This window comes from Flavobacterium cellulosilyticum (assembly GCF_004349355.1).
Lineage (GTDB): Bacteria > Bacteroidota > Bacteroidia > Flavobacteriales > Flavobacteriaceae > Flavobacterium > Flavobacterium cellulosilyticum.
In genome coordinates this window covers 288,357-519,042 of the sequence record NZ_SMFK01000002.1, presented here as the reverse complement: position 1 = coordinate 519,042, position 230,686 = coordinate 288,357, and the positions used below count along the sequence as shown (strand labels likewise).

At 32.7% G+C, this 230,686-nt stretch carries 190 protein-coding genes and 2 pseudogenes (1 of these 192 running past the window's edge); 83 read left to right on the top strand and 109 right to left on the bottom strand.

Going from position 1 to position 230,686, the window contains the following annotated elements; translation table 11 throughout:
* The first annotated feature begins 58 nt into the window (after positions 1 to 58).
* From E0F76_RS06195 to E0F76_RS06180, 4 genes are all read left to right on the top strand, one after another.
* Positions 59 to 508: a 2-dehydro-3-deoxyphosphooctonate aldolase gene (locus E0F76_RS06195; RefSeq protein ID WP_132002883.1), complete on the top strand. Its 450-nt coding sequence runs from the start codon at positions 59 to 61 to the stop codon at positions 506 to 508.
* A gap of 58 nt (positions 509 to 566) precedes the next feature.
* A complete protein-coding gene (kdsA, locus tag E0F76_RS06190) occupies positions 567 to 1,385 on the top strand; it encodes a 3-deoxy-8-phosphooctulonate synthase (RefSeq protein WP_132002880.1) in 819 nt (272 codons plus the stop codon).
* Positions 1,386 to 2,261 (top strand): hypothetical protein, encoded by an 876-nt coding sequence (locus tag E0F76_RS06185; RefSeq protein ID WP_407920980.1) that lies wholly within the window; start codon positions 1,386 to 1,388, stop codon positions 2,259 to 2,261. It abuts the gene before it with no gap.
* Positions 2,262 to 3,039: 778 nt separating this feature from the next.
* Positions 3,040 to 3,834 carry a transglutaminase domain-containing protein gene (locus tag E0F76_RS06180; protein ID WP_132002877.1) on the top strand — a complete coding sequence of 265 codons (795 nt, stop codon included), beginning with the start codon at positions 3,040 to 3,042 and terminating at the stop codon, positions 3,832 to 3,834.
* A gap of 60 nt (positions 3,835 to 3,894) precedes the next feature.
* On the opposite strand, the gene E0F76_RS06175 is transcribed toward E0F76_RS06180, so the two are convergent.
* Positions 3,895 to 4,437, bottom strand: coding sequence for a nuclear transport factor 2 family protein (locus E0F76_RS06175; protein WP_132002874.1), 543 nt, complete (start codon positions 4,435 to 4,437; stop codon positions 3,895 to 3,897).
* 274 nt (positions 4,438 to 4,711) lie between these two features.
* Between E0F76_RS06175 and pepT the strand changes: the two genes are divergently transcribed.
* Both pepT and E0F76_RS06165 read left to right on the top strand, forming a co-directional pair.
* A complete protein-coding gene (pepT, locus tag E0F76_RS06170) occupies positions 4,712 to 5,959 on the top strand; it encodes a peptidase T (protein WP_132002871.1) in 1,248 nt (415 codons plus the stop codon).
* Between the two features lie 170 nt (positions 5,960 to 6,129).
* Positions 6,130 to 6,561: a hypothetical protein gene (locus tag E0F76_RS06165; protein WP_132002868.1), complete on the top strand. Its 432-nt coding sequence runs from the start codon at positions 6,130 to 6,132 to the stop codon at positions 6,559 to 6,561.
* 98 nt (positions 6,562 to 6,659) lie between these two features.
* Here the strand turns inward: E0F76_RS06165 and yajC are convergent, their stop codons facing one another.
* Together yajC and nusB are read right to left on the bottom strand one after the other, a co-directional pair.
* Positions 6,660 to 6,941 (bottom strand): preprotein translocase subunit YajC, encoded by a 282-nt coding sequence (yajC, locus tag E0F76_RS06160; protein ID WP_132002865.1) that lies wholly within the window; start codon positions 6,939 to 6,941, stop codon positions 6,660 to 6,662.
* Positions 6,942 to 6,973: 32 nt separating this feature from the next.
* On the bottom strand, positions 6,974 to 7,885 hold the full coding sequence (gene nusB / locus E0F76_RS06155) for a transcription antitermination factor NusB (protein ID WP_132002862.1): 912 nt from the start codon (positions 7,883 to 7,885) through the stop codon (positions 6,974 to 6,976).
* A gap of 157 nt (positions 7,886 to 8,042) precedes the next feature.
* On the opposite strand from nusB, the gene E0F76_RS06150 reads away from it, so the two are divergent.
* Positions 8,043 to 9,803: an ABC transporter ATP-binding protein gene (locus tag E0F76_RS06150; protein ID WP_132002859.1), complete on the top strand. Its 1,761-nt coding sequence runs from the start codon at positions 8,043 to 8,045 to the stop codon at positions 9,801 to 9,803.
* Positions 9,804 to 9,873: 70 nt separating this feature from the next.
* A complete protein-coding gene (locus E0F76_RS06145; protein WP_132002856.1) occupies positions 9,874 to 10,254 on the top strand; it encodes a PUR family DNA/RNA-binding protein in 381 nt (126 codons plus the stop codon).
* A 255-nt stretch (positions 10,255 to 10,509) separates the two neighbouring features.
* Here the strand turns inward: E0F76_RS06145 and E0F76_RS06140 are convergent, their stop codons facing one another.
* From E0F76_RS06140 to E0F76_RS06100, 9 genes are all read right to left on the bottom strand, one after another.
* The gene (locus tag E0F76_RS06140) at positions 10,510 to 11,490 is read right to left on the bottom strand and encodes a pectinesterase family protein (RefSeq protein ID WP_132002853.1); all 981 of its coding nucleotides are present in this window, start codon (positions 11,488 to 11,490) and stop codon (positions 10,510 to 10,512) included.
* Positions 11,491 to 11,602: 112 nt separating this feature from the next.
* On the bottom strand, positions 11,603 to 12,592 hold the full coding sequence (locus E0F76_RS06135; RefSeq protein ID WP_132002850.1) for a pectinesterase family protein: 990 nt from the start codon (positions 12,590 to 12,592) through the stop codon (positions 11,603 to 11,605).
* A gap of 6 nt (positions 12,593 to 12,598) precedes the next feature.
* A complete protein-coding gene (locus E0F76_RS06130) occupies positions 12,599 to 13,438 on the bottom strand; it encodes a rhamnogalacturonan acetylesterase (RefSeq protein WP_132002847.1) in 840 nt (279 codons plus the stop codon).
* Between the two features lie 6 nt (positions 13,439 to 13,444).
* On the bottom strand, positions 13,445 to 14,365 hold the full coding sequence (locus tag E0F76_RS06125; RefSeq protein ID WP_132002844.1) for an alpha/beta hydrolase: 921 nt from the start codon (positions 14,363 to 14,365) through the stop codon (positions 13,445 to 13,447).
* Between the two features lie 13 nt (positions 14,366 to 14,378).
* Positions 14,379 to 15,374: an alpha/beta hydrolase gene (locus tag E0F76_RS06120; RefSeq protein ID WP_132002841.1), complete on the bottom strand. Its 996-nt coding sequence runs from the start codon at positions 15,372 to 15,374 to the stop codon at positions 14,379 to 14,381.
* Between the two features lie 14 nt (positions 15,375 to 15,388).
* Positions 15,389 to 16,411, bottom strand: coding sequence for an alpha/beta hydrolase (locus tag E0F76_RS06115; RefSeq protein ID WP_132002838.1), 1,023 nt, complete (start codon positions 16,409 to 16,411; stop codon positions 15,389 to 15,391).
* A 589-nt stretch (positions 16,412 to 17,000) separates the two neighbouring features.
* Positions 17,001 to 18,410 carry a RagB/SusD family nutrient uptake outer membrane protein gene (locus tag E0F76_RS06110; protein ID WP_132002835.1) on the bottom strand — a complete coding sequence of 470 codons (1,410 nt, stop codon included), beginning with the start codon at positions 18,408 to 18,410 and terminating at the stop codon, positions 17,001 to 17,003.
* Between the two features lie 31 nt (positions 18,411 to 18,441).
* The gene (locus E0F76_RS06105) at positions 18,442 to 21,888 is read right to left on the bottom strand and encodes a TonB-dependent receptor (RefSeq protein ID WP_165932644.1); all 3,447 of its coding nucleotides are present in this window, start codon (positions 21,886 to 21,888) and stop codon (positions 18,442 to 18,444) included.
* A 194-nt stretch (positions 21,889 to 22,082) separates the two neighbouring features.
* Positions 22,083 to 23,231, bottom strand: coding sequence for a FecR family protein (locus tag E0F76_RS06100; RefSeq protein ID WP_132002828.1), 1,149 nt, complete (start codon positions 23,229 to 23,231; stop codon positions 22,083 to 22,085).
* A gap of 161 nt (positions 23,232 to 23,392) precedes the next feature.
* Between E0F76_RS06100 and E0F76_RS06095 the strand changes: the two genes are divergently transcribed.
* Positions 23,393 to 23,926 (top strand): sigma-70 family RNA polymerase sigma factor, encoded by a 534-nt coding sequence (locus E0F76_RS06095; protein WP_132002825.1) that lies wholly within the window; start codon positions 23,393 to 23,395, stop codon positions 23,924 to 23,926.
* A 139-nt stretch (positions 23,927 to 24,065) separates the two neighbouring features.
* Here E0F76_RS06095 and E0F76_RS06090 read toward each other — a convergent pair whose 3' ends face one another.
* Positions 24,066 to 24,671, bottom strand: a complete 606-nt coding sequence (locus E0F76_RS06090) for a 3'-5' exonuclease (protein ID WP_246021990.1) — start codon at positions 24,669 to 24,671, stop codon at positions 24,066 to 24,068.
* A gap of 62 nt (positions 24,672 to 24,733) precedes the next feature.
* The gene (locus E0F76_RS06085; protein ID WP_132002819.1) at positions 24,734 to 26,650 is read right to left on the bottom strand and encodes a DUF294 nucleotidyltransferase-like domain-containing protein; all 1,917 of its coding nucleotides are present in this window, start codon (positions 26,648 to 26,650) and stop codon (positions 24,734 to 24,736) included.
* A gap of 529 nt (positions 26,651 to 27,179) precedes the next feature.
* Between E0F76_RS06085 and E0F76_RS06080 the strand changes: the two genes are divergently transcribed.
* Positions 27,180 to 27,983, top strand: a complete 804-nt coding sequence (locus E0F76_RS06080; RefSeq protein ID WP_132002816.1) for a sulfurtransferase — start codon at positions 27,180 to 27,182, stop codon at positions 27,981 to 27,983.
* 73 nt (positions 27,984 to 28,056) lie between these two features.
* Here E0F76_RS06080 and E0F76_RS06075 read toward each other — a convergent pair whose 3' ends face one another.
* The 5 genes from E0F76_RS06075 to E0F76_RS06055 form a co-directional block, all read right to left on the bottom strand.
* A complete protein-coding gene (locus E0F76_RS06075; protein WP_132002813.1) occupies positions 28,057 to 28,839 on the bottom strand; it encodes a haloacid dehalogenase type II in 783 nt (260 codons plus the stop codon).
* Between the two features lie 52 nt (positions 28,840 to 28,891).
* Entirely contained in the window at positions 28,892 to 29,200 is a 309-nt protein-coding gene (locus E0F76_RS06070) for an EthD family reductase (protein WP_132002810.1), read from the bottom strand.
* A gap of 197 nt (positions 29,201 to 29,397) precedes the next feature.
* Entirely contained in the window at positions 29,398 to 29,955 is a 558-nt protein-coding gene (locus E0F76_RS06065; RefSeq protein WP_132002807.1) for a carboxymuconolactone decarboxylase family protein, read from the bottom strand.
* A 71-nt stretch (positions 29,956 to 30,026) separates the two neighbouring features.
* Positions 30,027 to 30,590, bottom strand: coding sequence for a TetR/AcrR family transcriptional regulator (locus tag E0F76_RS06060; protein ID WP_132002804.1), 564 nt, complete (start codon positions 30,588 to 30,590; stop codon positions 30,027 to 30,029).
* Between the two features lie 107 nt (positions 30,591 to 30,697).
* Complete coding sequence (locus tag E0F76_RS06055) at positions 30,698 to 32,230, bottom strand: SulP family inorganic anion transporter (protein ID WP_132002801.1); 1,533 nt, start codon at positions 32,228 to 32,230, stop codon at positions 30,698 to 30,700.
* A gap of 119 nt (positions 32,231 to 32,349) precedes the next feature.
* On the opposite strand from E0F76_RS06055, the gene E0F76_RS06050 reads away from it, so the two are divergent.
* The gene (locus E0F76_RS06050; RefSeq protein WP_132002798.1) at positions 32,350 to 32,910 is read left to right on the top strand and encodes a thioredoxin family protein; all 561 of its coding nucleotides are present in this window, start codon (positions 32,350 to 32,352) and stop codon (positions 32,908 to 32,910) included.
* 109 nt (positions 32,911 to 33,019) lie between these two features.
* Here the strand turns inward: E0F76_RS06050 and E0F76_RS06045 are convergent, their stop codons facing one another.
* The 5 genes from E0F76_RS06045 to E0F76_RS06025 form a co-directional block, all read right to left on the bottom strand.
* The gene (locus E0F76_RS06045) at positions 33,020 to 33,952 is read right to left on the bottom strand and encodes a peptidylprolyl isomerase (RefSeq protein ID WP_132002795.1); all 933 of its coding nucleotides are present in this window, start codon (positions 33,950 to 33,952) and stop codon (positions 33,020 to 33,022) included.
* A 91-nt stretch (positions 33,953 to 34,043) separates the two neighbouring features.
* Positions 34,044 to 35,039 (bottom strand): alpha/beta fold hydrolase, encoded by a 996-nt coding sequence (locus tag E0F76_RS06040; RefSeq protein WP_132002793.1) that lies wholly within the window; start codon positions 35,037 to 35,039, stop codon positions 34,044 to 34,046.
* 265 nt (positions 35,040 to 35,304) lie between these two features.
* Entirely contained in the window at positions 35,305 to 36,255 is a 951-nt protein-coding gene (locus E0F76_RS06035; RefSeq protein WP_132002790.1) for an NmrA/HSCARG family protein, read from the bottom strand.
* A gap of 483 nt (positions 36,256 to 36,738) precedes the next feature.
* Positions 36,739 to 37,134, bottom strand: a complete 396-nt coding sequence (locus E0F76_RS06030) for a type ISP restriction/modification enzyme (RefSeq protein ID WP_132002787.1) — start codon at positions 37,132 to 37,134, stop codon at positions 36,739 to 36,741.
* 619 nt (positions 37,135 to 37,753) lie between these two features.
* Complete coding sequence (locus tag E0F76_RS06025; protein WP_132002784.1) at positions 37,754 to 39,880, bottom strand: M3 family metallopeptidase; 2,127 nt, start codon at positions 39,878 to 39,880, stop codon at positions 37,754 to 37,756.
* Positions 39,881 to 40,068: 188 nt separating this feature from the next.
* On the opposite strand from E0F76_RS06025, the gene trmD reads away from it, so the two are divergent.
* From trmD to E0F76_RS05975, 10 genes are all read left to right on the top strand, one after another.
* A complete protein-coding gene (gene trmD, locus E0F76_RS06020) occupies positions 40,069 to 40,743 on the top strand; it encodes a tRNA (guanosine(37)-N1)-methyltransferase TrmD (RefSeq protein ID WP_132002781.1) in 675 nt (224 codons plus the stop codon).
* 418 nt (positions 40,744 to 41,161) lie between these two features.
* Positions 41,162 to 41,512 carry a 50S ribosomal protein L19 gene (gene rplS / locus E0F76_RS06015; RefSeq protein ID WP_132002779.1) on the top strand — a complete coding sequence of 117 codons (351 nt, stop codon included), beginning with the start codon at positions 41,162 to 41,164 and terminating at the stop codon, positions 41,510 to 41,512.
* Positions 41,513 to 41,795: 283 nt separating this feature from the next.
* Positions 41,796 to 44,018, top strand: a complete 2,223-nt coding sequence (locus E0F76_RS06010; RefSeq protein WP_132002776.1) for an NADP-dependent isocitrate dehydrogenase — start codon at positions 41,796 to 41,798, stop codon at positions 44,016 to 44,018.
* A gap of 442 nt (positions 44,019 to 44,460) precedes the next feature.
* Entirely contained in the window at positions 44,461 to 45,228 is a 768-nt protein-coding gene (locus tag E0F76_RS06005) for a TIGR02757 family protein (protein ID WP_132002773.1), read from the top strand.
* Between the two features lie 255 nt (positions 45,229 to 45,483).
* The gene (locus E0F76_RS06000; RefSeq protein ID WP_132002770.1) at positions 45,484 to 45,876 is read left to right on the top strand and encodes a response regulator transcription factor; all 393 of its coding nucleotides are present in this window, start codon (positions 45,484 to 45,486) and stop codon (positions 45,874 to 45,876) included.
* On the top strand, positions 45,873 to 46,979 hold the full coding sequence (locus E0F76_RS05995; protein ID WP_132002767.1) for a HEAT repeat domain-containing protein: 1,107 nt from the start codon (positions 45,873 to 45,875) through the stop codon (positions 46,977 to 46,979). The genes E0F76_RS06000 and E0F76_RS05995 overlap by 4 nt, the downstream gene beginning before the upstream one ends.
* A gap of 1 nt (position 46,980) precedes the next feature.
* A complete protein-coding gene (locus E0F76_RS05990) occupies positions 46,981 to 48,408 on the top strand; it encodes a glycosyltransferase family 2 protein (RefSeq protein WP_132002764.1) in 1,428 nt (475 codons plus the stop codon).
* A 34-nt stretch (positions 48,409 to 48,442) separates the two neighbouring features.
* On the top strand, positions 48,443 to 50,872 hold the full coding sequence (locus E0F76_RS05985; RefSeq protein WP_132002761.1) for an LTA synthase family protein: 2,430 nt from the start codon (positions 48,443 to 48,445) through the stop codon (positions 50,870 to 50,872).
* Positions 50,873 to 50,874: 2 nt separating this feature from the next.
* Positions 50,875 to 52,134, top strand: a complete 1,260-nt coding sequence (locus E0F76_RS05980) for a YaiO family outer membrane beta-barrel protein (protein ID WP_246021989.1) — start codon at positions 50,875 to 50,877, stop codon at positions 52,132 to 52,134.
* Between the two features lie 252 nt (positions 52,135 to 52,386).
* Positions 52,387 to 54,330, top strand: coding sequence for a metallophosphoesterase family protein (locus E0F76_RS05975; RefSeq protein WP_132002755.1), 1,944 nt, complete (start codon positions 52,387 to 52,389; stop codon positions 54,328 to 54,330).
* Positions 54,331 to 54,403: 73 nt separating this feature from the next.
* On the opposite strand, the gene E0F76_RS05970 is transcribed toward E0F76_RS05975, so the two are convergent.
* Positions 54,404 to 55,483: a phosphatidylinositol-specific phospholipase C1-like protein gene (locus E0F76_RS05970; protein ID WP_132002752.1), complete on the bottom strand. Its 1,080-nt coding sequence runs from the start codon at positions 55,481 to 55,483 to the stop codon at positions 54,404 to 54,406.
* 339 nt (positions 55,484 to 55,822) lie between these two features.
* Between E0F76_RS05970 and E0F76_RS05965 the strand changes: the two genes are divergently transcribed.
* The 5 genes from E0F76_RS05965 to E0F76_RS20000 all read left to right on the top strand — a co-directional run bounded on the left by E0F76_RS05965 (position 55,823) and on the right by E0F76_RS20000 (position 62,777).
* Complete coding sequence (locus E0F76_RS05965) at positions 55,823 to 56,323, top strand: RNA polymerase sigma factor (RefSeq protein WP_132002749.1); 501 nt, start codon at positions 55,823 to 55,825, stop codon at positions 56,321 to 56,323.
* A 107-nt stretch (positions 56,324 to 56,430) separates the two neighbouring features.
* Entirely contained in the window at positions 56,431 to 57,345 is a 915-nt protein-coding gene (locus tag E0F76_RS05960; protein ID WP_132002746.1) for a FecR family protein, read from the top strand.
* Between the two features lie 78 nt (positions 57,346 to 57,423).
* Positions 57,424 to 60,699, top strand: a complete 3,276-nt coding sequence (locus E0F76_RS05955; RefSeq protein ID WP_132002743.1) for a SusC/RagA family TonB-linked outer membrane protein — start codon at positions 57,424 to 57,426, stop codon at positions 60,697 to 60,699.
* 3 nt (positions 60,700 to 60,702) lie between these two features.
* Positions 60,703 to 62,469, top strand: coding sequence for a RagB/SusD family nutrient uptake outer membrane protein (locus E0F76_RS05950; protein WP_132002740.1), 1,767 nt, complete (start codon positions 60,703 to 60,705; stop codon positions 62,467 to 62,469).
* A gap of 149 nt (positions 62,470 to 62,618) precedes the next feature.
* Positions 62,619 to 62,777: a beta-galactosidase small subunit-related protein gene (locus tag E0F76_RS20000; protein WP_132003153.1), complete on the top strand. Its 159-nt coding sequence runs from the start codon at positions 62,619 to 62,621 to the stop codon at positions 62,775 to 62,777.
* Positions 62,778 to 63,054: 277 nt separating this feature from the next.
* Here the strand turns inward: E0F76_RS20000 and pgl are convergent, their stop codons facing one another.
* From pgl to E0F76_RS05910, 7 genes are all read right to left on the bottom strand, one after another.
* Positions 63,055 to 63,771, bottom strand: a complete 717-nt coding sequence (pgl, locus tag E0F76_RS05940) for a 6-phosphogluconolactonase (RefSeq protein WP_132002737.1) — start codon at positions 63,769 to 63,771, stop codon at positions 63,055 to 63,057.
* A complete protein-coding gene (zwf, locus tag E0F76_RS05935) occupies positions 63,755 to 65,299 on the bottom strand; it encodes a glucose-6-phosphate dehydrogenase (protein WP_132002734.1) in 1,545 nt (514 codons plus the stop codon). Before zwf ends, pgl begins: the two co-directional genes overlap by 17 nt.
* A 17-nt stretch (positions 65,300 to 65,316) precedes the next feature.
* Positions 65,317 to 66,723: an NADP-dependent phosphogluconate dehydrogenase gene (gndA, locus tag E0F76_RS05930; RefSeq protein ID WP_132002731.1), complete on the bottom strand. Its 1,407-nt coding sequence runs from the start codon at positions 66,721 to 66,723 to the stop codon at positions 65,317 to 65,319.
* Positions 66,724 to 66,798: 75 nt separating this feature from the next.
* Complete coding sequence (hxlA, locus tag E0F76_RS05925) at positions 66,799 to 67,440, bottom strand: 3-hexulose-6-phosphate synthase (protein WP_132002728.1); 642 nt, start codon at positions 67,438 to 67,440, stop codon at positions 66,799 to 66,801.
* Between the two features lie 47 nt (positions 67,441 to 67,487).
* Positions 67,488 to 68,054 carry a 6-phospho-3-hexuloisomerase gene (gene hxlB / locus E0F76_RS05920; protein ID WP_132002724.1) on the bottom strand — a complete coding sequence of 189 codons (567 nt, stop codon included), beginning with the start codon at positions 68,052 to 68,054 and terminating at the stop codon, positions 67,488 to 67,490.
* Positions 68,055 to 68,326: 272 nt separating this feature from the next.
* A complete protein-coding gene (locus E0F76_RS05915; RefSeq protein WP_132002721.1) occupies positions 68,327 to 69,214 on the bottom strand; it encodes an AraC family transcriptional regulator in 888 nt (295 codons plus the stop codon).
* 1,028 nt (positions 69,215 to 70,242) lie between these two features.
* Positions 70,243 to 70,467: a hypothetical protein gene (locus E0F76_RS05910; protein WP_132002718.1), complete on the bottom strand. Its 225-nt coding sequence runs from the start codon at positions 70,465 to 70,467 to the stop codon at positions 70,243 to 70,245.
* A gap of 470 nt (positions 70,468 to 70,937) precedes the next feature.
* On the opposite strand from E0F76_RS05910, the gene E0F76_RS05905 reads away from it, so the two are divergent.
* The 4 genes from E0F76_RS05905 to hemN all read left to right on the top strand — a co-directional run bounded on the left by E0F76_RS05905 (position 70,938) and on the right by hemN (position 75,416).
* Complete coding sequence (locus tag E0F76_RS05905) at positions 70,938 to 71,258, top strand: nucleoside triphosphate pyrophosphohydrolase family protein (RefSeq protein WP_132002715.1); 321 nt, start codon at positions 70,938 to 70,940, stop codon at positions 71,256 to 71,258.
* Between the two features lie 42 nt (positions 71,259 to 71,300).
* Positions 71,301 to 71,567, top strand: a complete 267-nt coding sequence (locus E0F76_RS05900; protein WP_132002712.1) for a hypothetical protein — start codon at positions 71,301 to 71,303, stop codon at positions 71,565 to 71,567.
* A 274-nt stretch (positions 71,568 to 71,841) separates the two neighbouring features.
* Positions 71,842 to 73,914 (top strand): DUF349 domain-containing protein, encoded by a 2,073-nt coding sequence (locus tag E0F76_RS05895; protein ID WP_132002709.1) that lies wholly within the window; start codon positions 71,842 to 71,844, stop codon positions 73,912 to 73,914.
* Positions 73,915 to 74,051: 137 nt separating this feature from the next.
* Positions 74,052 to 75,416, top strand: coding sequence for an oxygen-independent coproporphyrinogen III oxidase (gene hemN / locus E0F76_RS05890; RefSeq protein ID WP_132002706.1), 1,365 nt, complete (start codon positions 74,052 to 74,054; stop codon positions 75,414 to 75,416).
* Positions 75,417 to 75,584: 168 nt separating this feature from the next.
* Here the strand turns inward: hemN and E0F76_RS05885 are convergent, their stop codons facing one another.
* The 8 genes from E0F76_RS05885 to E0F76_RS05850 all read right to left on the bottom strand — a co-directional run bounded on the left by E0F76_RS05885 (position 75,585) and on the right by E0F76_RS05850 (position 84,441).
* Entirely contained in the window at positions 75,585 to 76,286 is a 702-nt protein-coding gene (locus E0F76_RS05885; protein ID WP_132002703.1) for a sulfite exporter TauE/SafE family protein, read from the bottom strand.
* 121 nt (positions 76,287 to 76,407) lie between these two features.
* Positions 76,408 to 76,857 (bottom strand): FixH family protein, encoded by a 450-nt coding sequence (locus tag E0F76_RS05880; protein ID WP_132002700.1) that lies wholly within the window; start codon positions 76,855 to 76,857, stop codon positions 76,408 to 76,410.
* 19 nt (positions 76,858 to 76,876) lie between these two features.
* The gene (gene ccoG / locus E0F76_RS05875) at positions 76,877 to 78,295 is read right to left on the bottom strand and encodes a cytochrome c oxidase accessory protein CcoG (RefSeq protein ID WP_132002697.1); all 1,419 of its coding nucleotides are present in this window, start codon (positions 78,293 to 78,295) and stop codon (positions 76,877 to 76,879) included.
* Between the two features lie 104 nt (positions 78,296 to 78,399).
* Positions 78,400 to 79,311, bottom strand: coding sequence for a cbb3-type cytochrome c oxidase N-terminal domain-containing protein (locus E0F76_RS05870; protein WP_132002694.1), 912 nt, complete (start codon positions 79,309 to 79,311; stop codon positions 78,400 to 78,402).
* A gap of 31 nt (positions 79,312 to 79,342) precedes the next feature.
* Positions 79,343 to 79,507, bottom strand: coding sequence for a CcoQ/FixQ family Cbb3-type cytochrome c oxidase assembly chaperone (locus E0F76_RS05865; RefSeq protein ID WP_132002691.1), 165 nt, complete (start codon positions 79,505 to 79,507; stop codon positions 79,343 to 79,345).
* Between the two features lie 15 nt (positions 79,508 to 79,522).
* A complete protein-coding gene (gene ccoN, locus E0F76_RS05860) occupies positions 79,523 to 81,700 on the bottom strand; it encodes a cytochrome-c oxidase, cbb3-type subunit I (protein ID WP_132002688.1) in 2,178 nt (725 codons plus the stop codon).
* A 52-nt stretch (positions 81,701 to 81,752) separates the two neighbouring features.
* Entirely contained in the window at positions 81,753 to 81,944 is a 192-nt protein-coding gene (gene ccoS / locus E0F76_RS05855; RefSeq protein WP_132002685.1) for a cbb3-type cytochrome oxidase assembly protein CcoS, read from the bottom strand.
* Positions 81,945 to 82,059: 115 nt separating this feature from the next.
* Complete coding sequence (locus tag E0F76_RS05850) at positions 82,060 to 84,441, bottom strand: heavy metal translocating P-type ATPase metal-binding domain-containing protein (protein WP_132002683.1); 2,382 nt, start codon at positions 84,439 to 84,441, stop codon at positions 82,060 to 82,062.
* Between the two features lie 107 nt (positions 84,442 to 84,548).
* Between E0F76_RS05850 and E0F76_RS05845 the strand changes: the two genes are divergently transcribed.
* Entirely contained in the window at positions 84,549 to 85,229 is a 681-nt protein-coding gene (locus tag E0F76_RS05845; RefSeq protein WP_132002680.1) for a Crp/Fnr family transcriptional regulator, read from the top strand.
* Between the two features lie 288 nt (positions 85,230 to 85,517).
* Here the strand turns inward: E0F76_RS05845 and mazG are convergent, their stop codons facing one another.
* From mazG to def, 3 genes are all read right to left on the bottom strand, one after another.
* The gene (gene mazG / locus E0F76_RS05840) at positions 85,518 to 86,291 is read right to left on the bottom strand and encodes a nucleoside triphosphate pyrophosphohydrolase (protein ID WP_132002677.1); all 774 of its coding nucleotides are present in this window, start codon (positions 86,289 to 86,291) and stop codon (positions 85,518 to 85,520) included.
* 176 nt (positions 86,292 to 86,467) lie between these two features.
* Positions 86,468 to 86,959: a DUF5606 family protein gene (locus E0F76_RS05835; protein ID WP_132002674.1), complete on the bottom strand. Its 492-nt coding sequence runs from the start codon at positions 86,957 to 86,959 to the stop codon at positions 86,468 to 86,470.
* 66 nt (positions 86,960 to 87,025) lie between these two features.
* Positions 87,026 to 87,613, bottom strand: a complete 588-nt coding sequence (def, locus tag E0F76_RS05830) for a peptide deformylase (protein ID WP_132002671.1) — start codon at positions 87,611 to 87,613, stop codon at positions 87,026 to 87,028.
* Positions 87,614 to 87,804: 191 nt separating this feature from the next.
* On the opposite strand from def, the gene E0F76_RS05825 reads away from it, so the two are divergent.
* A complete protein-coding gene (locus tag E0F76_RS05825; protein WP_132002668.1) occupies positions 87,805 to 90,024 on the top strand; it encodes an FUSC family protein in 2,220 nt (739 codons plus the stop codon).
* Positions 90,025 to 90,033: 9 nt separating this feature from the next.
* On the opposite strand, the gene ruvX is transcribed toward E0F76_RS05825, so the two are convergent.
* From ruvX to E0F76_RS05810, 3 genes are read right to left on the bottom strand one after another with little or no spacing between them, the layout of a single operon-like run.
* A complete protein-coding gene (ruvX, locus tag E0F76_RS05820) occupies positions 90,034 to 90,450 on the bottom strand; it encodes a Holliday junction resolvase RuvX (RefSeq protein WP_132002665.1) in 417 nt (138 codons plus the stop codon).
* Position 90,451: 1 nt separating this feature from the next.
* Positions 90,452 to 90,733: a type II toxin-antitoxin system RelE/ParE family toxin gene (locus tag E0F76_RS05815; RefSeq protein WP_132002662.1), complete on the bottom strand. Its 282-nt coding sequence runs from the start codon at positions 90,731 to 90,733 to the stop codon at positions 90,452 to 90,454.
* A complete protein-coding gene (locus E0F76_RS05810) occupies positions 90,723 to 90,956 on the bottom strand; it encodes a hypothetical protein (protein ID WP_132002659.1) in 234 nt (77 codons plus the stop codon). Before E0F76_RS05810 ends, E0F76_RS05815 begins: the two co-directional genes overlap by 11 nt.
* 99 nt (positions 90,957 to 91,055) lie before the next feature.
* On the opposite strand from E0F76_RS05810, the gene E0F76_RS05805 reads away from it, so the two are divergent.
* Together E0F76_RS05805 and E0F76_RS05800 are read left to right on the top strand one after the other, a co-directional pair.
* A complete protein-coding gene (locus E0F76_RS05805; protein WP_132002657.1) occupies positions 91,056 to 91,871 on the top strand; it encodes a 2,3,4,5-tetrahydropyridine-2,6-dicarboxylate N-succinyltransferase in 816 nt (271 codons plus the stop codon).
* A 25-nt stretch (positions 91,872 to 91,896) separates the two neighbouring features.
* The gene (locus E0F76_RS05800; protein ID WP_132002655.1) at positions 91,897 to 92,634 is read left to right on the top strand and encodes a glycosyltransferase family 2 protein; all 738 of its coding nucleotides are present in this window, start codon (positions 91,897 to 91,899) and stop codon (positions 92,632 to 92,634) included.
* Here the strand turns inward: E0F76_RS05800 and E0F76_RS05795 are convergent.
* The gene (locus tag E0F76_RS05795; protein ID WP_132002653.1) at positions 92,626 to 93,339 is read right to left on the bottom strand and encodes a polysaccharide deacetylase family protein; all 714 of its coding nucleotides are present in this window, start codon (positions 93,337 to 93,339) and stop codon (positions 92,626 to 92,628) included. The genes E0F76_RS05800 and E0F76_RS05795 overlap by 9 nt on opposite strands.
* A 65-nt stretch (positions 93,340 to 93,404) precedes the next feature.
* Here E0F76_RS05795 and E0F76_RS05790 point away from each other — a divergent pair, with 65 nt between their 5' ends.
* The 3 genes from E0F76_RS05790 (at position 93,405) to E0F76_RS05780 (ending at position 96,670) form a co-directional block, all read left to right on the top strand.
* Positions 93,405 to 94,175, top strand: a complete 771-nt coding sequence (locus E0F76_RS05790; RefSeq protein WP_132002651.1) for a glycosyltransferase family protein — start codon at positions 93,405 to 93,407, stop codon at positions 94,173 to 94,175.
* A 35-nt stretch (positions 94,176 to 94,210) separates the two neighbouring features.
* Positions 94,211 to 95,290, top strand: coding sequence for a glycosyltransferase family 9 protein (locus E0F76_RS05785; RefSeq protein WP_132002648.1), 1,080 nt, complete (start codon positions 94,211 to 94,213; stop codon positions 95,288 to 95,290).
* A gap of 363 nt (positions 95,291 to 95,653) precedes the next feature.
* The gene (locus E0F76_RS05780; protein WP_342773060.1) at positions 95,654 to 96,670 is read left to right on the top strand and encodes a glycosyltransferase family 9 protein; all 1,017 of its coding nucleotides are present in this window, start codon (positions 95,654 to 95,656) and stop codon (positions 96,668 to 96,670) included.
* Here E0F76_RS05780 and E0F76_RS05775 read toward each other — a convergent pair.
* Both E0F76_RS05775 and E0F76_RS05770 read right to left on the bottom strand, forming a co-directional pair.
* Complete coding sequence (locus E0F76_RS05775) at positions 96,667 to 97,437, bottom strand: lipopolysaccharide kinase InaA family protein (RefSeq protein WP_132002645.1); 771 nt, start codon at positions 97,435 to 97,437, stop codon at positions 96,667 to 96,669. The two genes, E0F76_RS05780 and E0F76_RS05775, sit on opposite strands and share 4 nt — an antisense overlap.
* Positions 97,438 to 97,461: 24 nt before the next feature.
* Complete coding sequence (locus E0F76_RS05770) at positions 97,462 to 98,244, bottom strand: DUF5672 family protein (RefSeq protein WP_132002642.1); 783 nt, start codon at positions 98,242 to 98,244, stop codon at positions 97,462 to 97,464.
* 185 nt (positions 98,245 to 98,429) lie between these two features.
* Here E0F76_RS05770 and E0F76_RS05765 point away from each other — a divergent pair, with 185 nt between their 5' ends.
* The 7 genes from E0F76_RS05765 to E0F76_RS05735 all read left to right on the top strand — a co-directional run bounded on the left by E0F76_RS05765 (position 98,430) and on the right by E0F76_RS05735 (position 105,003).
* Positions 98,430 to 99,389 (top strand): glycosyltransferase, encoded by a 960-nt coding sequence (locus E0F76_RS05765; RefSeq protein ID WP_132002639.1) that lies wholly within the window; start codon positions 98,430 to 98,432, stop codon positions 99,387 to 99,389.
* A gap of 361 nt (positions 99,390 to 99,750) precedes the next feature.
* The gene (locus tag E0F76_RS05760; protein WP_132002636.1) at positions 99,751 to 100,320 is read left to right on the top strand and encodes an L-threonylcarbamoyladenylate synthase; all 570 of its coding nucleotides are present in this window, start codon (positions 99,751 to 99,753) and stop codon (positions 100,318 to 100,320) included.
* A gap of 86 nt (positions 100,321 to 100,406) precedes the next feature.
* Positions 100,407 to 100,790 (top strand): GxxExxY protein, encoded by a 384-nt coding sequence (locus tag E0F76_RS05755; RefSeq protein WP_132002633.1) that lies wholly within the window; start codon positions 100,407 to 100,409, stop codon positions 100,788 to 100,790.
* 64 nt (positions 100,791 to 100,854) lie between these two features.
* Positions 100,855 to 102,270 (top strand): CCA tRNA nucleotidyltransferase, encoded by a 1,416-nt coding sequence (locus tag E0F76_RS05750; protein WP_132002630.1) that lies wholly within the window; start codon positions 100,855 to 100,857, stop codon positions 102,268 to 102,270.
* 55 nt (positions 102,271 to 102,325) lie between these two features.
* Positions 102,326 to 102,616, top strand: coding sequence for a hypothetical protein (locus E0F76_RS05745; protein ID WP_132002627.1), 291 nt, complete (start codon positions 102,326 to 102,328; stop codon positions 102,614 to 102,616).
* A 289-nt stretch (positions 102,617 to 102,905) separates the two neighbouring features.
* A complete protein-coding gene (locus tag E0F76_RS05740) occupies positions 102,906 to 103,928 on the top strand; it encodes a COX15/CtaA family protein (RefSeq protein ID WP_132002624.1) in 1,023 nt (340 codons plus the stop codon).
* A gap of 295 nt (positions 103,929 to 104,223) precedes the next feature.
* Positions 104,224 to 105,003 carry a CDP-alcohol phosphatidyltransferase family protein gene (locus E0F76_RS05735; RefSeq protein WP_132002621.1) on the top strand — a complete coding sequence of 260 codons (780 nt, stop codon included), beginning with the start codon at positions 104,224 to 104,226 and terminating at the stop codon, positions 105,001 to 105,003.
* 46 nt (positions 105,004 to 105,049) lie between these two features.
* Here the strand turns inward: E0F76_RS05735 and E0F76_RS05730 are convergent, their stop codons facing one another.
* The 9 genes from E0F76_RS05730 to E0F76_RS05690 form a co-directional block, all read right to left on the bottom strand.
* On the bottom strand, positions 105,050 to 105,649 hold the full coding sequence (locus E0F76_RS05730) for a thioredoxin family protein (protein WP_132002618.1): 600 nt from the start codon (positions 105,647 to 105,649) through the stop codon (positions 105,050 to 105,052).
* Between the two features lie 13 nt (positions 105,650 to 105,662).
* Positions 105,663 to 106,139, bottom strand: coding sequence for a TlpA family protein disulfide reductase (locus E0F76_RS05725; RefSeq protein WP_132002616.1), 477 nt, complete (start codon positions 106,137 to 106,139; stop codon positions 105,663 to 105,665).
* Positions 106,140 to 106,549: 410 nt separating this feature from the next.
* Positions 106,550 to 107,308, bottom strand: coding sequence for a LytR/AlgR family response regulator transcription factor (locus E0F76_RS05720; RefSeq protein WP_132002613.1), 759 nt, complete (start codon positions 107,306 to 107,308; stop codon positions 106,550 to 106,552).
* Positions 107,309 to 107,425: 117 nt separating this feature from the next.
* Positions 107,426 to 107,779: a 2TM domain-containing protein gene (locus tag E0F76_RS05715; RefSeq protein WP_132002610.1), complete on the bottom strand. Its 354-nt coding sequence runs from the start codon at positions 107,777 to 107,779 to the stop codon at positions 107,426 to 107,428.
* A 16-nt stretch (positions 107,780 to 107,795) separates the two neighbouring features.
* Positions 107,796 to 108,104, bottom strand: coding sequence for a 2TM domain-containing protein (locus E0F76_RS05710; RefSeq protein WP_132002607.1), 309 nt, complete (start codon positions 108,102 to 108,104; stop codon positions 107,796 to 107,798).
* 18 nt (positions 108,105 to 108,122) lie between these two features.
* Entirely contained in the window at positions 108,123 to 109,460 is a 1,338-nt protein-coding gene (locus E0F76_RS05705; protein WP_132002604.1) for a histidine kinase, read from the bottom strand.
* A 21-nt stretch (positions 109,461 to 109,481) separates the two neighbouring features.
* Positions 109,482 to 110,102, bottom strand: coding sequence for a hypothetical protein (locus tag E0F76_RS05700; protein WP_132002601.1), 621 nt, complete (start codon positions 110,100 to 110,102; stop codon positions 109,482 to 109,484).
* Positions 110,103 to 110,106: 4 nt separating this feature from the next.
* The gene (locus E0F76_RS05695) at positions 110,107 to 110,520 is read right to left on the bottom strand and encodes a DUF2141 domain-containing protein (protein ID WP_132002598.1); all 414 of its coding nucleotides are present in this window, start codon (positions 110,518 to 110,520) and stop codon (positions 110,107 to 110,109) included.
* Between the two features lie 115 nt (positions 110,521 to 110,635).
* Positions 110,636 to 112,774, bottom strand: a complete 2,139-nt coding sequence (locus E0F76_RS05690) for a TonB-dependent receptor (RefSeq protein WP_132002595.1) — start codon at positions 112,772 to 112,774, stop codon at positions 110,636 to 110,638.
* Positions 112,775 to 112,910: 136 nt separating this feature from the next.
* Between E0F76_RS05690 and E0F76_RS05685 the strand changes: the two genes are divergently transcribed.
* The 13 genes from E0F76_RS05685 (at position 112,911) to E0F76_RS05625 (ending at position 125,581) form a co-directional block, all read left to right on the top strand.
* Entirely contained in the window at positions 112,911 to 113,468 is a 558-nt protein-coding gene (locus E0F76_RS05685; protein WP_132002592.1) for a sugar O-acetyltransferase, read from the top strand.
* A gap of 369 nt (positions 113,469 to 113,837) precedes the next feature.
* Positions 113,838 to 114,293, top strand: a complete 456-nt coding sequence (locus E0F76_RS05680; RefSeq protein ID WP_132002589.1) for a DUF134 domain-containing protein — start codon at positions 113,838 to 113,840, stop codon at positions 114,291 to 114,293.
* 95 nt (positions 114,294 to 114,388) lie between these two features.
* Complete coding sequence (locus E0F76_RS05675; protein WP_132002586.1) at positions 114,389 to 114,706, top strand: NifB/NifX family molybdenum-iron cluster-binding protein; 318 nt, start codon at positions 114,389 to 114,391, stop codon at positions 114,704 to 114,706.
* A 140-nt stretch (positions 114,707 to 114,846) separates the two neighbouring features.
* Positions 114,847 to 116,919 (top strand): hypothetical protein, encoded by a 2,073-nt coding sequence (locus E0F76_RS05670; protein WP_132002583.1) that lies wholly within the window; start codon positions 114,847 to 114,849, stop codon positions 116,917 to 116,919.
* Positions 116,920 to 117,392: 473 nt separating this feature from the next.
* Positions 117,393 to 117,653: a hypothetical protein gene (locus E0F76_RS05665; RefSeq protein ID WP_132002580.1), complete on the top strand. Its 261-nt coding sequence runs from the start codon at positions 117,393 to 117,395 to the stop codon at positions 117,651 to 117,653.
* A gap of 195 nt (positions 117,654 to 117,848) precedes the next feature.
* Positions 117,849 to 118,028: a hypothetical protein gene (locus tag E0F76_RS19255; RefSeq protein ID WP_165932643.1), complete on the top strand. Its 180-nt coding sequence runs from the start codon at positions 117,849 to 117,851 to the stop codon at positions 118,026 to 118,028.
* Between the two features lie 492 nt (positions 118,029 to 118,520).
* The gene (locus E0F76_RS05660; RefSeq protein WP_132002577.1) at positions 118,521 to 119,336 is read left to right on the top strand and encodes a DUF2971 domain-containing protein; all 816 of its coding nucleotides are present in this window, start codon (positions 118,521 to 118,523) and stop codon (positions 119,334 to 119,336) included.
* 380 nt (positions 119,337 to 119,716) lie between these two features.
* Positions 119,717 to 120,178 (top strand): GyrI-like domain-containing protein, encoded by a 462-nt coding sequence (locus tag E0F76_RS05655; protein ID WP_132002574.1) that lies wholly within the window; start codon positions 119,717 to 119,719, stop codon positions 120,176 to 120,178.
* Between the two features lie 961 nt (positions 120,179 to 121,139).
* A complete protein-coding gene (locus E0F76_RS05645) occupies positions 121,140 to 122,420 on the top strand; it encodes a chloride channel protein (protein WP_132002571.1) in 1,281 nt (426 codons plus the stop codon).
* Positions 122,421 to 122,426: 6 nt separating this feature from the next.
* Positions 122,427 to 123,032, top strand: a complete 606-nt coding sequence (locus E0F76_RS05640; RefSeq protein WP_132002568.1) for an HPP family protein — start codon at positions 122,427 to 122,429, stop codon at positions 123,030 to 123,032.
* A gap of 461 nt (positions 123,033 to 123,493) precedes the next feature.
* Positions 123,494 to 124,033: an IS1096 element passenger TnpR family protein gene (locus E0F76_RS05635; RefSeq protein ID WP_132002565.1), complete on the top strand. Its 540-nt coding sequence runs from the start codon at positions 123,494 to 123,496 to the stop codon at positions 124,031 to 124,033.
* Between the two features lie 82 nt (positions 124,034 to 124,115).
* Positions 124,116 to 124,475: a four helix bundle protein gene (locus tag E0F76_RS05630; protein ID WP_132002562.1), complete on the top strand. Its 360-nt coding sequence runs from the start codon at positions 124,116 to 124,118 to the stop codon at positions 124,473 to 124,475.
* A gap of 47 nt (positions 124,476 to 124,522) precedes the next feature.
* Positions 124,523 to 125,581, top strand: coding sequence for a nucleoid-associated protein (locus tag E0F76_RS05625; protein WP_132002559.1), 1,059 nt, complete (start codon positions 124,523 to 124,525; stop codon positions 125,579 to 125,581).
* Between the two features lie 488 nt (positions 125,582 to 126,069).
* Here the strand turns inward: E0F76_RS05625 and E0F76_RS05620 are convergent, their stop codons facing one another.
* On the bottom strand, positions 126,070 to 127,125 hold the full coding sequence (locus E0F76_RS05620) for a hypothetical protein (protein ID WP_132002556.1): 1,056 nt from the start codon (positions 127,123 to 127,125) through the stop codon (positions 126,070 to 126,072).
* 218 nt (positions 127,126 to 127,343) lie between these two features.
* On the opposite strand from E0F76_RS05620, the gene E0F76_RS05615 reads away from it, so the two are divergent.
* Together E0F76_RS05615 and E0F76_RS05610 are read left to right on the top strand one after the other, a co-directional pair.
* Positions 127,344 to 129,605, top strand: a complete 2,262-nt coding sequence (locus E0F76_RS05615; RefSeq protein ID WP_132002553.1) for a T9SS type B sorting domain-containing protein — start codon at positions 127,344 to 127,346, stop codon at positions 129,603 to 129,605.
* Positions 129,606 to 129,755: 150 nt separating this feature from the next.
* Positions 129,756 to 134,732 (top strand): T9SS type B sorting domain-containing protein, encoded by a 4,977-nt coding sequence (locus tag E0F76_RS05610; RefSeq protein ID WP_132002550.1) that lies wholly within the window; start codon positions 129,756 to 129,758, stop codon positions 134,730 to 134,732.
* A 110-nt stretch (positions 134,733 to 134,842) separates the two neighbouring features.
* Here the strand turns inward: E0F76_RS05610 and typA are convergent, their stop codons facing one another.
* Complete coding sequence (gene typA / locus E0F76_RS05605; RefSeq protein WP_132002547.1) at positions 134,843 to 136,639, bottom strand: translational GTPase TypA; 1,797 nt, start codon at positions 136,637 to 136,639, stop codon at positions 134,843 to 134,845.
* A gap of 161 nt (positions 136,640 to 136,800) precedes the next feature.
* Here typA and E0F76_RS05600 point away from each other — a divergent pair, with 161 nt between their 5' ends.
* The 11 genes from E0F76_RS05600 to E0F76_RS05550 all read left to right on the top strand — a co-directional run bounded on the left by E0F76_RS05600 (position 136,801) and on the right by E0F76_RS05550 (position 151,063).
* Positions 136,801 to 138,519 carry a PAS domain-containing sensor histidine kinase gene (locus E0F76_RS05600; RefSeq protein WP_132002544.1) on the top strand — a complete coding sequence of 573 codons (1,719 nt, stop codon included), beginning with the start codon at positions 136,801 to 136,803 and terminating at the stop codon, positions 138,517 to 138,519.
* A gap of 2 nt (positions 138,520 to 138,521) precedes the next feature.
* Entirely contained in the window at positions 138,522 to 138,923 is a 402-nt protein-coding gene (locus tag E0F76_RS05595) for a response regulator (RefSeq protein ID WP_132002541.1), read from the top strand.
* Between the two features lie 136 nt (positions 138,924 to 139,059).
* The gene (locus E0F76_RS05590) at positions 139,060 to 141,456 is read left to right on the top strand and encodes a TonB-dependent receptor (RefSeq protein ID WP_132002538.1); all 2,397 of its coding nucleotides are present in this window, start codon (positions 139,060 to 139,062) and stop codon (positions 141,454 to 141,456) included.
* A gap of 5 nt (positions 141,457 to 141,461) precedes the next feature.
* Positions 141,462 to 142,283 carry a DUF4249 domain-containing protein gene (locus E0F76_RS05585; protein ID WP_132002535.1) on the top strand — a complete coding sequence of 274 codons (822 nt, stop codon included), beginning with the start codon at positions 141,462 to 141,464 and terminating at the stop codon, positions 142,281 to 142,283.
* Between the two features lie 250 nt (positions 142,284 to 142,533).
* Positions 142,534 to 143,196 (top strand): thiamine diphosphokinase, encoded by a 663-nt coding sequence (locus E0F76_RS05580; RefSeq protein WP_132002532.1) that lies wholly within the window; start codon positions 142,534 to 142,536, stop codon positions 143,194 to 143,196.
* A gap of 143 nt (positions 143,197 to 143,339) precedes the next feature.
* Entirely contained in the window at positions 143,340 to 144,332 is a 993-nt protein-coding gene (gene rlmF / locus E0F76_RS05575) for a 23S rRNA (adenine(1618)-N(6))-methyltransferase RlmF (RefSeq protein ID WP_132002529.1), read from the top strand.
* Between the two features lie 774 nt (positions 144,333 to 145,106).
* Complete coding sequence (locus tag E0F76_RS05570) at positions 145,107 to 145,604, top strand: nuclear transport factor 2 family protein (protein ID WP_132002526.1); 498 nt, start codon at positions 145,107 to 145,109, stop codon at positions 145,602 to 145,604.
* A 118-nt stretch (positions 145,605 to 145,722) separates the two neighbouring features.
* Positions 145,723 to 145,941, top strand: a complete 219-nt coding sequence (locus E0F76_RS05565) for a DUF6500 family protein (protein WP_132002523.1) — start codon at positions 145,723 to 145,725, stop codon at positions 145,939 to 145,941.
* Positions 145,942 to 146,152: 211 nt separating this feature from the next.
* Positions 146,153 to 148,144, top strand: a complete 1,992-nt coding sequence (gene uvrB, locus E0F76_RS05560; protein WP_132002520.1) for an excinuclease ABC subunit UvrB — start codon at positions 146,153 to 146,155, stop codon at positions 148,142 to 148,144.
* A 166-nt stretch (positions 148,145 to 148,310) separates the two neighbouring features.
* Positions 148,311 to 150,665, top strand: a complete 2,355-nt coding sequence (locus E0F76_RS05555; protein ID WP_132002517.1) for a sensor histidine kinase — start codon at positions 148,311 to 148,313, stop codon at positions 150,663 to 150,665.
* A complete protein-coding gene (locus tag E0F76_RS05550; protein WP_132002514.1) occupies positions 150,665 to 151,063 on the top strand; it encodes a response regulator in 399 nt (132 codons plus the stop codon). Before E0F76_RS05555 ends, E0F76_RS05550 begins: the two co-directional genes overlap by 1 nt.
* 15 nt (positions 151,064 to 151,078) lie before the next feature.
* On the opposite strand, the gene E0F76_RS05545 is transcribed toward E0F76_RS05550, so the two are convergent.
* The gene (locus E0F76_RS05545) at positions 151,079 to 151,480 is read right to left on the bottom strand and encodes an excinuclease ABC subunit B (RefSeq protein ID WP_132002511.1); all 402 of its coding nucleotides are present in this window, start codon (positions 151,478 to 151,480) and stop codon (positions 151,079 to 151,081) included.
* A gap of 51 nt (positions 151,481 to 151,531) precedes the next feature.
* Between E0F76_RS05545 and E0F76_RS05540 the strand changes: the two genes are divergently transcribed.
* Complete coding sequence (locus E0F76_RS05540; RefSeq protein WP_132002508.1) at positions 151,532 to 152,380, top strand: alpha/beta hydrolase; 849 nt, start codon at positions 151,532 to 151,534, stop codon at positions 152,378 to 152,380.
* A 78-nt stretch (positions 152,381 to 152,458) separates the two neighbouring features.
* Positions 152,459 to 152,926 carry a DUF1456 family protein gene (locus E0F76_RS05535; protein ID WP_132002505.1) on the top strand — a complete coding sequence of 156 codons (468 nt, stop codon included), beginning with the start codon at positions 152,459 to 152,461 and terminating at the stop codon, positions 152,924 to 152,926.
* Positions 152,927 to 152,950: 24 nt separating this feature from the next.
* Here the strand turns inward: E0F76_RS05535 and E0F76_RS05530 are convergent, their stop codons facing one another.
* The 5 genes from E0F76_RS05530 to E0F76_RS05510 form a co-directional block, all read right to left on the bottom strand.
* Entirely contained in the window at positions 152,951 to 154,522 is a 1,572-nt protein-coding gene (locus E0F76_RS05530) for a protein adenylyltransferase SelO (RefSeq protein WP_407920979.1), read from the bottom strand.
* A 144-nt stretch (positions 154,523 to 154,666) separates the two neighbouring features.
* Positions 154,667 to 155,407: a hypothetical protein gene (locus tag E0F76_RS05525; RefSeq protein ID WP_132002499.1), complete on the bottom strand. Its 741-nt coding sequence runs from the start codon at positions 155,405 to 155,407 to the stop codon at positions 154,667 to 154,669.
* A 130-nt stretch (positions 155,408 to 155,537) separates the two neighbouring features.
* Complete coding sequence (locus tag E0F76_RS05520; protein ID WP_132002496.1) at positions 155,538 to 156,164, bottom strand: response regulator transcription factor; 627 nt, start codon at positions 156,162 to 156,164, stop codon at positions 155,538 to 155,540.
* 70 nt (positions 156,165 to 156,234) lie between these two features.
* Positions 156,235 to 158,019 (bottom strand): tetratricopeptide repeat-containing sensor histidine kinase, encoded by a 1,785-nt coding sequence (locus E0F76_RS05515; RefSeq protein WP_132002493.1) that lies wholly within the window; start codon positions 158,017 to 158,019, stop codon positions 156,235 to 156,237.
* Between the two features lie 149 nt (positions 158,020 to 158,168).
* Entirely contained in the window at positions 158,169 to 159,794 is a 1,626-nt protein-coding gene (locus E0F76_RS05510) for a hypothetical protein (RefSeq protein ID WP_132002490.1), read from the bottom strand.
* Positions 159,795 to 160,057: 263 nt separating this feature from the next.
* Here E0F76_RS05510 and E0F76_RS05505 point away from each other — a divergent pair, with 263 nt between their 5' ends.
* Positions 160,058 to 160,579 (top strand): DinB family protein, encoded by a 522-nt coding sequence (locus E0F76_RS05505; RefSeq protein ID WP_132002488.1) that lies wholly within the window; start codon positions 160,058 to 160,060, stop codon positions 160,577 to 160,579.
* A gap of 121 nt (positions 160,580 to 160,700) precedes the next feature.
* Here the strand turns inward: E0F76_RS05505 and sucC are convergent, their stop codons facing one another.
* Positions 160,701 to 161,894, bottom strand: a complete 1,194-nt coding sequence (sucC, locus tag E0F76_RS05500; protein ID WP_132002485.1) for an ADP-forming succinate--CoA ligase subunit beta — start codon at positions 161,892 to 161,894, stop codon at positions 160,701 to 160,703.
* A 437-nt stretch (positions 161,895 to 162,331) separates the two neighbouring features.
* Between sucC and gltB the strand changes: the two genes are divergently transcribed.
* Together gltB and E0F76_RS05490 are read left to right on the top strand one after the other, a co-directional pair.
* On the top strand, positions 162,332 to 166,846 hold the full coding sequence (gene gltB / locus E0F76_RS05495; protein WP_456236436.1) for a glutamate synthase large subunit: 4,515 nt from the start codon (positions 162,332 to 162,334) through the stop codon (positions 166,844 to 166,846).
* Positions 166,847 to 166,850: 4 nt separating this feature from the next.
* On the top strand, positions 166,851 to 168,311 hold the full coding sequence (locus E0F76_RS05490; protein WP_132002482.1) for a glutamate synthase subunit beta: 1,461 nt from the start codon (positions 166,851 to 166,853) through the stop codon (positions 168,309 to 168,311).
* A 424-nt stretch (positions 168,312 to 168,735) separates the two neighbouring features.
* Here the strand turns inward: E0F76_RS05490 and E0F76_RS05485 are convergent.
* Positions 168,736 to 169,832: pseudogene (locus E0F76_RS05485) on the bottom strand (ISAs1 family transposase).
* Positions 169,833 to 169,934: 102 nt separating this feature from the next.
* On the opposite strand from E0F76_RS05485, the gene E0F76_RS05480 reads away from it, so the two are divergent.
* The 4 genes from E0F76_RS05480 (at position 169,935) to fbp (ending at position 172,570) form a co-directional block, all read left to right on the top strand.
* Complete coding sequence (locus E0F76_RS05480) at positions 169,935 to 170,243, top strand: transposase (protein ID WP_132002479.1); 309 nt, start codon at positions 169,935 to 169,937, stop codon at positions 170,241 to 170,243.
* Between the two features lie 23 nt (positions 170,244 to 170,266).
* Positions 170,267 to 170,539: a transposase gene (locus tag E0F76_RS05475; protein ID WP_246021988.1), complete on the top strand. Its 273-nt coding sequence runs from the start codon at positions 170,267 to 170,269 to the stop codon at positions 170,537 to 170,539.
* Between the two features lie 827 nt (positions 170,540 to 171,366).
* On the top strand, positions 171,367 to 171,519 hold the full coding sequence (locus E0F76_RS19440) for a hypothetical protein (protein ID WP_181954032.1): 153 nt from the start codon (positions 171,367 to 171,369) through the stop codon (positions 171,517 to 171,519).
* Between the two features lie 31 nt (positions 171,520 to 171,550).
* Entirely contained in the window at positions 171,551 to 172,570 is a 1,020-nt protein-coding gene (fbp, locus tag E0F76_RS05465) for a class 1 fructose-bisphosphatase (RefSeq protein WP_132002472.1), read from the top strand.
* 87 nt (positions 172,571 to 172,657) lie between these two features.
* Here the strand turns inward: fbp and E0F76_RS05460 are convergent, their stop codons facing one another.
* From E0F76_RS05460 to E0F76_RS05345, 24 genes and pseudogenes are all read right to left on the bottom strand, one after another.
* On the bottom strand, positions 172,658 to 172,921 hold the full coding sequence (locus E0F76_RS05460) for a hypothetical protein (protein WP_132002469.1): 264 nt from the start codon (positions 172,919 to 172,921) through the stop codon (positions 172,658 to 172,660).
* 38 nt (positions 172,922 to 172,959) lie between these two features.
* On the bottom strand, positions 172,960 to 173,358 hold the full coding sequence (locus E0F76_RS05455) for a hypothetical protein (protein WP_132002466.1): 399 nt from the start codon (positions 173,356 to 173,358) through the stop codon (positions 172,960 to 172,962).
* A 37-nt stretch (positions 173,359 to 173,395) separates the two neighbouring features.
* Positions 173,396 to 173,791, bottom strand: a complete 396-nt coding sequence (locus tag E0F76_RS05450; protein ID WP_132002463.1) for a hypothetical protein — start codon at positions 173,789 to 173,791, stop codon at positions 173,396 to 173,398.
* Positions 173,792 to 174,380: 589 nt separating this feature from the next.
* Positions 174,381 to 174,782, bottom strand: a complete 402-nt coding sequence (locus E0F76_RS05445) for a hypothetical protein (protein ID WP_132002460.1) — start codon at positions 174,780 to 174,782, stop codon at positions 174,381 to 174,383.
* A 126-nt stretch (positions 174,783 to 174,908) separates the two neighbouring features.
* A complete protein-coding gene (locus tag E0F76_RS05440; RefSeq protein WP_132002457.1) occupies positions 174,909 to 175,595 on the bottom strand; it encodes a hypothetical protein in 687 nt (228 codons plus the stop codon).
* A 29-nt stretch (positions 175,596 to 175,624) separates the two neighbouring features.
* Entirely contained in the window at positions 175,625 to 176,029 is a 405-nt protein-coding gene (locus tag E0F76_RS05435) for a T9SS type A sorting domain-containing protein (RefSeq protein WP_132002454.1), read from the bottom strand.
* Between the two features lie 523 nt (positions 176,030 to 176,552).
* Complete coding sequence (locus E0F76_RS05430) at positions 176,553 to 177,371, bottom strand: polysaccharide lyase family 7 protein (RefSeq protein ID WP_132002451.1); 819 nt, start codon at positions 177,369 to 177,371, stop codon at positions 176,553 to 176,555.
* Positions 177,372 to 177,900: 529 nt separating this feature from the next.
* Positions 177,901 to 179,131: pseudogene (locus E0F76_RS05425) on the bottom strand (IS4 family transposase).
* A gap of 130 nt (positions 179,132 to 179,261) precedes the next feature.
* Entirely contained in the window at positions 179,262 to 180,188 is a 927-nt protein-coding gene (locus tag E0F76_RS05420) for a hypothetical protein (protein WP_132002448.1), read from the bottom strand.
* A gap of 99 nt (positions 180,189 to 180,287) precedes the next feature.
* Positions 180,288 to 181,235, bottom strand: a complete 948-nt coding sequence (locus tag E0F76_RS05415) for an ankyrin repeat domain-containing protein (protein ID WP_132002445.1) — start codon at positions 181,233 to 181,235, stop codon at positions 180,288 to 180,290.
* A 110-nt stretch (positions 181,236 to 181,345) separates the two neighbouring features.
* The gene (locus E0F76_RS05410; RefSeq protein WP_132002442.1) at positions 181,346 to 182,293 is read right to left on the bottom strand and encodes an ankyrin repeat domain-containing protein; all 948 of its coding nucleotides are present in this window, start codon (positions 182,291 to 182,293) and stop codon (positions 181,346 to 181,348) included.
* A gap of 108 nt (positions 182,294 to 182,401) precedes the next feature.
* Positions 182,402 to 183,343, bottom strand: coding sequence for an ankyrin repeat domain-containing protein (locus E0F76_RS05405; RefSeq protein ID WP_132002439.1), 942 nt, complete (start codon positions 183,341 to 183,343; stop codon positions 182,402 to 182,404).
* A gap of 4 nt (positions 183,344 to 183,347) precedes the next feature.
* Positions 183,348 to 184,541: an alpha/beta hydrolase family protein gene (locus E0F76_RS05400; RefSeq protein WP_132002436.1), complete on the bottom strand. Its 1,194-nt coding sequence runs from the start codon at positions 184,539 to 184,541 to the stop codon at positions 183,348 to 183,350.
* A 99-nt stretch (positions 184,542 to 184,640) separates the two neighbouring features.
* Positions 184,641 to 185,591: an ankyrin repeat domain-containing protein gene (locus E0F76_RS05395; RefSeq protein ID WP_132002433.1), complete on the bottom strand. Its 951-nt coding sequence runs from the start codon at positions 185,589 to 185,591 to the stop codon at positions 184,641 to 184,643.
* 11 nt (positions 185,592 to 185,602) lie between these two features.
* Positions 185,603 to 186,787, bottom strand: coding sequence for a hypothetical protein (locus E0F76_RS05390; protein ID WP_132002430.1), 1,185 nt, complete (start codon positions 186,785 to 186,787; stop codon positions 185,603 to 185,605).
* A 5-nt stretch (positions 186,788 to 186,792) separates the two neighbouring features.
* On the bottom strand, positions 186,793 to 187,197 hold the full coding sequence (locus E0F76_RS05385; protein ID WP_132002427.1) for a T9SS type A sorting domain-containing protein: 405 nt from the start codon (positions 187,195 to 187,197) through the stop codon (positions 186,793 to 186,795).
* 315 nt (positions 187,198 to 187,512) lie between these two features.
* Complete coding sequence (locus E0F76_RS05380; protein WP_132002424.1) at positions 187,513 to 187,944, bottom strand: hypothetical protein; 432 nt, start codon at positions 187,942 to 187,944, stop codon at positions 187,513 to 187,515.
* Between the two features lie 393 nt (positions 187,945 to 188,337).
* The gene (locus E0F76_RS05375; protein WP_132002421.1) at positions 188,338 to 189,261 is read right to left on the bottom strand and encodes a hypothetical protein; all 924 of its coding nucleotides are present in this window, start codon (positions 189,259 to 189,261) and stop codon (positions 188,338 to 188,340) included.
* A 100-nt stretch (positions 189,262 to 189,361) separates the two neighbouring features.
* A complete protein-coding gene (locus E0F76_RS05370) occupies positions 189,362 to 190,312 on the bottom strand; it encodes an ankyrin repeat domain-containing protein (protein WP_132002418.1) in 951 nt (316 codons plus the stop codon).
* A 16-nt stretch (positions 190,313 to 190,328) separates the two neighbouring features.
* The gene (locus tag E0F76_RS05365; protein ID WP_132002415.1) at positions 190,329 to 191,483 is read right to left on the bottom strand and encodes a hypothetical protein; all 1,155 of its coding nucleotides are present in this window, start codon (positions 191,481 to 191,483) and stop codon (positions 190,329 to 190,331) included.
* 5 nt (positions 191,484 to 191,488) lie between these two features.
* On the bottom strand, positions 191,489 to 193,048 hold the full coding sequence (locus E0F76_RS05360; protein WP_132002412.1) for a T9SS type A sorting domain-containing protein: 1,560 nt from the start codon (positions 193,046 to 193,048) through the stop codon (positions 191,489 to 191,491).
* A 138-nt stretch (positions 193,049 to 193,186) separates the two neighbouring features.
* Positions 193,187 to 194,476 carry a hypothetical protein gene (locus tag E0F76_RS05355; RefSeq protein WP_132002409.1) on the bottom strand — a complete coding sequence of 430 codons (1,290 nt, stop codon included), beginning with the start codon at positions 194,474 to 194,476 and terminating at the stop codon, positions 193,187 to 193,189.
* A 43-nt stretch (positions 194,477 to 194,519) separates the two neighbouring features.
* Entirely contained in the window at positions 194,520 to 196,055 is a 1,536-nt protein-coding gene (locus tag E0F76_RS05350; RefSeq protein ID WP_132002406.1) for a transglutaminase domain-containing protein, read from the bottom strand.
* A 37-nt stretch (positions 196,056 to 196,092) separates the two neighbouring features.
* Positions 196,093 to 197,994, bottom strand: coding sequence for an O-antigen ligase family protein (locus tag E0F76_RS05345; RefSeq protein ID WP_132002403.1), 1,902 nt, complete (start codon positions 197,992 to 197,994; stop codon positions 196,093 to 196,095).
* A gap of 639 nt (positions 197,995 to 198,633) precedes the next feature.
* On the opposite strand from E0F76_RS05345, the gene E0F76_RS05340 reads away from it, so the two are divergent.
* From E0F76_RS05340 to E0F76_RS05325, 4 genes are all read left to right on the top strand, one after another.
* Positions 198,634 to 199,515: a bile acid:sodium symporter family protein gene (locus tag E0F76_RS05340; protein ID WP_132002400.1), complete on the top strand. Its 882-nt coding sequence runs from the start codon at positions 198,634 to 198,636 to the stop codon at positions 199,513 to 199,515.
* A complete protein-coding gene (locus E0F76_RS05335) occupies positions 199,506 to 199,814 on the top strand; it encodes a bile acid:sodium symporter family protein (protein WP_165932642.1) in 309 nt (102 codons plus the stop codon). The genes E0F76_RS05340 and E0F76_RS05335 overlap by 10 nt, the downstream gene beginning before the upstream one ends.
* Positions 199,815 to 199,833: 19 nt before the next feature.
* Positions 199,834 to 202,119 carry an alginate lyase family protein gene (locus E0F76_RS05330; protein WP_132002394.1) on the top strand — a complete coding sequence of 762 codons (2,286 nt, stop codon included), beginning with the start codon at positions 199,834 to 199,836 and terminating at the stop codon, positions 202,117 to 202,119.
* A 109-nt stretch (positions 202,120 to 202,228) separates the two neighbouring features.
* On the top strand, positions 202,229 to 203,773 hold the full coding sequence (locus tag E0F76_RS05325) for an aldehyde dehydrogenase (NADP(+)) (protein WP_132002391.1): 1,545 nt from the start codon (positions 202,229 to 202,231) through the stop codon (positions 203,771 to 203,773).
* 70 nt (positions 203,774 to 203,843) lie between these two features.
* Here E0F76_RS05325 and E0F76_RS05320 read toward each other — a convergent pair whose 3' ends face one another.
* From E0F76_RS05320 to E0F76_RS19465, 17 genes are all read right to left on the bottom strand, one after another.
* On the bottom strand, positions 203,844 to 204,560 hold the full coding sequence (locus E0F76_RS05320; RefSeq protein ID WP_132002388.1) for a ribonuclease activity regulator RraA: 717 nt from the start codon (positions 204,558 to 204,560) through the stop codon (positions 203,844 to 203,846).
* A gap of 104 nt (positions 204,561 to 204,664) precedes the next feature.
* Entirely contained in the window at positions 204,665 to 206,971 is a 2,307-nt protein-coding gene (locus tag E0F76_RS05315) for a chondroitinase-B domain-containing protein (protein WP_132002385.1), read from the bottom strand.
* A 67-nt stretch (positions 206,972 to 207,038) separates the two neighbouring features.
* Positions 207,039 to 208,943 carry a sialate O-acetylesterase gene (locus tag E0F76_RS05310; RefSeq protein WP_132002382.1) on the bottom strand — a complete coding sequence of 635 codons (1,905 nt, stop codon included), beginning with the start codon at positions 208,941 to 208,943 and terminating at the stop codon, positions 207,039 to 207,041.
* A 197-nt stretch (positions 208,944 to 209,140) separates the two neighbouring features.
* Positions 209,141 to 209,905: an SDR family NAD(P)-dependent oxidoreductase gene (locus tag E0F76_RS05305; RefSeq protein WP_132002379.1), complete on the bottom strand. Its 765-nt coding sequence runs from the start codon at positions 209,903 to 209,905 to the stop codon at positions 209,141 to 209,143.
* A 25-nt stretch (positions 209,906 to 209,930) separates the two neighbouring features.
* On the bottom strand, positions 209,931 to 211,217 hold the full coding sequence (locus E0F76_RS05300) for an MFS transporter (RefSeq protein WP_132002376.1): 1,287 nt from the start codon (positions 211,215 to 211,217) through the stop codon (positions 209,931 to 209,933).
* A 193-nt stretch (positions 211,218 to 211,410) separates the two neighbouring features.
* Positions 211,411 to 212,115: a FadR/GntR family transcriptional regulator gene (locus E0F76_RS05295; RefSeq protein WP_132002373.1), complete on the bottom strand. Its 705-nt coding sequence runs from the start codon at positions 212,113 to 212,115 to the stop codon at positions 211,411 to 211,413.
* Positions 212,116 to 212,598: 483 nt separating this feature from the next.
* Complete coding sequence (locus tag E0F76_RS05290) at positions 212,599 to 214,002, bottom strand: RagB/SusD family nutrient uptake outer membrane protein (protein WP_165932641.1); 1,404 nt, start codon at positions 214,000 to 214,002, stop codon at positions 212,599 to 212,601.
* Positions 214,003 to 214,012: 10 nt separating this feature from the next.
* A complete protein-coding gene (locus E0F76_RS05285) occupies positions 214,013 to 217,123 on the bottom strand; it encodes a SusC/RagA family TonB-linked outer membrane protein (RefSeq protein ID WP_132002367.1) in 3,111 nt (1,036 codons plus the stop codon).
* 138 nt (positions 217,124 to 217,261) lie between these two features.
* Positions 217,262 to 219,088: a chondroitinase-B domain-containing protein gene (locus tag E0F76_RS05280; protein ID WP_132002364.1), complete on the bottom strand. Its 1,827-nt coding sequence runs from the start codon at positions 219,086 to 219,088 to the stop codon at positions 217,262 to 217,264.
* Between the two features lie 203 nt (positions 219,089 to 219,291).
* Complete coding sequence (locus tag E0F76_RS05275) at positions 219,292 to 220,839, bottom strand: RagB/SusD family nutrient uptake outer membrane protein (RefSeq protein ID WP_132002361.1); 1,548 nt, start codon at positions 220,837 to 220,839, stop codon at positions 219,292 to 219,294.
* 20 nt (positions 220,840 to 220,859) lie between these two features.
* Positions 220,860 to 224,078 carry a SusC/RagA family TonB-linked outer membrane protein gene (locus E0F76_RS05270; RefSeq protein ID WP_132002358.1) on the bottom strand — a complete coding sequence of 1,073 codons (3,219 nt, stop codon included), beginning with the start codon at positions 224,076 to 224,078 and terminating at the stop codon, positions 220,860 to 220,862.
* Between the two features lie 315 nt (positions 224,079 to 224,393).
* Complete coding sequence (locus E0F76_RS05265) at positions 224,394 to 225,809, bottom strand: sialate O-acetylesterase (RefSeq protein WP_132002355.1); 1,416 nt, start codon at positions 225,807 to 225,809, stop codon at positions 224,394 to 224,396.
* 45 nt (positions 225,810 to 225,854) lie between these two features.
* Positions 225,855 to 226,946, bottom strand: coding sequence for a T9SS type A sorting domain-containing protein (locus E0F76_RS05260; protein ID WP_220398901.1), 1,092 nt, complete (start codon positions 226,944 to 226,946; stop codon positions 225,855 to 225,857).
* Positions 226,947 to 227,170: 224 nt separating this feature from the next.
* Positions 227,171 to 228,067, bottom strand: coding sequence for an alpha/beta hydrolase (locus tag E0F76_RS05255; protein WP_132002352.1), 897 nt, complete (start codon positions 228,065 to 228,067; stop codon positions 227,171 to 227,173).
* A 67-nt stretch (positions 228,068 to 228,134) separates the two neighbouring features.
* A complete protein-coding gene (locus E0F76_RS05250) occupies positions 228,135 to 229,340 on the bottom strand; it encodes a T9SS type A sorting domain-containing protein (RefSeq protein WP_132002349.1) in 1,206 nt (401 codons plus the stop codon).
* A 374-nt stretch (positions 229,341 to 229,714) separates the two neighbouring features.
* Positions 229,715 to 230,566, bottom strand: a complete 852-nt coding sequence (locus tag E0F76_RS05245) for an IS3 family transposase (protein ID WP_220398900.1) — start codon at positions 230,564 to 230,566, stop codon at positions 229,715 to 229,717.
* Positions 230,567 to 230,580: 14 nt separating this feature from the next.
* Positions 230,581 to 230,686, bottom strand: the final stretch of a protein-coding gene (locus E0F76_RS19465) for a hypothetical protein (RefSeq protein ID WP_220398899.1). 329 nt of this gene lie beyond the right edge of the window; only the last 106 of its 435 coding nucleotides appear in the window; its start codon lies beyond the right edge, outside the window — the gene reads right to left on this strand; the stop codon is at positions 230,581 to 230,583.

The following is a 230,686-nucleotide window of genomic DNA, read 5'->3' as shown; positions in this document are numbered from 1 at the left end:
AATTTGTTCAAAAAATAAGAATAATTTTTACCTCTTCAAGATTCTAAGACAAAAAAGCATGAAAAAACTAGTTCCTTATATCGCTTTACTATTTATTGTAACATCATGTATCAGCACTCAATCTACAATAAAAAATATCGATGACAATGCGCCAACTCCACGACTTATAGACAACACCACTTTTGTAATTACAGAATTCAGCAATGACATAAAATATGGTTATGACAAAGATTATCCGATTAATATTTATTATGGCTACAACGGTACTACAACAATAAACCAAGAACGTTTTCTTAATGCTTTGGCAGGACCAAAAGGAGAAAAAATAACCTATACGCAATTAGAAAGTTGCTGTCCTTTTCCAACAAAAAGAAATGAAATGGGAGTTGGATTATTAGACAAATATGAATTAAAATGGGAAGGCCAAAAAAAACCTGTTATTTTATATTTGAACATCTACGAAAAAGGGGTTATAATGGTTCCTTTTGGATTACGCTTGAAAAAATAAAAATTGAAAATTTTAAATATCAAATTCTAACTATCTTTGCACTTTAAAAAATTACACAATGAACATACATAATATACCAAATATAAAACACACAAAAAGCGGAAATTTCTTTTTATTAGCTGGGCCATGCGCTATTGAAGGGGAGGAAATGGCCATGCGTATTGCTGAAAAATTAGTCGGAATCACTGATAAATTAGAAATTCCTTTCGTATTCAAAGGCTCTTTCAAAAAAGCAAATCGATCCCGAATTGACAGCTTTTCAGGAATTGGAGACGAAAAAGCACTACAAATTCTACGAAAAGTTTCAGAAACATTTGGAGTTCCAACAGTTACGGATATTCACACCAATGAAGATGCAGTTATGGCAGCTGAATATGTAGATGTTCTTCAAATTCCAGCATTTTTAGTTCGCCAAACTGATTTACTTGTGGCTGCAGCCAATACAGGAAAAGTAGTAAACTTAAAAAAAGGACAATTTATGAGTCCTGAAAGCATGAAACATGCCGTTCAAAAAGTTTTGGATTGTAACAATCAAAACGTGATGGTTACTGATCGCGGAACAATGTTTGGATACCAAGATATGATTGTTGACTTTCGCGGTATTCCTACCATGCAAAACTATGCAACTACTGTTCTAGATGTAACACATTCCTTGCAACAACCCAATCAAACTGTTGGAGTAACTGGAGGAAGACCGGATATGATTGAGACAATTGCCAAAGCAGGAATTGCCGTTGGTGTAGACGGAATCTTTATTGAAACCCATTTTGATCCTGCAAATGCAAAAAGTGATGGGGCTAATATGTTACACCTAGATTATTTTGAAGCATTAATGACTAAACTAGTCGCAATAAGAAAAACAATAAACCAATTTTAATTGAAATCTCAACTTATTTTGAAAATAAAATATTTATTTTTAGCTTTTCTTTCTCTGTCTTTCTCGATTACTTCATTTGCACAAATTGATACTCAATCAGGAAAATTTACCGCTCACAATAAAGGAAAATTTACTATTTCTTGGGGTGGAAATAGAGATAAATACAACAAATCAGACATTACTTTTAAAGGAGATAACTACGAATTTACAGTAGAAAATGCTACTGCACATGACAAACCAAAAGGATGGCATGTTGACTATATTAACCCAGTAAAAATGACCATTCCGCAAACTAATTTCAAAATGGGTTATTTTATTACGGACCATTATAGCATTTCTATTGGTTTAGATCATATGAAATATGTGATGACACAAAATCAAACTACTAATATTACTGGTGAAATTAATTTTCCTACATCGAATACGAGTTCCCAATTTAATGGGATTTACAACAACACACCAACTGTAATGACAGAAGCTTTCTTAATGTTTGAACATACAGATGGCTTAAATTATATTTACACTGAACTAGCAAGACAAGATGATATTTCGCATCTATTTGGAATAAAAAACACAGACAAATTTCAGGTAAATACAAACGAAGGAATTGGTTTTGGGCTTTTATATCCAAAAACAAACACTACACTAATGGGTCAAATGAGACACGATGATTTTCATTTTTCAGGTTATGGTACTTCTATAAAAGCTGGAATTAACTTAACTTTCTTTAAGCATTTCACTATTGAAGGAGATTTAAAAGGAGGCTACATTAATATGCCCGACATTCGCACTACACAAAGCAGCTCAGACAGTGCTTCTCAACATTTTTTATTCCTAGAAAAAATAATTGCATTTGGAGCAATTTTTAAAATATAATTCTATTCCTATTCTTATAAAAACTTCCTAAAATAAGTTTTTTGCTTGCATCAAATAATTGTTTGAAATTAATCGTTTAGTTTTCAAACTGTTTATAATTAATATTTTCTTAAATTAGTTTAATAATAAATTTCATTACTAGGAATACTAAAATCGGATTTGCATTTTTAACTATAGAAGGTCACGTTCAATTTCAGAAGGCAAATCTAAGTAATAGTAGAACAAAAAGAATATACAGTCAATTAATTATCGATTGAAAATTAAGATGCAAAAGTATCAAATGTTGGCAAATTTATTATTGGTTCCAGCTTTCAATTTGGTAAATACAATTCAAATAATATATTGACAAAACAAAAAACAGATACTTTTCTGTAAATTTTGTGGAACGAAAACTTAAAAAAAGAGCACTCCGAAAAACCAATTCTTATATTATAAAATTAATTAAAACCATAAATAGCTGCCATTTTTACAGAGAAATTAGACTCGTAAAAATATCAATTAACAGATAGATTGATGATTCAATTTATAATAAGGATGACAAAAGGAGCAACCGATATTAAAACAAAATTGAAGACACCTTTGGAATAAATTTAATAAATTTTCAATTTAAATTGTGATTAACTACTATTTTAACATTAATTTCAATCTGTTAAAGCTTTTATTGAGATTCTAAAAAAAAATTTGTTACTTGCAAAATAAATTTTTCATAGAACCGATCAAAATTTAAATGTAATGTTTTTTTAAGAGAAATATTAAAAATACCTATTTGCACTCAAAAATGATTAAACTTTTAATTTGGTATTTAAGAAGACACCCTCTACTATATAAAATTAGATTTCGATTGGTATCTAAAAATTCCTCTATAGATTCAATTGAAAACTACTGTTACAATGATTTGAATACTAAAACGAACATCCCTCATTTATTTTTTGAAGTTAACAATTTAATATTCAACGACTCAAATAAAAATTTAAGTGATTTTGAAAAGACAAAAAAAATAGCAATTTGGCTCAGAAACAATATCAAAGGAGGCCCTGGTTTAGGTAAATCTTCTGAGAAAGCATTAGATATTATGATTAAAGGGAATGGTGGAGTTTGCAGTGACTTTTCTCAAATCTATAATAACTTTTGTGTTATCAATGATTTAAAAGTTAAGGAATGGGGAGTTAAAAACATATCAAAAGACCAATCTGTTTCCGGAGGACATTCATTTAACGAAGTGTATATCAACGAATTTAGAAAATGGATAATGATTGATATTGCAAAGTCAATTGTTTTTTATCATAATGACAAAAACATTCCCTTATCAGCACTAGAATTCATAAAACTAAAAAAAGAGAATAAAGAAATATTTATTTACAGTGTAGATAAAAACATCCTTATCAATGATAATCATTTGAAAAACATATTTCTAACTTCAAGTTCAGTGCCATTTTTGATTACAAATTACAGTAATAAAATATACGATTACACTTTAAATAACCTTGCTTTTTTCCCAGAATCAATTATTCACGGTATCCTGTTTATAATAGGAAAAAGCTATACTTTTGAGTTTCCAAAAATGTTAATTTAAAGATATAGGTATTAAAAAACGACACCTAAAAGTGTCGTTTACATAAAAAATAAGCTCTTTTTATTTTTTTGACATTGCTGCCATAATAGGAACTCTATCTAAATATTGATTGACCATATCTATTTTATCATTTGCATCAAAGTGAAAAGTAGTATGAATCCATTGCGTCATTGAACCACCACCTTTATATTTAGCGGTAACTTGATACCAAGCCAACAACCAATAACCATCAAGCGGAATATTTTCTTTTTCGTTTACTTTTAATGGTAACCAAATGTCTTTCGAAAAAGATATGGTTTCTATTACATTCGCTCTTCTATCTCTCCAATATTTGTCGATTGCAGATTTACCTACCAAGCTATCACCAGCGTTCCAATAATATTTTGCATTATCCGCATAATCAGCCATCCAAGCATCCATATCACCTTTTGATAAGGCTTTAAGGGATTTTTTTCCAATTTCCGAATATTTTGCATCAGCAAATTCTACTGGCGCAACATTAGCAGCAGCAACTGGTTCTGTAGATGTAGATTCCATTGCAATTGATTTTTTGCATCCAATAAAAAGTGATGCACACAAAATAATTAAAAATAAATTTTTCATAAGTAAAAGGATTTAAATTAATAGATAAAATAAAATTTGAAATAATTATTGAAAAGATATTTTGGGGAAAATTGAAAATAAATTTAACATAAAAAAAATAAAATAGCGCCTACAATTCATATTTACAGCACTTATGTTACTGTATTTCAATTATTTATAAAAAATAACTTACGTTAAAAATCTATTTGACAGTATCTCAAACATAGCGCTAATTCAAATGTAAATTAATTTAAGCCTGTTGAAAATGTTTATATTTGTATAAAAAACAAAGAAAATGCAACACATCATTGACCGTTTTATCAGCTATGTTATTATTGATACAGAATCAGATTCAAACTCCGATACAACTCCAAGTACAAAAAAACAGTGGGTTCTAGCTGAAAAGTTAGTTGAAGAACTGAAAACTATCGGATTACAAGAAGTAAGCATTGACAAAAATGCCTATATAATGGCAACTTTACCTTCAAACGTTTCGCATGAAGTTCCTACAATTGGTTTTATTTCCCATTTTGATACCACTCCCGATTTTACTGGTGCCAATGTAAAACCACAAATTATCTCAAATTATGATGGAAAAGATATCCTATTAAATAAGGAACAAAACATTATTTTGTCTCCAAATTATTTCAAAGATTTATTACAATATAAGGGACAAACATTGATTACTACAGACGGAACCACGCTCCTAGGTGCGGATGACAAAGCTGGAATTACCGAGATTGTCACTGCAATGGAATTCTTAATTAACAATCCTGAAATCAAACACGGAAAAATAAGAATTGGTTTTACTCCAGATGAAGAAATTGGTCGTGGTGCACATCATTTTGATGTAGAAAAATTTGGATGTGATTGGGCTTATACCATAGATGGAAGCCAAGTGGGAGAACTCGAGTATGAAAATTTTAATGCCGCTGGAGCAAAAATAACTTTCAAAGGTAAAAGTGTACATCCTGGTTATGCCAAAGGAAAAATGATTAATTCAATGCTTATTGCCAATGATTTTATCAGCGAATTACCAAGAGGCGAAACGCCACAAAAAACGAAAGGGTATGAAGGTTTTTTTCATGTTCATCATTTAACCGGAAGTATCGAAGAAACTGTTTTAGAACTAATTATTAGAGATCACAACAAGAAAAAATTCATAAAACGCAAAGAATTAATTGCAAAAATAGCCAAGAAATTCAATAAGAAATTTGCCAAACAATTTGGCGAAGATATTGTGATAGCTGAAATAAAAGATCAATATTACAATATGAAAGAAATGGTTTTACCAGTGAAACATATTGTTGATATTGCTGAACAAGCGATGTTGGAATTAGGAATTAAACCCATCATTAAACCCATTCGTGGTGGAACTGATGGTTGTCAGTTATCATATAAAGGATTGCCTTGTCCTAATATTTTTGCTGGCGGACATAATTTTCACGGAAAATACGAATATGTTCCAGTTGAAAGTATGCAAAAAGCTGTCGATGTAATTGTAAAAATAGCCGAATTGACTGCGATATCAAAACCTATATAAAGTAACACACTTTAATCAATTACAAAAAAAGCCATCGTCAGATGGTTTTTTTTTGTACAATAAAATGAGGGAAATCTTAACATTGATGAATTGATTAAAAGATTATCTTTAATAACAATCTGGAAACATTCATTTTACATTAAAGTAACTTATCATCAAAATCAATTATTATGGAAGAAAAAAAAGAAGAGATTTCAAATGAGATCGCACCCGAAACAAAGAAAATCGCGACTGCTCCCAAGAATAGAAGAAAACCAAAAGAAGTCAAAGCAAAAATAGAAACTGAAACAATTACAGAAACGGTAGAAAATCCTAGTGACGCTATTGAATATATTGAAACAGAGAATAATCCTGAAGAAATAGCATTAGAAAAAAAATCTAAAAAAGATTCTAAAAAGAAAAAAAACAAGATGAAAGAAAAAGAAAAAGCTAAAGCCAAAAAGGCCAAAGCTAAAGAAAAAGCAAAGGCCAAAGCCAAAAAAGCGAAAAAGGCGAAAAAGGAAAAAGCAAAAAAGGCCAAAGTAAAAGCGAAAGCAAAAGAAAAAAAAGCTAAATCTAAATCTAAAAAAGCTAAGAAAAACAAGAAAAATAAGAAAAAATAATTGGCTAATTGATAATAAAAAATCCCAATTCTATTTAGAATTGGGATTTTTTAGCATAATAACTTTATTTAAAAAAATTAGATTACAAAGTAAAAAAATTATTTTTTATTCAAAGCAGCACTCATTTCCATTGAAATAGAAGAGCGCTCCATTTTTAATTTTCCAGCCATAGTTTCGATAACAACTGTAGTATCACCAAGTTCCGTTACTTTACCATGAAGCCCACTTTTTGTTATTATTTTATCTCCTACCTTTAGAGTACTTTCAAATTCTTTTTCTTGTTTTGCTTTCTTTTGTTGTGGTCTAATCATAAAGAAATAGATTACCACAAACATTAATAAAAACGGAGCAAATTGTCCTAATTGTCCTAATCCTTCCATAATTTAAATTCGTTTTTTGTTTATAAATTGTATTACATTAATCCACGACCCGCTTTAACAATTCTGTTACCGGCCTGTAGTTCTTTTACTAAATTATCTAATATTCCGTTGATAAAAATACTGCTTTTTGGTGTAGAATATTCTTTGGCTAATTCTAAATATTCATTCAAGGTAACTTTTACAGGAATAGATGGGAATTTTAAAAACTCACAAATGGCCATTTTTAAAATAATTGTATCAATCTCGGCAATACGTTCACTATCCCAGTTTGGAGTTTTATTGATATATTCTTTTGCTAACTCTTTTTCATTCAATACCGTTTTACGATATAAATCCTTAACAAAATCTTTATCTTCATTATCCTTGAATATTTTTGGCACTTTAAAACTAGTATCCTCACTATTTTTAATCGCCTTCAATTGTTTGATAATCTGAGTATTTACAACAGGAATATCATCTACCCAAGTCAATTTATTGTCTTCTAAATAATCATATAATTTTTCATTTGGAACAATCACATCCGTAAATAAATCGACAATAAAATCTCTATCTTCTTCAAATGTATTAACGGCATTGCTCATATATTTTGCATATAATTTGCTTTGCTTAATCTCCTTTAAAAGTAGAATGATATAGTCATCGTTTAAAGTCCAATTATTTATTTTACGAGTTTCAAGTGCAATACTTAACGAATTATTTTCAGACAATAGCTGAAAAACATTGTTCTTTATGAATTTTTCGTTAGGATTGCGCTCTTGTGGAGTTGCAAGATGTTTTAGGCTTGATTTATGCAAAAAAATTGCTTCTTGCTTTCCTATTTCAATCAATGAAGAAAGCATTATAAGGTATAAATCTTGAATGGCATCTATACTGTAAAAAAGGAATTTTTCTTCTTTTTCCAAATCATCTGAACCATTTTGATGCATCGCATAGATTGTTTGCATTACTTTCACGCGAATATGTCTTCTATTTACCACCTTGTAAGAACTTTTATAAAATTAGTTTGCAAAACTAAGTATTTCCTTTTTTAAAAAAGAATTAAACTTGATAAATATATAAATTTCATCTTACCTTTGAATTTCTTAAGAATCTTTAGTCAATATGAAAGAATTAAATTATTTAAATAAATATTTCGGTAAATATAAATTCAGTTTTTTAATAGGCATCATAATTACTATAGTTGCCCAAATATTTTCATTGTTTACCCCAAAATTAATTAGTAAATCATTTAACGAAATAGAAGAATTTGCAAAAAATAAAAATGTCGCGATTTCTGTTGTCCAAAATCAATTAACAAACAATATTTTACTAATTATTGCTACTACAATAGTCGCTGGGTTTCTTACTTTTTTGATGCGACAAACTCTTATTGTAATGTCACGTCATATCGAATTCGATTTAAAAAATGAAGTTTTTAGCCAATATGAAAACTTATCGCAGAATTTCTACAAAAAAAACCGCACTGGAGACTTGATGAATCGAATCAGTGAGGATGTTTCCAAGGTCAGAATGTATGTAGGTCCAGCAGTTATGTACACCATCAACACCATTATTCGGTTCACAATTGTGATTGTATATATGTTTAATGTATCTCCACGACTTACTTTATATACCTTGCTCCCATTACCAATTTTATCTTATGCTATTTTTAAAATAAGTTCGGAGATCAATATACGAAGTACCGTTTTTCAACAATACTTATCAAAAGTATCCAGCTTTACCCAAGAAATATTTTCGGGAATTCGAGTAATTAAGGCTTATTCTTTAGAAGACCAACATCAAAATAACATGATTGATTTGGCCAATGAAAGCAAGAGCAAAAGTTTAAATTTGGCGAAAATACAAGCCTTATTTGGACCATTAATGTTGGCTCTTATAGGAATTAGTAACTTGGTGGTTATCTATTTTGGGGGATTGATGTACATCAACGGGACGATTAAAAGCATTGGGACAATCGCTGAATTTATTTTGTATGTCAATATGTTAACTTGGCCAGTTGCTTCACTTGGTTGGGTTTCTTCTATGGTTCAAGAGGCCGAAGCTTCTCAAAAAAGAATTAATGAATTCCTGAAAATCGAACCTGAAATTAAAAATACTAATCCAGAAAAATCTATAATTGAAGGTGCTATCTCTTTCGAAAATGTAAGCTACACATATGAAGACACTCATATAACAGCCTTGCACGACATCAGTTTCACGGTTCATAAAGGCGAAACATTAGCCATTTTAGGCAAAACTGGCTCAGGAAAATCTACCATTATATCTTTAATTTCCCGACTTTACGATGTAAGCAATGGCCAAATAACCATTGACAAAAAGGAAATCAGCACTGTAAATATGTTTGATTTGAGAAATAGTATTGGGATTGTGCCACAAGATGCCTTTTTGTTTTCTGATACTTTAAAAAACAATATTAAATTTGGCAAAAAAGAGGCTACTGATGATGAAGTAAAAGCTGCAGCAAAAAGTGCCGAAGTTCATAAAAATATTATGGGCTTTACCAAAAAGTATGAAACAATTCTAGGTGAAAGAGGAATTACTCTTTCGGGTGGACAAAAACAGCGTGTATCTATCGCAAGAGCGATTATCAAAAATCCTAAAATATTACTTTTTGACGATTGTTTGTCTGCAGTAGACACAGAAACTGAAGAATCTATTTTAAATAATTTACAAACTATTTGCAAGGATAAGACTACTATAATTGTGAGCCATAGAGTCTCATCGGCAAAAAATGCGGATAGAATAATCATACTCGATGAAGGTAGAATAATCGAACAAGGATCTCATAATCAATTGATAAATCAGGAAGGCTATTATGCAGCTTTATATTTGAAACAACTTTCTGAAAAAGAATTGCAATAATTGTTGTGTAATACATATATTTTTTAGATTTTTGATTTCTACTTAAAAAAACAAAATTGACAGAAGGATTATGAGAGAAAATGATATGTTAGAAAAAGAAGAAATATTCTCAAAAGTTTTACGCGCTGGCAGAAGAACTTATTTCTTTGATGTAAGAGCAACTAAAGCAGACGATTATTATATTACAATTACTGAAAGTAAAAAATTCACTGAAATAGATGGATCGTACCACTTCAAAAAACACAAAATTTATTTATACAAAGAAGACTTTACTGCTTTTACAGAAATTTTAGAAGAAATGACTTCTTATGTTTTGAACCACAAAGGAGAAGAAGTGATTTCTGAAAGGCATCAAAAGGATTTTAAAAAAGATTTTGCTTTTGAAAAGAATGAGGAAAATGAAATTCCTTCAACCTCAAGTTTTACTGATATCGAATTCGAAGATATTTAATTAGAATTATTTTTAACCAAATATAATTAACCAAAAAAACCACTAAGTCCAAAAATCATCTGATTTTTGGACTTTTTTATTTATAACAGTCCGTTTTTTTATCGAATTTATTAAAATGCAAAAAAAATATTGGTTTCATATAAAAATGCAAATACCCATGAACTCAGTGAAACAACAACCGGAACATGGGTAAATGCACAAAAACTAACTAAACTAACTCTTTGATAAATTTATTTGGAAATATTACCCAAATCCTTATTTATTATACCATTCAGATCCCTTCAAAGTTTCGGGACTTAAAATGTTTTTAAGGGTATATTTTTTTGCTTCAGTACCACTCAACTGATACGACCATTTCACTCTTCCTTGCGGATTATCTCCTAATCCTCTTGACTGGTATTCTGCGAAATAAGTTGTTTTTTCGTTGTCTACATTTCCCCAATTATCCCAGCCTTCCCCAGCAATTTGTTGAGGCAAATCACAACGTATAAAAACCGATTTTGCCCAAGCCCGCCAAGGTCTACCTAAATATTCTTTTGTAACCTCATCACTTACTTTTATTTTACAATCCAAGAAAACAAAACCAAATTCCTTTCCTTTAGTGGTATTTGGTGCTGTGATATAGGAATTGGATTTGCAAAGAATTTCACAATTCTGAAATACTGCTGTTGCTGGTCCAAAGATAAAATCGGTAGTTCCTTCAATATGACAATCCACAAAAAACTGTCTTGAATATTCTCCGCCGCTATAAATGGTATCTTGGTTTCCTAAAAATTTACAGTTTTTAAAAACGGCTTTATCAGCATCTACATACAAGGCAACAGCTTGACCTACTCGTCCTGCTGAGTTTTCGAAAGTAATATTCTCTGCCTTGAATCTATTTCCTGATATTTTAGCTGTGTAGGAATCAAATGTTCCCATTTTGCCTCTACCAGAATAATCATTGTAGCTTATAATCGTTTTATCGACACTTTCCCCGATAAAAATAACATCGGTATTGTTGGCTGATAATTCTATTTTTTCGTTATAAACCCCATTCTTAATATATAAGGTAATAGGTCCCAAAGGAAAAATACGCATGGCATTAATGGCATCTTGGATGTATTTATAATCGCCACTTCCATCTTTAGCCACTACAAAACTGTATTTGTATTTTTCTGGATTGGAAGTTTGTGCAATTATATATTGTGTACTAGAATAGAAACACAAAATGAGTATAAGGGCTGTTTTTTTCATAAAACAATATTCTATTGGTTAAAATTTTAGAGATAAAATCATCTATACTATTTAATTATTAGCTTAATTTGAGGGTTAAAAAAGATAAAAAAAAAATCATTTCTTTTTTAAATTAGTCTAAAAATGGAATCCAACCGTTAAGTATTTTAGCAACTGTATAATCAGCTGTAACTTGTTCTTTTGTTAATAAATGCGACCATTGTACCCGTGAAATTGTGTTTCCACCAACACCCTTCGATAAATATTCACCATAAAAAGTAGTAGTTTCCGCTTCTGGTTTACTCCAATTATGCCAACCTTCTGGTTTTATATGTCCAGCCATTTCACATTTAATAAACACAGTTTTAGCATAATTCCTCCAAGGTCTTCCTAAGTAAAAGCTGTTCTTTTCTGAATTTGTTGTCAATTTGCAATTTAAAAATACAAAACCATACGCATTATTTTCTAGGCTACTAGCTGCAGTTATGTAACCACCCTCTTTTTTAGAAAATATTTCACATTGATCAAAAACAGCAGTTGAAGCTCCGAAAATAAAATCGACCGTTCCTTCTATATAACAATTTTTATAATATTGCCTACTTGTTCCACTTCGGGGGTAAAGTGTATCTTGAAAACCTAAGAACTTACAATTATCAAAAATTACTTTGTCTCCATCAATCCGAACGGCTACCGCCTGACCTACAGGACCAGAGGAGTTTTCGAAAGTAATATTTTGAGCTTTAAAATTATTTCCAGTAATAATAAAACTGGCTGATCCAGAGGTTCCTATATCTTTTCCCTCATCATTCTTTTTGGAAGCAAAATCATCATAAGTAAGAATAACTTTGTCTTTACTTTCGCCTATTAAAGTGATATTGTTTTTATTCTCTGGTATCTCTAGTTTTTCTTTGTAAGTTCCGTTTTTGATAAAAATGATAACTTGTTCTGTTTTTATAACAACAACCGAATAAATAGCCTCTTGAACTGTTGTAAAATTTCCTGTTCCATTTGCATCAACAACAATATCATATTTGTTTTTTTCTGAACTAGCTGTTTGTCCAAAAAATAATTGTGTGAAAAATATAAAACATAAAACAACACTAAATTTGATTGTACTTTTCATAAAAAATTATTCTTTTTTAAAATTAAAATTCAATTCTTTCATCCCTTCAAAAACGAGTCTTGCAACTTCAGTCGCACCTTTTGGTTGAAAATGAGTATTGTCTTTTTGTCCTTCTGGATAGGCTTCATATAAACCCGCTGAAAAATTCATGAAATAGTTTTCTGCTGAAAATGATTCTCCCTTTTTAGTAAAAAAGTCCATTGATTTTGTATTCAAATCAATAAGCATTACATTCATTTCTACTGCTATATCTTTTACTGCTTGATCGTACAATCCATGAACATTTTGCAATTTTCCATCTACCCAAGGATAATTTCTAGCCACAGGAGTTAAGATAATGGGAACAGCTTCTTTTGATCTTGTTTGACTTATGAACAATCTTAAAAATTCTTTATATCCTTCAATAGTAACATATCTTTCGGTTTTATCTTCGGCGGCATCATTGTGTCCAAATTGCATCAAAACCAAATCATTTTTTTTAAGATTTTCATACACTGCTCGCCATCTTCCTTCTTGGAAAAATGTTCGCGTACTGCGACCGCCTCTTGCTCTATCATCTACAAAAGCGCTTTCGGTTTTTATTAAATTAGAAACTGATTTCAAACTATCTTTTACTAAAAATTGCTGAAAAACTTGTCCCCATCCTGTAACAGGATATCTTGTTTTCATATAATCTTTATCTGGTTCATAATTATTGGCATAATCTGCCATTGTAGAATCACCTATCAAATAAATTGTTGTAACTAGGACTTTTCCCTCTTGTTTCTCTTCTTTTTTAGAATTGTATGAAGTTATCATTAAGAAGGTTACTAAAATTAAAAGATGTTTTAAAATTTTTTTAGTCATTCTATTTTATTTAATTATTTGCACTTCCTTTAGCCATTTTACACAGATATTTTTCCATTCATCCGTTAATTGAGATTCATTATATATACCTATATTGTGTTTTCCTTCAGGAAAAATAGTAAGCGAACCCTTGACACCAGATTTCATCATAGCCTCATAAAATAGAATACTATTCATAGGATTTACAACAGGATCATTTTGAGCATGTATCAAAATAGTTGGCGGAGTATTCGCCGTAACATGAAATTGGTTTGAAAATTCTTGGATTTTTTCAGAACTTGGATTTTTCCCTAAAAAGTTCTCAAGGCTACCTTCGTGTGTATAGTCTCCTAAACTAATTACAGGAGACACTAAAATCATAAAGTTGGGAGTAAATGAATAGGCATCAACAGCGTCATTTATTTTTGACACATCAGCGGGATGAGTTCCAATTGTTGATGCTAAATGGCCACCTGCGGAAGATCCAAAAACACCTATTTTATTTTTATCTAAATTCCATTTTTCCGCATTAAATCTAATTAGTTTTATAGCTCTTTGCGCATCTTGAATTGGACCGTTTTCTCTTATTATTAAATCAGGGGAATTAGGAAGTCGATAAATAAGTACAAAGGCTGCTATTCCATGAGTATTAAACCATTTAGCTAGTTGGATGCCCCCTAAATTATAGGTCAATTTTTGATAACCTCCAGAAGGCATGATTAAAACACTACTCCCATTTTGTTCCTCTTTTGGAGGGAAAAAAGTCAGCATTTTAGGTACTGAAACCTGAGTGATACGTTCTCGTTCTTCTATATGTTCCAGAGTCATTCCTTTTGAGTTTGGCATGCTTCCATTAGGCCATAAGGGAATAAAATCTTGAGCACTTAAATTCTTTGATATTAAAAGTGTAAAAATTATCATAAATTTAAATACAATCACTCTTTTCATGTTAGGTGTTATTTTATTGATTAAAAACTTTGATTAAAAAAGTATTGATATAATTAACTGTTGGATCAATCCAGGGATCAAATAACCAAAATGGATGCACTTTTACATCAAATTTATGAGCTTCGGTATAGATACCCCAATCTTTCATCATTCCTATTAACTCATCTTGACCCGCATGAAATCTTGGAAAACCACTGTTTATAAATAATATTGGTACAGATTTTTCATTAGCCCAGAAAATAGGAGAAGCATCTTTCCAAATGGCTGGTTTTTCATAAAAAGTACCTCCTAACCATTGTACATCTGGAGAGTCTGCTTTTCGATTTAAATTAAGAGATAAAGGTGCCATAAAATCGACCACTCCGTCCAAATCTACGATAGCTTGAATATCACTTGAAAAACCTAAATTTCCTTGATTTCCTTCCTTAGCTTCAACACCGTTAGTAAGTCCAACTAATAAAGCCAATTGCCCGCCTGCGGAACAACCCGAAATGGCAATTTTATCTGGGTCGATTCCGTACTTATCTGCATTCGCTCTCATCCACCTTATGGCACTTTTAATGTTAAAAACTGCTGCAGGATATTTGGCTTCCTGCAAAAGTTGGTATTCTACACAGACCGTTACATAGCCCATTGCTGCAAGGCGCTGAGCCATTGGAACCTGTAACGATTTATCACCTGCTCTCCATCCTCCCCCATGTACCATTATTAAAGTAGGGTATTTTCCTTTTTTCTTCGGTGAAAAAACATCAGCATGCAAATCTCTATCGCCAAAAGGAGTGTTTTTTAATGTTGTATAAACCACATCTATATACCCATTTACATTATTAGGTAATGTGTCTTTAGGTAATTTTATTTGAGGATAATTTTTGGAAACCTTTTTAAACTGAGCAATTGCAGTAAAGGAAGTGTCCTTTGGAATTTTAATGTTTTTTTGTTGACTTTTTGCTTGCAATGAAATCAATGCAAATAGAATAATTAAAAAAGTGTTTTGAAAAAGCTTGCTCATAATTTTTTTCGGAATTAATTATCGAATGTTTTATTTAGAAAAGAATCTATGAATTTAACGGTTGGATCAAACCAAGGTTCAAACAAACAAAAGGAATGAGGTGCTCCTTCAAAAGTATGGACTTCTGAGTAGATATTATGTTCATTCAACACTTTAATATAATCTTCTCTACCAGCATGCATTCTTGATATGGCACTATTTATAAAAAGAGTTGGTGGTGTTTGAGCACTAACAAAACTTAAAGGCGATGCTGTTTCCCATAGTTTTGGATTCTCAATTTTAGAATAACCAAACCAATAGGTTGCTGCAGAAGTCCCCTTTGAATCATCTCCTTCTCCTCCATCGGGATGAACAAATGACAAAGTTCCATCTATATCAACTACAGCATTTACATCTGAAGTAACATCGGTAGTACAATTAGCACCTTCAAACAAGGGCATATTTCCCGTTGTCCCCATAAAAGCGGCCATTTCCCCACCTGCTGAAAAGCCTAAAACCACTATTTTATTACTAGCAACATTGTGCTTTACAGCATTCTTTCTTACCCAGCGAATAGCTGATTTCACATCATAAATAGCGGCTGGAAAAAGGGCTTCTGTTGAAAGGCGGTATTCTGGAACATAACATACATACCCTAATTGCGCTAATTTTTGCGCCAACGGATAATGCTGACTCGGACTACCTGATCTCCAACCTCCACCATGAATGATGAGTACGGCTGTTCTCGGCTCTTTCGATTTTATAACTGGAGAAAAAATATTTAATTTTAATCTCCTTTTACCAATTTTACAAAAGTTAACTTCTCTTTTTTCCTTAACCGTTTTAGAATTTAATTCCAACACAATTTTGATGTTTGGGAAGTCCTTCTTTGTTTTTTCGTAAGCGATTGGTGTTGAATAAGAAGTGTCACGAATATTCGTGACACCACTTAAAGACTGGGCACCAACCCAATCAACCAACAACAAACCAATAATTACAAAAAACCCTTTTGAAATCAATAAACATGATTTACTACTATTTGAGTTAAAAATATTCATTTGCATAAATTGATTTTATAGTTATTTTTTCAATATAATAAAAAAATTAATTATAATTTGGTTTTTGCGACAAATTTGGGTTTGCAGTAATCTGTTCAGTAAGTAGTGGATAAATCACTTTGAATGAATCGGCTTGTGCGGTTTTAAATTCCCAAGTCTCTGTAAAAAACGTATCACACTTCTACGATGACCTCCCTAAATAAGATTGTGAGCTCTTTCCTCTCCAATATTTTTCAAAGTAAGACATGCCGGTGTAAAGGCGCATTACTTCTACCTCTTAATTTATTTATCATATTTGATATTGTACATAAAACGAGAACAGTTTAGCTATTGAAATTTTACCAAGTAATACCTACGTGTATTATTTTACTTCTTTACAACCTTCTTTATCCTTTGTTATGATTAAACTTTTCCCACGAAGGAAGATTTCATCCGAAATATTAATCGAGGTTAGATTTGCAATTTTTATTGTCAGATGGATATTAATAACAAGGTTAGACATAACAAAAGTAAGACTGCTTTCCCGTCTATTCGACAAGTAAACAGTCTATACTCCTAACCAAACTAATACCAACTTAAAATCCTATTTTTATTTATAAGCTTCATTTTGAGTAATCACATTAGGATTTTGATTAATTACTAAAAACGGAATAGGCAATAATAATTTAGAATCAGTAATAGTAATGTTTTTACTACTACTTTTAATCACTGAAATTGCCCTTCCAGTTCTTATTAAATCAAACCAACGATGAAACTCACATGCAAATTCAACCTGACTTTCATGTTCCAGAGCAAGACTCACCGTATTGTACTTAGCTGGATAACCTATAGTTGCATAAGCTGGTAATCCAACACGAGAACGAACTTCGTTCATGTATTTTGGATCAGAAGTTGCTTCAGTGAGCATTAGAAGAACATCTGCATAACGTAGAATTATAAAGTTATTATCCGAAGCTTCCCTTAAACCAATAACAGGAGCTTTTGCATCTTTCCATTTAATTGGGAATTTAACGTTGACAATTGATCCGTTTGGAGTTTGATATCCATTTTGAATGGTGAGATCTCTTCTAGGGTCTCCTGTTTCATAGGCATTCCATAAGTCATTGGTTATCTGATTATATCCTCCTCCCCAAGCTGTAACTACGCGATTATCAACTGGTGAAAACATGGCCCAATATAAACTGTAAGGATTGGATACACCACCTTTAAATTGAATCTCAAAAATAGACGATGCATTGTTTTTCTTTGATAAATTCCATAAATCAGCATAAGGTACTAAAGAAAACCTACCATAAACTTTCAATAAAGTTTCAGTAGCTTTTGGTTTATTACCTATAGTTAGATAAACCTTAGCTAGTAAAGTATTGGCCGCTTCCTGACTGGCTGCACCTACAAAACGCTGACTTGTTTTTACTGGCAGTTTAGCTACTGCAACATCAAGATCTTTAATAATTTGTTCATATACTAAAGTTTTTGAAGTACGTCCTTGGGCATAAGCATTAGTAATACTGATTGGAGTTGTAACTAATGGTACATCTCCCCAAGCACGAACCATGTCAAAATAGTATAAAGCGCGCAAAAACTTTGCTTCTCCAATTAATGCATCTCGATTAGGAAAATCAAGTTTTTCGGCACTGGCAATAATGTTATTTGTAATATAGATTGCCTTATAATAATTATTCCAAAAATTGAGAACTAACTCATTATCGATAGTCATTGTGTGCAATTCAAAGCTTTCATAGTCTTGTATTCTTCCTGCTGCATTATCGCTAACTGCATTATCGGACATTAGCTCTCCATAGAAGGATGGTAAACTTTCTGGTCCATACAAGGTGTAAAGCGAATTATAAGCTGACCAGATTGCTGTTTCAATATCCTTCTGTGATTTATAAAAATTTTCCTCATTGGCATTAGAAATTGGTGCTTTATCTAAAAAATCTGAACTGCATCCCAACAGCAACAAATTGCAAAAAAGTATGATATATGTTATTTTTTTCATTTTCTTATATTTTAAATGATTGGTCTAGTTTTTAGAAACTAATATTTATACCAGCAGTAGCTGTAAAAGGATTAGGATAAGCTCCATAATCAAAGCCTACCAATACCCCACTTTGATAGGTACTACCTTCTGGATCATAACCTAAATATTTCGAAAATACATGGACATTTTCCATATTTAGATATAACTTTATGTTACTGATCTTCATTTTTTCAATTAAATTTTTTGGTAAATTATAACCTAGACGGATATTTTGGATACGTACGAAAGATCCATCTTCTACCCAATAACTTGATCCAAAATCACGAACAGTAGTTGGTAACATACGAGGTTTAGGTATCATTCCGTTTCCAGGTTCAGCTTCAGATTTCCAGTAATTGTTTACTACAGAATACATGTTTCGGTTACCTCCACCAACACCTGATTTTATATATCTAGCATTATGGTTAAGAATTTCTCCTCCTTGTGAACCACGTAACAAAACAGAAAGTTCAAATCCTGAATAAGAAAAATTATTGGTCAAGCCCCATGAGAAATCAGCTTGATTATTTCCAATGTAAGTGCGATCTTCAGAATTAATTTTACCATCGTGATTAACATCGCTTACTCTTGGATCACCCGCTTCACTACCTGGCCATACTGGATAGGCTTTATTATCCAAGTCCGCTTGTGACATGATCACTCCTTCTACAACATAGCCATAATACATTCCAATTGGTTGCCCAACAGCTGTACGAGAGGTCATACTACTAACATTAATATCAATTGGCGCGTTGTTTGCACCCAGTTTCAATACTTTGTTTCTGTTGGCAAAAATATTAAAGTCGGTGCTCCATTTGAATTTATTGTTTATATTTTGTGTGCCAATATTTATTTCAATACCTCTATTTTCTAGCTCACCAATGTTTGTCAAAGTAGATGAGAAACCTGAAATAATAGGAATAGGCACATTAAGTAATAAATCTCTTGTTTTTGAATAATAGATATCCCCAGTGAATTTTAATCGGCCGTTATACATACTGAAATCAACACCGAAATTAGTTTGACCTGTTTTTTCCCATTTTAAATTTTTATCTGCAAAGTTAGAGGTATATATACCTTGATTCACTGTTCCTGCATTTACATATGGGCTATATCCTAATACTCCTATCGATCCGTAGTTTGGAATCTGGTTATTACCAGTTGCTCCATAACTCAATCTAACTTTCATATTGCTTACCCATGAAACATCCTTTAAGAAAGATTCTTCAGATATACGCCATGCAAGCGAACCAGAAGGGAAATATCCCCATCTGTTGTTGGCTCCAAAACGGGAGGAACCATCCGCTCTAATAGCAGCCGATGCTAGATATTTGCCCTTATAAGAATAATTAGCACGAGACAAATAAGAAATTAATGACCAATCCTCTGATGAAGTACTACCATTATTTACAACACCAGCATTTAAGGTATGCACTAAATCATTTGGAAAATTCCCTGCTGTCATACTGCTAATATCAATTCGTTGTTCTTGGGCAGAATACCCTGCTAATAAATTTAAAGTGTGGTCTTTTTTAAATGTTTTATTGTAAGTCAATGTCGTTTCTGAAATCCAGTTATTGGATTGCAACGTTTTGAAATCAGCTTGAGCTGGTACCCACCCAGAGTATCCCCAGTTCTGGCCTGCATTCCAATAGAAATTATGAACAGTATTATCAATATTAGAACTTGCAGAAGTTTTTATTGTTAAATCTTTAATTATATCCCATTCTAGGTAAGAAGTAATAGTCGCTACATTCATAGTTTTTTCAGTAGATGCTTCCCTAGTTAATGAATAAGGGTGCCATAGCTGAAAACCATATTTAGAAAACGTATTCCAAATTGATTTTGGATCCTTAAAACCAAGACTTCCAGTTTCTACATAAAGTGGGAAAAACGGATCACTTTGCAAAGCTAAACTCACCACGTCACTTTTTCCACCTGTACCATAAGGAGCTTCTTTTGCTCTGCTAAGGCCAATATTTACGGCCATACGTAATTTGTCACTAAACTTATGTTTGATATTTGATCTTAGATTTATACGGTCGTATGTATTGCTGTCTACAACTCCTTCAGAATTCAAATAACCTAAAGACACCATGAATTGTGTTTTTTCATTACCACCAGAAGCGGATAATTGTAAATTTCTACTTTTTGCAGTTCTAAAAACAACATCCTGCCAATCCGTTCCATTTCCAATACGAGCAATCCACTCTGGATTAGAGAACTCTACAGGAACAGTTACATTAATTCCTCTTGTAGCCGAAGGATTTGCGGCAACAATTGTTGCCCATGAATTATTTCTTGCAGCTGTGTTGAAAGCAATAAATTCTGAGGCATTCATCATATCAGTTTTGCGGTTGACATGTGAAAAACTAGACTCATAAGTGGCATCAATTTTAGTCTTACCTGCTTTTCCTTGTTTCGTTGTGATAATTACAACACCATTTGCCCCTCTAGAACCATAAATGGCTGCAGAAGACGCATCTTTCAATATATCAATCGACTCAATGTCGTTGGGATTAATAGAATTCAGTGGATTTCGGTTAAAACTTAAATTACTTCCTGTAGTAATTCCTGTATCAGTTGAAATTGTTGAGTTATCCTCTAGTGGAATACCATCGATAACATAAAGTGGGGTAGTTCCTGCATTTATTGAAGATGCACCACGTACTCTTACGGTAGGAGCAAGACCAGGAGCACCTTGAGACTGTGTGATTTGCACACCTGTAGCCTGTCCTGCAAGTGAAGCAAGCACATTACTATTTGACCTGCCTTCCAGTTTTTCTGATCCAATAGAAACCACTGATCCAGTCAAGTCTCTTTTCTTAATGGAACCATAACCCACAACCACAACTTCATCTAAAGTAGCAGAATCTTCTAATAAAGTAACCTTTATGTTAGTCTGACTATTTACAACAACGTCTTGATTAACGAAACCGATAAACGAAATCGAAAGTATCGTTTTTTGATTAGAAATAATCAATTTAAATTTACCATCAAAATCAGTTTGTACTGCATTGTTTGTCCCTTTTTCGATCACATTGGCACCCGGTAAGGGGTACCCTTTGCTATCAACAACTTGACCTGTAATTTCTCTTTGCTGATTAGATACAGGAACAGGTATAATTACTTGCGAAGTAGTCTTTGAACTAGCACTTTTTTTGATGGTCAACAATATTTGACGATCATTTGTCTGATAATCTACATTCGTCCCTTTGAATAAAACTTGCAAAACATTCGCAATATTTTCTTTATTGACATCAATGGAGACTTTTCGATTTAAATCAATTTTGTCACTTTCGTATAAAAATCTAAATTCAGAGGTAGCTTCGATTTTATTAAAAACCTTTCCTAATGTCATCTCATTTGCCTTCAAAGTAATTTTGGTGTTTTGAGAATAGGTATAGGCTTGAACTTTTAATAACGAAACCAATAATAAAAGAGTGGTGAGTTTCATTTTTAAACTAATTTTAGGGAAAAATAGGCATGCTAAGTTCCTTTTAATTATTTTTTTCATAATTTTGGTTGTTTGTTTTAAATGATTTATTTCTGTACGTCGTTTAGCACACTCTATAAGCCGGAAAATACTGATCCTATTTTTCGGTTTTTTTTAGTGTGTTTTTTTTGTTTCACTTCTAATTCATAGGCAGTTTATTTGGTTATAATTATTAAATTGTTTTCAGTTATTTTATAATTAAAAGAGTAAATTTTACTCATTGCTTCCATCACTTCATTTATAGATTCTATATTTCTGTCAAATGAGCCACTGAATTTCACCTCATCTAAATCTTTGTTATTATTGGAAATAGAAACGTTATAAGTACGTTCTAATTTTTGAGTTATTTCCTTGAATCCAATACTTTTAAAAGCAATTTCTCCTTTCATCCAGTTTGTATAATATTCTGTATCAACTTTTTCTAATGAAAAAAGAGCTTTTCCTGATTTATCAAATGCTCCTTTAAATCCAGGCGTCAGCATGGTTTTATCATTTGGCCTTGTTGTTGTACTCAACGCTACCGAACCTTCTACCAAAACTGTATTTACCACTTTATCTTCTGCATAAGAAGAAACATTAAATTTTGTACCCAAAACTTGAACATGAACCGCATCTGCATTTACAACAAACGGATGTAATTTATCTTTGGTAACATTAAAAAATGCTTCTCCTTCAAGGAACACTTCTCTTTTCAATCCTTTGATAAATCGTACCGGAAACCTTAATGAACTGCCTGAATTCAAACAAATACGTGTTCCGTCAGACAAGGTTACATTGAAGGTTTTTCCGTCAGGAATTCGTATTTTATTGTAAACCAGCTTATCAATTTCAGTATTTGAGTTGTACTTTATTTCAGTTCCTTTCTGGGAACCGATTTGTTGACCACTATTCGAAACAATTACTTGATCTCCATTTGCTTTTAGAATTTGAATATCTCCATTCTCTAATACCAATTGAATTTCGTCTCCATTTAATTTTATTTCAGAATCAATTACATCCTTGTGTTGAAGAAGGAATAAGACTCCTATAAGACCCAAAAAAATAGCGGCATACCTTAATGATTTCTTCCATAATGGCACAACTGGACTTGAGTGTTTTTTAAGTTCACTTTGTAATTCTTCCCAATTTTCATTAACATCCATAGAATCAATAAAACTCAAAGCCTCCTCTATTAATCCTTCTTTGTAAAGATTTTCAATCAGCTCTTGCTCTTCGACACTTAATTTCTTGAATTTCTTAACGTCGATATTTCCTTTCGCGTTAATTTTTCGTAGAACTTTAATCACTTTGGGTTGAATTTCCATACTGTTATTTTATTAAATCAATATTCAATCGTTATAGTTATGTTATAAAAAAGTTAATTTAGGGTGACAATATTTTTAACTTTTTTAACGAAAATACTTTTATTTTATCTTTTTTTTACTAACTATGCAATAAATTAAATCATTCTTTAATTATATAACTAATGTCAGCGAACGAAGATTTAATAAAATTCGAGGCTTTATACAAAGATAATTTTGCATTTTTATCATTGGTTTCCTTTCAAATTACCAAAGATAAAGATGCCGCAAAAGACATTGTGCAAGATTTTTTTATCTACTTCTGGAAAAAAGAACCAGCGATTACTATTACCTCGTCATTCAAATCCTATAGTTCAAAAGCGATTAAAAACCTTAGTCTACAATACCTAGAAAAAACAAAACAAATTATTTCGATAGAAAAAAACATATTTATTCCAGATTTTGAAGAACAAATTAACTTTGAAAAACTAGAAGAAAGCAAAATTTCAAAAGTGATGAAGTTGCTAAACCAACTTCCAGAAGCGAGGAGAAATATTTTCATCTCTCATGTCATTGACAATAACAGCTATTCCGAAATTGCTGAAAATCAAAACATTTCTATTAATACCGTAAAAACACAAATGAAAAGATCCTACTCGTTCATAAGAGAAAAAATGGACGCTTGCATTATCATATTAATAATTACAATTTTTGGATAATGAAGTTCTAAAAATCAAAAGATGGTTCTTGCTCAAGAACTCAAATTAGTATTGAGTGGCAAACTTTTCAACTTATTTTAAAGATAACGAACCAAAACCAACCGAATGAGTCCGAAAATCGAAAGATTTTTGGACTTTTTTATTTATTCAAATAGTAATTTGTTTTGATTAAATCGTGTAAATTCAAGGTGTTATTTTTTTGGTATTTAATCGTTAATTTTAAAAATATATAAGCAGTTATCAAAGCATCACCTAATGCGGTATGCCTATCGTGCTTTTTCACATTATAAATATCGCAAAGTTCATCAAGACTGAAGATTTTTTTTGATTTATCTTGAGTTGCAATTTTTTTATGAATGTAATTCGTGTCTAATTGTTTCGATTTTATGGAACCCAGGTTCATTCTTTTTAGTGCCACATTTATCATTGTAATATCAAAAACAGTATGATGGGCAACAATGACAGCATCGTCTAAATAGTCAATAAATTGACGTAAAGCTTCTTCTTCACTAACTTTTATCTCGTTTCCGTTTTTTCGAATTCCGTGAATCTTAACGGTATCTTTATTAAAAACTTCTTGTTTGATGTACACTTCAAATGAATCTGAAACTAAAATTTTATTGTTTTTTATGGCAACGGCACCAATACATAACATTCGATCCCCCTCATAACTAAACCCGGTAGTTTCCGTATCTAATACTACAAAACGGATACTTTCAAAGTTAGAATATTTTATATTTTTCAACTTTTCAATATGATTTTCCCAAAATTCAGGATATTTTTTTCTTTTAAAAAAGTCAAACATAATTAGGGAAGTAAGGCAACATTAAAACGAATTTTTAATATTTCTTGGATATTTGACAATGGTTTGAAACAACTCTTCAATTTCAATCGGTCTGATTTACTCAAAGCATTTATATCCACAAATCTCCCAGTATCATTATTTGCTAAACCTTGTGAGGTTCTAAATTGGAGCAAGATTTTAAATGCTATTGCACAAGATTCGAACAAGTCACGATGTTGTGGGTCTAATTCCATTAAACGTTCAAAACGAGCAATTGTATTATTGATTTTTAAATTATGGTGTAACGAAAAAATTCTGGCAGCATCAACAAGAGGTCGAATAGCGCGGCTTTTAATATCAAATTGATCTTTATTTTCACCATCTTGTTCTACTAAAAACTGTTTGAAAAACCCAAGTGGAGCAGGATTTAAAAGCGTAGATTTACTCAAAAACCCTAGAAAAAACTGTTTGTCAGCAACATTTTTAAAAACACTGTCCGACATTTGATTGTACAATTCCACATCACCAGCAACGTAATCAAAATCAAAAAATATAATGCTCAAAAGAATTTTATCTGAAGTAGGATTATCGATCCATTCTTTAAATTGAGTTTGCCATTCGTTTAATGACTGACACCATTTGGGGTTACTTGCCATTATATTTGCTGGGCAATATTCAAACCCAACTATATGCAACTTTTCAGTAACTTTAGTAGAAAGTTTTAAAAAATAAGCTTTAACACTTGCGTATTCTGATTCGGGTACATTTTCGAAAACCAATGCATTATCTTGATCCGTAATCAACAATTGTTCTTTCCTTCCTTGACTTCCCATGGCTAACCATGTATAAGCTACTGGCGGATCCTCTTCTAATTCTTTAATAGAAAGCCTAACAATTCGCTTAGTAATTGCAGTATTTATTTCTGAAATCACCTTTGTTATAAAATAAATAGGAATTTCCTGTTCTAAATAACCTTTTGTAAGCTCTGAGGCCTTAATTCTAATGTATTTAAGCGTTTCAATATCCTTAGCGTGTTTCACATCACGAATTAAAAATACTGGATTGTTAGCCTGTACAAAATTCAAATCCTGATTTGTTAAAATTCCCACTAATTCTGATTTATCAGTACCATCTTTGGTAATACAAATGTGAGATAATTTATTTTTCAGCATTGCAATTTGAGCTTCGGCTACAGTAAATTTTTCTGGAAAAGAAATCACTGGACTCGACATTATGGCAGTGACTTTTTTATCAACACTAACCAAGCCTGTACCTATTTTTGTTCTAATATCTTTGTCTGTAATAATGCCAAGTGGACGATTATCTTCAGCGATAATAATAGAGTTTATGACTTTTTCAGTCATTATAATCGACGCTTCCTTAATAGTAGTATCTACTGTACAAGTAATAGGGTTTTTACTATATTGGGCAGATTGAGTTTCGGCAAAGCTATTTTCGACTTTTTGCACAGAAGACACATTGGCAAACAACCTTCCTTTGTGTTTATCCGAAAAAGGTTCTCTCGTATTTGTTGCAAAATTAGCAATTAGATACTGACTTACTTTTGGATATTCGTCAACTATTTCAAGAAATATAGAAACGGGTATCCCATAAAGAATTGTTTCTTCATTTGTGGCCGCACCCATAGTATAATCTTCATTTATTATTAAAGGACGTAAGCCAAAAATGTCCCCTTCATCACAAATATCTAAATTGTATTTTTGATCATCAATAAAGCGATACAATCGAACAGCTCCTTCATATATAATATAAAAATGTTCCTGAGGTGCCTCATCTTGGTTAAAAATAATGACATCTTTTTCAAAATATACTATCTCAACTTTAGCCGCTATGTCGAGCAACTTACTTTTTGAAATTAAGTTAAAAGGGGGATAGTCTTTTAGAAAATCATATATACGTTCTGAAATGGTGTTCTTCATTTACAAATTAATGTTAATTTATACTAAATCCAAAGTTAGTCTTTTTCAATCCAAATAAAAAAATGTACTTTTATATGATTCTAAAAAAAATGGATTTACTGGCTTTTGTATAGAAAAGCCAAAACAATTTATACATAGCAATTTATTATTATTTCATTTTTAACCGTTAAGAAAATTAAGATTTGAAGGATTTCTTAATTTTATGGCTCTACAGGCATTTCTACGAAAAAGGTAAAATAATTTAGTTTTTTTTTAAAATTTTTAAACCATTAAGTTATTTAAGGTTTATTAAGAAAAAAAACTTAATTTTTCTTAACTTGCTTAATAGTTAAAAAAAAGAGGTTCACAACTTATCCATAAGAACCAATTTTATAAATGGTTTAATAAAAAATCAAAACTATTTATCCTGTTTTATTGTTAAAGTATCAATTGTATTCAGCTTTAGCTGGAGGCATTTCATTTTTTTAATAGACTGATTAATCACAAAAATTAATGTTCACAAAATAGCAACAACCTAAAAATATTAAAAATGAAAAACACCATAGTTTCTGCAAAATGGGTTTCTGAACATATTGAAGATGATAATTTAATTATTCTAGAAGCACGACTGGACCAAAACCAAACAAAGGATACACAAATTCCTGGAGCGCGTTTGTTTGATATAAAAAACACTTTCAGCGACACAAAAAATCCATTGCCAAATACCTTTCCTTCTGAGGAACAATTCACTACAGAATGCCAAAAATTAGGTGTTAATAATGATAGTTTCATAGTGGTTTATGACACTACTGGAATTTACTCCAGTCCAAGAGTTTGGTTTATGTTTAATGCCATGGGACATACAAACATTGCAGTTCTGGATGGTGGACTTCCAGAATGGATTAAACAAGGATATCCTACTGAAAAACCGAAAGAAACCACCTATGCTATTGGCGATTTTCAAGGCCATTTGAATACTGATACCGTCAAAAATAAAGAGCAAATTCTTGAAAACATAGATTCGAAAAAAGCCAATTTAATCGATGCTAGATCATCAGACCGTTTTCATGCCACGATAGAAGAAACAAGAGTCGGAATCAGAAACGGCCATATACCTGGTTCGGTTAATGTACCTTTCGAAACCCTTTTTAAAGATGGAAAATACAAATCGGCAGCGGATTTGACTGAAATATTTGACCTCAACGACAAACCTTTGTATTTTACATGTGGATCGGGAATTACAGCCTGTATTCTATTATTGGCTACCGAGCTGATTGGCGATAATCCGAAAGCGGTTTACGATGGATCATGGACAGAATGGGGACAAGCGACTGATTTACCAATAGAAAAATAGCAAAAAAAAAGGCTTCTTTATTAAAAATAAAGAAGCCTTTTTTTTATAATATGATGCGAGAATTGCCGTTTGATTATTGTTTATAATAGATCAGTTTTTGGGCTATTTTAAGAAGGTCTGTTTCGTTTATTTCTGGCAAAGGTGCCAAAGGATACAGTTGTTGTCCGGGACGTGCTATAAAGGCGCCTCTCCATCCTGCCCAGATTGCTCCTGCTATATCCCATCCGTGAGCGGCTATCATCATACATTCGCTAGGTTGTACCCCTAGTTTTCTGGCTGCCCAATCGTATACATCGCTATGCGGTTTGTATTTACCAATATCTTCAATGCTTAATCGCTGATCAAAAAAATCGGTTAAACCTGCATTTTTAAATTGGTTTTTGACTCCTTTGTTGGAAGAATTAGTTAAAGAAACCAGGATATATCCCGCTTTTTTTAACTTCATTAATGCTTCTTTTACTTCGGGATGTGCGGGTAGTGAAGCAATCGCACTTACTGCACTTTTAGCGTCATTTTCCGTGAGTTGCACCCCATTATTAGCTGCAACCATTCTCAAAGATGCTGCACCTATGGTACCAAAATCGGTGTATTGACGGGCTGTGGTTTCTACCAAAGAATAGTGCAGCATTGTGGTAAACCATAAGGAAGCTAAATCTTCTCTGCCTCCTAAGGCTTTACCAACACTTTTTTTAATATTTTCTAAGTCTAATAACGATTCGTTGACATCAAAAAACAACACTTTTGGTGGCACTGCTGCTGAAATTGAGACTGCTGTTTCTTTAAATTTTGTTTCGGAACCAAACGACAAACTGGGTGCCGTAATTTCTGCTATAGTTGCTAAAGATGCTTTTTTCATAAAATTTCGTTTGTTGCTTTCCTTGTTTATTGTATTGATTTTCTAGATAGTTTTAAATAATTTCACTTATTTGAAGCTCTCCAGCAACATTTGTATAATTGGGCACATCGGCGGCAAATGTGGCTGCATGAGGTTCAAAAGAGGTCTTAAAAGAGGCTATAGAATCAAAGTTTAAATGAGCAATGGCCACATAAGGCGCTAATTCACCTGGCACTCTTCCGCCAAGGCCAATATTCAATTCCATTCCTATTAATGCATCACCTAATGCTTGAGCAATCATGGGAAGGTGGGTATTTTTATAATAATCTACATCAAATTTGGTCTCTGGACCGTTTGGATATAGTACACTTACTTTTATCATGGTATTTTTATTTTATGTTTTTTTGAAACAAGTCACCAACCTTATTTTGCACTTTTTTTGTTGTCTTGTGCTCGCAGCCCGACCTGAGTGGAGCTCTTTTTTGTGCAGCGTAGCGGAACAAAAAAAGCGGGAACGGAGGGCGGAATAGCTGCCCAAATAAAAAGAATTAGTATTGGTGACTTAGTTTTTATTTTGGATTATACTGTTGTTGGTTCCCAAGCAAATTTTTTGGACATGGCGTCTACCGGTGTATTGGCTATATGATTGGTGTAGTTGCTAATTATTTTTTGAGACAAACCAAGGATAATTTCTAGTACTTGTCTTTCGCCATAACCTGCAGCATAAAATGTGTCTAAATCTTCTTGAGTTACATGACCGCGATTACGAACAATTTTTAAGGTCATTTCGTGTAAGGCTTGCAATTTGGCATTGGGCATTGCGGTTCTATTGCGCAAAGCATTCGAGATGGACTCATCTACTTTCATCATGGCAGCTATTCCGGTGTGTGCGGGAACGCAATAATGACATTCGTGCTCTACGTTGATGGTTTGCCAAACTACGGTAAGTTCGTCGTTATTGAAAGAAGAGTTTACAAAGAATTCGTGAAGGGTTTTGTATGCCTCCAAAGTTTGAGGTGAGTTAGCCAAAACACCATGAAGACCAGGAATTACACCGTAGGCTTTTTGTGAATTTTCTAAAGCTTGTTTACTTTCTTCTGGTGCTGTTTCGAGGTTGTGAATTTTTAATGTAGTCATAATTTTAAATTTTAATTTATTACTGTTTATATTTCTAAGCAATTGCTTAGTTTTAGATCAAAAAAAAGGATTTAGATGTTTTTGAAGGTTAAATCGATATAATCATCTATCTCCTTTTTAGTGTTTACTCTTGATGCTGCGGCCAAGCCGTGTTTGGCTAGTACCAAATAATTGGCTTGCTGATGAATTGTTTCTTCATCTTTAGAAGGATCCATTCTTAATTTTTGGATGAATACTTCTTTTAATTTGTTCATGAAATCGACCATTTGCTCGTTGATCAATTGGTCTTCTAATCCTGCGAATTCATTGTAGGTATTTGTAATTAAACAGCCTTTGTTATTGCCAAATTCTACAGGTTTGTTTACTGAATCGTAAAAAAATTGCTTAATATCACTTACCCCATCGGTGCCTTTGTGTAATTTATCGAATATAATATTCAATTTTGCTTTGTAGCTTTTAATGGATTCTAAAAAAACGCCCTGTTTGCATCCAAAACTGGCATAAATAGAAAACTGATTGATGCCCATTTCTTTTTCCAACATACGAACGGAGGTGTTTTCATACCCATTACGCCAGAATAAAGACATTGCCTTTTCTATTACTTCTTGTTCGTTATATTGTTTTGTTCTTGCCATTATTATTTTTACACTACAAAACTAAGCAATCGCTTTGATATAGGAAAGTAGTTTAACATTTATTTTTAATATACTCCTTAAATTGCCCTGAGAAGCCTGATATTAAATTAATCGGCCATTACTTTATAGGTAGGATCTTCCATAATATTTACTTCGATAATCTCGTCGGCATTGTGCAACAGCTGACGACAATTAGAGCTTAGATGACGCAAATGAATTTTTTTATTGACTTTGGCGTAGCGCTCAGTGATTTTATTCACGGCTTCGATAGCACTCATATCCATAATTCGGCTTTCTTTAAAATCGATGATTACCTCATCCGGATCGTTTGCAATATCAAATTTTTCTCCAAAAGTGGTAGTGGAACCAAAGAAAAGTGGACCGAAAATTTCGTAATGCTTCACCCCTTTCTCATCTATATATTTGCGAGAGCGAATTCGTTTGGCACTTTCCCAAGCAAAAACCAAAGCCGAAATAATTACTCCTATCAACACAGCCAAAGCCAAATTATGCAAGACGATTGTAATGAGAGCAACCACTACTAAAACAAAAATATCGTGTCTTGGCATTTTATTAAAAATACGGAAACTCGCCCATTCAAACGTTCCTATAGAAACCATTATCATTACTCCAACTAAAGCGGCAATGGGTAATTGTTCGATTATAGGTCCACCAAAAAGAATAATCATAAGAATTGTAATCGCTGCAATTATACCTGACAAACGCGCTCTAGAACCCGCCGAAAGATTGACCAATGTTTGTGCAATCATAGGACAACCACCCATCCCGAAGAAAAATCCGTTTAAGATGTTTGCGCCACCTTGAGCGATACATTCTCTATTGCTATTCCCTTTGGTTTCGGTAATTTCATCTACTAGATTCAAGGTCAACAAACCTTCAGTCAATCCCACTCCTGCCATAATCAAGGCATAAGGGAAAATTATTTGCAATGTTTCGAATGTTAATGGAATATTTGGAATATGAAGGGGCGGAAAACCACCGCTTACACTAGCTATATCGCTAACTGTTTTGGTATTGATCCCCAAACCTAAAACAATAATAAAAACAACTATAATTGCCACTAAAGAAGCTGGAACTGCTTTTGAAATTTTAGGAAAACCTAAAACCACAGCAATAGTCAACACTACCAATCCTACCATAATATACAATGGACTTCCCGAAAGCCAAACACTTTCTCCATTGACAACGGTCTTGAATTGCTCTATTTGTGACATGAAAATAATAACCGCCAATCCGTTTACAAAACCGTACATCACGGGTTGTGGCACTAAACGAATAAATTTACCTAATTTAAATAGACCCACCAATATTTGAATAACACCTGCCAATGCAACTGCGGCAAAAACATAATCTAATCCGTTTGATTTCATTAAGGCAATCAAAACAACTACAGTTGCCCCTGCTCCACCAGAAACTAATCCAGGTCTACCACCAAAAATAGCCGTAACTAATCCCATTATAAATGCGGCATATAACCCAACTAAAGGAGGAAAACCAGCCAAAATCGCAAATGAAAGTGATTCTGGGATCATAGTCATCGCTACAGTAAGTCCTGCTAAAATCTCGATTTTGTAATTTACTTTTTGACTGAAATCGAATAAATTTAGATACTGCTTCATTGAGTTTTGGTTTATTTTAGAAGTTTGCAAAAATACAATTTTTAAATCAAATCGAGATTCAATACAATTAATCTTCTTTTTTCGTTAACTTTAACGGTATATTATTTAATCAATTAAAAATGTCTGAAACACCTTCTAATATGCTTGCGCTTGGAACTACTGCTCCTGAATTTTATTTGAAAGACACCAATTCAGATGACACTAATTTTTCTTTTGCGGATATAAAAGGAGAAAAGGGAACACTCGTTATGTTTATTTGCAATCACTGTCCGTTTGTGATTCATGTTGTTGAAGAAATAGTTCGTATCGCCAATGATTACAGAGTACAAGGTCTTGGAGTTGTCGCGATTTCGAGTAATGACATTGTGAATTTCCCTCAGGATTCTCCAAAATTAATGACTGAATTTGCGTTCGAAAATAGCTTTGAATTTCCCTATCTATATGATGAAACTCAGCAAGTAGCCAAAGCCTATAACGCTACTTGTACTCCTGATTTCTTTTTGTTCGACAATCAAAACAAATTGGCTTATCGCGGACAATTGGATGATAGCAGACCGGGAAACGGCATTTCTATAAGCGGAAGTGATTTGCGTGGCGCCATTGATGGTGTGATATATAATCGAATCATAAATCCCAACCAGAAACCAAGTATTGGGTGTAATATTAAGTGGAAAAAGTGAGTTGTGAGTTACAGGTTTACATAAAAAAATGCCTCAAAAACTAATTTTGAGGCATTTTCATTTTATACTCTAACATTCACTGATCACTATAAACTGATCACTGAATACTCTATTTAACGTCCATTAATTCAACGTCAAAAATCAAGGTAGCATTTGGTGGAATTACTCCTCCAGCACCTGCAGGTCCGTACCCTAAGTCAGAAGGGATCACAAAACGCGCTTTATCTCCCACTTTCAACAAAGCAATACCTTCGTCCCAGCCTTCGATTACTTGACCAATTCCTAGTTTGAATTCGATTGGTTTTTTTCTTGGATATGAAGAATCAAAAACTTTTCCGCTTTCTAATGAACCTTCGTAGTGAACTGATACTGTTTTTCCAGCTTCCGCTTGTTTTCCTTCTCCTTTTTGAATGAATTGGTAACGCAAACCGCTTTCTGTTTTTTCAAAACCAGCAGCCAATTTTTCCATTTTAGCTTCCGATTCTTCTTTCAAAGCGGCTTGTTTTTTCAAACGGCCCCCTTTTAAACCTACGAATGCTTCAATTGCATTCCAGTTTTTAGCTTCTTCACCCACTCTAATGATTTCAAGAGTTTCTAATTTATCTGCTTGCTCAATTGCATCAACAACATCTTGACCTTCAATTACGTTTCCAAAAACTGTGTGTTTGTCATCTAGCCATGGTGTAGCCACGTGTGTGATGAAAAATTGAGATCCGTTTGAACCGGGACCTGAATTTGCCATAGACAAAACTCCTGGGGTATCATGACGCAAATCTTGGTGAAATTCATCATCAAATTTGTATCCTGGATCTCCAGTTCCTGTTCCTTGAGGACAACCTCCTTGAATCATGAAATTTGGAATTACTCTATGAAAATTTAAACCATCATAGAATTTTTGTCCTTGAGGTTTGATCTTGTTTTCCATGTTTCCTTCTGCAAGAGCTACAAAGTTTCCAACAGTTCCAGGCGTTAAATCGTGTGTTAGTTTTACTAAAATCGCTCCTTTTGAAGTGTTGAATTTAGCGTATATTCCGTTTTCCATTTTTATTGTTTTTTATTGAGGTGCAAATTTACGAATAAATTTTATCCCTTCATAATTAATACGAATTTCCATTTTTAAAATGGTTCTATTATTACTTTTCTAGAAAATCCAAAAGCGTTTGTAAGAATTTGTCAAAACTTTCTATGTGCGGCATGTGACCAATATTAGGGATTTCGACCAATTTTGAATTTGGTATTTTCTTTTGTGTTTCTTTACCTAAAACTGCATACAACCCCATTGTTTTTCTAACTTCCTCAGTTACTAATGGTTTTCCTAAAGCAGTTCTATCTCTTGTCCCAATTATTAAAAGGGTTGGCGATTGAATGTTTTGAAATTCATAACATACGGGTTGGGTAAAAATCATATCATAGGTCAAAGCCGAATTCCATGCTATTTTTTTAAAATCAGAATTCAAGGTCCATCCTGCCAAAAGGTTCACCCATTGGTCGTATTCTGGCTTCCATTTTCCGTCATAATAACTGTCTAATTGGTATTTTTTTATTTTTTCGTAACTTTGATTTAGTTCGATTTTATACCACCAATCCACATTTTGATAAGGTACTTTAAGTTTCCAATCTTCTAAACCAATTGGGTTTTCTAGAATCAATTTCTCTGTAACTTCAGGATACATCAATGCAAAACGAGTGGCTATCATTCCACCCATTGAATGTCCTAAAACCGCAGTTTTAGCAATACCCAAAGTATCTAATATTTGTTTGGTGTTTTGCGCAAGTTGCTGAAAAGTATATTGTAAATCATCCGGTTTTGATGATTTTCCAAATCCTATTTGGTCAGGTACAATTACTCTGAACCCTTTTTTAGTCAACCCTTCAATTGTAGTTTTCCAATAGGCTCCGTTGAAATTTTTACCGTGCAGCAAGACAATATTCTTTCCGTTATAATTGTCTGGTTTCACATCCATATACTCCATTTGGAGTTCTTGCTGTTGGATTTTTAAAGTGATAAATTGTACTGGATAAGGATACTCATAATTACTTAGATTGATATCCAACCATTTTAACTGTTCTTGCTGTGCAATAGAGGTCATTGTTCCCAAAAAAAGTACTAATAGAAATTTGAATTTCATGCTTATTTATTTAAATATTTTTCATTTGTGGTAAATTTAGACATAATGAAATGGCCTGAAAAAACATTAGGAAGGTTTTAACAGGCACAGAAAGAGTTGCTGTGCTATATAACTTAGCAAATTATAATTTATCCTAAAGGTATGTCTGCAATTTTAATACGTTTGAATAAGTACATCAATTGTAATATTTAATTTTGCATGCAATTGACGAACCATTTCAAGTGAAAATTTTATTTTCATATTCAATATTGTGCTCGGATTCATTTTAATCTAAGGGAATGCGCGAAACATTTAATGAAAGCCATTTATCAAAGCTTTGCAATTCTGGGTTTAACTCTTTTGAAAAATCTTCATTTCGATTACCATTAAAGTCTTCATTAAAATCTCGTTTAAACTGAAACATGTTACCCAAATCATCGGCTCCAGGAAATCCAAAATTGCGAAACGTATCAGGGCTTACATTATTATAAGTTACATTTTTATTCAAAGCTGAAGAAAATTTTGCTGCCATTTCATTTCCATTTAACTTTTCACCTACGACACCAATTGTTTTTCCGATTACCGCTTTGCCTTTTTTGAATATTCCATAAGCACATTTGCCAATATCTTCTGCTGCCATTCCTGCTAATTTTTTATCATCCATTGGAAATACAATATAGTACTTTCCATCATCTCCTTTTTTAGGTCCCATTCCAAAATAGATGAAATTATCCCAATAAAATGAAGTTCTTAAAAAAGTTACTGCTAAGTCCGTTTCAACAAAAAGTTTATCCGCAGCACCTTTCCCATCAAAATGAGGCACTTTGTATTTTCCTTGTAAGGTTGGCATTCTGTTGTCATCTAAGGGTACCCAATTTCGGGTATCTTCTAAAGTTGACCAAATAATGTGCTGTAAATTGATTTCTTTTGCAGCTTGAATAAAGTTGATTACTTCCTGAATTTCTTTTTCTGCTGAAAAATGTTCCCAAAAAAAAGTGACAAAATAGGCTCCATAGGCACCATCTAAAGCTTTTTTAATACTGTCTACATCATCAATGTCGGCTACTACAACTTCCGCACCTAATTGGGCCAAAGCCTTTGCCTTAGCAGAATTTGCATCTCTGGTTACAGCCCGCACTTTAAATTCTGAATTACTATCGGCCAAAATTGCTCTTACGAGTCCACCACCCTGTGCCCCTGTAGCACCAAATACAGTAATAATTTTATTTCTTTCCATTTTTAAAAAATTAATTTCCTACTCGTTTGGCTTTTCGGTAGCGCCCCGTTTTTTTGGAGTGGTAGCTGGTTTCCACATTTTATTTTTAGGTAATGTCAATTGTTTATTAATTTCAGAACAAACTATTAATTTTCGATTATTATCGGTAGAAAATACTCTCAAAGTCTCTCCTACATTTGCGGATGACACTAAAATAAAGACGAAAAAAATTGGTTTAAAAAAGCTATTAAAGATACTAAAACAAACCTTAACTCAAATAAAAAAACACATAATAGATTATATACTAATACCTTAGAGCATAATTATTTGGATTTTAAATTACCTGTTTTACTTCAAATAAAAAGTAAAAGGGAAATTTTCCTGCATATTATTATTTCCTTTTTAAGGAAATCTTGGTTGAGATAGCCAGTTGCAATAAATAATAAAATAATTGCTTTATATTCTTGTAAACATGCTCTCAATTCCACTTCGAAGGAACGAAATTTAAAAACTTTGTTTTACAACAATATATGCACCATCAACAGTGAATTCTGTGAAGTAGTTTTCATCTATTGGGTTATCCACTAAATGCTTTTGTCTGACTTTCGAACCTAATGCTACTGATTCCCAAAAAGTTTTGGTGTCTTTTGGAAATGAAATTTTTATGTAATCAGAATTTGCTATTTCCTTGTTTTTTTCTTGGTTCGTTGGCGAATGCAAGGCGGCATAAATATAATCGAGTAGGTCTATTGTAGAAAATATTTCTCTGAATTCTGGGCGAACTTCATTACTATTTGCCATGCAAACATTGCCTTCAGCTTCTTTTTCAGGAACAAATGTCAATCCCAATTGCTTGGCTATTTTGTTTGTAATTTCTGTTGGTATTGGTTTTAGTTCCATTGCAATTTCGTTTGTGTTTAACTATTCTATTAATTGTGAGAACATAATGTCTCTATGTTAGGAATAAACATTCTCTAATGTGTCATTTCCTTGAAGGAGAAATCACATAACGTGAGCAACTAATGAGATTTCTCCTTCGTCGAAATGACACAAAAAACCTAACTATATGAAATTGGACGATACGGTTTCGCTTTTGGCTATTACAAAATTATAATTTAATTCGTTTGTTTTTGTTCACGAGCACGGCGCACAATTTAAGCAAGTTTTCAATTTTAAAAATTAGTAATAAATAATTAGAACAAAACATACTATTTATAGTACTAAAGATTAAAAACAATAAAAATATAATTTGTTGAAAAGCAACATTTAGCCCAGATCGAAATAAAAATCCTTGTGGACTAAAATGGATTTTTTCTTGTCCTAAAAGAGCGACCAAAGGAAGCTCCTTTTGGGACGTAGAAAAAACCATTTTTAGCACGCAAGATTGTAATGTAGTGCTGGATTAGCTTCTAAAAAAAAATGACACTCAATTGCTTGAATGTCATTTTTTGTGAAATAATCTAATTGCATCTCGTCCTACGACTAGGCTCAGGATGATGCGCTCGATGTAACAATGTCTTTATTTTTCTAGAAGTCCTGAATTTTTTAAATAAGGTTCGATTTCCATTTTGTGCCCCACTAGATTTTCGAAAGCTTCGTTTAAATCGACGCTGTTTCCAACAGAAAGTATGTATTTTCGAAATAGGTCGCAATTTTTTCGGGTCATTCCACCATTGGCCATCATCCAGTCATAGACATTATAATCTAAGGTTTTAGACCAAGTGTAGGCGTAATAACCTGCAGAATATTCACCTCCCCAGATGTGAGCAAAGTAGGGAGTATGGTATCTTGGCGGCACTTCGTTTACTAGCAAACCATATTTTTCTAAGGCTTCTTTTTCGAAGATTAATGTAGGCTTGAAATCGGATTCGTTTTCTACAGTATGCCAAGCCATATCTAAGACTGAAGCTGCTAATATTTCGGTTACGTCATAGCCTTTGTTGAATGTTTCGGCTTTTTTGAATTTGTTTACCAATTCTTGCGGAATAGGTTTTTTGGTTAGATAATGTACTGCATAATTTTTTAGAATTGCGGGATCAAATGCGGCGTGTTCGTTGATTTGAGATGGGAACTCTACATAATCTCTTGGCACTGAAGTTCCTGAAATTGATGCGTATTTTTGGTTGGCAAACAATCCGTGCAAAGTATGTCCGAATTCATGAAACATGGTAATTACGTCATCTGTACTAATTAAGGAAGGTTTTCCTTTTGCTGGTTTTGAGAAATTGAACACATTGACTATGACTGGTTTTTGATTTAAATAATGGGACTGATTGACCATATTATTCATCCAAGCGCCTCCGTTTTTATTGTCACGAGTGTAAAAATCTAAATAATAAATTGCCATCGATTTTCCGTCGTTATCAAATACTTCGTATACTTTTACATCCGGATGATATACTGGCAAGTCAGATCGTTTTTTGAATGTGATGCCATACATTTGTTTGGCTGCATAAAAAACTCCTTTTTCTAAAACCGTGGCTACTTCAAAATAAGGCTTGATTTCGTTCTGGTCTAGATCGTATTTCATTTTACGAACTTGCTCGGAGTAAAAATTCCAATCCCAAGGTTCTAATTTGAAATCCCCCTTTTGGGCATCGATTAAATCTTGGATTTCTTTGGCTTCAATTTTGGCTTTTGCAACGGCAGGAGCAGCAATTTTTACCAATAAATCCATTGCAGGTGATGGCGTTTTGGCCATTTGATCTTGCAATTTCCATTCAGCAAAATTTTTCTTGCCCATTAATTGGGCTTTTTGCAAACGCAATCGGACGATTTTCTCTATTATTTCGCGAGTATCACCATCATCCGCTTTTTCGGCACGATACCATGATGCTTTGTATATTTTTTCTCTACTTGCTCGGTTAATTAAATCTTGCAATAAAGGTTGTTGGGTAGTGTTTAATAAAGCGATCAAATATTTTCCGTCTTGTCCCGACTCAGTTGCGTTTCTTTTGGCAGCTGCAATTTCATCGGTACTTAAACCTTCTAAGTCCTTTATATTATCAAATAAAACGGCTCCTTTTTTTCGAGCGACCAAAAGTTTATTGGTATAAGCTGTACTTAAAACGGCTAGTTCTCCGTTGATTTTTTTCATTTTATCTTTATCCTCAGCGGATAAATTGGCTCCCGCTAATTCAAATTTCTGCAAATAATATTCAGTTAACTTTAAATCTTCTCCTTCTAAAGTATTTAATTCCAAGGCTTCAAAACGCAAGAACAATTTTCTGTTTAGGTACATTTTATCCTCGTGTGCTGCAAATATTGGGGCATATTCCTCTTCTATTGCTTGCAAAGTAGGATTCTTATTAGCACTTGTTAAGTTTTCGAAAATCATTTTAGCTCTTTTAAAATCCTGTCCAGAAATTTCAAGGGCCAAAACTGTGTTTTCGAATGTAGGCTTTGCAAGATTGTTAGCGATTTTTTCAATTTCTTGATCGTGAACTTTTATACCATGTTCAAATGCCGGTTTAAAGTCGGAATCTTTGATTAAATTAAATTGTGGTGCTTGGTATTGTAAAGTGCTTTTTTGCAAAAGTGGATTTATCATTTTTACGGGTTTTATTTGTGCAGATACCATTTGTGTTTGCAGGGAAGCAAACAAAAAAACAGCACCAAGAATTACTAATTTTTGGGGGATTTTCATATTTTAATTTTTAATTTTTAAGAGTTTAAAAGTAACAAATATTTATCAATTTATTCGCCAGCAACCATAGATATTCAATAGTAAATAAACCTGTTAATGAATTTTACAAAACAATAAGCGAGCCAAATTAAGCAATCAAACTTCGAATCGATGAAACTTTGTACCTTTGCAAACTAGAAAATAAAAAAATGCGAATAGATATTATTACCGTTTTACCTGAATTATTACGAAGTCCGTTTGAAGCTTCGATGATGAAACGCGCTATAGACAAAGGAATTGTGGAAGTTAATTTTCATAATTTACGCGATTACACGACCAATAAACAAAAGAGCGTAGACGACTACCCATATGGTGGTGGAGCCGGAATGGTGATGAATATTCAACCTATTGACGACTGTATCGCTCATTTGAAAAGCGAAAGATCCTACGACGAAATTATCTACATGTCGCCTGATGGGGAAACATTGAATCAAAAAATGGCGAACACCATGTCGATGTATGAAAATATCATTATTCTTTGTGGTCATTATAAAGGAGTAGATCAAAGAGTGCGCGACCAATTTATTACCAAAGAAATTTCTATAGGTGATTATGTTTTAAGTGGAGGCGAATTAGGTGCCTTGGTTTTATGCGATGCTATAATTAGACTTATCCCCGGAGTTTTGAGTGATGAAACCTCGGCATTGACCGATAGTTTTCAAGATAATTTATTATCCGGTCCCATATACACTAGACCTGCGGATTATAAAGGATGGAAAGTTCCCGAAGTTTTGTTGAGTGGGCACTCGTCCAAAATCGACAAATGGAGAGAAGATATGGCTTATGAACACACTAAAACTAGACGTCCTGACTTACTGGAATAAATAAAGTGGTCAGTGGTCAGTTTTTATTATTCAGTTTTGTTGGAAAGAACAAATGATTTGTGGTTAGTTTCTATTTGATTGCCCTAACTAACTGACCACTAAAAACTGTTAACTGAATACTTAAAAGTAAAGATTGTACAAAAAAATGTTTGTGTTTTATCAAATAGTAAATAAAATATTAAAAAAACAAAAAAACCATTAAGGAAATTAAGGTAGATTAAGTCATTTTAATCTTAATGAACCTTAATTTCCTTACTGGTTTAGCGTTTTAAATTTATAAAAACCACACAATTCTGGGTAAAATAAAATAAAGTTTGTAAATTAAAACAAAAGATGTAAATTTGCGCCCTCATTAGACCAACCTCTGGCGAAATCCGTGAATGTTGCTCTATATAAAACCATAATTAAAAAAATTATCATGGCAGATTTAATGAAATTCGTTAAAGACGAGTTAGTTGCTAAAAAAGATTTCCCTGTATTCGGAGCTGGAGACACAATCACAGTTTACTACGAAATTAAAGAGGGTGAAAAAACAAGAACACAGTTTTTTAAAGGTGTTGTAATTCAAAGAAGAGGTTCTGGTAACACAGAAACTTTTACAATACGTAAAATGTCAGGTGCAATTGGAGTTGAGCGTATCTTCCCAGTTAACTTGCCAGCTTTGCAAAAAATTGAAATCAACAAGAAAGGTGCTGTACGTAGAGCTAGAATTTTCTACTTCAGAGAACTTACTGGTAAAAAAGCAAAAATTAGAGATAAAAGAAGATAATCAACTATCTTTTACATTATTAGTCCCGTTCCGATTCAAATCGAAACGGGACTTTTCTTTTATAAAAAAAACGAAATAAAAGAGGGTTGTTTTTTAATCTAATATTTTCATTTTATTAAAAAACGAACCTTATAATTAATAATTCTCTTTTAGAAAATAAAAAAATAATAATTCCATAATTGTTGAAACTAAATCAAACATAAACTGAGTGTTATACCATTAACGAAAACGTTTTTCTTACATTTGTACCCCAAAATAAATATTTAAAATAATTTTTTATAAAATGTCAACAAAATCTAAAATATTTTACACGCTTACAGATGAAGCGCCTTTATTAGCAACTTATTCTTTTTTACCAATTGTACAAGCATTTACGGCAACCTCCAATATAGAAATTGAACCTAGAGACATTTCCTTAGTTGGAAGAATATTATCAAATTTCCCTGATTTTTTAAATGAAGATCAAAAAGTAGAAGATTCACTAACTGAACTTGGAAAATTGGCCACTACTCCAGAAGCCAACATTATAAAATTACCAAATATTTCTGCATCTGTACCGCAATTAAAAAATGCAATTGCAGAATTACAATCACACGGTTACGCAGTACCAAATTTCCCCGAAGATCCACAAAACGATGCTGAAAAGGAAATCAAAGCTAAATATTCTAAAGTATTAGGATCCGCAGTAAACCCAGTTTTACGTGAAGGAAACTCTGATCGTAGAGCACCTAAAGCGGTTAAAAACTTCGCAAAAGCAAACCCACATTCAATGGGAGCTTGGTCTGCCGATTCAAAAACTCAAGTGGCTTCAATGGAAAGTGGTGATTTTTACGGAAGTGAAAAATCATTAACCATTGCTGATGCTACTGATGTAAAAATCGAATTTGTTGCTAAGGATGGTTCGACTACTGTTTTAAAAGCTAGCACACCTTTAAAATCAGGCGAAATTATTGACAGTTCAGTAATGCACTTGAATACTTTAAAATCGTTTGTTGCTAAAACTATCACAGAAGCTAAAAAACAAAATGTATTGCTTTCTGTTCACTTGAAAGCTACTATGATGAAAGTTTCAGACCCAATTATTTTTGGAGCCATTGTAGAAGTTTATTTCGCTTCGGTTTTCGAAAAATACGCTACTTTATTTAAAGAAATTGGGGTTGACACTCGAAATGGTTTGGGTGATGTTTATGCTAAAATTGCAGGGAAACCATTAGAAGCTGAAATAAAAGCAGCTATTGACCAAGCTATCGAAAACGGACCAGCATTAGCAATGGTAAATTCTGACAAAGGAATTACGAACCTTCAAGTTCCATCGGACGTAATTGTAGATGCTTCTATGCCGGCTATGATCCGTACTTCGGGTCAAATGTATAACAAAGAAGGAAAACAACAAGATACTATTGCCATCATCCCAGACAGATGCTATTCTGGAGTGTTTGCTGCCACAATTGCTTTTTGCAAGAAACACGGTGCTTTTGACCCAACAACTATGGGAAGTGTACCAAACGTAGGTTTGATGGCTCAAAAAGCAGAAGAATATGGTTCTCATGACAAGACTTTCCAAATGAAAGCAGACGGTTTAGTTCGTGTAATTGACACTAACGGTACCATTTTAATGGAACAAAATGTTGATGCAAATGACATTTTTAGAATGTGTCAAGCAAAAGATGCACCAATTCAAGACTGGGTAAAATTGGCTGTAAACAGAGCCCGTTTATCAAATACTCCAGCTGTTTTTTGGTTAGACGAAAACAGAGCTCACGATAGAGAAATTACTGAAAAAGTAAAAAAATATTTAAAAGATCACGAAACAACTGGATTGGATATTCGTATTTTAAACCCAATTGAAGCAACTGAATTTACTTGCGAAAGATTAATCAAAGGTCTAGACACAATCTCAGTAACTGGAAACGTATTGCGTGATTATTTAACCGATTTATTCCCAATACTTGAAGTAGGAACCTCAGCAAAAATGCTTTCTATAGTTCCTTTAATGAATGGTGGTGGATTGTTTGAAACTGGTGCTGGAGGATCTGCTCCGAAACACGTTGAACAATTTATTAAAGAAGGATACCTACGTTGGGATTCTCTTGGAGAGTTTTTAGCTTTAGGAGCTTCATTAGAGCATTTAGGGCAATCCTTAAACAACTCTAAAGCCATCGTTTTAGCAGAAGCATTAGACGAAGCAAGTGATAAATTCTTAGCAAATGATAAATCTCCTGCTCGAAAAATAGGCCAAATTGATAATAGAGGTTCTCATTTTTATTTAGCAATGTATTGGGCAGAAGCTTTAGCGAACCAATCAAAAGATACTGAATTAAAGGCAATCTTTACTCCTATTGCTATCGAATTTGAAACTAACGAAACTAAAATTAATGCTGAGTTAATTGGAGCACAAGGAAAATCACAAGACATTGGTGGCTATTTCCAACCAAATCCAGCATTAATTAGCAAAGCAATGAGACCAAGCGAAACATTCAATTCCATATTGGCAAAAATAGCTTAGACAATTAAAAACTTCTTTAGTTCTAAAAACTAAATTTAGGATTATATTTTCTTAAAACAGTAGTGAGCAAATGCTTACTACTGTTTTTTTTTAAATGTATTCGAATAGGATGTAATAAAAATCCTTAACTGAAAAACCACCATATTATACCAAACGAAAATACGTTTTAGACCAATTCTGTTTTTGTCAAATGGAGCGCAGTCGAGAAATAGTAATGTATCTCGATTGCGCTCGATTTGACAAATTGGTCTTTTTTATAAATTATTGGTATAACTTTTTGTACTTTTTATATTATATAAATTGAAGCTTTGCATGCTGTCTACTGAAAATAGTCCGATCCAAAATAGTTCAGAATACAGCTGTATTATTCCAAACTACAAGTATTATTTGGCATACCTTTACTTATATATTTCGATAAACCAATACGATCCTTCCTTAAATTATGACAACATCCGAACTCAAATCCTTCCTTGACGAAAAAGTCATTCAATACAATACACTCGATTTTATTGAAAGTGACCCTGTTCAAATTCCGCATTTGTTTTCGCAAAAAGAAGACATTGAAATTGCGGGGTTTTTGAGCGCTACCATTGCATGGGGAAATCGTAAAATGATTATCAAAAACTCCCATAAAATGATGGATTTGATGGGAAATTCCCCATATGATTTTGTGATGTCACATTCAGAATATGATTTGGAACGCATGGAATCTTTTGTACATAGAACGTATAACGGACAAGATTTTACCAGTTTCATACGAGGTTTGCAGCATATTTATAAAAACCACGACGGCCTTGAAGCTGTTTTTTCTAAACAACAAGAACCAAATTCGATGCAAAAAAGCATCTCCGAATTCAAGAAGGTTTTTTTCGAAATCCCTCATCAATACCGAACTCAAAAACACATTTCGGACCCCATGAATGGTTCTGCTGCCAAACGGATAAATATGATGCTACGCTGGTTTTGTCGCCAGGACAATAAGGGCGTGGATTTGGGAATCTGGAAAAGCATCTCGCCTTCGATCCTATCATGTCCTCTTGATGTTCATTCTGGAAATGTGGCTCGAAAACTTGGAATGTTGACTCGAAAACAAAACGATGGAAAAGCCTTGACTGAATTGGACACAAAACTTCGAGAACTAGACCCAAATGATCCCGCAAAATATGATTTTGCTTTATTTGGATTGGGTGTTTTTGAAGGTTTTATTTAAAAAAGTATTTTATAACATAAACAAACGCAATAAAAAGGTATTACCAATTATTTAAAATATTTGGTAATACCTTTTTATATTAAATAATTTTACACCCAAGAATCACATTGTATTTATTGTAATCTTTACCTTACTTTTAATTAAATTTGTGTGTTTTATCGGTATTAATTCGCATTTAATCGATTATATCAAAAAAAATAATATTAAATTTGATACACCCTATTTACCTAATGTTAACCTAACAATAAACTTATTATGAATTATGCCAAAAAAATTGTAGTTGCTGAAGATAATTCGATACTAGCATTATTACTAAAATATAAATTGGAAAATGAAGGATATAAAATTTTCATGGCAGCTAATGGAAAAGAAGCAATTGATTTAATAGAAGAACATAATCCCGATTTTATACTTACGGATATTATGATGCCTTTTGTAAGTGGATTAGAACTTATAAGTCACGTTAGAAATAAATTAAATCTATCTACTCCCATTATCGTTTTCTCTGCTTCTGGACAAGAAGAAATGGTTATTAAAGCATTCAATTTAGGAGCTTCTGATTTTATGAGTAAACCATTTAGTCCAAATGAATTAGTTTTAAGAATTAATAGAAACCTTCATCAACAAACCCTACTTCAAAAGTATTGATTAATCTATACAACCATATTGTTGAGTATCTAATAAATGCACCTGCAATCATTCAATTCACTTGGGTTTTGAGTGTTGTTTTTTTATTTGTCATTATTGGCTTAATTATATATTTAAATCACATTAGAAAAAGGTTACGATCAAAAGAAAGAATTGAAACCGTTTACGAAAAAAAATATGAGCAGGATCTTATTAAATATTTATATTCTGGAAATAAGGATCAAGAAATTACTAATGAACAACAAATAATTGTAAATTATTTACGACAATGTGCTAGTAGCAGTTTAAAAAGAAAGCTAATTTCTAACACATTATTAAAATTAAGAAATGAGATTTCAGGTGAAATGGCTGATGCAATTCAAAAATTGTATTATCAAACTGGGTTATTACACTATGCTTCTTCTAAATTAAAAAATAAAAAATGGGAAACCATTGCAAGTGGAATCAAAGAACTCGCGCAATTTGAGATAAAAGAAGTACACGATGAAGTTCTACTGCACGTAAATCACCCAAAAAGAGAAGTTCGTTTGGAAATTCAAAGGTATTTAGTCAAATTGTTTCGTTTTGAAGGACTTGAATTTTTAAATCTCTTAGTATGTAGGTTAACCGAATGGGATCAAATTAGATTAATAGAAATCCTCAAAAAATTTGAAAATCAAGAAACACCAGATTTTTCCGTATGGCTAGAATCTTCAAATAATTCTGTAGTTTCATTTTCTTTAAAACTGACAAAAACATTCAATCAATACGAAGCTAAGGATACATTAATAAAACTGTTAAGCCATTCTGATCCGGCAATTAGAATTGAAGCTCTTGAAGTATTGTCACATTTTGGTGACATTGAATCATTTATTATTTTAAAAAATGATTTTAACCAACGAACTATTGAGGAACAAGAAGTTATCTTTAAAATCATGGAAAGTCTCTATGAAATTAGTGATGTTCCTTTTATATTGGATCATATTAATAACGAGAATTTTGAGATTAAAACATCAGCATTGAAAATTTTAAAGGCTATAGATGATGATGAAGGTTATCATTTAAAGACTTTGACAAATAATATTGAGTTTTTAGAAAAAACGAATCTAAATAATGCCAGTTAATATGGGAATAAATATACTTTCTTTTGTACTAAATTTGTTTGAATATCTATTTTTTGGATTTGCTTTTCTTGCAATTCTATCCTATTTACTATTAGCATTAATTTCTATAAAAGAAACTGCGATTTATATCAAAAAGAATAGTTTTGTAAATTACAAAGATATTCTATCCTCCTCTATTTCTCCTTCTATTTCAATTATTGCCCCAGCCTATAATGAAACCTTGAATGTTGTTGATAATGTTCGTTCCTTATTATCCAACCATTACTCCTCTTATGATGTAATTATAGTGAATGACGGTAGCAAAGATGATAGTCTAGAAAAATTGATAGAAGCCTACGATTTGGTTAAAATTGATTACACAATAAACGTTAAAATCCCAACTAAACCCCTTAGAGAAGGTGTATTTAAATCTACAAATCCAGCTTTCGAAAAATTAATTGTAGTTGACAAAGTAAATGGTGGTAAAGCAGATGCTCTAAATATGGGGTTAAACATTAGTTCCAACAAATATGTTGCCTGTATCGATGTAGATTGTTTACTTATCGAAGATTCACTTCAAAAAATGATTAAACCCTTTTTAGAAGCTGGTGATTCAAAAGTAATTGCATCAGGAGGAGTGATACGAATCGCGAACTCCTGTATTATAAAAGATGGTAAACTTATCGATGTGAACTTACCTACTAATATGATTGTAAGAGGACAAATTTTAGAATACTTAAGGGCTTTTTTATTAGGAAGAATGGCTTGGAGTAAGCTCAATGGATTATTAGTGATTTCAGGTGCATTTGGAATGTTTGACAAAAGAATTGCTATTGAAGCGGGCGGTTATGACACTCATACCGTAGGAGAAGATATGGAAATCATTGTAAGAATGAGACGGCACATGGAAGAACTAAAAATAAAATACAAAGTGGCTTATATTCCAGATCCATTATGCTGGACAGAAGCTCCTGATAACATGAAAATATTTATTTCACAAAGAAACAGATGGACACGTGGTACTATTGAAACGCTAAAAAAACATAAAAAAATAGGTTTTAATCCAAAATACAAAACACTAGGTACAATTAGTTTTCCGTACTGGTTGATATTTGAACGGCTTGCCCCATTAATTGAAGTTGCCGGAATATTCTATTTTATTTTCCTGATAATAATTGGAAATGTAAAATGGGATTATGCTATTGCCTATATCATTTTAGCTTATTTATTTACTGTCTTTTTTTCAATTATAACTATAATTACGGAAGAACTTACTTATCATCAATACAAGAAAAGAGGAATTGGAATTCAATTAATCATTACCGCTTTATTAGAACCTATTTTAAATCACCCTGTGATATTATATGCTGCAATTAAAGGGAATTACGACTACTATTTTAATAAAAAATTAAAATGGGGAGAAATGGTTCGAAAAGGGATGTCAAATTAATAACTTGCAAAAGTTACAGGAAACATAAAATAGAATGAAGATAAAGGATCAATTCAATACTAGTTACAAATATATTTATTTAAATACTGCACTAATACTTACTTTTTGGTTAATTAGTGTTTTTGAAATAATTTCAAAAGTAGTCAACGGAATACAATTAGCTGCTACTGCCACTACATTAGTATACAAATTAACCAATGATTTTACGACTGGCATACTTATAGGAATATTGTTTTTTCCTTTGTATCTATTGTTGTCATTCATCAAAAAACCTTGGAACGAAACAATCATTAAAGTGATTTTTTCATTACTAATACTAGCACAATATGCTTTAGTAAAATACCATTTAACTACACTTGTCAATTTAGGTGCCGATCTTTTAGGGTATTCCTTCAATGACATGTACATCACTGTAACAGCCTCTGAATCACTTTCGGTATTGTATTTTCTACCATATATCCTATTGCCTATATTATTTTTAGGAATTCATTTTCTACTATCAAAACACATCATTCAAAAAAAGACATACCTTATTTTAGGAATTTCGATACTTATTCTTTTTGGATTTAAAATGGCAATTTCCGATGTTTCAAAAACAGCGTATCAAAATAAATTAGCCTATTTTACTGCTGATATCATTCGTTTTCAAAACGACAAAAACAAATTCAAGGCAGCCGATTTAGTTTTTAAAAACGAATATCCATTAGTAAAACCATTCAAAGATTCTCCCGATGTTTTGGCGCCTTTTTTTCAAATTAACGAAGAAAAACCAAATATTGTAATGATCATCGTTGAAGGTTTAGGAAGTGAATTTATTGGCAAAAATGCGTATCGCGGATTCACACCTTATCTCGATTCCTTGATTCCACAATCGCTCTATTGGGAAAATTTCGTGAGCAATGCAGGAAGAACCTTTGGAGCTTTGCCTTCTATTTTGGGTTCTTTGCCTTATGGCGAAAAGGGTTTTCTTGAAATGAATCCCTTACCATCTCATATTTCATTGGTTAGCATCTTAAAAGCCAACGAATACACGACTTCTTTTTCTTGCGGTGATGAATCTAGTTTTGACCACAGACTAAATTTTTTAGAATACAACGGCATTGACAATATTCTGGACATTAACAAATTTGGTCCTGGTTACGAAAAAACAAAAGCCAATTCTGGTGGTTTTACTTGGGGTTATCCTGATGGAGAAATTTTCAAAAAAACGCTATCGGAATTAGACGGGAAAAAATCCCCACGATTGGATATCATTATGACACTTACCAATCATGAGCCTTTTGATTTTCCTCAAAAAAAGGAATACTTAAAAAAAGTGGATAGCATCATCAATACAAACAAATCACTTTCCCTAACTAAGGAAGAGGTGAACACCTACAAAGATATTTATGCCTGTTTGTTATACACCGATCATTCTATCAAAAATTTCATGCAAGCGTATGCCAAAAGACCAGAATACAAAAACACCATTTTTGTTATTACAGGTGATCACAGGCTAATTCCTATTGCACAAAAAGACAAATTATGCCGTTTTCATGTGCCGCTTTTTATAAATAGTCCCTTATTAAAAAAATCGCAATCTTTTAAATCTGTTTCTTCGCATTGGGACATTACTCCTAGTTTAGTGTCATTTTTAATGAATAATTATAAAATGAATAAAATGGAAAAAACCACTTGGATGAGCTCTGGATTAGATACCGTTCAGAAATTCAGAAACATTCACACCATTCCTATTATGCAAAATAAAGGAAGTATAAACGAATTTATTTATAAAGACTATTTATACTCCAATGGCGATTTATATAAAATAGATCAGGACTTTGAAGTTACCTCCATCAATGATAGCGACATGCTAAAAATAGTAGAAGACACTTTGAATCAATCTAAAAAACTGAATGCCTATCTGACTCAAAAAAACAAGATTATCCCTAAATCATTAAACAACTATACCAAACCCGCTTTTGAATTCTCGAAAGAAGAACTTGCAACCATAAAAGAACTTACCAAAGGAATGACCTTTGACGCTATATTTTTAAAAGCAAGAGACTTTGCATTCAACAAAGAGCGAGAAAAAGCCCGCCTTTTATGCAATTATATTTTAAATGAAATCCCCAATTATGCTGATGTGAGAACCCTAAAAGGCAGAACACTGGCTTGGGATAAAAAATACGATACCGCAGAAACTGAATTGCTAGAAGTTATCAAAAGAACGCCTTTCTATGATGACAGCTATTTGGCTTTAATGGATGTCTATTGTTGGTCCGACCGTGATGCAAAAGGAATTACAATTGCCAAAAAAGGACTAAAAAATAAGGTTAACAATCCTGAATTGGGCATTAAATTGGCCAAAGCCTATTTTAGAACCAAAAACCTTCCCTTGGCCAATAAAACCATCGATAGTCTTATCAAAAAACATCCCGAGCAAAAAGACCTTATCACTGTCAAAAAAACTTTTATACTATGAAAATGAAAACAATTCATCAATTACTATTTGTTTTTTGCTTTTCGTTTTTTTCTCAAATGTATGGTCAAGAACAAAAATACAATGGTAATCCAGACACATCCTTCGAAACAGCGCGTAAATTAGCATTTAACGAGCATCGAAAACAAGCACAGGACACTTTAACATCCATTTTGACAAAATATCCTGATTATCATGACATTCGATCCTTCCTAGCCACAACCTACGCTTGGGACGGTAATTATAAACGAGCTAGAAAAGAATTTTCATACGTAATGGAGAAAGACTCCAAGAATAAAAGCAACTGGATTGCAGCCATCAATAATGAATTATGGGCCGATTCTCCTTACACTGCGTTAGAAATGACCACTACTGCCTTGACTATTTTTCCTGATGATGCTGAAATTATGTACCAAAAAGCCAGTGCCCAAGAAAATACTAACAATCCATTCGAAGCAATTAAAACCATAGATGCTGCAATCGCTAAAAATCCAACGAATCAAAAAGCAATTGACTTTAAAAATTCATTGAACCAAAAACTCCGAAAGTATTCCATCGGAATCAAATCGACAGTGGATCTTTACTCTGAGGTATTTGACCCCATGCAATACCACACTTTGAAATTGAGCCATATTACGAAATACGGAAGTGTGATAGCCAAGTTAAATTTCAACAGAAGATTCAATACAAACGGAACTCAAATTGAAGTCGATTTATATCCAAAAATTGCAAAAGGATTGTATGCCTATTTAAATTTTGGCTTGTCCAATAGTGCCATTTTTCCTCATTTTCGATACGGCGGAGAATTGTATCAATCACTACCGCATAGTTTTGAGGCTTCACTAGGTTTCCGAACTTTACAATACAGCACGACAACAACTATTTACACGGGTTCCATTGGTTGGTATACCGGAAATGATTATTGGTCCATACGTCCTTACATTACTCCCGGTGATGGTGGCACGAGTACTTCTGGAGCTTTAACGTATAGAAAGTACCGCGCCAATGCCGATAATTATTTAAGTTTTGGCTATAGTATGGGTTTTTCTCCAGAAACCAATCAGTTCTATTTTGATGCCAATGATGCTGCTATAATTAATCTAAAATCGCAAAAAATAAATGTAGGCTATAATTTTACTACCTCAAATAATAAAAATGCCTGGGGCGCACAATTTGATGTTACCCATCAAGAAAAAAGTTTTGCCCCAGGGAGTTATCTTTGGATCTATTCCCTTTCATTATCCTGGGATTTAAAGTTCAAATAAAATAAAAATTAAAATGTACACCATATCACAAAACATCAGTCGAAAGATTGGTGTTTTTTTTAGGAGCAGAACAATGGGTTTCAAAAGTTTTAAAAATTTTGATAATTGGTTGTTTTTCTGCATCCAAATAATGACTTAATTTTTTCTTTATGTTAACCTCTATCTCTTTTTAATTTAAGATTTTTGTTGCATCATAGAATTTTACTGTTGTTTGTAAAGTCTGTGTAATATTCTTAATCTTTAAATATTATAATGATTACACTTAAAAAAAATAAAATTACAATTCACTTACTACTATTAGTATTCACAATTTGTACTCCATTGCTAGCTCAAGAAAATATAAGTGGTTTGCAAATTGCTTTTTTATCAGATGTTCATTTACAAGATTTATATGGAAAACTAGAGGATAGTGCCTACAAAGGAATTCAGAATCCAAAGGACGGTTCTTATGTTACTATCAGAACGATGGAATCACAGCTACATTCGACCCGGATATTTAACGAGAACTATTATGCTTTTATAGCGGCCTTAGAAGACATTGCTAATCGCAAGATTAAATATGTTGCTCTTCCCGGAGATTATAGTGATGATGGTCAGCCTTTGCATATAAGAGGACTTCAAAGAATTTTAGATTCATACACTCAGAAATATGACATTCAATTTTTTATAACCACAGGAAATCATGACCCCGCTGGTCCTTTTGCACAGGAATCAGGTAAGAATGATTTTCTAGGCGAAGGAGGAAAAAGACAACCCATTTATAGTAAAGAAGGAAGTTATCAATATGATGAAAATTTAGAACTACCTGTTGTGATTACTACCGATATTGCAAAAATGGGGTATCTAGGTGTTACGGATTATTTGCACGACTTCGGTTTCTTTCCAAAAGCCAATTATAAGTATTGGGCGACTCCTTTTTCTACTTATTCTAGTAGTGATTATACTTTTGCAAAAGCTACGGAAAGTGCGACTTTGGAGAATAGAACATACGCTATCAAACCTGGTTTTACGATTCCAGATGTGAGTTATGTTGTAGAACCTGTCGAGGGACTATGGATTATGGCAATTGATGGAAATGTTTATATTCCAAAAACGAATGCAGCTGTTGATGTAGAGAACCCAGCGAACTATTCGGGAGCAAGTATTGGTTATAATAATGTGCTATTGTATAAAAAGCATTTGATTGAATGGGTGCGTAAAATTACAGCCGAAGCAAAAAAGCAAGAGAAAACAGTTATTGCTTTTAGTCATTTTCCTATGATTGATTTTAATGACGATGCATCTAATGAAATCGCCCAATTTATGGGCCCCAATAAATGGCAATTGGATCGTGTACCTAAAGAAGAAGTTGCTCAAGCTTTTGCTGATGCGGGCTTAAAAATTCATTTTGGTGGTCATATGCATATTAATGACACGGGAATACGCACGACAACAAAAGGTAATATGTTAGTAAATGTTCAAACCCCTTCACTGGCAGCCTATATCCCTGCTTATAAATTATTAACGATTAAAGGGCAGAATCTATATGAAATTGAAACGATTACAATTGATGATGTACCCAAATTTGACTCTCTCTTTGAGTTGTATAAAATGGAATATGATTTTCTGAAATCTAAGAAAACAACTGATCTCTGGAATAATAAAATATTGAAAACCAAAAACTACCATGATTTTACCGATTTTCACTTGAAGGAATTGGTACGACTCCGTTTTTTGCCAGATGACTGGTCTCCCTCATTTAAAGATTTACTTTTTGCAACTTCAGGAGCTGATTTATTAGTGTTTTCTAATCTAGAAACGACAGATTCGTTTGCAACCATTTTGCAACAAAGATCAAAATATAAAAAGGAATGGACCGCTGCAAAAGCTAAAAGTATTGAAGTGCTAAAGAAGAATAATTTGCAGTTTTCGGATTTCAAAAGATGGAATGGATTTGATCTAATTGTAGATTTTTATCGCATTCGTAGTGCCGATCGATTAGCGATTAAAGATATTGGGATCGATAGAATAAAACAATATAATTTGATTTCGGGATTGTTTTTAGATAAAAAAGCGGATACTAATTCGACAAAATCAAGCGAGGAACAAATAAAATTTGAACTCTTTTTTACCATTTTGAAGAAGTTTTTAAACGGTGCACCAGCAGATCATTTTTTAATAGATTATAATTCAGGAACTATAAAAGACTTGAAATAAGTAAAGTATATTTATTTAAAATAAAAAGGAGCAATTCGTAAAATTGCTCCTTTATTATTAAAGTATTTGTGGATTATTTTTTGTCTTTGTTTCCAGTGACAGGATTTACTCTTACATAACCACCATCTTTAAATTTGATTTGGTATGAAGAATCAAAAAATGTACTAGGCTTATAATAATCTGTAGTAATGATTTGTGCACCTGATTTGCTTGCATCATCAAAATGTGTATAATCATTTTCACGAGCTTCTTCGGTGTTACTATCAGCTCGCGTTCTGATGATATATCCTTTTTTTACAAGATCAATAATACTAGTATCTTCGGCATCATTTCTAAATAATGTGGCAGCTTCTGGTGTTCCAGGAGTCGCATTTACAAATACTACACGACCTTTTAGTGAAGGGTGGTGCTGCATGTATAGATCTCTTTTCTTATTACTGTCATCAAGAATAAATAAAAACTTTCCTTTGGCGATAGCCAATGTAGGCCAATTATCATGAAGAACAGCTTCCTCTAGTGTTGGATATTCTCCTCTCACCATATCTGGCGTAATTAGTTTATCCACTCCAAGGTTGGTTTTTATAACTTGATCCACTTCATCAAATAATTCAGTTGTAAAAGCTTCAGGTTCTGTTCCAAATTGATTCCTTTTTCCATCCTTAGGTTCTAAGGTGATAAATATGGGAATGTGTCCAGGATTTGCATTAGACCATTCTTTTAATTGTTGTAGACAGTCTTCAAATGTTAAGTATGAGGTTCTAAAATCAATATCTGGAATATGTAATATTTTAAATCCAGGTTTATTCATTTTGCCTTCTATGTCATAAGCTTCTACTGGCGTTGCTAGTTCCAAACCCTTTGGATGTGCATATTTACCACCTTTGCTATCTGCATAGATATCAATTTCTAGATTACGTAAACCCATGTTCAATTGATCTGTGACAGCAATATGCTCATATTGTATTCCTTTCAATTGATGGGCAGAATCTTTAAGCTCTAAATAGTTATATAAGTTGGGCTCTATCGCTTTCTTATAACTATTGTGTGAGCCGATAACTTGTATTTTGTTTAATTTCAAGTTATTGTCTTGAGCATTTGATTGATAAATAGCTGTTGTTGAGAGTGCAATACTTAGTAATGTTGATATTTTCATTGTTTTTTTATTTCTAATTTTTATTGATTTAACATTTAGTTGGTGTTATTATAGATATGAATTCAATTGGTAAAATTAAGACTAAGTCATTAAGTTAAGTATTGTTTAAAAAGAACAAATCATAATGCAACTGTTATCTTTTAATAAAATCAGAAAATCCTTATTTATTGATGGTTAGATATCTGTTTAAGGGAACTTTATAGTATGTATATCTCTATTTTTTAGCGTTTTTTGATAAGAAATAACTCATTATTATTTAATTTAAAAATAACCTTATGGTAAAATGCAAAGGAGTTTATTTTTATTATTTCGCATCTCAACTTGTTAAGCTTTTTAAAAATGGATTATTCTTTCGACTTTGAGAAAATATATAATGAGTATTGGGAAAAGTTAACAGCATTTTCTTTAAAAATGACCCAAGATGAACACTTGGCTCAAAATGTAGTACAAGACGTGTTTATTGATCTTTGGGAAAGGAAAGGGGACATTAATATAATCTCTGTGGAGAGCTATCTATTTAGAGCAGTGAAAAATCAAATTTTTAAGAATTATAGAAATGAAAAATTTGACAAAACAATACTTGAAGATAAATTTGAAGACTACGTTATTGAAAACTTCACTACTATAGAATCTGATTTGACCGATAAAATTTTTGCTCTCTTAGATGAATTACCAAAGAAAAGAAAAGAAATTTTATTGATGAATAAGCTTCAAGACATGAATATTGATCAAATAGCAACAGAACTAGATCTCTCTAAGCAAACGGTGAAAAACCAAATTTCATCAGCATTGAAACAATTGCGTCACGGTTTAAAGGAGTTTGCTTTCCTTTTAATGTAAGATGATTTTAGGCTGTTTTTTAAGATAACCTTCTGTTAACAATCTCATAATATTTTCGGATAGTACGATTATACAATATGGGTACTTAGTAATAAAAAGGTATTAAGATGACCAAAAAAACAAAACACAGTTTAGAATATCTTATTGAAAAAAGCTTGCAAAAAAAGGCAACAAAAGCCGAAATAGATTTGCTAGATAACTTTATGGTTTCTGAATATGAAAAAGCCAAATGGGATGTTGCTAAAATGGGACATCTTGTTAGTGGATTTAATAAAATAGAAAAACATATCGTTCAGAAAAGAATTTCAAGATATAGAAGCTACGGAATCGCAGCAAGTATTGTGGTTTTATTGAGTTTAGGATTATTGGTACAACCTGTTGTAATGGCAAATTCAAGTGAAATGATCACTTTCAAAACGGGGAAAATATCAGACTCTATTCATCTAGTTGATGGTTCTATGATTTATCTAGCGGCTAATAGCGTTTTTGAATATCCTGATCATTTTGGGGAAAAGGAGCGCAACGTAAAATTAGTAAAAGGAAAAGCTTTTTTTGAAATTGCAAAAGATCGTCAACATCCTTTTGTAATAAGCTCAGGAGTTATAAAGACAAAAGTAGTAGGAACTTCATTTCATATACAAATGTCCGGGAACAGTTGTAATATTATTGTTGTTACTGGAAAAGTCAAAGTGTCATCGCATCATCAAAGTTTGGATTTGGTACCTAATGAAGAAGCTTTATTTGAAGGGGATGACTTAATAAAAAGAAAAGCCTCTAAATTATTAGTTTTTAACTGGTACAATCAGGATATCGAATTGAAAAATGTAAAACTAAACGAAGTTTTAGAATTATTAGAAAGTAAGTACAGCATATCATTTGACGTCAAGAATGATAATTTAATGAATACATCATTAACTCTTTTTATTGAAAAAAATGCCGCTCTAGAAAACATCCTAAAACAAATGCACTATATCACTAACTTAAAATTCAAAAAAAATGACAGTACCGTAACAGTTAATTAAATACCATAAAAAAAAGCCATAGTTGCTGCGAACAACCATGGCCCATAATTAAAAGTCATAAACTAACAACTTCAATCAATGTATTTTAAATTACCTTACTTAAAACTAAAAAGCATATTCTTTTTAGTTCTTGCTATAATATCCTGTCAAATAGGGTATTCGAATGGGATGGTTAACGAACCACCAAAAATAAATAATAATTCTCACAAAGCGACCTTAATTTCTATTTTCTCTCAGTTGAGTGAACAAACGGATTATAAGTTTAGCTATGGTCAAGCGATAATTCAAGACAAAACAGCTTATGATGTTAATTATGTTGGGGCTTCAGTAGATGCAATTTTAAATGATTTGTCAAAAAAAGCTAGTTTTGATTTTAATATCATCAATAAATTGGTTTTGATAAAGAAAGAACTAGTTGTAAAAAAGTCAGTTGTAGCGCAACAAGAGGTAAAAGGAACTGTAGTAGATGAATTAGGGCAACCACTTCCAGGAGCAACTATTGCTGAAATAGGGACAAAGAATGCTACTGTTTCTAATATGGACGGCGATTTTCAATTGAATGTAGGTCAAGGAAAAACAATAGAAGTTTCCTATATAGGTTATAAAAAGAAATTAGTTGTTGTAAAGGGGTACTCTTTGAATATCAAGCTAGAACCAGATTCCTCAGAACTTAATGAAGTAATGATTGTAGGTTACGGAAAACAATCTAAAGTAGATGTAACTGGTTCTGTAACACAATTGAAAGCAGAGAATTTTAAACAAGGAGTAAATATTTCTGCTGATAATTTATTACAAGGAAAAGTAGCAGGAGTACGTGTCGTAAGCACAAGTGGTGAGCCAGGAGCAGGAGTTAATGTTTCTATTCGTGGAGTAGGTTCTATTCGAAGTGGTAGCACACCGTTATTTGTTGTCGATGGTTTTCCATTGTCTAATGATGATGTTAGTCCGTCAGGAACGAATGTTGGTTTTGGTTCATCTGCAGCTAAAAATCCTTTGAACTTTTTGAACACCAGTGATATTGAGTCAATCACTGTTTTAAAAGATGCATCAGCTTCAGCAATTTATGGAGCAAGAGGTTCTAACGGTGTTGTCATCATCACAACCAAAAAAGGTGCTAAAGGAGAAGCTACTTTTACAGTTGATTCCTATTTAGGTTTCTCATCTGTGGCTAAGAAATTAGATGTTCTTTCAGCTGATCAATATAGAAATGCAATTGCCGAACCCGCTTTTGATCATGGAGGAAATACGGATTGGCAAGATGTAATCTTTAGAACAGCAATTACTAAAAATAATTCAATGTCATTTGCTAAACAAACTACTACAGGAAATTATTATGTTTCTTTAGCTCAAATGGATCAAGAAGGGATTATTAACCAAAGTAATTTTACACGTACTTCGGCTAGAATTAATGCAGCTGAATCATTTTTGGACAATCAAAGGCTAAAAGTAAAAGTAAACTTAACAGCAAGTGAAACTAAAGATAATGGTGTTCCGACAAGTGATGATGGTGGTTCTAATGGTCAATTGATTATACATACTTTGATGGCAAACCCTACGAGATCTGTATTCGATGAAAAGGGTGATTATACTAACTTTAATATGAATGCGCATTACAATCCAGCATATTTATTGAGTATCTATGAAGATGAGACTCGTACTTTGAGAGTTCTAGGAAATATCGAAGCCTCTTTTAGAATCTTTAATGGACTAGAATATAAATTAAATTATGGTGTAGACCGTTCTATAGCAGAAAGAAATACAACCATTTACCCAAACAAAACCGATTTGAATCCACTAGGAAAATATGTGCAAAACAACCTTGAATCTCAAAGTTCACTTGTTGAGCATTATTTAACCTATAGTTTAAATAATAATAAGCATAGGCTAGAAGTTCTTGGAGGTTTCTCTTATCAAAAATTTGAAAGATCAGGATCGGTTTTTAGTATTGATAAAATTGCTAATAAATCAGAAGGAATTAGACCAGAAAACAATCCCGGTTATGCAGGAGTTCAATCTGGTGTAACTGGATTTGCACAACAAAATGAATTGCAATCTTATTTTGGCAGAGTTAATTATACTTTTGATAGAAAATATCTTTTAACTGCCTCTATGAGAGCAGATGGCTCCACACGTTTTGGACAAAATAATAAATACGGTTACTTCCCTTCTTTTGCTTTAGGTTGGAACATTAATGAAGAAAATTTCTTGAAAAATTCTTCTATTATTGATAATTTGAAATTAAGAACAAGCTGGGGCCAAACAGGAAATCAAGAGGTTGAGAACAAAATTACGCAAGCAAGTTATGCACTTGCAGGTGCTGATGGATATTATCTTTATGATGATTTAGCGTTAGTAAATGGTATTTCGGTGACTAGAACACCAAATCCAAATTTGAAATGGGAAGTGGTAACACAATATAATGTTGGACTTGATTTTAATTTATGGAAAGGAAAATTATATGGAACCTTAGATTATTTTAATAAAACGACCACTGATGCCATTCTAAATATTCCATCTCAAGTATTAAGCCCTACAAATACCGTTTGGGTAAATATTGATGGAAAAATTGTAAATAAAGGACTAGAATTTATGTTAGGGTCTCAGCTTGTAAAAACAGATAATTTTACATGGGATGTCGATTTTAATGGAGCTAGTCTTGATAACAAAATTAAAAATTTACCAGTTTCGGAAATTTTATCAGGAACAATTTCTGGACCAGGACAATCAGGAGTTTTAGCTAATATCTACAAGAGTGGTTACGCTGCTGGTTCTTTCTATTTGTTAGATCATATAGGGTTTGACGACAAAGGAGCTGACATATATAAAGATACTAATAGCGATGGTGTGATTAACAACAGTGATAGAATAATTATTGAAGGAGCAATTCCAAAGTTTACTTACGGATTTAATAGCCAAATGCATTATAAGAATTTTGATTTTTCCTTTTCAATTACAGGACAATCAGGAGCATATCTATTAAATAATATAGGATTAAATGCATTGAATATAAATAATTTAGCTTCAGATAGAAACGTGTCTTCGAATTATTACAATTCTGGTGCAAACTCCACTAACTCCCCACAATTATCAACTTTGTATTTAGAGAAATCGGATTTTATTAGACTAAATACCGCACGTTTAGGGTATAACTTTAAAACAGATCGTTTAAAATGGATGCAAAGTATGACGCTTTATGTAACGGGTTCAAATTTACTTACATTAACAAACTATAGTGGATTCGATCCTTTAATTAACAGTCCAAAATCAAGTGGAGGAAATCAATCTATCGGTATTGATTACTCTAGTTATCCTACATCTAGAACATTTATTCTTGGTGCAACTTTAAAATTATAAGTCATGAAATTAAATAAAATAGTAAATAGAAGTATACTTATTGCATTCACAGCACTATTGTTAGGTAGTTGTACTAACCTGGATGAAGTTATTCTTGACGAGGTTTTAGGAAGCGATGCATCCAGTGTTGATGGAGCTCTAGCAGCAGCTTACGATCGTTTAGGAGACCGAACTTTTGTGAATAAGAATGTTTTTGCAATGCAGGAATTCACCACTGATGTAGCTTTATTACCTACTCGCGGTAGTGACTGGGGAGATGGCGGAAAATGGCGAGCCATGCATGAATTTACTTGGACTTCAAGTAATGCGATTGTTACTGATAATTGGAATCTATTGACTAATGGTATTACAAGATCTCTCTCGGCCATCAAAATAATAAATAATAGTACTTCAACTCAAAAACCATTGTTTTTAGCAGAAGCTAAAGGGCTTTTAGCGTATTACACATACACTACTTTAGACTTGTATGGGCAAGCTCCTTATCGTGATCCAAATACAGAGAATGCACCCTTGAAAATTTTGAAAGCAGAAACTGATATTGATCAGTTAATCTTAGATGTTGAAGCAATAATACCTGATTTAGCCTCTTTAGGTAAGAACAGTACTCATACAGGTAGATTTACAAAGGAAGCAGCTTACAGTTTATTATCTGCAATGTATTTGAACAGATCTGTTTTTAAAGACCGTTACAATGCTGGTTCAAATTTTAATTTTAAGGAAGCTGCAGTTTCGGGAACAGGCACAGATATGGACAGAGTAATTTACTATACTTCATTGTTAATAGATTCTGGAAAATTTAGTTTAGAGAAAAATTATTTTGACAATTTTGGTATCAATAACTCTAAAGGGTCAGAGTTAATTTTTGTAATTGTTCAAAAAATAGATAATATTAGAAACGGAGATAATGATTTTGTTTATAACTCGATGGAACGTAATCAAAGAACTTCCCCATCTAATAGAGGAACGAATGGTTCTTGTACTACTCCAGAATTTTATCATAGTTGGGATAACAATCACGATGATCCACGTTTTGCTAGAACTTATCAATATGGAGATGGTACATGGTTTACAAATACTGAAGTAGGAAGTGTTCCTGCTTCAGATATTGTACCTAATAGTAATAACTTACTATGGTTTCATTTTACTAGAGGTATGGTTGTTGGGCCACAATATGGGCCAAAATTAACTTCAGCAGGTGGTTTTGAAATGACTTCTGACGGCAGAATTAAAGTATCTGAATTATTTATGGAGAAAAGTACAGGTACAAAAATGAATTTTACACCTGAATTGAATTTTGATGATCCAACACAGTCTGTATTTGCACAAAATCAAATAAACCGTGGGGTTCGTTGTTTCAAATGGGAATTTGATCCAGAAAATGGAAATGGAGCGAGTAAAGTTGATATTCCATTATTTAGATTAGGTGGTATCTACACAATGAGAGCCGAAGCTTATTTCCGTAAAGGACAAAATGCAGCTGCTTTAAGTGATGTTAATGCCTTGAGAATTAATAGAACAAGAGAGGCTTTGTATAACAATGCACCAGGAAAAGCCCTGACCACTATAGATAACGAAATCTTATATAAAGAATTAGGTTTTGAAATGTATTGGGAAATGTATAGAAGACCTCAAATGATTCGTTTTGGTAAATATGATTTGGCTTATACAGCTAAACCAGTTTCACAAGCTTTCAGAAGAATATTTCCTATACCACAACAAACATTAGATGTAACAAAAGAGTTTAAACAAAATTTCGGTTACATACAATAATAGGTAGTACTAGGTTAAAATTTAAAATCCGTCAAAATAATTTTTGACGGATTTTTTGTTTTTATATTTAAAATTTTATTTTGTGGTTCTAATTTTAAAAAGAAGTAGTTATGACTTATTTTTCAAATCAATTATTCTAAACGTTTTTTATTTTAGTTCTTATTCTTGTAAATCACAGACTTCAGTGGTATTTAGCCCAAAGAGGTGTTGGAGCAGACAATAGTTGGGGCGCTATTCCAGACGAACAGTACCAATTGAAAAATAAAGAATATAATTACGGTTTTGTTATTAAACCTAAAAAGAAATAAAAAACAATTGTAAAAAACTTAAAAATTTTTAGAATGGATTTGTAAAAAAGAGAGAAATTTAGGCTATGATTTAAATAAGCAAACTTACATTAAACTTAAAAAATGGATGTTTTTGGTATCTCGATTTATTCGAGACAATACGCTAAGCGTTCTTTTTTATAAGTTAAAATTTAGATTTTGTTCTTAACTTTTTACACGGATAAAATTAGCATATTCATATTTAGCCGAATATTATTTTGCTTGATTATAGAGAATGCTACCGTTTTTCGACTTATTATCATTGACTACTTGTAGCGGCCTGATCGGTCAAGAACAACAATTTTCCATCTATAGGTTTAATTAATTGCATCGGATATTTTTCGGGATTATAATCTCCATATAAAACTTCGTTTAATGCATGCGCTTTGTTTTCTCCAAAAGTTACAACCACAATTTCCTTTGCTTTATTGATAATAGGCGCCGTTAGGGTTATTCGATACATACTTTGCGACTCTAGATAATAGGCCGATACCCATTTATCATTTTCTTGCAATACGGCTTCACCGGGAAAAAGGGAAGCGGTATGGCCATCATCGCCCATTCCTAATAAAATAAGGTCAAATTCTCCACTTTCTCCTGTAAGACTTTTAATCGATTTTTCATATTCCAAAGCATATTCCTCTGGTAAAAAACCTTCCTTATACATTGGGAATATGTTGCTTTTTGGTATACCAACATGACTTAAAAGGTAATCGTATGACATTTTAGCGTTACTGCGTGAATCTTCAAGCGCCACCCAGCGCTCGTCACCCCAAAAAACAAATACATTATCCCAATTTATTTTGGTTTTGTATTGGGGGGTTGCCAAAAGCTTGTACAAGGATTCTGGAGAAGAACCGCCGGTAAGCACCACTAAAAATTGTCCCCGTTTCTGTATTGCGTTTTGTGCAGCAGCTATAAAGATATTGGCTGCGTGGGATGCTATTTCTTCTTTATTATTAAAAATACTTACCATTTTTCACTTCTTTTTCTTCTTGTTCTACGTTATTGAGTGTGTTTGATGCCCAAGCATGCCCCTGACGGGCCAGCAATTCATTTGCAGCCTCAGGACCCCAGCCGCCGGCTTCATATTTATATAAACTTGAAAATTTATCATTTTCCCAAGCTTCCTGAATGGTTGTTACCACATCCCAAGCTTCTTCAACTTGATCCGAACGCATGAATAAAGTAGGATCTCCCTGCAAAGCATCTAATAATAATGTTTCATAAGCTTCTGGTGATTGAGTAGAGCATGAAAAATAATCAAACACCATCTCTGCAGGTTTTAGTGAAAGAGATAGGCCAGGTTTTTTTGTCATAAACTGTAATCGAATATCCATTGCAGGCTGAATGTTTATAATTAAGCGGTTTGGCATCATCCCTTCTTTTCCAAAAGAAAAAGTAGAATGGGGTACCGGCTTGAACTGTATAACAATAGAGGATTGTTTTTCTTTCATTCTTTTACCCGTTCGAACATAAAAGGGAACTCCTTGCCAGCGCCAGTTATCAAGGTAAAATTTCATCGCTACAAATGTTTCTGTATTAGAATTGGATGCAACTCCTTTTTCTTGTAGGTATGCTAATACTGGTTTGTCTTTTATCGAACCCTTATCATACTGACCTCTTACCGTGTAATGTTTTACTTCTTCTGGAGTTATGCGGCGTATCGCTTTTAAAACGTCGGCTTTACGGTTTCTTATCTCATCTGCTTGTAAGGAGTTGGGGGCTTCCATCGCTACCATGGTTAATATTTGCATCAGGTGGTTTTGTATCATATCCCTGAGTGCTCCGGCATCTTCATAAAAACCGCCACGGTCTTCAACACCCACTTCTTCTGCAACAGTAATCTGTACAGAATCAATAAAATTTCGGTTCCAGAGCGGCTCAAACATTGAATTTCCAAAGCGGAAAGCTAGGATATTCTGTACCGTTTCTTTGCCCAGATAATGGTCTATTCGGTAAATCTGTTTCTCTTTAAAGGTTTCTGACAATAGCTTATTTAGCAACTCTGCAGAACTTTTATTGTAACCAAAGGGTTTTTCAATTATGATACGATCCTGATCCGGATTTGCGGCAAGATCTAGTTTTTTAATATTATTAGAGATCGTTGCAATGAATGACGGCGCTATAGACAGATAAAAAAGTCTATTGGCACGTTCCCCAAAAGACAAATCTATGGCGTCCAGCTTTAGTTTCAGTATCTTAAATGATTCTTCTTGTTCGATGTCATTTTGCAAATAAGTGATATGAGAAGCAAATTCCTGATAGGCCTTATCAGAGGTTATTTTATTTCTGGAAAACGCTGTCAAGTTATTGCTAACATTGCTTCTATAGGTCTCATCGCTGCTTTTTGCCCTTCCTAGCGCAATGATCTCAAACTTTTCGGGCATTCGACCATCAAGATAAAGATTATAAAAGGCAGGGAAAAGCTTTCTTTTTGCTAAGTCACCTGTTGCACCAAAAACAAGAATGATGGTTGGCTTTATAGTATCAAGATTATTCATTTTGTTCCATTTAAAATTTAGTCATTCCACTCTGTGTGAAATGTACCGTTAGTGTCAATGCGCTCATAGGTATGTGCCCCGAAGTAATCACGCTGCGCCTGTATAAGGTTGGTAGGAAGTTTTTCGGATCGGTAAGCATCAAAATAGGCTAAGGAATTCATTAAGCCTGCAATTGGGATCCCTTTTTGAACTGCAAATTGTACCGTAGACCTAATACTGGATTGATTATCGTTTATTGCCTTTGCAATAGTATCATCGAGCAGTATGTTTTTTAGTTCACCATTCTTGGCATAAGCCTTTCGGAAATCTTCAAGTGCTACCGAACGAATAATACATCCACCGCGCCAAATCTTGGATATTGTCTCAAGGTTCAAGTCATAATTATACTCTTGTGAAGCTTTGGTTAATAATGCTAATCCTTGGGCATAGGTTATTAATATAGAAAAATGTAACGCTCCTTTAAGTGCTTCTATAGCCGAAGGCAGGTCAGTGTTACCTTGTTCCGCATTCCAAACCAATTTCGCTGAAGCTAGAATTCTTTCGGGTTTGTTTTTAGACATATTACGCATGGTTACCGCAGCATCTATAGTGGGAAGCGGTACTTCCAGATCCATCCCATTTTGGGAAGTCCATTTTCCGGTTCCTTTAGATTTTGCCCAATCCGATATTACATTTATAAGCTTTTGGCCGTCGGTATCTGTTTTCTTTAAAATATGTCCTGTAATTTCAATCAAATAGGATTGAAGTTCGGTGTTATTCCAGTCTTGAAATACTTTTTGAATGGTAGTGTCATCTAGTTCGTACCCTCGTTTCATAAGATCGTATACCTCTGAAATAAGCTGCATAATACCGTATTCGATTCCGTTATGAGCCATTTTTACGTAATTACCTGCAGATCCGTTGCCTAAATATTCTACACAAGGTTCCCCATCTACTTTGGCTGCTATGGATTCAAAAATAGGACGAAGTCTTTCGTAGGCTTCTTTATTACCGCCGGGCATAAGGCTCGGACCAAATCGGGCTCCTTTTTCACCACCAGATATACCCATTCCAAAAAAGTGAATCCCTTTGGCTGATAATTCTGTAAACCTACGGTCGGTATCCGTAAAATAGGTATTGCCTCCGTCGATAAGAATGTCTCCTTTATCTAAGTAAGGAAGTAGGCTTTGAATGACAGTATCTACAGGCTTTCCTGCAGGTACTAATACCATAATAGCTCTTGGTTGTTTGAGAAGTTCTAGAAACTCTTTTACTTCTGTTGTGGCCTTAATTTGGTGTTGCGCATTAGCTTCCTGTGTCAGGGATAAAACTTTTTCCGCATCCAAATCCAAGCCTGCCACAGCATGTTTCTGGTCCGCCATATTTAAGAGCAGATTCCGACCCATTACCCCTAAGCCCACTATACCAAAATCGAATGTTTTCATAATTAATTTATCTAAATTTATTATACAAAAAAAAAGGCTGGAATTTATTTATAAATTCCAGCCTTAACCCAATAATTACGCTACAGTAACACTGTTTATAGCTTCTTTTAATGCTTTTGCAGCAGCAGCGGGATCTTCAGCGCCATATATAGCACCACCTGCAACAGCTACATCTGCACCAGCAGCTACAACATCTTTAATTGTATCGATGTTTACACCACCTGCAACAGAAAAGGGAACTTTTGCTAGTTTTCCTTCGCTAATAAGTGTTTGTACGGAGTATCCAGCTAATGTTTGTTCGTCAAGACCAGCATGTAACTCTACAAAAGCAACTCCAAAAGCAGTTACCTCTTGAGCTCTTTCTACTCTGTTTTTAACTCCAATAGTATCAACTACTACCTTTTTACCGTGTTTTTTAGCAGCTTCTACTGCTCCTTTTATGGTAGCATTATCTACAGCACCCATAACTGTTACTAAATCTGCACCAGCTAAAAATGCGATCTCTGCTTCTAGGAAACCAGTATCAGCAATTTTCATGTCTGCAAAAATTAATTTGTCAGGAAAAGCGGCTTTCATCGCCGTAACCACTTTTAGGCCTTCCGATTTAATTAGCGGTGTACCTAATTCTATAATATCTACATAAGGTGCTACTTTATGTGCTAGTTCTAATGCTGCTTCTGTAGTAAGTAAATCAATTGCGACTTGTAATTTTGTCATGTTTAAATGTATAAAAAAAATTAATAATAAATAATATAAAAAAATAGTTATTCTAGGTTGGCGTGTTTGGGCCATAGATCTTCTTTGGTCAAACCGGATTCTTGCCATAAGGTCATAAAAACACTTTCTAACACCAATAATGTAAACTGTTCAAAAAGGCTGCCCGCATATTGTGTAGAAACGGAAATACCGAAATCTGTTTTTGTTGCAGCATTTACTAGTACAATAGTGTCTGCCAATACGGCTAATTTGCTTTCTCCATCGGCAGTAATAGCAATAACGGTAGCTTGTTGACTCCTAGCTTTTTCCGCTGATGACAGTACTGAAGCAGTAGTTCCCGAACCCGATGCCAGAAGGAGCAAATCTCCTTTTAGAATAGCAGGTGTATTGGTTTCTCCTACAATGAATACAGTATACCCCAGATGCATAAACCGCATAGCTGCCATTTTTAATGCAAGTCCGCTCCTGCCAGCTGCCATAACAAAAATTCGTTTGGCTGCTTTTATTTCGTGAACCAAAATCTTTATTTGTTGGGGATTTATCTGATTTGCTACTTGTCTATTTTCCTCTAAAATAGTAAGCAGATTAGTGTTTGTCAAAGTATCCGTGTTCATTTTGTTTTATTTAAGTAAAGTCATGCGTTCCTATAAAAATTCCAATTCATAGTAATACGATTGGGTAATTATGCATGCTGTTCTCGAGTGTTAGTCTCTGGGTATAGCGTAATTGATATTACAGGATACCTTTTATTTCCTTAAACAGCATTAAACTAAATAATTTAGCTGGAATCGCTTTTTAGCAACACCAGTGCCTCTATATTTTACTAGTATTAATTACTGATGCAAAGATATGGTAGCAGTGAGGGTAGGGTGTTATATAAACAAGACTATGCGGTATAAATTTGCGCCAGTTCATTTTGTAGGTCTGTTGGGGTTTCCTTTAGTTTGGCTTTTACAAATTTATTGAGTGCAGATGGGGAACTGAACCCAAGGTCAAATGCTATTTCTTTGTGAGAGAGATCAGTAAATAATAATTTTCGTTTAATTTCTGTAAGGATTCGGCTGTGGATAGCATTTATAGCCGTTTCGCCAGAATATTTTTTATTTAGTGCATTGAGCTTTTTAGTACTGATAGCCAGTTTTGAGGCATAGTATTGTACGGTACGCTCGCTTTTATACTGATGGTTCAAAAGTTTTTTAAACTCAATATAAGTATGTTGGTTTGGACCTTGCGCATCATGATGTAAAACAGGATGTTGGCCATGTATCGATTCTATGAGTCCTAGAAGGAAAATTTTGATATAAAAACGCGCCTGTTCCTTTTTGACAAGGCTGGGGGTGTTGTAAATGTCTTGTATGTTCTTTATAATTGGAAGCACCTGTTCAAATTCAAGACTAGAAAGTGCAGTACAATTCAGGTGTGCCGATAGGTTAACATTATAAGCACTAAGTTCATTTTTTAATATATCGGAACAAAACAATACTTCTTCAAATAATATAATTTTACCTGTCAAATCAGTACTCAGATTGGACAAAAAGTGAATTTGATCTGGAAATATAACGGCTATTTTTCCTGAATTCAATAAATATATTTTGTCTTCGATATGTACTTTACTATTTCCAGACTCCACTAGAATGATACAAAAATGATCTTTTTTATGTGGTTCCAAATAATCTTTAGTACTTTGAATACCGAGTTCAAAAACACGAAACGACAAATTTTTATCATCTGTTTTTTGAATGTTTTTCTTGATCTCAAACCTCTTTAAGTCCATAGGATATTTTTTATAAAAATGCTCTGAGCGAGAAAACTAGCACGTTTAATGCATCGAGTTTATTGCTCTGTAACATACAATGATATGCGTAACCATAATTTATTAAATTCAATTAGCTCTTTTAATACAAGTGTTTTTCTGGTCACATTAAATTAATAGATTTTTAAGCTATGTATAAAATTAGAAAAACACTGTAGAAGTAAATTTACTTAAAAAAATAAAGGACAAATATACGTTTTTTCTAAATTTCAAGAAAATAGTTTTGCTTGAAATTAGGCTTAAATTAGATTCAATACTGTTCATTCTGTTAATACTTAATTTTAAAAGAGTAGAAATTTGAGCTGAAATGATCACTCGTCTGCAATGATTAAAATTTTCATACTGTTAGTTAACAATTCAATTTTGAATGAAAATAGAATTCGACAATTTTAAGAATTTACTTTTAAACTTCTGATGCCTCACTCAAGAGTTTCAAACCTTCTAGTAAAAGGTTCGAATTTTGTCCAATAAGGTTCACAAATGGCTATAGTTAGTTAAAAACAAAAGTGCACATACAGGTCATAAGAAGAAGTATAGTGCGCTTTTTTCTTTTTTTACTATTTAATTATAGCCTTAATGATTTCAAGTATTGACAGGATTTTTGAGACACTTGTTGACACTTACAAAATCTATGTGTCCATGAAAGAATTTTTCTTAAAAGAATATTGTTTAAAAAAACGGATTGACTTCTGTTTTTTATGTCTTCACACACTGTAACAAGTAAGATTGCTGATTTTCTCTTTTTTTTATTTTCTACAATATTGTAAAATAGCAACATAAGCCTCAGTTATTTATTTATTCTAGTGGTTCGAACTTGATTATTTTCAAAAGTGAGTTTTTTAGGAAAAGTTAATTGTAACTAATTAAAATATTTCTTTAGTTTTTATTTTTTTTTGTAACAAAATACATTTTTAAATAATATAAAATTCTCTATACCTTTTTATGATCTTTCGTTCCTTTTCTTAAGGAAATCAAGTAATTTACTTGAGTTATGGAAATCCTGCAATTAATATACCGTATAATGGCAATGTAAGTTTTGGTTGATCTACTGAAATCGAATTTGCAATTACAAACATTCCCGATGGAAATGGGAATCCTTCATTAGTATTGTAAAATCCAGAAGTTACTTTAAGTAATACCAACTTTGTTGTTTCATCTCGACTTTCCACTAGCGCTCGTAAGTCTTTAACTTTGGTACCTGCGGCGAGTACCACTATAAATTAAAAGATAAATTATAGTGTTTGAAACGCAGCTAATTCCTGAAAAAGAAGGAATTTTATTTTGTGAATAGTAGCTATAAAAATCATCGGAATACAATACTATATTTTATAATAAAAATGTCGAAGCTTTATGGTGATTGAGTATATAGCCGCTTGACACACGTTTTGGATCATTTTCAAAAGTAAGCAGGTTCATTAAAACAGTATCTAAAATTAACAGCACTGTTTATTCTTTTCTTAAATGCTTTTTTCAAGGCTTTTTACGGAGAAACAATAAATAAAGTGAAAATTATCAAAGTTGAAAATATATACTTATTTGTAGTTTACAATCTACTATATTTACTTTGAATTTTAAACTAAATAACACAGTTTGGAAGTTTTTAAACAAACTAACGCTGGCGGCTATGTTAGAGTGACCGTAATAACAGAACGAAAAAAACCAACGAAAAATAACAACAACAAAAATGAAAGAAATTGATTTTAAGGAAATAATTGAACGCTCAAAAAAAATACGTGAAAGTTATCATCAATTGGAGCGACAACATCACGGAAGTGAATGGACAGTTGAAGAAGATGTGTTAGCGTTTTTGACAGACGCAGCTTTAGTCGGGCGACATACGATGTCGCAACAAAAACGTTGGCCGGCAAATAATACAGACATTGAACTTGAACACAAATTAGGAGAGTGTATTTGGTGGTTAACTGTTTTGGCAGATCGAATGAACATAAACATTAAAGAAGCCACAGATAAGTTTTTGACGAAAACTGAAAAATTATTGAAATAGAAATTATCTAATGGATATCATCGAATTTTTAAAAAAATTGGTTTGACCAAAGTAATGATTACTCCTACTGGCTCGCATTTGTCAGCAACTCTGGTGTTTGCTTGCGGCGTGTACCTATATAAATTAAAAGATAAATCGGAGCGTTTACAACGTAGCTTATTCCTGAAAAATCGGGAATTGTATTTTGTGAATAGCAGTTATAAAAATCATCAAGAAGATAAAACTATATTTTATAATGAAAATGTAGAAACTCGTGGTGCTATAGTATTGATCCACGTTAAACACACTTTGTATCATTTTCAAAAGTAAATAGGTTTTCGATGCAACCGAGCAGCAAATTAAAGTAGAACCTGAAAATAAAATACCTTCTTGAAAAGAACAAAAACAGTACCTATTCCAATCTTCACCAAAAAAAATAATCAAATTCACACGGAAAAATAACTGACAAAACGCTGATATTGTTAACAGGCAGAATCTTTTACAAAATTCAAAATGACTATAAATAAGGGTTTTTATTTGTATTTTAATAAGCCTTTACTATCTTTATCATTCGAAAAAAATTAAACCCTTAAACATTGAAAAAATGTTAGAAGAAAAGAATGATAACCTGCTTGATGCAGATGGAAAATTAGAAAACAATTCGGCTGAAATTATTCAAACGGAAACAGAGATCATTGATAATAATGAAGAGATTATTGATCCAAGCGAAGAGCTGTTAACAGCAACAGAATCTATAATTGAAATTGACTCCCAACCCATCACTGAAACAGCTGTAGCTGATGATGCAATTGAAGATATTGAAGAAGCAAAAAATACAACTTCTGACGAAAAACCATCAGTAAAAAACCCTATAATAGACGCTATCGAAGATTCTAACGCTGAGGAAAGCGAAGATGAAACCTTAAAAGAGCGTCACACTATTCCAATGTTGGAATACGACACTTTATCTATGGAAGCGCTTATTGACGAATTGAAAAAATTAGTCGAAGTCGAAAAAGTGATGTCTGTAAAAGACCATATTGATGAAATTAAAAAATCGTTTTTAGCAAAATACTACCACCTTTTAGAAGAAAAGAAAGAAGAATTCCTTGCCGATAATCCCGAAACGAATGAGGAATTTCAATATCATTTCCCATTAAAATCAAAATTCGACCAGTATTACACCCAGTTTAAAGACAATAGAACTGTTCATTTCAAAAGTTTGCAAACGAATTTAAAAACAAATTTAGAAAACAGATTAGCCATTGTTGAAGAATTAAAAGAGCTAATTAATCCGCAAGAAAACATTAAAGACACTCTGAAACATTTTAATGATTTAAGAGAACGATGGAAAAATTCCGGACCAATTCCCAAAGACAAATACAACCATGTTTGGAACAATTATCATTTTCATGTAGAGAATTTTTATGACTATTTGCACTTAGACAGAGAAGCCCGAGACATCGATTTCAAACACAATTTAGAGCAAAAACAAAAAATTGTAGCTCGTGTTGAAGAATTAGTGAATGAAGCCGATGTGAATAAGGCTTTTAGAGAATTACAAGATTTACATAAAATCTGGAAAGAAGATATTGGCCCCGTTTCAAGAGAACATCGTGATGATATTTGGAATAAATTTAGTGATTTAACCAAACAAATGCACGACAAACGGGAAGTGTTATTTGAAAATCAAAGAGGAACTGAGCTTGAAAATTTAGAGAAGAAAAAGGAAATAATTGGTAAAATTGAAGTTTTGGCCACTGAAAAAGTGAATGCTCATTCGCAATGGCTGGTTCAAATACAAAAAGTAGAAGCCTTACGAACTGCTTTTTTCTCCGCTGGAAAAGTCCCATCTGATGTAAATGAAGAAACTTGGGCTAGTTTTAAAACTGCAGTGAGAAATTTTAATTCTTTTAAAAATTCATTTTACAAAGACATTAAAAAAGATCAAAACAATAATTTGAACAAAAAAATGGCTCTTGTTGCAAAAGCACAAGAACTTCAAGAAAGTACAGATTATGAAGCCACGACTCCTATAATGAAAAAAATTCAAGAAGAGTGGAAACAAATTGGACACGTTCCAAGAAAACATTCCGATAAAATATGGGCAGAATTTAAAAATGCCTGTAATCATTATTTTGAAAATTTAAAAGAACAAAAAAGCGAAGAAAACACTGAAGAAATAGCCGCTTTCGATAACAAAAAAGCCTATTTAGAAACGCTTAGGGAATTTCAATTATCAGGTGACCATAAAACTGATTTGGATGCCATTAAACTGCATATTGAAACCTGGAAAAACTTTGGAAGAGTTCCTTTTCCTAGAAGACATATCGAAGGCAAGTTTAATAAAGTGTTAGACGCTCTTTTTGATAAATTAAGTCTTAGCAAGAAAGACAGCGAAATGATGCGTTTCTCCAATAGAATTGACAATTTATCAGATAACAATGAAGTTCGAAAAATAGAAAACGAAAAGATTTTCTTGATGAAAAAAATTGATGAAATCAAGAACGAAATATTCCAATTAGAAAATAACATTCAGTTTTTTGCCAATACTCGAAATGCAAAAAAAGAGAATTCTATCGTTTTAGAAGTTCGAAAAAACATAGAAAAACACAGAGAGGAAATGGAAATTTTTAAAGACAAATTAAAACAAATTAGAAGCATCAATTTAGGATAAAAAATAGCATTTTAACAATAACAACCTTGTTCAAGAAATTGAACGAGGTTTTTTATTTTATAAAAATAAATTATGATAAATATCATTTTAATATCTAATTAGACAACCTAATTTTGAATATTCTAAAACATTTATCCATGAATAATTCTATCCTACAAAAATACAATGTTCCTGGTCCAAGATATACGAGCTATCCTACAGTACCTTATTGGAATGAAAATGATTTTTCAAAGCAACTTTGGATAGATACCCTAAGAAAATCATTTTTAGAAAGTAATTCAAAAGAAGGATTAAGTCTCTATATTCACCTTCCTTTTTGTGAAAGTTTATGTACCTTTTGTGGTTGTCATAAACAAATTACAAAGAATCATGATACTGAAAACCCATATATAGAAGCCGTATTAAAGGAATGGGCAATGTATTGCAATATTCTAGAAGAAAAGCCTATCATAAAAGAAATTCATTTAGGAGGAGGAACACCCACTTTTTTTTCTACTAAAAATTTAGAAACATTAATTAATGGGATCTTTTGTTATGCAGATAAAGCACCAGATCATGAATTCAGTTTCGAAGGTCATCCAAATAATACCACACGAGCACATTTACAAAAACTTCACGATTTAGGGTTTAGAAGAGTAAGTTATGGTGTTCAAGATTATTCGGAGAAAATTCAACGCGCCATCAATAGACATCAACCTTTTCACAACGTGGCAAAAGTAACTTTTTGGGCAAAGGAAATTGGGTACACATCAATAGGTCACGATATCATCTTCGGATTACCTTTTCAAGGATTAGAAGATATTATTGATACTATTGAAAAAACAAACTCTTTACAACCGGATCGTTTGGCTTTTTACAGCTATGCTCATGTTCCATGGATAAAAGGAAATGGACAAAGAGGTTTTAAAGACGAAGACATTCCAAAAGACGAAACAAAACGTATTTTATATGAAGTTGGTAAAGAATTATTGACTGAATATGAGTATCATGAAATAGGAATGGATCATTTTGCCTTAAAGTCAGACAGTTTGTACCACTCTTTTGATAAAGGAAAATTACATCGCAATTTTATGGGGTACAGTTCCTCAAAAACGCAGTTAATGATTGGCTTAGGGGTATCCTCTATTAGTGATAGTTGGTATAGTTTTGCTCAAAATACAAAGGATTTAGACGAATATTACCAAATAATTGCTGCTGACAAATTACCTATTTTCAGAGGGCACGTATTAACTAATGAGGATTTAATCATTCGAAAACACATTTTAAATCTAATGTGCAAATTTGAAACTTCCTGGAAATTACATTCCAATTATTTTGAAGAAATTCCAGAAATTCTAAACCAATTGAAGGAAATGGAAAAGGATGGATTAGTAGTAATTGGAAAAAACAGCTTAAAAGTTACCGATGCTGGCAAACCCTTTGTACGAAATATATGCATGGCTTTTGACTTGCGATTAAAAAGACATGCCCCTGATACAAAATTGTTTTCCATGATAATTTAAATTGTTTTTGGGCGTTACCCGCAAAAAAAGCGGGTCGGGTGTTTTGCTACAAACGAAGTTCACTGAACTCCAATGAAAATAAATTAAAGTGAAGTAATTCCTCGCACTTCCTTCGTCAGGCTGTGGGCTTTCCGCTACACCCCCTAACGCGAGCACACAACCATTAAATCAATGACAATTAGGTGTTGACTGAACAAATAAACTCACATCCAAAGGAGAAACATTAGGAATTCCAAGACCCAATCCTCTCAAAATAAATAAGACACCTAGTAAAACGGTAATGTAAGGTATCACTTTTTGAATTCTATTTCGGGTAGCAATGGTCATAAAAGACTGAAGATACGTCACGCTACTCATCAAAGGAACGGTGCCCAAACTAAATAAAATCATATACAAAATACCATAATTGACACTTTGCATGGCAATAGCTCCAAACAAAGCAACATAAACCATCCCACAAGGCAAAAATCCGTTGAGTAATCCGATTGTAAATAAAGATTTATAACTCTTGTTCTTAAACTGACTTCCCAAAGCTGTTTTTACCTGTGAAATTAGGTTGAAAACAGGTTTAGAAAAATTGTATTGAGAAAAAATTTTCTCCGGAATCAAAATAACGGCAATCATTGCAATACCAATAAAAATCGATAATTTTTGTTGTATTCCGGCAAGAAACAAGCCTTTTCCCAGCAATCCAAAAATTAAACCAATAGAAGCATATGCAGTTAATCTACCTACATGATACGTAATAATTTGAATCGTTTTTTTAGCTTGATTTTTTTGATCTACGGGCAACATCATTGCAATAGGACCACACATACCTATGCAATGAAAACTGCTGATTAAACCGAATAAAAAAGCTGTGTAAAGCATTTATTTACTGATAATAGATGATAGATGAACAGATGATAGAATCTTATGTCGATAGAAGACTTAATTTAGCCTAAAAAGTTTTCTATTCTCATTTTGTCTTTCATCTATCCGTCTTTTTTCTTTAATTAATATATATCGTTTCTTTGGTAAGATATTTTTTCCCATCATATTGCCATTCCATATTGATATCCCATCGACCACCTAATAGTCTATTTTTTGGAATATTCAAGGTCGATTTTTTCAATAAAATTGGAATACTAAAATCAAACTTTTTAGCCGAAGGACGATAAAACGATACCTCTCCTTTTATAGCTTTAGGATTATATACATCGGGAAAAACGATACTAACTCCCTTTGTGGCTATAGAAATAATCGGTTTTTGAACTAGGTCTTGAGCATTTTGAATTCGAACCATTTCGTCACCAAATTTGGCATCGTGTTTATAATATTCTTCCACCACTAATTCATTGTCATATTTAGAATTCGATTGCACTTCTAATACAAAATATAAAATAAATGATATAAATAATACAAATGCAATTACGATTCCTGTTCCCCAATTAATTTTCATGTTTTTTTTATTTTTACTATTAATCAAAACTTCTAGGACTTAAAAAATTGGTTTGACTAGTTTCAATTTTTTTGAAACCTTCAAATACTTCGATTTTAATTTTTGTTTTATCGGTATCTAATAAATTTTGGTTGATTTCGATAAACAGAGTCCCACTTTTCATTCCTTGTTTTGGTATTTTTAAATCTTGAATTCCTACTACTTTCAAAGTCCCTTTTATTCCAACCAATTTGAAATGTATATCGTTAAAATCATTATTGGTTTTATTGATTATCTTAAAGGTATAAATATTGCTGATATTATCTCCTTTATGTTGGAATAACTGTCCAGGCAATCTTAAAATCACCGCTTCGACATCCGTACGTAAAAACAACAAACCAACTAAAATTCCAATTAAAATGAACAATACAGCACTGTAGCCTTTCATTCTAGCGGTAAACTGGAACTTGGCTTTTTTCTCAATTTCATCTTCTGAGGCATATCGAATGAGACCTTTGGGCAAACCAATACCTTCCATTATAGTATCACATTCATCTATACAAGCCGTACAATTGATACATTCTAATTGAGTTCCGTTTCGAATGTCAATTCCTGTCGGGCAAACGTGAACACACTGTTTGCAATCAATACAATCGCCTTTTCCTGTACTTGTTCTATTTTCCTGTTTGTTGAACTTCGCTCTACCCGTTTCTTTTTCCCCTCGTACAAAGTCATAAGCAACGTTTATTGATTTATCATCCAATAAAACGCCTTGTAACCTTCCGTAAGGACAAGCAATTATACATACCTGTTCTCTAAACCAAGCAAAAATAAAATAGAATATTCCAGTAAATATCGACAATGAAATTAAGGTGCTTACATGATTTTCAGGACCTTCTTCAATCATTCTAAATAATTCGTCACTTCCAATGAGATAAGCGAGAAATACATTGGCAATCAGAAAAGAAATAATTAAGAAAACAGACCATTTAAGTGCTTTTTTTCTGATTTTTTTAGCATTCCATTCTTGTTTTTCCAAACGAATTTGAGCGCCTCGATCTCCTTCTATCCAATATTCAATTCGTCTAAAAACCATCTCCAGAAAAATAGTTTGAGGACAAATCCAGCCACAAAATATTCGACCAAAAATTACTGTAAAAAGTATTACGAAAACAATACCCACAATCGTAGACACTACAAAAAGATAAAAATCTTGCGGCCAGAATGGAAATCCAAAAATATTAAATCTTCTTTCTAGAATATTGAACATCATAAACTGATTGCCATTCAACTTAATAAACGGATTAGCAACAAGAACTAGCAACAAAAAATAGCTAACCCATTTTCTATAATCATAAAATTTCCCTGAAGGTTTTTTTGGAAAAACAAATTTCCTATTTCCTTTTTCGTCAATGGTTCCAATGGTGTCTCTAAAAGCTTCGTTTGGTAATTTTGACATTGTTTTAAATTTTGTTTAATTGTAAAATCTTCGCCAAAGTTTGATCCTTAACAAGGATTTTAAAAAACAATTCTAATTTGAAAAAGTTATTTAAGTAACCGATATTATTTTACAGTTGTACTATCAGTTTTAGGAGCATTTTCATAAATCCAAATTTCTCCTTCCGAAACTTTCGGTTCAACAGGATTACTACCTCTTAAAGACAAAATATAACTAGCAACATGTTGAATTTCTTTGGGTTTCAATGATGCTTTCCAAGCTATCATTCCTTTTCCATCACGACCACCATTTGTAATGGTATGGAAAACATTTTTTATACCTCCCCCTAAAATCCATTGATCATCTGTTAAGTTTGGGCCTATTTGACCTCCAGCATCAGCTCTGTGACAAGCAACACAATTTGTTGTGAAAATCGCTTTACCAGCAGCTAAATCCGCAGGATCAGTCAACAAAGTAACTGTTTTTTCATCCATTAAATCGGGAGCTGTTTTCTTGTATTCTTCAATATCAATTTGAGCCTGAGCCATTTCTTTCTTCAATTCCATTTCTTGATTATCTCCACCCATTATTTCGAATCGAACCATGTAAACAACCGCAAATAGAACACAAGCATAAAATAAATAGACCCACCATGGTGGCAAATCATTATCTAATTCATTAATACCGTCATAATCGTGATCTAATAATATTTCTCCTTCATTTTCAATAGGTTCCGTTTTAGTAAGGGCTATCATCATTTTTTTATACCATTTACTTTTTTTATAGCTGGTGTTTTCAGCAAAGGATAATTTCGCTTTCTGTTCATCAGTTAATAACTGAAAAGTAATTGTATCCACAGCGTTAATTGTGATTTCTATGGCGATCAAAAGAAAAAGAAACACAAATAAAAACAAGGAAACCATTGGGAATTTAATAAATGCAGGTTGTTCACCTGAGTCAATGAAATATTCCATTGCGCCAAAGACTGCAAAGAAAATAACCAAAACTCTTATATATGCCGGAATTAATTTTTTCATTTTTAATTAATTTTCAAAATTTTTTAATAAATTATTGCAATGGGAGATCCCCTAACTCGTCCAATTTTTCTTTTTTATATGAAAAAGCCCAAACTCCAAGTCCCACAAAAAAAGTAAAGAAAATCACCAAAGTAAATATTGGATATATAGAAACACCGTCGATAGTCTCCATATTGTGTTTTATTTGTTCAAACATAATGGTCTCAATTTATTAGTTTTTAACTTTGATATCAGTTCCCAGTCTTTGGATATAAGCGATCAATGCTACAATTTCTCTTTCGTTCATTGGTACAAATTGTTCTCCTCTGGCTGCTGCTTTTTTCTTGCTATTATCATAACTTTTCACAAAATCGGGATCGTTTTTCAAGTTTTCTTCAATTTTCATTGCTTGTGTTCTCAAATCTTTATTGGCATTTGCCAGTTGTGTTTCAGTATAAGGAACTCCAAGCGTTACCATAGCTTGCATTTTCTTTTGAGTTAATGAAACGTCCATCGCTTTATTATCAAACAACCATTTGTATCCTGGCATAATTGAACCTGCTGAAATACTTTGTGGATTCCAAAAGTGATTAAAATGCCAGTTGTCATTGTATTTTCCACCTTCTCTCAATAAATCCGGACCGGTACGTTTAGACCCCCAAAGGAATGGGTGATCGTATACAAATTCCCCTGCCTTAGATTGTGGTCCATAACGTTCGACTTCACTACGGAATGGACGTACAGATTGCGAGTGACAACCCACACAACCTTCGCGAATGTATAAATCACGTCCTTCCAATTCTAAGGGTGAATACGGCTTTACACTTGCGATTGTAGGGATATTAGATTTCACCATAATGGTAGGTACAATTTGAACAATACCTCCAATTAAAATGGCAATTACAGCAAAAATGGTTAATTGAATTGGCTTTCTTTCTAACCAAGCGTGGTATCTCTCCCCTTTTATTCTTCCTGAGCTAATTACTTTCAATGCTGGAGCTTCCGCCAATTCATCTTCAATAGTCTCACCTGCTCTAACGGTTTGAATAATATTATAAACCAACACTATCATTCCTGTTAAATAAAGGGTTCCACCTATCGCTCTCATCCAATACATAGGCATGATTTGAGTTACAGTTTCAAGGAAATTCCCATAAGTTAAGGTACCGTCAGGATTAAATTGTTTCCACATTGAAGCTTGCAAAAAGCCAGCAAGATACATTGGAATGGTATACAGTATAATTCCTAAAGTTCCAATCCAGAAGTGGAAATTAGCTAATTTTGTAGAATACAAAGTCGATTTAGTCATTCGTGGTATCAACCAATAAATCATACCAAAAGCCATAAATCCGTTCCATGCTAAAGCCCCAACGTGAACGTGAGCTATAATCCAATCCGTATAATGGGCAATAGCATTTACATTTTTAAGAGACAACATTGGGCCTTCAAAAGTAGCCATACCATAGCCTGTAATGGCAACAACAAAGAATTTCAAAACCGGTTCTTGACGTACTTTATCCCAAACTCCTCTCAATGTCAAAAGTCCGTTAATCATCCCTCCCCAAGATGGTGCAAGCAACATTATTGAAAAAGCGACACCTAAATTTTGAGCCCAGTTCGGCAAAGCGGAATACAATAAGTGATGCGGTCCAGCCCAGATATATAAAAAGATTAAAGACCAAAAATGGATAATAGACAACCTGTAAGAGTAAACAGGACGATTCGCTACCTTAGGTACAAAATAATACATCAATCCCAAATAAGGTGTAGTCAAGAAAAAGGCAACTGCATTATGACCGTACCACCATTGCACTAAAGCATCTTGAACTCCCGCATAAACAGAATAACTTTTCATGGCACTTACGGGCAATTCTAAACTATTGAAAATATGTAAAACAGCAACAGTTACAAAAGTGGCAATGTAAAACCAAATGGCAACATACAAATGACGTTCTCTTCTTTTGAGAATAGTACCAATCATATTGAGACCAAATACAACCCAAATTATAGTTATCGCAATATCAATAGGCCATTCTAGTTCAGCATATTCCTTTGAAGTACTGTAACCCAAAGGCAGTGAAATTGCTGCCGCAACAATTATTAATTGCCAACCCCAAAAATTAAGTTTACTTAGGAAATCACTATACATTCTGGCTTTTAATAACCGCTGAAGCGAATAATAAATCCCAGCAAACATGGCGTTTCCAACAAAAGCAAAAATTGCGGCATTAGTATGTAAAGGCCTTAATCTACCATAACTTAACCACGAAATACCGTCAGTTAAATTTGGGAAAAGATACAAGGTGGCTTCCAAAAGCCCAACAGACATTGCCACTACTCCAAAAATGATGGTAGCGTAAATGAACATCTTTACAATTTTGTTGTCATAATAAAACTGTTGCATTTCCATAAATAATTATTTGTTAATTGGTTTAAAAGTTTAAATATTGAATAGTATGAATTTATAAAGCTTCTGAATCTTTATTTGGGGTACTTTCTTTTTTAGTATGAATTAATTCATCATCAAAGAGCATTCTTACGGAAGGGGTATAATTATCGTCATATTGCCCCTTTTTTACGGCTATTATAAAAGCAATAAAAAAGAAAATAGCAACTAAAATACTGATCGAAATAAGTAAATAAATAACACTCATAACCTCATGATGAATTTAAGTAACAAAAATACTTTATTGTCTTTTTTTAAAATATGACATTTATCATACTTTAAGATTTACCTAAAAAAATGAGTTAATCCTTTTTAAAATTTACTTAATTATTATTATTTCTTGCATAATAACTACTCATTATTGTCACAAAACTGACAATTGTAACTGTACTAAGAGGCATAATTATGGCTGCTACCAGGGGTTGAAGGTTCCCTGTAATAGCAAAAGACAATCCAACAAAATTATAAAGAATAGAGAGCACAAAACTCATTTTGATTACTTTGATGGATTTTTTAGATAATTTTAGAAAATAATCCAATTGACTAAATTCAGTTGCAGCAAGTATAGCATCGCAAGCTGGCGAAAAAACATTTACGTTTTCAGATATAGAGATTCCAACATTGCTTTGCATTAATGCTCCGGCATCATTAAGTCCGTCACCCACCATCATTACGTTTTTGCCTTCGTTTTGTAATTGCTTAATGAATTCTAATTTTTGCTCCGGCTTCTGATTAAAAACCAATTCCGTTCCTAGAGGCAATAGATTTTCTAATGTTTCTCTTTCCCCTTCATTGTCGCCAGACAAAACCTTGATTTGGTAATTGCGATTTAAGTTATTAAAAAGAGATTCCAAACCATCTCGATAATGATTATTAAAAATGTATTTACCGAAATAAACACTATTAATTTCAATATGAACTGATGTTTGTTTTAAATTATTTTCTACTTGATTTTTTACAAATGAGGATGAGCCCATTTTTAACTGTGTATTATCAATAGTTGCTTGAATCCCACTTCCTGCAATTTCTTCAAATTCGGAGATTTTCAGTCTCTTCCCTTCTGGTAAAAAATCGTATAACATTCGGCTCAAGGGATGATTTGAAGCGCGAAGAACACTTTTTAATATCAATAAATTATCATCAGAAATCACTATCCCTGAATAGGAAATATTTGATTTTATATTGGTTGTAATCGTTCCTGTTTTATCAAAAACTATCGTATCTACTTTGGCCAATTGTTCAATAACTAAGGCATTTTTAAGATAAAATTTCTTATTTCCTACAATTCTTAAGATATTTCCCATTGTAAAAGGAGCCGTAAGCGCTAGTGCACAAGGACAAGCCACAATTAAAACAGCTGTAAAAACATTAAAAGCAACAGTTGCATCAATAAAAATCCAATAACCAAGACTCACAAAAGCGATTAACAATAGTACTGGCGTAAAATAACGACTAATGGTGTCCGTAATCGATTTAAATTTTTCTTCAACTTTTTTCTGAAAAATAGCGTTACTCCACAGTTGCGTTAAATAACTTTGAGAAACCGAGTGCAGTACTTCCATTTCGATAAGTTTTCCTATTTGTTTTCCTCCTGCGAAAACTTTATCACCTGATTTTTTGATTACTGGAATTGCTTCACCTGTTACAAAACTATAATCAATTTCGGCTTTATCACTTATTAAAATACCATCAACTGGAATCAGTTCTTGGTTTCTAACTGCTATCCTATCTCCTTTTTGAATTTCATAAATTGGAATACTTTCTTCAGACAAGTCATTGTTAATTCGGGTAATAGCAATCGGAAAATAGGATTTAAAATCTCTTTCGAAACTCAGGAAACTATACGTTTTAATTTGGAACATTTTGCCCAAAAGCATAAAAAAAATCAGTCCCGTGAGACTATCAAAAAAACCCGAACCATAATCCATAACAATATCAAAAGTGCTTCTAACAAAGAATATAATGATTCCCAAAGCAATTGGAATATCAATATTCAAAATGCCCGACTTTATACTTTTATAAGCTGAAATATAATAACCACTTGCCGAATATATAAAAGCAGGCAAGGACAAAGCAAAAATAAGCCATCTAAAAAAAGGTTTATAACTATCCAACCAATATTCGTTCATGTCAAAATATTCAGGGAACGAAAGCAACATAATATTCCCAAAACAAAAGAAAGCCAATCCTAATTTATACGTCAAACTTCTATCAACATTGTTTTTACCCGTTTCATAATTCTCTAAACTGATATAAGGTTCATAACCGATCGAACTTAATAAAACAACAATCGTTTTGAGTGAAACTGTTTCAGGATTATAAGTAATTCGGACTTGTTTTTGAGGAAAATTAACCTGAGAAGTGCTAATTCCTTTTTGTAGCCGTTGCAAGTTTTCAAGAATCCAAATACAGGAACTACAATGAATATGTGGAATACTCAATGAAATAATAGCCGCATTTTCTTCTTTAAATTCCAAAAGCTTAGCAACAATACTTTCGTTATCTAAAAAATCGTATTTCCCGCTAATATCAAGAGGAGTTGCACCAGGTGATTTCTCAAAATCATAATAACAAGTCATATCATTACGACTGAAAATTTCATATACGGTTTTGCATCCGTTACAACAGAATGTTTTTCCATCAAAATCAATTTGATCTTCCTTGATAGAATCCAACCCACAATGGAAGCAGTTTTCCATGACCATAAATAGATTCGTTAAAAGACAAAAGTACTTCTAGTGTAAATTAAAAAAGCTGACATTAATCATATAAAATTGTAGATTTGCAATAACAAGATTTAATTTTTTCATATATGAGTAATTGCGAACAATGTATAGTGAGACAATTTAGTGCTTTAAAAGCTCTAAATAAAGACGAGCTTGTAAAACTTGCTGCGTGTAAAACATCTCATATAATTAAAAAAGGAGCCCCTCTTTTTGAAGAAGGAGAAAGTGTAAACGGCATTTATTGTGTAACTTCTGGTGTTTGCAAAATGTCAAAATTAAGTTCAAATGGTAAAGACCAAATTGTAAAACTAATTAAAGCTGGAGAATTAATTGGACAACGTTCATTGATTAGTGACGAACCTGCTAATTTAACTGCGGTCGCCCTAGAAGATATGGAGGTTTGTTTTATTCCTAAAAGCGAAGTCTTAAGTTTATTTGACGCCAACAATCAGTTTTCGATGAATTTAATGAAAACCGTTTGTGGGGATTTAAAAGAAACGAGCGACCATATGGTTTCAATTTCTCAAAAAACTGTAAAAGAACGTTTAGCAGAAACACTGATTTATCTTGAAGAAACGTTCGGCAAAAACGAAGACGGTTCATTGCATATTCAACTTTCTAGAGAAGAACTTGCTGGAATGGTGAGTACAGCAACGGAAAGCTGTATTCGTCTTTTATCTGATTTTAATAAATTAGGTTTAATAGAATTACACGGTAAAAAAATCACTATTATAGATAGTAACAAACTAAAACGAATAGCTGATTAAGCCCAAAACTAGTAACAGAAAATTTGGAAATAGGCTATATTTCTTCATTTCTCATGAAAACAAAAGCTATTTATTGTTACTGATCACTGTGTACTCGTAACTGAATTCTCATCACTGAATACTGATCAGTGAATACTGATCACTGAATAGTGATCACCGAATACTGAACACTATAATTTTTTCGCTTCGTTCCAAAAATTGAAACTATTTGAAAATCATAGATTTTCAATTACAATTTTTTCGCTTCGTTCCAAAAATTGAAACTATTTGAAAATCATAGATTTTCAATTACAATTTTTTCGCTTCGTTCCAAAAAACATCCATTTCAGCCAAAGTCATATCCATTAGTGGCTTTCCTAACTCCCCTGCTTTGCTTTCTAAATATTGAAATCGTTTTATGAATTTTTTATTCGTTCGCTCCAAGGCATCTTCGGGATTGATATTCAAAAATCGAGCATAATTAATCATCGAAAACAATACATCGCCAAATTCGGATTCCATTTTGTCTTGATTACCTGCTTCGACCTCGACTTGCAATTCTTGCAATTCTTCTTGTACTTTATCCCAAACCTGATGCGGTTCCTCCCAGTCAAATCCTACCCCTTTCACTTTGTCTTGAATTCTACTGGCTTTAACTAATGCAGGTAAACTTTTTGGAACACCCTCTAAAACTGATTTTTTACCTTCTTTTAGTTTTAACTTTTCCCAATTTTGTTTGACTTCTTCCTCATCTTTTACCACAACATCACTGTAAATATGTGGATGACGGTGAATCAGTTTTTCGCAAATTTCATTACATACATCAGCAATATCAAAATCATTAGTTTCACTTCCTATTTTGGCATAAAAAACGATGTGAAGTAATAAATCACCTAATTCTTTTTTGACTTCATTTAAATCATTATCCAAAATAGCATCTCCCAACTCATACGTCTCTTCAATGGTTAAATGGCGTAAAGTTTGAAGTGTTTGCTTTTTGTCCCAAGGGCATTTTTCACGCAAATCATCCATTATCGTTAACAATCGATCAAAAGCTTGAAGTTGGGTTTCTCTAGAATTCATAAGAAAAGTTTAAAAGGTTATTGGGGTTTATAAATTTTGTTTTTTAAACCCTATTTATGGTAAAAATAAGAAATCCTGTCAGGAAAATATCTTGACAGGATTAAAATATATTTTGGTGCTTGGTTTTTAGTAATTAACTCACTGTAATCTGCTAACAGCTAATTACTAGCAGCTAATTACTCTTTTTTGGCTGTAACTTTTTTAGCTGGAGCTTTTGCTTTTTCAGCTACAACTTCTTCTACTACGCTTTCTTTTATTTCTTCGGCATTCTCGATTACAGGCTCTTCTTTAGAAACTAATCCTTTTGATTGTAACAAATTATACCAATTAAATATTTTCTTAATATCAGATGGATACACTCTTTCTGAATCATAATCAGGAAGAATTTCAGTAAAATAAGCAATAAGCGTTTCATTATCCTCTTTATGAGAAATTGCTGGCCCATTATCCTCCTTAATTGCAATTGCACGCATAACTTCTGTCAATGGCTTTTCTGCAGATTGAGTGTAAATAGAAATTTCAGATAACAGACTTACATTTACTTTCATTCCAACAGATATCTTTTTTCCATCCAACAAAGATTCTGCTAAAAAACCAGTACGAGTTTGAACCTTTAATGCAAATAAACCTGGTTTTCCTGAAATGGATAATATTTTTTCTAAATTCATTTTTATAATTTATAAGTTTTATTTTTTATTTTACTGAACACTGCATCTGCAAACTGATCACTTGTTTTACCTTCCTTTTTTATTGCAAAATTTCATTCGATAATCCGGTCTAGTTTTACCATCCATAATGTTTTGCAGTTTTTTCTTGATCAATTTCTTTTTTAAGGAAGATATCAAATCAGTAAATAAAACTCCTTCTATATGATCGTATTCATGTTGAATAACTCTGGCTATTAATCCATCAAAAACCTCCGTTTTTACATTAAAATCTTCGTCATAATACTCAACTGTGATCTTTTCGTGTCTATAAACATCCTCACGCACTTCTGGAATACTCAAACAACCTTCGTTAAACCCCCATAATTCACCTTCTTCTTTCAATATTATGGCGTTGATAAAAGTACGTTTGAATCCACTTAGTTGTTTTTGTTCTTCAATTGGCAATTCTTCATCCTCACCAAAAGGAGTTGTATCAATTACAAACAAACGAATGCTCATTCCTACTTGTGGAGCTGCTAGCCCCACTCCGCATGCATTGTACATTGTTTCATACATGTTGGCTATGGTTTCTTTTAAACCAGGATATTCAGGACTTAGTGCCTCTCCTACTTTTCTTAAAACCGGATCACCATATCCTACAATTGGTAAAATCATTAGTATCGTATTAAGTATTATCTACTTTTTATTAAAAAAAAAGCTATCACTTTCTTTCAGTTTGCAAAAATAGTAAAAAAATAGACATTCAATAATTATCCGTTGACAATTAACTATAAGTTTTGAAATCCAATCGAGTAATTCTAAATAATATAGACACATTACTTACCTTTGTATGTAATCAAAATACTATGTTTACAAAAATTAAAGAGTTTATAGATAGCACCAATTTTACTAATGCTTTAAAAGCAGTACTTTCTGCAACTATTCCCGTATTTACATGCTCCTATTTCGGCGATTTAAATGCTGGGCTTACTATTGCACTTGGTGCATTATTTACTTTTCCTAGTGACATTCCAAGTAATTTAAAACATAAGATTAATGGACTTCTTGTAACTGCTTTAATCCTTTTTGGTTCCAATTTAATCATCAATCTAACACATCCTTATCCTTTCCTTTTATATCCTGTTTTCACAATTTTAATTTTCATTTTATCAATGCTAGCCGTATATGGTCAACGGGCGACTATGGTTGCATTTTCAGCTTTATTAACTATATCAATATCCTTTTCACATACTTACACTGGATGGGAAATGGTGCAACACTCTGGATATTTCCTTATTGGAGGTTTGTTTTATTCGTTAATTTCCATACTTTTTTTTTATATCAATCCACACCGATATACTGAATTACAAATCGTAGAATGCACTAAGTTAACTGCAAAATACCTGAAATTAAGAGGCGCATTATGGAAAATCGATTCGGATCGAAAAGAAATAACACGAAAACAATTACTACTTCAAGTTGATCTTAATGCAATTCATGAAAACATTCGAGAAATGCTAGTAAGAAATAGAACCGATTATGGTTCATCCAACCAAAATCGGAAATTGCTTTTATCTTTTATTTCCTTGGTTGAAATAATGGAACTGGCGGTATCTACATCATTCGACCATAATAAATTACATTTAAAATTTGATGAGCATCCTTATGTTTTGCTTACTTATCAAAATTTAGCCAACAATTTAGCAAAAAACCTAAAGTCTTTATCCAAAAAAATTAGAGATAGAGAAGCCTATGTACCTAAACATAACTTAATTGAAAATTTATTGGAATTTGAAAATGCAATCACCGATTACGAAAATAAATTAGGAAAAACTGAAGCAGCTGAAGGGGTGCTTATGCTCACCAATATGTTGCATTATGCCGAAAAACAAGTCGAAAAAATCAAAACTCTTGAACGGACTTTTAAATCCAAAACAAAATTAAAAGACCTTAAAGGAAGGGAGAAAGACATTGAAAAATTGATAAGACCTAGCTATTATCCGCTCAATACATTGGTTGAAAATTTTAGTTTTTCATCTTTAGTTTTTCGACATTCAATGAGAATTACATTCACATTATTAATTGGACTTTTCATTGGAAAAATACTTCCATTCGAAAATGTTTATTGGATTTTATTGACAATTGTAGTTATTATGCGACCTGGATATGGACTAACCAAACAAAGAACTTTTCATCGGTTTATTGGAACCATCTTAGGAGGCGCTATTGGTTTTGCTATTTTATCAACTGGTCCAAGCATCCCTATTTTAGGGGGGCTAACGATTTTATTTTTGGTTTTTGGCTTAACATTCAACCCCTCAAATTATAAAATTGGAACTACTTTTATCACTTTACATGTTGTTTTTATTTTCGCTATTTTAAACCCTACCGACGATTCCATTATACTATATAGGATTTTAGACACTTTGGTTGGAGCTGTATTGGCGATTTTAGCCAATTACTTTTTATGGCCTTTTTGGGAATTTTTGAAAATTAATGAAAATATTGAAAATTCTATCCTAGCCAATAGCAATTATTTAAAACAAATTACCATTTTATACAATAATAAAAAGGAAGTAAATGCTCCGTATCGCATCGCAAGAAATCAGGCTTTTATTCAAATCGGAAACTTAATGGCTTCCTTTCAAAGGATGTTGCAAGAGCCTAAATCAAAACAAACCAACATTCAACAACTCTACAAACTCACAGCTCTCAATAATGCCTTACTTTCCTCTGTTGCATCGTTAGGCACTTATTCTCAATCTCATAAAACCACACAAGCCTCTGAATCCTTCAATATTGTAGTGGATAGAATTATAAAAAACCTAGACTATTCCATTTTAATTTTAAATAACAAAGAGTCTCCATTAGATATTGATACCATAATTGACACTAATCTAAACGACAGCTTTGCCGAATTAAAAAAGATTCGCGAGAAAGAAATGAATCATGATAATGTTATAAATAATGAAGATTACAAACTCAAAATGCAAGAAACACAATTGGTAATAGAGCAATTAATCTGGTTAATAAATTTATCTGAAAATATCATCAAATCATCACAAGTATTAATGACTTCTAAATAATTACTGTATTTAAAATCGTTTTTGTGACAAATAATCCTGCAACATTATGGTTGCCGATATTTCGTCAATAAGTGCTTTGTTTTGACGTTGTTTTTTACTCAAACCACTATCAATCATGGTCTGGAAAGCCATTTTTGAAGTAAAGCGTTCATCCATTCGAATCACTTTCATATCTGGAAAATGATTGCTGAAATGAGTGACAAAACCTTTAATAATAGAAGCACTTTCGGATGGCTGACCGTTCATTTGTTTGGGTTCACCAATAAGGACGGCCTCAACTTTTTCTTTAGAAAAATAGTCTTTTAAAAAATCTATTGCTGTGGTTGATGGAATCGTTGTTAAACCAGATGCAATAATTTGCATTTCATCGGTAACAGCAATTCCTGTTCGTTTTTGTCCGTAATCTATGGAGAGTATTCTTGGCATATTAAAATGAATTTCTATGTTTCAAAATAGCCACTATTGAAACAGTTTCAAGCTCAATATCAACTTTAAAAACAACTGTATAGCCTTTAAAAACATAATCTCGTACATTCTCATCATCAATATAAATCGAATTCTTGAAAAGAAAGGGTTGCTTTAAATCTTTTTGAATCTTTTTTATTAATTCGATTTTGAATTTCCGTGCAGCAAGAGGTTTGTCTTTGGAAATAAAATCAACTATATCTTTCAAATCATAATTAAATTCAACAGTTAATTTAATCTTCATATTTTGAAATAGTTTCGTCTAATAAAACGTCCAATTCCTCAAAAGTAGAATAAACAGCAGTACCATCATTAATTTTATCTAATCTGGACTGAATCATACGTTTTTCTTCTTCAAAAGTGGTTATTTCAGTGACTATTTTCAATTCATCCGATGAGAACGAACTTAATAATTCTAAAATTTTGGCTTTAATTTGGGGCTGAAACTCTAATCTGATAGTTTCCATAATGAATCCATTTGAAATACAAATATATAACATTTTCAACACATTTCTCTTTTTTGATTTAGGTTAAAAATGGTATATTTGTCAAAAATTTATACTAAAATGAGCAAATTACAATCTATAATAGAACAAGCTTGGGAAAACAGAGCTTTGTTACAAGAAGAAACAACTATCAATGCTATTAGAGAAGTTATCGAACTTTTAGATTCAGGAAAACTTCGTGTTGCGGAACCTATTGGTGAAGGATGGCAAGTAAACGAATGGGTAAAAAAAGCAGTAGTAATGTACTTCCCTATTCAAAAAATGGAAACTTTAGAAGCTGGAATTTTCGAATACAACGATAAAATGTTACTAAAAAGAGACTATGCTGAAAAAGGAGTTCGTGTAGTTCCAGGAGCTTCTGCTCGTTACGGCGCTTTTTTGGCCAGTGGAGTAATCATGATGCCAAGTTATGTCAACATTGGTGCTTATGTAGATTCAGGTACAATGGTAGATACATGGGCTACAGTAGGTAGTTGCGCACAAATTGGTAAAGACGTTCACCTTTCTGGTGGTGTTGGAATTGGTGGTGTTCTAGAACCATTGCAAGCCGCACCAGTAATTATCGAAGACGGAGCGTTTATTGGTTCTCGTTGTATTATTGTTGAAGGTGTTCACGTTGGTAAAGAAGCTGTTCTTGGAGCCAATGTATGCTTAACTGCTTCTACAAAAATCATCGATGTTACGGGTGATACCCCTGTAGAAAGAAAAGGATATGTTCCTGCTCGTTCCGTAGTAATTCCTGGAAGTTATACTAAAAAGTTTGCTGCTGGTGACTTTCAAGTTCCTTGTGCCTTAATTATAGGAACTCGTAAACCTTCAACAGATTTGAAAACTTCATTGAATAATGCATTGCGTGAATATGATGTTGCTATTTAATTTTTAACTAATTTATATTCTAAAAGTGAATAAATTATCAGTCATAATTTTAACTTATAATGAAGAATTTTATATCGCAGACGCCATTAAATCAGTGGCGTTTGCGGATGAAATTATCGTTTTAGATTCCTTAAGTACTGATGCAACCAGACAAATCGCTATTGATTTAGGATGTAATGTTATAACTCGAGAGTTTACCAATTATTCAAGCCAAAGAAATTACGCTATTGATTATGTTACTGGAGATTGGATCTTATTTCTTGATGCTGATGAAAGAGTCACAGATGATCTTCGAATAGAAATTTTAAAAAGCATCCAAACCGATAAATTTGCCGCATATAAAATATGGTTTCCCCACTTTTTCATGGGACGTTTTTTATTCCATTATACAGATAAAGTAATCCGATTGGTAAAAAACAACAACTTCATTTTTGAAAATGAAGTGCACGAAAAAATGATCGTCAATGGGAAAATTGGAGTTTTGAAAAACTACATGATTCATTTGACCTATAAAGGATTATTTCATTTTATTGATAAGAAAGACAGATATGCTTGGTTTCAATCAAAAATGGCGTATGATAAAGGAAAAAAAGCTACCCTGTTTTTATTATTATTCAAACCATTTTACCGCTTCTTTCATACCTATTTTGTAAAAAGAGTTTTTTTAGATGGCGTTCCAGGTCTTGCTGCTGCTAGTATTGATGCTTATGGAGTATTTTCTAGATATGCAAAATTACTTCTACTTGAAAAAAAATTAAAATAGTTTAAGTTTACCAAATTTTAATTTTAATTTAAAAGAAAACAAAGAATCTTCTCCCTTGATATCAATTCTTTTTATTTCAAAATCATCTTTAAAAGGAAATTTATTGGGTCTATTCCCTATTTTCAACCCATATTTAATACCATTTTCTTGCATTATTTTTTTGAATTTTTGCTTTTCAGCTAATTCTCTTGGATAATTTCCATATGGATAAGCCAAGCTACAAAACACTTTCAAATCATTATTCTTGATGATATCATTACAATCTAAAAAATCTTTTTGAATTGCCTCTTCAGACATTGAATCGTATTTTTTATGTTCAAAAGAATGATAGCCCAATTCAATTTGTTCAGGATTTAATTCTTTCAGTTGATCAATTGTCATAATTTTTTCGGAGCCAAAATTCCATAAATCTTTCATTCCTATATAAGAAAACGGAATAAAGAAACAAGCTTTTAAATTGTATTTTTCGAGTAAAGGAACTGCATATAAAAGTTGATTTTCAGTAACATCATCAAAAGTAAGAATGATACTTTTTTTTGGTAAATCGTTGATTTTATCTAGTTCAGAAAAATGAAAAGTAACATACTCATTCTTGCTTAAAAAGTCGAATTGTTGTTCCAATTTTGCTTTTGAAATACACAAACCTACGCTGTCGGTTTCGGCTGGACCAACATTATGATACATTAAAATCGGAAGTTTATTCATTTAAATTAATTTTTATCAAAGTTATAAATCTAAAATTATTAATATTGCACTACCATTCTATTTTTATGAACAAAAAACATGATTATCCTAATATAAGTGCTGTAGTATTTTGTTTTAATGATGAACAATTTAATTCTGAATATTTAGAAACTATCACCTTTGCAAGCGATATAATTGTTTTTAATTATTCTAAAAATAACAAAAAAATAGGACTTATTAAGAATAGCAAAATTGATTATTTAGAAAATGAATTTAATGATTTTTCAGCACTGTTTAAAAAGGCTGTTGCTATTGCAAAAAATGATTGGATATTTCTTTTTGAAATCAATGAACTTTTAACATCGGAACTCAAAGCGGAATTAATAAGAACTCCTGCCATTAATAAGTACAAAGCTTATTTTATAAATCATAATTTTATTTTTTTTGATAAAGAAATCAAATATGGAGGGTTGAAGAACAGAAAAACAATTCGTTTTTTTAATAAAAACTATTGTCAAGTTAACACCGACAATTTTGATTCTGCCATACAAACTAAGGAAAAAGTTGGCGTATTAGAAAATCGTTTGAACGACTGCAGTTATTCAAGTTTTGATCTTTACAATGAGAAATTAAACATCTTTAGCCGGATAAAAGCAGATAATTTATTTAATAATAATAATAGTAAACCTTATTATTACCAATTTCTATTTAAACCATTTCAAAAATTTGTAACCCAATACTTTTTTAAACTTGGTTTTCTTGATGGTAAAGAAGGCTATATTCTAGCTTATATTAATTCCTTTGCGGTATTAAAATGCTATCTATCTCTTTGGTTGAAATACAAAAAAATGGAATAATTAAATAAAGCTACTTTTAATATATAAATAATAAAATGAAAATATTAGTCATACAACAAAAAAGAATTGGAGATGTATTAACCAGTACTATTTTGTCTAATAATCTAAAAGAATTTTATCCCGAAGCAACGATAGATTACATGTGTTATCCCAATTGTGTAGCTGTTTTACAGGAAAACCCTAATATTAATGAGATTATAGTACTTTCTAATGAGGTCAGAAAGTCATATCGTTCTTTATTCAAATTTATATTCCAAATCAGGAACAAAAAATACGATGTTGTTATTGATGCTTATAGTAAACTTGAAACCAACCTAATAACCTTGTTTTCTGGAGCTAAATTTAAAATATCCTATAGCAAAGGCTATTCAAAAATATTTTATAATCACAATATTGAAAGAATAAAAATTGGCACTACATCCAATCTAGGTTTGGCAATTGATAATCGTTTACTTTTATTAAAACCTTTAATAAAGGACAAAATCACCAACTATAAACCTAAAATATTTTTGACCGATTTAGAAATTATAGAAGCACAACAGTTATTCGAAAAACATACTATTCAGCTAAATACAAAGCCGGTAATAATGTTTGGAATTTTAGGCAGCGAATGGTACAAAACCTACCCACTGGATAAGATGGCAAAAATCATTGATTTCGCCGTCGAAAAGCTAGATGCAGAGATTCTTTTTAATTATATTCCTTCTCAAAAAGAAGAGGCCTTAAAAGTCTTTAATTTTTGCACAGAAAAAACTAAAAAAAATATTCATTTGGATTTTTATGGCACTAGTTTACGATCCTTTTTAGCGATTCTTTCTCAATGTTCGATGCTAATAGGTAATGAAGGTGGAGCGGTAAATATGGCTAAAGCATTAAATATTCCCACATTTTCCTTGTTTTCACCATGTATCGATAAAGAAACCTGGCAGATTTTTGAAGATGAAAAAGAAAATGTTTCTATTCATCTAAAAGATTTGAAACCAGAAATTTACAAAGAGTTTAACGATAAATACATCAAAGAACATACTTTTAAATACTTCGATGAATACCCATTAGAAATCATTTTAGAAAAATTAGAAACCTATTTTTTAGATTTAAATTTTCCAATAAAATAAAACAATTTTAGGGTCTTTATTCTTTTCTTTTTTTCTTTCTAAATAAGTGTAAACCAAATATCTTTACTTGGTAGTATTCATTTTTTAATTAAAAATTCTATTTTTAAACCCTAAAAAAAGAGCATCCTCATTAAACCTTTATACAAATTCACAGTCTTTATTTAAAGTTATTTCAACTTTTAAACATAGATATCCTTAGTAAAAACCTTTAGTAATCGAAAATTGATTTGATTCATTTTACGAAATACAAAAAGGTGTGAATTAAAGATGTTGTATTTATTTTACAACATTTTTACCTAATTATAAAAAAATGAAGATTCTTGTTATACAACAAAAAAATTAGGAGATGTACTAACTAGTACAATTATAAGCAACAATTTAAGATTAAAATTTCCAGATTCCATAATCGATTTTGCCTGCTACTCCAATTGTGTTCCCGTTTTACAAGGCAACCCAAATATTAATTCTATAATAGAATTAAACAGTAATGACAAGAAGTCTTTCCAATCAATTTTAGAATATGTTTTTAAAATTAGAAAAGTAAAATACGATGCAATTGTAGATGTATACAGTACAATAGGAACGAATTTAATTACTTTGTTTTCCAATGCTAAGATAAAAATATCCTACTATAAATGGTATTCTACTTTATTTTACAACCATAATTTAATGAGACTCGACAGCAAAAACAATCCCAAAAACGGATTTGCTATAGACAATAGACTACTCCTTTTAAAACCTTTAATTAAAGAAAAAATTACAAATGTAAAACCAAAGCTTTATTTGTCAATTTCTGAAAAAAAGGAAGCAAAAGAAATTTTAGAAAAGAGTGGAATTGATTTAAAAAATAAAGCTTTAATAATGATGAACATTTTAGGTAGCGAAGCACACAAAACACTTCCTTTCCATAAAATGGCTAAAATAATTGATTTTATAGTGGAAAAAACAAATGCCAATATATTGTTTAATTACATTCCAAATCAAAAAAAACAAGCACTAGAAATTTATAATTCTTGTGAAGAAAAAACCAAACAAAACATCCATTTTAATTTATATGGCTCTAATTTACGCCAATTTATGGGGCTTTTATCCTATTGTGATACGCTTATCGGAAATGAAGGTGGTGCAATTAACATGGCTAAAGCACTTGAAATTCCCACATTTTCAATTTTTTCTCCTTCAATTGATAAAAACACTTGGCAAGTATTTGAAGATAATATCAAAAACGTGTCTATACATCTAATCGATATAAAACCTGAAATTTTTGAATTTAAAAGCACTCGTTTTATTCGAAAAAATTCAAGCGAGTTTTATAACGAATTTCCAGAAGATATCATCATTCAAAAAATCGACACTTATTTAGATAATTATAAAAATTAGACTGATTTCCAGAATTTTAGTTTGCTTTTAAATCGTTTTTTTCTAAAAAATTGCTCTTGGAAATCGACTGTATTTTTCCAAAGAGTATCAAAAATAAGCTGTTCTGATTCTCCTGAAACTTTGGCATATTCATTACTCATTACCGCCACCATTTCTTTGATTGGAGTCAATCTACAAAGATTTTTCATTCTAATATCAAAAGGCATCGATTGGTGAAATTCCATTCTGTTTAAATCAACCAAGAAGAAATCATAATTCCCATCAGTTGATTTTTTAATTAATGTATTCCCTGGAGAATGATCAAGGAACTCAATTCCCTTTTGATGTAAATCAAAAGAAAATCGAGTAAATTGTCTTAATATGTTTTCGTGATCTGGAAAATCTGGAATTTCAACTAATTCTCTAAAAGTCAAGTCGCACTCAAGATGTTCACTTACATAATAACTATCATTAAGTCCAAAAACATTATAATTTTCAAAAAAAGCGATAGGTTGTGGTGTTCCAATACCTTTTTCTAACAAAATTGTGGCATATTCGAACGATCGTTTTGCTTTTGATTTTCTGAAATATTTGTAGGCAATTTTGTTAATTAAATGGGGTATTTTGAAAGATTTAATATTGATATTTAATCCATCTAAATAATAAAGTTTTATTTTATTACGCTGTCCATCTCCAAAAAGAATGCCTTCAGAATTGAATTCCTTTATTAAGTAGAGGATTTCTTTGGAATTATTTACTGCTTTAGAAAACATGAATTTTATTATCATTTTTATCTTTTTACAAAACTAATCTTAATACTGATTTAATATTGGTTTCCAAAACTTAATAACTTTCGGTTTATTAATTCCATGACATCCAAATGGAAGTTGATTGTTGTTTAAGGCTAAAGCAATTTTAGGTTTTCGATCTATTGCAAAATGTAATGCTTCTTTATAATTTGGAATTCTAAAATTTTCATTAAACTCAGGTGCTTTTATAGACCAAAAAACATCTTCAATAGCATAGATTTCTTTTTTTTCAGCACTTAAAAAATCAAGAATAAATGACTGATTCTGATTTACAATAGAATAATGTGACGCTGTTCTGCGTAACGAAAATCCACCATTTCCCACTTTATAAAAAATTTGTTCTCGGTCATTTTTATTTTTAGATCTGAATTTTCTAGCAATCATATTAAAAAACTTTGACCAAATAGTTTTTTTTAAACTTGCAATCCAAGGTGCTCCAATATAATCATACCCTTTTTGACACCATTCACTTAATTCGTCTTTAAAAACAAAAGCATCCAATTGGTATATTAAAATATATTCCGAATCCAAAAAACGTCCATAAAACAAAGGCGATAATAGTAATTCATTATAACCTTCTATATTTTGAAAATAATGCTTTGGAAAACTTTCAACATTAATAGCATTGAATTTTTCAGTAATATAAGAGTTATCTAGGCCTTCAGGTTGAACTAAAACAATTTCATAATTATTAAGAACTTTTATACATTGCAAAAAAGATTTCTCTTCAAGTTCACCATAATAAGATTTATATATGGGTATAAGTATTTTTACATTTTTTTTCATGTTTATATATTGAATTATTCAAGTATTAAATAATCATATTATAAATTTATTAAGTCAAACTATTATTTTAATTTGATACAAAGATAGAATTATTACATTTACTAACAATAAAATCATTTTCATATACTATCTAATCAAATTTTTCATTTATTGTTTTTTAAAAGAATATAAAATACCAGCCTAATATGAAAATTTCTGTAGCTTTGTGTACATACAATGGATCCAAATACCTCAAAAAACAAATTGATAGTATTTTAAATCAGCAAGGCAATATCCTTCATGAAATAGTTGTTTGTGATGACAAATCAACTGATGACACTTTAAAAATTCTTACCGAATATAAAATATTGCATCCAACTATTTTTGAAATTCACATAAATGAAAAAAATATTGGTAGTACCAAAAATTTTGAAAAAGCAATTTCAATTTGTTCAGGAGATTATATCTTTTTGTCTGATCAAGATGATATTTGGAAAAACAATAAAATTCAAAAGATTTTAGCTGTTTTTAATAAAAACCCAAATGCCGAAGGTGTATTTTCAAATGCCGATTTAATTGACAAAGATAATAATCCAATTAAAACTTTAACTATTTGGGATTCTGTATTCTTTTTAGAAAAAGAATTACCAAAACCTATTGACTTTTTTAATGTTACATCTAAAAATGGAAATGTTGTTACTGGTGCAACTTTATGCATAAAAAAATCCATAAAAAGTTTTATTTTCCCTTTTGCTGACGATGATATTCTGCATGACGAAAAAATTGCTGATATACTAGCCTTAAGAAAATCTCTTTATTATTCCATTGAAAACCTAATCTCTTATAGAATCCATGATAAACAACAAGTTGGAATGAAAAACATTAATAGATCAGTCAAAAAAAACAGATTAAAAAGAATAATTTTAGATTTAGAAGCCCCTTCAACTTTCAATGAACATAGATACCTTTCAAAAAAAATATATCTGAAATTAAAAAAATCAAAAAAACTACAGCATCATTTAGTTTTAAATAAAGACAGCCAAAACTTAATAACAAAATGTAATCAAGAATTCGATGAAATTAATATACAAATGGAGTCTAAATTTCTGTTGAGATACAAGATAGTCAAACTAATAGACAATCTATTACGAAAAAGAGAAATATAAAGTAAAATCAATTATAAATTTGTCTAAACTTTTGGGTGCAGTCTATCTAAGGGTTGACTATTTAGGGAAAAAGTACGGTGTACTGTTTCCTAATTATAATCTAAAAATGACAAAAAGGTATTCAAGCCTAATAAATTCTAATTTTCTATTTTCAAAAAAAACACCTACTCTTTTTAAATATAGACTTAATGCCATTAATGATTTTAAAAATAACAAAATGGAAAAATAGAATTCTGACTCATTGATTTGTACACAATTTTAAAAAAATCTGTATTCTTTTCAATATAGTAAACGAATGCTTATTCTAAAACAAACATTTAAATTTAACCCTATATATTTACACCATTAAACTTAAAAAAAAATGGAAAACATCAACCAAGAAATCCACAATGCATTTGAAACCATACAACAAGGAGGAATTATCCTTTATCCTACTGACACTGTTTGGGGAATTGGCTGTGATGCCACAAATCCTGAAGCAATTGCAAAAATCTATAAACTCAAACAAAAAGTCGAAAAACAAGGCATGATTGTATTGATGAATGGCGAAAAAATGATGTACAATGTTTTTAAGGAAATTCCCGAAGTAGCATGGCAAATTATGGATTTATCCGAAAAACCAACTACACTAATCCTAGATAATCCTCGAAATGTAGCTCCCAATCTAATTGCAGCCGATAATACCTTAGGCATAAGACTCATCAAAGAACCATTTTGTTTCAAATTATTAGAACGAATGAAAAAACCATTGGTTTCCACATCAGCAAATGTTTCAGGAAAACCAACACCTATCGCATTCAAAGATATTAGCCCAGAAATTTTAAAAGGTGTTGACTATGTTGTAAATTTGCAACGCGAAAAAATCGCAGGAAAACCGTCGACAATCATAAAATTAACAAACGATTCTCAGGTAAAAGTAATACGGAAATAGATTTTTAACACAAAATCTCAATTTTTTTTGCCGCAGATTCGCAGATTTAATAAATAGAAAATAAATTAATATGATTTTTAGAATTTATGGCTCAATATTTATTTGAAGAAGAAACATATCAAATAATAGGGATTTTATTTGAAGTACATAAAAATCTTGGAAAAGGATTTTCTGAAATTGTATATAAAGATGCTTTAGAATTTGAATTTACCGCTGCTAAAATTCCTTTTGAAAGAGAAAAAGAGTATGTTGTTAATTATAAAAACACCATTTTGAAACATAAATTCTATGCGGATTTTGTAGTTTTCAATAGTATAATTCTTGAAATAAAATCGTGCGAATCTTTTAACAATAGTCATATTGCTCAATGTTTAAATTATTTAAAAGTATCTGAAAGTAAATTAGCCCTGTTGGTAAATTTCAACAAAACCTCTTTAGAACACAAACGAATAGTAATGTCAAAAAATTAGCTGAAAATCATAATTTACAATATAAAAATCAGCGAATCTGCGGCAAAAAATAGTGCCAAATAGAATGAAATATAAAGAATTCTTAAATAATAAAATATTCGAAGTCATCTCTCAAGCTTCACAAGAACTAAACATTGATAGCTATGTTATTGGTGGTTTTGTGAGAGATTTAATCCTCAAACGTGATTTCAAAAAAGACATTGATATTGTTGCGGTAGGCAGCGGAATTGAACTAGCGTTAAAAGTTTCAACTTTATTACCAAATAAACCAAAAGTTCAGGTTTTTAAAACCTACGGAACAGCGATGTTGCGTTTTGAAGACACCGAAATCGAATTTGTAGGGGCTAGAAAAGAGTCTTATACCCATGACAGCCGCAATCCTTTAGTAGAAAACGGTACATTGGAAGACGACCAAAATCGTCGCGATTTTACCATAAATGCATTGGCTTTATCATTAAACGCAGTTAGTTTCGGAACACTTTCTGATCCTTTTGAAGGACTGAAAGACATGGAAAATAAAATCATCAAAACACCATTAGATCCAGACATTACTTTTTCTGACGATCCTTTGCGAATGCTTAGAGGCATCCGATTTGCTACGCAATTGGGTTTTGAAATCGAAGAAAAATCTTTATACTCTATCACTAAAAATGCCGAAAGAATAAAAATTATTTCTGGCGAAAGAATTGTTGATGAATTGAACAAAATACTTTCAACAGAAAAACCTTCAATTGGATTTCTATTGCTTTATAAAACAGGACTTTTAGACATCATTTTACCTGAATTAACCGCTTTAAACCAAGTTGAAGAAATTGAAGGTCATACCCATAAAAACAATTTTTATCACACACTCGAAGTGGTTGATAATATTTGTCCCAACACAGAGGATGTTTGGTTGCGTTGGTCTGCCTTACTACATGATATAGGAAAAGCACCCACAAAACGATTCAATAAAAGACAAGGTTGGACTTTTCACGGTCACGAATTCCTTGGAGGAAAAATGGCCAAGAAAATATTTGAACGATTGCACATGCCATTGAATCACAAAATGAAATTTGTTCAAAAAATGGTCATGATGAGTTCACGTCCAATTGTCTTGTCACAAGATTTAGTTACAGATTCAGCGGTTCGTCGTTTGGTTTTTGATGCTGGCGAAGATGTAGAAAGTTTAATGATATTATGCGAAGCTGATATCACAACAAAAAATCCGAATAAATTCAAGAAATACCATCATAATTTTGAAATTGTCCGCAAGAAAATAGTAGAAGTCGAAGAACGAGATCATGTTCGTATTTTTCAACCACCTATTTCAGGAGAAGAAATCATGACCATCTTTAATTTAAAACCATCACGCGAAATTGGAGTGCTAAAAGAAGCCGTAAAAGAAGCCATTCTTGAAGGTGAAATCCCAAATGAATACCAAGCGGCTTATGATTTTGTTTTGAAAAGAGGTAAGAAATTAGGACTAACGAAAGTTTAAGAATTGTTTATACTTCGTTATTCAAAAAATTCTTATTTTTATAAAAATTTAGATTATGAGTACAGACGACTTAAAATTAGAATTGATAGCAAAAATAATTAGCATTAATGATCGTGTTTTATTGTTAAAAATCAGCGCTTTATTAAATGATAAAAACTATACTGATCTAGATGAAAACCCAACTTTAATTAATGAATCAGCAATGAAATATGAAAGTGTTAGAATTTTTTCGACAGAAGAACAACGAAAAATAAATATTGCTTTACAACAAGTGGAAAACGGGGATTATATTTCTGATGAAGAAGCTCAAATTGAAATAGAAAAATGGTTCGAACAGCAAGAATAATAGTTTGGACAAGTTTTGCATTAGAATCAAGAACTTCTATTTTTTTTGTATTGGAATAAGAGAAATAAATCAAAAATTTATAGCAAAAAATTAAATCTACTGTTTCAAGAATCATTGCAGCAACTTAAAGTTTTTCTAGAAAGTTCCATAATAAAACTTAACAATCAAAATATTAGACTAAAAATCGCAAGTCATTTTGAAATTATTTACTCAATTTCAGACACACATATATTTGTCCTAGACATCTGGGACACACGCCAAAACCCTCAAGACTTTCCAATAAAATAAAATGAAAAATAAAAATAAATCAGTAATAATCTGGCTACTTTCAGGTTGTTTTTTAGTGTTTGTAATGGTAGTTGTAGGCGGAATTACTCGTTTGACCAATTCGGGACTTTCAATGACCGATTGGCATTTGGTTACTGACACATTTCCTCCGCTCACCGAAGCCAAATGGCAGGAAACATTTGAACGCTACAAACAATTTCCTGAATACCAAAAAATCAACATTCACAATGATTTTACACTTTCAGATTATAAATTTATTTATTTCTGGGAATGGTTTCATCGCTTTATCGGCCGAATTCTAGGCTTTGTTTTCATCATTCCTTTTGTATATTTTTTCATTAAGAAAAGAATTGACAAAGCGACATTAGGCAAATGTTACATTCTTTTAGGAATGGGAGCTCTTCAAGGTTTTTTAGGTTGGTTTATGGTACGAAGTGGATTAATTGATAATCCCGATGTAAGTCATTTTCGTTTATCGTTACACCTTACTTTTGCCTTTATCACCTTTGCTTATACGCTATGGGTCGCATTAGATTTAATATATCCTGAAAGAAAAAGTCCAATTATCCCTTTAAGAAAGATAGGTAGAATTGCTTTGTTATTTTTGCTTGTGCAAATCATTTATGGCGGATTTGTTGCCGGTTTAGACGCGGGTTTCATTCACAACCACTGGCCGTTAATGAGTGATGGTGAATTCTTTCACGAAAGCATTATTTTAGAAAAAAATACATGGTTAGAGCGATTAACAGAGGGAAAAAGTGGCGTTCAATTTGTGCACCGAACATTGGCTTATTTTGTTGTTGGATTGATGGTACTGCTATATTTTAAAAGTAAGAATTATACACTTAGCATTCAACAAAAAACTGGTGTAAATTCCCTTGTAATTATTGTTTTTATTCAGTTTTTATTAGGTGTTTTTACGCTTTTATTTCATGTTCCACTTTGGTTAGGAGTTACACACCAAGCAGTTGCCTTCTTTTTATTGGCCGCAATGACGTATAATTTACATCGATTTTCTAAATAAAATCATATTTGCATCCCACGGTTGAAACCGTTGGTTATATATTTAAAAAAAGAATTTGTTTAAAAAAAAGCATTACAATTTTTTCATTGCCATAATCTTTAACCATTAAGAAAATTAAGGTTTAAACGAATTCTTAATAAGCCTTAATTTACTAAATGGTTTAGAAAAAACAATGAAAACAACTTATCAAGGGAAACTATTTAATTATCTATTAATACAATACCAGTTTTTCTCCTTGAAAAATTAAAGAATAAAAAGACTATATTGTCACAACCTATTTGTTTACCATAGCTACATGTCAAAACTATCCGCTAAAGATACATTTCTCGACTTATCTGATTATGGGCGTCCCTTTGCAAAAGTATTCGCCAATCAGTTAAAAAATACGCGAGTTACTCCCATTCATGTCACTTTAGTATTTGGCATTACTGGCCTTATTGCTATTTATTTCATTTTACAACATCACTACTTTTTAGCTGGGATTTTTATCGTTTTGAAATCAATTATTGACGCTGTAGATGGGGAACTTTCTAGAGTAAAAAACACACCTTCCTATACGGGAAGATACCTTGATAGTGTATTTGACATTATTCTAAATTTTCTCTTTTTAATGAGTATCTGTTCTATTTCTAAAACCACCTTTTGGATAACACTACTTGCTTTTTTTTGTATTCAATTACAAGGTACTTTGTATAATTATTATTATGTAATAATGAGACATCATTCCGTTGGCGGAGATGCAACTAGTAAAATTTTTGAAGTAAAATCACCTAGAGCTTTAGCGGGTGAAAGTCAAAAAACAGTCGATTTAATGTTTATAATTTACACCATTGTATACGGTATTTTCGATAAAATTATTCATTTATTGGACCCAGAAGCATACAAGGTAAAAACTTTCCCTCACTGGTTTATGACCTTCGTTTCAATTTATGGTTTGGGCTTTCAATTACTGATAATTGCGGCAATGTTATCCTTGAATTTGATCGATTTTGTTATTCCCTTTTTTATATATTATTCTGTATTTATCTTTATTTTAATTAGTATCAGACGTATTTGTATAACGCAAAAAGAGTAAAAACGAAATGTCTTTACTCTTTTTTAAATACTTTAAATGCCTTATTTTATCTTTTCATTTTAATCGAACAGCCAATTGCTTTGGTAGTTTCAGGCGAAGGAGATTTTCCGCTTTCTAAGGCTGCAATAGCATTTTCAAGATATTTTTCTTTCACTGCATTTGCATCATCTACATTGTCATCAATGGCTCCAATGTATTTTACAATTTTATTTTTATCTAACAAGAAAACGTGTGGGGTTTTTGTAGCTCCATATTGAGGATATATTTTTTGACCGTCATCGAACAAATACGGAAACACAAATCCTTTTTCTTTGGCTCTAACTTTCATTAGGTCGAAACTATCTTCCGGTTGTTCAGTTGGATCATTTGGATTTATAGCTAACAAAATATAGCCTTTGGTTTTGTATTTTTTAGCCAAATCATTAATTCTATTTTCATATTTCTTAGCAAATGGGCAATGATTACAAGTAAAAACTACAATAAAACCTTTAGCGTCTTTATAATCAGCCATGCTATACATTTTGCCATCAACTGATTTTAATTTAAAATCGGTGGCTTTATCACCAGGAGCATATCCCTTTGCAGGGGTTACTGCGCTAACCAAAAACGTGGTAACGAAAAACAAAAGAGAATATAGAATTTTCATAATTGTCTAAAGTTTAATTAATAATTTTGTTCACATATTCGTTTAGTTCATCGTAAGTAGAAAAAGTCCGCTCTGCAAAAACCCGCTTACCATTTTTGATAATTAAAGTCGCCGGAATTGATCCTGACCATTTTTTATCTACTAAAGGAAGCCAAGTATTATACGATTTATCGGTAAGTAAAACCACTTCTGATTCAATCGCTTTTCGCTCTAAAAAAGGCAGCAATTTGGACTCAAATTGATTCTTAAAATCCAAGCTTACAAGTACTACTTTTACGCTTTTATTTTCTGCGTTTAATTTCTCAAAATAGGGTAATTCTTTCACACAAGGAGCGCACCAAGTTGCCCAAAAATTAACTACATAAGTGGTGTTTTTATCATTCAAAACAGCTGTTTCTAATTTAGAATAGCTATCATAAACGACTACTTTTTGAGCATGTATTTGATTAGAAAATAGTAATAAAAGGAAGGTGCAATACAAATATTTCATAGAATAAAATTAAAAAATCATTTTGACGAAGTTACATTCTTTATATAGTTTAATAAAATTGATTAACAAAAAATTATCAGTTGTAGAAGGAAACATAAATTAAAAAACTACCTTATTTTAAAATCGTCAAAAAGCATCAAAACAAATACACTATATGAAAAACTTTTCTAAAAACGAAGAAAATTTAAACCGAATAAATGTTTTTTAATATTAAAACAGCAACTCCCTTCTGGAACAATCCAATCGAAATGGAATGGCAAAATTTATTTCTAAAAGCTCACAAAATAGACAGGCTTTTTGACCATTAAAAACAAAAAAATAACGATAGAAATAATCTATAGTTATTTTACATTTTATTTATAACCAGTTATTTATAAAATATTACTTATACACTTACTTTATAAAAATATTTAACCGATCCAACCTTTAAATACCGAGACCTTTTCTCTACTAACTATCACTTCATCTTCTTTATAAGAAGGTAAAATGACTTTTAATCTTGAATTAGAAAAAACCACAATCTCCTTTATCGCTAGTAAAGGTATGATGAATTTTCGACTTATTCGGAAGAAATCTTTAGGGTCTAATTCCTGCTCTAAAAGTTCTAAAGTAGATTCAACTAAGTAATTTCTATTGTCAAAAGTATGTATATATGTCCCTTTATTTTCACTGAAAAAACATTCGATTTCTTCATTTAATATCACTTTTAGGTGCTGCCCTATTTTTACAGTAAATCTTTTTTTATAGTTTTTTTCAAATGGATTTGACAGCATTTTTCGTATTTGATCAAAGTCCAATTGCAGGTTCAATTCAGGTTTTGGCAAACGGATTTTAAATTTAGAAACAGCCAATTCTAAATCCTCTTCATCGATGGGTTTTAGAAGATAATCTATCGAGTTTAATTTGAATGCTTTTAATGCATATTCATCATAAGCAGTAGTGAAAATAACGGCACTTTTTATCTCGATTTTTTCGAAGATTTCAAACGATAAACCATCCGATAATTGAATGTCTAAAAAGATCAAATCTGGATGTGTATTTTTCGTAAACCATTCGATCGATTCTTCAACCGAATGAAGCATCACTCCTACTTTGATATTGAGTTTTTCGAGTTTGCGTTGCAGCAATCTTGCCGCTGGTTTTTCGTCTTCGATTATAATTGTTGTCATTTTTAAAATTTTGAGGTTGGAAGCTAAAGGTTATGAGTTATACTTTATGGGTTAAAAGTTATAACTTACAGATTACTGAACGCTGAAATCTGATCACTGAATACTGATCACGACTATTCACTCCCATTTCCTTTCTTGTTCTTTATCTTTTTCCAAAAACTCTTGAATTTTTCTTTCTTCCCAATTTTTTCCAAAAAACAAATTTTTACCAAAAACTGAGGACGCATGTGCAATTATACCAATTCCCCAAAATAAAGCGGTACTAAAAGTATCCCAATTCCAAAAATCCTCATCTCCGTGTTTATAAAATTTCCTAGCTAATATAAACCCATTTACAAGAATATAAACCAAGAAGTGAATATAGAATCCTTTTATCTTTTTCACCCTCTTATAAGCCATGTTATACCGTTCGTCCGGATTATTAATTTCATATTGATCATCATCAAACCCTCTTTTATAATATCTTCCCATTATTTCTGTCTTTAAATTATTCCCAATTATTTTTATTCGACTTCTCTTCCTCCATAAACTCTTTCATTTTCTTCTCTTCCCAGTCTTTACCAAGAAAAGGCAAATAATTAAAGACTTTCATTCCATGAATTGCTACTCCAATTCCCCAACCAAATAAAGGCCAGAAAAACCATAAATGTTCTGGAGAAGTAAGTAGGTTTATAACTAAAAGAGTTCCATTTACAGTAAGATAAGAGGCTAAATGGCCATAAAACCCTTTTATTTCATCGACTTTTTTTTGTGCTTTTGCGTATCGAATTTCTTTGACGTTATATTGCTTTTCCATTTTTCCTGTATTAAAAGTTTACTTCCAATGCTGTTTGTCGTTCTCTTTTTTTAATATTTCTTGAATTTTGCGTTCTTCCCAAGTCGAACCGTATCCAAAAACTTTAAAAGCGTGCATTATTAAACCAAATCCCCAACCGGCTGCAGAAAACCAAAACCAATGAAATTGTGGAGAAAATCGTAAGTTGATAAAAATCAAAAAAGGAATGACAAAACAATACGAGATTAAGCTACCATAAAATCCTTTGAGTTGATTCACCCGCTTCTTAGCTCTAAAATAAGCGTTGTTTTCGTTATAATTTATTGTTGTTTCCATAACTGTAATTTTTTTAGTCAAAATTGGAATTTTGACTGAGAATGTTTGGTCGTTTTGTTCAATCAAGACTTTTCTTTTCGTGATAATCCCGTAACGATCGATGATGTTTTGTAAACCGACTCCTTTTCGATCTTGTAAGATTTCTTTTTTTTGAAAATCATTCTGAATAACCAAATAATTCCCTTCAATATATATTCGAATGTGCAAAGGACGTTGCTCGCTTACTACATTATGTTTAACTGTATTTTCTAATAGCAATTGCAATGATAATGGAACCACTTTGGCTTCTGGTATAGCTTTTTTTGATGGTAATTCATAAAACAAACTATTTTCAAAACGCATTTTCAAGAGGTTCATATAGGTTTTGGCGAAAGCCAATTCTTCTTCAACAGAAACTAATTCCTTGTCTTTTTGTTCTAAAACATACCGATAAATTTTAGACAAGGACGTGGTGAATTTTTGGGCGTTTTCTGGGTTTTCTTCAATCAAGGAACTCAACACATTCAAACTATTGAACAAAAAATGAGGGTCAATTTGGTTTTTTAAACTCTCGAATTTAGCATTTGCAGTTCCTGCAATAATCTTTTGTTCTTGTACTTTATTTTCTTGGTACGATTTATAAAAATGAATAGTATAAAAAGACAAACTAACAAAAAAGGTGATAATCATTGAAACCACATAATAACTTGGCGTTTCATGTGCTAAATAATCCCCAAATGTTTTGTCGTTCATTATTACTTCTTGAAAAATGCGCAATATAAAAACAACCAACATCGATATAAAAAAGGAACCTAAAAACCCAAAAATCAATCGTTTTATTGTAAACCTATCTTTTCCAAAATAGTTGTCCAAAGAACAAAAAACCCATGAGTTGGCATACGAAAGCGAAAATGTATATAATAATGTATATCCAAAAGAAACCGTAAATTCATTATTAAACTCGATTTTATTACCAAAAAGAAAATTCACGAATAGTAGCACTACAAATAATACAATACCAAGGATGAGATTTCGCGGAAATTCTTTTATAAATCGGTTCATTTTTTTATTGTATTTCTAAATTTATTTACAATTTTTCAATAATTCTTGCGCTCGATCTAATCCCCATTTTGGCGAAAAAGGAGTTTCCAGTTTTTCATTTTCAAAAAGGGGAATCGCTCTCTTTATTTCATTACACATTAATTTTGTATCCTTTCCCCAAAAAGCTGCTGCTCCAATTTCAAACTCCGCTTTTGATGCAATTACTCTTGGGTTTTCTGGTGCAATTGCCAGGGCTTTTTGATATAATTCCATTGTTTTAGGCGAATATTTTTGTCCGTTTGTCATTGGATCAAAAACAATCCAAACGGTGTTTATCAAGGCTTGAACCACCATTAATTCAGGATTATTTGGATTTTTAAGAGTCTCAACATCCAATGCTGTTTGGGCTTTATCAATCATTGCCATCATTTTATCTTTGTCTTTTACACCAAAAGCAGCCGTTGAATTCATCAATGCAATATAATAATTGGGAAGCCAATTGTCTTTTTCTACTAAAGCTATTCTTTCAAATAAAGCAGTCGATTCTGATACTTTTCCTTCATTCCAAAGCCCTAATGCTTTGGTCATTCCTTGTTCATATTGTGTTTGAGCCGAAACTAAACTACAAATAAACAGCGCTAATATTGTTACAAGTTTAATCATTTTTTTAATTATTTAAAGTTATTGAAATTGTTTTATCCTTTGATAGCATGAATTTTGCATCGCTATATTTTGGTGGCCCCATAAACGCTTTTGCATTATTAGAGCAGGCTACATCTTCTTTTGGGATACCAAATGTTCCTCGTTCTAGAATTCCGCTATTGTTCTCATCATGAAAAACAGAAACAGCATATTCGCCAACAGCTAAATTATTGAATACTGCTGCGGCTTTCAATCCTTTAAGTGCTGAGATTTCCCCTTGATAAGCTTCTTTTAGAAACTTTCCTTCGGCATTGTACAATCCCACATGCGCTTTTCCATCGTTATTTTTAAAACCCGATAGTTCAACAGTTAGATTCACTTTTTGAGCACTTACAATGCCGCTTATTAAAATGGTAAAAACTAAAATTATTTTTTTCATGATATCTATTTTTAAATTGTTGTTTTTTATTATGATGTAAATTTATATTGGTATTGCATGATTAAAAATTTAAACTTACTCAATTGTAGATTTTTGAGGATGAATTGTAAAGCAACTACATATTCTCTAACTGATTTGTTTTTTTATCCTTGCTTAAGGTCCAAAAGAAACCTACAAAAAAGAATCGATCGGCAGTAGGAACAATTGCCTGGCTTTGGAATATTCCGTTACTGTCTTTGGTGTTCGAATAATTATACCCATACACATTTTTGATTCCTGCAATATTGGTCACCGAGAAAAAAAGTATTTTTTGTGGGGATATCAAATAAGCCCAATTCACACTCAAGTTGTTATATGTTTGTGTTTTTCCATTCATAAATGCAGTTTCATTTGGATTATTAAAAGGTCTTCCGGAACTAAAAGTGTAGGTTCCTCCTATTTGTGAGCGCCATTTTGGAATCCAATATTTTGAAACTATTGACAAGGTGTGATCGGCTACAAAACTTGGTGTAGCTGTTTTGGGGAAATTGGCATAATCGCGTTGGGTGTTGATATAGGAATAGGAAACCCAATATTCTAAATTCCTAATGTTCTTATTGTCGCGCCAAAAAAGCTCTACGCCTTTCGCATATCCCGATCCATTATTAGTATAATTGCTGTTGTAAAGTGGCGTTTGCGTATCATATTTTACTAAATTATCATAGCTTTTATAATACGCCTCTGCCTTAAAAATTTGTTTGTCGTTATTGTACTCATAACTCAAAATATAATGTTGGGCTTTCTCGAATTGAAGATTTTTTGCATATTTAAGATAATCTTGTTTAGGTGCTTGTCCGAATGTTCCATAGGCCAATGAAAACTGTTGGTTTTTAGCTATTTTATAGGCTAATGCTAGCCTTGGAGCAATGGAATTCTCTTTTAATAAATAGTTTTTAGAAAAGCGGAAACCTGCTTTGGCAATTAAATTTTTCGAAAATAAAAAATCGGTTTCAGAGAAAGCGGCTAGGATATTAGAATTGAATCCGCTGTTATAATTATTTACCGTTTCAGAAAAATTAGAATACAAATAATCGACACCAAAATTAGTTTTTACTTTTACGGAAATAGGTTTAGACAACTTCAACTTTATATTACTCGCATTTTCCGTACTACTAAAATTATAGATATCGAATAATCCTGTATTCAAACTATTGCCATAACTCAACCCTGCAAACAAGTTCCAATTATTGCCAAAACCACCTTTGTACGAAACATTCGAATACAAATTATTGTTTTTGTTTGCTAAATGCAATTGGTCTGGATAGTTGATATTATCTTGTTTTACATCTAAATTGGAAGCGGTATAGGAGGTATAAAATTTCAACATTCCCCGATCAAAACGATGTCTAAAAACACTTTCACCACCAATGGATTGATACGGCTTAATCCATTTTATATTATCCGGCAATAAGGATTGATAGGGTTTCAAATTAATATAACTCGTGTTTAAGCTCAATGAATTAGCCTTCCATTTTTTGGTATTTCCAATACTTGCACCAACTGACATTAGGCCAATATCTGTTTTTTCTAAATCGGGTTCATCAATGGTATTCATAATCAAAACACTCGATAGTGCTTCGCCATATTCGGCAGAATAACCACCTGTTGAAAAAGTAGTTCCTTTGAAAAGTAGTGGCGAAAAGGTACTTCTTGTAGGTACATTATTTGTTGTTTGAAGATACGGTTGAGCTACTCGAACACCATCAATAAAGGTTTGTGTTTCATTTGCTTCGCCACCGCGCACAAATAGTTTTCCGCTTTCGCCAACAATTTGTGTTCCTGGCAAAGTTTTAAATGCCGAAACGATATCGCCCGGATTCCCTGCAGTGGTCAAAATATCTAAGGGTTTCAAAACGGAAACTCTCGATTTCCCACCTGATTCTATTGTTCCAGCAGTTATTAAAACTTCGTTTAATTCGGTGGCATTCGATTTTAAAACAATGGATTGTTTTTGGTATTTCTCTATTATTATGGCGATTTTTATTGATTCATAAGTCAATGCACTCACCGTCAAAGTTTGATTCGCAGTTGTTGTGGTTTCAAAATAAAATTCTCCCATTTCATTAGAGTTCGATCCATCATAAGTTCCATCAATAAAAACGTTAGCATTGGCAATGGGTTTGTTTTTTGCATCCACAATTTTCCCAGAAATAGTGGTTTGGGCAAATGTAAAAATTGAAATTAGTAACATCAGGAAGCTGACTATGGTTTTCATAATTGGTGTTTTGATACTTCAAATATATTCCCAACAATAGAATTATAAAATTCAAAAGAACTGAACTGTAGAATTAATAGGATGAATTGTAAAACAGGTGGTTTTAATCTATATTTACGGGAAACAATTTCCTTTTATGAAAACAGAGAAAGAAAAAATGATTACAGGCGAGTATTATTTAGCTGGAGATCCAGTTTTGGTAAAAGACAGAAGGCGTTCTAAAAATTTATTGCATCGTTTGAATGTAACCGAATACCGAATTACTAAAAAAGCACGAGAAATAATTGCCGAATTAATCCCAAATGCTGGAAACAATTTATATATCGAGCCGCCATTTTTTTGTGATTACGGGTATAATATAAGCTGTGGTGAAAATGTATATTTCAATGTAAACTGTGTTGTTTTAGATTGTGCTCCTGTTACTATAGGTTCTAACGTATTTTTTGCGCCAAATGTTCAATTATACACCGCCACACATCCTCTTGAAGCTGAACTCAGAAAAACGCTTGAAAGCGCATTGCCCATAACCATTGGAAACGATTGTTGGATTGGCGGAAATACAATTATTCTTCCTGGAATAACCGTAGGCAATGGCGTTGTAATTGGAGCAGGTTCAGTGGTGACCAAAGACATTCCTGATAATACTCTGGCGGTGGGCAATCCTGCAAAAGTGATTAGGAAGTTGAATGAATAAATCAGGACACCCTAAAATTATAATTCATAATCATTAATGTCCGATAAAATCAAACTATAGTCCCTAAGGGACAAAAATTTGATTCTTAACTTCATTTCTACCAACATTTAACCTCAACTAAGTATGCTCCATTAGGAACAAAATATTGGTAGAATTAAAATCAAGCTAACCTAGTTTAAATGTTCCGTAGGAACTATATATGTTAGGACAATTAGTTGTTTTTTAAAAATTAAACGGACTACAATGATTCATACTATATAATTCATTAATTCTCTCCTTCGTAAGTTAAATTGACACAAATAGTAAACTAAGTTTTCATAACGAACTATGGTTCATTATATTTGCAGCGAATTTTAGATTATTTTTACTATGTCTCCTAGAATAAAAGTATTAAGAAAAGTTTCAAATCCTCCTGTAATTAAAGGATTTAAACCTTATGGACAAGAATCAGGAAAAAAAAATTCCGAAATAGTCAACTTATTATATGAGGAATATGAAGCCATACGACTAAGCGACTATGATATGCTGAATCATCATCAAGCTTCGGTTATGATGGGAGTTTCCAGACCTACCTTTACAAGGATATATGCTTCTGCACTTCATAAAACAGCAAAAGCTTTTGTTGAAGGCAAGCAAATTTCGATAGAGGGTGGAAAAGTATATTTTGACAGCGAGTGGTATCATTGTGAAAAGTGCGTATGTTATTTTAATAATCCTGAGAAAGAAAAACCAGTCGAAAATTGTCCGCTTTGCAATAGTGAACGTGTTGATAAGTTCGATTATGAAAATACTGTTGAAAGTAATACGGATACAAAGCACAAATAATATCCGTTTTCAAATCAAGAATTGGAACAAAAAATATGAATAACCAAATAGGCTCTTGATAAAGAAAGACTTATGTATAGAAAAATAAAAACAATATGAAAGTTGCCATAACTTCAACAGGAAACTCCTTAGAATCTACAATTGACCCAAGATTTGGTCAATGTGCTTACTTTTTTATATACGATATCCAAAACAAAGCCATGGAATTTATTCCTAACCCAAATATAGATGCAGATCAAGGTGCAGGACCTGCAACTGTTCAATTTTTTGCCTCACGGAATATCAATAAAATCATTTCAGGTGAGTTTGGGATGAAAATTAAATCCTTACTCGATTGTCTGAGAATTCAAATGATTGTTTTAAAAAATCCAGAGAAAAAAATAAAAGAAATAATTGATATGTTGAATCATTAAAGAAACAAAGCAAGGCCAACAATTGATAAAAAAGTTTCCTAATAAACAAAATAGCAAGCACCAACCAATCGTTTACTAAATAGTAGCTGTAAAAAGCAGACAAATTTAGAGCGTTTTTTTAAGTTTTAATTATAATACCTATGACAAATAACATACTAATTGAAGATCAATATAAAAGAACAAGTTTATTTGAAAAAGAAAATGTAAATTATTTGGTAAGAGTTTTAAAGCGATTTAATACTGTTCCTAAGATGAATAACATTAACATTATTACTTCAAGTAGTCAGCCGAATGTATTTAAGATATTCCCCAATAAATCCATTATAATTGGTACGTCATTTTTAGAAAAACCAGTTTTAGCCTTACTTTATTTGAGATATGGAATCGAATGGCAACTTTGGTATAAAGCATTGGGAAAAGACAAATCGGATACCCTTTTATGCGATATAGCTGCCCTAAAAGTCACTAAAATATTTTATGACCTATTGCCAAAAGAGGACAAAGAAAAACTAAAAAAACTGGATCACTTTTTAATTGATATGATTAAAAATGAGCAAGCTTTAGATATGGAGACGTTATTAAAACATGAAGAACTAGATTCGATCCATGTTATGAATAATTCAACTCAATTATTTAAAGAATCTTGGGAACCCATTCTTGAAAATCTAGCAAAACCTACAGAATATTTATTAATGTCGGGAGGCGACTTTAGACTGAATATTGACGAAATAGAATTGTTGAATAAATATGGTTGCCGACCATTCCCAAGACCTGATGCACATACTTTTGCCTCATCGACTGCTACAAGTATCTCCAATTTTTCTTTTGATAAAACGGACAAAGTTAGAAGTATCTTAATTCAAAATAGCTTAAAAAATGGGTACAAAAAAACAACGATTGATTTTTCAGAATTACTAAAAAGCAACCTTAAAAAAATATTTAAAATAAATGATGAATGTGAAATCATTTTTTCCCCATCAGGAACTGATTCTGCTCTTCAAATTGCAGCCATAACTCAAATTGTTACCGAAAAAGAAATTACGCATGTACTCGTAGCTTCGGACGAAACGGGTAGCGGCGTGCCTTCGGCATTAAAAGGATGTCATTTTGAAAACAATACTGCTCTGAATTTCCCCGTAACAAAAGGAGAAAGAATTGAAGGTTTTAGAGAAGTCGATTTGATAAAAATACCTTTAAGAGATGAAATCGGGGAATTAAAATCAACCTTACAATTAGACACCGAAGTATTTAATGCCATTTCTACAACCAATGAATTAGGAAGACACATCGTATTGCATGTCATGGATCAATCAAAATTAGGCTACCAATCCCCTAGTGAAAAGTTGATACAAAGTTTGAAAAAACTTAGGAATTTATCCATACAAATAATTGTTGATGCTTCGCAACTTCGATTGGACCCCAAAGACATTCAAAATTATCTAAACAAAGGCTATATTGTTACCATTACTGGAAGTAAATATTTCACAGGTCCTCCTTATTCTGGGGCATTAATCCTGCCTAAAAGTGTAAATAAAACCATTAATACTATAACAAAAAAGATACCAGAAGGTTTGACCAACTATTACAATCATTCGGATTGGCCTACATCTTGGACTTGTGCCAAAGATTTATCGGATGGATTCAATTATGGTTCTAATATGCGCTGGAATGCTGCCATAGTCGAAATGGATCGCTATTACAAAACCCCAATTTTATATCGGAATATGGGAATCGAAATGTTTTGCAATTTCATCGAAGATTCCATTAAAGAAGCGCCTTTTTTAGAACCTATTTTTGGTGACGAAACAAAAACGAAATCCTTTAACAGCAAAGAATTTGGTATTAGAAACATTCGCACCATATTCCCTTTCTTTATCCTTAAAAACGAAGAAGTATTATCAGATACTCAGGTCAAAAAACTGTACACCTTATTGAACTCTGATTTATCCAATAATTTTGAAGATGCTTCTTTAGAAATTATTCGACTTGCAGCCCAAAAATGCCATATAGGTCAAGCCGTTAATGTAAAATATGGCACTGATTTTCAGAGTGCAGTGCTACGACTTAGTTTGGGAGCAAGAGTCATTTCCGAAAGTTGGGTCAATAGAGACATCAGCCTCTTTTTTAGAAACATAGAATCCCAAATGAATCAAATTACAGTCATTATAAAAAAGATCGAATTGATCCTCAATACTCCTGAATTGCTAGATTAAATTTAGAATACTATAAAACACGACGGGAACAGCTAATAATAACTTTTTTATTATTAGCTGTTCCCGTCATCCGTTGCAACCTCTTTGGTCTCCAACCCTTTTTCTAGGCGCTGGCAGGAGCTTCCGTTGGTCGCTCTGCCACCACCAGAAAAAGTGGTTCTCGACCTGCATCGGTTTTCACTGCTACCGGGGCTAGGTATTTTGTATTAAATAACTCCATTTACGGTTTCCCGTAATAATTATCAAACAAAAGATATTATCTTTGAAAAACAAGGAAGTACAAAATATTTAATCCGATTTTTCGGAATTAATATTTATATTTTAGAAAAGTATTAAGTCTTAACTTTATCAGACCTATTTACCAAAATTGGGGTGATAAGTCTGATATAGTGAGACCAATATCCAAGTTGGCGGTCAGCTTGAAGAACCGAAACAGAAATCGATTAAAATTTGAACATTTAAAAATAAAAATTATGGATTTAAAAGAACAGTTACACAACAAACAAGTTTCGGACACTGTAAATTGTTTTTCAGACAAAATAAAAGAAATTGGAGAAAAACATAAGGAGTATTGCGAAGAAAATGAAATTGACTTTGTTAAAAACATCATGTTAATTTATGATATTCATAATTTCAAATATTCTTACATTAAAGAAGTGACATTTGAAATAAAAGCAGAAGTTTTGGAAGCTTTTAAAGAATGTATGGCTAAATATTCAGTTAAAGCTAAATAAATAGTTTCAACAAGAATGACCAAACTTGTACTCTTATCGTCATTAGAAACATAATGTAATTGAATTTGATTATCATTCTCTAACACTAAAAAATTTTCTTTGATTTCAATAATTGTTACATTTTTAAATTTTTGCATTTTTTTTATTTTAGCTTTCATTCCTTTAAAGTGGCGGAATGATTAACCACATATTTTTATGAAAAAACTAAACCTTGATTATTTTAAAATCTCAATATTGCTTATTTTACTTGGCTTTCTTTTAGTATTCTATCAATATTCTCAAAATGGTAGATATATATCTAAAGGCGAAGATTGGATGGTTATTGATACTCACACAGGGAAAATATATCATTGTAATCCTAGTCCACTTGAATAAAGCCGCATCACCAACTGCTTAATTGAACTAGCTGTAGTTTAAATGAATGCGGTTTCGCATCAAATTTTAGTTAAACCAGATCGCGCGGATATGCAGTAAAATTCTCATAAACGGATAGCGCGGAATTGCATTCCGTGCCAACAAAGTTGAGCAATTTATTTTATCCTTAAATTTATTAAATAAGTTCCGAAAGAAATGATGCAGGTCTAGATTTTGCATTATATTTTTTTAATTGCCAATCGGAATGGGCACAGAATAGAATTCTGCGCTATCCGCTAGACGATATATGTATATATCAGAGCGATCGGGTTTTTCGGAATTAATATTTATATTTGAGAAAAGAAGTAATGTGAAACAAACCTTCGCCAATCTCCCAAATATGGGTTTCGCCCAACTCGACGTTTTGCGCAAGCTCACACGCCTGCGCAATGCGCCCACTTATTGTGCGATATTTTCGAGCGACAGAAAACAGAAAGAAAAATATTTTAAATTATGGCGAAAAATTATGCTGAAAATTATCCGAAAATAATTTACAAATATAGAAGTTGGGCAAATGAGTATCATAAAAATATTCTTTTGAAGAATCAAGTTTATCTTTCTTCGCCAATTGAATTTAATGATCCTTTTGACTGTAAAATTCCCAAAAACTTTTTATTGATTGATTCGCCTGAAAAAATTGAAAAATATGTAAACGATGTATTTGAAAGACAAAATAGTTTCTTCATAGCAAATGGTTTTAACATAGAAAATGAAAAACTTGAATATACAAAATCGCTTGAAAATATTCAGAAATTTCAAAAAGAAAAGGAAGAAATTGAATTTCCAATGATAGACAATCATTACGGTGTTTTGTGTATGAGTGCAAAATGGAATTCAATTCTAATGTGGTCACATTATGGTGATTATCATAAAGGATTTTGTATTGGATTTAATGAAGAAAAAATGAGGGAATCTAGATTATTCGGCAAAGGTGGACCAGTAACTTATTCAGAAAATTTTCCCGTAATTAATCCATTAGAAAATGAAGAAATTATGATTACTTCATTTTATCAAACGCATTATAAATCTGTTGATTGGTCTTATGAAGAAGAATATCGTTTTACAAACTTAATGTTTACTGACAAACCGAATAACGAAATGAGAATAAAAGTATTCGAAGAAAGTTGTATTGAGGAAATTAATTTAGGAGTGAACATTGACATAAATCATAAAGCCGAAATTATAATTGAAGCAAGAAGGAGAAATATTAAAATTTATCAATTAATAAAAATCCCTTTTAAATTTGAACTTGACAGAATTGAAATATAAAAAAACAACGCTCAATAAAATTAGAATAAACCAAATTAAAAAATTTAAAAAATGAATAATACAAAATATAATTGGTTAAAATAAAATTAGAACTCAGATCGCGCAGATATGCAGTAAATTTCTCGTAAACGGATAGGCGGAATTACATTCCGTGCCAATAAAGTTGAGCAATTTATTTTATCCTTAAATTTATTAAATAAGTTCCGAAAGAAATGATGCAGGTCTAGATTTTGTATTATATTTTTATAGTTGACAATCGGAAGAGGCACAGAATGCAATTCTGCGCTATCCGTTAGATGATATATTTATATCGGAGCGATCGGGTTAGTTCAACTTGTCGTTTGTAAAACAACACGAATAATCAAAATAAAACACTAAATATGACAGAAAAAAGAGAGCATTTTAAGTTAGTTGGAATAAAGCTCTGCCGCAAAACAACGAACCAAAACAAGCAATCAAGTAAAGATTGTGGCGAATTATGGCAAAAATTTGAAACAGATAAAATTTTCGATGTTATTCCGGAAAAATTATCTAATGAAGTATATGCTGTCTACTTTGACTATGAAAAAGACGAAACAACCCCTTTTTCATATTTTATCGGATGTAAAGTAAAAAAGAACTCAGAAACGCCTAAAGAACTTGAAGAACTAACGGTACCAGCTCAAGAATACAGCAAGTTTACTGCAAAAGGTGTTATGACAGGCTGTGTAACGGATGCTTGGAAAGAAATATGGAATTCTGACACAGAACGAAAGTTTGGATTTGATTTTGAAGTATATGATGAAAGAAGTCAAGATTGGAGTAATGCAGAAGTAGACATTTATATTTCGACAATTGACTAAACAGAAAATTGAATCAAATCGGAAAAACAACCCACTGGCGGTCGTTTTTCCATTTTCTCTGTCGCTCGATTGCATCGAGTAGCTAATTAAATTAAAAGACAAATGGTAGCGTTTGCAAAGCGGCTAACAAAAACAGAAGTACTACTCAAACTACTTTATTTTGTATATAGTTTTCTTATAATTAATATATTTGAAAGTAAAACAATGTCTGAGAAATACAAATTTTTAGATAGCACATTACCTACTTTTATTACTATAACTGTTGTTGACTGGGTAGATTTATTCGTACGCCCTATTTATTGTACTATCATTAACGATTCCTTAAATTACTGCATTAAGGAAAAAGGCTTGAGTGTTCATGCATATGCATACATGACTAGTCATATTCATTTAATAGCAACTGCATTTGATGTTGAATTACAAAAATGTAATTCGGGATTTTAAGAAATATACTTCTAAGAAATTTATAGAAGCTATTCAAGAACATCCTGAAAGTAGACGAGAATGGCTTTTACGGAAATTTAGTTTTGAAGTTCAAATATCAGGAAGAGCTAAAAATTTTAAATTATGCTTCGCCAATTCGCACTTTCAGGCTCGGGTGGCAAGATGTTTTTCATCCTGTTTATTAGATACTTTATAAAAAGTAGAACAACGAGTTAATTATATACATTACTATCCTGTTGAAGCTGGAATTTTGTTTCATGAAAGCGATTATGTAAATAGTAGCTATAGTAATTATGAAAAACAGAATACTATATTTTGTAATGTAAATGTCTAATCTTTGTGGTAATTTAAATTGAGCCGCGTTGCAAACGCTTTGTATCGTTTTCAAAAGTAAGTAGGTACTCGATGCAATCAAGCACCAGAAAAGGTTATTTGAGTTTTAAAATTTTTTTAACTTTTAAAAAGGAATTATTGCTTTTTCATAGTTTAAATTTGCAAACCAAAAAATTCATTTTTTATGAGTGATACCTCAAGAATTAGAAAAAATTATGTTTTAATTAAATTTCAAAAACTAGTTGTTGTTTCCATTTTAATCGGCTTTTTATCTGCTTTTTTAGGAGTTGTTCTAAAAAGAATAACCGAATATTACGAGGACATTTTTTTCAATCAAGCCAATGTAAATTCATTATTTTATGTTTTTTTTCCAGTTTTCGGATTTTCCGTTATTTTTTTTCTAAGAGAATATTTATTTAAAAAAAAGGAAAACAAAGGCATCAAAGAAATCTTTGAAAGCATCAATGTCAAATCAAAGAACCTGCCTAGTTATAAAATTCCTTCTCATTTCATCAATGGTTTCCTAACTGTGATATTTGGAGGATCTACAGGTATTGAAGTAGCCACAGTTGTCGCTACAGCCACCATTGGTTCTGTCGCTCAAACAAAAGAGAATGTTTTTGGACAATACAAAACCGAATTGATTTGTGCGGGAGTTGCTGCAGGAATTACAGCCTTATTTGGCAGTCCAATAGCTGGAATCCTCTTTGCATTTGAAGTCATTTCAAAAAAAGTAACTCGGGCATTCTTAATTAGCAATCTAATTGCTGTAGCTATAGCTTTTGGACTTTTATTTCTATTAGATGAAAAGCCATTATTCACAGTAAATACAACCACTTGGCACTATTCAGCCATTCCCTATTTTATTCTATTAGGAATTTTAGCAGGATTAAATTCAGTTTATCTAACACGCTGCGTTTTGCTGATTAAATCACAATTTTCGAAAATAAAAATTTCCTATCATAAAGTCATCCTTGGTTCAGCAATTTTAAGTGGCTCCCTACTCCTTCTTCCGCAACTTTACGGTGAAGGCTATCACGCTATTAAAATGATTTTTATCGACTCGAATGAAGCTCCATTGTCTTTTACATTAGCATTTACTTTTATTGGAATTTTACTTTTAAAACCAATTGTAACCTCTGTAACATTAGCTTCAGGTGGTGATGGAGGTGTTTTTGCTCCAAGTCTTTTTATCGGTGCTTTTTTAGGTTTATTAGTCGCTTCTGTTTTGAATCGTTTCTTTAATGCCGATGTTATTCCTATAAATTTTATGATTATTGGCATGGCAGCTGTTTTGAGTGCCAGTATTCACGCTCCTTTCACCGCCATTTTTTTGGTTTGTGGGGCAACTAACAATTATACTTTATTCATTCCTATATTAGTAGTTTCCTTAATTTCAAAATACATCGCTAAAACGGTTTATCCTTTTACTGTATATAGCTTTTCTCCAAGTATTGCCAAGTAACAACTTATGCCATTAAAAAAATTTAAACAGAATTACCGCAAAACCAAATACATTCTTTACAAAGAAACCTTAATTGACTGGAAAGAACATTTTTGGGCATTTATAGGTTCATTTGTAGGTATTGGAATTTTAGCCTACATACAATCCATCCATTTTTCAGGAAATGATGCCGTATATCTTATTGGTTCTTTTGGTGCATCGAGCGTATTGGTTTATGGTATTATTCAAAGCCCGTTTTCGCAACCTCGAAACCTAGTTGGAGGTCATTTAATTTCTGCTTTTATAGGGGTTACCGTCCACAAATTTGTTCCTGATATTATTTGGATTACCGCTCCACTTGCCGTTTCTCTTTCTATCGTTTTTATGCAAATTACCAAAACCTTACATCCACCAGGAGGCGCTACTGCCCTTATTGCTATTATTGGTTCGGATAAAATAAAAGATCTGGGTTATTTATATGTCATTTCTCCTGTATTAATTGGGATATTAATTTTATTAGTCACTGCCTTAATTTTCAATAACTTGACTTCCAATAGAAGTTATCCAAGCCATAAACAACTTCATCTTATTAGAAAGAAGTTCATTCATAAAATTAAAAAAAGCACCACTTAGTTTCAAACGATGACGTGCATAAACCCGATTACTATGAGGTAAACAAGTGAAAAGTCCTAAAAATCGGGGTTAGAAGTTTGGCTACTATCAAGATCCCAAGTAATACACCAATCTAAAAAAAGTTAAAGTGATAACGGTGTACAATTGTGGCTACGAAGTCGGGCAATTTCACACTTTAAGAGTTCATTTTTAAGGATGAATTGGAATTATTTCTATTTATCCTTATGAAAATAATTCGAGATTCGTAGCCCTGATGGAAGCGGCATCCCACGCTTTTTGGCGTGGATACAGCGTACAGCAGGAGGATTAGTTTTTGAAATCACCAATTGTTGTGCTCCAAATTCTCAAAACAGCAAACCTATAGATTATCCGTATGTAAAAATCTTATCAACAAATCCGAAATCTAAAATCTAATATCTAAATTTATATTTTACCTTTGCCCTCTCATTAAAACAAAGATTATGGTTTATAAATTTAGAGTAATTCTCGATGCCGAAGAAGATATATTTAGAGATATTGCAATACTTGCCGAAGATACATTAGAGGATTTACACAATGCTATTTTCAACTCTTTTGGGTTTGATGGTATGGAAGTGGCCTCTTTTTATACCTGCGATGACACTTGGAATCAAGCAGATGAAATCCCAATGTTTGATGCTGGTGATGTTCCTGGAGAACAAAAAACGATGAGCGATTATTTGCTTTCGGATATTTTAGACAAGGACAACACAAAAATAATTTATGTGTATGACTTCATTAATATGTGGACATTTCTAGTAGAACTTGCCTCAATTGAAGAAATTACCGCTGGAAATACGTATCCTGAAACTATTTTCTCAGTAGGTGAAATGCCTGCCGAAGCAATGGAAAAACATTTTATTGCCGATGATGATCAGGAAGATTACAATGAATTTGAAGATGATTTAGACGATGATGACCTTGACATGTTCAGTGGTGATGATAGTTTTGAAGACTTCGGGTTTGAAGAAAACTGGAATTAATCTTTTTTAGGTTTTAAGTTATTGAGTTTCTAAGGTCAAAAGGTTTTATATATTTGCTTAAATTTTTAGAAAAAAATAAAATATGGGCGATTTTAGAAAACTTTTGATATGGCAAAAATCAATGACATTGACAACCAATACTTATAATTCAACTAAACAATTTCCTAAAGAAGAAATTTTTGGATTAACTTCTCAAATAAGACGATGTGCAGTTTCTATTCCGAGCAATATTGCAGAGGGTTTTGGGAGAGATAGCAACAAAGAGTATTTAAGATTTTTAAACATTTCTATTGGTTCCCTTTTTGAAATGCAAACACAATTAGAAATAGCAAAAAACATAAATTATTTTAACGAAGAAGAATTTAACACTTTATATGAGGATAGTAGAGAAATAGAGAGAATGTTAGTTTCTTTTATAAACAAAGTTAAAGAACGAAACTAAAACCTTAGAACCTCTATACTCAAAACCTCAGCAACTCAAAAATAAAAATGATCAACTTATTCAACACACACATCGAAACGCTTTCCATCCACAGAGTTGGAAATAAAAGCCGTAACGAGGCGATTTTTTTATCGGAGCAACCGATTAATTTAAACGATGAAATTGCTCCATTAATTAAGGAATACTTCTTTAAACCTTTTAGAGAAAAAGAAGAAAATTATTTTCAATTTGCACATGAGGTAGATTTAGACTACAACGATATGTTTAAATTGACTAGCGAAATTTTTGAAAATCCAAGTACTATTCACGAAGTTTCGAAAAAGATTACCACCCATTTATTCGAACAATCCAATCACCCACACATCAAAAATGGCGAAGTATATGTAGTCCATCTAACCAATGTGAATATCGACAATAATGTTGTTGATGCCATTGGAATTTTTAAAAGTGAATTACAAGCGGACTTCTTACAGTTTGAAGAAAAAGAAACTAATATCGAAATGATTTTGCAACATGGTATCAACCTGAACAAATTAGATAAAGGCTGTTTGATATTCAATTATAAAAAAGAAGAAGGCTATAAAATCCTGACTGTTGACAGTAACCGCTATGATGCACGTTATTGGTTGGAACACTTCCTATCTGTTGATGCATTTGAGGATGAAAATTTTATCACAAAAAAATACCTTAAATTTTGTCAAGGATTTGCTAAGGATGTTGTATTCCCTGCCGAAGACAAAAAAGAGGAAGTGATGTTTATGAATCGCAGTGTGAATTATTTTGCCAAAAACGATCAATTTGAAGAAACCAATTTCCTTAACGAAGTTTTAGACAATCCAGATTTACTGCCAGAATTTAAAAATTACAAAGTAGACAAAGGAGAAAAATACAGCATCGAGGACATCACATCGTTTCCTATTGCTAATGCAGCAGTTAGTGATGCTAGAAAGTCAATTAAAAACATTATCAGTTTAGATACCAATATTCAGATAAAAATGGATTTCATTAATCCTGAAAGTGCCGAGAAGTTTGTTGAAAAAGGTTGGGATGAAGAAAAACAAATGTATTATTACTTAGTTTATTTTAATAAAGAGGTGAAAAATTAAATAAATATGTAATCCGTGTTTTAATAAACTAAAATCTCCAATTCTAATTGGGGATTTTTTTGTTTTTCATTTCAAATTATCAAAAATAATACTTTTTAAATCTAAAAAAAATCACGAAGCTGTAAGTATTTTCGATTGAAATACAACTATTTCATGCTTTTTAACGACTTTTTAGTGCTTTTAAACAGAAAAAGTTGTATATTTAAAAAGTGAAAGGAACCAAATTTAAAGAAAAAAAGCATTAAAAAAAACAATTAGGTTTATTTAATATCTTTTTTTTATAAATCATATTATTTTTAGCAAGTTTCAACATAAAAGACAATTAAATATTTATAATAAAAAAATAACCTCAAAATCCCAAATCTATGTTAACATTCATTTTTATTAAAGGAATCATGTTTTTAAAACAAAATCTAATCCAAAAAATGTTTTCTAAACCAACAGCTATTGAATTATTAAGTTAAATATTTAATAAAGGAATAGTAATTTTAATGCGGGAAGTTTATATTTTTATAATTCCTTGTAATGAAATCAAAAGCTGAATTGAGCACATTTCCCATAGATTTTGCTCTTTTAAAATTGATGTCATGGGTTAATCGATACAATTCCAACTTTAGTTTATTTACATTTTCTTCGGGTGCAATTGTATCGTTACCCATAATCTGCAATAATTTTTTGATACGGGTTTCAGTCGAATAAATCCTTTTAGCTAAAGCAGCTCGTTCTTCATTTTTATATTGTTCAGTCGAACTGTTCGCAAGCTTTTCTTTAGCTAGTTTGACCATAGGCATGTTTTCTTTAAAAAACTGTGGACGATACACTTTTAAATTACCCTCATAACATTGTTGGTCAAAATCTATTGGACGAATTTTGAAAACTACTTGGTCAAAATCGTGAATGGGTACAATAACGTAATTGTATGCCCTCATATCTCCCAAAAGCCTTATCATACATCGCTCATTAAACTTTACGAATTCCTTCGCAATTTGCGCTTTTTCAGTTTCAGAACAATCCACTAAAAGTGTATCCATAAACACATCTCCTGGAATACCTGTAATATGCTCTTCAATCAAAGTATCTTCAAACACTAAAAAATTTATTTTATCTGAAGATAACATATGTTCTAATTCCAATCCATAAACACGGGAAGCATCTGCTTTTTTAATATAAAAGTAGGTGTAATTATCATTCAATATATTTCTTACTTTTACCCGAAAAGGTTTCGAATTACCAAAAGTACAATAGTCGATAGCATCTACATTCAAATATTTAATAATATCTAAATTTCCATCGGAATGCAAATAAGAATATATTTTTTTTAAATTTAAATCAATTTCACTTCTTTCTTGTTCATTATAATAAACCCGTATCCACAATGTGTCTTTATCATTTTTGTCAAATACATTTATTGAACCTATAAAACGCAATAAATCATCATAATAAATTGAAACTTTTGAAACACGATCAAATCGTTCTAAATATTCTAAAAACTGCGTGGTTAATGGATAACTTGGTTTTTTAAAAACCATTAATGGTTCATTCATAGTAATAGCATTTGTTACAAAATTACAGTATTATCATTTATTAGAACAAAGTTCGCGCTACTATTATTGTAGTGATTTTATAAAAAGCAACAATTTATCAGACGAAAAAGGGCAATATCTACTATGTAATCGCTACAAAAAATATTGATTTATAGTATATTTGCGATGTTATGAAATGGATACTCAATTTTATTCTTTTTACATTGTTTTTTTTCAAAATGTTTTGTGTAACTGCTCAGAACATTGTTGTTGATGATTCTTATACTTCAAAAAATCTGATAGAAAATATATTAATTAATAGCTCCTGTGTCAGTGTGTCAAATTTTTCAGCTACTGGAGATAAATTTCCTGTTGGTCAAAATAGTTATGGTTATTTTAACAATAATGGAGGTAGTTTTCCCTTTAAAGAAGGAGTCGTGCTAAGCACTTGGGGGGCTAAAAATTCAGTTGGTCCTTTTGTGTTTTTCCGAGGAGACGGAAATGATTCTACTTGGACTGGGGATTCGGATATTAACCAAGCTCTTGGAATTAGCTCCGTAAATGCCACTGTATTAGAATTCGACTTTACACCTTTAACCACTTTTTTGAGTTTTGATTATATTTTTGCATCAAATGAGTATCACGATGAAAGTCCATGTCTATATTCTGATGGGTTTGTTTTTTTAATTAAGGAAAAAGGAAGTACTACCAATTATCAAAATATCGCCCAAATTCCAGGCACAACAACAGCAGTTACAACAATGAACCTTCACCCTACAACTCCTCTTGGTACTTGCCCAGCAATAAATACAAATTATTATAACGGAAACAACACTATAACTAGTCCAATAAATTACTCCGGTCAATCAGTAGTTATGAATGCTCAAACTACCGTAATCGCTGGTAAAACGTATCATATTAAACTAGTAATTGCTGATGATAAAAATCAATATTTTGATTCAGCAGTATTTATTAAAGCAGGAACTTTTATTCCAAAAATTGATTTGGGTCCCGATCGATTAACAACAAATAATCCTATTTGTTACGGCGAAAGCATTCTCTTAGATACTAAATTACCAGCAAGTTATAGTTACAAATGGTTCAAAGATGGTTCTAATATTCCTATCCCGAACGAATCAAATTCCACATATTCAGCAACTGATTCGGGGACTTATACAGTTGAAGTAGTTTATACTCCCTCAACTTGCAGCGCTACAGGTAAAATAAAACTAGAATTCACTCCTGAAATTCTTTTGTCTAATACTTCGCTTTCCCAATGCGATCCAGATGGAGACGGCATATCTCAATTTGATTTAACAACAGTCGATAATATCATTAGGAATAACAACACTAGCTTAAGTCAAGTAGTGTATTATGAATCGCTTTCAGATGCCCAAGCAAATACAAACTCTATAGTAAATCCTAGGGCATATATAAACAAAACTCCAAATCCAATTCTATTTGCTAGAGTGACAAACACCTATAAATGCGTCAATTACGCTCAACTTAAATTAATAAATGTAAGCAATTATATCCCTATTCAAAATCCAATTACAACATGCGATGGCGACACAATTCAAGATGGATTGTATCAATTTGACTTGAATAAGCAAGTTACACCTCAATTATTGTCAGGATTGCCAAACGGATTGATTGTAAACTATTATTTGACTGAAAATGACGCTTTGTTTCAAAATAATTCATTACCAACTATTTTTAAAAATACTATTCCATATCAACAAAACATTTATGTCAGAATCGCGAATGGCCCAAACTGTTTCGGAATTACTTCAATTACACTTAAAGTAAACACTTTTGATCCTCCTAATTTTCAAGATGAAACTATTTCAATATGTGATGGTTTTTCTGCAACATTGACAGTTGCACCTAATTATTCAAGTTATTTGTGGAATACCGGAGCTGTTACTAATTCAATAATCACATCAACTGCAGGGAATTATTCTGTAATTGTAACAGGTGTAAATGGCTGCACTAAAACAAAAAAATTCTTTGTTCCAATTTCAGGCATAGCAACAATAACAGGAGCGACAATAAACGATTTTACTGGAAATAACAATTCTGTTTTTATACAATACACAGGTTTTGGTAATTATGAATTTTCATTAGACAGCTTGAATTATCAAGATTCCCCATTGTTTTCAGGTATTGCTCCAGGTCTTTATTATGCTACTGCACGAGATAAAAATGGTTGTGGCATATCTACTCCATATTCTGTTTATGTTTTGGATTATCCACGTTTTTTCACACCCAATGGCGATAATTTCAATGATGAATGGAAAATTAAAAATCTTGATTTATTCCCTAAATCAACAATAATTATTTATGACCGTTTTGGCAAAATACTTAAAGAACTTAATTCAATTTACCCAAGTTGGAACGGCATCTACAATGGAAAAGAATTACCCTCAGACGATTATTGGTTCACAATAAAATTGGATAATGGTAAAACAATAAAAGGTCATTTTTCTTTAAAAAGATAATGACTACTTTGGCGCTGAAGTAACTTCAAATTGGTAACTTTGTTTTCAAGTTGAATGATTCATAGGTGTTCAGTAAATTATTTAATTCTAAATTTTAAACCTATTTTTGTTTAAGCTGTCATAGTATATATTAGTTTTTACAAGTCACTAATGAAAAACATAATTCTCTTTCTTTTTATCGCTTTAAGTTGTTCTGCTCAGTTTAGTAAAACACATTATATTCCTCCTTTAACCACACAAAATAATTTGGCTGAAGACCAATATTTATATATTTCTACACCCAACACCAATGATGTTAATTTTAAAATTATTGAAATTGGCGGAGCTATTATATCTGGGGTTGTGAGCAACTCTGTTCCTTATATCCATCGTATTGGTCAAGGCAACACTTCGCAATTATTTACACCTAAAACAACTATTGGAATTATCCAAAACAAAGGGTTTATTATCGAAGCAGAAGATTTAGTTTATGTAAGTGTGAGGATAAATTCTGGAGCAAATAATAATGGAGGTTATAATCATGCTGGAGGTCTCGTTTCCAAAGGCAATAGTGCACTTGGAAAATCTTTTCGTTTAGGAGCTATGTTGAATCCAAATGTAGATAATAATTTATTGAATTTCGCCTCAATTTTATCCACAGAAAATAATACAAAAGTAACCCTATCCAACATTCCTATTGGAACAATTTTTACTGACGGTACAATTTACACCGCTCCAATTACAGTAACTTTAAATAAGAATGAAAGCTATGTAATGGGTTTAGAAAATTATTCAGGTAACAATACTCCATCTAACAGTTCCAAAATGATCGGAGCTTTGGTTGAATCAGACAAGCCAGTAGTAGTTAATGCGGGTTCAATTGGCGGCAGCAATAGCACTAGTACAAATGGAAGAGATATAGGATTTGACCAAATAGTTTCGTCCGAAAAAATTGGAAAAGAATATATTTTTGTTAAAGGCATTGGAACAGATGATTTGGAAAAAGTGTTATTGATCGCAAACACTCCAAATACTATTATTTATATAAATGGGGTTTCGACACCCTACGCTAGCCTTTTAAATGCAGGCGATTATGCTATAATTGATGGAAGTAAATATATCAATGGTAATTTATATGTAAATACTTCTGAAAATGTATTTGCTTATCAAAGTATTGGTGGTTTAGCTCCGGCTATTCTTCCAAATGGCAATTCTAATAATCCTCCCGCAAATCAGAACTTGTTTTTTGTACCACCGTTAAATTGCGCTACGCCAAATTCAGTAGACAATATTCCATTAATAGAATCTATTGGAAACAATACTTTCAATGGAGGTTTAAATATTGTGACAGAAACTGGGGCATTAGTTAAAATTAATGGAGTAAACACAACAGCTCCCGCTATTGCTATTAGTGGTAATCCAGGTTTTGTGAGATATACAATCAATAATCTAAGTGGTAATATAGCCGTAAAATCTACCAAACAAGTTTATGTTTCTTATTTTGGAACAAATGGTGCTGCAACTTATGGTGGATATTATTCAGGTTTTGATATTAAACCTGAAATTGTATCTGATAAAATTTCTGTTGTTAATTCTGCATGTATTCCAAATGTAGTATTGAAAATTAATTCCTTATCTTCCTACGACACCTTTAAATGGTATAAAAATGATGTTGAAATTCCAGGAGCCATTAGTAACCAATACACACCAACATCTCCGGGTTATTATCAAGTTCGAGGCAATATATCTGGATGTCCAAGTAATGGTTTTGTTTTTTCTGATAAAATACCTATCAGCGAATGTCCTACTAATATAGATAATGACAAAGCCAATGACAACATTGATATTGATAACGACAATGATGGTATTACGAATTGTACGGAATCTTACGGAAATCAAAATATCGATATTTCTAATACTTCTTTGGGAACAATTGCTGTTGGAAATTATACAAATTCATTCTTAGGAACAATTTCAACTTCAGGAACTGGATTACCAACAGGAACTTTCACAGGTAAGTCTGATGGAACTTTTGTCTCTGAAATCCCTGCTGGCAAAGGAAATAGTATAACCTATAAAATGATTTTCAATCAACCTATAAGCTTAGGAATTGATTATAGCACTACTTCTACAACCTCCGATTTATTAAATCCTAATGCACAATATATCATTAGAACGGATATTAACAAAACAATTACAGTTCTTAACCCTACTAATCAATTATTAATAGACACTAATTATGATGGAATATACGAAACTGGCGTAACGGAATATTCCTCTTTTGAAATACGTTTTATACTCAATAGCACAACTCCTTTGTCTGCTGGAACAGGAACTTTCAAATTTTTATCTTATCTAACAAATTCCATCAGCTTCACCCATTCTAATTTATCAGATACGCTTCCTAATAAAACTAGCCTTGCACTTTTTGCAACTTGTGTACCAAAAGATTCCGATAACGATGGTATATCCGATCAACTGGATCAAGATACCGATAATGATGGAATTCCAGATGGTATTGAAGCTCAAGTTAACAATTCAGTTGTATTAACTAATGTAGATAGTAACAAAAACGGATTAGACAACGCATTCGAACCAGGACTTACACCAATTGATACGGATAATGATGGTATTCCTGATTACCTTGATTTAGATAGTGATAATGATGGTATTCTAGATGCTGTAGAAACAGGAATTGACACAGATGCGGATGGAATACGAAATTATCGTGATTTAGAAAGTGACAATGATTTATGTTCTGATGTAATCGAGGCAGGTTTTTTAGATGCAAATGGCGATGGAATTCTTGGAGGAATTGCTCCCCCAATGGTAGATGCAAATGGGTTAGTAACGAGCGCCATTGGCTATACAACACCCAATTCAAACTACATTACTTATGCTCCAATTGTAATAACTACACAACCAAATGTTGCGCAAACTTGCGAATTACAAAATGCTACAATTACATTAAAAGATAATGGTGGAAATACATATCAATGGCAACTTTCGATAGATAGCATTAATTGGATTGACATTAATGATAACACAACTTACTCGGGCACTACAAGTAATACCTTAACGATAATGAGTATTACTAATGCAATGAATGGGTACAAATACCGAGTACAATTAAACAAAATTGGTAACTCATGTGGATTACTTTCATCGGATACTACATTAAAAATATACGTTTTACCAATTGTAAACGACATTAAAATTACTCAATGTGACGACGATTTAGATGCGATTACCTCTTTTAATCTTACTGTAAATAACAATATGATTTCAAGTAAAATCGCTAATGAAACTATTACTTATTATACCACTTTGGCAGGAGCCACTACTGCAAACCCATCTGCCTTAATTTCAAATCCATTGGATTTTGTAAATACAACCCCAGGAACTATGCCTGTTTGGGCTAGAGTTATGAATTCAAATGGATGTTTTAGTATTGCTAAACTAACATTGAATGTTGTTGCAACCAACATACCTTCAACTTACAGTATAATAGTACCTCCAGTTTGTGATGATTTCTTGGACAGCAATGGAAACAACAATAGCAACAATAATAAACGGGACGGAATAGCCACTTTTGACTTTAGTTACACAAAAACAACTATTGAAAACCTTTTGCCAAAAACTGCCGCTGTATATAGTATTCGTTATTATAGAAATCAAGCTGATGCTTTGGCAGAATTAAATGATATTACTACTACTTCAAATTATAGAAATATTGGATATCCTAATTCTCAAAACATTTGGGTTAGAGTAGATAGTGATGCTGATAATACATGTTATGGTTTAGGTCCATTTGTTACTTTAACTGTTGAAAAATTACCTTTTGCAAATCCTGTAATTATATCAAGACAATGTGATGATGATCATGACGGAAAATTTCCTTTTAATACATCAGCACTAGAAGCTAATTTGCTAAATGGTCAAACAAATATTAGTGTCACTTATTTTGATCAAGCAAACAACCCTTTACCAAGCCCTTTTCCTGCCTCATTTTTAACGGCTTCGCAAACCATAAAAGCGGTTGTTTCTAACAACACTTCATTAAAATGTTTGGACCAAACAACAATTCAATTTATTGTTGATAACTTACCCGAAGCATTTTCTGTTCCTGTTTCATTGACAACAACTTGCGATGATGAGTTAGATCCTTTATTACAAGATGGAAAATTTGCTTTTGATTCTGCAACATTTCAAACCACAATTTTGAATGGACAAACAGGAATGACTGTCAAATATTTCGATCAGAATGGAAATATATTGCCAAGTCCGTTGCCAAATCCATATGTTACAGCAACGCAAAATGTAAAAGTTGTTGTAGAAAATCCAATAAACACAACTTGTAAAGTTTCTGTAATTATTCCTTTTAAAGTGCTTCCAGTGCCAAAAATAAAATTAAACATAAATGGAAGTGAAGATAAATTAGTTTGTCAAAACGACCCTACTTTCTATGTTAAACTTGATGCGGGAATTCAAGATGGTTCTCCAACAACTAATTACACTTATATTTGGTCAAAAGACGGAACCGTTTTATCAGGAAAAACATCTTATACTTTAGATGTAAATGCAGAAGGAAATTATTCGGTAGAAGTTTCAACTTTATCTGGATGCAGTAGAATTCGAACCATAAAAGTTACCGCTTCCGATGTGGCACATATTGATAATATTCAAATTGTAGATATGACCGACATAAACACAGTTACAGCAAATGTTTCTGGATTAGGTGATTACGAATATAGTTTAGATGAAGCTTCTGGATATTTTCAAGATTCTAATTTCTTTACCAATGTTCCGGCCGGTATTCACGAAGTGTATATTAACGACAAAAATGGTTGTGGTCCAGTTGTTCATAAAACCATAGCCGTAATTGGCGTGCCAAAATTCTTTACTCCAAACAATGATGGATACAACGATTATTGGAGTCCAAAAGGGGTAAATGCTGTTTTCAATTCTAAATCCACAATATACATCTATGACCGATTTGGAAAATTACTCAAACAATTAATTCCTTCAAATCAAGAGGGTTGGGACGGTACTTTCAATGGTTTTCAATTGCCTTCTGATGACTATTGGTACACTGTAAAATTAGAAGACGGTAGAGAAGCCAAAGGTCATTTTAGTTTAAAGAGATAAACATCTAATTTAATCTATTCACTTCCTTAGTTTATTATTTAGATCAAAAAAAACTATAAACATAAAAAAAGCCATTCTTTCGAATGGCTTTTAAGTTATAAATATACAGATTAGAATTTAAATCTTTTTCTGTCAGTTTCAGTCAAATAAATCTTTCTCAAACGAATCGATTTTGGAGTTACCTCAACGTATTCATCTTTTTGAATATATTCTAAAGCTTCTTCTAATGAAAAAATAATTGGTGGTATAATCCTTGCTTTTTCATCATTTCCAGAAGAACGTACGTTAGATTGTTTTTTCTCTTTAGTTACGTTTACACACATATCATCACCACGAGAGTTTTCTCCAATTACTTGACCTTCGTAAATTTCAGCATTTGGTTCAACAAAAAACTTACCACGATCTTGTAATTTATCGATAGAATAAGGAATAGCTTTTCCTTTTTCCATAGAAATTAATGATCCTTTGTTACGACCGGCAATTTCACCTTTGAAAGGCTCATATCCTATAAAACGGTGTGCCATAATAGCCTCACCAGCAGTAGCAGTAAGCAATTGATTACGCAATCCTATAATTCCACGTGATGGAATGTTGAATTTTACAATCATTCGCTCGCCTTTAGTTTCCATACTTAACATTTCACCTTTACGCATAGTAACAAACTCTACGGCTCTTCCCGAAAGTGTTTCTGGTAAATCGATTGTTAATTCTTCAATTGGTTCGCATTTTTTACCATCAATTTCTTTGATGATAACTTGTGGTTGTCCGATTTGCAATTCATAACCTTCTCTTCTCATAGTTTCAATAAGAACAGATAAGTGAAGAACTCCGCGACCAAAAACCATGAACTTATCCGCTGAATCAGTTTCACCCAATTTCATTGCTAAGTTCTTTTCTAATTCTTTATTCAAACGATCTCTAATATGACGAGAAGTTACAAATTTACCTTCTTTACCAAAGAAAGGAGAGTCATTAATTGTAAACAACATACTCATAGTAGGCTCATCAATAGCGATAGAAGCTAGTGCCTCCGGATTTTCAAAATCAGCAATTGTATCACCAATTTCAAAACCTTCAACACCTACAATTGCACAAATATCTCCTGCAATTACTTGTTGTACTTTTTTACGACCAAGACCTTCAAAAGTATGTAATTCCTTTATACGTGATTTTGAAACAGTACCGTCTCTTTTAACTAAAGAGATTGGCATTCCTTCATTCAAGATACCTCTTTCAAGACGACCAATTGCGATACGACCTGTAAATGCAGAGAAATCTAAAGAAGTAATCAACATTTGAGGGGTTCCTTCAGAAACTTTTGGAGCTGGAACATTTTCAATAACCATATCTAATAATGCTTCAACATTATCAGTTACATTTTCCCAATGATCAGACATCCAGTTATTTTTAGCTGAACCATAAACTGTTGGAAAATCCAATTGCCACTCTTCTGCTCCTAATTCGAACATTAAATCGAAAACTTTTTCATGTACTTCTTCTGGAGTACAGTTTTCTTTATCTACTTTATTGATAACAACACATGGTTTCAAACCTAAGTCAAGTGCTTTTTGTAATACAAAACGAGTTTGAGGCATTGGCCCTTCAAAAGCATCTACTAGTAGACAAACTCCATCAGCCATATTAAGTACACGCTCAACCTCTCCACCAAAATCGGCGTGACCAGGAGTGTCAATAATATTTATTTTTGTTCCTTTATATACTACAGAAACATTTTTAGAAGTAATAGTAATACCTCTTTCACGTTCCAAGTCGTTATTATCTAGAATTAAATCACCTGTATTTTCATTATCACGAAATAATTGGCAGTGATACATAATTTTATCAACCAAGGTAGTTTTTCCGTGATCGACGTGGGCAATAATTGCAATGTTTCTAATAGCTTCCATCTAATTTTTTTTGAGGTTGCAAATGTACACTTTATTTTAATATAAAAAACCTTTATCTATTTGTTTGCTAATTGTTAACTTAAATAGGACGAAATCAAACAAATTTAAATAAGTTTTATAGGAATTTTAATATTTACCCAATATTTAATTATATTTGAATAATGAAAAACAAACAAAACCAAATAACCATTATCTATATCCTAATATCTTTAGTATTGGCAATAGTTTGTTTTAAAGTGATTCCAAAATACGCTACTTTAGATCAATTCTCCTTAATCATCCTGTTCAAAGACTTCTTATTTATTTTACTTTCTGGTTTAATCTTAAGGTATGTTTTATACAAAAATGACATTAAGAACTCTGCTATATTTGAAAAGCTTAAGAAAAAAAATGATGATATTAAAGAGTCGAATGAAAGATATGATATTGTGTCAAAAGCCACAAGTGACACAATTTGGGACTGGAAGATCTTGGAAGACAAAATGATATGGAATAAAGGAATAGAAAAACTATTTGGTTATAAACAAGATCAAATTGGTGAAAGTTCCAAATGGTGGTTTGATAAAATACATCCCGAAGACAGTATCAAAATGTCCATTAAATTATATTCTTTCATTGAACAAAAAACCGAAAAATGGCAAGATCAATATCGATTCAAATGTGCTGATGGTTCCTATAAATATGTCTTAGACAGAGGATTTATTTTAAAAGATGAAGAAGGAAAATCAGTGCGGATGATTGGAGCAATTCAAGATATAACCAAACAAAAAATTGAAGAACAACGACTTAAATTACTAGAAACTGTAATTACCCAAACAAAGGATTCAGTAATAATTACTGAACCTGACTTGTTAGAAGGTAACATTCCAAGAATAGTCTATGTAAATCCAGCATTTTCTTTGATGTCAGGATACGATTCAGATGAAATTATAGGAAAATCTCCAAATATTTTTCAAGGGCCCAATTCAGATAACGAAGAATTTAAAAAGCTTATCTACGCCATAAAAAACCACCAAGAATGCCAAATAGAAACGATTAGTTACAAAAAAAACAAAGAGGAATACTGGGTGAAATATTCCATGTCACCTGTTTACAATTCAGACGGAGAACTTTCTCATTGGGTTTCAATTCAAAGAGACATTACAGCAGATAAAAAACAAGAAGTTGAGAAGGAACAACTGATAAGAGAATTAACGCAAAACAATAAAGACTTACAACAATTCTCTTATATTACCTCTCACAACCTTAGAGCTCCTTTATCAAACCTAACGGGTTTATTAAATTTGATGGAAGACATTCCAATTGAAAACCCAGAACTAAAAGAAATCTTAGACGGCTTCAATAAATCTACCCATTTACTAAACGAAACAATTAATGATTTAGTAAAAGTAATTATCATTAAAGACAATCCTTCTATCAAAAAAGAAGAAGTGATGTTAAAAGAAATATTTGAAAATGTTTTTAGTCAGTTGAATTTTCTAATTGGATTACACAAACCTATAATAAAATTCGATTTTGATAAAGTTGCTTTTTTAAATACTAATAAATCCTATTTGGAGAGCATTTTATTAAACCTTTTAACCAATTCAATTAAATACAAATCTGAAACCAGAAAATCTAAAATTAGCATCACCGCAAATCAGATTGGAGATACGGTAATTTTAATTTTTAAAGACAATGGAATTGGTATTGATTTAGTGAGAAACAGAGACAAAGTTTTTGGTTTATATCAAAGATTTCATGATTACCCTGACAGCAAAGGGTTAGGTTTGTATTTAGTAAAATCTCAAGTAGAAACTATGGGAGGAACCATTAACATCGAAAGCACAGTAAACATTGGAACTACATTCACAATTACATTTAAAAACAAATATATCTAAAAATGCTTGATACTTTATTATTTATAGATGACGATCCAATAACTCTTATGCTTTGCAAAATGGTAATTTCAAAAGCTTCTTTTTCAAAAGTAATAATAACCGCCAAAAATGGAGAGGAAGCACTTCAGTATTTTGACAAACTCATTCAAAACAATACAGAAAATAAAAAGATACCACAACTCATCTTTTTGGATTTAAATATGCCTGTTATGGGTGGATGGGAATTTTTAGATCATTTCAGTACCGATAAATATTCCGAATACAACGATATTAAAGTTATTATTCTCTCCTCAACTGTTGACCCTGAGGATTTGAAAAATTCACAAAAATATCCAATGATACTCGATTTTTTATCCAAACCCATTTCAAAAGAAATGTTGGAATATGTAAGTACTATAATTTAAATACTATTTTTAAAAAGGTAACTGAGTTGTCAGTTGCCTTTTTTTTTATAAATTAACAATATAGTAGCTTTTGTTTAAGCAATTTGGAGTTGTTTTTTATTGAAATTTGTAACTCCTCAAATATAAAAAACAAGCAATGGTTTCAAAAAAAAATTTCTACTTAATTCTTTTGCTAGTAACCACATTATATTCCTTTTCTCAAGACAAAAATAGCAGTGAAAAATTCACAATCAGCGGAACTATTTTTGATACTAAAAGTAACGAAACTCTAATTGGTGTTAACGTCACAATTCCAGAATTAAAAACGGGAATTCCAACAAATGAATATGGTTTTTATTCGCTCACATTACCAAAAGGGAATTATAAAATCCAGATAACTTACTTGGGTTATCAAACTACAGAAGAAACAATTAATTTATATCAAAACACAAAAAAAAATTTCAACCTTAATGGCAATGAAACACTTTTACAAGAAGTTGTAATCACTACTAATAGAAATATTACTGCTACTCAAAAACCAGAAATGAGTGTCAATAAATTAACTGTTGCAACCATTAAAAAAATGCCAGTAGTACTTGGCGAAGTCGACATTATCAAATCACTTTTATTACTTCCAGGAGTGTCAAATTCAGGTGAAGGCGCCTCCGGATTTAATGTTCGCGGTGGTGGTGCTGATCAAAATTTAATTTTATTAGACGAAGCGAACATCTTTAACTCATCTCATGTATTCGGATTTTTCTCTGTCTTTAACCCTGATGCCATCAAAGATTTAAAACTATACAAAGGTGGAATTCCAGCACGTTTTGGCGGCAGAGCCTCTTCTGTTTTAGACATTTATCAAAAAGATGGAAACAGCAAAGAATTTCATGTAAATGGTGGAATTGGATTAATAACTAGTCGCATTTTAGCTGAAGGTCCAATTGTGAAAGACAAAGGATCTTTTTTAATAGGTGGTCGAAGTTCTTATGCTCATTTATTTTTGAAATTATCCGAAGAACAAAAAAATAATTCAGCCTATTTTTACGATTTAAACACCAAATTAAGTTATAAATTAAATCCTAATAACAATCTGTATTTATCCGGATATTTCGGAAGAGATGTCTTTTCATTAAACAAAAGTTTTACCAATACGTACGGAAACTCCATTTTAAACCTAAGATGGAACCATTTGTTTACAGATAAATTATTTTCAAATCTATCACTTATATACAGCGATTATTATTATGGTTTGAATCTCGATTTTGTGGGTTTCAAATGGGATTCTGGTATAAAAAACTATAATATAAAATATGATTTTAAATATTATATTTCAAACAATTTTAAACTGAATTATGGTGTAAATGCCATTTATTACGACTTCAACCCTGGAATTATAAAACCTTCAAATCCAAACTCAGGTATCAATGCTAACAAATTAGATAAAAAATATGCTTTTGAACCCGCTATTTATTTAGATGCTGAACATAAAATTTCTGAAAAAATATCCTTTTCCTATGGATTGCGATACAGTATGTTTTATCGATTAGGGGAATCAACGGTAAACTTATATGCAGACAATAATCCAGTAACTTTTAATACTGATTTGCAGATTTATGAAAAAGCAACACCTATTGAAACCAAATTCTACAACAAAAACAAGAAAATTCAGACCTATAACAACCTAGAGCCCCGATTTTCCGCCGTATATCAACTTAACGAAAATCAATCTGTAAAAGCGAGTTACAACCGAATGATTCAATATTTACAGCTAATTTCAAATACCTCTTCCCCTACACCTTTAGATGTCTGGACACCAAGTGATAGCTATATTAAACCCCAAATTGCAGATCAAGTAGCTTTGGGTTATTATAAAAATCTAATAGAAAACAAGTATTCGATTGAAGTAGAAACCTATTATAAAGAAGTGCAAAATCGATTGGATTACATCGATGGCGCTGATTTAATAGCCAATAACGCCCTCGAACAAGTGATTCTAAACGGCAGCCTTCGTTCCTATGGATTAGAATTAATGTTCCGTAAAAATGAAGGACGCTTCAATGGTTGGATTTCGTACACCCTATCAAAATCAGAGCAACAAACTCTAGGAAGAACTCCACAAGAAACTGGAATTAATAATGGAAATTGGTACAATTCCGTGTATGATAAATTACATAACATTGCCGTCACGGGCAATTACAACTTGAACAAAAAATGGGCTTTCGGTTCCAATTTTGTCTTCCAAACTGGGCAACCTGTAACCTATCCTGAGGGAAAATACGAATATTTAGGAATTACGATTCCTAGTTATGGGTTACGGAATAAAAATCGGCTTCCAGCGTACCACCATTTAGATGTTTCGGCAACTTTAACACCGCATAAAAACGACAATAGAAAATGGAGAAGCGAATGGGTTTTCAGTATTTATAATATCTATAATAGAAAAAATGCTGCATCAATCAATTTTAGAGAAAATATGGACACAAGAACTAACGAAGCCATAAAAACTTCCATTTTCGGAATGGTTCCTGCTGTAAGTTATAATTTTAAATTTTAATCAAAATGAAAAACACCTATTTGTTTATTGTGATTTTAATTACAATCCTCTTGTCTGCTTGTGAAGATGTTGTTCAAGTCGATTTGAAAACAGCTCCAACCAAACTAGTAATAGATGCATCCATAAATTGGAAAAAAGGAACAACGGGAAAGGATCAAATAATAAAATTATCGACAACCACAGCATATTATAGTAACACATTCCCAAAAATTTCTGGTGCAATTGTGTTCGTTAAAAACAGCTCCAATTCCGTTTTCAATTTTCTAGAAAATCAAAATAAAGGGGAGTATATATGCTCTAATTTTAAACCCATTTTAAACGAAACATACACCTTGACTGTTATTAGTGAAGGACAAACTTACACCGCTACTGAAATCCTTATACCAGTTGCGCCAATAACAAAAATAGTTCAAAACAACCAAGGTGGTATTACAGGAAAAAAAATAGAAATCAAAAGTTATTTTAATGATATACCAAACCAAGCCAATTATTATTTATACAGATACCTTTATTCAAATCAAAACAATTCCAGTTATTATGCCGATGAAGATGTGTTTTTTCAAGGAAACGAATTCTTTAGTATTTCTCAAAACGATGAATTAAAAGTAGGCGACAGTATAGAAATAATCCATTCTGGAATCTCAAAATCGTATTTTAATTACATGAACGTATTGATCAGTATTGCAGGAAATAGCAATGGCGGCCCGTTTCAGTCCCCACCTGCAACAGTAAGAGGCAATATTATCAACACAAAAACTTTCGAAAATTATGCTTTGGGATATTTTACGTTAAGCGAAGTCGACACAAAAACTTATATTATTCAATAAGTAGCTATTCCTGCCATCCATTGCAAGTCCTCGTTCAAAAAACTATTTTTCTAAGTCCTAAAAGGAGCTTCCGTTGGGCGCTCTTTTAGAACAAGAAAAATTTGTTTTTTTCACTCCGGGCTTTCCATTGCTGTCAGGGCTATTGATGGAAGATTTTAGAATGTAGATTTTAGATTTTTCATACATTTACAAAAATTAAAAATTTCAAAATGCCAAATCTTAAATCCTAAATCCTAAATCCTAAATCTCTATGTCTTCACACCATATCGTTCGCGATGATCAAGAACCTGCTTTAATCATAGCCAACGGCGCTTCCTGCAATTCAGAATTATTGGGGCAGTTACTAGAATGGTCACCATTAGTTATTGTACTTGACTCAGCGATGGAACGTGTTTTAGAATTAGGAATTAAAGTCGATGTTTTGTTGGGGGATTTCGACCGAGGATTTGATCCCGAATATTACAAAGAACAACAATATCCTTTAGAAATTGTTCATACACCAGACCAAAACAAAACTGATTTAGAAAAAGCTTTTGATTACCTCGTAGATCGAAAAATTCCTGCCGCAAACGTCGTTTGGGCAACCGGAAAAAGAGCCGATCATACCATAACAAATATTACAAACATCACTCGATACCGAGATTTATTGAAGATTGTCATTTTAGACGATCATTCAAAAGTATTTTTATTACCAAAACGATTCGAAAAATGGTATCCAGCAAATACCGTTATATCCTTAATTCCAATTGGCAATGTAACCGGAATCCATTCGAATAATTTATATTATCCACTCACAAACGATACCTTAACCATTGGCTACAAAACTGGAAGCAGTAATCACGTCAAAGAAGATGGTGTAGTCATAATAGAACATAATGAGGGTGACTTATTAATGATGGAATGCTGGGATTAAGAAATTGCTGATTTTAGATTGCTGATTTTAGATTTCACACCCTATAAATCTATTTTATTGTAATAATCAACACCAATCTAAAATCAGTAATCGGAACTCTAAACTCCTTTTTTTCAACTATATTTGCACTCTGAATAAAAAAAATGAAACTGAAGCCAATTATCGAAAAAACAAATTTACATCCTAGGAATTTACATCGTTTAGGTTATGATTTTGAAAAATTAATAAGTGCATATCCCGCATTGCAGCAATTTGTAGCAGTCAATGAGCATGAGATTGGCTCGAACGTTAGCGAACAGGCCAAGCAAACTATCGATTTCAGTAATCCAAAAGGAGTAAAAGCTTTAAATACCGCTTTATTAATTTCAGATTATGATATTCATAATTGGGATATTCCAGAAAATTATCTTTGCCCGCCTATTCCAGGTCGTGTAGATTACATTCATTATATCGCTGATTTATTAGCTTCTAAAAACAATGGAATTATTCCATTAGGCGAAAACGTACAAATTTTAGATACTGGAATTGGTGCCAATTGTATCTATCCAATATTAGGAAACTCAGTGTATGGCTGGTCATTCGTAGGTACAGAAATCGATGAAAAAGCCATTCAAAACTGCAAAAAAATCATCGAAAACAATCCAAGATTAATGGATGCCATCAGTTTACAATTGCAAACTGAATCTCGTTTTATTTTCAAAAACATCATCACTCCCGAGGATCGATTTACACTCACGATGTGCAATCCGCCTTTTCATAACTCCCAAGAAGAAGCTACAAAAGTATCTATTCGCAAAGTCAACAATCTTGAAAATACCCGAACGACAAAACCTGTACTTAATTTTGGCGGTCAAAATGCTGAATTATGGTGCGATGGTGGAGAGTTAGGTTTCATCACCCAGATGATTTTCGAAAGTGCCAAATTCCCAATGCAATGCCTTTGGTTTACTACTCTAGTTTCTAAAAAAGAAAATCTTTCCAGTTTATACAAAACCTTAAACAAAGTCAACATTGTCGAAGTCAAAACAATCGATATGTCGCAAGGTCAAAAAACCAGTCGCATCTTAGCTTGGACTTTCCAAACGGAAGCCCAACAGAAAACCTGGAAGTTTGAGCCGGAACAGCCTGTTTTTTAACTATATACACTCTCATTTATAAGCATTTAAAAAAAATTTCCCAGCTCGCAAAGTCTCTGACTTTGAGGTAGTGACCTTCGGTTTTCAACCGATTTTATTTTAAACTATTCTTTTTGTCAGTCATAGACTGAAAAACACATCCACAAAGTCAGAGACTTTGCGGAGCGGGCAACTCGTTTTCACTGACTTAAATGGAAATTCCCACAATGAAACCTAGCTCCGCAAAGTCTCCGGCTTTGAGGTATTGACCCTCGGTTTTCAACCGATTTTGTTTTAAACTATTCTTTTTGTCAGTCATAGACTGAAAAACACATCCACAAAGTTAGAGACTTTGCGGAGCGGGCAACTCGTTTTCACTGACTTAAATGGAAATTCCCACAATGAAACCTAGCTCCGCAAAGTCTCCGACTTTGAGGTAGTGACCCTCGGTTTCCAACCGATTTTGTTTTAAACTATTCTTTTTGTCAGTCATAGACTGAAAAACACATCCACAAAGTCAGAGACTTTGCGGAGCGGGCAACTCGTTTTCACTGACTTAAATGGAAATTCCCCAAATGAAACCTAGCTCCGCAAAGTCTCCGACTTTGAGGTAGTGACCCTCGGTTTCCAACCGATTTTGTTTTGAACTATTCATTTTGTCAGTCATAGACTGAAAAAACACATCCACAAAGTCAGAGACTTTGCGGAGCGGTGAATTATCGTTTTTAATTCCTATTTTCGTTTAGCTGAAAATACTCGTTTTCATAAGCTGTAAACTAATTTAAAAGAAAAATAATGAAATATTTTAAGACAATAATTTTACTGTTGACGTTAACTTCTTTTTTCACAAGCTGCTACACAACAAAAAACACAACGTATCGATTGACTAAAAAATATAAGCCAGATAATCAAATACTTTACGATACTATCGTCAAATTAGACAGTATATTTTTTGAGGCTTACAACACTTGCAATTTAAACCTTGACAAGTATGGCTCATTCTTTTCTGATAACATTGAATTCTATCATGACCAAGGAGGATTGATGACTTCAAAACAAGACATAATAGCTGCAACTAAAAAAAATATTTGCGGAAAAGTGACAAGAGAACTTGTGAAAGGAAGTATAGAAGTTTACCCAATTAAAGATTTTGGAGCAATAGAAATAGGTTTACACAAATTTCATAACAATCAAGAACCTATTGGGACACCTTCAAAAGTTGGGCGATTTTTGATTGTGTGGGAAAACAAAAATAGTGATTGGAAAATAAAACGAGTTGTGAGTTTGCACTAAGTGAAAATATCTCATCACCAAACTAGTGTTCATTTTCAAAGAGTGCCTAAATATTATAAAAACAAAAAGTAGCAACGGAATTTCAGAAATCAAAATATAATTCAGAAATCACATAACAATGAACGAAAATATAATTCAAAAGATAATTACCATTTGCGATGAAAAAATAGAGAAGAAAGGAGAAAATGTAGGACTTTCTTTTTATGCCTTTTTCGCTAATAAAAATGATAATCCAAAACTATTGTTAGAAGTTGCTGAATGGTGGATTATGGAACATAAATTGGACCATTTTGAAAAAGCGGTTAAAATTAAAAATTTGGTGCAAAACAAACCTTAACGATTTAAAAAGCTAACATCATGATTCTTTTTTCGTAGAAATTCATTTTGCTCCCCACCTCAACAGCCAAACAAAATAAAGCTACATTACTCCACATCTTAACTAAACCATTTTGTTTGCAAGATTAACAATAGAATTGAAAGTTTTAATTTTTTCTAAACTCTTTTTTCTAGTTTTCCTTTGTAACTTTGCAATTCCGAATATTTATTAAATGAAATTCCAAGTAGTATCTGATTATAAGCCGAAAGGTGACCAACCACAAGCCATTGAAAAATTAACTCAAGGCATTGAGGCCGGCGAGCGCTATCAAACTTTGTTGGGAGTTACTGGTTCTGGAAAAACTTTTACCGTTGCCAATGTGATTCAAGAAGTTCAAAAACCGACATTGATTTTGGCACACAACAAAACGTTGGCAGCGCAACTGTATTCAGAGTTCAAGCAATTTTTTCCCAATAATGCCGTGGAATATTTCGTTTCTTACTACGATTATTACCAACCGGAAGCGTTTATGCCGGTTTCTGGTGTCTTTATCGAAAAGGATTTATCCATCAATGAAGAATTAGAAAAAATGCGTTTGAGCACCACTTCTTCCCTACTTTCGGGACGAAGAGATATTATAGTTGTGGCATCGGTTTCCTGTATTTATGGTATTGGAAATCCCGTTGAATTTCAGAAAAATGTCATTGCTATTGAAAAAGATCAAGTCATTTCACGTACCAAATTATTACACAGTTTGGTTCAAAGTTTATATTCTAGAACAGAAGCCGACTTCAATCCAGGGAACTTTAGAATAAAAGGAGACACACTGGAAGTCTATCCAAGTTATGCTGATGATGCCTATAGAATTCATTTCTTTGGCGATGAAATTGAGGAAATTGAAGAATTTGACGTCAATACTTCAAAAGTGATTGAAAGACACGAGCAACTTACGATTTACCCAGCCAATATGTTTGTGACTTCTCCTGATGTTTTACAAAAGGCAATTTGGGAAATCCAACAAGATTTGGTCAAACAAGTAGATTATTTCAAGGAAATTGGGAAACATCTTGAAGCCAAAAGACTAGAAGAACGTACTAATTTCGATTTAGAAATGATACGCGAACTCGGTTATTGTTCTGGAATTGAGAACTATTCTCGCTACCTTGACGGAAGAGATGCCGGTACAAGACCCTTTTGTTTATTGGATTATTTCCCAAATGACTTCTTGATGGTGGTTGATGAAAGTCACGTAACCCTTTCTCAGGTTCATGCTATGTATGGTGGCGATCGAAGTAGAAAAGAAAACTTGGTAGAATATGGTTTTCGACTACCGGCTGCAATGGATAATCGACCGCTGAAATTTGAAGAATTTGAAGCGATGCAAAATCAAGTCATCTATGTTTCAGCAACGCCAGCTGACTATGAATTACAAAAATGCGATGGTGTCTATATCGAACAAGTGATTCGACCAACTGGACTATTGGATCCTATAATTGAAATTCGCCCGAGTTTGAATCAAATTGATGATTTGATAGAAGAAATACAAACACGAGCCGAAATGGACGAGCGTGTTTTAGTCACCACTTTAACAAAAAGAATGGCGGAAGAATTAGCCAAATATCTGGACAAAGTTTCCATTCGGTGCCGTTATATTCATTCAGATGTAGATACTTTAGAACGCATCGAAATTATGCAGGATTTGCGAAAAGGTTTGTTTGATGTTTTAATTGGTGTCAACTTATTGCGAGAGGGACTCGATTTACCCGAAGTTTCTCTTGTCGCTATTTTGGATGCTGATAAGGAAGGATTCTTGAGAAGTCATCGTTCGCTCACCCAAACAATTGGTCGTGCGGCGAGAAATCTGAACGGAAAAGCGATTATGTATGCTGATAAAATAACGGCAAGTATGCAAAAAACTATTGATGAAACTAATTATCGAAGAACCAAACAAATCAATTTTAATACTGAAAACAACCAAGTTCCGGAAGCCTTAAACAAAAAAATAGAAAGTGCTTTTACAAAACATCCTTTGGTAGATTATGAATTGGGCTATTCGGTTTCAACCGCCGCAGAATCAGTAACAGAATATCTTTCGAAACCTGAAATTGAAAAAAGAATTCGTGAAAAAAGAAAATTGATGGAAAAAGCAGCAAAAGAATTGGATTTTATGCAAGCAGCTAAGCTTCGAGATGACATAAAATCTTTACAAAATCAATTAAATTAATTTTCATGTAAACATATGAATAATACTACTTTTAAATGAAAAAACTGTATTTAATCGCATTTTATTACCTTTAACAGGTTGTTTTATTTGTAATTTGTTGTTTTTAATTAAAAAAAAAAGTAAATTTATATTTCTAAAATAAAATTAGCACAAAACTCAATAGAATATGCATGCCGAAAAAAATTGGTCTAATTTAATAAATTGGTTTTCATTAAGACCCCGAATTACAGGTCTTTTATTGTTTTTAATTCTTAGTATTGCTATTGTTTCCGTAAGCGTTTTACGAAATCAAATTCTAAGAGATGAGGAACATGATGAAATGCAAACCATTTTATCAGATATTCATCAAAATATTGAGCAATCATTAAAAAACTGCTATACTACAACCGTTTCACTTGCGCTTACAATAGACGATGATGGGATTCCTCAAAATTTTGATACGATAGGTAAGCAACTTGTATATTCAAACTTAATTGTTAGTGCTGTACAATTAGTTCCACATGGAATCATTAAATACATCTATCCTTTGAAAGGAAATGAAGCTGCGATGAATTTAAATATTTTAGACGCTGAAAATCTTAAAGCAGAAGCCGAAAAATCTATAGAAACTCAAAAGATTTATTTTGCTGGTCCATTAGAATTAAGACAAGGTGGTATCGGGATTGTAGGTAGACTCCCTATATATAATAATAATAAGTTTTGGGGTTTTGCCGCTGTAATAATTAAATTAAACACATTATTTGAAGTCTCAGGCATAAATTCTATAAATAAAACTAAATATGAATTTCAGTTTTCTAAGAAAAATCCAATTACCTCAAAAGAACAGTTTTTCATCCCTTCCAAAACAGATCTTTCTAAATGTTACTTTGTTTCACAATCTATAAATGATAGTGATTGGATACTTTATTTGATTGCGAAAAAACCGTATACAATATATTCATCAATTCTATTGAGTGCCATTTTAGGTTTTATTATAGCATTATTAGTTAGTGTTTTGACAACAAAATTATTGAAAAGACCCAAAGAATTAAGCCTTTTATTGAAAAATCAAGAGACAAAACTTTTGAAAAATGAGATGAAATTTAAGACTATTTTTGATCAAGCAACAATAGGCTTTGTAATTATAGATGCCCAAACTGGTGATTTTATAGATGCCAATAACAAATATTGTGCAATGTTGGGTTATACATTAGAAGAGATAAAAGAAAAAGGGGTAGCAAGTATGACTCATCCAGATGATATAGAAAAAACAGTTATAAATATAAAAAAACTTAACGAAGGTGAAATTAAGGAATACATTTCAGAAAAAAGAACACTCTCAAAATCTGGAAAATACATTTGGGTAAAGCTGACTGTTTCTCCACTTTGGGAAACAAATGAAAAACCAACTACTCTGATCGCATTTATAGAAGACATCACCAAGAGGAAAAAAGCTGAAGAATTAATTATTAAAAGTCAAGCGCGTTACAAATCACTGATAGACACCATAGATGGGATTGTATGGGAATATGATCTTGAAACAAAGTCTTCCACCTTTATAAGTAAAAAAATAGAAACTATATTAGGTTACACAAAGGAAGAATATTGTGAAAGCAGTAGTTTTTGGGAAGATCATATTCATCCAGATGATCTTGAATTCACTTTAGCATTATCTGCAAAAGAAAATAAAAACTACATTGATCATGATTTAGAATACCGCATGATTGCTAAAAATGGTGAAATCGTATGGATAAGAGACATTATGAATTTTGTTTTTGAAGATGACAAACCTATTATTTCAAGAGGAATTATGATCGATATTACCAAAATGAAAGAATCAGAAATAGCCCTGAACAACTCATTAGAATTAGTTACTGAACAAAATAAAAGATTATTAAATTTCTCTTATATCGTTTCACACAATTTAAGATCTCATACTTGCAACATTGAATCTATAATCTCTTTAATTGAATTGGCAGAATCAGAAGAGGAACGAAAAGAATTGATGCTTTTACTGAAAACTGTTTCTATATCTTTGGACGAAACAATGAAACACTTAAACGAAGTAGTGAATATCAATACAAATATGAGTTTAATTATTAAACCATTGAACTTAAATTTGTTTATCAATAAAGCAAAAGAGGTCCTTAATGAAAAAATAATACAAAGTGAAACTACATTTATCACAAATGTGCCACTTGATGCTCTGATAAACTATAATTCAGCCTATTTAGAAAGTATACTTTATAATTTAATATCAAATGCTATACGATACAAACATATTGACCGAAAACCAATAATTACAATTAAATTGCATAAAGAAAAGGATAAAGATGTAATAGAAATTTCTGACAATGGAATCGGGATTGACCTTGTTAAAAATGGTGATAAAATTTTTGGTATGTACAAAACATTCGGTAATAATGCAGATGCGCGAGGCATAGGTCTGTTTATAACAAAAAATCAAGTTGACGCTATGGGAGGAACATTAACTTTAGACAGCATCCCTAATATAGGTTCAACATTCAAAATCTATACCTAATGACCAAAAACATTATATGGGTTATTGATGATGATCTTATTTATCAAACCATTATAAAAAAATTAATTCTAAAAACGGGAGTATTTTCAGCATATTCTTCATTTTCAAACGGAAAAGAAGCTATTAACATCTTAAAAAATACATTAGAAGAAAATGCAAGTTACCTTCCTGATGTTATTTTATTAGATATTAATATGCCTATTATGGATGGATGGGAGTTTATGGAGGAAATTAAAAAAATAAGATCCAGAATCGAAAATCGAATTAAAATTTACATTGTAAGTTCATCTATTGCTGTTGAAGATAAAAATAAATCCAAATCATATTCAGATATTATTGGCTACATACCCAAGCCCATTTCTGTAAATGATTTACTAGCAATTGTTTCAATAAATTAAAAAATTACTGATTTGTTAATTGTGCTGTTCTTGAAAAATGCTCAATAAAACTTCAGGCTCTATCATTGGATTTGAATTCGTTTTCATCATAGTAAGAATTCGTTTTATAACCATTGGATTCAAGCCCATATTAATTGAAATTTGTTGAATCGCGTTTTCTTCTTTTCTATGTAAAATACCATCAATATGCATTAATAGCGACAAACGATAAAACTGTTGGATCCTTTCGAATTCTGATTTTATCACTTTTTGTGGCATTTCTTGATGAAACAATGCGATGAAAACACTTTTTTCTATATTTAGCTCATTGGCAACAATTCCCAAAAACTCATACTCTCTTTTATGCAATTGCCCATCTACAGTAGAGAAAGCAATCATTTCTAGTAATAAATTAATCTTTTCTTCGTAAGTATTCATCAATTCATTAATTTTAGCTAATCTATTATTTTTATAATTAAAACCCAAATAATGACTCACCGACTTATCTATTTTCTTGTTTTAATTTTTATTTGCCCAAAAATAATTGCCCGAAATTTGAATCACAAAAAGGAACAAGAGCAGCAAAGTACTACTTCAAAACAAATTACCACTTTTACAATTGATGCTCCTCAACTACAAAGCACGAAGAAAATTTGGATTTATTTGCCCATCAACTACAATGCTACTAAAAAGAAATATCCTGTAATTTATATGCATGATGCCCAAAATCTTTTTGATGCTAAAACTTCATTTGTTGGGGAATGGAATGTAGATGAAAAATTAGACAGCCTCAAAGCGCAGGTGATTGTCGTGGGAATTGAGCATGGAAATGAAAAACGAATTGAAGAGTTAACGCCATATAAAAACGAAAAATACGGCGGTGGAAATGCAGATAAATACCTTGAATTCATAGTAAAAACGCTTAAACCAGAAATAGATTCAAAATACAGAACAAAAACAAAAGCTACAAACACAGCTATTATAGGAAGTTCCCTTGGAGGATTAGCATCGTATTATGCAATTATAAAATACCCAAAAGTATTTGGCAAAGCCGGAATTTTTTCTCCTTCATTTTGGTTTAATCAAAAAGAGATAATAGAATTAACTGAAAAGTCGCCAAAGCTAAAAGCGAAGATCTATTTTCTTTATGGAGATCGTGAAGGTGATGAACAAGATAGAAAAATAATGCTTTCGGAACTCAATAAAATTGATAGTTTAATTTCTAAAAAACGTTGTGAATGCAAGCATCTTACAAAAAAAACAATTGTCAAAGGCGGACAACATAACGAAAAATTATGGAGAGATGGTTTTGTAAATGCGTATCTTTGGCTTTTTTAAAGCATATTTAAAAAAAATTAGCATTGTTTACCCAAGTTCATTATAAGAACTGAACTTTTAACCTAACGATTTATAAAAATGACAAATAACGACATACTAAAAAAACTGCGTGTTGCCTTGATGTTGAGAGACGATCAAATAGTTGAAATACTAGAATTAGTAGATTTTAGAATTTCGAAATCAGAATTAGGCGCTTTTTTCCGTGCAGAAGATCATCCCAATTATGTAGAATGTGGCGATCAAGTCTTGCGCAATTTCTTGAATGCATTAGTGATTCATTTACGTGGAACGAAGGAAAATCCTAAAAACCCAACAGCTGTTTTGGCAAAACACAAAGCACAAATTCCTGTAAAAGAAGGAACTTCTGAAAGAGCTGAATTTAAAGCCAAACCGAAAGACGAAGAAAAAGCAAGGGGGGATCAAAGTCCTTCAAAATCAAAACCTGCAGCTAAGAAAACGTCTAATAAAGAATTTCCAAAAGGGAACAAAAAAACACAAGTTGTTGAAAAAGTAAAATATAACTTTGGTAAAAACAAAAAATCTTAAGTCTAAGCTTAAGATTTTTTGTTTTTAAGAACTACAACTCAACATGGAGCAACCCACTTTATCTCTAGCCCAATCAGGTCTCTTGGCAAACCATTTCTCATAGTCAGGCTGTTCATCATACGGTTTTTTGAGTAATTCAAAAAATTCATTAATCAAAGTATAATCACCTTTGTCGGCGGCATCAATACTCAATTGAGCCATATAATTTCGTAGCACATATTTGGGATTTATAGCATTCATTTGTTGAGCTCTTTCGCTATCTGTTTGAGTTTCTAGATTAATACGATTAGAATATTGTTCGAACCATATGTACCATTTATTCAAATCTGATTCGTTTAAATCCTTTTCATTGTAAAAAGCAACTGCAATTTTATCCAAAGCAATTTTTGGCGAATCCACTTTTAGAACTGTGCTCAAGTTTCTAAAGAATAGCGTCATATCAGTTTCTACTACTTGTAAAATCTCAGTCAGACTTTCTATTACAACACTATCTTCTTCTTCTTTTGGCAATGCTAAACCTAGTTTATTTCGCATCATATTCAAATATGCCGATTGATAATCAACACTAAAAGTATTCAATATATTTTCTAGTGGCTTGGCATCATTGATTAAGGGATAGAGTGCATTGGCCAATTGGTATAAATTCCACAAGGCGATTTCAGGCTGATTGCCAAATCGGTAACGTTTATGTTGTCTATCGGTGGTATTAGGAGTCCAATTGGGGTTGTAATCTTCGAGCCATCCATAAGGTCCATAGTCAATCGTAATGCCGTGAATAGACATATTATCAGTATTCATCACTCCATGAACAAAACCTATTCGTTGCCAATGCACAATCATTTCCAAAGTCGATTGCATTATTGCCTGAAAAAAGTCTAAATATTTTAAGATTCCTTCACTTTCTATTTCAGGAAAATGTAACTTGATGGTATAATCAGTCAATAATTGGAGATTTTTGAGATCGTTTCTGGCAGCAAACAATTCAAAACTACCAAAACGAATAAACGAGGGCGCAACTCTACATACAATAGCTCCTTTTTCATAAGCAGGATTTCCATTATAGAGAATATCACGTAACACTTCATCTCCAGAGAGCATTAGCGAAAGAGAACGTGTTGTTGGCACACCCAAATAATGCATGGCTTCGGCACACAAATGCTCGCGAATAGAAGACCGTAGAACAGCAAAACCATCGGCAGTTCGCGAATAAGGAGTTGGCCCTGCTCCTTTCAATTGTAAAGTGTACCTTTTGTTGTCTTGGAAAATTTCGGTAAGGTTGATCGCCCGGCCATCTCCTAACTGTCCTGCCCAATTACCAAATTGATGTCCAGCATAAACTAAGGCATAGGGTTTGGTTCCTGGAATAATTGTTTTTCCGGAAAAGGTATTCAAAAAATCATTCGAAAGAATATCATCTTGAGATAATCCGATTAAATTGGCCACTTCCTCTGAAGCATGAATCAGTGAAGGATTGCTAGGCTGCTTTGGTTGTACATATGAAAAACAAGCATGTTCCACCTGCCTTGGATTATTAATGGAACTAGGATCAGCTGGCAATTGATCGGTTAAGGAATTTTGAATGTTAAGTTTCATCAATAATGGTTTAAGAACTGTAAAGATATTCTATACTTTATTGATAACCCAATTCTAATGATAGCTTTCTTATACAAGCCCTATTTTTTACTTATATGCAATAAAAATCCTGAATTTTCGTTCAGGATTTTTATTTTAAAATATTTGTTATAATGTTCTTTTCCCATCAATAACCACCTTTTTTCCACTACTATTAGTTGAACTTCCCTGAATTAAATCAGATGTAATTGTAGCAACAATTTTACTGTCTTTATCAATTAATTGACCACTAGCATTCAAAGTTCCACTGCCACTTGAAGTTGCTCCTGTTTGATTATTTTTTTCTGCATAACCCCATTTCGAAACCGATCTAGCTATTACAATATTGAAAACTCCGGTTTGTCCATCATAAGTGTAGGTACCTTGAAAAGCCTCGATTAATGAATTTGATGTTTCTTTAGACAATAAAAAAATAGTATTGGGATGCCCTGGAATACTTGATGAAGTGATTGTAGGATTAGCACCACCTAATCCTACAGAGAATGTCATCGATATGGCACTTCCATTGAATGTTCCAGTAAAAGGAGCTACATAAGTTTGACCATCTACCACTGCAACATTAGAGGTAAATGCAACAGAAACTCCATCGAGAACCATTGTTGCTGTAATAGTGTTGTTACCGTTTTGAATGTTAATAGCTATTGTTCCTGTTGAACCAACAACTACGCCTTTATAAACGCCTTTAACATTGGCGTCATTTACCACTAATGCATCTGGTGTAGTTTTACATGTTGCACAGGTATAACTTACTGCAGGAGTACCATCGTCCTTAGAACAGGAGGTCATAAACATTCCCAATAATAATGATGGGAAAATTAGCAATGCCATTTGATTTTTGAAATTTTTCATAATCTTTGAATTTATTTGGTTAATAAAGTATTTAATAACAATCGCATTTTATTTAACCAAATTTAGACTCTAAATTAAGACCTAACAATACCATAATAGTAGTAATTTGAAGAAAGGGAATACTGCGAAACTATTTCGGAAACGTTTTATTCAAGGCATCAGTACGAGAATTTACTTGTAGTTTTTCGTAAATATTTCGAATATGGGTTCGGACGGTTTCTGTACTTAAAAATAATTTATCTGCAATTTCTTTGTAGCGAAATCCTTGTGAGAGCAAGTTTAAAATTTCTTTTTCTCTTTCGGATAATTTTTGAATTTCGAGATTTTCTTTATTTGAAATTTGGAAGGAGTCCACCACTTTTCTAGCAATGTTACTACTCATCGGTGAACCGCCGTTGAACACCTCGACAATAGCGTCAAGAATTTTAGAAGGCTGCGTTGTTTTTGTAATATAACCTGAGGCACCTGCTTTTAATGCTTTGAAAACAGAATCGGTATCTTCAAACGAGGTACACATCAAAAACTGGATAGAGTGGTGTTTTGGTTTTAATTCTGCAATACAGTCAATACCATTTTTTGCAGGAAGGTGAATATCCATTAAAACCACATCTAAATTTAATGTTGGAATAGCTAAAATCGCTTCTTCGGCTGTTTCAAAAGCATATAAACAAGTAAACCCTTCACTCCCATTTATAAGAACAGTGAGGCTTTCTCTTATTTGTTTCTCGTCTTCAACGATTCCTACATTAATTATCATAGGAACTAAGTTAGTTTATCTTTATTTATAAGCACTACTACTAAAGTGGTATTTTTATACTATTCGATTATTAATTATTTTTAAATTTTTGATTAAGAGGGTAAGTAATAGTAATCAATGTGCCGTTATTTGGCTCAGAAATAACAGAGCAAATTCCGCCAATTTTTAGTAACCGGCTTTGCATATTTAGCAGACCATTCCCTTTTTTGTCCGTTTCACAGTCTAAACCTATCCCATTGTCTTTAATAGAAAAAGTTAAATCATCAGTTTTAATATTCACTGTAAAAAAGACATCTGTAGCTTTAGAATGTTTCACAATATTGTTTAAGCATTCTTTTACCACCATAAATAACTCCCGATTAGCTTCCTTTGTGATTGGAGTTTCAGGGAGATTTTCAGGAAAAAAATTGTGTAATTCAATTGGATAATCCTCAAGATAATCTGTTGCATATTCTCGCATTCTAGATAGTAGATTGGCAATAGTTGAATTGTCAGGATTAAGAGCCCAAATTAAATCACGCATATTGTCAATCAGTTTTTTAGCTGTTTCTTTGACTGATTCGCTATTGTTTCTAATTTCGGGTAAGTGATGTGTTTTTTGAAAAATGATTTCACTTAAGAAATTTATTTTGGTCAACCCTGAACCAAGATCATCATGGATGTCTTTGGCAATTCTAATTCTTTCCTGTTCTTCTGTTTCCCTAATAATTTTTTCATTTATTAATTGGTTTTTAAATTTCTGACTTTTTTTCCAAAAATAAGCAATGCTTATCAGGCCCAATAGTAGAATAATAAAAGCGGTTATTTGATGATTTTTTTTTGTGATTTTAAAATCCTGTTCCTTAATTTTAAGTTCTCTGATTTTTCCTGCTTGATTTAATAATTTAATTTCATCTACTTTTTTTTGGGTTTCATATTTAATATGTTTTTCTGCAAGTAGATCAGAACGCTCTGAATTTATATAGTTGTCTTTTTCTAGTTCATATAACTTTCTATATTTAATAGCATCCGTAAATTGATCTAGTTTTTCATAAGCGATAGAAATACCATCATACGATTCTATTATTACTTCCTGTGCATTTATTGCTTTGGCATTTGTATTGGCCAACTTACATAGTTCTAATGATTTTTGATAATTGTGAGTCAATGCATATACATTACCAAGATTATTTTGATTCGCTGCAACCATAAATTGATCACCCAGTTTTTCAGATAAAATTAATGCGGATTTATAATTCTTTATCGCTTCTGGATAGTTTTTAAGGTATTTGTATACGATGGCTAAATTGTTATATACCATCGAAATTTTCTGTTCATCTCCTTTAGATATATAAATCGCTAACGCTTTTGAATACATTTGCAATGCCTTATTGTATTTTATTTGTTGCTCATAAACGACTCCCATATTATTCTGACAATCGGCCATTAGTGATAAATTATGGAGTTGTTTTGAGAGTTTAAATGAGCTATTATAATAGTGCATTGCATTTTCAAAATCTTTTTGCTCTGCATACAAAGCACCAATATTTTTATACGTTTTTGCAATTCCTAAATTATCATTGGTTTGTTTAGAAAAGAGTAATGACAATAAATAATTAGTGAGTGCTTCTTCTGAATTGCCTGTTTGAGATAATGCTCTTCCCAAATTATTATACGTTTTACCAAGCAATTGATTTTCATTTGACTTTTTAAAAATGGCTATACATTTTTTAAATTGCAAGATTGCTTCTTGATAATTTCCTTTTGAATAGAGTTCTTCACCATACAGTAATTTATTTTCAGCATTAGAAGTAAATTGTGAATAAACAAAATAACTTTGTCCTATTACTAGCAAGAGAATTATTTGTTTTTTCATATCCCTATGTTAAAATCCTTACGGAAGTTACAACATAATAATGATATTCAGAGCTTTACTACAAATAAAAAAAATCCACTTAAATCATTTAAAAAAAAAGACCTCTCATAATGAAAAAAGGTCTTTTAAAAGTTTTAAAAAAAATGTAATTACTTCATCATCATCTTCCCAATCCAAAGTTGTTTGAAATCTTCGTCTAAACCTATATAAGTTAAACTGTTTTCTGATTTGTCAAAATAGCTCGTAAAATCTTTTTTTAGAAAATATTTTCCTTCTCCCAGAACTTTAACAGCTCCTAAAGTATTATTTGATAAATCAATTTTTACAATTCTGGGGAAATACGTAGCATACCACATTGGATTATTATAATAAGCATCCAAAAACGATTCGTAGCCTTTAACCCCTTTTATTTCCATCAGTTCCCAGTAAACACTTTTACCATCAGACGAAAGATAGAATTTTTGACTCATATCAAAAATTTCACTTTTCTTGTCATTATTCATTTTCCCAATTCCGTATTGTGCTTTTAAGTTACCCATTTTGTCGAAATGAAAACAGACAATATCTTCATAAGAATCAACTGGATTTCCCATTCCCATATTTACGGAACCTATCAATTGACCTGCAATTAAATAATCCTCGGAGTCCGTTACAAAGAAACTCTCTGTATAAAAGTTTTTCCCTTTATAAACACTTGCACCTTTATCACCTTGAGCAGTCTTGAACTTCGATTTAAAATCAGAAATTGGGGTAGTTGAAGCAAAATCAAGTTGATTTCCGTTTATTTTTATCAAATGAAAATTATCCATATCTTCCTCTAAGGACTTTTTCCATTTTAAATATAAATAGCTATTACCATAAGCACCATTTGCTGGATTAAAAATAGATGCATATTCTTTATATACTTCTTCATAAGCTTTTTTTGATTTTGTTGATGAACCAAAGAAATAAACAGCATCATCTTTTTCATAAGCAGCTGTAATTAATAATGCTGATGCAGGACTTGTAAAAGCTGTTTTATTTTTTAAATTACCTTGAATATCAAATCGAAAATAGACATATTTTGAAATATCGGATTGATTTTTATTTGGTGCAAAAACTGCAACTACATCGTCACCTGCAATTTGCTTGCAAAACACTAATGAATTAGACCCCTCTAATTCAAGAGGTTTTTCCTTTAATTCTAATTGATCATTAATCACTAAAACCACAAATTGATCGGCCAATTTTTTATCTTTAGAATCCACTTTTGCTAATGCCAAAACATCACTTTTTGTGTCATTAGAAGAAACATAGGATGCATAACCATAATATACCTTTCCATTATCGTTTCTTGGTTTTATGGTTTCATCAGAGATTGTTTTTTTTGTAACGTAAAGTTGTTTTTCGTGATTCCATTTTTTTAATTGTACCCTTTTATTTATTTTCAATTTCATACTTAATACATCAAATGAACTGGTTCCGCCAACATAAGCATAAAAACTGGTTCTTTCAACATCCTCATTTTGCTCCTTTTTTTCTTGAACTTCTGAGGTATTAATGAATTTTAGATTCTTATCGAAACTATATTTTTCGAATGTCACTTCTTCACTTTTTTTATCTGCTTTTGCTTTAAAAGTAATATTATTACTTCCATCCGCCTCTTTTGACACATCATACATATATCCTTTTTGAGATTTTGACGAAAGTGGCTGCACAGATTCTTTAAATTCTTGTGCTTCCACATTACTTATAAATAAAAATAGCAATCCAATACTAATGTAAATAGTCTTCATCTTTTTTGATTTAAAGTTATAATCAAAGTTGAGCCATTCCGTTGTATAATAAAATACCACTTTAGTAGTAATTTTAATTATAAAAAACTTCTATTTATTTGCTAGAAAGTTCACTAAGTGCATGTTGTATAAAAAGTGAAATACTATTTTGGAAAGAATAAGAAGTGTTTTTTTTTCACAAAACCTTATAATTATTTTAACTATGAAATAATTTCAAGAAGTTAGTTATTAAGTAAATTTGGTAATCTTAAATTTTAATAATTATGATTACAAAAGATCTTTTAGGTGAATTTTTACACGAAGTAGAAAACACCCGTAATTTATTAATGGCAATTCCAGATAGTGCGTTAAACTACAAACCATCTGAAATCTCATGGACCACTGGACAATTAGCTTCACATATCGCTGAAGTTTATAATTGGTACTACAATACTATTGAAGATAACGTGTTTGATATGGCAACTTATAAATACGATAAAGGCGATATTTCTAAAGCTTCAAATATTGTGGCTAAATTTGAAGAAAATGTTAAAAAAGCAAAAACACATTTAGAGAACCTAAAAGAAGAACGTTTATACGAAAATTGGTCCATGAAAATGGGAGATAAAGAAATCATGGCTCCTATGGCAAGAATTCAAGTAATTAGAGGTTTCTTAATGAATCATTTATATCATCATCGTGGGGAAATGATTGTATATCTTAGAGCTACAGGAAATAGAGTCCCAGGCTTATATGGTCCAACATACGAAGAGTCTACTATTCCACAAGAACTAGAATCTATCTAACATTATTCATTTAACTAAAAACAAACAGTTTAAGATTACTATTTTAAGCTGTTTTTTTTATATAAAAAAACCATTCTCTACAAAGTAAAGAATGGTTTTCATATAATTAATATTGTTTATATTATGACAATGCAGCTTGAACTTGATCGGCAGCTTCTTGAAATTGAACTGCAGATAAAATTGGCATTCCAGAATTATCAATTAATTCTTTTGCAATCTCAGCATTGGTACCTTGTAAACGAACAATAATTGGCACTTTTATAGCATCACCCATGTTTTTGTAGGCATCAACAACACCTTGAGCCACACGGTCACAACGAACGATTCCACCAAAGATGTTAATTAAAATTGCTTTTACGTTTGGATCCTTCAAAATGATACGGAAAGCTAATTCCACACGTTTTGCATCGGCAGTTCCACCAACGTCTAAGAAATTTGCTGGTTCAAAACCGGCATATTTAATTAAATCCATGGTTGCCATGGCTAATCCAGCACCATTTACCATACATCCAACAGTTCCATCAAGATCTACGTAATTTAAACCTGCTTCTTTTGCTTCTACTTCGATTGGGTTTTCTTCACGAACATCACGCATTTCAGCCAATTTTGGATGTCTGAATAATGCATTATCATCTAAATTTACTTTGGCATCAACGGCTATAATCTTATTATCCGAAGTTTTTAAAACTGGATTAATTTCAAACATTGAAGCATCAGAACCAATATAAGCATTGTATAATGCACTCACAAACTGAAGCATTTCTTTAAAAGCATTTCCAGAAAGACCTAAATTAAAAGCAATTCTTCTTGCTTGAAAACCTTGTAACCCAACAGAAGGGTCAATTTCTTCAGTAAAAATTAAATGAGGAGTATGTTCAGCAACTTCTTCAATATCCATTCCACCTTCAGTAGAATACATAATCATATTGCGACCTGTTCCTCTGTTTAGCAAAACTGACATATAAAACTCTGAAGTTTCACTTTCACCAGGATAATATACGTCTTCGGCAACTAATACTTTATGCACTTTTTTTCCTTCGGCTGAAGTTTGTGGAGTAACCAATTGCATTCCGATTATCTGACTTGAAATTTCTTCAACTTGTTGAAGGTTTTTGGCCAATTTAACACCTCCACCTTTTCCACGTCCACCTGCGTGAACCTGAGCTTTTATAACATGCCATCCTGTACCGGTTTCGGCTGTTAACTGTTTTGCAGCTGCAACTGCTTCTTGTGGATTGTTTGCCACATATCCACGTTGCACTTTAACGCCATAACTGGCTAAAATTTCTTTTCCTTGGTATTCGTGTATATCCATATTAAAGTTTTTGACAAATTCCTAAATTTATTTCTGGAATAGTGTGGGACAAAAATAGATAAATTCATCTTAAAATTAAAATCTTTTTTTCTGATAAATAATTCACACCTAAATAACTAAATTATTAGTTGTGTTTTTGAGTCGAAATCATTCATTACTCAATCGAATAAATTAAAATTTAGCACTTAATTATTAAGTTTTAAACTACTATAACGATTAAGTAAATAAAAAAGAAGCAAAAATTACATTCAATTAATGTTAAATTATTCTTTAGTTAATAATAAAAATTATCAATTTATCAATTTCAAAGTATAAGATTGAATAATTGTCAATATAAAATCATTTTTCTATTATTACTGTAAAAATAGAAAGTAAGAACAGTTTAAAATTCATTATATTTAATGAAATCTTTATTTTTGCATAAAAATTATCAAGTCATGAAAATTAAAGAACAAGGTCTTTATTTACCAGAATTCGAGCATGAAAACTGTGGGGCTGGATTCATCTGTAACCTTAAAGGCGAGAAAACAAATCAAATTATACACGACGCATTAGAAATCCTTGTTAGACTTGAACACCGTGGAGGTGTTAGCTCTGATGGAAAAACTGGTGACGGTGCAGGTCTATTAATTGATATACCCCACGAATACTTTAATAGAGTTTGTGAATTTAAACTACCAAAAGCTAGAGAATATGCTGTAGGTATGGTTTTTTTACCAAAAACCGAAAATCAATATGATTTTTGTAAAGCAACATTTGAAGAAGAAATAAAAAATCAAGGTTTAACTATTTTAGGATGGAGAGAAGTTCCAGTAGATTCTTCTCAATTAGGTCCTATTGCTTTAGCATCTGAACCAAAAATAGAACAAATCTTTATTGGAAAAAGTGAACCCATTGAAGATGCAATATTTAAAGCAAAATTATATGCTGCACGTAAAATTACGGAGCACGCAATAATCAATTCGAAAATATCTGAAAGCCCTTATTTTTATATTCCTAGTTTATCTACTACGACTTTAATATATAAAGGTATAATTATGCCAGAAGATATTGGACCGTATTATACCGATTTACAACAAACTGATTTAGTAACGCGTCTCGCTTTAGTTCATCAACGTTTTTCTACAAACACAATGCCATCATGGGAATTAGCTCAACCTTTTAGATATATATGTCAAAATGGTGAGATTAACACTTTACGTGGTAACGTAAGTAGAATGCGTGTTCGTGAGGAAATCATGAAAAGCGAAGTTTTTGGTCCACAAATTGACAAATTGTTCCCAATTATTATTCCTGGAAAGTCGGATTCAGCTTCTATGGACATGGTGGTTGAATTACTAATGCATACTGGAAGAACATTACCTGAAGTAATGATGATGATGATTCCAGAAGCATGGGAAAAACACAAAACAATGTCTCCTGAAAGAAAAGCATTCTATGAATACAATGCTTGTATCATGGAACCATGGGATGGTCCTGCTTCAGTTCCTTTCTCAGATGGGGATTATGTAGGAGCATTATTAGACCGTAATGGATTAAGACCTTCTAGATATACTGTTACTAAAAGTGGAAAACTGATTATGGCATCAGAAATTGGTGTTGTAGAAATAGAACCTGAAGATGTAGAAAGTCACGGTAGATTGGAACCAGGTAAAATGTTCTTAGTTGATATGAACGAAGGACGAATTATAAATGATGAAGAAATAAAAAGCAAAATTGTTTCTGAAAGACCATATCAGGAATGGTTAGATAAATATAGACTAAACTTAAAAGATGTACCAAGTACTTCTGAAGTTTGTCCAATTGAAACTATCGATTTAGTTACAAGAGAGCGTCTTTTCAACTATACGTTAGAAGATATTCAGGATATGATTACCCCAATGGCTCAATCTGCTAAAGAAACTTTGGGTTCAATGGGTACAGATACTCCTCTAGCTGTTTTATCAGATAGACCTCAATTAATTTCAAACTATTTCAAACAATTATTTGCACAAGTTACTAATCCTCCTTTGGATGGAATTCGTGAAGAGATTGTTACTGACATCAGTTTAGCATTAGGACAAGACCGTAACATTTTTGATATTTCTAGCAAACAATGCAGAAAATTAAGAATCCAAAATCCTGTTATTTCTAATAATGATTTAGAAAAAATCAGAAACATTTCAATCGATAATTTCAAAACAGAAACAATAGAAATATTGTATCCAAAAGATAAAGGATTGAATGGACTTGAAGATGCTTTGGAGGATATTATTATCCAAATCACGAAAGCTTTAGAAAGAGGTACCAACATCATTATCTTATCCGATAGAGGTGTTAATAAGGAGTTTGCTCCTATTCCTTCATTATTAGCTTGTTCTTATGTTCATCATCAAATGAACCGTTTGCGTAAGCGTTCTTATTTTGATATTATTATTGAATCAGCTGAACCACGTGAACCCCATCATTTTGCTACTTTGTTTGGATATGGTGCAAGTGCCATTAATCCTTATATGGTAAATGAAATCATCCGCGTTCAAGTTCGCGAAGGTTTTATTACCGGTATAGATGAAGAAAAAGCTGTTCACAACTTCAACAAAGCAATTGGTTCAGGTATTTTAAAAATCATGAACAAAATTGGAATCTCTACTTTACACTCGTACAGAGGTTCTCAAATTTTTGAGATTGTTGGATTCAATTCTAAATTCGTTGAAAAATATTTCCCATATACCGCTTCTAGAATTCAAGGTATTGGATTGTATGAAATTGAAAAAGAAATTACCGAAAGATACAAATATGCTTATCCAGATAATTTAATACCTAATCGATTAGGCTTAAACATTGGTGGGGAATATAGATGGAGACGTAATGGAGAACGCCATATGTTCAATCCTACAACAATTGCAAAATTACAACAAGCAGTAAGACTAAGTGATCAAACTAGCTATGATGAATATGCAAACGCTGTAAATGATCAAGCCAAGAATTTAATGACCATTCGTGGATTGTTCGAATTTGACAACTTAAATCCTATACCATTAGAAGAAGTGGAACCATGGACAGATATTGTAAAACGTTTCAAAACAGGAGCGATGTCTTACGGGTCTATTTCTAGAGAAGCACATGAGAATTTAGCTATTGCTATGAACCGAATTGGAGGTAAATCGAATTCTGGTGAAGGGGGTGAAGATAGAAAACGTTTTCAACCAGACATCAATGGTGACAGTCGTAACTCTGCTATTAAACAAGTAGCTTCTGGACGTTTTGGAGTAACTTCTCACTATTTATCAAGTGCAAAAGAAATTCAAATTAAAATGGCTCAAGGTGCAAAACCTGGAGAAGGTGGACAATTACCTGGGGAAAAAGTATTGCCTTGGATAGCTTCAGCTAGAAACTCAACTCCATACGTAGGATTGATTTCTCCTCCACCACACCATGATATTTACTCCATTGAAGATTTAGCACAATTAATTTTCGACTTAAAAAACGCCAACAGAGAAGCACGTATTAACGTGAAATTAGTTTCTGAAGTAGGTGTTGGAACAATTGCTGCTGGTGTATCTAAAGCAAAAGCAGATGTTGTTTTAATTGCAGGTTATGATGGTGGAACAGGAGCTTCACCTTTAACATCATTAAAACACGCAGGTTTACCATGGGAACTTGGATTAGCCGAAGCGCAACAAACTTTAGTTTTAAACAACTTAAGAAGTCGAATCGTTGTAGAATGTGACGGTCAATTAAAAACAGGTCGTGATGTTGCAATTGCAGCTTTATTGGGTGCAGAAGAATTTGGTTTTGCAACAGCTCCATTGGTAGCATCAGGTTGTATCATGATGCGTAAGTGTCATTTAAATACTTGCCCTGTTGGAATCGCAACTCAAGATAAAACCTTGCGTAAAAACTTTAAAGGAACTCCAGAACACGTTATTAATTTCTTCTTTTATGTTGCTGAAGAATTAAGAGGTATTATGGCTCAATTAGGTTTTAGAACTATGGATGAAATGATTGGTCAAACCCATAAAATTAACTCCAATAAAGCCATTACCCATTATAAAGCAAAAGGATTAGACTTATCTTCAATCTTACACACTCCTACTGGCTATGGTGAAATGATTGTTAAAAACACAGAGAAACAAGATCATAATTTAGAAAATGTTCTTGATTTCCAAATCTTGAAAGATTCTCATCGTGCAATATACAGAAAAGAAAAAATGACTTTACATTACCCAATCAACAATACCAACCGATCTGTTGGTGCTATTGTAAGTAATGAAATATCTAAAATATACGGTTACCTTGGATTACCTGAAGATACCTTGAATATAAACTTCACTGGTTCTGCTGGTCAAAGTTTAGGTGCTTTTAGCGCACATGGATTAACATTCACCGTTGAAGGAAACACAAATGACTATTTAGGAAAAGGACTTTCTGGAGCTAAATTAATCATCAAAAAACCAGCAAAAGCTACTTTCGTTGCTGAAAACAACGTAATTGTTGGAAACGTTTGTTTATTTGGTGCAGTTGAAGGAGAAGCTTACATAAATGGAATTGCTGGAGAACGTTTTGCAGTTAGAAACTCTGGGGCAACTGCTGTTGTAGAAGGAGTTGGAGATCACGGTTGCGAATATATGACAGGTGGTAAAGTTGTTGTTTTAGGTAAAACTGGACGAAATTTTGCTGCAGGAATGAGTGGTGGTATCGCATATATATATGACCCTGAAAATAAATTCGTAAACGGATTATGTAATACAGAGTCAATCGAATTTGAAGATATAGAAACTGAAGAAGCTAATGAATTGAAAGCTTTGATTGAAAAACACGTACGCTATACAAAAAGCACTAGAGGTACTGAATTACTAACAAACTGGACAACTAGCTTAAATAATTTTGTGAAAATAATGCCTACAGAGTACAAAAAAGCGTTAAAACGTTTGGAAACAGAAGAACAAATGGTTGAAGAATTAACAGCATAATACAATGGGAAAAGTTACAGGTTTTAAAGAATTCGAAAGAAAAGATGAATCATACACAGATGTAAAACAACGTGTAGTAAATTATAATGAATTTACAGTACCATTAAGTGAAGCTGAAATTACAAAACAAGGATCTCGCTGCATGGATTGTGGTATTCCTTTTTGTCATAGTGGATGTCCTCTTGGCAATTTGATACCCGATTTCAATCATATGGTTCACCAAGGTGAATGGCAAAAAGCGTCTTGGATATTACATTCTACAAATAATTTTCCAGAATTTACTGGTCGTTTGTGTCCAGCTCCATGCGAAAAATCATGTGTATTAGGACTTATTGAAGAGCCCGTTTCTATTGAAAATCTTGAAAAAAGCATTGTTGAACGTGCATTCGCAGAAGGATGGATCAAACCGCAACCTCCAAAAACAAGAACAGGTAAATCTGTTGCTGTTGTAGGTTCAGGACCAGCTGGATTAGCTGCAGCACAACAATTAAATAGAGCAGGACACTTAGTTACTGTATTCGAAAGAGATGATGCTATCGGAGGATTGTTACGATATGGAATTCCAAATTTCAAATTAGAAAAAGGAATTATTGACCGTCGTTTAGCGATATTAGAATTAGAAGGAATCACTTTTAAAACAAATACCAATGTTGGTGTAAACTACGATATCAACGATTTAAAAGCATTTGATTCAATTGTTCTTTGCGGTGGAGCTACAGAAAGAAGAGGCTTACCAACTCCAGGTGCTGATGCAGATGGAGTGGTTCAAGCAATGGATTTCTTAACCCAACAAACCAAAGTTGTTTTTGGTCAAAAAGTAGAGAATCAAGTACTAGCAACTGGAAAAGATGTTATCGTAATAGGTGGTGGAGATACTGGTTCTGACTGTGTAGGTACATCTAACCGTCACGGTGCAAAATCAGTTACAAACTTCGAAATTATGCCAAAACCTCCAGTAGGAAGAAGTGAAACTACTCCTTGGCCTTTTTGGCCTTTACAGTTAAAAACTTCTTCTTCACATAAAGAAGGTTGTGAGAGAAACTGGTTGATTAATACCAAAGAATTCATCAAAGATGCCAATGGTAAATTAACTGCTCTTAAAACTATAAATGTAGAATGGAAATTAGTTCCGGGACAACGCCCTGAATTAATTGAAGTGGAAGGTACCGAAAAAATATGGCCTTGTGATTTGGCTTTATTAGCCTTAGGGTTTACTGGTCCTGAAAAAACTATAAGTAGCCAGTTAGGGTTAGAATTGGATTTCAGAAGCAATTATAAAGCGGAATATGGTAAATACCAAACTAACATTCCAAATATTTTTACTGCTGGCGATATGCGTCGTGGACAATCATTAATTGTTTGGGCAATCTCTGAAGGTAGAGAAGCTGCTAGACAAGTTGACATTTACTTAATGGGTTCTTCAGACCTTCCAACTAAAGAAGGTGGTGATTTACCTGGATTATAATATCAAATTAAATTTTTTCTTAAAAGGCCTTGATAAAATCAAGGCCTTTTTTTTGTTTAAAAAGATTAATAAATCCGAAAGTGGCTAATTAAGAGTAGTTTACACGATTCATAAAATACTATCGGTAACGATTTAGTAATGGTGCTAATTGCATTCATTTTCAATAAAATTCCTTGTAAATCAATAGCAAATTTACAAAAAAAACAGGGAAACATTTAGTAACTGTTTAAATTTTAAAACTAAACAAATAAGATCTTGATTATCAGTTTGTTAAATCAATAAATTTTTGTAATTTTTTGGTTATCAACCACATAAAATAAAAAAATATTCAACAAATCTCTTTGAAAGTCAATGGAAAACAATATTAAACATTTTAGAGGATAAACGTAAAAGAAAGTATTGTTTAAGCAGGGCAAACGCATCATCATTTGATTAGATATTCGAGATAATCGTTATCCCAACCTGCTTTCTTCCTTTTTCCTTTGATACCAACCTTCGTTGTTTTATCATTTTTTAATAAATTAAGATCTATTTTATTGAGTACGGAGAAATTTTGGGCAGCACTCTGGTCTCGTTTTCTACTCTGATCTTCTAAAAAAGCAACGTCTAGTGTCCAATGTAATTTATTTTCGACCAATGGGAGCGAATAATATGTTGAAATTCTGCTGCTTTTGCATTCAAACTTGCAATATAATATCGCACAGCATTCTCCTGTGGTTTATCTCTATTTTTAAATTCTCGAGTACTTTCTATTCGTATAATGGTCCTGAAATTTTTCCACTTGTTTTGATTTTCAATGTGCATAAAGTTGCTTATCACACTGCATTTACGAGTTTCAATTCTTCCGTGCCCACAATCTACATCCTGCGAAGTTTTTATTTCATTGGAAAATCTAAACTCATCTTCAATATTTTCAAAGAGTTGCGCTTGATTTTCTTTGACAGCTAACCCATAATCTGCTTTTTGTTCTATTATCTTCGATACGATTTCCTTCTGGCAGCCCATCGCATCAATGGTTATGATACTATTTTCTAGGCTTAATATTTCTAGTAATTCTGGAATCGTCGTAATTTCGTTTGATTTTTCATTGACTTTTATTTGACCTAAAACCAAATTATTTTCACAAGCCCAAGCGCTTACCATATGAATTGGAGATTTTTTCCCGTGTTGCTTTGCACCTCGAATAGTTTTCCCATCAATATTAATGATTTCTTTTTGTCCTGTTAAAGTAATCAAAGTGCTTACCCATTCTATAAAATACTTTTCAAAAGACTGACTATCAATACTACTAACAACTCTGTTAAAAGTATCGTGCGATGGAATTCCATTCTGCAATTTCAAAAATTTTGAAAGCCATTCCCCTTTTGCAAGACAATACTCTTGAATATCATTCCACGAATCTGCCACACAAATTACCGCAATTATTGCCATAACAAGGATGTCATTTAAGTTGTGAAGCTTGCTTAAACTACGTCTATTATCTTCTAATTGCTCAAAAATCTTAATTAATTTATTAGTTATAAAATATCATTTAACATACTTATTATCAGTATAATACAAAATATTTTTAATTGTAAAACAAGCATTAAATCCTTTATATTCAGTTAATTATATGGTTTTTTCATGAAAAACTGGTGCGTTTGTCCTGATTGTTTAAGAGTGATTTTCAATGCTAAATTTTATTTGGTTAAGACAGGTTGCCAATGGAGAATACTTCCAAAAGATTTCCCTAAATGGGAGTTAGTTTATTACTTTTTTACGAAATGGAAAAATAATGGAACTATAGATTTTATCCACGAAGTTATTAGAGAAAAAGTTAGAAAGAAGCACAAAAAAAAGGAAACTCCAAGCGTAGGAATTATTGATAGTCTGTCTGTTAAAACAACCCGAAAAGGTGTGGAAATAGGAGTTTTGATGGAGGTAAAAAAGTAAAAGGAAGAAAAAGACATATTGTAGTGGATACTTTGGGCTTATTATTATTAGTTGTAGTTCACGCTGCAAATAGGCACGATAGCAAGGCTGCTTTTGAAGTTCTTGAAAAATTAAAAGGGCAGTTTTATAGACTTGTAAAGATCTTTGATGATGGAGGTTACAGAGGAGAGCTAATTGATAATGTAAAGAATAATTTGAATTTCTTGCTAGAAGTAGTTTTAAGAACTGACAAAGAAGAAAAATTTAAAATACTTCCAAAAAGATCGATAGTAGAAAGTAATTTTCTCTTGGTTTGAAAGTTACAGAAGATTGAGCACAAATTTTGAATATCACACAAAACTAGCGAAGCAATTATACAACTTGCAATACTCAAATTGATGATAAACAGGCTTTAAAAATAAAATTTAAACAGTTACTAAATAAATAGTGTCTTTTTTTAATAAATTGTTCAATTATTCTTGTAAGAAAATGTCAATATTTATCGTGTAAGAATTTCTAATATTTGATTTGACTTATATTTAAAGTCCAGAAATTAAGTTTTATTTCTAATTTATATCGTTTACTATAGTTTTTTATTCATTTTTATTTGTTCCTACTAAACAAATTTTTTAAAAATATACTCAAAGAATATTCTCTTTTTATTTTACATTTTTTCAAAAAAAAAAAATAAAAAAGGCCTTTTTTATTTTTTGTCTTAATAATAAACAATATATTTGGAGAACCAAACTGGTTAACCAATATTTTTTTTTTGAATGATTGGTAATAGTCGAGAACTACAACATAATAAAAAGACTTTAGTCAAGATAAAAATGGAAACTAAAGTTTGGAGAATTATTTCACAAGAAGGAAATTATAAAATAAATTATGAACACAATTAATAAAGCAAGGATAGTACTAATTATACTTTTGACATTTTTATATATAAATGTAAAATCACAAACACATCCAAGTTTGGTTTTGACTAAATTTCAATGAAAAAGGTGTTTTGATAAGTACTCTCCGCGAATATACTATGGAAGTTCGCTTGGTAGCCCAAGAATTCAACGTTCCCTTCATCGATATGGAATATTATACTGAATTATTAGAGTAATCGTATGGTCCAGAGAAATCAAAACAATAACATTTGCATTTCAAGGCTAGTGAAATTCCTTATTACAGGGAAGATAAAGCCGATGACACGCATCTTGGCATAAAAGGAGCCACCCAAGTAAACAAAATTGCCGTAGAAGAATTGAAAAAAACAAAACTAGATATTGTAAAATATATCAAAAAATAAAACAAACTAACTACTCTAAGACCAATTCAAAATGAAAGAAAACAACCTAACTTTAGGGGAATTTATCATTGAAAACCAAAAGGAATTTCAATACTCGTCGGGTGAGTTGTCACGCATCTTCAACTCTATCAAATTGGCTGCAAAAGTGGTCAGTTACAAAGTAAACAAGGCAGGATTAGTTGACATCATTGGTGGTGTTGGCGAAAAAAATGTTCAAGGCGAAGACCAACAAAAACTAGATGTTTATTCCAATGAAGTTTTTATTAAAACCTTAATTAATCGAGAAATTGTTTGCGGTATTGTTTCAGAAGAAAACGACGATTTTATTACCGTACAAGGGAACGATGAAGGAAATAATAATAAATATGTAATATTGATGGATCCCTTGGACGGTTCTTCTAACATTGATGTAAATGCATCTGTTGGAACCATTTTTTCGGTTTACAGAAGAATCTCCGAAGTGGGAACTCCTGTAACTAAGGAAGATTTTTTGCAACCCGGAACTGCTCAAGTCGCTGCTGGTTATGTACTTTACGGAACATCAACGATTCTAGTCTATACCACAGGGCACGGTGTAAATGGTTTCACTTTGAATCCTGCTATTGGAACTTTCTATTTGTCGCATCCAAAGATGAAATTCCCTATTGACGGAACGGTCTATTCTGTTAATGAAGGAAATTATATTCATTTTCCAAGAGGAATCAAAGACTATATCAAATATTGCCAAACAGAAGAGGGCGACAGACCTTACACTTCAAGATATATTGGAAGTTTGGCGCCAGACATTCACCGAAATTTGATAAAAGGAGGTATTTATTTGTATCCTACAAGTGCCAAATCACCTAAAGGAAAATTGCGCCTTTTATACGAATGCAACCCAATGGCGTTCATAACGGAACAAGCTGGCGGAAAAGCCTCAGACGGATTTTCGAGAATTATGGAAATCGTTCCAACCGAACTACACGAAAGATGCCCTTTCTTCTGCGGAAGTGCTAATATGGTGGATAAAGTAGAAGAATTTATGCTAAATGCAAAATTGAGTAAGTACTAAATTGATTTTAAATTTCATCATAAATTGCCGTCATTTTTGCTCGCGCCAGCCTTTAGATTTGCATAATAAATTATTCGTAAATTTAAACTAACAACCAAACTGACAAAGTGAGCCAGAGGCATCCATACAGTTTTTGTCCGATAAATGGTATTTTACTGAACCCACGAATTCATTATCTATATATAAAATAATTTCGGTGTCGGTAACGCGCATCGTTATTTTTAAAGCTTCGTTTATTACCCATGTTTTGCTTTTTAATAAACTTTTTGTATCTGTTAAATCCTGGGCTTGTACTTTGTCATTTGACAAGAACAATAGCATGATTGTGATAATTGTTGTAATTGCTTTCATATTTTTTGTCGTTTACTATTTCAACAAACCTCAAATAATCAAGGTTTTGCAATAATTACTGTCCATTCTGATCTTGTTGGACTATAATAAGTTCCCATCTTAAATTCTGACGGATTTATAAACACAATAAAAGAACATTTATCTTTTTCATAAAAAATATAATTTCCAGCATCTACCAAACCTACTTTTGCAGGGTCATAAGAGGCATCAATACAGTTTTTGTCCGACAAATGATATTTTTGTGAACCAAAAAACTCATCATTAATATAAAAAATAATTTCGGTGTCGGTAAAACGCATCGTTATTTTTAAAGCTTCGTTCAATACCCATATTTTGCTTTTTAATAAACTTTTTGTATCTGTTAAATCCTGGGCTTGTATTTTGTCATTTGACAAGAATAATAGCATGATTGTGATAATTGTTGTAATTGCTTTCATGTTTTTTGTTGTTTAGTATTTCAACAAATATCAAATATCAAGGCTTTGCGACAACAGTAATCCATACGGGACCTTCGGTAGTAGGAGTTCCCATCTTAAATTCGGACGGATTGACAAACTTAATATAAGAACACCCATCTTTTTCATAAAAAATATAATTTCCAGTGGAGACCAAACCTACTTTTGCATGGTCATAAGAGGCATCAATATAGTTTTTGTCCGACAAATGATATTTTTGTGAACCAAAAAACTCATCATTAATATAATAAATAATTTCGGTGTCGGTAAAACGCATCGTTGCCTTTCTACCTGCATTTGTTATCCATATTTTACTTTTTAATAAACTTTTTGTATCTGTTAAATCTTGGGCTTGTATTTTGTCACTTGACAAGAATAATAGCATGATTGTGATAATTGTTGTAATTGCTTTCATTTTTTTACTTTTTATATTATTTTTTTCCTGTTATTATTATTGAATACGAAAATCCCATATCTGCCGCCGGTGCCACTTGGGCAATGCCTAGCGCAGGGTCTATATAAATATAGTTGCCAGCCTGATCATAGCCTATTACCGCAACACTATGAGTAACTATTAGGGTTATATCTTTCGATCGGTCATTGGGGAAAGCAGGATCTGGAGTTGTTTTTGTTTCTGTTTTTATGTCGGTTAAAAAAGTTTTGCCATTATCAATAGCTGTTTTAAAATCGTTTTTTGTTAAGGCTTCTGTAGTGCAAAAACTGTTAATAAATGTTACCGCTTGCGATGGTGTTAAACCTTCTTGTCGGTATTATTTGGAATATGAGGTTTCTTGTTTAAATCCATAAAAGCTATATCCTTTTTTGTGGATATAGCTTTTTTTTTGAATGTTCTTAGCTGTTCTCGTCTGTAGATATGGTTTGCAAAATCGCGCTATCCTTTTGACGATAGATTTACTATATATCTAGGACGTCGGGTTTCATCATCACCATAATCCCCAGAATTGTCGTCATCAGGACTTGTTTTTATCTGCCTGTGTTTGTAATCAAGGCTTTGCAAAAACGGTAATCCAAACAGTACCAGTATTTTCAGGAGTAGAACTTCCCATCTTAAATTCGGACGGATTGGCAAACTTAATATAAGAACAACCACCTTTTTCGTCAAAAATATAATTTCCAGCGGAGACCAAACCTACTTTTGCAGGGTCATAAGAGGCATCAATACAGTTTTTGTCAGACAAATGATATTTTTCTGAACCCAAGAATTCATCCTCAGCATAATAAATCATTTCGGTGTCGGTAACGCGCATCGTTATTTTTAAAGCTTCGTTCATTACCCATGTTTTGCTTTTTAATAAACTTTTTGTATCTGTTAAATCCTGGGCTTGTACTTTGTCATTTGACAAGAATAATAGCATGATTGTGATAATTGTGATAATTGTTTTCATATTTTTTACTTTTTATATTATTTTTTTCCTGTTATTATTATTGAATACGAAAATCCCATGTCTGCCGCCGGTGCCACTTGGGCCTTGCCTAGCGCGGGGTCTATATAAATAAAGTTGCCGGCCTGATCATAAGCCTATTACCGCAACACTGTGAGTGACTATTAGGGTTGTATCTTTTGATCTGTCATTGGGAAAATTCTTGTCAGGAGTTATTATTGTATCTGTTTTTATGTCGGTTAAAAAAGTTTTGCCATTATCAATAGCCGTTTTAAAATCGGTTTTTGTTAAGGCTTCGGTAACGCAAAAACTGTTAATAAATGTTACCGCTTGCGATGGTGTTAAACCATTCTTTGCAAAATATAAACTTCCAGTACTTAACGCTGCGGCTGTGTCAATTTGTTTTGCGGTTACTGTCAACCCCAGAACATTGTTAAGTGTTACCTCAAGAGATGTCAGCACACATACAGGGAGGTTAGCTTGTATATCACATGTTGTAACAATTCCGGGTTTTACTAACTTATCAGTACTATTTGGGACATAATCTTTACCTGGACCATTAGTATTTATTCCTTGTATAGATACATCAGGCAAGGGATCAGTATCATCCGGACTATCAAAATCATTATCAGGAAGTACGTCGGGTGGTTCAGGCGCTTCTATCGGGTCGTCAAAAAACGGGTCGTCAAAAAAATCAGGACAACCAGCACCCACACACACTTCGTCTAATTCTCCACAATCCCATTCATCCTCATCATCCCAGCCTTCCTGCGCATAACTGCTATGTCCCACAAACAGGCAAAAGAACGTGAGCACTAATATAAAATATTTTTTCTTCATGGCTCTTATTTTTTAATTAAAATGGTTTTTATTACTTGGTCGTTATAGTACAAGTTCAGGATATAGTTGCCTGCTGGCGCAGTAAAGGGGATTATTTGTTCTTGTGGTCCTGTGCTTGTGGTAGTGAGTTTTTGGGTGCTTACCAAGAATCCTGTAAAATCGTAGATGCCGATACTAATATCGGTTTGGGCAGCGAGCTCAAAACTCAGTTTAAAACTGGTGCTGGTTACAGGATTAGGGTAGACCACAAGTTGCGAAACAATAGCTTGGGTGGTTAGTTCTGGTTCTCCGGTTTCCTCAGGACTTATTTTTCGCTCTAGGATAATGTACATGGGTTTTTCGTTTTCGTGCTGCTTGATGTTATACAGCTGCAAGTTGCCTACTATATACACATCGTCTTGATATTCCAAAACTTGCAATTTTGCTTGCTTGAATTTGTAGGTTTTTAGTACAGGTTCTACATAACGGTTAAGGCGGTCAATTTTAGAATCCTCAAATACGATTATTTTTTCTTCGAGTGTGGCTTTAAAGTTTACAGAATCACCCTCTTGTTCTGCCCATATTCCAGTTAGTGCTTGTCCTTCTTGTTAAGTTATAGCAAAAAAAACTACAACTTTTTAGGGTTGTAGTTTGTTTTTCAACTTTGTGGGTACGAGCAAGATGCTCGCACTAGCATTTGCGTCATTTCAGCTCGCGCCAGCTGGGGATTTTACGTATTTTACAGAATATAAACACATCAAATATTTGTTTATATGCAATATCCTTTTCGAGCTAATTTATAATTTAACACATCGTTGTAAACAACTTTATTGACTTTTTCAGAAAAATAAAAAAATCCCGCCAAATAAACTCAAATTAAAAAAACCGCCTCATGTTTGAGACGGCTTCTATATTTCGATGTATTAAAAATACATTTAAATTAATTCATGTTTTTTAATATACTCTGTCAAAATCAAATGCTTTCATAGATAGTTTTGGCGCAACGTCGCTACCTCCTGTATAAACTCCAGCTTTTACATAATATGTGCTCGAATAACTGTTCCAATTAACTGATGGTGTTATGTCTTTAGTTATAGTTGAACTAGTTGTAGTTATTGTGATTGTTGCATATCCAGCACTCATAAATCTAATTCTTAATGTATAATCCGTTCCCGAAGTATAATTAGGTCCAGTAACTGTCGAATATGTTCCTGAAGAAGAATTTGGATTGTTGGTTGTTGTTCTAATGTAAAACACACCACTTTTTACAAAAACTCTTGTTAAAGGGCGATTTACATCTGGATGCCTATTGTGAATCTGGGCAACGGTAACTCCGTCTGAAGGAATACTTTCCAATTTAGCAATATATTCCATGTCTTTATCAGCGGTTATAGGGGATTCTTCACCTTTTTTTTCCTTAATTTCTGTTCTGTTACCATATGCAGCAAAACATTTAAATACTCTGTAACCTGAAGAAGAAACGTCAAAAAAAGTTGTATTATCTGTTGTTGAAGGATTAAAGTAGGCTCTATCACTAATAGTGCCTCCATTTCCAGAACTAGTTTCTCCATCAAATTTACTAAAATCATACTGAGCCAATGCAGCTCTTGCTGTTATGGCAGTTCCTTTTGTTTTTTCTTGTACAATAAGACTTGTTTCATCTTGTACAATAGGACTTGTTTCATCTCCGCCAGGCGAACAACTATTAAAAATTGTTAAAAGTGCCACTGAAGCACATCCTAAAACTGTTTTAAATAAAATGTTTTTTTTCATTGGTAATGTTTAAAGGTTAATTTATTCGGTTAATAGATAACCAACTTATCGGGTCTAGAATGCGATTTGTTGGTTTACCAAATTGGTTGTTTAATTTGGTTTACCAAATATATACTTTATTTTTGAAAGAAATAAAATTATTACACATTTTTTTACTATTAACAAATAAAAAAAATAATTTACTGTATTTTTAACGTATTATCAATACATTGTATTTAAAATTAACAATTTTTAGAAATAATGATTTGAGAAATAAAGAAATCAACGAATAGATTAATGCATTAAAAATCAATAATTTATAATATTTTAATCCTAAATAACAAAAAGTATCATATGTTGCATGGCAAACGCATCATAATTTGATAAGATATGCGAGATAACCGTTAACCCAACCTCTTTCTACTTTTACCTTTGATACCAACCTTTGTTGTTTTGTTATTTTTTAATAAATTAACACAGCTATCCGAAACTTTTACCAAAAAAAACAATATCAGTTCCTGCACCTTGTAAACAGGATTTAATTATAAAATTATGCTGAAAATAAGTCAGAACTGAATTGTAATTTTGGTTCTGACCTTATTTTTTTGGCTCCATCTCCAACTTGATTGCATACATAATCTAAACTTAGATAATACACTAAACAGATTCTAATTTTCTCAACCAGATTAGAGAAAGACTTTGTCTTTTTAGATATTGTTCTGTTTATTAATTCAACCAATAAGTAACTGATCAATGCGATAAAAATTTGCGATTTAACTGCATTTTCACTTGTGCCTAGGAATGTTTTTATCTGTAGGTTTTGCTTCATCGCTTTGAAAAACAATTCTATATCCCATCTCTTTTTATACAAATCGGCTATTGTTCTAGCCGACCATTCTAAATTATTGGTTATTATTTCAATAACTTTATTTTCATCTTCCTTATAAACATGAACTAACCTTAGTTTGCACTCGTTAATACCTGTCTCTATGGCTTTATTACTATTTAAAACAATAATTTCGTCCTTAATGATATCTTGGTATTCTTTATCGGGCAAGTCCAATTCCTGGATGGATTCGTACAATGTATGTGTTTTAATTCGAGTAACAAAAACATTTTCAGCTTGAATCCGATGTAGCATCAATGTAAAATCAAAATAAGCCCTGTCTTCCACAACAATAGTGCCTTTTGAAAAAACCAACTGATCGATACCGTAGCGGTCATGTGTTTTTGCTTCAGTTATATTTACCAAATCTGGAATTTGCAAATTGTCATCCCAGCAGGTGTGTATTTTCAACCCTCCTTTTGCTGTCCGAAACTATGCCCAATCAAACATATTCAAGCACAGGCTGATAGTGGTACTGTCAATCAATTTTATGTTTTGGTCTTTAATCTCTTTGATAATATTTCACCCGGACTCGCTTTTTAGAACTCTTTCATAATGGGACAATAGCTTGTAATACAAAGACTCAAAAACTTTCCAATCTCGTTTTTTATTGCCATCACTCATAGTGGATCTTGCTGGATTTTGGGTCAATCCTAAATCTTCAATAAAAGTCTCGCTAACCCCAATTCCAGTGGAAATATCATTTAAAGTGTAACATTTATTTAGCTGTCCGTAAGTTAAAGCAACAAATTGGTCATAAGTCTTGTATTTACTACATCCTTTGTCTGATCTGTTTTTTTTTTGCACAAGATGTAATCATCCATCTAGGAACAAGCTCAATAATTTGTCGAATAACTGGTTTTTTGATATTTTTGTTTCGCCTGAAGAGTCCCATAAAGTATTATTTGTTTCGCAAAATCAAAAATACGGGATTCTCAGGCACTTTTTATTTTAGACTTTCGGATTGTAATGCTCCTTTATATATTGTAGAGATAATATATTTAAAAAAAATCATTTCTATTGTTTTAAAATAGCAAGCCATGTATACCTGTGCCTAAATTACAATCAATTAGCTTTTCTATAGCTTTTGATGCTTCAATAAGTAGAAGGTCAATTATTGTTTCTCCATCTCTAAGTTCGAATAGTTCAACGAAGCTAATAGCCAAAGATGTACCTGGGGGTAATGCTAAAGTGCCTACGTCAAAAGATACTCTTAATAGGTTTTCTGTCTTTGGTTCATCTAAATATGTAGCTACACTTAAACCAATTCCAAGAGCATCTCCTGTATTACCAAGATATTCGGATGTTTTGATATATGATTGTAAAGTTTCAGACAATTTACTTGGATCAAATAATTTACTCTCTTTCAAATAAACTATTAAATCAGTCTCAATTCCAAAATCGCTTAGAAATGATTCAAAGCTGTTGAAGATTTTATTTGTATCAAACGCATTTGATGTTTCTAATTCACTTAAAGAACCAAAACAAGGTGGTAATTCTTCACACTCACAGGTTTCATCATTTAATTTGTATCCAGTGTCACAGGTTGTTGTGCAAGATATTTTAACACATTCGCAATTTTCGAGTGTATACCCTGGCATACAATACGATATGCTGCAGTTATCAGTGGGATCATCAACGGTTTCTTCCGATTCATCACCACCAGGATTCCCGTTATTCTCGCCAATCGGTACATATTCATATTGCTCAGAAACATGATATGAATTAATAAGTACTTCGTCTAGATTACCACTGTCCGGGTAAAAATAATCACCATTGGAAAGCAGGAAATTACCGCCATCGGTTATACCTGCTATGTCAAGTCCGAACCATTCCGATAAGAAATCTTGCCAATTATCAGTATAATCATTGTCATTACTATCCCAACTCTCATTCGTATACCATTCCTCCTCATCCTCCCAACCTTCCTGGGCATAACTACTTTGTCCCAAAAACAGGCATAAGAACGTGATTCTATTTTTTTAAATAAAAACCTAAAAAAACACAGCAATGAAGCTATCTTTTTCAGGTCTTTACTATTGTTTGGAACTTTAATATTTACTCAAATATTCTGGGGTGTAATTAGGATTATTTCTAAAACGTTCTTCAATAGGTGTTTTCCAGTAATCCAAGCCTTGTGTTTTTAAATAAGCAACTAATCTCATTTTTTCTTGATACTTTTTACTATTTAACTCAAAAAACATTTCTCTAAGATTATATAATATTTCATAGTCTCCAGGATGAAATTTAGAAGTACTTGGAAACTTTAGCGTTCTAAAATCGACCTTTTGATCGAATATTAAATAATTAACAACTTCTATTTGCTTATAAGATAATGCAGCACTTAATGGAGTCTTAAATGCATAACCTAATTCGTCAATAAAATGTGGATTAGCCCCAGCTTCAACCAATAATTTTACATTCACGAGTTTTCCTCTTTTGCTTGCTTCAATTAAAGGTGTTCCTGATTGTGCTTTTTCCGAATATAAATTTACATTGGCTCCCTTTTTTATCATATACTTCAGGGTTTGCAAACTTTCAGGTAAATTAGTATATACAGAATTATTAATGTCAATAATAATGGCATTGCCACTTTTATCCATCAAGTTAGGATTAAGTCCTTTATCCAGAAGTTTGCGAATGGCAAACATATTGTTTGTTTCTAGGGCAAATTGCCCTATGGTCATTCCAAATTTGCCTTCTTGAAAATTGATATATTCTTTAGGTAGAGCATCAATGAGTTTTGCTATTTCTTCATTGTTTCTAAACCAGATAGCACCTGATAAGGTCTCAGCCAAATCATACAAAGGTGTGCCGTAGAATAGAGCAGGATTTTTGCCCCGTAAAATTTCGCCCCAAACTTCGTTTTCTCTTTCTTTAGAGTATTTAATTTCTGAAGCTTCTTTTACCCATTTATCTTTTTGAATTTTAGAAGTGTATAAAAAAGCTATAATAATTATTGGAATTAGTAATAGCAGACCAATATGTTTTCTTTTCATTTTTTATGGGTTTAATTACATCCTATTTTTGACCACATTACCTAAAATAAAAACCTAAAAAACACAGCAATGAAGCTATCTTTTTCAGGTCTTTACTATTGTTATTAAATTTAATATTTACTCAAATATTCTTGGGTAAAATTAGGATTGTTTTTGATATTATCTGGTACAGGTGTTTTCCAATAATCTAAGCCTTGTGTTTTTAAATATGCTACAAGTTTCATTTTTTCCTTATAATCCTGAGTATCTAAATCAAATCTTATCTTCCTAAGTCTATACAATATTTCATATTCCCCAGGATGGAATTTTGAAGTGCTTGGAAATTTCAAAGTTCTAAAATCCACTTTTTGATCAAAAATTAGATAATTAATAATTTTCATACGTCTATTAACTAATGAAGCGCTTAACGGAGATTCAAAAGGGCTAGCTGAAAATTTATCAATAAAATGTGGATTTGCACCTGCTTCAACTAATACTTTTACATTCTCAAAATTACTATTCGCTGCTTCAATCAATGGTGTACCCAATTGTGCTTTTTTTGAATACAAATTTACATTAGCTCCTTTTTTAATCATGTATTTAAGTGTTTCTAAACTCTCTGGTAAATTGCTTTCAAAAGGGCCATTGATATCAATTATAAGGGCACTACCGTCATTAGCTAATAAATTTGGATTTAAACCTCTGTCTAGTAACAGTCTTACAGCTTTAAGATTACCAACAAATAAAGCAAATTGACCAATAGTCTTTCCGTATTTATCATCCTGAAAATTAATATATTCTTTAGGGATTTCATCAATGAGTTTTTTTATTTTTTCGTCATTTTGTAAATGAGAAAAACTTGACAATGCCCCTGCCAAGTCATACAAAGGTGTTCCGTAATATAAGGCAGGATCATTACCCCGTAAAACTCCACCCCATATTTCATTTTCTCTTTTTTCAGAGTATTTAGTTTCTAAGGATTCATTGACCCAGTTGTCTTTTTGAATTTTAGAAGTGTATAAAAAAGCTATAATAATTATTGGAATTAGTAATAGCAGGCCAATATGTTTTTTTTTCATTTTAATGGTATTAATTACCAACTATTTTTAATCACTTTACCTAAAATAAAAACCCAAAAAATACAGCAATGAAGCTATCTTTTTCAGGTCTTTACTATTTTTTTTTAACTAATACTTACTCAGATATTCTTGAGTAAATTTAGGAATACTTCTGACTTTATCAGGAATAGGAGTTTTCCAGTAATCCAAGCCTTGCGTTTTTAAATATTTCACTAATTTCATTTTCTCTCTATACTCCTTACTATTTAAATCAAAAATCATCTCTCTAAGCTTATGTAATATCACATACTCTCCAGGGTGAAATTTAGAATCACTTGGATATTTTAGTGTTCTAAAATCAACTTTTTGATCAAAAATCAGATAATTTACAATATCAATATGAGCGTATGCTAATGCAACACTTAATGGAGATTCAAAAGGACTAGCTATTGAGTTATCAATAAAATTTGGATTTGCACCAGCGTCAACCAACACTTTTACATTTTCTAAATTACCACTATTTGAAGCTCTAATCAAAGGAGTACTTTTTAGAGTGTGTTTAGAAAATAAATTTACATTGGCTCCCTTTTGAATCATATTTTTCAGGATTAGTAATTTTTCAGATGGATTTTTATAAAAGTCGTTAATATCAATAATAATAGCATTCCCCATTTTATCTATCAAATTTGGATTTAAACCTTTATCTAGTAATAAATTTAATGCTTTAAGATTACTAACTGTTAAAGCAAATTGCCCTATTGTTTTATGAAATTTACCATCTTGTATATTAATATCTTTTCTAGGTATAGCAGCTATAAGCTCTTCAATTTTTTTATCAGACCGAAAACCAGTCATCTCTTTAGCTAAATCATAAAGGGGTGTACCATAGAATATTTCTGGAGAATGCCCATTTAACTGTTTTCCCCAAACTTCCTTTTCTCTTTCTTTGGAGTATTTAGTTTTCGGAGTTTCTTTAACCCATGTGTCTTTTTGAGTTTTAGAAATATACGAGAATAGAACAATACCTATTATTAGTAATAGTATTAGTAGAATTATTTTTTTTGCTTTCATAATATTAATCATTACAGTCTAAATTAGATATTACACTACTCATCAAATGTAATTGAACTGTGCTTATTAATCCTGCTATAGTTAGATTTGATAACGTTCCGTAAAGAGAATTAGTATCTTGTGGTAAGCCAATGTAATTTCTCGTTCCTCTTACAGGAGTATCCAATTTCGTATTAAGATAATCAACAGGTTCCCCTTGAACTATAAAAGCTGTTACCTTACTCGAGTAATTTAAATTTAAGTTTAAGTTAGGATCATTAACCGTAGCATCACTTAATCCTGCAGGATTGTATATTGTAGCTGGTAATCCCGTAGCCAGCGCATTAGCATTGGCTAATCCTCCACCTAAAGAATGCCCTGTAAATGACAAGGTATAACCATTATTAGCTGCCCAAGTTGCTAAAACATTTGCATTTGCTACTGATTGATAATATTGTGCACTTACATATCCTAGAGCTTGTTGACCATTATTTACCCAATCTTGAAGATCCAAAGGATTTGTGCCTTGTGTGGCATATATAAGTTCAATATTTCCATTCCCATGATCTACACTGTATAAAGCTGAACTAAAACCAGTATCAGGGTCAGACCATTTAAAATCAGGTGAATTAAATTCTGAAGGCAATCCAGCAGGTGACACAAGGTGCACGTTACCATAATCATTCAATTCTGTTTTACCTGCTTCTTGAATTCCGTTTAAGGTATTATATATATGATCAGCTACTTTAGCTTCATCACAAGGTTTTTTTACGCACTCACAATCAGAATTCAATATAAATCCAGTACCACAGGTTGTTGTGCAAGATACTTTAACACATTCGCAATTTTCGAGTGTATACCCTGGCATACAATACGATATGCTGCAGTTATCAGTGGGATCATCAACGGTTTCTTCCGATTCATCACCACCAGGATTCCCGTTATTCTCGCCAATCGGTACATATTCATATTGCTCAGAAACATGATATGAATTAACAAGTACTTCGTCTAGATTACCACTGTCCGGGTAAAAATAATCACCATTGGAAAGTTGGAAATTCCCGCCCTCTGTTATTCCTGCTATCTCAAGTCCGAACCATTCCGATAAGAAATCTTGCCAATTATCAGTATAATCATTGTCATTACTATCCCAACTCTCATTCGTATACCATTCCTCCTCATCCTCCCAACCTTCCTGAGCATAACTACTATGTCCCAAAAACAGGCATAAGAACGTGATTCTATTTTTTTAAATAAAAACCTAAAAAAACACAGCAATGAAGCTATCTTTTTCAGGTCTTTACTATTGTTATTAAATTTAATATTTACTCAAATATTCTTGGGTAAAATTAGGGTTATTTTTAATATTATCTGGTATGGGCGTTTTCCAGTAATCTAAACCTTGTGTTTTTAAATAAGCTACCAGTTTCATTTTTTCTTTATAATCCTTAGAATTTAAATCAGGAGCATGTTCTCTAAGAAGATGTAATATTTTATATTCTCCAGGATGAAACTTTGAGTCTAAGGGATATTTTAATGTTCTAAAATCGACCTTTTGATCAAATATTAGATAGTTGATAATTTCCATATCTCTATTTAACAATGCAGCACTTAAAGCGGATTCAAATGGGCTATTATCTGAGACATCAATAAAATGAGGATCTGCTCCAGCTGCAATCAATACCCTTACATTTTTAAAATTACTGTTAACTGCTCTTATGAGAGGAGTACGTACCAAAATTCTTTTGGAATATAAATTTACATTGGCACCTTTTTTTATCATAAATTTTAATGTCTCTAAACTCTCTGGTAAATGAGCATATGCAGGGCCGTTAATATCAATAATAATAGCATTACCGTTTTTATCCATTAAGTTGGGATTGAGTCCTCTGTCTAGTAGTTTTCGTATGGCAACCATATTATTGGTTAATAAAGCAAAGTGCCCAATGGTCATTCCATAATTCCCCTCTTGATAATTAATATACTCTTTAGGTATTTCGTCAATGAGTTTTGTTATTTTTTCCTCATTTCTAAAGTATATTAAGCCAGACATTGCATCGGCTACATCATACAAAGGTGTTCCATAAAACAAGGCAGGATTATTGCCCTGCAAAACTCCTCCCCAAACTTCTTCTATTCGTTCTTTTGAATATTTAATTTCAGGAGATTCCTCTGCCCAATTGTCTTTATCCATTTTAGATCTATACGAATATACTCCATAAAAGAGCAATACTAATAGTATTGAAAATCCAATATGTTTTTTTTTCATTTTTTATGGTTTTAATTACAGTCTATATCTGAGATTACATTACTCATACTATGTAAACTAATTGCAGCTATCCCAAAGAGCGCTGAACCTGTTCCTGCAGAAGTAACAGCTGCTGCAGATGATATTCCATACATAATCGCAGGGTAGGCAATCGATCCAATAGGGATTACGTTCCCTCTTATAGGTGTCTGTAAAAGTGTATTTATAAAATATATTGGCTCTCCCTGAACTACATAGGCTGTTACATTTCCAGAATTATAAAGGTGCAACCTTGGATCATTACTAATTGTTAAGTCATTTAATCCCGCAGGATTGTATATTGTAGCTGGCAATCCTGTAGCTAACGCATTGGCATTAGCCAAACCACCTCCTAATGAATGCCCTGTAAAAGACAAAGAGTAATTATTGCTTGCAGCCCAATTTTTTAATAACATTGCATTATCTACCGATAGTTGATATTGAGGCGAACTAAAACCGCCTGCTTGTTGAGCATCATTTATTATATCTTGAATTTCCGTTATACTTGTACCAGCTGTGGCATATACATATTCTATGTTTCCGTTACCATTATCTACCCTGTATAAAGCAGAATTAAATCCATTGGAATTTGTAAAATCAATGCCTGAAGGTAATTCCGATGGTGGTACAATCGTAACGTTACTAGGTAATTTACTAGGATCTTTTTGCAAACCATTTTCGGTATCATAAGATAGTTCAGCCAAATTAGCCTTAGCAAGTTTGTCACAAGGTGGAGGTATTTTAACACATTCGCAATTTTGGAGTGTATACCCTGGCATACAATACGATATGCTGCAGTTATCAGTGGGATCATCAACGGTTTCTTCCGATTCATCACCACCAGGATTCCCATTATTCTCGCCAATTGGCACATATTCATATTGTTCAGAAACATGATATGAATTAACAAGTACTTCGTCTAGATTACCACTGTCCGGGTAAAAATAATCCCCATTGGAAAGCAGGAAATTCCCGCCCTCTGTTATTCCTGCTATGTCAAGTCCGAACCATTCCGATAAGAAATCTTGCCAATTATCAGTATAATCATTGTCATTACTATCCCAACTCTCATTCACATACCAATCATCCTCATCCTCCCAACCTTCCTGCGCATAACTACTTTGTCCCAAAAACAGGCATAAGAACGTGAGTGCTAATATAAAATATTTTTTCTTCATGGCTCTTATTTTTTAATTAAAATGGTTTTTATTACCTGGTCGTTATAGTACAAGTTCAGGATATAGTTGCCTGCTGGCGCAGTAAAGGGAATTATTTGTTCTTGCGTTCCTGTGCCTGTGGTAGTGAGTTTTTGGGTGCTTACCAAGAATCCTGTAAAATCATAGATACTGATGCTAATATCGGTTTGGGCAGCGAGTTCAAAACTCAGTTTAAAACTAGTGCTGGTTACAGGATTAGGATAAACCACAAGTTGCGACACAATAGCTTGGGTGACTAGTTCTGGCTCTCCGGTTTCCTCAGGACTTATTTTTCGCTCCAGGATAAGATACATGGGTTTTTCGTTTTCGTGCTGTTTGATGTTATACAATTGCAAGTTGCCTACTATATACACATCGTCTTGATATTCCAAAACTTGCAATTTTGCTTGCTTGAATTTGTAGCTTTTTAGTACCGGTTCTACATAACGGTTGAGGCGGTCAATTTTAGAATCTTCAAATACGATCCTTTTTTCTTCGAGTGTGGCTTTAAAGTTTACAGAATCACCCTCTTGTTCGGCCCATATTCCAGTTAGTGCTTGTCCTTCTTGTTAAGTTATAGCACAAAAAAACTACAACTTTTTTAGGGCTGTAGTTTTTGACTTGTTTTGTCTGTTCAACTTTGTGTACAGACACAATTCTACGCTATCCGCAAGAGGAAAATTAATCACATTCCTGCACCATCTGGGTTAGTTCGGTAAGTTAGGATTATTCAACAAATAAAATGTTTGCCATTTATTATCATAAGATTTTTTCATTCTAATCTGTTGAAGATTAGTGCTTATTTCAATTAAATAACAGTAACGATCTGTTTTTATGTAATTTCCCGAAGAAGAATTACCAATTTTTGAATTATCAAATATACTAGAAGAATCATTGCAAGATATATTTGTAAAGTAATAATTACCACTCCCAAATTTTTTTTGATTAATATAGGTTGATAATTGATTTTGTCCAAAATATAACACTACTTTTCCTGTAGTACCTGCTTCATTGCTCCAATATTTATTTACAATATGCTGTTGGATATTTGTTTCTAAATAACTAGTTGTAGTTTGTGAACTCATAGTGGTGATATATAGAAATAGTATTCCTATAAAAATATTTTTTGTAAAATTCATAATTTATTTTTTTAAAGATTAAATAGAAAGATAATAATAATGATTATTGAAAATAGTATCATTCTACATTTATTTTTTTGTTTTTTTGTTAATTCGATTTTTTTTATCCATTCAAAATTTAATATTGTTGCGAAGATTGCTCCAAATATTAAAAAGAAAACAAAACCTATTAGCAAAGATATATTTGGATTTATGTCTAAATAGTAAGGATTGTTTTTTGTCAAAAGTCTATAAATAACAAAGAAAGTTATATAAATCCATAAGCATAATTGATAACCGAATCTAAGTGGTACTCTACGATCGGGTTCGTCTGTTCGTTTAAGCATTCGTTTGTAAATTCCTTTGTATATTGATGATAAAATATATTTAATAAATACCATATTAAAAAAAAGATTAATAAACCCAATTACGTATTCCAAGACCTAAATTACAATCTAAAGAGCGATCTATAGCATCAGAAGCGGCTTTAAGTAATAAATCTAGTTTAGAATTACCATCACCATCTTTGAAATAATCAATTGTGCTGAGGGCTAAGCTAGCAGCTGGGGATAATGCCATAGAAGCCGCATCTAAAACAGTTCTCAATAAATTTTGAGTACTAGGTTCATCTATATATTTTGAATAATCTAGTGCAACCTGTAAACCATCACCTACAACCCCCAAATCATCAGCAAATGTAACCAAGTCTGTTCCAGTAGCAATAGTTTTAGGGTCAAAGAGATTCATTTGTTTTATAGAATCCATTACATCCGCTGAAATGCCAAAATCACCTAACGTTGAATTGAGCTTGTTTAATATGGTGTTAGTATTAAATGAATTGGAAGTTTCAAAATCCTGAATTGTACCCCAACAAGGCGGTAACAATTCACACTCACAGGTATCTATGTTTAATTTATACCCACTCTCGCAGGTTTTTGTGCAAGATACTTTAACACATTCGCAATTTTGGAGTGTATACCCTGGCATACAATACGATATGCTGCAGTTATCAGTGGGGTCATCAACGGTTTCTTCCGATTCATCACCACCCGGATTCCCATTATTCTCGCCAATCGGCACATATTCATATTGTTCAGAGACATGATATGAATTGACATTTACTTCATCTAGATTACTACTGTCCGGGTAAAAATAATCACCATTGGAAAGCAGGAAATTCCCGCCATCGGTTATACCTGCTATGTCAAGTCCGAACCATTCCGACAGGAAATCTTGCCAATTATTAGTATAATCATTGTCATTACTATCCCAACTCTCATTCTCATACCATTCCTCCTCATTATCCCAACCTTCCTGAGAATAACTACTTTGTCCCACAAACAGGCAAAAGAACGTGATTCTATTTTTTTAAATAAAAACCTAAAAAACACAGCTCAATGAAGCTATCTTTTTCAGGTCTTTACTATTGTTTGGAACTTTAATATTTACTCAAATATTCTGGGGTGTAATTAGGATTATTTCTAAAACGTTCTTCAATAGGTGTTTTCCAGTAATCCAAGCCTTGTGTTTTTAAATAAGCAACTAATCTCATTTTTTCTTGATACTTTTTACTATTTAACTCAAAAAACATTTCTCTAAGATTATATAATATTTCATAGTCTCCAGGATGAAATTTTGAATCCATAGGATGTTTTAGTGCTCTAAAATCAACCTTTTGATTAAATATTAAATAGTTGACTATTTCTATTCTTTTGTATAGTAATGCAGCACTTAAAGGTGATTTAAACACATACCCAAATTCATTTATAAAATGTGGATTTGCTCCAGCTTCAACTAATATTTTTACATTTTCTAAATTGCTTTTTGCAGCTTCAATCAAAGGTGTTGTAAATTGTGCTTTTTTGGAATATAAATTTACATTGGCTCCTTTTTGGATCATATACTTCAATGTTTTTAAACTTTCTGGAGATTTGTAAGAATAAGCAGAACTATTAATTTCAATAATAATTGCCCCTTCCATTTTGTCCATTAAGTTAGGATTAAGTCCTCTGTCCAGAAGTTTGCGGATGGCACCAAAATTATATGTCCTCAAAGCAAAATGTCCTATCGTATGTCCAAACTTTCCTTCTTGATAGTTGATATACTCTTTTGGTATTTCGTTAATGAGTTTTATTATTTTTTCCTCATTTCTAAAATAAGGCAAACCTGACATAGCATTGGCTACTTCATACAAAGGTGTTCCGTAAAACAAACTAGGGTTGCCACCTCTTAATATTTTTCCCCAAACTTCGTTTTCTCTTTGTTCGGAGTATTTGGTTTCGGGAGATTCCCTCACCCATTTGTCTTTTTGCATTTTTGAATAATACAAAAATGCAAAAATGACCAGTCCTAATACTATAATTGATCCTATAATCTTTTTAGTTTTCATTTTTATTTTTTTATTGTTAATCAGCACAGTCTAAATTAGCGATTACACTTCCCATTGTATGTAGATAACCTGAATATACGACACCAGCCAATGTTGATGTATACCATACCGCAGCAGGAACTACTGCATTATTTCCTATTTCATGTCTAGTTCCTCTTGCAGGGGTAGACAAAAGGGTATTTGCAATATCAACTATTTCTCCTGTATTTACATAATAATTTACACCATCTTCATAAGATAAATTTAATCCTAAACGTGAAATGGTGTTGTCATGCAGCCCCGCTGGGTTGAATACTGTAGCAGGATATCCTGTAGCCAGTGCATTTGCATTTGCAAGCCCACCACCGAGTGAGTGTCCTGTAAATGATATTTTTGGTGTTCCTTGAGTGCTTGCCCATTGCTGAATTTTTATGGCATTATCGACAGATAAATCATACTGTGCTGCAATATTACCTGTTGCTTGTTGTCCATTATTTAACCAATCTTGTAACTCTAATGTACTTCCTTCAGTCGCATATACATATTCTACATCTCCATTGCCATTATCTACCCTGTATAAGGTAGAATTAAAACCAATAATGGTGTTAGTAAATGTAACGCCTGGTATAGTAACTGGATTAATAATCGTCACGTTATCAGGTAATTTACTATAGTCATTTGGTATGCCATCATGGGAATCATAAACAAGATCAGCCAAATTAGCCTTAACGAGTTTATCACAAGGTGGAGGTATTTTAACACATTCGCAATTTTGGAGTGTATACCCTGGCATACAATACGATATGCTGCAGTTATCAGTGGGATCATCAACAGGTTCTTCCGATTCATCACCACCAGGATTCCCATTATTCTCGCCAATTGGCACATATTCATATTGTTCAGAAACATGATATGAATTAACAAGTACTTCGTCTAGATTACCACTGTCCGGGTAAAAATAATCACCATTGGAAAGCTGGAAATTCCCGCCATCGGTTATACCCGCTATCTCAAGTCCAAACCATTCCGATAAGAAATCTTGCCAATTATCAGTATAATCATTGTCATTACTATCCCAACTCTCATTCGTATACCATTCCTCCTCATCCTCCCAACCTTCCTGGGCATAACTACTTTGTCCCAAAAACAGGCATAAGAACGTGAGTGCTAATATAAAATATTTTTTCTTCATGTCTATTATTTTTTAATTAAAATGGTTTTTATTACCTGGTCGTTATAGTACAAGTTCAGGATATAGTTGCCTGCTGGCGCAGTAAATGGTATTACTTGTTCTTGCGTTCCTGTGCCTGTGGTAGTGAGTTTTTGGGTGCCTACCAAGAATCCTGTAAAATCGTAGATACTGATGCTAATATCGGTTTGGGCAGCGAGTTCAAAACTCAGTTTAAAACTGGTGCTGGTTATAGGATTAGGGTAAACCACAAGTTGCGACACAATAGCTTGGGAGACTAGTTCTGGCTCTCCGGTTTCCTCAGGACTTATTTTTCGCTCCAGGATAAGATACATGGGTTTTTCGTTTTCGTGCTGTTTGATGTTATACAATTGCAAGTTGCCTACTATATACACATCGTCTTGATATTCCAAAACTTGCAATTTTGCTTGCTTGAATTTATAGGTTTTTAGTACAGGTTCTACATAACGGTTGAGGCGATCAATTTTAGAATCTTCAAATACGATCCTTTTTTCTTCGAGTGTGGCTTTAAAGTTTACAGAATCACCCTCTTGTTCGGCCCATATTCCAGTTAGTGCTTGTCCTTCTTGATCCAGGGTTACTTCAATAGGGGTTTTGCTTAAAATGTTTTGCCCACTCCAGTCATAGCGCATGAGGTGTCCAGTGTAAAGTCCACTAATATCGTCTTTAGTGATTTTGTGTTTTACCTTTTTGATTTTTTTTGGAATTTCGATAGGGGCATTTTCCACCTCTTCGGCTATTGGAGCCGATATGGTTTTAATTTGATTTGGTGTGGCATTTTCGGCTAGCGGTTGTGCCAGTTCTACATCGGCTCTCTTAAAACCTAAAGCTGCTGCTTTATTGAACCAAAACTTGGCTTTTTCTTCATCTACCGTTACTCCATAGCCATTGCGATAGCAATAGCCCACCATATATATACCTATAGCACTGCCTTTATCCGCTGCCTGCTGGAAGAAAGCAAGTGCTTTGTCATAATCCTGGGTAGTACCAAAACCCTTATAATGCAAATAGCCTTGGCCATAGATGCATTGTGCACTGCCTAAATCTGCTCCTTGTTTAAAAATAGTCATTGCCAAGGGATAGTCTTGAGTGGTACCTAGACCACTTTTTACCATTTCGCCCCAGCGTCCCCATGCTTCCACATACCCTGCCTTTGCCGCTTTTTCAAAATAGGCTACTGCTTTAGGTAAATCTTTGGGTATGCTTACCCCTTTTCTGTATAATATTGCGAGATTGTAATAGGCTTTGGCATAGCCATTTTGAGCTGCTTTTTCGAACCATTCAATCGCTAGGTTATCGTTGACCGATACACCTATCCCTTGGATGTAAATTTGCGCTAATCCATTCATGGCTTCGGCATTTCCTAAGGATGCTTGTTGCTGAAAGGTGAGGAGTGCCGCCTCTGGATTGTAGGTACTAGTCCCTTCTAGGAGCTGTAGTCTAGCGAGTTTCAACACGTTTCGTGGGTTGGTTCCTGTTTGCGAAAAACAGTGCATGCTGCCCAATAGTAGCAGTAAGAAAACTCTTGTTTTAATTGTTTTTTTCATTGGTTTGTATTTAAAGTGTAATTAATTATTTTTTTTCTGACTTCTGACTTCCGTCTGAAATGGGTTAATTAGTTGTTTGTTTAATCGGTTAAAGGGTGTCTTCCAACTTCTGACTTCCCACTTTGGGGGCTTAGTGGACTACCACTTTAATTGATTTTTGGCAACTTTTGTATATTTTTCACTTCTTTTGATGGCATCAAGCTGTTTTAAGAGCTCCGGTTTTTTGAGTTCTACATCCCGCTTTTTAAACATGTTTATTGGATTATTGTTCATTTTTAGCCGGTCGCTGGCAACTAAAAAGTTTAAATTATATTTAGCAAATTCTTGAAGCTGGCTGTTTTTGTCATAGCCATTGGTAAGTCCTTGTTGCTCTAGTTCTTTCCAGTTTTCTTGGGCAATTTGTATTGCATTTTTTTTATTTTTATTAGTCAGTAGTATAGCTAGTTGTTTGGGATCCAAGATGGTAACGATAGCCTTATTCTCATACAAAGTGTAGGTAGCTGTTTTTTTTAGCAATTGATTTTCTTCTTTGTCTTTATATTTCATTAACTCCAGTTCCCTGTATCTTGATAATAAAGAATCAATTTGAGTTGGATTTAGATTTAACTCTTTTTCGTATTGAATAGCTATTGAAAAAAGATTTAATTTATAAATGAAATTTGACAGGATATTGTATCGTGTTAGTACAGGAGGTTGTTTTTCGAGAACGATCAAGTTTTTTATTTCGGTACTTTGTTTAGTGTCAAATTTTTTGGAGTGAGAATCCAGGAAACTATTTTTTTCTAAATTATAAGCATATAGTTGGCTATAAACCCTGCTGCTATCCTTTGTAGGAACTAATTTTAATTTTTGGATGTTTTTCCAGTCGTTGTCCGTTTCCTTTTTTGATTCATCAGCATAGGCCAAATTCATCAAGGAGGCATATTGCTTCTTGCTTAGAATGGAGTCTAGTTTGCGGTTGCAAAATTGATGTTTTTGGAGATAATCGGTTATTTTAAGAGAATCTAAAAGTTTCTCTTGTTTTCGTATTTCCAATGTTTGTTGTGGTTCTAAATGTAATATTGTGGAAGATTTTAGAGCCAATAAAAATCTGTTTTTCTTGTCTAGTTCATATAAATAAGTATCGAGTTCTTCTGGTTTTAGAATGCCGATCAAGAATTTTTTTCCGGGCGGATAGTATTTCTTTATTTTAGAAACGGATTCTCCATTAGCCAAGCTAACATTGGCCAAACTGTCACTTGTATATAATTTTTTTCCGATTTTCAGTTGATTTTCTTCACTCAGCTCTATTTTTGAAGCTACATCATATATTTTAATGATAATATGAGCAGGAAAACTCTTTATTACTTTTGTGCTTAGTTGTGCTTGATTTACCATAGGGAAGCTGAGGCAAAACAAAAACAGGATTTTAATCATTTTTGGTTTCATAGTTCATAGTTTAAGGTTTATAGTTTTTTATTATTTATGGTGTTTAATACCAGGTTCGCTCTCCTTGTTCACTTACAATAAACGGGCGTTCCAATCCTTTAGAATCACTGGCTATTAATAAAAGCAAAGCGTTTTTAGGCACTTTGTGAAATAATAAAGATTCGGTAGTTTCAGTAGCTGTTATAGTATCGATAAGTTGCCATTTATCATTCCAATACAATAGTTTGTAAATTACATTGGGTTTTAAAATCAAATAATTGGCTACAGAGCTAATGGTTAAGTCCTGCAGTTGATTTAAATCAGGGGTTAAAATTCTTGTTTCTGTATCGCCAACAAGAATTGGCGCACTGGCGGGGATCATTTTGCCATTACTGTAATATTGTGGAAGCACAACTGTTCCTTGACAAATCTGGTTAAATTGGGCTTCATTTTTTAGTACTTTCGCCCACCAAAAAGGTTGCCATTTCAAACCACTAAAAGTGCATGCATACACCGTTTTAAGAGGTTTTGGATTAAGATATAGCGAACATTTTACATTCCTGGTATTCCAATATTCTTGGGTTACATCAATGTAGTTTTGTTCTCTCAAATAACCTTTAGGGATGTTGTTTTGTTCTTCAAAACTAGCAAGGGTTTGGTTTTGTTTAGAGTAGGTTAGCCTTAAGACTTTGGCAGGCTCTCTTCTTAATTTTTCGTTGTACTCTTTTGTACCATAGTCAAAATGAATCGCTTTGTTATTAGAATCAAAAAAAGTATTCATTGCATGACCACCTCTAGTTGTCCCCCAGTAGGGAACAAAATCTGCCGTAGCAGGTATTCCTATGGAACGCATTGTAAAAACACCTAAATCAGCCAAGTCTTCACAAGGGCCTTGTTTGCGTAACAAGAGTTGCATACTGCCTAATCGCGGTAATGGTTCCTTACGCCCTCCAGAGTTCCAAGTATTGGTAAACCACGAGTTGGCTTCATCAGACACATAAGGAAGGCTGGCTTCCAATCCAATAGTTTCTATTTTATCGCTTATCCAACTAAATTTGGAATTATAAGTTGTTCTCCAATCTTGAATTGGTTCAACACTAATTCGATAGGGTAAAATGTATTCGCAAAAATCATCAAAAGAAATATTTTTGACTGCGGATACTCTCCAAGATTTAAAGGCATTATCAAGATTATTTATCAAATAATCCCCTTTGATGGTTTCTAAATCGGAGTAGGTTATTGCTTTAGGATGAAGGTTTGGATTTTGCAATTTTACAGCTTCAAAAGCTTTGGCTGCTTCATCAAAATTGGGATAATCGAGTTCATTGTAAACTATCCTGTTACCCGCTTCGTTTTCCCAATAATAATCGGAACTGGAATGAATATCCATATTGGCAATCAAAAAATAGATAGCCTTTAGTTTTTGAGGATCATCTGAATTTTTACAATACAAAATTGCTTTTTCTAATTCAGCACGATTGCTTCCTGCTTTTTTTAAGTTTTGTTCAACAGCAGCTGGATGTTGAGCATACATTCCTAAAGAGAACACTACACAGAATAGGATTGATCTTAATGAGAAAGTATTTGATTTTTGTTTCATAATGTAATAATAAAAAGGTGTTTTTTTATGGAGAAGGCTATTTACTTGACTGTATGCTTAAAAAAGCTATTGTTTTTTTTGCTTTTTCTTTGTAGTACAGCACTTTATCGGAAGCTATTTTGGGTTTGAGGGCAAGGATTCCTTGGGCGATTTTCAAAGCATTGACAGTGTCTTTGTTTTGTAAATAAGCATTCATTAATCTAAAACGAAAAGCAAATTTAGAAGGCTTTAAATTTACCAATTGTTCGTATTGAACTATTGCAGCTGGATATTGATTTAGTTTTTCATAACAATTTCCTAAACCTAAATACAATACTGGGGAAGTATCTAATTCTTTACCTTTATTCAGACAGCGAATTGCTTCTGTATAGTTGTGTGTTAGGTAATACAAATTCCCATAATTTTCCCAATAGTCGCTATTTTTATTTAAATGCGGCTCTAGTGCCGTCATAATGCCTAAGGCTTGTTCATATTGTCTTTCTTTTTTTAGCAAAGAAGCTTTTTTGTTTAAACTATCTGCTTTAGCGATTCCAAAAAGGGTGTATATCAAACAAACACTAATGGCTATTGTAAAAAACTTTGACAGTATTGAAAGTATTTTATTTGTTTCAAGGAATATAAGCTTCGCTGGAATTCTTAGGGGTTTTATAGTACTGCAAACAATAGCCGCATACACGATAAGCATACACATTACAGGTACGTTTTGAATAGAAAAGTTGAACATTGACATCGCAAGAAAAGTAATAACGCCAGCATAACTCAAATTGTAACAGGTTTTTTTTGACTGGATGGAAGTGTCAGTACATAGTGAATTGTCCCATTCATTCCCGACATCTATTTTGCTGTCATAATGACTACAAAGTAGGAAGCCAAAAAAGAGTAGCATAAGAACAAGCCCAATGATTCCGCCTTCGACAGCGTTTTGAATTAATTCATTATGAGCCGTAATGACATAACCTGCGTTCTCCATTTCTCCAATTGTGGCTTTGCCTTTCTGGATGTAATTCGCTTGAAATAGGTTGTATTCTTTTGAATAAAAACCATATCCATATCCAGTAATTGGTTTTTGAGAAAGCATTTCAGTAGATAGTTTCCAAATAAATTTTCTGCCATCCGAAGAGGCTTTTTTGGAATTATATAAATGAATTGACACAGGGATTACAATTAGTAAGCACAAAATAAATAGGGCTTTGGCGGCAACTTTATTTTTCTTGTTTTTTAACCAACTAATAAAGTTGTGTTCTAATCCATAAAACACAATTAGACATATCGTAGCTCCTATATAAGCAGCGCGACATTTGAGAAGGAATAAAGCAATTAGTATTGTAATGAAGCCTATAAAAAATAGTTTTTTATACTTACCCTGAAATAGAAATAAGAAAACAGGTATTGTAAGAGCCAGGAACATGGCAGTCGTATTTGGATTAATACAACTCCCTGTAACATCAAATAATTCGTTTTGACTTTTAAACCAACCAAAATATTGCGTAATGCAGTAAATAGACTCTAAGAAAGCAATCCCTCCTATGCTACCGAAAAATAGCTTAAAATTAAAGGTCGGCGTACTAAAAAGTGTAGTTGCTTTAAGAATTAAAAAATAAAGTGCAACACTGTAAATGGTAAAAACAAGTGTTCCAGTGTTGGTAAAATAATGCCATAGAATATATAAACACCAAATACCAAATGAAAACAGGGGAGCTTTAATCGTAACTACACTCTTCTTGGTTAAATATAAAGAAGTAGAGACAATCACAAAAAACAACACACTTATACAGAACCCATAATAAGCAGTGGCAGTGGGATTGTAAAAATACTCGGTATTGATAAGCCCCGCTACAATAACAATTAAAAGAGCAATCACATGAATATATTCCGATACTACATTGGCATAACCTGCTTTTTTTTGCTGGGGAATGATGGCTTTATTTATTGTAGTCAATTCTGTGAACTTAAGAAAAACTGCGTCAATTTTTTTTGTTCAAGTAAAATTCTTTTCATAAGTTTTTTAATTTATTGAAATAGTTTTATAAATAATTAGAGAAACATAAAATTGTTTTTTTATTTTGGATAACCAGATTGGTTCTCCAAATATATTGTTATTTTCTTAATAAAAAAATAATTGTCATTTTTTTTAATGAGATTATTCTTTAAAAGAATATTGATTTGAGAATTGTTCAAATTTAGAATGTAATACAAAAATGGGCATACAAAATTGGTGGCAAAATTGTCCAATCGGTTTTAACTTGTCATATTCCGACAAAACTCCAGTGGTTCCAATTTATATGTGCATCTCTTTTAACAACGTTTTTGATGGAGATGGTTGCCCCTTTTGGATATGCAAATAATTCACCTGCCATTTTAAGAAAATTTTTTTTTTTAAATAAATAACACTACATTTGGTTATCCAATTTGGTAAACCAAATTGAAGAATCAAATGTGATTCCAAAAAAAAACAAACTGAAATAAACACTACTCCCTATGAAAAAATTAATTACAGGAATTATTGCTCTTTCAACCATTATAACAATACTAGTTATTATATCTGGAAATATGGAAAAAGCTGGAATACCAATGCTGGTTGGCTTTTACAGCTATAGCCATTTATGGCTATGTAGATCCTCGTTTTAAAAAATCATCATTCACTTTTTGGGTATTTACTTTTTTAATTGCAGCAATGTATTTCCCCTTTTTGTTTATAAACTGGGGGTTTAATACCGGAATCCTCGTGATACCAATGCTTCAAATTATAATGTTTGGAATGGGAACCAAATTAAGCTTAAGCGATTTTAAAACTGAATTGGCCAAACCTAAAGGAATTATTGCAGGAAGCATAATGGTCTTTGGTATTATGCCTCTTTTAGGTGTCCTTGTCGTGAAATTATTTAATTTTCCACCAGAAATTGCAGTAGGATTTATACTTATTGGCTGCTGTCCGGGAGGAGCATCTTCCAACGTTATGGTTTACTTGGCTAAAGGAAATGTAGCTTTATCTGTATGTGTAACAACTATTACTACATTAATTACGCCAATAGTTACTCCATTATTAATGAAAATATTTGCCAATGAAATGGTTGAGATATCCTTTTTAAAAATGATGTTTTCTAGTTTTAATTTAATTATTGTTCCTATTGTGGCAGGTTTGATCTGTAATAGAATACTTTATGAAAAAGCTGCATGGTTAGATAAAGATAGAAACATTCTTATAATAGCACTTTTTGTAACTATTGCCGTATTCTTAATAATCCCAGCTGCTTTTCCAACTTCTTTAACTGTATTGAAACCCGGATTGATACTTGGGCTTGCTCTTGCAGCAATTGTTTCATTTACTAAAGTCATTGTGAAATTTTTTAAAGGACCGAAAAATTGGATGGATCAAATATTACCATCTTTATCGATGCTTTCATTATTACTCTTTGTTACCATAGTAGTGGCCTTAATAGAGATAAATTATTGGTTGTAGGACTAATGCTTGTAGCGGCGGCTGCAATACACAATATTTTAGGTTATGTTTTAGGTTATTGGGGAAGTAGAATGGTTGGCTTATCAAAACAAGACAGTAGAACTTTATCCATAGAAGTGGCATTAAAAAATGGAGGGTTGGGTATGGGGTTGGCTCTTGAATCACTCGGAAGTGCCAATGCAGCTTTAGCTCCTATTGTATTTGGAAAATGGATGAATATATCGGGATCCGCACTAGCTAATTATTGGCGTGACAAACCCACTGATGATTATAAATTGATAACAAAAACCAAAATCTAATTTAAAAAACTATTTTATTATGAAGATTTATAAGAATTATAAGCTGTCTATTACCCTATTTTCCATAATGTTCTTAACTACTTTTACTGGTATCTCCCAGGAAAATAAACAGCTACATCCCAATTTAATAACAACTGCCAAGAGCATAGAATTAATTAAAAAAAAATTAGGAAAATATCCCCTATTAGATAATTCTATTAAAGAAATGAAGGATTTAGTAGATCCTGAACTTAATAAAGAGATTGATTTCCCCATTCCTGTAGATCCTGCCGGAGGCTATACTCATGAAAAGCATAAAGAGAATTATCTCATGATGTATCGTGCCGCGATGTTGTATCAGGTACTTGGAGACAAAAAATATTCCGATTACGTAATAAAAATGTTTAAGGGATACGTCGCGTTGTTTCCAACGCTTGGATTGCATCCAGATGGAAAATCATATTCTCCAGGAAAATTATTTTGGCAAGCCCTAAATGATGCCGCATTTTTGGTAAATGTAGCCCAAGCATACGACTGTGTATATTACGAATTTACTCCAGAAGACAGAAAAGCTGTTGAAACGAAATTATTAAAACCTTTAGCAGACTTTTTATCAGTTGGATCACCAAAGATGTTCAATAGAGTCCATAATCATGGAATTTGGTTAAATGCAGCCGTAGGTATGGCAGGTTATGTTTTAAATGACAAAGAGTTAATAAAAAGAGCCTTGTTTGGAGCTGAAATTGACAGAACTTTAGAAACTTTTAAAACAGTAGATTATAATGACCCCGCCTTAAAAGGATTTGACCCAGATAGACCAGCTGGATATTTTATGCAGCTTGACAACTTATTCTCGCCTGATGGCTTCTATATTGAAGGCCCTTACTATCAGCGTTTTTCAATTTGGCCATTTATATTATTAGCGCAAACAATTGAAAACAATAATCCAGATATAAAAATTTTCAAATACCGTGATTCAATTTTGAAGAAAGCTTTGTATACCGCTTTACAGTTATCTAATACAAACGGTGATTTCTTTCCTTTTAATGATGCATTAAAAGGGATGTCATTTGCTTCTCCAGAATTAACATTGGCATTAGATGTTGTATATAAAAACTATGGAAAAGATGCAGAGTTATTAGATGTTGCCGCAAAACAAGATAGAGTCGTTTTTAGTGAAGGAGGATTTGAAGTTGCAAAGGATGTTGCCGAAAATAAAGCAAAAGCATTTATTTGGAAGTCTGCCAATTTTGGAGATGGTGCCGATGGTAAAAATGGAGGTGTGGGTATTTTAAGATATGGTCCTTCTTCTGATCAATTATGTCAAATCATGCGATATACTTCACACGGTCTTGCACATGGCCATTTTGACAAACTTAACCAGTTATTGTACGACAATGGAAATGAGATTTTACAAGATTATGGCGCAGCAAGATGGGTAGCAGTCATTCAAAAAATAGGGGGTAGATATTTACCCGAAAATACGACATGGGCTAAACAAACTATAGCACATAATACACTTGTCGTGGATGAAAAATCCCATTTTAATGGAGATATAAATGAGTCTTCCGAGCACAATTCTGAATTGTATTTTTATGATGCATCTAATGAATCATATCAGATTATCAGTGCCAAAGAAAACAATGCGTATCCAGGAATTCAAATGCACCGAACATTTGTAATGATTACGGATAGTCGATTAGAAAAACCATTTGTATTAGATATTTTCAACGTGGTATCCGAATCAAAACATCAATTGGATCTTCCATTTCATTATTTAGGTGAAATAATGGATGTTCCTTTTGACCATGAGGTGATGACAAAAGATTTAAAACCTTTAGGAGAAGCCAATGGGTATCAACATCTATGGTTATTGAGTAAAGGAAAAACAAAAGAGCCTCAAGCAAAATTTACTTGGTTAAACAGCGGAAGGTTTTACACCATTACAACAGTTGCAGATGAAAACACAGAATTGTTACTGTGCCGATTGGGAGCTAACGATCCTGAATTCAATTTGCGACCTGACCCTTCCTTTATCATCAGACAAAAAGAAGCTAAAAATCACACTTTTGTATCCATAGTGGAACCACATGGTTCAAAAAGTCTTACGAGAGAAATCGTAACAAATTCAGAAGGAGGAATTAAAAAATTAGCCATTGTATATCAGGATTCTGACTACATCGCAATTGATGTAATAGTTCAGGATAAAAAATTGAGAGTTATTCTTTCTTTAAATAATAATGACACTAAAAAATCACATTCCTTAAAGATTGATGGCAAAATGCAAAAATGGATGGGTCCCTATATGCAACTATTTGACAAATAGAATTACTTTAAAAATAATAGAGATAAAATATTTTTTTCATAAACTACTAAAAAATAGCTGGGATTGATTTCCATTCAAGGAATAATAAATTAAAAAATACTATGTACAAATGAATACAAGCAATACATTTCACGCAATAAACCCTGCCAATAATGAACAATTGGAAAGTAAGTTTACGAATGCAACATTAGAAGAAGTTAATAAAGCTGTTCAAAAAGCAACAACAGCATTTGATATTTACAGAAAAAAGGATCAAATTAGTATTGCAGCTTTTTTGGATCAAATTGCTGACGAAATATTAAATTTAGGTGATGCACTTATAGAAAGATGCAACTTGGAAACAGGTCTTCCTGTCGCTAGATTACAAGGGGAAAGAGGAAGAACAATGAGTCAGTTGAAATTATTTGCAACTGTAGTTCGCGAAGGTTCATGGGTTGATGCAAGAATAGACACGGCAATTCCGGACAGGACTCCTTTGCCAAAATCAGACATCAGGCACATATTGATACCATTGGGACCTGTTGCCATATTTGGAGCGAGTAATTTTCCTCTGGCTTTTTCAACCGCCGGAGGTGACACGGCATCAGCTTTGGCCGCCGGTTGCCCTGTTGTCGTAAAGGGTCATGAAGCGCATCCTAAAACTTCGGAAATGGTTGCCGAAGCCATTTCAAAAGCAATAAAAATTTGCGGGATGCCCGAAGGCACTTTTTCACTGGTTCAAGGAAATTCAAGAACCGTTGGTGAGGCATTGGTTAAACATCCGGGCATAAAAGCAGTCGGGTTCACGGGATCGCATGCTGGAGGTAAAGCGTTATTTGATTATGCCAATGCACGTCCTGAACCTATTCCTGTATTTGCAGAAATGGGAAGTACAAATCCAGTGTTTATTCTACCTGGAATCCTTGAAGAAAGAGGGGAAGAAATTGCGACGGGAATGGCTGGGGCAATAACTATGTGTGTGGGGCAATTTTGCACTAATCCAGGACTTTCCTTTGTTCAAAAATCCGAAGGAGCCACTAAATTCTATAATCAATTAAAACATAAAATAAGCGAAGTTCCTGCGGGAGTAATGCTGACCCCAAACATAAAAAAGGCATATGATAAAGGGATTCAAAAAATATTGGATATTCATCAAGTAGAAGAATTTGCTGTTGGTTTTGAAGAAAATTCACCTAACAGTGCAACCCCCAGAATATTTAAAACTTCGATGGAGAATTTCATAAAAAATAATTCTTTGTCTACAGAGAATTTTGGACCATCGAGTGTATTGGTTGAAGCCCAGTCGAAAGAAGCTATTCTTGAAGCTGCAAGAAATTTGGAAGGACATCTAACGGCTACCGTTTTTGGAACACCTAAAGATTTTGCTGAATACAACGAATTATTTGATATTTTGGAATTGAAAGTAGGAAGAGTTCTGATTAACGGTTATCCTACAGGAGTTGAAGTTTGTCATTCAATGGTTCACGGAGGACCATATCCTGCAACAACAGCTCCTCAATCAACATCGGTGGGAACTGGTGCCATCAAACGTTTTGTGAGACCCGTTTGCTTTCAGGATTATCCAAATGAACTACTTCCCGAGGCTCTTAAAAATGAGAATATCGGGAATATTTGGAGACTTATTAATGGTGATTTTACAAAATCAAAACTATAATTTTTCAAAATATTGTTTCATAAAAAACCCATTAAAATTCATTTTTTAATGGGTTTTTTTAATGAAGCGATTAATTCCCTTTCGTGGTTTTCCAAGCCTCAAAATCAATTAAGGTGTTATCATTTGTTGGAGGATATAGCCCAATTACCGATCTTCCTTCTTGAACTTTTTCCAGCACAAAATTTTCAAAAAGCGTCATTTCAATACATTCATCTGCCACTTCATCGACAATGCCTGCGGGGATTACCATAACGCCGTCGTCATCGCCAACCAAGACATCGCCAGGAAAAACGGCTACATCCCCACAAGCAATGGGAACGTTGATATCAAGCGCTTCATGCAATGTCAAATTTGTGGGAGCAGCAGGCCTGTTATGATAAGAAGGAATGGCCAGATTCGCAATATTGGACGAATCCCTGAAGCCTCCGTCCGTCACAATTCCGGCGACACCCCTGACCATTAAACGTGTCACCAAAATATCGCCACCCGACGCCGCGCGTGCATCTTTTCGGCTATCAATTACCAATATATGACCCGGAGGACATTCTTCCACGGCTACTCTTTGTGGATGATCACTATTTCTGAAAACCGTTATGGGATTGCGATCTTCGCGTGCAGGGATGCATCTTAAAGTAAAGGCTTCGCCAACCATCGTAGGTTTGCCTAATTTTAAAGGTCTTACATCTTGAATAAATTGATTTTTCAATCCTTTTTTGAAAAGACAAGTTGCAATTGTAGGCGTACTTACCTTTCTTAATTTATCTCTAGTCGAGTCACATAGTGTCATCATTTGTGATTTATATTAAAAAAATGTTCGATAAACAAATAGCTGTATTTTTGGTAAAACAAATTAGGATTCTCTTTTAACGATAACCAACTATCTATTTGTTTCTAATACATCATTTTTTGTTTTAAATTTTGTTCTGTTTTAAATTCTCCCGAATTTGTAATTGTATTTTCTTTCGGTTGCTGGTTTTTTTCGCCCCAAAGGACTGCTATATATTTTATGGGATTGTTGAGAAAATTATTTTTTGAAATTGCCACATTCACAATTCCTTGTGTTTTTATCAATATCCCACTTTTCTCTTCTTTGCCGCAATTCGCAACAGTGTTATTATGAAAAACCAGGTTCCCTCCTATAGTGGATTCATCATAACCACCGCGATAATAATCTAGAATATTGCTTTGAACATTCTCAAATTTAGAATTCGTGATGTAAACAAACTCGGCATTATATTCGCCAAGATCATCATTTTCATCTGCTAACTTCAATCCTCTTTTGCAGTTTTTAATCACCGAATTGTCTATTGAAATCGTGTCTGCAAAAGAATCTTTGTAGGCATTCAAAACTCCATCGAAATCGCTTATTTCCGTGTTTTTTACCTTTAGATTATAGGCAGAAAACATTTCTTTTTCCTTGGTAGCAAAAGCGTGTTGGTTCTTTTCCCCTTTGAGAATAATATTTTCCAAGGTTAAATTTCCACCGGCTCCCATCAAGAAAGTTGGCGTGTTGGCTTGACCCGAATATTCTACCGTGGCTCTTTTCTTTTGGTCTTTGGACTTGATCGTGATTTTCTTGTCAATCGTCAAAGAAGCGGCAATCTTGTATATCCCTTTTTTTAATTCGATTACAGTTCCGGATGTCGCTTTGTCCAAAGCTTCCGTCAATTCATTTTCTGAAGCCACCCGAATTGTTTTAGAAGTTTCTTTTACTGCCTCATCTGAAAACCAATGTGCTCCATATGCTTTTTTATTGATTGTCCCTTTGCTCTTGTCAACCGGTAGAACGATTGCCCCCGTTCCATTTGCAGCCGCTCTACTATTTGAAAAAACATCCTTTTTTATATTCTCAAATTCAAATCCTGCATATAATTCTTTTTGGTCAACTGTAGGTATGTAAAGCCAATCAGACAACTTGGTCATTGCTAGGTTTTGCGTTTTAAGTCCATCGCTTTTAACATCACTTTTGTTGACGCTGTTGATGAAATTATTTTTGAACAAAACACCATCAACTTTGTCGTATGCCTTTATTGGAAACTCATCGCCTTGATGATTAAAAATAATATTATTGGCCACAATCATTCTGTCGGGTCTGGCGGAACGTATTTCTTGCGCAGGCAAAACATCGCTTTTATCCATATTGGCACCCACGCTAAACTGCCAAGGAGTCTTGCAATCGACAAAAGTATTGTAAGCCACGACTGCATCCGTCACTTGATTGTAGCGGTTTTGAGGTGATTTAGGAACGCCATTCATGACTGCCAAAGCACTTCTAAATTCTTTCCCTTTAATTTTATAAAAATAATTGTTGATAATCAGGTGCCCCGTATTGATCACCCGTATTCCACCCATAAATTCAGAATTGTCGTCGCCAATGAATATATTCCCGTCGATGGTGCAATAATTTCCATGTCTCAAAACCAAGGAACCTTCGCATTTATAAAAAATGTTGTTTCTGTATTCGTTATTGTTGGATTTGTTCGAAATAATCTCCACTTCGCCGTCGCATCGTTCAAAAAGATTATTGGCAACATTGGTATAAGATGGCGCCATTGATGTATTGCTGTCCCCAATTTGCAGGGTTTCGCCGTGCGGCCCTCCTTTACGGGGTCTTGGTCCAAAGTGGTTGTTGGTAATCTGATGATAGTTGTTAATGTGTTCGTTCCCTTTCAAGGCCACCAAAATTGTGGGTCCCGAATTAGATTTTCCGGTAACAGAACAATGGTCTAACTGATTGTGCCTTCCCCAAAATTCTATCCAATGGTCTTCTTTATTGCGATTAAGTTGCGTGAAATCTTCGATAACACAATCCAATACTTTACAGTTATTGGCAATGGTTTTGGAATCAATGCGAAAATCAATAACGGAATTCGACGGAGTATATCCGTTTTTGAAATAAAGTCCTCTAACTTCTAGATAAGTTCCTCCAATTTTTAAATCAGAAACCCCTTCAATGGTTACTTTACCTGATGTTTCCGCACGTAGAACAATGGGGGCGTCTTTCGTTCCTTTTCCATAAAATTTAATCTGGACATCTTTCCAAACGCCATTTGCAAGAATGATTTCGTCACCAGCAACGGCATTTTTGACGGCGGATTTTAACTCTTCCTGGTTATTTACTTTAATAGTGTTGCCGATTTCTTTTTTTCCAAAGGAAAATAACGTTAAGACAACACAAAAAAACAACAAATTTCTCATCAATTCCATTTTTAAAAATTATCAAAACAAATCCAGTATTCAATCAACATAATCTAAAAAAGTGCAATCACAAACCATCAGTTCTAAAAGGCGGAGTTGCTAGTCCGTCTTTGTTATAAAGCATTACTTTTCCTGGTGCGTCATCCCATAGATACCGAACTTCTTTAGGCTCAGAAACTTTGTCGCTGCCCAACTTTATGGTTTTCATGTCATTTTGCAACTTTCCGTTTGCGGGATAGAATTTATTGTCGTTGCCGGCAATCATGAAACCGCTAATGCCAGATTTGGGAGTTTCAGGAGCAAATATCCCGTTTTTAAAAGTAACTAGTATTGAATTTCCTTCCGTTTTGTATTTTTCAAAAATAGGAGCCGAAGCAGGCAATTCTTTTTTACCATAGGCCAGATTTCCGGCAATCACTGCCATTCTTTTCCCCACAACCTGTTTGTGGATTGGATGAATGTTGTCGTCAGTACCAACGTCAATCAATACTGCCATTCCGGTATTTTTTAATTCCAATGCTTTTGCCTGTGATTCACGAAGTGTAACCCAACGATTGTTTTGATTGGCATAATTGGGCAATTGGGCAAAAATGAAAGTAAAATCCGAATTCCATTTACTTCGCCAATCGGTAATCATATCTTTAAATAAATCGGCATATTCAATGGCATTTTTAGAATTTGCTTCAGCTTGATACCAAATGACACCCTTGATCTTGATTCCCAAAAACGGCGCAACCATTCCGTTATACAATGAAGTTGGATATAAGTTTGGATGTTGCCATACAGGAACTTCTTCAATAGTTTTGGTTCCTATTTCATATTTCCAATCCCCAGCCAAAGAAATCTTTTGCTGGCCTGTTTGTAGGTAGATAGCTTCTTTCGCACTTCGGAAACCGCCAATATCACCATTGTTTTTTATGCGAATGGTAATGGTGTTTTTTCCAGCAATGAACATTGTATTAGAAATTTTGTATAAACGATCCAAATCTTTTAATCTACTTTGACCAACAACTTTTCCGTTGATATAAGTAATGTCTTCATTGTCTATGCGACCAATGCTCAAAAGCAATTCTTTATCGGACAAATCTTTCTGGGATAATTCAAAAGTTTTAGTAATCCACACGATACCATTGCTTGGTGTTATTTTTGCTGTTTCCCAAAAAGTCGGCACATTTAGGGTTTTCCACGATGATTTGTCATAAGTACTATCGAACCAATTTTGCTGCGTTCCAACATCCAGTTTATCCACTTTTGCATCCCAGTTCTTAAAGTCTTTGTAGTAATTTTTAATTAAATCCGAAAAATTGAGATTTTTCATTTCTGCAATTACCTTTTTGGCGGACTCGTGTTTCCCCATCATATCCTCACTCATCCAAGCCTCAATGTTGGTACCGCCCCAAGAAGAATTTATCAATCCAATGGGAACATTATATTCCTGATACAGTTCTCTTCCAAAAAAATAAGCAACAGCCGAAAATCCTAAAGCATTTTCGGGAGAACAAGTTTCCCATTGTCCCTTCTCGATGTCCTTTTGTGGCAAACCAGCCATAGTTCTCGATACTTGCAGCAATTTTATTTTTTCATAATTGGCTTTCGAAAGTTCTTCTTTTCCATTTAAAGCATCTTCCAATTTCCAACCCATATTAGATTGCCCAGAACAAAACCAAACATCTCCAACATAAACATCTTCTAAAATAATTGTATTGTCTTCGGCAATTGCCATTTTATAAGGACCTCCTGCTTTTTGTGCCCTAAAATCAATAGTCCACTCGCCATTTGCATTGGCTTTGGTCTCTATATTCGTGTTGTTAAAGTTAATTTTTACAGTTTTTCCAGCATCCGCCCAGCCATAAATTGTTATGGGAGCGTCACGTTGTAAAACCATGTGGTTTGAAAAAAACTTGGGTAATGTTACTTTCGCAAAAAGGGAAGCTGAAGAAAATAATAAAAGAAAAGAAATAAGATGTTTCATGACCTATAAAAAATTAAAAGCGTTAAAGCAAAGTATTAAATTGATTCCTCTTTTTTTTAGAACCAATCCCAAAAAAGCCGAAGCCTGCATCAAAAAAAACTTTAAATTAAACAAGTGTTTTTATTGCTGCAGGCTTTTAGCTTGTAATGTATTAATGATTAAAAATCAATTAGGCATTTTTATATAATCCAAATTAATTATATACCTAAAGCCTGACCTCCACCTATTTGGATAGTTTCAGCTGTCAAGAAGGATGCATCATCACTTACCAAGAAAGCCACAACAGCAGCTACTTCTTCTGGCTCACCTAATCTACCCATCAAAATTGTATTTTTCCAAGAAGCAAAAACTTCAGGTTTAGTAGCTTTAATTTGTGCGTGAAAAGGGGTGTCTATTGTACCGGGAGATACCGCATTTACTCTAATTCCGTACTCTGCTAAATCTTTAGCTAAAGCTCTAGTGATAGATTGCACCCCACCTTTAGAGGTTGCGTAAATACCAGCTCCAGGACCAGCACCATTCCAAGCTGCATTTGATGTATAGTTTATGATAGAAGCTTTTTCTCCCTTTTTAAGAAAAGGTATAGCGGCTCTTGAAGCAAAAAATACTGAATCAAGATTCAAAGCCATAACGAATTTATATTCCGCCGTTGTCATTTCTTCAAATCTAGCTCTAACACCTATACCACCGGCATTATTTACCAGAACATCTATTTTTCCGTATTTTTCTCCAATTTTATTGATATTGGCCGTAACATCCACATCATTTGTCACATCAAAACCATAGTACTCTGCTGAAATACCTTCTGCAGCAAGTTCTGCCACTCTTTTAGCCCCCGCTTCATCTTCTATACCGTTTAAAACGACTGTATATCCATCTTTACCTAATCTTTTTGCCACTGCGAAACCAATTCCTCCAGTTGCACCCGTTACAACTGCTACTTTTCCTGTTAACTTACTCATCTTATTTAATTTAAATTTTGTTTAATTATTTTTCTACTGATTCTATGTTTCGTGCAAAGAAGTAAATAGCTCCAATTCCTAAAGGAACAAATACAGCAATGGCAATAAAAATTGGAGTATAGGATACAACTGCGATTTTAGGCACTAAAAAGTTCATGATAATAACCGAAAACACGCCAACCATTCCGCCCAACCCGGCCAATGAACCAACTGATTTTCCGCTAAATAAATCACTTGGCAACGTTTGGACATTTCCAATTGAAAACTGGAAACCAAACAATACGACAAATACAATTGAAACGAAACGTTCAGGCGTCGTGGCAAAAAGCACCGTTGCAATTAACCCAATCAACATAATGATTCCTCCTATTAATATCGTGGTCTTTCTTCCTTTGTCAATGGAATTTGTTCTTGCTATAATTTTTCCGGAAACGTATCCTCCAGCTATACTACCGATGGCAGCACCCACATAAGGTACCCAGGCAAACATCCCTACTTCCTTGACGTCAAAACCGTAAACATCAAACAAATAAATTGGCATCCAGCCCACAAACAACCACCAAATAGGCTCCAAGAACAAACGTCCGATAACAATTGCCCAAGATTCTCTATGTGATAAAATTTCTTTAAGGCTCAATCCTTTAGTATCTTCGGTAGCATTTTGGTCTGCTTTGCTTTGTCCTTCCAAAATATACTTTTGTTCTTCTGCAGTAATCCAAGGGTGTTTTTTAGGTCCGGCTTTATTTATAAGCAACCAAGGTATAATCCACAGAATCCCGAAAGATCCCACAACCATAAAAGTAATTCTCCAACCATAAGCAACAAAAAGAGCCGCAATAAAAGGTGGCGCAATTACCGAACCAATAGAAGCTCCTGCATTAAACAATCCTTGAGCGATGGCACGCTCTTTAATCGGAAACCATTCGGCATTACTTTTTACGCCTCCAGGCCAGTTTCCCGCTTCTGATAATCCCAAAGTACTTCTGAAAAACGCAATTGAAAATAGGCCTCGAACCGTTGAATGCATAAAGGATGATATTCCCCAAACACCGATGCTGATTACATATCCAATTCTTGTCCCTACTTTATCAAACAATTTTCCGGAAAAAAGTTGCCCAAGCGCATAGAAAACCATAAAAACATTTAGAATATACCCATAATCATCTTTTGTAAGTCCCAATGACTGGGAAATAGAACCTTTAACATTTTCATTGCCCCACATAATAGAAAGCGCACTTCTATCAATGTAATTTATAACCGTGGCTAAAAATATTAGTCCAATAATCATCCATCTTAATCCTTTAACTTTCATTATATTATGTTTTATTTAGAGCTGTTTCTTATTAAAAATAAACCTTGGAATTCCTGTACCTGTATTTTTCAATAAGGTAAAACATGATTTTAAAAATCTAAAATTTGTATTTAGGAGGCAATCGAGCTATGAAAAAACTAAAAATTTTTTTTATATATTTTTTTAGTTGTTTATAATTTTATCCCTTGCAGTATTATTCAATGTTATAACAATACTGATATAGTGCCTTAAAATGTTCTTTCATTTTTTGTTTTGCCAGCTGTGGATTCTGGGCTATAATAGCCTCATAAATATCCGTATGCTCCTTAATCCCCATTGCAGCCTGATTGTCATCGCAGACATGGTGTTTTCCAAAATTGGTGATAATCTCGGGAGTTATTATTAACATCAAATTGTTTATGGTTGTATTCCCACTGGCTCTTGCAATGGCTAAATGAAAAAGCAAATCTTCTTGCACAGCATCTTCTCCGTTTAATACTTTTGTCGTATAAGCTTCTAAAGCCGCCTTAATCTTTATTAAATCATCTTCCGTTCTTCTTATTGCGGCTAGCCTAACTGTTTTAAGTTCCAATAAAATTCTTGTTTCAACCAGCGATTTAAAATTGAAATCCTCCAATTCCAAAATATCGTCTATTATACCATTCATTGCAATTACACCAATATTCGCAACAAAAGTTCCACTTTGGGGGATTGATTTTAGTATGCCATAATATTCTAATTTTTGTATCGCTTCACGAACACTACTCCTACTTACTCCAAATTTTTCAGACAACATTCGTTCCGATGGCAGCTTATCGTCTGGTTCTAAATTTTTGAAATTGATATAATCCTTGATTTTTGAAATTATGCCATTCATAGTCTCGCGATGATCTTTTTTAACGTGTACTTCTAATTTCATAATTTTTAATTTAAAGTAAATTTGGTTAACCAGATTGGTTTGTGCGAAATTACAAAAAAATCCAACATAAAATAGAAATAATTGATATAAAAACCATCTGAAAAATAATTTTCTTTTGGCTCAAAAACTGGTTTACCAATTTGGATAACCAAATGTACTTTCTTTTTTTTATTAAAAAAAATTAAAACCTAAAAATTTTTAAAATTTTTATTTATGTCCCATTTTTTGTATTTTTTCCTTTAATTAAATCCTATTTAAAAGAATTATAAGCAATAGTTAAAAATTTTATACCTTATTTTTTACCAAGATTATTCAGTATTAAATTCAATTTTCTCTTGAAATTTCGGAATGATTTATAAGCGTCAAAATCTAACCATTGATTTTATTTTTCAACAAAAGAATTTCCATAATCTTTAACTCAGGAGTTAAAATCAGCTGGGTTATAAAAGTTGATACAAAATATAACCCAACTGAATAATTTCTCTAATATAGTGGGTTTTGAACTAACAAACCTTTGCTCGAATTTATTTCTGATTGAGGTAAAGGCAGTAATAAGTCTTTAGTAGTAGTAAAAGTATTTGAGTAGGCACTCAATACAGTATTCGCAATACCAAAACGAATCAAATCATACAAGCGTTGATTTTCAAAGGCAAATTCAACTCTTCTTTGATCAAGCAACATTGTTTTAGTAATTGAAGTACTAACAACAGGTGCAACAAAAGAACGGTTGCGAACTTTATCGTAGGCCGCAATTGCTGCAGCATCATTAGTTGAAGTTCCTGTTCCCATAACAGCCTCTACATACAGCAAAAGAACATCGGCCATTCTCAATACAATCCAGTCATTACCAGCCTGAGCAGCAACTATGGAATTTTTTGTGAATTTGTTATTTTGACCATATGATGTACTCGTTGCACCAACAGTCGTAAGGAGATTAGTTGTAAATCTAAGATCTGTGGTAGAATTTACAGTCAAAAAAGTTCTTAAATTAGCAGTAGCATAATTCAATGCATTACCTGCAATAGTCATCTGAATTGAAAAATCTTGACTTTCAAATCTACTATCATTTACAAAAGGAATAGCAAATAATATTTCATTGTTAGCTTCTGTATAAAACACAGATTTGTATGCTTCTAATGTAGGAGGTGACAGGGTTTGCAATGAATATTTATTTGAACTAGTATCATTAATCAAAGAAGTTAAAAGAGGCAAGGCTTCCGAATATTTAAACTGTGTTAAATAAACCTTTGCTAACAATCCTTGAGCGGCTCCTTTAGTCGCACGACCAAATGTAGTTGATGTTCTTGATGGTAATCCTGCAATTGCTCCAGTAAAATCAGCTTCAATTAAAGCATAAACATCGGCAACTGGTTTTTTAACAAAATAGGTTGTTTCTGTTGGAGTCACTAATTTATCAACCAATGGAACTTCACCATAAGCACGTACTAAATTAAAATACGCCAATGCTCTAGAAAATTTGGCTTCTGCAATATAATTTACCTTTTTAGCAGCATCTTTCATCACATCAATATGTGCTAAAACGGTATTGGCTCTAAAAATAACATTGTAGTTTGCAGTATAATACCCTGCAGATACTGAATTTGTAGGATCAACATTAAATGTTTCTAATTGTTGATACTCCCCTTCGTGGATTCTAGAAGTTGCATTATCAGAACGCATTTCAGTTAAAGTAAACTCTCTCATAGGAATTGCTTGTAATCCATCATAAACTCCAAGAACTAAACCTAAAATATCTTTATCTGTTTTGTAAAATTCTTCTTCATAAGTACTGGATATAGGCTTCAAATCTAAATCATCTTTTGTACAAGAAGTTAATACTCCTAAAAGTAACAAGCTTCCGAAAATTGTATATTTTATTTTTTTCATAATTCTAAATTTAAAATTGAACATTTAATCCAAATGAAATTGTTTTGGAGATTGGAGCAGCACCAACTTGATACCCATTTGTCAACGGAGAAGTTGATCCAGGAAAAATACCTTCAGGATTATAACCCGTATAATCTTTGGCCATAATGTACATCAAGTTTTGAGCAGCAAAATAAAATCTCAATTTAGATAAGCCAAAATTATTGACAATGTCTTTAGAAAAAGTGTATCCTAAATTGATGTTTCTCAAAGCTATATAAGAAGCATCTTGAACATCATCACTGGTGAAAATTCTTTGTTGTACTAGAGCACCATCAGGAAAAGCTGTTTGAGCTGGTGTAAGTCCATTAGCAGGAGCAGCAGCTGTAGTCGTAGCAAAATCCTGATAAACATTAAACTCATTATTCATATACTGTGAATCAAGAGTTCTAACTTCTGCACCGTGAGATCCTTGGAACATAAAACTTAAATCCAGATTTTTATATTTGAAGTTGTTCGTTAAACTCCACACAAAATCAGGATAAGGATTACCTAGAATAGTTCTGTCATCGGTGGTAATTTTTCCATCACCATTAATATCTTCTACATAAACATCTTGAGGTTGACCGCTTATTGGGTACATTGGATTAACAATATATTTTGGATCAATTTCTTTAGTTTTCACATAACCATAGTAAGAGGAAATTGGGTGTCCTTCAAGTGCAATCCATTCCGCAGCACGTTTAGGATCAACAACACTGACTAAACCATCGTTCCCTTCAAAATCGATTAAAGTATTTTCATTGTGTGACAACAAAGCAGAAGATGTCCAAGAAAAATTCTCGTTTTTTATATTAGTGGAACGCAATTCCAATTCGAACCCTTTGTTTTGTACTTCACCAGCATTGGTCAAATAAGTTGAAAAACCCGTAACTGACGAAGTAGGTAAATTCAATAATAAATCTTGGTTTGTTCTTTGATAATAATCTAAAGAGAATCCGAACGCACCCCCATAAAAAGCAGCGTCGATACCAGGATTGAATTCTACTAATTTTTCCCATTTTAGGTCATCATTAGCAAGATTTGAAACTGTGTATCCTGTTGCTCCTGTAGTTGCAAAACCAGTTCCAGTAGCATTAATTACAGCTTGACTAGCGTATTCATCTATTCCTGCATTGTTGCCTGTTGCACCATAACTCGCTCTTACTTTTAAGTCAGTAATAACTTTGCTATCTGAAAGAAATTTTTCGTTTGAAAGCCTCCAACCAACAGATGCTGCTGGAAAATAACCAAACTTGTTGTTTGAACCAAATTTTGAACTACCATCAGCCCTAATACTCAAAGACAATAAGAATCTATCATCATAGGCATAATTTGCTCTAGATAAATATGAAATTAATCGATCCGCTTTTTGAGTAGTAAAACCACCATTAGCAGAAACATTGGTTGGACTAATCGTTTTAATCAAATCATTTGTATAACCCGTACCTAGAAGGGAGAGTGTTTCAGATGCAAAATCTTCATAAGTATAGGCCGCCACAACAGAAACATCGTGTTTGCCATATGTTCTATGATAATCAAACAAACTTTCCAATGCTAAATGGGTAGTGGTTACCGTTCCGTATGAAGATGACGCATTTGAAGCCGCTGTTACCGAAAATGCTTTAGGCGAAGCAAAATTGACATTCTTTATCAAACGGTAATCACCTCCAACAGTTTGTTTGAAACTAAAGTGCTCATTAAAATTATATTTTAAATAAGTGCTACCATACATTTTGGTTTGAAATACTCGGTTATCTCTTTCAACCACGTTAGCGTATGAATTTCCATCATTCGTGACAGTTATGGAAGTTGTGCCTGTGCCAGAAGTATTTGTTGCAAGGTTATAATTGGTAAAAAATCTCTCTTCTGCATAATCCCCTACTTTAATGTCGTTTGCAGTAATAAAAGAAGGATTTACATATTTGATAGAATTTTCATCCAGAAAAATTGGCAACCAAGATTGTTGACGAATGTAATTGATATTTCCAGTACCCGCTGCAAACAAACGCTGATTAGTATAGGATGGATTCAACATAACTCCATATTCCAATTTACCAGATTTGGTGTCTAAATTAACCGTGAAGTTGTATTTTTTGAAATCATCAGTCAATTGAACTCCTTCGTCGCTATTATAACCCAAAGAAGCTCTAAATTTTGTATTGGCAGACCCTCCACTTATAGATAAATTATGATCCGTAATCATACCTCCATCATACATAACCTCCTCCCAATTGGTATAAGTACCCATACGCTTAATCATTTCCATTTGAGGAGTCAAAACACCATTATTTTGAGCCAAAACACGTTCCGACCACTTTGCTGGACTTGACATTATATTCTGACTTGGCACATATTTATACCCTGTATAAGTATTGTATGAAAATATAGCATTACCTTCTTTACCCTTTTTATTAGTAATCATTACCACACCATAAGCTCCTCTTGACCCATAAATAGAAGCCGATGAGGCATCCTTTAAAATCTCAATGGATTCTACATTATTCATATCTAAACTTCCTAAAAAGTCAGCATCATTTCCTAACACAACACCATCAACCACAATTAATGGACTACCTGCAAAAGACACTGAACCTTGTCCTCTTACTTTTATGGTAGGCGCTCCTCCAGCCGTAGGATTCGTCTGCAAAATAGTCACACCCGCAACCTGACCATTCAATGCATCATCAACACGAGAAGTAGGTATTTGGTCTAAAGTTTTATTTGTCACTTTTGAAATAGAACCAGTTAAGTTTTTCTTTTTCTGTGTTCCATAACCTATTACGACTACTTGTTCTAATTGATTCTCACTACTAGTTAAAACTACATTTAAAGTTTTTTGATTGGCAATGGCAAAAACCTGATTGTTATACCCAATAAAGCTAAACTGAATTTGATCTCCAGTTTTTACAGAAATCGAATAATTGCCATCGAAATCAGTTGTAGTTCCTCCTTTGGAATTAACGACAACATTTACCCCTGGAATCGGAGCCTTGTCTGATGCTGAAATCACCTTACCTGTTAATGTGTATCTACTTTGAGAAAAGACCACTACATTAAACAAAAAAGCTATCAACAGCAAAAGTTTAATTTTTAATTTCATAATTTAGTTGGTTTAGTTAATAATTTTTCTGGTTATCCAAATTGGTTATCCAATTTGGATAATCAAATGTACATTCTTTTTTTAATTAAAAAAATTAAATCATAAAATTTTTTAAAATTATCAATAAAATATCATCTTTTATTGTTTAATTACTTTATAATTCACTTGCTTTCCATCTAGGTTAACCCTTAAAAAATACACGCCTGAAGCCTGGTTGTCAAGACTTAATTGAATCCTTCCTGAAACAACAGGATAAACTCCTTTTCCTACGACCTGTCCGTGGATATTAAATAATTCTACTTCAATTTCATTTTGCAAAAATGGAATTGCCAATTCAATATATCCTTTCGTGGGATTTGGGTAAAGCAGGGCCGCTGGAGCACTTGATGTGACGATAGAAAGACTTTCTTCTGGCGAATTTGGGCCTACATCGTTAATTGTTACAGGGAAATAAGTAATAAGCTCTGTGCTGAAATTATCCGCGCCAGCGTTGCTAATTGATGGTCGTGGCTGACCATCTATATCTTCATTCACATTTAAAGAAGTAACAGCATCTGCAATGATCGGAGATGTATTTGTAGCTTTCCAGATTGTACCATTTAATGAGAGATTTGGATTCTGAACTAAAACTTGATCAGCTGTAAACGCAGAACCTCCGGTGACTAGCTGTGCTGTTTCTGTTGGATACATTATATTGTTAAACCATGTAACTCCTCCCTGTTGATCCGCATAAATTTTAACCAGATTATTTTGTGACCCAACGACTAAATTGTTGGCAATTTTAATATCCAATAATTTTTTATTATACGAACCATCTGCCTTTGGATATCCAAGTTCAATTCCGTACGCATTATTTACCAACGTATTGTAGGCAATAGTAATACGCTCTGGTCTGTAATGCAAACTAAAATTAGTACTTGAACCAGTAATTACTTCTCCTTGGGTCAATGTTATTGGTGCGTCCCAAACTGTTCCTTGCAAACCTTCGAAGTAATTGTTTACAATAACATGGTCTGTTCCATAAACCCTAACGCCACCTGTATAAATTGTTTGCGTTTCGAACATTGCATTTTCCTTTCCTCCTCCAAAGAAGTAATTACCTTCTACTCGGGTTCTATTGCCTTGACGAAGTGTCAATGTTCCATGATTTCTATTAAATGTATTATGTCGAATCAAATTATCATTTGATTTCACGGAAACAATTTCTGGATCACCATCGCATTCCTCAAACAAATTAAATTCAACGGTTGTAAAACCACTGGAATTACATAACAGACTATTTCCTATTCTGATGGATTCCTTCTCATTTTCAGCTCTTGGAAAGTTTTTGTAAAAATAGTTGTGATCAATTCTATCATGATGAGACTGGTAATTTTCGGTTTGTGCTTCGTTATAAGTTCCATCAATTGTAATGAAATTTCCTCCGGTAAGCTTGTTTTTAAAAATATTATGGTCTATTCTATTATGATGACTCAAAAATTGAAAAGTATAATCATTATAAGTACCCCCAACTACAATCCATTTTATCGAAGTTGGTGTGTTTAATTCAAAAACATTTTTTGAAATTCGGATATTATTGGATGCCTCCAATTTTATCAAAGTATTACTGCCCGTGCAATTAAATACAAATCCTTCGAAAATAATATAGGCCGATTTTTTAAATACAAAACGAGAATCTCCAGTTAAAGTAACACCTCCTACCGTTTCCGCTTTAATCGTAATCGGATTTTGTGCCGTAGCCACTTTGGTAAAGGATGCATAAAAATTAGCGTATGAGCCATTTTTAAGTATAACCGTGGCTCCCGGAGCGGCTGTATTTACAGTGGTCTGCAAGCTAGAAGCGGTTGTAACTATTTGCGAATGCATATTTACACCAAAAACGGTTATTACCGCTATTGTAAAAAAGAATTTAAGATTCATAACCATTGAAAAGGCAAATTGCTTAATTGGAGTAATTATCTTCATTTTTTAAAATTTAAAATTTTACATGTTTTTTTTGGTTTTCCAAATTGGCTTACCAAATTGGCTTACCAAATGTAACCTAAAATTATCTAACTTTAAATATTTTTTATAATAGATTTAAAACATCAACAAAAAACACCCAATATCGCTGCTTTATAACAGTTGATATTGGGTGTTTTAAAAAATTTAAACTTAAAGTATATCCCTTAGTAACCCGGATTTTGCGGAATCGTTATAAACGAATTGGTATCAATTTCATACTGAGGAATAGGCAACAAAAACATATTCGGATTAGCATTTGCTTGCATTTGCGCCAAGGACAATCTTGGTTCTGTATAAGTAATATAATAAATTGGATACATGTAAGCAAAATGATTATCAATTGTAGTCTCTGATTTTATTGTTGTCATTGTTGTATCAAAACGTAATAAGTCAAAGAAACGTTGATTTTCGAAAGCAAATTCCCATCTTCTTTCATCTGCTAAGGCTTTTTCAAATACTGCAATATTTGCTATATCGGGTGTTACTGTTGCTCCAGTTGCTCTTTTGTGAATTAGATTGATTTGCGTCCAGCTAGAAGTTGTGTTTCCTTGAGCTTCAGATAGCATCAACAACACATCTGCATATCGAATTACCGGCCAGTCATTCTCTGCATCATTGATTAATGCAGGTTTAGACATAAATTTGTTAACATATATTTGATCTGGTCTTCCTATTGAATACACTGCAATATTTACTGCTTTTCTTAAATCATCGGCTGCATAAGAATCTATCAATTCACGACTTGGAGAATTGTAGCTTCTTCCAGATCCAATAATAATTGATGAACCACTATTGATGGGAGCAAATTGATTAGGTAATGAATTCCCTAAGCTCAAACCACCAGTTTTGAATCGAACCGCAAAAATAATTTCCGAATTCATCTCATTAGTAATGGAGAAAATATTTGCATAAGTAGCTTGCAAGCCATAACCACTGTTTAGGATAATATCATTAAGTAAGGTAATGGCATCTGTTTTTTTATTCAAATTCAAATATACCTTTGCCAATAATGCTTTTGCAGCCCAACTATTGGCAGTCCCAACCTCTGTGGCTGGAATAGCGGCGAATTTTGTTTTACTACCATTATTAGAGGCAATAACTAAATCTGCAACAATTAGTTTATAAATGTCTGCAACAGAAGAACGGTTTATTTGTTTGGCTTCTACTGGAGATATTGGCTCATCTATAAGAAAAACACCTCCATAAAGACGTACTAAATTATAGTATTGCATGGCACGAATAAAACAAGCCTCCGCTACGAAAGATTTACGTTCTGCATCGGTTAATGTTGCCTTACTTGCAGCAGCAACTTCTATAACTCCTGAAGTTTTATTATAATTTGCCCCCAATGAATTTAAAACTAAATTAGCTGATTTGATGGCATAATAACTATTAGTCCAATAACTTTCTATTCCTGGATGAGAAGTACTTGGATAAAAACGATCCAAATAATCCAAATCAAAGTTTGAAACTGCAGTAGTACCAGGACTGCTCATTATAGAATTATCGCTGCGTAATTCTGTCAAGGACCATTCATTTGAAACAGGTTTTTGAAGGGAGTTATAACAACCATTTAAAGCAGTACGAATTTCAGCAGCGGTAGTGTAAAAAGTACCCGTATTTACATTATTCTCCGGATATTGATCAATAATATCACTACAACTACCAAGTGTTACAAATAAGACAAGTGTTATATATTTTAAAGTTTTCATAATCAAACGTATTTTATAAATTAAAAATTAAGATCTAGGCCAAAGAGTACTGTTCTTGAAATTGGGAAAGCCCCTCTTTGATACCCATCAATTAAAGTGGAACCATAAACTGCTCCGCTAGTATTTCTTGCTTCAGGGTTTATACCTCTATAACTACTGCCTGAATAATAGAATAAGTTTTGTCCTGAGAAATAAAGTCTCATTCCGTTTAAACCGAATTTTTTAACATACTCTGACGGCATATTAAATCCAACGGTAACATCTCTAAGCGCTACGTACGAAGCATCTTCAACTACATAATCCGTAAGCATCCAGTTGAATCCCGTGGTGTCATAAGGTGTTTTACCGTCTCCAGGAAACATGGCACTTACCCATCGGTTTCTGTTATAATCTCTATTAAATCTTTTGGTTTCATTGTAATTCGGATCTCCGTTAATCAACTCTCCTCCTTGTGAACCTTGTAATGAAAAACTAAGATCGAAAGATTTGTATGAAAAAGTATTCGTTAATCCCCAAATAAAATCAGGATATGGATTTCCAATTACAGTTCTATCATCATTATTAATAACATTATCACCATTAACATCTACTAATTTCAATCCACCCGGTAAAAATAAATTAGCCAAATTTGAAGTTAAACCAGCTGCTTTTGCCTCATCGATTTGAGCTTGAGACAACCACACTCCATCCGTTTTGAAACCATAAAATTGAATAAGTGGATCTCCTGGTTTCGCTTGGTACACCTCATTACGTTCTCCTAGAGTACGAATATAGTTTTCAGAACCTAATTCAATAATTTTGTTTTCTGTATGCGAAAAATTAGCCGATGTGGTCCATTTAAAACTGGTCGTTCTAATATTAGTTGTCGACAATTCGACCTCAACTCCTTTATTATTCATGCTTCCAATATTAACAACACCTTGTTTTACACCAGTAAACGCCATGGCTGGTTGATACAACAACAATTTATCCGTTTTAGATTGGTATGCGTCAACACTCAAGTTTACTCTATTTTTAAACAATGATAAGTCAACCCCCAAGTTGGTTTGATACGTACTTTCCCAAGTAATGTCAGGATTTGCTTGGATACTTCGATTAGGCGCTAATCCGGGCACTGATGAACCTGAACTCGAACCTGAAATATAATTGGCACCAAATAATGAATCTACGAAAAGAAAGTCCTTAATTCTATTGTTTCCTGAAACTCCATAACTAGCACGCAACAACAATTTACTTAACCAATCTGCGCTATCCAAGAATTTTTCTTTACTAACATTCCATCCAACAGAGACCGCTGGAAAATAACCCCATTTATTACCTTGTCCAAAATAAGAACTACCATCAGCACGAATACTCGCGGTCAACATATACTTTTCTTTAAAAGCATAATTTACCCTACCTAAATAAGACAATAATCCTGTTTTATAATTACTTCCCTTTGTACCATAATATAATGACTCATCAGGAACAGGAGCTAATATTTGCCCAGCACTAGACAAGTTTCTAATATCATCGCTTGGAAAATTTGTTGCAACTATAAATTCATTTTTAGTTCTTGTGGTTTCAGCAGTGAAACCAGCTAACAGATTAAACGAATGATTTCCAAATTCTTTTTTATAAGTTAAGGTATTTTCAGACAAAAGATCTACAAACGAATTCTTGCCATACTCGCCTGTATTTGCAATTCCGTCTGCAGTAGCGTTGGTATTTGCCCAATTTAATCCATCAGTATATTTAAAAAACATACTTCCCATAGTTTTGAAATCCAAGCCAGGCAATAAATTAACGGTCAAGTTAAGTGCTCCTTGCAAACGATAATCATCTTGAATATTAGATTGATCATTTATTGAACCTACTGGATTATTATTTGCAGAACTAAAAGGATTTGCCACTCTTGGTACCATAAAAGTTCCATCTGGCAACAAACCAGTCATTCCCATACTTGGATAAGTTAAGTTTGCAAAATGCCTTGGCTGTGCATTATCTCCTTCTTTAACTGAAGCCCATAATGGATTTTGATTTACGAATACTGCAGATGCGGCCGTATGATGAGCAGGTAAAAAGCTTGGAAAACGCATAAAATTAGTAAAACTTTCTGCTGGTCTTTCTCTCTTAGAATATTGTGGATTCAAATTGACATCTAATTTTACTCTTTTACTCAACTCAATATTCAACTTGGTAAGGAAATTGTATTTATCAAAATCACTATGAATCATCATTCCTTCATCTCCATTATATCCTAAAGACACATAGTATTTAGTAGTTTTGCTTCCTCCACTGGCACTAAAACCAACGCTACGGTACATCCCTGTTCTTAAAGCCTCATCTTGATAATCTGTTCCATTACCACCAAAAAGTTCTTGCTCTATCATCCACATTGCATTATTATTTAGCGGAATGTTATTTTGAGCTTGATTTACAGTTGGATCCAATTTCCTCATTTCACGTTCTGAATACAACAAACTAACATATTCAGACGATGACATCATATCATATGCTTCATACGGATTTCTAACCCCTGTTTGGTATTTAAAATTAAACCTCACCTTATCCGTCTTACCACTCTTGGTCGTAACTATGATTACCCCATTTGCACCGCGTGAACCATAAATAGCGGCAGAAGCAGCATCCTTTAATACCTCAACAGATTGCACATCCGACATGTTTAATGAGCCTAAACCATCTTGATTTGGCTGCCCATCTACAATAACTAAAGGGTTATTACTTGCATTAATAGATACAGTACCTCTAATATTAATTTTAGGATCGGCTCCAGCCTCAGAGGATGTATTAGTAATTTGTACCCCGGCAATTTTTCCTTGCAAAGCCTGATCTACTCTTGATACAGCCAATTCGTCCAATCTTTCATTTTGATATTTAGCCACAGATCCTGTAACACTGGACCTTTTTTGAGTACCATAACCAATAACAACAATTTCGTCAAGCGTGCTCAAGGATTCTGTTAAAGTGACATTTATAATTTTGTTTTGGCCAACTTCAATTAATTGAGTATTAAAACCTATAAAAGAGAATTTCAAAATAGATTTAGAATTCCTAACCGGAATTGAATATTTACCATCAAAATCAGTTGTGGTACTAGTACCTGCAAAGGTAACGGTAGCTCCTGGTATACTTATGCCTTTATCATCAACAACAGTACCCGTTATTTTTAAATTATTGATCTGCGCATAAATAACAGAGGTAAATATTAAGAGAAACAGTAAAATTGGTTTTTTCATAATTTATTCATTTTAATATTAATTGGTTTTGGCTGATTTAATTCTTCGTTTAGAATTAGATTAAATTGTTATTTTTCATTGAAGCCATTCAGAGCTTCAATGAAAATAGTGTTCTAAATTATTTATTGAATTAACAATAAAAAACAATAAGTTTTTCTTTTTGAACAACCATATTGGTTATCCAGTTTGGTTATCCAAATGTACTGTTATTATTTTGAATAAAAAATAAAATATATTTTTTTTTATTATTATTATTTTAAATAATAATAATTAACAATCATTTGGCTTCAAATATAAATCGACAATAAATTGGCATTAATCCCAATCATCCGTTCTGAAGGAAGAAGCCGGCAATAAATTAGTGTCAAATAAGCTTCCTAAAAACCAATCCTTCCACCCGTATCGAACGGCAACCGGTTTTTTTACGTCTAAACTTGACACTTTTACTTGTCTGCCCTTTAGTATTTCTGCTTTTGCGGGATAAAAAACCTTGTCTGCTCCAGCAATCTCAAAATCACTCAGTTCTTTGTCAAAACAAAAAAGTCCTGTTTCGGCATTGTCAAAAGTTAAAATAAGTGATGATTCATTAAGTTCCTTAGACTTGTAAACAGGTCCTAAATAGTCAATATCTTTCATTCCATAGGTTTTGTTCAATGCCATAAAAAGCAATCGTTCCGCAACTTCTTTCTTTTTGGGCGGGTGAATTGCCACGTCTGATCCAATATCTGATGTCACTGCCATACCCGAATTTGGAATTACATTCAAAGCCCTGAGTTGAACTTCCCTAAGATATTGGGAGCTGCTTTTGTCTACATAATTATTAGGCGCAATCTGTACATAATAAAATGGGAAGTCTCCGATGTTCCATTTGATGCGCCAATCCTTTACCATTGCCGAAAATAACTGTTGGTACAATTCCGGTTCCTTCCGGTTGGATTCTCCTTGATACCACAAAATCCCTTTAATTGTGTAAGAGGTGATTGGATTAATCATGGCATTAAAAATAGCCGATGGTGCTTTCTTAAATCTTTCGGCGGCGTCAATTTTTGTGTTATTTGAATCCAAAAAAGGGGCAAACGACTCTTTGCTAATCCAGGGTTGAATTTTCGTCCCGCCCCAAGAAGTCATGATTAAGCCCACGGGAACACCTAAAATTTCCTGTAATTGCTTGCCGTAAAAATAGGCAATGGCACTAAAATCTTTCGCCAATTCAGGCGAGGCATTGTCCCATTTTTTGTATTTAATTAATGTGTCCAAAGCCGTATCAGCTCCATTTTCATTTATGGAAAAAAATCTAATTTGGTCATTGCCAGAAGTTGCAATTGCCTTATTTCCGTCAAAAACGGGTTGTCCCGTATAGCCTTTTAAAGGTTGACGCATATTGGATTGTCCAGAACAAACCCAAACTTCGCCAAATAAAATATTCTCTAATTTGATATTAGATTCCGCACTTTTTAAGTTGATGGTCTGCGGTTCCTTATTTAATGTAGTTAGTACGTTGATCTCCCAACGCCCATTTGCATTGGCCACAACCTTTATTTTTTTAACAGTCCAGCTGGTTTCAATGGTTATTTTTTCTCCCGGAGCTGCCCATCCCCATAATTTCACGGAAGCATTTCGTTGCAGTACCATATTGGAAGAAATGATTCCCGGCAGTTTAATCTTGGCGAAACTGCCCTGGAAACTAAACAAACACAAAATTGTAATTAGGGGCAAAAATAAATTTTTCATACTATTTTATAATTCAGATACCTAAATGGTAATTTAAAATGGTTTTTATTTTTTGAGCAACTTTACCGCTTTCGACTCTAAACCGTTACTCGTAAATTTAACAAAATACAATCCTGGACTCAGATGGGAAAGATTTAAATTACTGGTTGAAAGTTGCTGGGACAAAATTAATTTCCCATTGGTGTTGAAGATACGAATACTGTCATAATTGTTCCTGATTTCTTCAGAAATTTCTAGATTATCATCAACAGGATTAGGAAATAAAACAATATCTTCATTGTTTGAAGGAAATTCTTCCGTAGACAAAGTTCCTTCCGTTATGCTAAAATCCGAAAAGCGAATAGAATCATCACGCAAGCTGGCTTCGTTAAGCAAACTTCTATATATCCCCCATTTTGGACGAATAAAACTGTTGTCAACCGTTCCGAGTCGGATGGTGGCAATATTGGAATTACTATAATTTAGCAACGTAACTCCATTGTCAACTCTCTTAATGGTAATGTCATATGTCCCAGATGCTGCTATTTTTATCGTTTCTGTTGCCTCTACCCAAATTCCTTCAAATAAGGACAAATTTAAATTTGCATATTTGGTTGTACCCGAAAAATCGTCTTTAACATAGATAAGTTCTAATTTATTGGGTGAGCCTTTCCTTAGTGTCAAGGTAAAAATAGGATTGCCATCATCACCTCCCACAGCTTTAACTTGGTGAATGTGCGTAAAATTAGATGAAGGTTGAAAACCAACAGGTATTTTAAACCTCCATTTATAAGTAACTGTTTCTCCGAGCGTGGCTTTCAAATTATCGGGTGAGGCATTGTATGTTTTAATTTCCACACGTTGCCGATCAAAATTTATGCAACGATCATTATCAGGTGTCACATGTATATAAAATTCAAAAACATTTTTACTTAATTCTGTATCATATACTTCGGCAATATGACGCCCGAAGGAACTATGGACACATTCAGGATCTTCCACGACATTATAACCCGGTGCAAAAACGCTATTGATTAATTCATAGGTATTTCCTGGGCCGTCAGCATTCAAGGTAACTTGCGCTTTAGATGAAAATAGATTTCCAAATAAAACTAATGATGTCAGTATGCAAAAGCGAGAATAAGTAAGATTCATCATTTTAGATTTAGAAATAAAATAGTTAATAAAAAAACAGAAGCTCTTACTTCTGTTTTTACTCATATTGATTCTAACAAACTTATTTACCGGAAATAATACCTTCCGCTATGGGAAAATCAGCAAACCGAACTGCCTCATCTTTCAAATCTTCGGCCTTTTTCAAACTGCGGTAAAAGAGAGGCAGCAATGATTGAATTATTTTATATTTTCATTTGGGATTAAGTTTAATCAAATAAATTAATGCCTTTTAAAAATTCAATTATTGATTTATTGATTTCATTGTTTTTTTCATTATCAAATTTGCCATGCGAACCTCCTGCAACGGTTATAAATTGCGATTTAACACCAAATTTCTGAAGCTTCTTGTATAAATCTACCGACTGTTGGTAAGGAACAATTGGATCTGAATCGCCATGCACTATGAAAATGGGTGGACTATTTTTATTGACATAATAAATTGGAGAAACTGATTTAATGAAAGCCTCATTCTTCACATTCTCTCCCAACCAAAGTTTAGGCGAAGAACTTTTGCTTTCTGGACCAAAAGTCCACTCCCAAATATCCGTAACGCCGTATTTATCAATGATGGCGGCCACTTTTATGTTTTCAACTCCAAGACAATTGGTGTCAAAACGATGGTCATTACCTAATAATCCACCCATCAGGGCAAGATGACCGCCGGCACTTCCTCCCATAATCACGATTTTGTTGACATCAATATTGAGTTCTTTGGCGTTTTTGATTAAATAAACCAACATGGAACGGGTGTCTTCGACGGCAGCTGGTGCTTTGGCTTGACCGGACAAACGGTATTCCATGTTGGCCACTGCAAAACCGGCTTTAAAGAAAGTATTGAATCCGCCTTGGGATTCCTTGGTGCCAGATTTCCAACCACCACCGTGTATGTTGATGACAACAGGAGTTGGCTTGGTGGCATTGGGATTTAAATACAAATCTGCTCTGCCGTCCCAGCCGTTTACTTTTGTATATACCACGTCTAATTTAGCAACATAACCCGCTGGGAATACAACCGGTTTTGGAACCATAAAATCAGTTGTTTGCGCTGATGAAGCTAAATACAGCATTGCTGCCATAATAGGTAATAGAATTCTTTTTTTCATTTTTAATTTATTTTGAAGTTAATGTCTATTGTTGTTGCAAAAATTATGCCATTCAAATTGTTTTCCTTTATTCAATAATCAGTTTTTTGGTCTCTGATTTTCCATCTTCCGTTATTTTTAGAAGATATCCTCCTTTACCAAGGCTTGACACATTGATTTCCCCAGAAGTCGTTTTAGTTTGAAGCACTTGTTGTCCTAAAATAGTGTAGATGGCAACTTGTTTTTCACTGTTGTTGGTAGAAGTTACATACAATGTTCCGTTTGAAACCGGATTTGGATATACTTTTAAACCCTCAATTTCGTTTTCAGTAATTCCTAAAGCGGCATCACTTTTAACTTTCAAATTGTCCAGATAAGCACCATTACTACCATTGTAATTGTAATACATCATCATATTGGTATTTGTAGCACTAGTATAATCACCATTAATAACAGAAACTGGTGTAGAATCTAAATATGAGTTCGCTGTAGTAGCTTCTGGATCTACTAATGATGAACCCCCATCTGGTCTTACTTTTAGAGTCCAAGTATCTGAGGAAGGAGTATAGGTTACTATCACAGACATACTGGTGGCTACCGGTACATTCCCTACTTTTAGTAAACTAGTAAAAGTACTTGTCAGATTAACAGAGTCATAACTTAGTCCACCATCAAAAGTACCAAAACTAACACTGTTAGCTGTACTAGCATCATCACCAGATAATAAAACTGCATAACCATTGGCAAGAGAGCCAACAGTTTCAATTGCAACATCAGCAGCTCCATTAGTAGCTAAAATCACACCAGTACACATACCAAAACCAGATCTAAGAGCTGAAGGCAAAGTAGTTAATTGTGATGATCTATTGCTACGCATAGAAAATGACCATGTAATTACATCACTGTTAGTTTTTAATATGGGCTTAAAACTGCTATGAAAACTACTCATTGGCACTGAAATGGTTCCTGTACCTCTATAACTAACGGGTGTGGAAATACTACTGCCTTGAATACTCAAATTAGTTGTGTATGTCATGGCAGTACTATTCCAAATACAATTGATACCGCTTGTGCCATTACCTGAAGCTAAATACCAGCCAGCTGGAGCTGAATTAAATCCTGTATAAGTGTAAAGTGCAGTTGACACATTACTTGGAGAACCTGTTAAAGCTACATTGGCGGTAGCATCAGGAGTTGGATATGTCGCTGGGTTAAAATTATCGAAAAATAATGTTGTTTGCCCATAAGAAGCTGCGAAGGCTAATAAGATTGATAATTGTAAAAATTTTTTCATAATAATTAGTTTTTAGGTTTGTGAAATAGTTATATTAATAATTTAAAATTGGTTACTTTATTTTGGAGAGTTAAATTGGTCTACCAAATTGGTTTTCCAAATGTATTATTTATTTATGAAATAAAAAAATAAAAAAAATATTTTTTTTTACAGATTGTTGTTTTAAATAATAATGGTTTGATATTTATTCAAATTTAGAATATAATATCAATATTGGATGTACAAAATTGGTGGTAAAATTGTCCAATGCTTAGACAATGGACTAGATAAATATTTAAAGGTTTTCTGGTTGTCGTGTACTCTTCAACCCCTCCTTATTTAATTTTTTGTCCCGTCCTAAAAAAACGATACAGATTATTAGATAAAATTAAATATTAAACAGTAGCAAAAACTTTTTCGCTACTGTTTTTTGTTTTATAAGTTCTCATCTTAGTTTTGTTTTGAGAATGCATTTGGTTTGGAGTCAACATAAAATTTGAATAATGAGGTCTAAGTTCATTATAAATAGTAACCGATTCCTTGATAATTTGATTTGTTATTTTTGCCTTTTGATTGTATTTATCAATCCTGAATTCTTGTTTTAAAATTCCATTTATTCTTTCTGCAACAGCATTTTCATAAGGATCAGAATTTTGTGTCATACTGCACAAAACCTTGTTTTTAATAAGCGCTTCCTGGTATTCATTGGCACAATATTGAATTCCTCTATCAGAATGATGTATCAAAGGTAAATTAAAATCCTTTCTTTGTTTGAGAGCCATTTTTAAAGCCATTACACTGCTTTGAGTATTTAAGTTGTTAGCCACAAAATATCCCATTATCTTCTTTGAATAAGCATCGGTAACCAAACTTAGGTAGCAAGGATTATCTCTTTTTCCAATGTATGTGATGTCTGATACCCAGACTTGTTCAGGCCTGTTTATCTCTAAATCTAAAATTAGATTCTCGTGTTTTCTAAAACGATGATGAGAGTTAGTTGTTATATGATAAGAACGTTTTGGCTGTATTAATAAATGGTTGGCTCTTAGTATATCAAAGAATTTATCCCTGCCTATTTTTATTAACAGGAGTTTGTCCGACAAAAGGTAATATAGTTTTCGAGTGCCTATTCTAGGCATTGTTTTCCTGATAGCATCAACCATCAAAACAACTTGTTCAGCTTTGTCTTGTTTAACTATTTTTCTTCGAATTCTTCGATAATAAACCTGTCTGTCAATCCCGAACAAATAACAGGTAAATGCTATTGTTTGTTGTTCTTTTGCTTTGAAATAATCGATTGTTCGGGTACAGAGTTTTTTCGGATATCGATTTGATATTCTTTTTCTGCTAAATCAATCATCATATCA

Bases quoted from the DNA above. Each gene is read 5' to 3' on its own strand.
- E0F76_RS06195 (WP_132002883.1), top strand. From the start codon at position 59: ATGAAAAAACTAGTTCCTTATATCGCTTTACTATTTATTGTAACATCA.
- kdsA (WP_132002880.1), top strand. From the start codon at position 567: ATGAACATACATAATATACCAAATATAAAACACACAAAAAGCGGAAAT.
- E0F76_RS06180 (WP_132002877.1), top strand. From the start codon at position 3,040: ATGATTAAACTTTTAATTTGGTATTTAAGAAGACACCCTCTACTATAT.
- E0F76_RS06175 (WP_132002874.1), bottom strand. From the start codon at position 4,437: ATGAAAAATTTATTTTTAATTATTTTGTGTGCATCACTTTTTATTGGA.
- pepT (WP_132002871.1), top strand. From the start codon at position 4,712: ATGCAACACATCATTGACCGTTTTATCAGCTATGTTATTATTGATACA.
- E0F76_RS06165 (WP_132002868.1), top strand. From the start codon at position 6,130: ATGGAAGAAAAAAAAGAAGAGATTTCAAATGAGATCGCACCCGAAACA.
- yajC (WP_132002865.1), bottom strand. From the start codon at position 6,941: ATGGAAGGATTAGGACAATTAGGACAATTTGCTCCGTTTTTATTAATG.
- nusB (WP_132002862.1), bottom strand. From the start codon at position 7,885: ATGCAAACAATCTATGCGATGCATCAAAATGGTTCAGATGATTTGGAA.
- E0F76_RS06150 (WP_132002859.1), top strand. From the start codon at position 8,043: ATGAAAGAATTAAATTATTTAAATAAATATTTCGGTAAATATAAATTC.
- E0F76_RS06145 (WP_132002856.1), top strand. From the start codon at position 9,874: ATGAGAGAAAATGATATGTTAGAAAAAGAAGAAATATTCTCAAAAGTT.
- E0F76_RS06140 (WP_132002853.1), bottom strand. From the start codon at position 11,490: ATGAAAAAAACAGCCCTTATACTCATTTTGTGTTTCTATTCTAGTACA.
- E0F76_RS06135 (WP_132002850.1), bottom strand. From the start codon at position 12,592: ATGAAAAGTACAATCAAATTTAGTGTTGTTTTATGTTTTATATTTTTC.
- E0F76_RS06130 (WP_132002847.1), bottom strand. From the start codon at position 13,438: ATGACTAAAAAAATTTTAAAACATCTTTTAATTTTAGTAACCTTCTTA.
- E0F76_RS06125 (WP_132002844.1), bottom strand. From the start codon at position 14,365: ATGAAAAGAGTGATTGTATTTAAATTTATGATAATTTTTACACTTTTA.
- E0F76_RS06120 (WP_132002841.1), bottom strand. From the start codon at position 15,374: ATGAGCAAGCTTTTTCAAAACACTTTTTTAATTATTCTATTTGCATTG.
- E0F76_RS06115 (WP_132002838.1), bottom strand. From the start codon at position 16,411: ATGAATATTTTTAACTCAAATAGTAGTAAATCATGTTTATTGATTTCA.
- E0F76_RS06110 (WP_132002835.1), bottom strand. From the start codon at position 18,410: ATGAAAAAAATAACATATATCATACTTTTTTGCAATTTGTTGCTGTTG.
- E0F76_RS06105 (WP_165932644.1), bottom strand. From the start codon at position 21,888: ATGAAACTCACCACTCTTTTATTATTGGTTTCGTTATTAAAAGTTCAA.
- E0F76_RS06100 (WP_132002828.1), bottom strand. From the start codon at position 23,231: ATGGAAATTCAACCCAAAGTGATTAAAGTTCTACGAAAAATTAACGCG.
- E0F76_RS06095 (WP_132002825.1), top strand. From the start codon at position 23,393: ATGTCAGCGAACGAAGATTTAATAAAATTCGAGGCTTTATACAAAGAT.
- E0F76_RS06085 (WP_132002819.1), bottom strand. From the start codon at position 26,650: ATGAAGAACACCATTTCAGAACGTATATATGATTTTCTAAAAGACTAT.
- E0F76_RS06080 (WP_132002816.1), top strand. From the start codon at position 27,180: ATGAAAAACACCATAGTTTCTGCAAAATGGGTTTCTGAACATATTGAA.
- E0F76_RS06075 (WP_132002813.1), bottom strand. From the start codon at position 28,839: ATGAAAAAAGCATCTTTAGCAACTATAGCAGAAATTACGGCACCCAGT.
- E0F76_RS06070 (WP_132002810.1), bottom strand. From the start codon at position 29,200: ATGATAAAAGTAAGTGTACTATATCCAAACGGTCCAGAGACCAAATTT.
- E0F76_RS06065 (WP_132002807.1), bottom strand. From the start codon at position 29,955: ATGACTACATTAAAAATTCACAACCTCGAAACAGCACCAGAAGAAAGT.
- E0F76_RS06060 (WP_132002804.1), bottom strand. From the start codon at position 30,590: ATGGCAAGAACAAAACAATATAACGAACAAGAAGTAATAGAAAAGGCA.
- E0F76_RS06055 (WP_132002801.1), bottom strand. From the start codon at position 32,230: ATGAAGCAGTATCTAAATTTATTCGATTTCAGTCAAAAAGTAAATTAC.
- E0F76_RS06050 (WP_132002798.1), top strand. From the start codon at position 32,350: ATGTCTGAAACACCTTCTAATATGCTTGCGCTTGGAACTACTGCTCCT.
- E0F76_RS06045 (WP_132002795.1), bottom strand. From the start codon at position 33,952: ATGGAAAACGGAATATACGCTAAATTCAACACTTCAAAAGGAGCGATT.
- E0F76_RS06040 (WP_132002793.1), bottom strand. From the start codon at position 35,039: ATGAAATTCAAATTTCTATTAGTACTTTTTTTGGGAACAATGACCTCT.
- E0F76_RS06035 (WP_132002790.1), bottom strand. From the start codon at position 36,255: ATGGAAAGAAATAAAATTATTACTGTATTTGGTGCTACAGGGGCACAG.
- E0F76_RS06030 (WP_132002787.1), bottom strand. From the start codon at position 37,134: ATGGAACTAAAACCAATACCAACAGAAATTACAAACAAAATAGCCAAG.
- E0F76_RS06025 (WP_132002784.1), bottom strand. From the start codon at position 39,880: ATGAAAATCCCCCAAAAATTAGTAATTCTTGGTGCTGTTTTTTTGTTT.
- trmD (WP_132002781.1), top strand. From the start codon at position 40,069: ATGCGAATAGATATTATTACCGTTTTACCTGAATTATTACGAAGTCCG.
- rplS (WP_132002779.1), top strand. From the start codon at position 41,162: ATGGCAGATTTAATGAAATTCGTTAAAGACGAGTTAGTTGCTAAAAAA.
- E0F76_RS06010 (WP_132002776.1), top strand. From the start codon at position 41,796: ATGTCAACAAAATCTAAAATATTTTACACGCTTACAGATGAAGCGCCT.
- E0F76_RS06005 (WP_132002773.1), top strand. From the start codon at position 44,461: ATGACAACATCCGAACTCAAATCCTTCCTTGACGAAAAAGTCATTCAA.
- E0F76_RS06000 (WP_132002770.1), top strand. From the start codon at position 45,484: ATGAATTATGCCAAAAAAATTGTAGTTGCTGAAGATAATTCGATACTA.
- E0F76_RS05990 (WP_132002764.1), top strand. From the start codon at position 46,981: ATGGGAATAAATATACTTTCTTTTGTACTAAATTTGTTTGAATATCTA.
- E0F76_RS05985 (WP_132002761.1), top strand. From the start codon at position 48,443: ATGAAGATAAAGGATCAATTCAATACTAGTTACAAATATATTTATTTA.
- E0F76_RS05980 (WP_246021989.1), top strand. From the start codon at position 50,875: ATGAAAACAATTCATCAATTACTATTTGTTTTTTGCTTTTCGTTTTTT.
- E0F76_RS05975 (WP_132002755.1), top strand. From the start codon at position 52,387: ATGATTACACTTAAAAAAAATAAAATTACAATTCACTTACTACTATTA.
- E0F76_RS05970 (WP_132002752.1), bottom strand. From the start codon at position 55,483: ATGAAAATATCAACATTACTAAGTATTGCACTCTCAACAACAGCTATT.
- E0F76_RS05965 (WP_132002749.1), top strand. From the start codon at position 55,823: ATGGATTATTCTTTCGACTTTGAGAAAATATATAATGAGTATTGGGAA.
- E0F76_RS05960 (WP_132002746.1), top strand. From the start codon at position 56,431: ATGACCAAAAAAACAAAACACAGTTTAGAATATCTTATTGAAAAAAGC.
- E0F76_RS05955 (WP_132002743.1), top strand. From the start codon at position 57,424: ATGTATTTTAAATTACCTTACTTAAAACTAAAAAGCATATTCTTTTTA.
- E0F76_RS05950 (WP_132002740.1), top strand. From the start codon at position 60,703: ATGAAATTAAATAAAATAGTAAATAGAAGTATACTTATTGCATTCACA.
- pgl (WP_132002737.1), bottom strand. From the start codon at position 63,771: ATGGTAAGTATTTTTAATAATAAAGAAGAAATAGCATCCCACGCAGCC.
- zwf (WP_132002734.1), bottom strand. From the start codon at position 65,299: ATGAATAATCTTGATACTATAAAGCCAACCATCATTCTTGTTTTTGGT.
- gndA (WP_132002731.1), bottom strand. From the start codon at position 66,723: ATGAAAACATTCGATTTTGGTATAGTGGGCTTAGGGGTAATGGGTCGG.
- hxlA (WP_132002728.1), bottom strand. From the start codon at position 67,440: ATGACAAAATTACAAGTCGCAATTGATTTACTTACTACAGAAGCAGCA.
- hxlB (WP_132002724.1), bottom strand. From the start codon at position 68,054: ATGAACACGGATACTTTGACAAACACTAATCTGCTTACTATTTTAGAG.
- E0F76_RS05915 (WP_132002721.1), bottom strand. From the start codon at position 69,214: ATGGACTTAAAGAGGTTTGAGATCAAGAAAAACATTCAAAAAACAGAT.
- E0F76_RS05905 (WP_132002715.1), top strand. From the start codon at position 70,938: ATGAAAGAAATTGATTTTAAGGAAATAATTGAACGCTCAAAAAAAATA.
- E0F76_RS05895 (WP_132002709.1), top strand. From the start codon at position 71,842: ATGTTAGAAGAAAAGAATGATAACCTGCTTGATGCAGATGGAAAATTA.
- hemN (WP_132002706.1), top strand. From the start codon at position 74,052: ATGAATAATTCTATCCTACAAAAATACAATGTTCCTGGTCCAAGATAT.
- E0F76_RS05885 (WP_132002703.1), bottom strand. From the start codon at position 76,286: ATGCTTTACACAGCTTTTTTATTCGGTTTAATCAGCAGTTTTCATTGC.
- E0F76_RS05880 (WP_132002700.1), bottom strand. From the start codon at position 76,857: ATGAAAATTAATTGGGGAACAGGAATCGTAATTGCATTTGTATTATTT.
- ccoG (WP_132002697.1), bottom strand. From the start codon at position 78,295: ATGTCAAAATTACCAAACGAAGCTTTTAGAGACACCATTGGAACCATT.
- E0F76_RS05870 (WP_132002694.1), bottom strand. From the start codon at position 79,311: ATGAAAAAATTAATTCCGGCATATATAAGAGTTTTGGTTATTTTCTTT.
- E0F76_RS05865 (WP_132002691.1), bottom strand. From the start codon at position 79,507: ATGTTTGAACAAATAAAACACAATATGGAGACTATCGACGGTGTTTCT.
- ccoN (WP_132002688.1), bottom strand. From the start codon at position 81,700: ATGGAAATGCAACAGTTTTATTATGACAACAAAATTGTAAAGATGTTC.
- ccoS (WP_132002685.1), bottom strand. From the start codon at position 81,944: ATGAGTGTTATTTATTTACTTATTTCGATCAGTATTTTAGTTGCTATT.
- E0F76_RS05850 (WP_132002683.1), bottom strand. From the start codon at position 84,441: ATGGTCATGGAAAACTGCTTCCATTGTGGGTTGGATTCTATCAAGGAA.
- E0F76_RS05845 (WP_132002680.1), top strand. From the start codon at position 84,549: ATGAGTAATTGCGAACAATGTATAGTGAGACAATTTAGTGCTTTAAAA.
- mazG (WP_132002677.1), bottom strand. From the start codon at position 86,291: ATGAATTCTAGAGAAACCCAACTTCAAGCTTTTGATCGATTGTTAACG.
- E0F76_RS05835 (WP_132002674.1), bottom strand. From the start codon at position 86,959: ATGAATTTAGAAAAAATATTATCCATTTCAGGAAAACCAGGTTTATTT.
- def (WP_132002671.1), bottom strand. From the start codon at position 87,613: ATGATTTTACCAATTGTAGGATATGGTGATCCGGTTTTAAGAAAAGTA.
- E0F76_RS05825 (WP_132002668.1), top strand. From the start codon at position 87,805: ATGTTTACAAAAATTAAAGAGTTTATAGATAGCACCAATTTTACTAAT.
- ruvX (WP_132002665.1), bottom strand. From the start codon at position 90,450: ATGCCAAGAATACTCTCCATAGATTACGGACAAAAACGAACAGGAATT.
- E0F76_RS05815 (WP_132002662.1), bottom strand. From the start codon at position 90,733: ATGAAGATTAAATTAACTGTTGAATTTAATTATGATTTGAAAGATATA.
- E0F76_RS05810 (WP_132002659.1), bottom strand. From the start codon at position 90,956: ATGGAAACTATCAGATTAGAGTTTCAGCCCCAAATTAAAGCCAAAATT.
- E0F76_RS05805 (WP_132002657.1), top strand. From the start codon at position 91,056: ATGAGCAAATTACAATCTATAATAGAACAAGCTTGGGAAAACAGAGCT.
- E0F76_RS05795 (WP_132002653.1), bottom strand. From the start codon at position 93,339: ATGAATAAACTTCCGATTTTAATGTATCATAATGTTGGTCCAGCCGAA.
- E0F76_RS05790 (WP_132002651.1), top strand. From the start codon at position 93,405: ATGAACAAAAAACATGATTATCCTAATATAAGTGCTGTAGTATTTTGT.
- E0F76_RS05785 (WP_132002648.1), top strand. From the start codon at position 94,211: ATGAAAATATTAGTCATACAACAAAAAAGAATTGGAGATGTATTAACC.
- E0F76_RS05775 (WP_132002645.1), bottom strand. From the start codon at position 97,437: ATGATAATAAAATTCATGTTTTCTAAAGCAGTAAATAATTCCAAAGAA.
- E0F76_RS05770 (WP_132002642.1), bottom strand. From the start codon at position 98,244: ATGAAAAAAAATGTAAAAATACTTATACCCATATATAAATCTTATTAT.
- E0F76_RS05765 (WP_132002639.1), top strand. From the start codon at position 98,430: ATGAAAATTTCTGTAGCTTTGTGTACATACAATGGATCCAAATACCTC.
- E0F76_RS05760 (WP_132002636.1), top strand. From the start codon at position 99,751: ATGGAAAACATCAACCAAGAAATCCACAATGCATTTGAAACCATACAA.
- E0F76_RS05755 (WP_132002633.1), top strand. From the start codon at position 100,407: ATGGCTCAATATTTATTTGAAGAAGAAACATATCAAATAATAGGGATT.
- E0F76_RS05750 (WP_132002630.1), top strand. From the start codon at position 100,855: ATGAAATATAAAGAATTCTTAAATAATAAAATATTCGAAGTCATCTCT.
- E0F76_RS05745 (WP_132002627.1), top strand. From the start codon at position 102,326: ATGAGTACAGACGACTTAAAATTAGAATTGATAGCAAAAATAATTAGC.
- E0F76_RS05740 (WP_132002624.1), top strand. From the start codon at position 102,906: ATGAAAAATAAAAATAAATCAGTAATAATCTGGCTACTTTCAGGTTGT.
- E0F76_RS05735 (WP_132002621.1), top strand. From the start codon at position 104,224: ATGTCAAAACTATCCGCTAAAGATACATTTCTCGACTTATCTGATTAT.
- E0F76_RS05730 (WP_132002618.1), bottom strand. From the start codon at position 105,649: ATGAAAATTCTATATTCTCTTTTGTTTTTCGTTACCACGTTTTTGGTT.
- E0F76_RS05725 (WP_132002616.1), bottom strand. From the start codon at position 106,139: ATGAAATATTTGTATTGCACCTTCCTTTTATTACTATTTTCTAATCAA.
- E0F76_RS05720 (WP_132002613.1), bottom strand. From the start codon at position 107,308: ATGACAACAATTATAATCGAAGACGAAAAACCAGCGGCAAGATTGCTG.
- E0F76_RS05715 (WP_132002610.1), bottom strand. From the start codon at position 107,779: ATGGGAAGATATTATAAAAGAGGGTTTGATGATGATCAATATGAAATT.
- E0F76_RS05710 (WP_132002607.1), bottom strand. From the start codon at position 108,104: ATGGAAAAGCAATATAACGTCAAAGAAATTCGATACGCAAAAGCACAA.
- E0F76_RS05705 (WP_132002604.1), bottom strand. From the start codon at position 109,460: ATGAACCGATTTATAAAAGAATTTCCGCGAAATCTCATCCTTGGTATT.
- E0F76_RS05700 (WP_132002601.1), bottom strand. From the start codon at position 110,102: ATGATTAAACTTGTAACAATATTAGCGCTGTTTATTTGTAGTTTAGTT.
- E0F76_RS05695 (WP_132002598.1), bottom strand. From the start codon at position 110,520: ATGAAAAAAATAATTTTAGTTTTTACCATTTTAATAAGCGGCATTGTA.
- E0F76_RS05690 (WP_132002595.1), bottom strand. From the start codon at position 112,774: ATGAAAACCATAGTCAGCTTCCTGATGTTACTAATTTCAATTTTTACA.
- E0F76_RS05685 (WP_132002592.1), top strand. From the start codon at position 112,911: ATGAAAACAGAGAAAGAAAAAATGATTACAGGCGAGTATTATTTAGCT.
- E0F76_RS05680 (WP_132002589.1), top strand. From the start codon at position 113,838: ATGTCTCCTAGAATAAAAGTATTAAGAAAAGTTTCAAATCCTCCTGTA.
- E0F76_RS05675 (WP_132002586.1), top strand. From the start codon at position 114,389: ATGAAAGTTGCCATAACTTCAACAGGAAACTCCTTAGAATCTACAATT.
- E0F76_RS05670 (WP_132002583.1), top strand. From the start codon at position 114,847: ATGACAAATAACATACTAATTGAAGATCAATATAAAAGAACAAGTTTA.
- E0F76_RS05665 (WP_132002580.1), top strand. From the start codon at position 117,393: ATGGATTTAAAAGAACAGTTACACAACAAACAAGTTTCGGACACTGTA.
- E0F76_RS19255 (WP_165932643.1), top strand. From the start codon at position 117,849: ATGAAAAAACTAAACCTTGATTATTTTAAAATCTCAATATTGCTTATT.
- E0F76_RS05660 (WP_132002577.1), top strand. From the start codon at position 118,521: ATGGCGAAAAATTATGCTGAAAATTATCCGAAAATAATTTACAAATAT.
- E0F76_RS05655 (WP_132002574.1), top strand. From the start codon at position 119,717: ATGACAGAAAAAAGAGAGCATTTTAAGTTAGTTGGAATAAAGCTCTGC.
- E0F76_RS05645 (WP_132002571.1), top strand. From the start codon at position 121,140: ATGAGTGATACCTCAAGAATTAGAAAAAATTATGTTTTAATTAAATTT.
- E0F76_RS05640 (WP_132002568.1), top strand. From the start codon at position 122,427: ATGCCATTAAAAAAATTTAAACAGAATTACCGCAAAACCAAATACATT.
- E0F76_RS05635 (WP_132002565.1), top strand. From the start codon at position 123,494: ATGGTTTATAAATTTAGAGTAATTCTCGATGCCGAAGAAGATATATTT.
- E0F76_RS05630 (WP_132002562.1), top strand. From the start codon at position 124,116: ATGGGCGATTTTAGAAAACTTTTGATATGGCAAAAATCAATGACATTG.
- E0F76_RS05625 (WP_132002559.1), top strand. From the start codon at position 124,523: ATGATCAACTTATTCAACACACACATCGAAACGCTTTCCATCCACAGA.
- E0F76_RS05620 (WP_132002556.1), bottom strand. From the start codon at position 127,125: ATGAATGAACCATTAATGGTTTTTAAAAAACCAAGTTATCCATTAACC.
- E0F76_RS05615 (WP_132002553.1), top strand. From the start codon at position 127,344: ATGTTTTGTGTAACTGCTCAGAACATTGTTGTTGATGATTCTTATACT.
- E0F76_RS05610 (WP_132002550.1), top strand. From the start codon at position 129,756: ATGAAAAACATAATTCTCTTTCTTTTTATCGCTTTAAGTTGTTCTGCT.
- typA (WP_132002547.1), bottom strand. From the start codon at position 136,639: ATGGAAGCTATTAGAAACATTGCAATTATTGCCCACGTCGATCACGGA.
- E0F76_RS05600 (WP_132002544.1), top strand. From the start codon at position 136,801: ATGAAAAACAAACAAAACCAAATAACCATTATCTATATCCTAATATCT.
- E0F76_RS05595 (WP_132002541.1), top strand. From the start codon at position 138,522: ATGCTTGATACTTTATTATTTATAGATGACGATCCAATAACTCTTATG.
- E0F76_RS05590 (WP_132002538.1), top strand. From the start codon at position 139,060: ATGGTTTCAAAAAAAAATTTCTACTTAATTCTTTTGCTAGTAACCACA.
- E0F76_RS05585 (WP_132002535.1), top strand. From the start codon at position 141,462: ATGAAAAACACCTATTTGTTTATTGTGATTTTAATTACAATCCTCTTG.
- E0F76_RS05580 (WP_132002532.1), top strand. From the start codon at position 142,534: ATGTCTTCACACCATATCGTTCGCGATGATCAAGAACCTGCTTTAATC.
- rlmF (WP_132002529.1), top strand. From the start codon at position 143,340: ATGAAACTGAAGCCAATTATCGAAAAAACAAATTTACATCCTAGGAAT.
- E0F76_RS05570 (WP_132002526.1), top strand. From the start codon at position 145,107: ATGAAATATTTTAAGACAATAATTTTACTGTTGACGTTAACTTCTTTT.
- E0F76_RS05565 (WP_132002523.1), top strand. From the start codon at position 145,723: ATGAACGAAAATATAATTCAAAAGATAATTACCATTTGCGATGAAAAA.
- uvrB (WP_132002520.1), top strand. From the start codon at position 146,153: ATGAAATTCCAAGTAGTATCTGATTATAAGCCGAAAGGTGACCAACCA.
- E0F76_RS05555 (WP_132002517.1), top strand. From the start codon at position 148,311: ATGCATGCCGAAAAAAATTGGTCTAATTTAATAAATTGGTTTTCATTA.
- E0F76_RS05550 (WP_132002514.1), top strand. From the start codon at position 150,665: ATGACCAAAAACATTATATGGGTTATTGATGATGATCTTATTTATCAA.
- E0F76_RS05545 (WP_132002511.1), bottom strand. From the start codon at position 151,480: ATGAATACTTACGAAGAAAAGATTAATTTATTACTAGAAATGATTGCT.
- E0F76_RS05540 (WP_132002508.1), top strand. From the start codon at position 151,532: ATGACTCACCGACTTATCTATTTTCTTGTTTTAATTTTTATTTGCCCA.
- E0F76_RS05535 (WP_132002505.1), top strand. From the start codon at position 152,459: ATGACAAATAACGACATACTAAAAAAACTGCGTGTTGCCTTGATGTTG.
- E0F76_RS05525 (WP_132002499.1), bottom strand. From the start codon at position 155,407: ATGAAAAATTTCAAAAATCAAATGGCATTGCTAATTTTCCCATCATTA.
- E0F76_RS05520 (WP_132002496.1), bottom strand. From the start codon at position 156,164: ATGATAATTAATGTAGGAATCGTTGAAGACGAGAAACAAATAAGAGAA.
- E0F76_RS05515 (WP_132002493.1), bottom strand. From the start codon at position 158,019: ATGAAAAAACAAATAATTCTCTTGCTAGTAATAGGACAAAGTTATTTT.
- E0F76_RS05510 (WP_132002490.1), bottom strand. From the start codon at position 159,794: ATGAAGACTATTTACATTAGTATTGGATTGCTATTTTTATTTATAAGT.
- E0F76_RS05505 (WP_132002488.1), top strand. From the start codon at position 160,058: ATGATTACAAAAGATCTTTTAGGTGAATTTTTACACGAAGTAGAAAAC.
- sucC (WP_132002485.1), bottom strand. From the start codon at position 161,894: ATGGATATACACGAATACCAAGGAAAAGAAATTTTAGCCAGTTATGGC.
- gltB (WP_456236436.1), top strand. From the start codon at position 162,332: ATGAAAATTAAAGAACAAGGTCTTTATTTACCAGAATTCGAGCATGAA.
- E0F76_RS05490 (WP_132002482.1), top strand. From the start codon at position 166,851: ATGGGAAAAGTTACAGGTTTTAAAGAATTCGAAAGAAAAGATGAATCA.
- E0F76_RS05480 (WP_132002479.1), top strand. From the start codon at position 169,935: ATGAAAAACTGGTGCGTTTGTCCTGATTGTTTAAGAGTGATTTTCAAT.
- fbp (WP_132002472.1), top strand. From the start codon at position 171,551: ATGAAAGAAAACAACCTAACTTTAGGGGAATTTATCATTGAAAACCAA.
- E0F76_RS05460 (WP_132002469.1), bottom strand. From the start codon at position 172,921: ATGAAAGCAATTACAACAATTATCACAATCATGCTATTGTTCTTGTCA.
- E0F76_RS05455 (WP_132002466.1), bottom strand. From the start codon at position 173,358: ATGAAAGCAATTACAACAATTATCACAATCATGCTATTATTCTTGTCA.
- E0F76_RS05450 (WP_132002463.1), bottom strand. From the start codon at position 173,791: ATGAAAGCAATTACAACAATTATCACAATCATGCTATTATTCTTGTCA.
- E0F76_RS05445 (WP_132002460.1), bottom strand. From the start codon at position 174,782: ATGAAAACAATTATCACAATTATCACAATCATGCTATTATTCTTGTCA.
- E0F76_RS05430 (WP_132002451.1), bottom strand. From the start codon at position 177,371: ATGAAAAAAAACATTTTATTTAAAACAGTTTTAGGATGTGCTTCAGTG.
- E0F76_RS05415 (WP_132002445.1), bottom strand. From the start codon at position 181,235: ATGAAAAGAAAACATATTGGTCTGCTATTACTAATTCCAATAATTATT.
- E0F76_RS05410 (WP_132002442.1), bottom strand. From the start codon at position 182,293: ATGAAAAAAAAACATATTGGCCTGCTATTACTAATTCCAATAATTATT.
- E0F76_RS05405 (WP_132002439.1), bottom strand. From the start codon at position 183,343: ATGAAAGCAAAAAAAATAATTCTACTAATACTATTACTAATAATAGGT.
- E0F76_RS05395 (WP_132002433.1), bottom strand. From the start codon at position 185,591: ATGAAAAAAAAACATATTGGATTTTCAATACTATTAGTATTGCTCTTT.
- E0F76_RS05390 (WP_132002430.1), bottom strand. From the start codon at position 186,787: ATGAAGAAAAAATATTTTATATTAGCACTCACGTTCTTATGCCTGTTT.
- E0F76_RS05380 (WP_132002424.1), bottom strand. From the start codon at position 187,944: ATGAATTTTACAAAAAATATTTTTATAGGAATACTATTTCTATATATC.
- E0F76_RS05370 (WP_132002418.1), bottom strand. From the start codon at position 190,312: ATGAAAACTAAAAAGATTATAGGATCAATTATAGTATTAGGACTGGTC.
- E0F76_RS05365 (WP_132002415.1), bottom strand. From the start codon at position 191,483: ATGAAGAAAAAATATTTTATATTAGCACTCACGTTCTTATGCCTGTTT.
- E0F76_RS05360 (WP_132002412.1), bottom strand. From the start codon at position 193,048: ATGAAAAAAACAATTAAAACAAGAGTTTTCTTACTGCTACTATTGGGC.
- E0F76_RS05355 (WP_132002409.1), bottom strand. From the start codon at position 194,476: ATGAAACCAAAAATGATTAAAATCCTGTTTTTGTTTTGCCTCAGCTTC.
- E0F76_RS05350 (WP_132002406.1), bottom strand. From the start codon at position 196,055: ATGAAACAAAAATCAAATACTTTCTCATTAAGATCAATCCTATTCTGT.
- E0F76_RS05330 (WP_132002394.1), top strand. From the start codon at position 199,834: ATGAAGATTTATAAGAATTATAAGCTGTCTATTACCCTATTTTCCATA.
- E0F76_RS05325 (WP_132002391.1), top strand. From the start codon at position 202,229: ATGAATACAAGCAATACATTTCACGCAATAAACCCTGCCAATAATGAA.
- E0F76_RS05320 (WP_132002388.1), bottom strand. From the start codon at position 204,560: ATGACACTATGTGACTCGACTAGAGATAAATTAAGAAAGGTAAGTACG.
- E0F76_RS05315 (WP_132002385.1), bottom strand. From the start codon at position 206,971: ATGAGAAATTTGTTGTTTTTTTGTGTTGTCTTAACGTTATTTTCCTTT.
- E0F76_RS05310 (WP_132002382.1), bottom strand. From the start codon at position 208,943: ATGAAACATCTTATTTCTTTTCTTTTATTATTTTCTTCAGCTTCCCTT.
- E0F76_RS05305 (WP_132002379.1), bottom strand. From the start codon at position 209,905: ATGAGTAAGTTAACAGGAAAAGTAGCAGTTGTAACGGGTGCAACTGGA.
- E0F76_RS05300 (WP_132002376.1), bottom strand. From the start codon at position 211,217: ATGAAAGTTAAAGGATTAAGATGGATGATTATTGGACTAATATTTTTA.
- E0F76_RS05295 (WP_132002373.1), bottom strand. From the start codon at position 212,115: ATGAAATTAGAAGTACACGTTAAAAAAGATCATCGCGAGACTATGAAT.
- E0F76_RS05290 (WP_165932641.1), bottom strand. From the start codon at position 214,002: ATGAAAAAAATAAAATATACAATTTTCGGAAGCTTGTTACTTTTAGGA.
- E0F76_RS05285 (WP_132002367.1), bottom strand. From the start codon at position 217,123: ATGAAATTAAAAATTAAACTTTTGCTGTTGATAGCTTTTTTGTTTAAT.
- E0F76_RS05280 (WP_132002364.1), bottom strand. From the start codon at position 219,088: ATGAAGATAATTACTCCAATTAAGCAATTTGCCTTTTCAATGGTTATG.
- E0F76_RS05275 (WP_132002361.1), bottom strand. From the start codon at position 220,839: ATGAAAACTTTAAAATATATAACACTTGTCTTATTTGTAACACTTGGT.
- E0F76_RS05270 (WP_132002358.1), bottom strand. From the start codon at position 224,078: ATGAAAAAACCAATTTTACTGTTTCTCTTAATATTTACCTCTGTTATT.
- E0F76_RS05265 (WP_132002355.1), bottom strand. From the start codon at position 225,809: ATGAAAAATTTATTTTTGCCCCTAATTACAATTTTGTGTTTGTTTAGT.
- E0F76_RS05260 (WP_220398901.1), bottom strand. From the start codon at position 226,946: ATGATGAATCTTACTTATTCTCGCTTTTGCATACTGACATCATTAGTT.
- E0F76_RS05255 (WP_132002352.1), bottom strand. From the start codon at position 228,067: ATGAAAAAAAGAATTCTATTACCTATTATGGCAGCAATGCTGTATTTA.
- E0F76_RS05250 (WP_132002349.1), bottom strand. From the start codon at position 229,340: ATGAAAAAATTTTTACAATTATCAATCTTATTAGCCTTCGCAGCTTCT.